This is a genomic window from Corynebacterium ulcerans, assembly GCF_900187135.1.
GTDB classification, from domain to species: Bacteria; Actinomycetota; Actinomycetes; order Mycobacteriales; family Mycobacteriaceae; genus Corynebacterium; species Corynebacterium ulcerans.
In genome coordinates this window covers 1,326,442-1,557,127 of sequence record NZ_LT906443.1, presented here as the reverse complement: position 1 = coordinate 1,557,127, position 230,686 = coordinate 1,326,442, and the positions used below count along the sequence as shown (strand labels likewise).

The window sequence follows — 230,686 nt, the reverse complement described above, 5'->3', positions numbered from 1 at the left end:
GCCGCGCAGATCATTCATGACCGCGCACAGGCAGAGGAAGTCATCCAAGAGGTATTCATTGAGCTGTGGCGCAGCGCTAAAAGTTACGACCCAGCCAAAGGCGGTGCCCGTTCCTGGGCGCTACGACTCACGCGCTTGCGCGCAATCGATCGCTTGCGTACCGACGTAGCCACCAAACAGCGCGACAACAAAGACTTCCTAGAGCAGACCACAACGTGGCACGCAGCTGAGGAAGAAGCAGTGGAATCGCTGGAATCACAGCGAGTTCGCAAGCTTGTCGACGCCATCGGCGAACCACACCGCACCGCCGTCATGCTGGCTTATTTCTCCGGTCTCACTCACCCCGAGATCGCCCAGGCCACCGGCGTTCCCCTTGGGACCGCCAAAACCCGGGTCAGAGATGGACTTAAAAAACTTCGCTCAGCGATGAGCCTCATGCAAGGAGGTGCACAATGACCCCCACAGGTCACAACGAGCCTTTCGACGACTTCCCACACGATGTCGAAGACCTGTTGGCGCAGGCACCTGCACCGCTAACCCCCTCGGCCCAGTTACGAGACAACATCCTCGATGCCATTGCCGCTACTCCTCAAGAGGAACCAGAGGCAACGCATACACCGCAGGTCCGTGCCACAGCTGAGCCTATTGCGGATGTTATTCAGCTATCTTCGCGCCATAAGTTGACGCGCGGGTTTCTTGCCGTGGCAGCGTCGATAGCCGTAATAGCTGGTGGCTTTGCATTCTGGCCACAAGTAGATCCGCATGCAGAAATGCACAGTATCCTCGCAGCTTCCGACGTGCGTCAGGCCAGCACTCATGCCATGGGTGCATCCCTGGATATTGTTGTGTCCTCGTCAATGAATGAGGGCGGCGCTCTTGTTGATGGTGCACCCAAACTTGGCGAAGGCATGGGCGCACAGGTATGGGCAGTAATGGCAGACGGCTCCACAAAATCTGCCGGTGTTATCGGGCCCGAAGATCACGATGGAGTATGGATGCCTTTACCTGGGGAAACCTCAAAGGTGATGATTACCGAGGAACCCCTCAAGGGCAGCTCTCGACCACAGGGCACAGTCCTTGCCGTAGTCGATGTGTAAGTGACTGCCGTGTGCAGTGTGAGGGGCTAACTGGTGCAGTAGTGCCGGTTAGCCCCTCACCTCATTGACAGATATGATTTGCAACACTTACTTTTAATCGTGTCCTGACTCACATTAAAAGGAACGCAATGTTCACTTTCAAACAATCCCCAACAATCAAAGCTCTAGGGGAATTCACGCCTTCGCGCATCCAAGTCCGCGAAGCCGTAGCTGAAAGAAACGTTTCGGTACGCCATCAGCCAGGGACTGCATAACGTGCCCACGATTTTTCCAGGCGACGGCAAGGAACTAGGTTCCGTCTATGCCCTTGCTGTTACCTACTTTTTCGTGGCCACCTGCGGGGCAATGACGTCGCTTGCTATTTCACTTCACTTTGCTTCGCGCGAAAGTGGCGAAACACTGGTGGCCGCAGTTCTCATCTCAGGGGCTTGTGCACAGGTATTTTTATCACCGCTCCTCACGCCTTTTTTTGACAGGATTAGCCCACTTACCGTCGCACAGACTGCCGCATTCATAGAATGTGTCGCTCTGGTACTTTTGTTTCTCTTCCCCGAACCAGCGTTCCTCATTGCCGGAAACGTTGTGGTGGCTACATTAAGTGGCTTGTCTATCCCCGCCTATTGTGTGATCGCGGAAGAATGTGCACCATCACACAATCAGGCGCGCGTATTTTCCTTCCTTGACACTGCACGGCTCAGCGGAAGCTTCGTAGGCCCTGCGCTGGGTGGCCTTCTTTTAGACTTTGGAACCCTGAGCACTGCACTGGCCTACGAAGCTGCAGCTGTTGCAGGCTCATTCCTTGTGTTATGCATACTAGGTTTTCGCCTCCGCAAAAACTCTGCACAGATTAATAGCGTCAATACCGGCCGGAAACCACTTAAAATCTTCCGCAGCATCCTTGAGGCTCCCACGTTGCTCCTTACTCAACCTCACACGCGCCAAGCACTGACAAGCATCTGGGCCGCTATCATTTTTACGTCCATCTACAACGTGGCTCTCGTCTTCTACGCCACGGAGACGCTCCAGGCGAGTGGACTTATTTACGCAATCGTGGCCCAATGCTTCATCGTAGGGCGCATTTTTGGCGCACGCATGTCCACACGCCTCACCGAGGCCAACGCTCTGCCCACCCTAATTAAGGCTGGCGCTGCCATGGGTTTGTGCATCGCCATTCCAGGGTTCGTGCCGTCACTTCTTGTATGTATCCCATTCTTTGCGCTGGCCGGAGTCTGTAATGCTCTCCAGGTTGCCGCGCTCAGGATGGTCATTGTCCACAGTGTACGACCAGCGATCAAACCCAAAGCACTATCAACAATGGGCACGGTTAATAACTCAGCAATGCTCGTTGGCTATATCGTTGGCGCCCCGGTCGTCGCTAGCATCGGCCCCAGCTTGGCACTTGTTGTTGCAGGACTCGGCACGATGCTTTTCACAGTGCTACCGCCAACGTGGCGAGCGCTGCGCATCGCTACTCGCGGGAAAACGGTTACTTCCTCACCTTAGATAAAGAGACACTGTCTCCTTCACAAACAAAGTAAGAGCCGCAACCTACCTCGAGCAGAATAAGTACAATAAGCGGCTTCGAAAATAACCCCTGATACGAACACACTAAAAAAGAATGTTCATTTTATAGTTCTCTATCCCTCCTGCTTGGACACAATTCGATCTCCCGCAAATACTATTATCGAAAAAGCCACAATCCCCAATAAGAAACTAACTGTCAAAATGATCTCAACCTTTTCGTTTCCCATAAAAATTAGAACCACATTAAAAACACCGGCCAAACTGAAATAAATTGCCAGAAGGGTAAAGTATGGGGACATAGCTTCGTGTGCCACGATCCACGTCTCCTTCGATTTCAGCACATTAGGAGTAAGAACCCCAGGCAAAGACGTATATTCCCAACGCTTATAGCTTCCCTTCGGGGATTCTTTTGCAATAAAGAATGTAAAAACACTCAACAAGGAGAAGGTAAAAATTGTAAATAGAGCTGAAGTGATCAAACTTTCACTCCTAGGATATTTTCAATTAATTATTACTTAAATCATTTTCCCAACAGATAATTTTATAGAATTGAAACTATCCTAAGATGGTCATAATTTCACCATTTTAAGATATAAACCTAGCACCCCTTCCATAATTACCAAGAAACTCGGGTGCCCCGTAGTTAACGTAACCCCATGTAGCAAACAGACCATGGCAATCATTAATAGTTTTCAAACCATCTCGTCACCAGCCCACAAAAATCCCCCTGCCAGTTGGTTCCTGATTTCTCAGTCCAACTAGCAGGGGGATTTAGTGAGGATACGACCTATTTAGTGATCGTCCCAGTGGCCCTCGTGAAGGGCGTGGCGGTGTCCATCGTGAATGTAGTCCACATGGTCGCCGTGAGGAACAGCTACGTGACCACATTCTGGGCCATGCTGGTGATCGTGGTTCTCGTGAACATGGTGCTCGGTGGTCTCGCACTCATCCCAGTGACCCTCGTGCTCGCGGTGGAGGTGGCCGTCATGGACGTAATCAACGTGGTCGCCGTGAGGAACAGCTACGTGTCCGCACTCAGGACCGTGAGCGTGGGTGTGCTCTGCGTGGGTTGCACAGGACATGGTGAACTCCTTTTCTCCAACAAGCGGCACCCGAAACTGTTGGCGTTTCAGCCCCGCTCCGTTATTTTCAACAAGATCTACAAACTGAAAATAACACCGATCTCAAAGATTTTCAACACGTTTCATTAATGGAAATGGTATCGCTTAGCCATTAGGTGCCAGCACCCCTTTTTCCTGTTCAACAAGCACCACCGCACCTACACTGGTGAGTTGTGCACCAGAAGATTGGGAACGTCGACAAGCTAGCTGCAGCCCTCGCCGCGCTACTGAGCAGCGTGTATGTGGTGGATTTCATTACAACGCCAACACCACTCTCCGCTGTTCTTATGGCCTGTGCCCTAGCATTTATCCCAGCCCTGCTCTTTTTGCACCGCAATGTCCCCTGGATGGCAGCGCTCAACCTCGGAATCCTAGGTGTGTGGGCACTGGTGTGTCTCATAGCTTTCCCCGCCAATCTCGGGGTTCCACCTCAGCTGATTGTTGCTCCTTGGGTGATATTTTCCGCAGCTCGCACCGAGTCTTCTCTTGTAGTTCGCAATATATTCATTGCGTGCTTGGCAGGATCACTGCTGTCACCCGCCATGTGGAAAGTCGCAGATATCGGCAGGGTCGAATATCGAGGCCTGATAGATGCGCCACTGATGCTGCTTGTTCATTGGCTTATTGCTCTCACCGCGTTGCTTCTTGGGCAGGCAGTCAAAAGCCGTAAAGAAGCCCAGCTTGCGCAGGTTATGCGAGAACGAGAACGGGAGCGAACCCTTATCGCTGCCGAGATTCACGATGTTCTCGCCCACTCGCTCACGCTCATCCGCATGCAAGCCGCTGCAGGTATGGCCGTTCCCAGCACTGCTAACGACGCACTCACCACGATCCATTCCGTAGCTGGCGAGGGCATCGCTGAGGTTCGTTCCATCATCCACGCGCTCGGCAATAACGGCATCTCCGCCCCGGAATCCGCCAACCTCGACGATCTTTTCCAGCGGTTTCGGGAACAGGGCCTAGAGATCACGGCATCTGTTGCCGATCTCTCCACCACCTCTCCGATCACCCAGCTTGCTGCTTATCGAATTATCACAGAGTCGCTCACCAATGCACTCAAACATCAACGTCCCCCTATCAGCGCCGATATCACCGCGAACACCGAACCGCGCGGCATCAGCATCACGTGCACCACCCACGGCGACTCCGCATCCACGTCTGCTCACGGAGGCTTTAGACTCGTCGGACTGAGCGAACGCTGTGCAGCCCTCGGGGGCACACTCACACACAACTTTGCCCACAAGCATGCGACGATAACCGCATGGTTCCCCAAGGAACAACCATGACCACACGCATTGTGCTTGCCGACGACCAACCTCTCCTCCTCAGCGCTCTTCAAACAATCATCGACGCACAAGAAGATTTTTGCGTGGTAGCCACCTGCAGCGATGGGGCTCAAGCTGTGACGACGCTACATTCAGACCCCACCATAGACATCGTCATCATGGATATTCGCATGCCGGTCATGGACGGAATCGAGGCTCTTACACAGATCCGCCAGGTTGCCCCTGAGGCGCGCGTCATCATGCTGACAACCTTTAACGTTGGAGATTACGTAGACCGAGCTTTATTTGCCGGCGCCCATGGGTTCCTTTTAAAGGATGCCGAACCCGACGAACTGATCAGGGCAATCCGCACCGTCGCGCGTGGAGAATCCATTCTCAGCGCCGGCGTCACAGGCCATGTGCTCGACATGTGGCGATCCCAGCTCAACGGTCTTTCGCCGGCCATCCCAGCCGAACAAAAGCAAGGACTGAGCCTTCTCACTCTCAGAGAACGTGAAGTCTTTCAGCTGGTAGCGCAGGGGATGAACAACTCAGAGATAGCCAGTGCTCTTGTGGTCTCAGAGACAACAATTAAAAGTCACGTTTCTTCGCTCCTTGCCAAGCTGCACTGCCGCGATCGGGTGGGCTTGGTTGTACTTGCAGGTAGAATGTAAAAAGACTCCCAGTAAAACCCTGCGAGCACGCTTGTCCCCCCTTCATTGTTTAGGAGAGATGTCCGTGGTTTCATATTTTATTCTCGTGGTAAGTCTCTTACTTATTGCTGGGCTGAATTATGGGCTCAACAAAGCAACCGCGTCCGGATCTCTTGTTCGCAACAATCTCATCGGAATCAGAACATACGCCACGCTATCCTCCGATGCCGCATGGATTACCGGCCATAAAGCAGCCATGCCGTATGTCCGATACAGCGCGTATGTCGGCATCCTGGGAGCCGTGGTTTCGCTCGTAGCGCTGTACCTTGTTACCCGTGACGGCACCATCTCGCACAATGCTGTATATGCACTTCCCATCACGTTTTTCATTGTCCAGCTGCTCCTGCTCATAGTTGCTTCGATAAAGGCTAATGCCGCTGCTCAAACAGTCCAGGAATAGCAGCTCGCCGAACCACGCCATGCGTACACGTCTCCTACTGCAGTAGGAGACGCATTTGGTTCCACAGGAGGGCGCTTTACGCTCGTTGATAACCGACGATAAACAGTATGGAATCTTCGGTGGAGCTCTCAGACGTTGCAGTAGATATACGTGGTACTCGCATCCTCTCATCAGTAAGTTTTAGCGCCAGCCCTGGACGTGTTCACGCCGTCCTGGGCCCCAATGGTGCCGGAAAATCCACCACATTTAAAGCACTTTTAGGTCTTATCCCAATAAGCACTGGTAGCGTCCGCATCTTCGGGGAGCCTTTGCGTAAGGAACACCTGGCCAGCATCGGAGCCAGTATCAACGGGCCAGCACTTTATAGCCATCTCACTGCCCGTGAAAATCTTCAGGTTCACAGCTCTTTGCTTGGCCTACCCTCTTCAGAAATAGATCGAGTGCTCTCCATAGTCGGATTATCGGATACTGGAAGGAAGAAAACCCGCACCTTCTCTACCGGAATGAAGGCCCGTCTGGCGCTGGCTATTGCGCTACTTGGCAACCCCCGCATTTTGCTTCTCGACGAGCCCCAGAACGGCCTCGACCCACAAGGCATCGCAGATCTGCGTACCTTTTTACAACGATGGGCTGCTGAGGGAAACACCGTCATAGTCAGCTCTCACCAACTCGGGGAGATCGCGCGCCTGGCACACGACATCACAGTGATCAAACATGGAACAACCCTCTTCTCTGGACCTGCGGCAACGCTTGCTAACCACGGCGATCTTGAGAAAGCATTCTTCCAGCTCACCGGGGAAAAGGGAGAACACTGATGCAGCTACCGTGGAACGCATATATAAAAGCGGAAGCGATCAAGGCCCGACGAACATCTTTGGTTTATCTTCCTTTTGTCGGTCTCTTCCTTGCACTGATGAATATCACCCTTTCGCAGTTAGCCAGCGGACAAGGGTTTCAAAGCACACCGTTCGCTTGGCAATCGCTCTATATCACCGGTATTTCGGCGCCCATTCTGGCTCTTATTGCCACCCTGCCAGAGCGACGAGAGGTACTTGCTCAGGAAGGCAGAATTCCTACCCATGCAGTCTCGATGCAACGGTTACGCCTGGCTCGCTTCCTCCTCGTATGCATCTCCTCGTTAGCTTTACAGCTCTTGCTTTTTGTCCCCATGATTCCGGTTGGGTCACCGCCGATCGCAGCATTCCTCGCCATCCTCTTTGCGTGGATCGGATCTCTCGGACCCCTCGGGCTTTTTAGTGCTCTCGGTAGAGTCATAGGGCTTATCCCCACCTTGCTAATAGCAGTGCTATGGCAGATCGTAGGGGTTATTTCTACGGAAAAGGAATTCTGGTACTTTTCCCCACCAGCGTGGGCGCTGCGCATCATGCTGCGCCCCATGAATATCCACATCAACGCTGTTCCCTTGGAACCAGACTCTCCCCTGCGTACAGAGTCCCCCACCCTCGGCCTTATGCTCTGTCTACTTTTGGCCGTGTTAGCCGGTGTTCTTACATACTCGGTTTCCCCTGCTTCTCCAACAGCGGAAAAACACCGTTGCCTTTTCACGCAGCACCGGCAATATCAGGACCGAACCCGCACTACAACCGATGAAGACCACACTGCATTCGACCTTGCACATATAGCTCAAGGAACAGACCGGAAACCAGTCGGCTACCTCAGAGCAATCGGCGCTTTTGCTCGCTCCTTGCACCGGACTGGCGTCTACCCCTTATCCATTCTCACGGTGATGCTTATTACCCTGACAGCCTTCATCTACTCAGAGATCACAGCTCTGCAGCTCTATTCTTATTTCCTTGTGCCACTGGGCACCGGATTTCTATCTGTACTGAGCTGGTACGCCACGCGCCCTGTCTATTCCCAACACGCACTGGACAATCCCCGTGCTCATACCGGCTTCGCTCTTACGCATACCGCCATCGTGTCTGTGATTACGCTCGTGGTGGCCGCTATCACGAGGGCTCCTTTCCCCAGTATTGTGCTGTTGCTCTTAATCGGCAGCGCACTGGCCACAGGTTGCTGTGCAGCTGTAATGAGGTTTGGGAATGCAGCCCCTATAGTACTTAGCCTCATCGTGTGCGTTTTTTCCATCACAATCGGCGGAGATGTTCTTGCGCACACCAAACTCTGGGTGATCGGAATAGCCGGCTGGCCATTACTTGCTTCAGCGGATCCCATGCGCTTTACCACGGCTTTTATACTGAGCGTGCTGCTCTGCGGCTGCTCCTGGTGGGCCTTTCACAGCGCAAGCAAAAAGCACCATATTTAGCCCATTGCCCATTTCTATAAGCACAACCGTCGGTAGAATGGAGAAGCATGTTTAACCCTCGAAACGGACTCCCAGCTCCTCCCGCATGGCTTGAAACGGCGATCTTTTATGAGATCTATCCGCAAACTTTCTACGACTCTAACGGTGATGGAATCGGCGACGTGCAGGGGATCGTCGATAAGCTTGATTACATAGCTGACCTTGGCGCAAACGCGTTATGGATCAACCCTTGCTTCGATTCCCCCTTTAAAGACGCAGGATACGACGTCCGCGATTACTACACAGTCGCACCTCGCTACGGCACCAATGCTGACCTAGAAAAGCTGTTCACTGAAGCCCACACCAGAGGGATTAAGGTTCTACTCGACCTTGTCCCCGGGCACACCAGTGAGCAGAACGACTGGTTCCAGTATTCCTGCAAAGCGGAGCCCAACCAGTATTCGGATCGCTACATCTGGACATCTCACGCCTTTGATAACGGCGACGGCCTCCCCTTCATCGGAGGCGAGGCGCCTCGCAATGGCACCTATATCCTCAACTTTTTCAAGAGCCAGCCGGCACTCAACTATGGCTTTAACAAGAAAACACGCCCCTGGCAGCAAAGCGTTGATGCCCCTGGTCCGGTAGCTAACCAAGAAGAGATGGCCAACATCATGCGCTACTGGTTGGACAAAGGCGCGGACGGTTTCCGAGTAGACATGGCCGATTCCTTGGTCAAATTTGATGGTGAAGATAAACAAGAGACCATCAAGGTGTGGCAGAAAATCTTTGCGAGATTCCGCAATGACTACCCAGAGGCGGCATTTGTTTCAGAATGGGGTAAACCTATTCAAGCACTTAAGGCCGGCTTTGACATGGACTTCTACCTAGATTGGCGCAACAACGGCTATAACGTCTTGGCTCGCAACACAGACGATCCGCTAGGGCGCAGCGAAGACCTCAGCTTTTTCAAGCAGTCATCCGGAACCTCGCCGCAGGAGTTCATCGACCAATACTGGCCACAATATGAGCAGATCCGCGATCTTGGATACTTCAGCCTGATCTCTTGTAATCATGACACCCCCCGTCTTGCGCCTCGACTCACCGATGCCGAGCGTCGCCTTTTCTTCATATTTCTGCTGACCATGCCCGGCGTCCCCTTCATCTACTACGGCGATGAAATTGGCATGCGCTACCTCGATATTCCGACCAAAGAGGGCGGATACCAACGTACTGGTACCCGCACACCAATGCAGTGGGATGCGACAAAGAAAAACTGCGGTTTCTCCAGCGCACCAACAGAAGAGCTGTATCTTCCACAAGACACAGCTCCTGATGCCCCGGATGCAGCCTCGCAAATGTTGGACCCCGCGGCGTTACGCCCCTTCGTGCAAAAGCTCATCGGGCTGCGATCGGAACACCCCGAGCTGCACGCAGACAGCGACTTCTCTTTCCTGTGGGCACACGATAACTCCCGAATCCTCGCATATCGCAGAGAATCCTCAGGCGGAAACCGCTGCGCAGTGGCACTTAACGCTGGCGACACCGCAGATAGCATCACTCTGGAATCTCCGGCGACCATCATCGTGAGTTCCGGCGACGCCCGAGTGGAGGGGAATACCGTGCACTTAGGGCCTTCCTCGGGAGCAGTGGTGGAATTGGCGTAAAAAATATACGCGGTGCAGGGGCATGTCAGTGCGGGACATAGTTGCAGTTCAGGCTAATCATGGCCTCAGTCCTCGTGCCTTTCCTGGCGCGAGGACCAACCACACGGTGCACCAAGACAGCAAGGCATTGCCTTGGTAGACCCCCACAACAACCTGCTGAATGTAATGCATCGAACATTGACAGGCTGAGAAATATTTATTTTTATTAAAAGGTCTTTAAAGATCTTAATTTAAGTCATCAGCTACCCGAGGAGGTGACATCGATGGACACCAGTGCGAGTCCTCTTCCTGCGCAACAGACGACACCTGGACAATCCCATACGTCCATCGATTCGCCTTGCACGCAGGAATAAACCCGCGCTTTACGCCATCGATGAATCTGCTCTACCCACACAAGGGAGATCACGATGCATCAGGTCAATCTTTCACCAACTACACCACCAGCAGATTCCTCAATGGTGGACATTCTGCGTTCCCACACACCGGAAGCTGCCGCCCAGTGGTTTGCGGCCATGCCGCACAGCACGGTAACCACGCTTATCGCAGAACTTTCCACAGATGACCTATACCTGCTGGCCACAGCCCTAACCCCAGAGAATGCCAGAGTTTTACTCACGACCCTTGGCCCCGAGGCAGCCGCCCGCATCCTGCAAGCTTTACCACCACGGGAGTGTGCGGAGCTCGTCGTTACGCTCGATACCGATGTCGCCGCACAAACGCTACGGCAGCTAGGCATTAGTTCCGACGAGCTTGTCGACGACCTCCTATCAGCCTTGCCAGTGTCCACCTCGGCGGTGCTCTCGCAAGTACTTGCCTGGCCCACGGAATGTGCGGGTGCCTGGATGCGCCCGGAAGCAATCCACGTTCCCGTGCACTCAGATGTGGGGGCAGCTGCGGAGGCGTGTCGACAAGCCCCTGCAGCGTTAGATGAAGGCATCTTTATCGTGGATTCCGACATGCACGTGGTGGGATGGCTTGCCCCGGCAACGCTCATCACATCTCCGGACGAGACGCCTGTTGAGGACGTCATGATCGATGCTGCCACACTAAGGACCTGGTCAGTCGGTCCGCTCAGCGACCAGGAACAGGCGGTAAAAGTGGCCCGGCGCTCTCCCACTGGTTCAGTCCCCGTTCTAGATGCCGACCATGTCCTTGGGGTGATCACCCGACACTCCATCACGCGCATTCGCGAGTCGGAATTGCGGGAGGACAACGCTCTCCAGGGCGGTGCTTCGCCTCTCGACGTCTCCTACCGGCAGGCTTCAGTAAAAGAGCTTTGGCGGGTCCGGATAGTCTGGCTGGCGCTATTGTTCTTGGCCGAGATGTATACGGGAACCGTCCTGCGCTATTTCCAAGATGAGTTAGAAGCAGTGGTCGCTCTGGCGTTTTTCATTCCCTTACTGATTGGCACCGGCGGGAACATCGGTACCCAAATCACCACCACTCTCATTCGAGCAATGAGCACCGAGAATGTGCAACTCCACGACATCGGCCGAGTGCTGACTAAAGAATTGGGAACAGGCCTGCTGCTGGGACTAGCCATGGGCGCATTAGGGGCGCTTCGCGCTTGGAGCCTAGGCGTAATCCAACCGGTCATCTTCACAGTTGCCATTGCCCTGGTGTGCATTTGCTTGTGGTCATCGCTGATCGCATCCATCCTTCCGCTCATACTTAAAAAGCTTGGCGCAGACCCCGCAGTGGTATCCGGTCCCATGATTTCCACAATCGTCGACGGCACAGGACTTGTCATCTATTTCACCGTCGCCCGACTTGTCATTCTGGGAGGCTAACCCCACAATCACCAGCACGATCATCAGTACGGCACACCAAAAAGTATTAGAAATGACATTCATTTCTGTTTAATATTGTCCAGGTGCCCCACCAAAACACGATTAAGCACCTCAACAACAGACCGGCGGGTACCAGCGATCAACGAACCACCCGCCAACGTCAAGCAGCTAAAACACGAGCCCTCTGCGCTGCCCTGACGTGTGCAATCCTCATTCTCCTCATCCTTTCCGGAGCAACCGGGACCGTTAAGGTCAGCTTTTTAGAGGCCGCACAAATAGTGACAGGACACCTCGTTCCCAACATGCCGTGGATGAGCGATGGCAGCCTTAGCACCCTGCAAGATCAGGCGGTATGGCAATTCCGTTTGCCTCGCACCTTGCTGGCAGGGGTTGCGGGTGCCGGCCTAGCTCTAGCGGGAGCATTGATGCAGGTTACCGTGCGTAATCCCCTTGCAGAGCCCTATATCCTCGGTGTCTCCTCCGGCGCAAGCGTGGGGGCCGTGCTGGTGATCGTTTTTGGTTCAGCAGCTCTTGGCGGCCTCCCCTTACACATCGCCGCCTTCCTAGGTGCGCTATGCGCATGCATCGCAGTCTCGCTCCTGGCGAGGAAAGATGGCTCACTTTCCCCCACGCGCATGATTCTGGCAGGCGTCGCTTTAGGCACACTATTGAGTGCCATAACAAGCTATCTCACCATTTCCACCAGCGCGCAGAATGTGGTGAGCGTGATGTTCTTCCTGTTGGGATCGGTGTCGGCGGCGTCGTTAAGCAGCGTGGTGGCACCGTTGGTCGCGCTTCTTGTTTCACTCGTAGTGACCTACGTGTTGGCAAGGCATCTCAATGTACTTATGACCGGCGACGAATCTGCCATGTCCTTAGGCGTGAATGCGACGAAACTTCGCGCACTTCTTTTGGTCATAGCATCGGTCCTCACGGGGACAGTGGTGGCCGTTGCCGGCGGCATCGGATTTGTTGGCCTTGTTGTTCCTCATATCGCGCGCATCGCGGTGGGCGCGGATCACCGCCGAATGATTCCCGTAACAGTACTGGGCGGCATGGCATTTCTTATGGCAGCAGATCTACTAGCTCGCACAATCGCGCACCCCACAGAGGTTCCGCTGGGCATCCTCACCGCTTTTGTGGGTGCGCCCTTCTTCCTGTGGCTTATGCGACAAGGCGGCGCAGAGAAGGCGGGGTATGGCCGATGAACATCCAATTTGATTGCGTGAGCGTGGAATTATCCGGCCGAACTGTCGTTGATCAAGTCAGCGCTTCCGCGGAATCTGGCCAGATCCTCGGGCTGGTGGGGCCAAACGGTTCAGGCAAGTCCACGCTTCTTCGCACCGTATACCGCAGCCTTAACCCCGCATCAGGAACCGTACGACTAGGAGGTGAGGATGTTCGCACGCTTTCCCATCGCGAGGTTGCCCGGCGCGTGGCGGTCATGTTGCAGGATTCTCCCACCGATTTCGATTTAACCGTTGAAGAGACAGTGATGTTGGGGCGCGCCCCGCATCATTCGATTCTGGGCCGAGATACCGGCGAGGACGTCCACATCGTGGAGGAGGCGATGCACGCCACCGACGTCGTAAAGCTCGCGGACCGCATGGTCTCCACGCTGTCCGGCGGCCAGCGACAACGGGTGCTCCTCGCCCGCGCGCTTGCCCAGCGCACCCCGGCTTTGCTTCTCGACGAACCCAGCAACCACCTCGACATCAGCCACCAACATGAGCTCATGTCCACCGTGGCTTCTCGTGGTGGCACAGTCATTGCAGCACTGCACGACCTGAATCTTGCAATGCAGTATTGCGACCGGATACTCCTCCTCAAACAGGGATCAGTGGTGGCCATGGGCACCCCTTCACACGTTCTCACACCAGAACTCATCCGCGAGACCTTTGCCATCAACGCCCACCTACTCCCAGGGCCAGTAGATCCCGTTCTCGCGTTTACTCCCCTTTCCTCCAGCCTTTAAGGATATTTAATGCGTATCTCTCGCTCCCTCATCGTTGTAACCTCCACAGCGCTGCTGCTCACGGCTTGTGGTTCTTCCGTAACAGCGCCAGAAACGTCCACCAGCTCAGCAGCCAAAGCCGTGACCATATCCAACTGCGGTCGGGAACTGAGCTTTGATAAAGCACCCGAGGCCCTCGTGGGTATGCATCCAGCGCAGACAGAGCTGCTGATCCGCCTAGGACTGACGGAAAAGATCGTTGGACAAGCTCAGGCGAAAGCGCAGGCCTTGCCCGATGATGTCGTGGATAAGGCAAAAAACATCCCCACCATCGGCGGCGTAATGCCCCCAAGTCGCGAAGAACTCCTTGCGGTTAAACCGGACTTTGTTTACTCACCCACCACCTATGAGTTCTCCGCTAAACAGGGGTTTGCCAGCATAGAGCAGCTCAAAGAAGCTGGCGCCGCCGCCTATGTTGCCACTGGCGGCTGCGAGGACCGACGCATGACAGGCGAGGTTTCTGACCTCTTCACTGACCTCACCAACCTGGGAACCATTTTTGGGGTGCAAGAAGAGGCTCAGAAGATGATTGATAAAGACAAAGCCGAGCTCGAAGGCGTAGAAAAAGCGCTGAAAGACCAAAAGAAACTACGCGTCGCGCAGATCTACATGGAAGGCGACACTCTCCAAGCCATCGGCGCTGGCATTGAATATGACATCCTCAAGCGCGCCGGAGCAGACAACGTCTTCACTCCAGACCAGAAGAACTTTTCCGATTTCTTTGCCTCAACGTTAACCCCCGAGGCACTTGCGGCCGAGAACCCCGAGGCCATCGTCTTTGCGGCTTATGACGCAGACCATGAAAAATCTACGCGCGACTACCTGACCAAGACGTTCCCGGACATGCCTGCAGTCCGCGACAACCGCATCATCTCAGTGTCCACGTCCGATATGTTCCCCGGAACACAAGGAAACGTTAAAGCTGTGAAGCACATCGCCAGCCAGCTCTACCCCGGCGCGTTTAAATAGGCCATCACGCACAATAACCCCCTACTGTGTCGTTTTTGAGAACGCTAGCGCCTATCGGATCCCTAAACCCCCAGGACACGTTTTCTACCGTTCTCAAAAACGACAATTTTCCGGGGGCACGTCAGCTCCCTCGAACTCCTCGGGGAGCTTTTCCATAGACAGCACTATCATTTAATGATATATATTATTTAACGATATATTCGATGCAATGAAAGGAGACATCGTGGCCCGCAGCTCCGGGTTTGATAGCGGCAACCTCAGCGACGCCGCCGTTCACATCCTCTTAGCCCTCACAAAGCCCCGCCATGGTTACGCGGTAATGCAGTTTCTTCACGACGCAAGCCACGGCCACATCGACATCGGCCCCGCTTCCCTGTACACCACGCTGAAAAAACTCACCGCAGCCAGCCTTATCACCGAAGTAGACACCGAAGAGAACCGCCGCATCTACCACATCACCCCCCACGGACACGAAGTTCTCACCGCCAATCTCGAACGTCGCCGCCAACTCATCGCTATGGCCGACTCAATTTTGGAGACATCATGAACACCACCCGACTAGGAAGCGGACTCGCCTTCTCCCCCAACAAAGATCTAGAAATGTTCACCCGCATGGCGGCGAAAGGAAAGCACCTCGCCGGAGTTGGGCTTGCTGGACACGGATGGACCTTCACCGACGGAGAACCCGAGCAGGCCACTTTTGACCTCGTCTACGAGCGCAATCCCCACAAAGATTTCTACGATATTTTCACCGCGGCCGGCTGGACGCACGTCCTCAGCGCAAGTGACATTCATATTTTCAAGGCGCCACCTGGCACCACCCCGGCCCACACCAGCCTCGAATCCAAGCACGAGGAACTCACCCGTCAAATAAAGATTTTCTCCCGCTACAGCGCACTAACCCTGGCAGTCTTTATTGCCGCCGTTTTCCTCATCACGCACGTGCAGCTACCCTCCTGGGCTAATCCCCTGATAATGGCGGCAACGCTCGTCCCTGTGGTGTACACCGTGATGCCGCTTCTGGGTTTCTGCTGGCACCGATTCAGGCTCCCCACACCGCAGTCGTTTGCTTGAGGCGGGCGGCGTCGACAAGCGTGGTCAAGCCGAGCGGGGCGTATCTTAGTCAGTGTCATGCAAGCGAACGGCACCCCCTCGGCAGGAGAACACATGTACCCCCTTGTCACCGCAGAATGGCTCAACCAGCATCTAGGACGCACAGATGTAGTGATCCTCGATGCCAGCATCAGCCTCGCCCCTACTCCCGTCTCCCACTCCGAGTACATACCCGGGGCAAAGATTATGGACATCGACGGCGCATTTTCCGACCTCACCAGCGGTGTGCCGCACACCATGATTTCAGAAGCGGAGTGCGAACGGCAGCTGCGGGCGCTGGGGGTCAACGATGATTCCATCGTCATCATCTACGACAACCAAGGCATCTATTCCGCACCCCGCGGCTGGTGGATGCTGAAGTCCATGGGGCTGCCCAATGTCGCAGTACTCGACGGCGGACTCCCCACCTGGCAAGCACACGGACTCCCCACCTGGCAAGCACACGGATTCCCCACAGAGGCGCACCCCAGTGCCCCGGCCGAACCCGGAACAGTGACCACGCGCTTTCAACCGGACTACTTTGTCACGGCACAACACGTGCTTTCCTTGCTTGACGACGCCCCCACCGCCGTCATCGACGCACGCTCCCACGAACGATTCCTCGGGCTTGCACCCGAACCGCGCAAAGGGCTCCGCCCCGGACACATGCCCGGCGCCATCAACATCCCTTTTACGACTGTCCAAAACAACAACCTGATGCTTCCCCCACAGCAGCTTCGCGAGGTCTTCTCCGAAGCCTTGGGCAACAAACAAAGAATCATCACGTCCTGCGGATCAGGCGTCACCGCTTGCGTCATCACCCTCGCCGCCACGCTCGCCGGATACGAGGAACTCGCAGTATACGACGGCTCATGGAGCGAATGGGGACGCCCCGGCGACCTGCCCGTAACAGCGTAAAACCTTATGAATGGAAGGGAAACTCACATGAGCCAAGCCCAAACCCGATACGCAGGAATCTCGCCAGCTCCTCACGCAGTGCATGCGTTATGGGCAATAGCCCTGCTAATCGGCATCGTGGCAGGTGCTGCAGCCGGAGGATTTTCCGCCGGTTTTGCGGCTAAGCGCATCCAGGCGCCGGTAGCCGACTTTATTGTTGTCGGCGGCATGCTCGGGGCATTGTTGCTAGGGATTGCGATCTTCTACCTAGGCTTCATTCGACGATGCAACTGGGGACGACGAGAACTCGGATTTATACCTCCGACCAGATCGCTCTGGCATCTTACGTGGTGGTTCCCTTTGACCGTCATGATCGGCGGCATCAACGCAGCGATCATCGGAACGTCACTAGGACTATCACCCAAAGAAGCTGGCGGCACCGCAACGGGGTTCCACCTTGGCCCCATTGCCGCCATCGTCTTACTCGCAGGAACCATCCTCATTGTCCCCTTCTTTGAAGAAGTAATCTTCCGACGCATCCTCCTCGACTGGCTAACCACTAAAATTCCGATACAGCTTGCGTCCCTTCTCGTAGTGCTGGCATTCACTCTGATCCACATCTCACCAGCGATCATGGTGTACGTAGTCTTCTTAGGGATCTCGCTGGTGCTCGCCAGACTGTGGTTTTCTACGATGTGGGCACCGTTTATCATCCACGCAGCCAACAATGCCCTGGTGACGATCATTGCGCTAAGCGTGTGAGTCAGAGCGGGATAGCGATTCGCGGTTGTCTTGTGGGGAGTTTTCTACGCGATCTCACTGCTGTTATGCACCCTGAAAACTCGCACGCATAATCTATGTGACAGCGCTACAAATCAACCAATGCGTCTTAGCATTGTCATTTTTGAGAACACTAAAAATTACAACCTGCAGTTTTATCAGACATGTGCAGGCTAGCGTTCTCAAAAACGACAATCAGATAGGGACTCCGTGACACTAGGCTTTCCCCGGAAAACCAAAACGGAGCCCACACACCCCACAAGAGTGTGTGACCTCCGGTCTCAGTGGTTCAAAACTGCTCTTTGTGAGGCGTCCACGAAACCAGGCCAACTAGCAGGACTACAAGAGCGCACCCAAAGGCTAAAATAAAAGGCCCGAATTTTCACACACCCAAACCCCAAGTAGAAAAATCTCAAACCTCACCTGATTGCCTTGTAGCAACCCAATCCAAAGCAATGCCGATTGTAAACCAATATCAAAGGCAGTTGACCGCAAGCATGTGCCGAAATTCATGAAGTACGCCGGGATTGAGCAAATGGGTGGAGAAGTCCAAGGCATCTGCTGCAGAGGAGATCTTGGGGTTGGTGCGTGCTGAGAAGGCTCGAGTTGAGTCCACAATCGTGAGGCGGACTTATGTCACCCAGCCACCTTGCCCATCCGAGATGAGTACGCCCTGCAGCCAAACAAACAGGTCCTCGACCGTTTAGAGACAGATGCTAATTCGACTACACAATCCACTGGATTCCAGCGTGACGAATACTACGGTGATTGGAGAAAGTCTCTGTTCACAGTTGCTTTCTCGGCCGAGTACCACCTAGCTGAACTCTTCAACCCCGACTCTCCAAGGTCGTGTGGTGGAAACGAATTTAATTTATGGCAGTGATGAGGCCAGCGTTGCCTACACGCCACGCAACCCATATGTCCCGGACTTCGTAGTCCTCGAGGGTACCTACTGGATAATCGAGGGCAAGAGCGAACGCGAACGCACCGACGAGACCGTCCAGTTAAAACAGGAAGCGGCTGAAAAGGCAGTGTGCATGATCGCTTCGACGGTCAATCATGGGCCTATCTCATCGCTTACGAGTCCGATATTGCCAAGGTCAGTTCGTTCGATGAACTTATTCAACGCTCCTAGATAGAAAGCACACTTTAAAGACCCCTGCAGTTAGAAATCATGAGCCACTTAAGTCGAATTTAGGCTCTTGCTGACGAAAATATCTTAAATAAACGTAGACTAACCGCTTACAGAAATCCTCAATTAGCTTCGACTGTAATGGGTGTAGATAGCTGAGCCTTGATCGGCGTATATAAGTCAACTTCTGCATCAACGCTAAGTGAGACTAACAGTGAATATCGCACTTGAGGATGCACATATATAGGATCCTTGCTGTATTTCCACCATCCAGCGGCAGGCGAGACAACGATATTGTTGCAGGCTGCTAGCTCCGCTCCAGTGCCCACCCACTCATCTTGTATGAGGGATCCGCGGACTCGCTTCTGTGGGCCAATTAACCAGTTACCACCGTTTACTTTCGCCGAAGTTGCGCAACGCTGAAGAAACTCCTCTTGACTCTCCGTAGAGTTTTGAAGGTCAAACCGTAGTGCGTGCGAAGCATACATAAACCTGTCTTTTTTCGAAAAATGGGCACCATTCGGCTCAATGAAGTATGAGAGTGTTACACGAAGACGAACCTCAGTCTCCCCTAATTGTTCAAGGACTTCACTCGGCCATGGCAGTTCGTGATTGACGAGATGTTTCATGCTTTTTTGCTGTCTCCGTCGTAAGGAAACATCGCACCCTGAATTATCATCAACGGATTAGACAAATCGTCGTAGAGCACTCGTTCTTCAGTAGGGCAACCCCAGCCAAATTTACGCAGAAGGCGAACCTTTTGTTCCTTAGACAAACTACCTTGGCGCAGTTCAGCGTTCATTGCACCAGTCCACTCTGCACGATGAACAAGCAAACCACGGATTGTCTCCGGCCAATATTGCGGATATTGGGCTGCGATCATCGCTGCCAGTCGTGATGCTTGACCGGTAGCGGCACTAGTTGCGTTAGCAAGTCCTATTCTTCCTGTCTTTGAAGTGGAACAAAGACTTAAGCCAGAGTACTTGTCATGAAAATCGGTACCACTTGGGCTTACAAGAACATTTCCTCCCTCCATGCAGATATCTGGTTTTATAGGCCACTGCCCTTCAAATTGAACAGAAGTTCGACTAAAGGGAGAAATTTCACCAGCATCAGCAATTACTTGCCAATCCTCGAAATCTGGATCCAGTGGTTGCGAATCTAAGTCCGTAAACGCACCAACTGTAAGTCCGTTCCAGGTTTGACCCGGATCTTGAATAGTGAATATTGATTCATCATAGTTGGTACGCGAACTCAGTTGTTGCCCTCGGACATTACCCGCTGCAACTATGAATAGACGGGGAGTCGCTTCCTCAGGACTAGTCAGAAGACTGACCGAATCATCTTCACCAGTCGACACATCAGACCCAAAAGCTAGCGCATCTAACGTCGTCGACCACAGACTGGGTTGTCCAAGTGTTTTTTCTTCATCCAGATCGGTCAGAGTAAGGCAAAATACCCGTTGACGGTTCGGAAAATCAATCTCCGGCAAAGCTACTGCATCGGTCTGCGCGGTTCCATAGTCCCGCATTGAGTCTCTTGCCTCGCACTCAGTTGGAAGCATTCGAACTGACTCTAATCTGTGGCTCAATGCAATCGTCCGCGTGGATTCTAGAAATTCTTCAAACTTGTCTCCAAAAAGTACTAATCCAGCTATTAAAGTTCCGTGACCTTCATTTTCATAAATATCTTCTTTTGTACCAGATTCATAAATCGTATAGATCGAATCATTGTCCAACGAATCACGCAATAATTCATGACCGCGATTTACGCCCGAATCCAAAAGCGTTACTACGGGCGCTTCAGGGGCAGCTTCAATTAGTCGTTCTCGAGCGTCGTTAATGTACTCTCCTTGCTCAGCAGGATTTAAATCGGCGCTTGATTCAAAGAAACGTGCTCTCCGGATTTCAGCAAAGGGAAGTCCGAAGTGAAGTAAGGGCTGCAAATCTTCAATCGACGTGTGCACCCATGCGACCAAACGATGTCTAAAATGAATCATCCGGTCCCGGAGTTCAATGCTAAAGCGTTGGCACAAATTCCGCATTTGAGTCTCTACTTTCGGCAAATCCTCTGGAGCTGCAACCAAAAACCACATTTCAAGCCACACACGAGATTTCAGTCTTGGTAGATCCCCTCCAGTCCAGAGATCTTCGAGATTAGCTGCCCGTATAGTATCTACTGAACTGTAATGCGCCTGAAGCTTAACCTTCTGGTCCAAGGCGTCAGTTAAAGAAAGGTGTTGTTCCCACGACTCGATATACTGGCCAAAATGTTTTGTGAATTCATCAAATCCAGATTCAGCAATCCAAAGCACAATCTGTTCAGTGTCTGTCTCACGGTCAAGGGTTTGCGAAACAACCTCTCGTAATATGCTTACTTCCCCAGACGATTTTCTCCGATTTACCGTTCGGAATTTTTCTACCGGTAGCGGACATTGAGAAGCAGACTTGTTTACCAAAACAACTATTCTACCTGCACCAGCAACCGACTCATTATCTATTGGTGAGTAGCTCAACCTACGTTGTTCAAACTCTGTAGATAACGCCATAAGCTGAGCTTTAAGAACATCAGGCCTTGTCCGCTCGCCTTCAGGCCGAGTCTTTGTCCTCGCAGAATTGACATGTTTAGGGTGGATTTTACTAATTCCCTGTACGTCAAAGTGAGGAAGCCTCGGAATCTTCGACACTACAGCTAGGTCCTTCCGTGTAAGGCTTGAATAGCATCCCTCATGTCACTTTCTGTGACTGCCTGTTTTCCGGCGAGGACTGCAGTCTTAGCTGCATGTTCCGCAATGCGCACTATTTCGGCCTGGCTTTTCCCCTCAAGCTCCGAAAGTAAGGCGTACAGGTCCTCTTTGTTGATTCTTCCAAATAATCGATTGTAGATTACCTCAATAACCTGCTCTCGATCAGGAATTTCGTAGTGGATCACTGAATCAAAACGACGAGACACCGCCTGGTCTAGTAACTGCTCATGATTGGTTGCCGCAACGACGATCGCTGACGAGGGAGCTTCCTCAACCATAGTCAACAGACTATTAAGAATTCGTCGGGCCTCTCCGATATCATTTCCTGCCCTGTCAGCAGCCAAAGCATCAAATTCATCAAAAAAATACACTCCCCGAACTACTGCCATCGCATCAAACACAGTACGAAGATTGTTTGAAGTGTCACCTAGATGCTTGCCCAACAACCCATCGATTCTGACGTTAAAAAGGGGAATTCGAAGTTCACCAGCAATAGTCGCTGCAGTAAGGGTTTTTCCGGTACCTGGAGGACCTACGAACAAGAGCTTGTGTGCAGGTTTCAATCCATGTGCTTCAAGTAAATCGCGTTGCCTCTGCTCGGATAACACGCGAGCCAATCCGTCGCGAATTGCCGAAGAAAGAACCATCTGACTTAGTTTATTGTCAGGCTGTCGAGTGTCAACGATGTCATAAAAATCATCTAACGCATTCGGCAGCCTGACTACATTTTGAACATTGCTCTGCTTAGCGATTTCAACAGCGTCTTTAATCTCTTGTGCAATGCGAGTATGCCCCTGTTTTGCTTCTCGCGCAGCAGCTTGGAGAGCTAGGTTGTAAAGACGGGTACCATCATTTTGCGCATGGCTTCTCACCATTGCTGCTATCTGTTTTCCAGACACTGAGGCACCTCCCTTTACTCCTCAAAGACAACTAGATCAATTCTGCCATAACTCAAGTTAAAAAGAGTCATTTAGAAGTTGCTTCTTGATGGTGAAAACCAAAAACCGGAGCCCCCACACCCCACAAGAGTGTGTGACCTCCGGTCTCAGCGGTTAAAAACCGCTCTTTGTGCCCAGGGGGGGACTTGAACCCCCACGTCCTTGCGAACACTGGCACCTGAAGCCAGCGCGTCTGCCAATTCCGCCACCTGGGCAGGTGGTGAAGCAATAATTGCGACCGGTCAAACATATCACAAAATTACCCGTCAGTAGCAAACAAGCACGTCTTTAGCGCATTTTGTGTGTCACACATGGGCATTTCCTTGGCACACGGCTAGGGTAAGCACCCCTTTGCCCCCTATACTTGGTTGCATCGTGTGCCCGTGGGCACGTGATCTCAGCTTTTCACATGCAAATGCCAAGGCTACGCTCAGAAGTCATCTCTTCTGTCGTCAGTACGGCAACTGCACCCCAGGCTCTAGTCCTGGAGCTAAGGCAATGTGGATGGTGAAATCACGGGTAGCGAGTAAGTACGTAAGGACTATGCATTTTTAAGGAGGCGATGACTCAATGTCTTTGATGGACAAGGTGGCCAGGCTGGATAGCGCTATGCAGCGTGGCTTGGACAATGGCTTCGCCTTCGTCTTTGGCGGCAAGGTGGTTCCTGCGGAGATCGAGGAGCTGCTCAAGCAGGAGGCCGAGGACAATCTAGTCCGTACGTATGAGGGTGACGTCGAGGCGCCCAATGTTTTTCACATTGGTGTAAGCCCCAAGGATCTGGCTAATCTTTCGCAGCGTTATCCTTCGCTGGCTGATGATTTCGCAGATCAGATGAGCCGTTACACCCGTAATAAAGGCTGGACGTGCGTGGGCCCTGTTGTGGTAACCATTGCCGTTGAGTCAGGTTTACGGACAGGCCAATTACGTGCCTTTTCAAGTGTTGATCCAACTCCCACGGGTTATAGCGGCTTCCAAGGAGTTGATTCTTATGCCGCGCCCGATTCCGTTGATGCAGACGATATAGAGGAAGCAGATAATACGGACTCCGAGGAATCGCAGTGGGATTCCTATTCTTACCCGGACGATGAAAGCGAGGACGTCGTGCAGCACTATCAGTCGCCGCAGTTCCCCCAGGAGCCCCGCACCGAGTACCTTACGGCGCAGGCCCCCGAGGCTATCCATACGGAGGTTCCAGTTCCTCCGGCAGCACCGGCTACTCCAACGGTGAGCTTGTTGTTGCAGGATGGTTCCTCTCGGACCTACTTAGTCCATGAGGGGTCCAACATTATTGGCCGTAGCAACGACGCTGATTTCCGTCTTCCTGATACCGGTGTCTCCCGACAGCACGCAGAGATTACGTGGAATGGGCACGATGCCATCCTTACGGATCTACAGTCCACAAACGGCACGACTGTCAACGACACTCCCATTGACAATTGGTTGTTGGAAGACGGCGACGTGATCACCGTAGGACATTCCCACATTGAAGTCCGTATTGTTCATCCCACGTACTATTAACCTCCCCCACTCCGGTCGTTTCCGGCGGCCGGCGCATTGCTCACAGGACAAAAGCTAGGTTTATAAGGAGCTCCTCGTGGAATCCGTTATTGTTTTCAGCTTGCGCATCGCTCTACTGGTGCTCTTATGGCTGCTGATCCTGCTTGCGCTGTGGATCCAACGTAAAGACGCCAAGGTGGCCTCGCAGTCGAGTGGTGCCCCCGTAGCTGCGCCCGCTATTCCTGGCGCGGTGAGCGTCGGCAAGCCTACAAAGCGAGGTGGCACGCCGCGACAGATCGTGATCGTTGAGGGACCGCTGATGGGCTCGCGCCTGGATTTGGGTTCGCTGGATGAAATTACGTTGGGCCGGGCCAAGGAGTGCACGTTTGTTGTGGGCGACGATTATGCGTCGGCACGCCATGCCCGTTTGATCAAGCGCGGCAACGAGTGGTTTGCGGAGGACTTGGATTCCCGCAACGGCACATTTGTGGGCGGTTATCGCATTGACCAACCGGAGAAGATTAGCACTGGTAGTGACATTAAAATCGGGCGTACAACGGTGAGGTTGGTTGCTTAATGCTCAGACTTAATTATGCGGTGGCCTCCGACCGAGGCCTCGTACGAGGTAACAACGAGGACTCGGCGTATGCGGGTCCTCACCTCATTGCGCTTGCCGACGGCATGGGCGGCCACGCAGCCGGCGAGGTGGCATCGCAGCTGATGATCAAGCACCTCATGCCACTCGACGCCAGCCCCGACGACAACGATATGCTCGCGCTGCTTGCATCGGGCGCCGACGACGCTAACCGGGCGATCGCACAAGGTGTGCGGGATGAACCGGCCACCAACGGCATGGGCACCACGCTCACCGCGATCATGTTCAACGGGACCGACCTGGCAATGTGCCACGTCGGCGACTCGCGCGGCTACCGCTATCGCGACGGCAAGCTTGAGCAGATCACTGTGGATGACACGTATGTGCAGTCTCTCGTGGACAAAGGCGAACTCTCCCCCGAGGACGTCTCCACGCACCCACAGCGTTCCATGATCCTCAAGGCCTACACGGGCCGTCCCGTCGAACCCACGCTCACCATGCTGGAGGCGCGCGCCGGCGACCGCCTCTTGCTGTGCTCCGACGGCCTCTCCGATCCGGTCACTCACTCGACCATAGAAACCGCCATTACCCAGGGAACACCCGCTGAAGTCGCACGCAAGCTCGTGGACCTAGCGCTGCGTTCCGGCGGCCCGGATAACGTCACCGTGGTGGTTGCAGACATTGTGGAAGGTCCCAGCGACGACCAAGACCTTCCCGTGGTTCCTATGACGGCAGGGGCTTTGAATGGAGAACAGCCAGAAGACCCCCGACCGGATACGTCCGCGGGGCGGGCTGCCATGGCAATCGCGGCACGCCAACCTCAAACCATCCCGGCGCGCGATGCACACGCGCCTACCGCGCATCAGACCGATGCCGCAGCCCCTAACGAGGCGCCCACCAATGGCGAAAAGAAAAGCGGGCGCGGTAAATTTTGGGCCGCTATCATCGCACTTCTTGTGATTGGCGCAGTTATAGCCGGTGGCTGGTGGGCAAAGACCACGATAGATAACAACTATTACGTGACCACGGCTAATGAAGAGGGTCTAGAAAACGCCATCGTGATTGAACGAGGCGTCAATCTTGATCTCTTTGGCAAACCATTACATTCCACCTACCAATACGCCTGTCTCAATTCCAGCGGCGATCTCACCCTCATCCCCGCAGATTCTCATGACGCCTGCCAGCGCTTCCGGCTCAAAGATCTCACCGAGTCCGCGCGCAGTTCCGTCGCTAGCCTGCCGGAGGGTAACTACAACGATGTGCAACAACAAGTGCAACAGCTAGCAAAACAGCTGTTGCCTGTGTGCATCACCCGCGAGGCAGTAGTTAAACCGGAGGAGAAAAAACCCGAAGACCAGGTCCCTGATGGCACGCCTCCGAACGCGGAGGCCAATCCTGCTGCTCCCCAGGAGCAACAGGGGGCAGTGCCAAGCACAATGCCAGAGCCGGGCGATCTCTCCACTCCCGGAGTGACCTGTAGAGAGGTGAAGTAGATGTCTTTTGCTCAACGTCTTGCCTCACGACGCATCGAGTTCGGGCTGCTTGTCCTAGCCACCGTCCTGATCGGGGTCACCCTGATCAATCTGAACATGGCGCAAGGCCTCAAAGTAACCACGGAAACGTTGTGGGTGATCGGTGGATTCATCGGGGTCTTCACCATTGCGCACCTCGCCATTTGTTTCACGGCTCCCCATGCAGACCAGCTCATGCTCCCCGTGGCCAGTGTGCTTAATGGACTCGGGCTCGTCACCGTTTATAGGCTGGACCTAGCCAGCGGAAAATCATTGGCTAGCCGGCAGGTTATATGGACACTCGTGGCCATCATTTTGATGATCGTGGTGCTCGTCGTGATTCGCGATCATCGAATACTCTCCCGTTATTCCTACATCCTGGGGCTTCTTGGACTTGTGCTTCTTGCACTGCCGCTCGTATGGCCCACCAAGATGAACGCCGACGCGAATATCTGGATCTCTATCGGGCCTTTCTCCGTCCAGCCTGGCGAGTTTTCCAAGATTCTGCTGCTGCTCTTCTTCGCACAACTATTAGTGAACAAACGAGCACTGTTCAATGTGGCAGGCTACCGGCTCTTTGGTCTCGAGTTCCCTCGACTACGCGACCTCGGACCTATCTTGGCAGTATGGTTCTTTGCCATCCTGGTGATGGCCGGAGAAAATGACTTTGGCCCAGCACTCCTGCTGTTCAGCACAGTATTAGGCATGCTCTACCTGGCCACCAACCGCGTCTCATGGCTCCTGATCGGCGCCATGCTCGTGGGTATCGGTGGAACCGCGCTGTACCAGATCTCTTCCAAGATCCAATCCCGCGTCACCAACTTTAGGGACCCCCTGGCCAACTTCAATGGCACGGGATATCAGCTCTCGCAGTCTTTGTTCGGGCTTTCCTCCGGCGGGGTCGCCGGTTCAGGTCTTGGACAAGGCCATCCAAATCTCATCCCAGTCGCAGAGTCTGACTTCATCCTTGCCGCTATTGGCGAGGAGATCGGGCTCGTAGGGCTGGCAGCCATTCTGGTTCTCTTTGCAATCTTTGTTACCCGTGGTTTCCGCACGGCATTGCGTGCCCGCGATTCTTACGGAAAACTCGTTGCCTCTGGACTCTCCCTCACCATCGCTATTCAGGTATTCGTGGTGACCGCCGGTATCACAGCTCTGATGCCGATGACCGGTTTGACCACACCGTTTATGTCCCAAGGCGGTTCCAGCCTCATGGCTAACTACATCCTCCTTGGGCTGATCCTGCGGATCTCTCATTCGGCGCACTCCGCACAGTCTGGTGCTGTGGGAGCTGCTACTCAGGATGGGTCTTCCGCTGGACGTAGGTCAGTTGTTAGCGAGGAGGCTCAACGATGAACCGATCAATCCATTTTACCAGCGTCTTCGCTCTTCTTCTCATTCTGGTTCTCCTGGTGAATCTGACCAGGATCCAAGGCTTTAGCCAAGAAAAGTATGCGCAGAGTCCTTACAACCGGCGTGCCTTCATCGAGGCAAAGTCGCAGGCCCGCGGCCAAATTTCCGCCGGAGGTCAAGTACTAGCTGAGTCCTATAAAGATGAAAATGGCTACTACCAGCGCCGTTACGTCACCAATCCCATCGCTTACGGCCCTGTGCAGGGATATCTATCCGATATCTATGGAGCTGCGGGCTTGGAGTCGAGCTACAACGGGATCCTCAACGGAACGGATGATTCTCTGGGATTCTCGCGTTGGTGGGACGATATCCTAGGCAAAGAGCATAAAGGCGCTAACGTAGAGCTCACGCTGATTCCTAGTGTGCAAGAGGTGGCATACAGCCAGTTGGCTAACGCTGGCTATGAGGGCGCCGTAGTAGCGCTGCGCCCCTCTACTGGCGAGGTCCTAGCCATGGCGTCTACCCCAAGTTTCAACTCTGAGGCAATCGTCGATCCCGCGACTGCAGAATCTACATGGGCAGCGCTCAATGCCGATCCGGGAAACCCGCTTCTCAACCATGCGACCCAGGAGATCCTGCCACCTGGCTCCACATTCAAAGTGATCACGGCCGCTGCGGGTCTCAACGCCGGATATGGCCCAGACTCCAAGCTCACTGGCCAGTCTCAAATCACGCTTCCGGGAACCACGGCAACATTGGAGAACTACGCTGGTCAAACGTGCGCCGGTTCCAATGAAGTCACCCTGGCTACGGCCTTCCAGCTGTCCTGTAACACGGCCTTTGTTCAGATGGGCATCGATACAGGAGCTGAGAAGCTGCAGGAAGCAGCCAACGCTTTTGGCGTCGGGGATTCCTACGACCTCGGCATCGGTATGGCACGCGGAACGATTGGAGATATTTCCTCCGCCGCAGCTCGTGGACAGTCCGCGATCGGACAAAAAGACGTAGCGATGTCTGTTCTGCAAAATGCAGTCGTTGCTGCGACAGTGGCCAATGGGGGCAAGCGGATGGAGCCACACCTGGTATCCAAGATCGTCGGCCACGATTTGAAGACGATTTCTGAGACCAAACCCCGCGAGCTCAATCAAGCGATAACGCCTCAAGTAAGCACAACGCTCACCGAACTCATGAGGCTTTCAGAGCGTCATACAGCGGGATACACAGGAGCGGACATCGCCTCCAAGACGGGTACTGCCGAACACGGTGAGGATTCCCGAAACTCCAACCCACACGCCTGGTATATCGCTTTTGGCCCCTCTGTTAACGCCGATGTTGCCGTGGCCGTGGTGGTAAAAAATGGTGGTTCGGCTGGTCAAGCAGCAACTGGTGGCTCAGTGGCTGCCCCGATTGGCCGGGCAGTGATCGCAGCGGCTCAAGCAGCACATGGTGCGCAGAGATAGGACGGACATGAGCACAGATTACAATTCTCCAGATCCCGCGCTCCAGGCCCTCATCGGCGACGATTATCGTCTCCAGTGGGTCGTGGGTACCGGCGGCATGTCTACGGTATGGCTTGCCGACGACACCCGTAACCAGCGCGAGGTGGCTGTCAAAGTTCTGCGCCCCGAGTTTTCTGACAACAACGAGTTTCTCTCCCGCTTTCGTAATGAGGCGCTAGCCAGCGAGAACATCCTCTCAGAAAACGTTGTACAAACTTTTGATTACCGCGAACTCACCGACCCCTCTGGCCGGACGCTGTGCTTCATCGTCATGGAGTATGTGCGTGGTGAATCCCTCGCAGACATGCTGGCGCGCAAAGGCAGCCTCGACGAGCACCTTGCCCTCGACGTCCTTGAACAAGCAGCTCATGGCTTGTCCATCATCCATAGGATGGGCATGGTTCACCGGGATATTAAGCCCGGAAACCTCCTGATTACTCAGAATGGCCAAGTAAAAATCACCGATTTTGGTATAGCTAAGGCCGCGGCGGCTGTCCCACTGACCCGCACGGGCATGGTGGTGGGAACTGCGCAGTACGTCTCGCCGGAACAGGCCCAAGGCAAAGACGTCACCGAAGCCTCTGATGTATATTCCCTGGGTGTTGTCGGGTATGAGATGCTCGCTGGCGCGCGTCCTTTCACTGGTGATTCTTCTGTCTCAGTGGCTATCGCCCACATCAATCAGGCACCGCCGGCTCTGCCTACTACGGTTTCAGCCCCGGCGCGCGAACTCATCGGTATCGCTTTGCGTAAAGACCCAGCGCACCGATATGCCGATGGCAATGAGCTTGCACTGGCAGTATCTGCAACCCGCATGGGGCAACGGCCGCCACAACCACAGTCAGCACAGCTTCAGCAGATAGCACCCGAGCCCACGCCTACCGCGTCAACGCACGCGTTAGGTCAAACGGCACAGCCCACCACTGTCATCCCAGCGACCGGGGAGGTTCCACAGACTGTTGCCGCCGGCCAGGTAGCGGGACCGCGCACTGGTTATAATGCGGCTCCTGCCACGATCCCACCGGAAGAAAATAAAAAGAGTTCCAGCGGGGTAGGCACTGGCCTTGCTGTGGGGGTTCTCCTCGCAGCATTGTTTGGCGCTGGCATATGGGCTACTAGCCAGGGTCTTTTTGGTGATGTGATGGGTGGAAGCGACCAACCCAGTAGTTCGGTTAACCCTGAGACGATTACCGCAACGGTAACGGAAACGCCTACGATTCGGGAAGAACCGCGGCCAATCCAGCGCCCGCAGGAGACTCCTACGCCGACCAGCGAGCCATCGGAGTTTCCTGATGCCTCGGAGTCTGTTGTTCCGCTTCCGTCTACGGATAACCCTCGGACGGCGCCGACTGTAGACCTCAACGAGGGATCCCAGATCCCTTCTACTCATCGCAATCCGGCTCCCACTCCAACGCGCGGAAACGGTTCCGACCCCATCACCGATCTACTGAACAGTCTTAATGCCCCAGAACAAGGAGGTGCCCCATGAACGATGTGATTGCTGGCCGCTATGAGCTTGGTGAGGTCATCGGCACGGGTGGAATGTCAGAGGTGTACTCTGCCACCGATACCCTCCTTGGCCGCGAAGTCGCGATAAAGATGCTGCGCGCGGACCTTGCGCGCGATGTAAACTTCCGCGAGCGGTTCCGTCGAGAAGCCCAAAACTCCGGCAAGTTGAATCACCCCGCGATCGTTGCGGTGTATGACACTGGTGAGACCGAACGCGCTGGCATCAGCACGCCTTATATTGTGATGGAACGCGTGCACGGCCGGACCCTCCGCGACATCGTGAGGGAAGACGGGCCGCTTTCTCCGACGGAAGCCGCACAAACCTTGCTTCCGGTATGCCAGGCGCTGCAATTTAGCCATGACGCTGGGATTATCCACCGCGACATTAAGCCCGCGAACGTGATGATCACCAATACCGGCACTGTAAAAATCATGGACTTCGGCATCGCCCGTGCGCTTGACGACGCCACCAGCGCCATGACCCAGACCTCCGCAGTGATCGGCACCGCCCAGTATCTGTCCCCAGAACAAGCCCGTGGCAAGCTTGCCGACGCTCGCTCCGATGTCTACGCACTGGGCTGCGTGCTTTATGAGACGCTTACGGGACGTCCTCCTTTTGAAGGGGAAACGCCTTTCGCCGTCGCATATCAGCACGTCCAAGAGGATCCGGCAAAACCCAGCGAGTTTGTTTCTGATCTCACCCCCACTGCTGCAGTCAACGTGGATGCTGTCGTTCTTACTGCGATGGCAAAACACCCCGGTGATCGTTATCAAACGGCTATGGACATGGGTGCGGATCTCGAGCGCTTAGCTCGCCATGCAGTAACAGAAGCTGCCCGCCACTATGTTTCTCCAGCGAGTCTGATCAGCCAGGAGCCTAATCCCACCACCATCGTCCCGATTACCCAGCTTGATCAGCCGGGTCCCGCATCAGCAGCGCCTCACGCAGAGGTCGACGGATACGAGCACTCTGCTTTTGCTGGCCCGGCTCATGCTGCGGGAGAAGAGCGTTCCGGCATGAGCAAGGCGATGAAGGCCGTTCTCGCGGTTCTTGCGGTGCTAGTTCTTGGTGTAGGTGGCGCTTTTGCCTATGATTTTGTGAGCAATAGCAGTAAGAATAGATCTCTTGTGAACATTCCTAAGCTGGAAAAGTCTTCTCAACAAGATGCTGTGAACCAGCTAGAACAGCTTGGCCTACAGGTCAATGTGATCGAAGAGGCGAACCCAGATGTTCCGCGAGGAAAAGTCATTAGGACAAACCCCACCAGCGGATCCTCAGTACAAAAGAACACCACTGTCACGGTAGTCGTCTCTTCTGGTAAGGAAGTCACGGAAGTCCCTGATCTTGCACGCAAGAACACCGCGGATGCCGCGAAGATTCTTGAAGAAGCCGGCCTTCAGCTGGATTCGACGGTACGCGAGGAAAGCTCAGATAGTGTTCCCAACGGGGAAATCATAGAGCAGACACCAAGTGCGGGCTCACAGGTTTCCCGAGGCTCAAAAGTGGTCATCACTGTGTCTACCGGAGTGCAAAACGTCCGCGTCCCAGTAGTGACGGGTATGAAGTGGGATCAGGCAGAAGGCAACCTCACATCCTTGGGATTTGTCCCTGATGTACGCACGGTCGACGCTCCCGAGCCAGCCGGTACCGTTGTTGGTGTCTCAGACGAAGGCACTGAGATACCTAAAGGATCAACGGTCACAGTCAAGGTGTCCAACGGCCAGATGTTTAATGTCCCCAACATCACCCGGCTCACCGTCGCTGATGCTGTGAGAGCACTCAACGCTGCAGGATGGACAGGAACTGCATCTAAACTCACGCAAGGTGAACGAGTGCCTACGGTGTCTTTGTCTGATCAGAATTTGATCGCGTCCCAGGTGCCGACTACCGGCACACCGCTACGCAAAGACGCCCCGATAGAAATTCATCTCTATGAATTCAGCCTCTCGGCTCTTACCAACCCGCGCTAGTATCTCTGATACCTACGCGCAGGACTGGTAAGTCCACCCAAAGCTGATAGATTAGTTCCATTACGTGGCCTGTGGGCCACACCAACGATATACAGACATACAAAGGTGCATTATGCCAAAGTCAAAGATCACCCAGAGCTCCGCTCCTTTTGCGTCGAGCTCTACTGCCAACCGCACCCCGGTGAAGATCAACTCCACTGGAACCCCCGTGTGGTACAAAACCATCATGTTCGGCCTTATCTTGGCCGGTCTGCTGTGGCTTATTGTCAACTACCTCGCAGGTGAAGACATTGCCTTCATGATGTCTCTTGGCGCATGGAACTACGGCATCGGCTTTGGCCTGTTTATCGTGGGACTGCTCATGACTATGGGCTGGCGCTAGTCTCCCCGCTTAGTCTTTAGGCATATCGCGTGACCGATTACGCGATATGCCTTTTCTCTTTTTCACGGCCCTCTTTCACACCTCGTTGAATCGGCGGCACAATAATGGGTGAAAAAGAGAAGAGCCACAGAGTTTTTCTCTGTGGCTCTCATTGATCAGGTATTAGTACCCAGAAATTCTACTTCTTGGGAAGCAGCTCTTTGAGATCTTCCACGATCTGCATAGCACCAGTGGGCCCAAGGCCTAGGAACCATACGTCATCGTTGACCTCGTGTGCCTGGCCGTTCTTTACTGCGCTGAGGTTCTTCCACGCAGCACCGTTAACGATGGCGTCTTGACCAGTCGCATCAGTCTTGCCGTAGCTGCTGTAGAAGATCACGCTGCCTTCTGCCTGGTCAATGGTCTCAGGGGAAATTTCAGTAGCTAGCTCGTCAACGTTCTGGTTCTCTGGACGGGCAAGTCCTGCGTCTTTGAGAATCACGCCGATAAGAGACTTGTTGGCGTAGAGGCGGATGCGCTTAGGCATGAAACGAACAAGGGAGACCGTAGTATCCGCTGGCACGGAGTTCTTGATGCCCTCAACCTTTGTGGCGTACTCGTTCAGCTTTGCTTCTGCTTCTTTTTCTTTGCCTAGAGCTTCGCCGACGAGGAGGAAGTTTTCTTTCCATGGGAAGCCAGGACGGATAGAGAAGACTGTCGGTGCAACCTCGGAAAGCTGGGAGTAGATTTTCTCTGCGCGCAGCTTGCTGCCCACGATCAGATCAGGCTGCAAAGCAGCGATCTCTTCTACGTTGATCTCATTGATCGTTCCCACGCTCTTCACGTCTTTTACTTTGTCCGCAAGATAGCTTGGGACGGGGTTTGCGCCCTTCGTGGTCACCATTCCCACAGGAGTGATTCCCAAGGAAAGAACGCTATCTAGCTCACCAGTGTCTAGAACGACCACGCGTTTGGGTTGTTCCTTGATCTCGGTCTCGCCCAACGCGTGCTTAACGGTGCGGGGGAACTCACCTGGGGCTGCGTCGCTACCAAGCTTTGCCGTTTCCGCGTCAGCCGTGGAAAAATGTGCGCCACCAGTGGCCACATCAGAGCTGCCTTGCCCACTGTCCTTGGATTGTTTTTCCTCAGACGAGCAGGCTGCCAGTGCAAAAACGAAGGAAATAGAGACAAGAAGAGCCAGCATCACAGCGATGCGACGGCTCCATAGGTTCAGAGATTGAGTATCTTTCACAATGAGCAGTTTAGCCTAAACTAATTGTTGTAGTTAACATAGAACAATGGTTTCGACCGCCACATCCAGTTCTAACCCGCACCGCAGTTTCTTTGTGAAGCATCCACGCAACACACAACGAACGCGCCGACCGTTAATCGCCGTAGTAGTGCTACTTGCAGTATTACTCGTAGCGGTAAGCGTCGTAAGCGTCATGGTCGGCGCGAGGCTTATCCCTCTCCCCGAGATCATCAACGCCATCCTCCACCCGGATCCCACTAATGTGTCTTCCACGATTGTGTGGGATAGGAGAATCCCCCGCACCCTCCTTGCTATTGTCGCCGGCATGTCTCTTGGCCTGGCTGGAACGCTCTCGCAAGCACTCACACGCAATCCACTGGCAGACACCGGAGCATTGGGCATTAACTCGGGTGCTGCTTTTGCCATCGTGGTAGGCATCGCTCTGTTTGGCGCGTCTTCCTCGTGGGTGTTCTTAGCGCTAGCTCTCGCGGGAGCGTGTGCCGCCGCGGCGGTGGTGTACTCGGTGGGCACTCATCGCTCAGCAACGGCAGACCCGGTCCGGTTGGTTCTAGCCGGTGTGGCCCTGAGTGCGATTCTTTCCGGAATCGGCGAGGGACTCTCTCTGGTTAACCCCCAGGCCTTTGACCGGTTAAAGAGCTGGATGGTGGGAAGCGTGGACGTCGGCACGCTTACGCCTCTAGGCATCGCTGGCGCTGGTCTTGCGTGCGGCGTTGTTCTCACGATCACGTGCGCTCATGGGCTTAATGCGCTGGCTTTGGGCGACGCCATGGCTACATCCATCGGCGCATCCACCGCGCGCATCCGTTTTATTTCCTTTATCGCTGTAGTCATCCTCGCGGCCAGCGCTACTGCCGCAGCCGGAGTCATTATCTTCCTTGGACTTATGGTTCCCCACGTTGCGCGATGGATCGTGGGACCAGACCTCCCCCGGGTGCTCACCACGTCCCTTCTTCTCGGGCCGCTTGTTCTTGTTGTAGCGGATATTGTTGGTCGCCTGATCGTTCCCGGTGAGTTTCCCGCGGGAGTGGTTGTGTCCTTTATTGGTGCACCGTTCCTCATTGCATATGCCCAAAGCAGGAAGGGGGAAATGTGATGATCCACCGCCGTTCCCTCTATACCGTGCTCATTCTGGCGTTGCTGCTGGTTCTCTCTGCAGCAGTGGCTGTTTCTCTGCCTGGCGCGGGCATCACCACCGCCAAAGTCTGGTCTGTTTTCCAAGGCAATGAATCTGGCCTTGCTCATACCATCGTCTTTTCTTGGCGAGCCCCGCGAATCGTCACAGCCCTCCTTGTCGGCGCCGCTTTAGGCATCGCAGGATCACTCTTCCAGGCTTTAACCCGAAACCCGCTGGGTTCTCCCGACATTATTGGCTTTAATACCGGCGCCTATACCGGGGTCATTCTCACCATGATGGCGGGCATGACCGGTTTCGCTTCCGTCGCTTTCGGCGCTCTCGTCGGCGGCTTAGCCACGGCCCTCGCGGTCATGGCGTTCTCCGTCCGCGTGCGTATCGACGGCCTCCGCATCATCCTGGTCGGCCTTGGCATTTCTGCAATGCTCTCGGCGTTCAACCGCTGGCTTATCACCCGTGGCGACCTCAACACCGCAATGTCCGCCGCCAGTTGGGGCTCCGGAACTCTCAACGGAATCCGTTGGTCCGCAGCCACCCCTGCTGTCATAGCGCTGGCCGTTATCGTGGCGCTTGCCCTACTCCTAGGATCGCGCATTGACATCCTCAATCTCGGCGACGATACCGCCACGGCACTGGGGCTGCCGGTCAACCGCAGCAAGCTCGTGTTGTTGGTCGTCGGAGTCCTCCTCGTCGCGATCACAACCGCCATCGCCGGGCCTATTTCTTTTATCGCGCTGGCCGCTCCACATATCGCACAACGCATTACTGCCAGCCCCCGCACTCCTTTATTAGTCTCTGCACTCACCGGAGCGACGTTGCTCCTTGTTGCAGACATCATCGCCCAGCGGGCATTCTCCCCCGTTCAACTTCCCGTGGGACTAGTCACCGTGGTTATCGGCGGCATTTATCTACTCACGCTCATCGCCTCAGCTTCTCGACGCGCCTAAGGATTCCCATGCATACACCCAACAGCTCCTCCACAGCCGCTAGCTCCGCGCTTCGCACAGAAAATGTCACCCTCAGCTGGGATAAGCACGTGGTGAGCACCGACCTGAGCGTCGATATCCCCGCCGGAAAGTTCACGGCAATCATCGGCCCTAACGGATGCGGAAAATCAACATTGCTTAAAAGCTGCGCCCGCATTCTCGCCCCGGATACCGGCTCTATGTATCTCCACGGGCACGACCTCACCCACCTGCACACCAAGGAGATAGCCAAGCAACTCGCGCTTCTCCCCCAGAGCACCATCACCCCCGCCGACATCACCGTAGAAGAGCTCGTCCGCCGCGGGCGATTCCCCCACCACAATTGGTTGCATCAGTGGACCAAGGAAGACACTCGGGCCGTCGATGCCGCGCTCAGTGCCGCCAGCGTGAAAGAACTCACGCACAAGCGCGTCACTGATTTATCTGGCGGTCAGCGCCAGCGCGTGTGGCTTGCCATGGTTCTCGCCCAGAACACCCCCACCGTGCTTCTCGACGAACCCACCACCTTCCTAGACATCGCCCACCAGTACCAGCTCCTTGAGCTAGCGCGTTCCCTGACAACCCAGCTCAATCGCACTGTCGTCGCGGTACTCCACGATCTCCAGCAAGCCGTCCGCTACGCCGACCATCTGATTGTTATGAAAAATGGAAGCGTCGTAGCCACAGGATCCCCCAAAGACGTGATCAGCGCAGAGCTCATATCCGAGGTCTTTAACATCACCGTTCGTACCACGCTTATCGACGACCAACTCATCGTCATCCCAACCGAATTGCCAGCGCCAAACGTCGCAATGATGCAGGACTAGGGCCTCCCTCACGCTACGGGAGACCCTAGAATGCGATGCCGACTTGGTGGTGTCTAAACTCACCACGGATTATCTGCGGCAGTGGCCAAGTGATGGGTATCGGAGTGTTTATCTACCCACGTCTTGATGGCCTTGAAAGAGTTTTCAGTGTCTGCGTGGCGATAGAAGTGGGTCACTTTAAAACCAAAGATCATTCCGTCTACGTGGGCTTTCCCTAGGAGGTCATTGACGCGATCATCCTGACCTGTAGTGATTGTCCACCCAAAAGTTTTACCGAGTTGTCCTTGGTCGCGAGCTTCACTGGATTTACGCAGTTGATCACATGTCTTGTTTCCGTCGCCGTAGCAATTACCAAACCCTTGGTTGATGTCGTAATACCCATAGTCGGCGATTTTTTGTTTGGTCAGGATCTTATCTCCCGCTTTTGCAAAATCATTCAGCACGTCGCGCGTCGGACCACTGAGCGCTACCGCCTCTTTATCGCGCAGGTCAGAAGTGATTGTCTTCCACCCTGGTCCACCAACCGTCTTATAGAACCCATACAGCACTCGAACACCTGCCGGTTCCAGGTATTTGCGTGCTAAGTCGCGCAGCGCGTTAATGGAACACACGCTATCAGGGTCTGTGCAGTAGTCAGGATTCTTAATATCGAGCCAGGTAAAAGTGATATTTGCTCCCTGCTTCCGCTTTTCGGCGATATGTTTAAAAATTGCCTCTGCGGTAGCTCCCGCGCTGGTGGGGATACCATCATGGTCCGCCCACCAGCCCCCACGCCATGCCGTGAAGTCAATTTCGAGTGCATTCGCGCCAATTGCGACTGCATCGTCTACGCCTTGGGTAGTGAGGACCCGGTGAGCAATCGCATAAACGGGTCGGTTTCCTGTGGAAGCTGCGTCATGTGAAACAGGCGTTGCTACCGCATTTCCTACAGGAAGTAAGATTCCCATAATTATAGATAAGAATAAAACAACTTTTTTCTTCATCGTTCATCCCTCTACATTCGGTGCGTGACAACCAAGAGGACATCGCACCATCGTTTGCGGATAGATTTTTCACGGAGAGATGTTCAAAAATATTCTCTGACCAGTATGAACAACTTGCTCCATACCCCCATTGTGAAACTTAAGCCAAAATAAAATCAATGGTTATTGCCTGTAACTATGGCTCATATAATTTTTAGTAAATTGACAGAAAGTGGGAGAGAATGGACTTCTACTAACAGAAGTCAGGACGCGCGACAAAAGGTTAGTGCTATCAATCAGGCACTATGCGCAGACAAGAAACGCGTAAAAATGGGTCAAACTGACCAAAGATGTAGCCTTAAAGGCCAAAAAGTGTGTCCAATATTGCCGTTTTTAGGCTATGTGTAGCAGATTTAAAGCTGCTAATTATAAATTATGGCCTCACATCCATATGGACATCACTGCGATATATGCGGCAGTGATGTCAAAAAGAACGGCAAGACATCCGCAGGGAAAACCCGGTACCGATGTACAGGATGCGGAGCGTCGTCGACAGCAACGCGGTCCGGAACGCTGCATCAAAGACAGATGAAAGCGTTTATATCGTGGATCTTAGGGGGCAAACCACGTGATAAAAGCGATGTTTCACGAACCCAACGCCGTTTAATGTCGTGGTGCTGGCAAGTTCCCGTTCCACAGCCGTATATGGAAGACAAAGCGTGCATTTTAGTGATGAATGAAGGCACGTTTTTTCAGTCATGGTGTCTCGTCGTGGCCTATAACAGCACTCATGTACTGGGATGGCAGTGGGTAAGCAAAGACGATAAAACCACTTGTGTGCAGGTATATACCTATTTTCCGCGACCAAGTGCTGCGGTTATCAGTGGAGATGAATCCACGGCTCAGGCGATTCAATCTCTATGGCCGGGGATACCAATGCGCCGGTGCTTATCCAGTATCAAAGAAAGCGTTAATCAGAAGATTTCACACACATCTCATACACAGCCTGCGATAGAGATCAAAAACCTGACTGATTCCCTTAGTTACGTTTACACCTCCGAGCAGGCACAACTGTGGCTTGATCGCTATAACACGTGGGAAACTACCTGGAAAGAACTGCTGAAACATCGCACCGATTCTCCCAACACTAATCACAATGAAAACAGTTGTGGCTGGCAGTGGACATATAAAGAATTGCGGTCGATCCGCTTAATGTATAGGACTTTGATCAAAAAAGAAGAGCTCTTCTTTCAGTTCACAGCACCCGCTATTCCTCTCAGTGATACAGCTTTGCCCTGCCAAACTTCGCTTCTGGGAGACGACCTCAGCGCGGACATTAAAAAACTCTTCCACACCCATCGCGGCATCAACCACGAACATGCCCGACGCATGGTGGAGTGGTATCTGAATAGTAAAACTGAGTCTCCTTTTATACCCGAGCGCATTATCAAACACGACCACTGGGAATGATCGATATTTCGCCCTGTCAGCACATACAGAGACGTGGCCTCTTCACAGAAGTGTGAGAGACCACGTCTTAGGAACCTTATGCAAACAGCACTTTGGTCTTTTCTAACCAATCCGAGCGCTCTTGCACCGCAGGTACGTTAATATGCTCCGCCGAGGTGTGCAGCTCAGCGCTGCAGTGATGGATCTGAACACGCGCAGTATCGCGTTTAGCGCCAGAAAGATCGCACGCAGGGATGCGATGAAGCACATCGACGTCCGTAGTAGCTCCTAAATAGAACGGGAACGCCGGCGCGAAAGCCTTACGTCCTAAATAGGTGCTGAACTTCGGCGCGCGTAACGCATCACGCAGTAGCTCACCATGCGTATCCGATGCGACTTCAACGATAAATTCAGCTTCTGCCAGGTAGGTCCGCTGGATAATACTTGTCATTCCGCGCCCATCAGGAGTTAAACGAGTTGTCTTAGCGCTGGGTCGTTTTCCCGTCGCCAAGATCAGACGCTCACGGAACAGCATCTCCTCTTCATGGGCTGACACCGTTTGAAAATCATCCACGAACTTTCCAGGATGATCCACACGAACCCGAAAGTTAAGACGATTAAGCCAATCGGGCCACTCGTCACGTCGATAGCCACAAGCACCCGCGATGAGACCAACTAATGCAGAATGCGTGGGGATCGGCCCCGTTCGTACAAAGTTTCCCGTTACAGCGGGCCCTGCCCATGACTGCAACGGTCCAGCTAATCGTAGATATACCGAGGTAGTTGTCATACGATCACCAGTTAACGCTGAATCCAGGCAACAACTTCGTCGATAAAACCATTCTTGTCAGCATACTTAGCACCAGCAAAGAATTCAGATACCTCAGGGTAGGTTCCGGAAACTACCTGGGTTTCCCCAAAGTTATCTGCGTCGAAAGCCCTGGCAGAGTCATACTGGCGTTTCAGCTCTTCCAAGGTCGGCTTGAGGTAGCCGCCTTCACGAGTATCCGCTTGTACCGGTGACTCAAAATCATAAGCACAGCGATAGGATTGTTCTTCCGCCAAGATCAGAGCAGGTTGGACAAAAGGCGCCGTTGAGTGTTGTTTTCCGCGCGGAAGTCCGTAAATGATCGCGTTTACTAACGCAGCAAGGTTTTCTTTTGCGTCTTCGCGATCCAAACCAGTCCAGCTTTCGCGCAATTGTTCTTTATCAATTGTCACTGTCCGATAGAAAACACCGGTGGTGTACTGTGACACGCCAAGATAGGTTGCTCCCGTATCGCGGTTTCGTTCACGAATATCATCGACCGTAGAGAAATAATCCGTAGCAATCGTCACGCCGTGGGTAGTTACCGCAGGTGAAACGCTCAGAGCAGCCTCGGTCCCCTTCTGCGGAGCAGCCGCGAACATGCGGCCAAAGGCAGCGATAGCCAGCGAACCTGTCCGGCCGTCCTCGATAAAGTCTTTCTTCTCTGCTTGTTCAACCACGCTCACAGCGGCGGCTTCTAGTTCCTCAGCGCTGAGCCAAATCGAACGATCCGATTCACCTTCAGATTCATTAGCCTCGGCAACCTTTGTCAAGGTACCAATGATCTTCTTCACTGCTTTTTCTAGCGCTTTAGTGTCTGCCTCCGGAGCAAGTACTTTCGCCCTTTCAAGCACATCGTCCGCGATACGACCTGAACGCACCGAGGTGTCCAAAGACGCATCCTCGTACTTAGTGCGAATTCCCTTTTTAATGGACTGGGAGCTTAATAGTGCACATGTCACTCCGCCTCGACGAACATTCTTCGGTGTACCAGAATCGTCACGGTTGAGGTTGGAGTAAGGAACAGAAGCAACAACATGAATAGTGAGATGACGAGACATTACTTTTCTCCTTCGGAAGAGCTTTGTGGATCAGTGTTTTCTTTTTGCTTGGTGCTGTAAAAATCGCGCAAGACGCTGAGCCGATGCTTTGTCGACGCGTCTGTAAACCCATTTCCCCAGTACCAGAAAAGCTCGACAAATTGGTAGGGATTCAACTTGATAGCCATGTTTTTTCTATCGGCAAATGCCATAATGCGACGCAAAGAAGAAATTGCTTCTTCCAGATCCTGCGTATGCAGGTATTTGATTCGAGACGCCACCATAGAGTCGGGTTCTGACTGCCCTTGTTTACCGTCAAAGGCAACACGGTTCACCCATTGACTTACCGATGAAGCTGTAGCTTTTTCACCGCTGGAAACAATATCCGGATACTCAGCCAACGCTGCCATGCAACGCAGCAAAGCGGTCCTTTGCGCTTCTGAGGCTTTTTCCCCTAGAAACGGCAGAACATACGAGTAAGCACGGAACTCCGTATAGATTCCAGATCCGGCACGAAGTGCCGATCGCTTGGCTCGAAACTCCTTATCCTTCTTTCTCTGTGCAAACTCGGCCACCAAAGGCGTCCATGGTTGCTTAGGTCTATTAGTTGTCACTTCTGATCACCTTCATTTGCCTCTGCAATCGTGCTTGCCAAATAAGAATGGATGCGTCGACGCACTTCATAGGCCTGGCTGGGATTCTGTAGCAGATAGGGTTCAAGGACCATATCGAATGCTTTTTGAGCAGTCCTAACGGCGTCTTTTTCCAATTCCTTGAGAGTCTTTTTCGCTTGAGCGCGAACTTCTTTCCTTGTCTCATCTCCAGACACTTGTTCTGTGAAATAGAGGATGAATTCCTCGTATATCGGTGCGATTTCCCGCCAAAAAGTCTCGTTCATCTTTGGCCGCTCGCTGGCCAGATTATCTAATACTCTTCGCCCTCTATCGCGGTCGCTCTTGTTCTCTCGTCTAAACGGACTCAACACGATATTTCTCAGTGAGAGCATAAAGTCTGCTTTGCCCCGCACTTGTTTCTGCAGAGCTCCGGTGGGGTCAAAGACCCACTGCTGCTTTCGAGCTTGAGAAACCACCGACTCACGGATCATCGCAGAGGAAGCATTGCCACCTATCTGGTGCCTGATAAACAATAATGAGTCTTCTTTTTTAAAATCGACTCTTAATGCGCGACCGCGCACTCTCTCATCTAATGCGGTGGACAAGTCTTCTGCAACCCACTCCACAGCTAGTTCTGTGAGGTCACGGCTTAAATCAAGGCGCTTTGCTTTTAAAGCTCCGCCCTTATCAGGTTGATAGAAGTAGAAAGGATCCTCGGTATTTCTTTGATCCCACCATTCTTTCCTAGCCTCGGGCTTGCTTCCCATCTCAAGGGCATACCATTCTGGAGGAATTCCGCCTATGCCCACCCCGATTAGAGTTTCTCCGTCCCAACAACATGCTGCAGTATTAGAACTCCACGTTGCACGCCATAAAGGATGCATTTCCCCATTGGGTTTTCGAGATTCAGCGCCTGTTCGATCTAGCCAAGCAGGCAATCCGCCTGGTTCGCACCATTCCAGTGGAATGGACTTCAGTAAAGATAGCAGTGGCGTTTTAGATTCAATGATGAATTCCGTGGCCGTGTTTCCACCGCCAAGGAACCTGATACCTGGTGATCCGTTGAGACACTTTGCGCCATCGTATTTCGAGTTTCCGGTAAACGAATACATGGAGAAAACCATCAACGCAACAATCGCGTCTACAGCTTCCAGGGATTCGGGCTTTAATTTCTCTAAGTTCCAATAAATCTGGGATTTTTCACTGGGGGCAGTTGGCGATAATTTCCAAGCAGGATCTTTCCCCGGTCCCACATACCGAGCGGTATCCTTCGGGTTTTCCCCCTCCAAAAGAGGGCGTTGGAAAAAAAGATTTTTCCCCTCAGTCAAACTTATTTTTGATCCTAAATCATCAAGTATTTGAGATATAAATTCTGGATCAAGACTCAGTTCAGAGCCACTTTCCACCTCCTCTAGAAGTGAAGGATCGCGTTGCACTATCACCGCAGTGAGTGAGGCAAGTAATCGCCAAATCGCCCCATATTCATATCCAGGAATGGAAAGATCTAAATGGAGAGATTCTTCATGACTGGAATGAAAAAACTCTTCTACAGTCATGGGTCCCTTATTAGTTTTTACGAATGGAAAGTCTTTAAAAACATTGCTTTTCATGGTCCCCTTCCTTCAACTTTAATTTCTTAAAACTTGATACCTAAAATTTAACAGTCTGATAAAGTTGAAACAAGAGAGAAGAAGCACCCTACCCCCGCAAAACGCGAGGAAAAGCCAAACCCGAAAATATAACAGGAACTACCCCCGCAGAACGCGAGGAATCATTGGCCAAGGCGCTTCTTCCCTCATCGATGCTATACAGAAAGAGGTCTACCATGCCAAACACTATTTATTGGACGCATTTCCCAGCACATATCGCCCTCAACAAATCACTCGTTTTGGGCGATTCCGCTGCACAAGATTCAAAAAACAAGCCTCGCTGGGACGTAGACGACCCAGTCTTCCGACACAGAGCGGTCATGGCACTTTTCCCGAAACATCAATCGGACAACGCTCGAACTGATTCCAATATCCTCTTCCGGTTGGAGATTCTCCCAGGACAAGAGCCATATTTTTTCGTGCAGTCGTCAATTGAACCTTCTAATCGCAATCTTGATAACCATATTAAAATTCGCCAGGTTGACCTGGTGTCTCCAGAAGCCGGAACTCCCATAGAGTTCAGACTCTCCATTAACGCAGTACGGCGCAAAACCATCGACGCCACAGAAAACACAAAGAGAAAAATAAAAACCACGTGTTTGTCATTAAAGGCACTCGACTCAGACCCAACTGAAACGGCAGCCGGACAGTGGGTGAAAGAAAAGCTCTCTCCCGCTTTAGAAAATATCGACATCGTTCGCCATGGCCGGCAGGTCTTAGGGGCAAACCGGAACGGCGAGAAGACTAGTAACAGAACAGTTCAGGTGGACACGATTGATGGATTCGCCCATGTAAAAGATCCGGCGGAACTGCAAAAGATACTCATTCACGGCATAGGTCGTGCAAAGTCTTATGGCTGTGGGATGCTCACTTTCCGTCCGATATAGAAAAGCGATCAGAGCAAACAATGACCAACGCAGTCGCCAACCACCATGTCTTGTGGGCTAAGTTTGATAATGTGTCGGAGCCTTATCCGCTTCTCGCACACCTTCTGGATACCGCTACCGCAGCCACGTGCCTTTTCAATCATTGGCTGCGGAAAGGACTACGGGACCGACTTTCTACAGAACTCGGGCCCGATGCGGAAAAAATCCTTGGTTTTGTGGCAGGAATCCATGATCTAGGAAAAGCTAATCCCTACTTTCAGGCCCAAAGAAGAAATAAAAAAGAGGAATGGATAACGCTGCGCGACGCTATTCAAAAAGCAGGTTTTCCTCTCAGCAACGGTACCTCTGCTCTTTTTGAAGAAACTAAAGAAAAACGTCGGCATGAGAACATAACGCTTTCCATTCTGGGCTGGGAAATCACTAAGTTCTTACAAGTCAAAGATGTATGGCCCCAGCTTGCCATTATCGGACACCACGGCAATTTTTCAGCTCCGGGGTTCCTCAGCGATGAGGATGACTTAGAAGATATAGAGGATATCTTCGACGACAACGGCTGGAGCCCAACGCATGAGCTCTTGGTGTCTTCCTTGCTCCAAGCTGTCGGACTGGAAAAACAGCCCGAGATTAAGCACATTAGCCCAGCTTCTGCGATTCTGATCAGTGGCTTAGTAGTTTTGGCGGACCGAATCGCATCGCAATCAGAGATGGCATCTGATGGTCTGCAAGCGCTACAAAAGGAAGAGCTATTTTTCCACCAACCGGAAAAGTGGATCGCTAACAGAAAGGCATTCTGTCGCGAGATCATAGAAAACACGGTGGGAACATATCACCCTTGGGAATCAGAAGCAGCTGGAATACGCGCAGTTCTTGGCGATTATGAACCACGCTTTACACAGAAAGCAGCACTCAACGCCGGTGATGGTCTCTTCAACGTCATGGAGACTACGGGAGCAGGAAAAACGGAAACCGCCTTATTGCGCCATGTTAAACGTAAAGAAAGGCTGTTATTCTTCCTCCCCACGCAAGCCACAACCAACGCGATCATGGAGCGTATTGGGAAAATTTTCGACGGCACGCCTAACGTCGCTTCGCTTGCTCACGGACTCGCCGTCACCGAAGATTTTTATGCCCATCCCATCGTCCCAGTACAAGGTTCTTCAGACGACGCTAATTACAAAGATAACGGCGGACTCTACCCCACAGAGTTTGTGCGCTCCGCTGGCACACCTCGGCTCCTAGCCCCTGTCTGCGTTGGAACCATCGACCAAGCATTGATGGGCGCCCTTCCGTCAAAGTTTAACCACCTCCGTTTATTAGCCCTCGCCAACGCCCATGTGGTGGTCGATGAAGTTCATACGATGGATCAGTATCAGTCAGAACTTATGTCTGGTCTTTTAGAATGGTGGTCTGCTACCGATACTCCGGTCACCCTCCTCACCGCAACAATGCCTGCATGGCAAAGAGAAAAATTCCATCTCTCTTACACCGGAAAAGAACCACACTTTAAGGGAGTCTTTCCTTCTCTAGAAGGCTGGTCGACACCTAGTAAGAACACAGAAACCAGCCAGGAAAACATCCCCATTGAGGCTTTCACCATCCCAATCCACATAGACAAAATTGCACACAATGAGATTGTGGATTCTCACGTGCAGTGGGCTATCAAGCAGAGGAAACTTTTTCCACAAGCACGGATTGGCATTATCTGCAATACGGTTGGTCGCGCGCAATCCATTGCAGAAGCTCTAGCCCATGAGTCACCGATTGTCTTGCATTCTCGTATGACCGCGGGGCATCGCAAAGAAGCAGCAACAAAGTTAGAACAAGCAATCGGCAAAAAAGGAACAGCAACCGCCACCCTTGTTATTGGTACACAAGCAATCGAGGCATCTCTTGATATTGACCTCGATCTGCTCCGAACCGAGCTATGCCCGGCTCCCTCTCTTATTCAACGCGCAGGAAGATTGTGGCGACGTCTCGATCCACAAAGGGAGGTACGTGTCCCAGGGATGGTGGGGAAAAAGCTCACCATTGCAGTAGTGGATTCACCTAGTACAGGACAGACTCTCCCCTATCTACGCTCGCAGTTGTACAGGGTGGAATCATGGCTCAAACAAAGAGACCGGATTGAGTTCCCTGCTGATATTCAGGATTTCATTGATGCGACTACGCCTGGGTTGCAAGAACTCTTCCAAAAAGTGTCATTACCGGAAGATTGTGGCTCTGCTGAAGAACGCGAAACTCTCGCCGATGATTATCTCAACGAGGTTGCCTCTTGGGTCACCAAACAGCGCCAAGCAGGTACGTCACGTATTGATTTTGCAAAGCATGGGAAACCACGACAGGTTTTAGCCTCTGATTGCGTAGTAGAGGATTTTCTTCAGATCACTTCTGCAAACGATCTGGAAGAAAGCGCTACTCGACTCATCGATTGTTCGAGCATCTCGGCGATTCTTTGCGATCCTACGGGGACGATTCCTGGCGCGTGGACAGATAGCGTCGAAAAGCTTATAGCAATTCCAGCTGAAGATAGAGAGTCTCTCCGTAGGGCACTCCGTGCGTCTATCTCGATACCCCAATCAAAGAAATTTCTCCCGATCACCAGCAGGGAGATCCCGCTATCAGAGGCAAAAACCCTGCTCTCCGGCTATTCAGCCGTACATATCCAGCCTGACGAATATGACCTCCAGAGCGGTTTGAAAGGCCCACAAAAGTGAGTTATTCCAATGAAGCCCTCGCCTTTTCCACTATCCCAGCTTCTGAACAAATCAGGCTCGAAGACAGAGTATCTTTTCTGTATCTCGAATACTGCCTAATCAGACAAGACAGAACAGGGGTTATCGCTGTAAGCCGTGGCGACGAAAAAGCCCCTGCCGAGTTGAAAGATCTCCCGATCAAAGCTCGGATCCAACTTCCTGTAGGAGGGCTTGCGGTGCTCATGTTGGGTCCAGGAACTAGCATAAGTCAGCCTGCCGCTACCTCCTGTGCGCGAGCAGGTGTCTCCGTCTTATTTACTGGTGGCGGTGGTGTTCAAGCATATAGTTTGTCCACCCCACTTACGTCCTCTGCACGATGGGCCATCGCGCAAGCACGTCTTGCATCAAATGAAGCCAAACAACGGACAGCTGCCCGAATCCTATACAAACGACAACTAGGCATAGAAGAAATAGAAGCAGACTCCATCGCAGTTATGCGTGGCATTGAAGGCCGGACCATCAGAAACCTATACAAAAGGCTCAGTGCTCAACATAAGATCAAAAATTTTAAGCGCGATACTAACGCCACTGATCCTGTGAACACCAACCTTAACCTGGGAAATTCCATCCTTTACGGATGTGCCGCCTCGGCATGCGCAGCGCTAGGAATTAACCCAGCTCTAGGGATCATTCACCGCGGAGATATCCGATCCCTCCTCTTTGACCTCGCCGACCTCTATAAACCAACACTCACAATCCCCGCTGCTTTCAAATGCGCTAATAACGACGACGATGGTTCCGAGTTTAGAAGACTCGTGCGAAGCGAAATCGTGAATCAGGACCGCCTCAAAAACATGATCCACATTATGATGGAGATCCTCACTCCACATCTCCCCGAGCGTACCGACGACCGCCTCATCGGCGGAAGAAACCACGAAGTCCCAGGGCACACACAATATGGTGGTAAATAAATGTTTGCGGTCATCCAAGGGCATAACCTTCCGAACCACCTCAACGGCTACCTCAGTCGCTTCCTTTCCGAAGTAGACGCAGGTCTTTATGTAGGAGTTCTATCCAGAACCGTCATGGAAAACCTTTGGGAAAAATGCCAATCCGTAGACCTAGCAGGATCTCTTACTCTGATTCACCCACAATATGATGCTGAGCAAGGGTTCAGAATCCGCACAACAGGAAAACAACGGCGCCCCGTCGTTGATTTTGATGGCCTTTTCCTCTCTGCTCGTGGTCTAATAGAAGACGTGCGTTTTGCTGACCCCTTGGATGAAGCCGATGCAATTATTCCAGACGAAGTTTTGGAGGATTTTTGCCCGGAGAGTGAGTAAACGCGCAGGTTATTTAGTCTTTTCTCCGCGTATGCGGAGGTAGTTCCGCTCAGGGGCTAAGGCCCGCGCGGAATTGCTCCTTTTCTCCGCGTATGCGGAGGTAGTTCCCACCAGCTGATGATTCTTTTCGCCCCACACGTCTTTTCTCCGCGTATGCGGAGGTAGTTCCTGCCGTTGTCGCCGGCGAATCACAAAGATATTCTTTTCTCCGCGTATGCGGAGGTAGTTCCGGCACTGCCGTCCAGCTGATCCTGCGCAAAGTCTTTTCTCCGCGTATGCGGAGGTAGTTCCACCGGTGGAGGAATGGCGCGAGGCTATGGCCGCTTTTCTCCGCGTATGCGGAGGTAGTTCCGTGAATACGCTGATCGTACCGTTTATGAGCTTCTTTTCTCCGCGTATGCGGAGGTAGTTCCAGTCGCCGCTGTCGGTCATGTTGGTGATGATCCTTTTCTCCGCGTATGCGGAGGTAGTTCCTCGACGAATACGAGTGGGGATATACCGATGAGCTTTTCTCCGCGTATGCGGAGGTAGTTCCATCATCGTCTGGCCAGTAGCCCCCGTCCACCACTTTTCTCCGCGTATGCGGAGGTAGTTCCCTCGGCCCCCGCGTGGGGACCTTCAGCCCCGACTTTTCTCCGCGTATGCGGAGGTAGTTCCGGTAATTAGCTGGTCAATCAGTGTTTCTAGATCTTTTCTCCGCGTATGCGGAGGTAGTTCCGCCTCATCGTCACCATCGGTGCGCCAGACACGCTTTTCTCCGCGTATGCGGAGGTAGTTCCGGTGTTGTGACGTTTGAAGCTTTGACTCAGCACTTTTCTCCGCGTATGCGGAGGTAGTTCCACCTGCACCTTCAGCGGTTGTGGGATTCCACGCTTTTCTCCGCGTATGCGGAGGTAGTTCCGAATCAGTCACGGTGGAGGGAACCGGCCCCATCTTTTCTCCGCGTATGCGGAGGTAGTTCCAATTTTATTATCTCAATTACTTTTAGTTTTCAAACCATGCACAAAGACAGTCCATCTCTAACAATCTGCTTACCATTCCTGAGTTACCAGAATGGTCATCAATACCCCCCAAAAAAACTGACCTTACAAATATTAGCCACTGACAAATTTATAGATATTGAGCAGGAAATTCACCATAGTTAAGAAATATATTTTTTATATGTAACGTCTATCGCAAACACCTTATTTGTATTCACCATCACCATCTACATAAATAAAAGGTAGTTATTGTTCACATGTCAACAATGGAGACGAATAATGGTTATTACACCTGAAGAAGTTATGCATCTAATGGGTAAAGGTATGACCCAATCCCAGATTGCTAGGGAATATGGGGTTACTCGTCAATACATCTTTACTCTCGCTAAGAGGGGAGGGCATCAGGCCTCTGAACAAGAGTACATTAAAGATGATTTACCGTGGGCAAATGTCCCTGACAAGCATTTTAATAACACAATACTTTCAGGTTTGAGGATTCACGCCCGTTATATGGAACGGGGACAAGAAGGTTTGCGCGGTTCGAGCTGTGTTAAACTACTTAGCATGTATCGAAAACTTGTTCGATTCAATCAAGTTATCGACTACAACGAGTCCTACCCACCTGTAAAAGGTTTGTCGAATACAGGCGGGTTTATGTACGTACCGAGGTCTCCAGAAGACGGGAACCTCATCATCAAGATGAAGCCCAGTGTGCGAATCACGAAAAGAGGTGCGCGCATTTGGCAACTGCCTAAAAAGTTTCCAGAGAAGCAGTAAAAAACAACTACATTTTACAAGTAGATAGAAATAAAAATGACCAACACTTTTACAGCCCTCACGGAACGAGGGGAGGGCTGGTGGGTAATCCAGCTTAAAGAAGATCCAGGCTTACTCACCCAAACCCGGCGCCTGGATCAAATTCCAGATATGGTCCGCGATGCATTGGAGCTTTTCCCAGAGCTTACCGATGACCCTTACAAAGACATCGTGAACATCGAATTCCGTGAAGGAGAATCCATAGCGGATATAGCCAACCAAGCGGTACAGGCTAATCAAGCGGCAAAACAAGCCCAAGAGGAAGCCTCCCAGCTCATGCGACAAGCCGCCGCAGAACTATCCAAAAAAGGCTTATCTTATAGGGACATCGGCACATTGCTGGGGGTCAGCTTCCAAAGGGCACAAAAACTCGCTACAACGTAACCGGCGAGTGTGCGTCGAAAAGCTAACCCCTTGAGAGAAGAACAAGGGGCCAGATTTCCTTTATTTTCGGTGGATTATTCCGAGTTTCGTTTTCTGCGAATAATCATGAGCAATCCCATGCCACCGATCATCAAGAACAGTGCAGGAATAACAAGACCTGCGACGGAAGCGCCGGTACGAGCTAGAAGGCGCTTCGCGGGCGGTTGAGGCGCAGCATCCACAGGTTTGCTGGAAGCTATCGACGGCGTGGCGGGCGGCGGCACAGGCGCAGGAGCATGCGGCGTCACCGTTGTGGTCACTGGCGGTGCCGGCGGAAGCGGTATGGGGATGGGAATAGGTATCGGTAATAAAGGATTACGTGGTGTCCGCGTGGGTTCTGTAGTTCTTGGCGCTGACGGCGGCGCCGACGTGGTTGTCGTTGCAGAAGGCTCGGTCGTCTTCGTTGCAGTTGTGGTTGTCGTTGTGGTCTTCGTGGTCGTTTCCGTTGACGCTGTTGTCGACGGCGAAGAGGACGAGGTAGTCGTGGGAGGCACAGGAGGGATCTCCGGTTCTTCCTGATAATAGATATTTGTTGCGACTACTTGAACTGCCTGTTCTTCAGGCTGCCTGATGGATATGGCTACGGACTCGCCTTCTTTATCCTCACCGTCTACAGACCACTTCAAAGAATGCTTCTTCTCAGACGCTGCATCAGCGTCTTCCTCTTTAATCACGCACGATGCGCCTTTATCCAGCTGTTTTTCATGATGCACGTCCCCGTTTGCGAGCTTAATAGTGCCGCTCTTTGTTTCTTTGCTTTGCGACGTGCACGACCACTCAAAAGAAAATTGCTTCGAGGTGTGCTCACCGGAAACAATTTTTTCAATTGTAAACCCACCTTTGCTTCCTCTCCCCTGGCCGCCGGCGCTAGGGAACGTAACGCTACCGCTAATGTTTTTACCGTTTACTTCTGCAGTGTTGTAGATGGTAGAGCCCAAAGCGGGCTTCTCGGTTGAGATAGTAAGCAACGAGATGAGCGGGCTGGACTCAGGGGAAATTCCGTAGGGAAGTTCAACAGACACTTGTTGCGGCGTGCAGTTGAGTTTGTAACTATACCCAGCTAAAAAACCATCATCGTTTTTGATGCTGTCTCCGAATCCATATCGCATCCCTCCCGTATCAGAATTTTGCGCATTGAAAATCTGATGCCTTCTTTCCCCCGAAGGATCCCCTTTAGTAAAGCTTGATACATACACCGGAGCATATCCGTCGTTGTATTTTCCGTCGCATGCAAAGTTCCATCCAGCGGGAGCATTATCGGTGACCAAGACTCGCTGCCCGTTTCCCGTTTTTCCACTTAGCCCTACTGTCCACTGGACTTTATGCACCTTATTCACGGAATCATATCCCCGATATTCACCGATCTTGGAGGTCTCGTGGGAATCACCTTCCGAGCCTTCCTCGTATTTTCCATTAAGAGATCCACTACCGCATCCGTTAAAGTTCAGCGCCCCCTCAAATTTCTTAGGGTCTCCATCAATCCCGTCGCGGTTCCATTTCGCCGAGACAAAGGCTGTCCCCTGCACGTTAAAGTGGGTATTGGCAAACTGTTCAAGCGTAATCACAAAAGATTTACGCCCGCTGTCCCAACTTCCCCGCGCTACAAGTTCGTTCTTGCTGTCCTGCAGCAAAATTGATCCAGTGTCCACGCCTTGTAGTTGTGGAGGAAGCGTAAAAGTGATCTTGTCGCCCTGCTTAGCGTCAGCTTTTGCCTTCCACTCAAACTGCACCTCAGCGTGGGAACCCGGCCCATGATAGGTGTTATCCCTCAGGCTAGGGTTTGAATGCTCGTCTTTCCATGTAAGGTCAGACCAATCCCCACCACTGCACACGGCTTCAGCGCGCGCTAGAGGCTGCCCGGTGGCAAACATCATCAGTGATGAGACGAGTGCGATCGCACATGCTACAACGCATAGAAGCTTCCCTGCTCGTTGAGAACGCGCAGGGAAAGACATATTTTCCATAGTTCTTCACTTCCTGGATAAAATTTATATAAATCTCAGGATCGGCAAACCCGGATTGATGCCCAATTTTCCAACAGGGATTACACCTGCATAAACGCCAACACATCAAGCGATAACCGCTCCACATTCCTTAAAATACGCAAAATTAAACATTTAAAAAACCTTTAAACGGAAGGTTGTTAAGGTGTGGCCTGCGTCTCCTAAAAAGCTTTTAGACACAAAAGATAAGGTTATGGCACTAATAAGGTTTTTTCGCAGCATATTTCCACTGCGAACAACTCCCCGATAAGTGACCAATCCCATCCGCGGATGTGACGTCACGCTACCGTTTTAGGCCCCCACGGTCCCACCGGCACAACCCGCTCAATCTTGAGCTATAAGCCCGTACCGGCTTTCATCCAGCCTTTTTATTCACAAGGAAACATTATCCTCTGGCCAATCAGGCACAATCGGCGATTCGATTTTTTATTCTCCGCAACGGGACCACATATTCACATCAAGCACCAATCACAAAGAGGTGCCAACCCTCTTTCCACTCCCATGTGTACAACTGTGCACAAAGTTATCCACAGGCTGTGTATAAAAATGTGCAAAACCCACCTATGGGATTATCCCCAGAGTTTCTTCACACCCTGTGGATAAAGTTGTGCACTTCTTCCCCACCTGGGGCTTTGTTCGAAGGCTTCCGCAAAAGCCCAGGTTGTTCCCTGCAAAAATTCAGAAATTAGAGAAAGAGGCGTTGAACAACACTCGTGTAATTATCCACAGTGTGGATAACTCTTGTGGATAATTCACACCCTTGTGAGAACAACGAATTATTCCAAAAATCTGTGAAATTTCAGTGGATAACTCCATAGATATGGCGTTAAATCCCATGATTGTGATTTAAACAAGCTTGAGAGTCTCAACGTCCAATGGATAAGCAAACAGATACAAATACAATCAGACATATTCAGGCACTCGCAGTCCTCAGAAAGGAAACTCAAGGCATAAAAATAGTGCTGTGAAACCGCACCAACGATTCCACAGCACTGCCCCTGAGTTGTGAGCTACAACAATCTGGTGCCAGCGACCCAGATTCCGATGACTTCACACGCAGCAATCGCGGCCACTATAAGCCATGTGATTAATTGTCTCCGTAGAGAATGTCGATGGGTTCTCGGCGCTGCATAGGCTAAAAATCCTCCGGAAGCAGAGTGACTGCGGTGTGCAGCCATAAGAGGAAGTGCGACTATCGCGCCAGCGATAAGGCCCCCGATGTGTCCCCAGAGGGAAACGTTGTCGGTGATCAATGAGTATCCCACGTTCACGGCAACGAGAATGAGAGGTGCACGAATATCAGTTTTGCGCGTTATCGCTATGGCCACCATGATCGCCATCAACCCGTAGATAGCACCGGAAGCTCCCGCAGTCGGCGAAAGAGGATCCAGAATCATGATTGTTAGCGATGCGCCTAATCCGCTAATAAAATACGCGGCGCTAAAGAAAGCAGACCCCGTAAATTGCTCAACCTCACGGCCTAAAAAGAAAAGTAAAAAGAGGTTGATAGCAAGGTGGGCAGGGCCAATATGCAGGAACATTGAACCGATTGCGCGCAACATTCCTAGTGGATCATGCATCTGTGGAGTGTAGAGAATCCAGTGATCGCCGAGCCACGAGTCGTAGAGGTTATCGGTTATCGACCGCGATTGGACAGCGGTGATGAGGAAAATGATGAGCGTCGATAAGCTAAGTATCACTGTGGCGGGAGCCTGGTTATACGCTGCACGGACTGTTCGTTGGGCGGACATTCCCCCATTTTCGTTGAAAGTAGAAGAAAACCCCAAGTATCCGAAGCACGGTGGCCGCGGTACTTGGGGCTATATGGAGCGTTTTACTCCGTGATCTCTACAGACTCGATCACAACTGGCTCGACAGGGCGATCCATGCGGTCGGTAGCAGTCTGAGCAATGTCCATAACGACCTTCTGCGATGCAGGGTCAGTGACCTCACCGAAAATGGTGTGGTGGTTGTTGAGGTGCGGGGTGGGCACCACGGTGATAAAGAACTGGGAACCGTTGGTGCCTGGGCCTGCATTGGCCATAGCGAGCAGGAACGGACGGTCGAACTGAAGCTCCGGGTGGAACTCATCTGCAAACATGTAGCCTGGGCCGCCACGACCGGTGCCGGTGGGGTCACCGCCTTGGATCATGAAGCCATCGATGACGCGGTGGAAAACGGCACCATCATAGAACGGTCCTTCAGCGGTTCCGGAGGCGTTCTCAGTCTTGTAGTCTGCAGAGCCATCTGCCAAGGTGACAAAGTTTTCGACAGTCTTTGGAGCATGGTTGCCAAAGAGTTCGATTGCAACATCACCACGGTTGGTGTGCAAAATCGCGGTAGCGGTTTTCAAAGTCATACGCACCATCATAAGCGCGAATGCGTCAACCTCGCTACGCTGGAAGTAACAACGAACTCATTTTGTCAGTTTCTGATGGGAGCATCCTATGAACAGCAGCACTATTCGCGGCGCCGTTTTGGTCACCAAGGCGGCATACGACAAGTACGCAAGCTACCGCGATCGTAAGACTCGTGAGGCATACGATGCGCTACTCAATGCTGCCGATTCTTATGATGACGTCCGCAAAGAGGTAAAGTCCAACGTCACAGATCTCTACGATCAGTCGCAAGAGCGCGTCAGCAGCCTCACCGCGCAGGCCCGCAAGCGCCTTGATTCCGCGATCGCCGACGCCGCAGCCGCCAAGGATGACACGGTGAAAACAGTCAATAAGAAAGCCTCCAAAGCATCTAAGTCTTTGAGCAAGCAGTCTAAAAAGGCTCAGAAGGCTGCGCGGAAAGCTGCACAATCCGCTAAGAAGAGCGCAACCCCCAAGAAGCAGCCCAGCTTTGGTAAGCGCCTGTTCAATTTCTCGCTCTTCACCACGCTTCTTGCTGCCGTGGGTGCCGTCGTCTATTACTTCCTAAGCAAGCGTGACGTCGTCTCTACTGAGCCACCACGCGTAGAGGATTTCGGCGCAGACTCTGTGAACACCCAAGAATCCCGCCTTGTGTACTCCACTCACACGCCTGTTGACGGCGAGGAAGAACATGTGGCTTCTCCGGAGGAAGGAGCCACGGAACGCGACGAGGAACTTCTCGGTTCCCTAGAAAACCAGCTCAAGCAGCATACGGATTCTCAGGAAGACAAGTAAAAACAATACCGCCTCTCCGCTAGACCCGGATGAGGCGGTATTTTTTTGCGTATCGACGCCCTCCCTTACCCCGCAATCTTCTCCCTAACGGGATAGCTCGTGGCTTAACGCCTCTAGTTCCCCACCGCCAGCCATCTGCTGCGTTAATTGCTCCAGAGTTACCTGATCCCTCGACGCGTTCAATATCTGATTGCCTAGGTTGAGGATGGTAAAGCGGTCGCCCACCAGGTATGCATGGTGAGGATTGTGGGTAATAAGAACCACACCAATCCCCTTGTCTCGTGCGGCTGCTACAAAGCGCAGCACCATGCCAGATTGCTTCACGCCGAGAGCCGCAGTGGGCTCATCAAGGATGATGACGCGAGCACCGAAATACACAGCACGGGCAATGGCTACCACTTGGCGCTGTCCGCCCGACAAGGACTCCACGTCCACATCTATGTCGGGCAGATCGATCCCCATAGCCTTCAACTGTTCTTGAGCAATCGAATGCATTTCCTCTTCACGGAGACGCCCCAAAAAACCTGTGAGCTCTTGTCCTAGGAAAAAATTCCGCCACACCGACATCTGTCCAACCACCGCTAAGTTTTGGTGAACAGTGGCAATCCCATGGTCTAACGCCTCGCGGGGGCTGTTAAAGGTTACTGGCTGGTCGTCGATAAGCAGCTCTCCCGAAGTCTGCTTATGCAAGCCCGATAATATCTTGATGAGCGTGGATTTTCCTGCGCCGTTATCGCCTAGGACGCACGTCACCTCACCCGGCGCGACGCTTAGGTTCACGCCGCGTAGGGCGTCGAATGCGCCATAGCTTTTTGTGATGTCGCGTAGTTCAATGATCGGAGTTGTGGACGTATCCATTTATTTCCTCCCCTTGGTAAGCGTGGCAAAGGAAGTGTTGGTGAGCACTGCAAAAAGCAACATGGCTCCGAGGAAGAACTTAAACCAGTCGGGGTTCCATCCTGCATAGACGATTCCCTGGTTTGTCATTCCAAAGATGAGGGCGCCAATAGCGGTGCCTATGATCGTGCCGCGTCCGCCGGTCATTGCGCAGCCACCAATCACCGCAGCGATGATGTACAAGAACTCGTTACCCACGCCTTGACCAGCTTGAATGGAGTCGAAGGTGAAGAGGTTATGCATGCCCACAAACCAGGCGGCAAAACCAACGAACATGAACAAGATGATTTTGACGCGTGCCACGGGCACACCAGAAGCGCGGGCGGCATCGGCATCCCCACCGACTGCAAAAATCCAGTTGCCAAATCGCGTCTTAAATAGCAACCATGAGCCCGCTGCTACAAAGAATATCCACCAAAAAACGGTTGCGCGCACAGAGACACTACCGATGTGTACGGTCCCTGCAAAGACCTTTTGAGCCGAAGGGAAACCTTCCATGTCGGCGATGCTGGGGGTCGCTACTTGGCTGGTCACCAGTTTAGTGATGGCCAGGTTAAGTCCTTGCAGCATGAGGAACGCCGCTAGTGTGATCAGGAAGCTGTCAATTCCGGTCTTAGTCACCAGATACCCGTTCAGTGCGCCGATTGCTAATGCAATGAACAAAGACATACATGCGCCGACCCAGCTATTGAGATGCAGATTGTAATTCAGCATCGTCGCAGCTAACGCCGCTGTAGTAACTGCCACGCCCGAGGACAAATCAAATTCATTACCGATCATGAGCAGCCCCACGGCCACCGCGACGATTCCTAAAGTAGAACTCGCATAAAGGACCGTAGTCAGCGCATCAATGGAGCGAAACGACGGTGCCACGCTCAAAAACAGAACGAATATGGCGACCGCACCTAGCAGGCTGGCAAACTCTGGGCGCCGAATTAATGCGGACAAACCCGTTCGCCGGCGCAGTCTATCGTCGCCTTGTGTGGCAGTTCCAATGTCTGCGGTACCTGCTGTTGCGGATTCTGAGGTAGGAGGAGTGATCAACGTAGGCCTGCCTTTGCGGAATCTGCGATCTTGTCTACGTTGGTGGCGTCGACAAAGCTCGGTCCGGTGTAGACCGGTCGATTCCCTCCGACGGTGGATCCGTTGCGCTGTGCAAGCCACAACGCATCAATGGCCATGTAGCCCTGGAGATACGGCTGCTGATCCACAGCCCACTGCACGGTACCTTCCTTGATGGCGGTCACGAGCTGCGCGTTGGTATCAAAGGTTGAGATTTTGGCTGAGCTTCCAGAGTTTTTTACGGCATCAACGCTGGTGAGCGCCACAGGGGCCACAAGCCCCATCACCCAGTCGATGCTCTTGTCCTGTGCGAGTTTTGCTTGCACAGTGGATTGAACGCTCGTCATATCCTTACCGTTGACATAAAGGACTTCCATGTCAGCGCCGGCAAGCCCCTCTTTAAGGCCTGCACAACGAGCCTCCTGTGAGGAGTTGCCTTGCTCGTGAATAACGCAGAGCGCATGTTTGGCGCCATCTTGGGCAAGACGTTTGCCGGCTAAGGTCCCGGCTACTTTTTCTTCCTGACCAAAGAACGCAGAGATGTCATATTTTTGGTACGCATCCATTCCGGCGTTGAGCGCCACCGTCGGGATCTTGGCAGTCACCGCTTTCTTTGCGGCTGGTCCAATTGCCTCTGCGTTGGGCATAGTCACCGCGATTCCGTCGACTTTGGAGTCGATAGCGTTTTGAATCAGATTAGATTGATTCGGCGCTTCGGGATCCGATGAGTAGCGCAGCTCCATGTTGTTCTTTTTAGCTGCGTCTTCTGCGCCCTTACGCACCAAATCCCAGAAGGTGTCGCCAGGGGCGCCATGCGTCACCATCGCGACGACATAACGAGGCGTGTCTACTCCACCTGCCTGCCCGCCCGAAGTATTCGAGGAACGCGGGGCACCGCCTGTTGCAGAGCAAGCGCTGAGCACGACGGACGCGGCGAGCGTAACGACCGCCGCACGTAGGGGGAACCGGAGATTTTTCACCTATGCATAGTGTCGCACTATGTGACCGGGGGTCAAGCCCGGCACTACTGTACTGACCAGCTAGTTTATCGATTCAGAGGCGTTGAGCTGCACAAGCATCACCCCTCAATCGGGGGCATGCCCTTATGCCCGTTCATGTGAGATGTGCGACCTCGCCTCAAAATCTGCAGCCTTTGTGAGGTAATCGTTCCTCTTAAGCGCGCACGGTACTGCGAGCAGTCAGATAGAAACAACGATCCTTAGCCTCTACGTTTAAGCGTATCGACGCCCACCTCACACCAAAACACCCCATTCATGCAAGAAGACCACCTCTAAAATTAGAGGTGGTCTTCTTCATACCGTGGAGCATAGGAGAATCGAACTCCTGACCTCCTGCTTGCAAAGCAGGTGCTCTACCAATTGAGCTAATGCCCCGGTGCGGTATCAGTGTAGCAATTAGATCCCCGCTACGTCTAATACGGCCTTATACAGCGTAAACAAGATTATTTTTGACTTAAGGCCCTCTCTACTAGCTTGGCTATAAACGCAACACTTACCAACAGAAAAAGAGCAGTGAGGCTCTCACGAGGAAAACCTCACTGCTTTTACTACATAAGTTCAGTCATGCGGTTAGCATCGTCGCGTACGCATCGTTACTCACCCACGGTGAAGGGCGCTTCTGCCCACGTTACCTTCCCGTCAAGATCGATGATCTTGACTTTTACTGTGTATGTGTCACCGGGTTTCGCATCAGGGCTAGCGCTGACACTGACTTTTCCGGTTTTCTCATCTACAGAGACAAACCAGCCTTCTGGAATGTCTTTCTGCGAGTAACCAAAGATGGTGTCATCATCAACATCTCCCTTGATGTCCGCGTAGGCGGTGTGGCCTGCAGCCACGGTCGTCGGCTCGTACTTCAGCACGTCGTCTAGATCATCAGCGTCTGGTGTTTCCACATCGGAAGCGTCGTCAAGATCCAGAACGTCTGGTTCCTCCACATCAACAGGAATGTCCTGCTCGATGGTGGGGGCCGGCTTTTCTGCGTTAACTGCCGGTGGTGCTGCTGGCTCATCGGCAGCCATGGCTGCTCCAGCAGTTCCAAATACCGCACCAAGACCCAGGGCGGTGGCACCAGCAGCTACTGCTAGGTTGCGGAGAGCAACGTTCTTGTTAGAAGACAAACAATTCTCCTTAATCCACATTGAAGGTTCAGGATGATGCCTGTTGTTGGCATGATCGAGTGCTCAATCCTGTCGTCCCGTGTTTGGGACGAGCCCCACCTTACGGATAATCATTTTTCTATCAATAGGCGATCTCATTTCGGGCACGATTCGACAAAAAATCACCCCTATCACCACCCGTTTTCAAAAAGTGAGTTCTATGCCACACACCAAATACGGAGTACTCACACACGATCAGAAAATCCCCAGCGCACAGCGGTACAGATATGAAAAAATCACCCTTTAGCAGCAAAAATATCCTTTTGAGACGTCAGGTCTTTTCGTATCAATGAGGTGGAAGTACTGCGGCCAGAACGACCACTACCCCTAGGAGCGCGTCGAGAAGCCCTACCTGCTTCGGTGTCCACGGGCGTTCCCGGCGCGCACCGGTAACGGGCATGAGCCATGCGCGTAGCAGAAGAATCCCAGAGATCACTGCCACCGCACCGTGAACCAGGTGGTACCCAACGGCCACACATGCAGCAATCAGGAAGACTAGATGGAACGTCACAGAGCCGATAAGCCAAGGGCGAGAGCCGCGTTCCCGGATAAGCGTTTTTACGTACGGGATACTGCCAGCAAAATACAGCAGCAAAACCCCACACGCAGCCCACACACGAGTGGTGAGGCCGTCACCGGCCCAAGCGATAACAGGCAATATAAGGCAGGCCGCACATACGGTGGATAGCCCAGAAAGAAGTGAACGCGGTCTGCGCCGCCATGTTTCATAGACGGCGATCCCTACAAGGGGAAGAAAAGCGGGAATCCACACCACTAGCCGCCAATTGCAGAACAAGACTACGAGGCCCGCAAGCGCAGTAATGGCGCCATAAACGGCAAGTGGCGGTAGGTGGCGCTTTCTATATCTCCCCCGCATCCATACGCTTCCCGCAAAAAACGCAAAGTATCCGCACCACCACAGCATCAAAAGCGGAATATCAATCCACGCAGGGGCAAAGGCTACTCCGATAAGGGCCGGGACAGTCACCATAAACCATGCCCCATGCTGATTAGGAACCCATCCCGGTGAGCGACGAGGCTTCCGAGGGGCCGAAACTCTAGTCATTTAGCCCATCCTAATAACAACACAAAGATGCATTAACAGGTTGTGTCCAGGATCATTACAACAAAAAAGGACCCAAGCCTTAAGCTTGGATCCTTTGTTTGTGGAGCATAGGAGAATCGAACTCCTGACCTCCTGCTTGCAAAGCAGGTGCTCTACCAATTGAGCTAATGCCCCGTTGTTCCTGGTGGGCCTAGCAAGAATCGAACTTGCGACCTCATCGTTATCAGCGATGCGCTCTAACCGACTGAGCTATAGGCCCTGGGAACGAGATAGAACTTTACCTAGAAACCATGAAAGTTAGCAAATCGCCTGCTTACAACCTATTTTTAGGAGTTTTTACACGCTCTGATGCCAATAAATCAGCCTCTTGCTAAAAATCCTGTGTTCTCACAGAATCCCAGCAAGAGGCCTCTTTCACGTCACAGCAGCTAACTAATCGTTTTCTTCACGGTATGTGATGGCAAGACCACCAAAAAGATCCACGATCGAGTTGTAGATGATCGCACCGAGAGGCGCCAGGATAGTAACGATGATGGAGGTAATAGCACCCATCAATGCCGCCACGCTAAGAACTAGACCAAACGTAACTATTTGGCTACCACCGACGCCACCAATAACCTCGTTGACGTTATCCCAGACCCCTACGACCTGCATGCCAAGGTATAACAGAGCCACGCAAATGACCCATGCGGCCAGACCAATGAGGGACAAGGACAAGGCGGTTTTAAACGCCGATACAGGTGAAATGCGAGTTATAACAACATGACGTGTTGCCATTACTGGTCTTCTCCTTCAGGCTCAATGGTCACTTGGGTCTGGCGGCCACGATCGGCGGGACCATCGATGGCTCCCGTAGCAACTGCTTCAGCGGTTTCTTCGCCTTCGCCTTCAACGTTGCGGTCGATAGCAAGCAGTTCCACACCATCTTCCAGATTGACCAAGCGTACACCCATGGTTGCTCGCGAACTTGGGCGAATCTGGTTGACCTCGGTGCGGATAACCCCGCCCGCGGATGTGATGGCAAAGATCTGATCATCTTCATCAACAACCACGGCTGCAATGAGCTTGCCGCGCTTTGGTGTGTACTTGAAGGTAACCACGCCAAGACCTCCACGACCCTGCTGGGAGTATTCCTCCAACGAGGTGCGCTTTCCATAGCCACCCGACGTTGCAACGAGGAGGCAAGCGTCCGAACGCACCACGGTCATAGCGAGCAGCTGATCGTCGCCGCGGAAGCGCATGCCCTTCACACCGGCTGTCGCACGTCCCATAGGACGCAGTTGATCGTCGTCAGCACTGAACCTAATCGACTGGCCTTCCTCCGACACCAAAAGCAGCTCGTCGTCGTTGGAGCATAGAGCAGCGCCAATGAGCTTGTCGTCTTCCGCCAGGTTGATGGCGATCAGGCCGCCGGAGCGGTTGGACTCATAGTCGGACAAACGCGACTTCTTCACGCGTCCCTGGGCAGTGGCGAGCACCAGATACGGCGCATCTTCATAAGACTGCAGCTGGATGACCTGAGCAATACGCTCCTCAGGCTGGAACTCCAGCAGGTTAGCCACATGCTGGCCGCGGGCCGTACGGGATGCCTCTGGCAGCTCGTAGGCTTTGAGCCGGTAGACCCGGCCAAAGTTAGTAAAGAACAAGATCCAGTCGTGGGTGGAGCAGACAAAGAAGTGGCGGACCACGTCGTCTTGCTTGAGTTCCGCACCACGCACACCCTTGCCACCGCGTCGCTGAGACTTATAAGCATCAACCTTGGTGCGCTTAGCGTAACCGGTAGAAGTGATGGTCACGACCACGTTTTCCCGCGCGATAAGGTCTTCCTCTGTGACGTCTCCGGTGGCTGCAATGATTTGCGTACGACGCTCATCGCCGTACTTGGTCACGATCTCTTTAAGCTCATCGCGAACAATGGCGCGCTGGCGTTCCGGGTTAGCAAGGATGTCCTTGTAATCGGCAATTTCGATTTCGATTTCTGCCAGCTCATCAATGATCTTCTGACGTTCCAGAGCTGCCAGGCGACGCAATTGCATAGCCAAAATAGCGTCGGCTTGAATCTCGTCGATGGTGAGCAGATCAATCAAGCCGCTGCGAGCGACGTCCACCGTGGCAGACCGGCGAATCAAAGCGATAACCTCGTCGAGCATATCCAGGGCTTTAACCAAACCACGCAGGATATGAGCACGCTTCTCGGCTTCCTCAAGGCGGTGCTGTGTACGACGAACGATGACTTCAATCTGATGCGTAACGTAGTAGCGCAGCATCTGATCCAGACGTAAGGTGCGCGGTACCCCATCGACGATGGAGAGCATGTTCGCACCAAAGTTAGTCTGCAGCTGGGAATGCTTGTACAGGTTGTTGAGCACAACGCGCGGCACGGCATCGCGTTTCAGCGTGACCACGATGCGCATACCCACGCGATCCGAGGACTCATCCTCGATCTTGGAGATACCGGCAAGTTTTCCATCGCGCACCTGCTCCGCGATGTTAGAAATCATGTTGTCCGGGTTCACCTGGTACGGAAGTTCCGTGATCACAATGATCTGTCGGCTTCCTTCTTCCTCGATGGAGGTCACGCCCCGCATACGGATAGAACCGCGGCCAGTCGTGTAGGCGTCGTTGATGCCTTGGGAACCAACGATTTGACCTGCTGTGGGGAAATCCGGGCCCTTCACATAGGACATGCACGCCTCAAGGGCAGCAGCCTCGTCTGCATCCGGGTTTTCCAGGAGCCAGAAGATGGCGTCGGCAAGCTCGTTGAGGTTGTGAGGAGGGATGTTGGTTGCCATGCCCACGGCGATGCCGTTTGAGCCGTTCATCAAAAGGTTAGGAACACGGGACGGAAGAACATCTGGCTCTTGGGTCTTACCGTCGTAGTTCGGGGAGAAATCGACGGTATTTTCGCGAATATCTCGGACCATCTCCATGGCCAACGGAGTGAGACGACACTCCGTGTAACGCATGGCGGCAGGACCGTCGTTGCCTCGGGAGCCGAAGTTACCTTGGCCGTCGACAAGCGGATAGCGCATGTTCCAGTCCTGGGCAAGGCGAACCAGCGTGTCATAAATAGCCGAATCGCCGTGCGGGTGGAATTGACCCATGGTGTCTGAGACCGGGCGGGCAGATTTTACGTACCCGCGTTCTGGGCGGTAGCCCGAGTCATACATCGCGTAAAGGATGCGGCGGTGCACCGGCTTAAGTCCGTCACGGACCTCCGGCAAAGCACGTCCGACGATGACCGACATCGCGTAATCGATGTAGCTGGTCTCCATCTCCTCGTTGAGGTCAATCGGATGAATCCGGTCGAATCCCTCGCCACCTAAGAGATCGTCGCTCATATGTCACCTTTTCTAGGGTTGTCCGAACGGCTTACACAAGCAGTTCGAATATGTCGCTGAGAACTTAACTCTTCGAGTCTATCCGCTAAAACCGCTCAGCGCCCCACTGAGACGCAATTACGGCACATCTCACCATATTTTTGCTACCAGATTGATACCATTTACTCATGGCAATGACTCTACGACTAACTCCTGAACAGGATCGAGCGCTCACACTTCTTGCAGAAATTCAGGGATCCAGCAAACACGAGGCGGCCGTGCGCGCAATCGTAAACACGGCAGTTCGTACAGTCGCGGATTCTGAGGTGCGCGAGCTAGCCCGCACTCACCTCCCCACTTTCACTGCTACCGAGCGCCGCATACGGGGAAACCGATAATGCGAGGCTTTTCCTCAGAGCAGGTACTTATGCTTGCCGACGACTTCTGTAGCGCCTGTAACACCACAATCAACGACTTTGCCGCACTAGCAGCAATAGCAGCAGTAACAACAGCCTCTTTTGAAGGTACGTCGCCCTTTTCTTCGCCCACACAGCAGTCGGAATATCTTCGATCGTTTGTTCCTCGAGTATCTCCGCTCACCAGACTGAACGACGCCTTTGGCATATTTCTTTCCCGAGTACTAAAAGATCTGAACTCTTAACCTTCAAGCTCACGCGATATTCCGCTACGCACATGCTTCAGATCAGTACAGAAAAACAGTTTCCGGCACCAAGGTCTACACCATTGTTGTGTCATTCTTATTGCCGCGGGAGAGCCAAATCAGGTAACATTTGTGACTGTTGTGATTACAGTAAACAGCAGTGAACGTTTTAGACGTTCAAAAACATGCTTTTCCTGTGGCGGAAGAATGACAACACAAGCGACCTCTGTCGTTGGACACATCAACACCTGGTGTAGCCAACAATGGAGGTCGCTTTATATATAATCAAGCGATAACCTAAATGTTTCCGGCTATGCCATCATTGCGAAAGGTCAAATACATATATGTCGAGTCTGAAGTCCCTCCTCGAAACCAAGCACGCCACCGTGGGGGCAGAACTCTCCGCTTTCATCGAAACAACCGTTGCTGAGCAAAAAGGTATCTCTGGTATGGCTTTGAAAGGCGCCATCGGAGCCGCTAAAACGGTCAACGGCGACATCGTCACCAAAGCTGCCAACCGGCTCCTCCCCGAGGTCGTCGAGGTTCTCGATCCTTATTGGACTCAGTTTGAAGAATCAGGAAACGCTGATTTCGGCGTCTTCCTAGCAGAACGCAAGGAAGAAGTCTCCAGCGAATTGCTCGTTATGGCAGACCGTAACGCAGAAAAAATTGATGTTCCGGCTCTCAAAAAGGCCTACAGCTCGCTTCGTGGCAAGGCTGCAGGCTTCATCGAGCCTAACGTCGAAGGCCTCGGCCGCATCATGCAAAACCACATGTAGTAGCCGGCAGATACGCCTTGTATAAAGACTCAGGCCGCCACCGAGAAACTTTTCGGTGGCGGCCTGAGTCTTAGGTTAAGAGCCTAGATATCAAGGAAACGAACGTCCTTTGCCCTACGAGTGATAAAGCTACGACGCGCAGCAACGTCATCACCCATCAAGATAGAGAAAATTTCATCAGCACGCTGTGCGTCATTGATGTCCACACGACGCAATACACGGAACTCTGGATCAAGCGTGGTTTCCCACAGCTCACTGGCGTTCATCTCGCCCAGACCCTTGTAACGCTGGATTCCATCATCCTTGTTGATCTTACGTCCCTGAGCTAAGCCCTCTTCCAAGAGTGAGTCGCGCTCGGCATCCGAGTACGCAAAGCCCGGGTCACCTTTACCCCACTTAAGCTTGTACAGAGGTGGTTGGGCCAGATACACGTGGCCTTCCTCGATGAGCTGAGGCATGAAGCGGAACAAGAGAGTAAGCAGCAGCGTAGCAATGTGGGAGCCGTCCACGTCAGCGTCGGCCATAAGAACAATCTTGTGGTAGCGCAGTTTATTGATATCGAACTCGTCGTGAATGCCGGTGCCCAAAGCAGTGATGATCGCCTGAACCTCGGCGTTCTTGAGCACCTTATCCAGTCGAGCTTTTTCCACATTCAGGATTTTTCCACGCAGAGGAAGAATTGCCTGGTAAAGGGAGTCTCGGCCTGCTTTAGCCGAACCGCCTGCGGAATCGCCCTCCACCACATAAAGTTCAGACTTCACGGGATCTTTAGAACGGCAATCTGCTAGCTTGCCTGGCAAGCCGCCAAGATCCGTTGCAGACTTACGACGCACCAGGTCACGGGCCTTGCGTGCTGCCATACGTGCATGGGCAGACGACACAGCTTTATTAATGATGGTCTTTGCTTCTGCGGGATTCGCATCAAGCCAATCCGCCACGTGTTCGTTGACCATGCGCTGGACAAAGCCCTTGACCTCGGTGTTACCGAGTTTTGTCTTAGTCTGTCCCTCGAATTGAGGATCGCCCACACGAACGGAAATAACTGCAGACAGTCCCTCACGGCAATCGTCACCGGTAAGGTTAGATTCTTTTTCTTTGAGCAGCCGGTGTTCACGGGCATAGCGGTTCATCAACGTTGTGAGTGCAGCGCGGAAGCCCTCTTCATGGGTACCGCCCTCAATGGTGTTGATGGTGTTAGCAAAAGTATGCACGCTTTGCGCATAGCCGTTGTTCCATTGCATAGCCACCTCAACCTCGTGGTCGTCGCCTTTGGCTTCAAAAGCGACGATGGTTGGGTGAATGACCTGCTTGGACTTATTCAGATGCGCAACATAGTCTTTGAGCCCCTCGGGGTAGTAAAAGACCTTTTTCTTCTCGCGTTTCTTCGGAGCAGCAGGAGCCTCGATGTTGCCATCAGCATCGGAATCTATTTTTTCCAGCGAGACATTCTCTGCGGTATCGCCCTCATCGGCGATTGCTTCCAGCTCAAGTTCCTCATCGCTCACACGCTTATCTGTCAGCGAAAGGGTGAGTCCCTTGTTCAGGAACGCCATTTCTTGCAAGCGGCGTGCAATGATATCGAATTTAAACGTGGTGGTTTCAAAGATCTCAGCATCCGGCCAGAACCGAATGGTGGTTCCTGTTCCCCGTGCATTTCCACCCTGGATCAGCTCGTCAGGAACCGCGTGAGAGAAGTTCTGATACCAGTGCTTGCCATGAAGTTTAATATCGGCTTCGACGCGAGTGGACAGCGCGTTCACCACAGAGATGCCCACGCCGTGAAGACCACCGGAGACAGCATAGGAATCAGAGTCGAACTTACCGCCCGCGTGCAGCTGCGTCATAACGACCTGCACCGTCGGTGCGCCGGACGCGTGCATATCGACGGGGATGCCACGGCCGTTATCCACGACCTCAACGCCGCCGTCTTCCAGCAGTGTGACGTCGACATGCGTGGCGTGACCAGCCATCGCCTCATCGACGGAGTTATCCACGACCTCCCACACCAAATGGTGTAGGCCGCGTTCACCGGTCGAGCCGATGTACATACCGGGGCGCTTACGTACAGCCTCTAGACCCTCGAGGATCGTAATGGATGAGGCGCCATATTCATGTTCAGCGGTTGCCACGGAACGAGCACTCCTTGTTATTAAATACGCTTAGACCGTTCCATCTTACACTGCCTACCTCCCTACAAGGAATGCATTCACACGCTTATAACGGCAAAATAGGGGTGAATTAGACGATTTTGAGGTAGTCCTCCCTACCCTATCCGTATGTATCGCGCGGGCCGCGACCTTTTACGTGCAAGGGGCCATGGCGCCAGCTGGGCGTCTTAGGCCCAAAAATCTTGAGCTCTGCTACTACATCAGGGCCTACTTTTTCCGCAATAGCCTGCAAAATCGTGCGCTGCATCATGCGTAGATTTGTGGCCCACGCAGTGGAATTACACGATATAAAGAGAGATTTCTCTTTAAGCATTTCCACTTTGGTATGTGCAGCGATTTTTTCTCCTACCAATTCATCCCAATGCGAATGCACCCAACCACCAGCAATCCCGTGACGCCATCCCCGGCGTTGGATCTCTTTGCTCAGCACAGACCCGACAGGCTCGACGTCATAAGAACGCCGTAGTCTGCGGCCGTCCGGACCAGTCGGTTTTCCCGGGGCTTTTGGTCTGCGAGGGGTGGCGGGGGCGTCGTTAAGCTTGAATCCCGGACGCGGGTTCTGGGCAGACAGATCTGGAATCCGCCCAGTACGTCGCTGCGCTTCAGCGCGAATAGCAGCAAATGCCTCTGCTACGGGATCCTCTGATCCAGTATCAGCAGGCTGAGTGCTCATCGCTCGTTCCTTCCGTGTCTTTGTCCTTATCCAGCTCAGAAATACGGCCCTCTGGGGTATCCGTCATGGTCACCATGTGCCGGTGTACCACCGATTCTGCCAGGTTATCTGGTAGATCATCGCCGACAGCCGCCGTGATGAGTACTTGTTCTGCTTCTGCCGTGATCCCCACGAGTTTTTGTCTGCGTTTGGAATCAAGTTCCGCGAACACATCGTCAAGGATCAAAATGGGTTCCGTCCCATCTGAGCTGAGCAGGCGGAATTCCGCTAGTCGCAGGGCTAGCGCCATCGACCAGGTTTCCCCATGGCTCGCATATCCTTTAGCCGGATAATCCCCCAACAAAACGGTGAGATCGTCGCGATGCGGCCCGACCAAAGATAGACCCCGATCAATCTCCTTTTTCCGCTGAACCCCCAGCTGAGAAAGCATGGCTGCTTCCAGAACTTCCACGTCAGGGATGCTTATCGACGCCGCCTCGGTATCAACGCCAGCGGCTGGCACGGGAACAGTAGATTCGTAGCTAATTCGAGCGGGCCGTGATTCCGGAGCAATGCGGGCATACGCGGAATGGACGAGCGGAGCAAGCTCGGCAACGAGGTTCAGTCGAGTATGGATAAGCTCGCTGCCAAGTCGAGCAAGCTGGGTATCCCAAACATCCAGAGTGCTCAGAGTCCCATCATCTGCGCCATAGCCCCGACGCAGCGATGCACTAGCTGTTTTCAACAGCGAATTTCGTTGCTTTAGGACCTTGTCATAATCAGCCTTTACCCCTGCTAACCTAGGTTTTCTCGTAGCGACGATATGGTCTAGATAGCGCCGGCGCTCCCCGGGTTCCCCACGGACCAAGCTTAGGTCTTCTGGAGAAAACAAGACAGTCCGAACCACTCCTAAAAGCTCTCTGGGAGACTTCAGCCGGGTCCGATTAATCTGAGCCTGGTTGGCGCCCTTATGCTTAATCAGCATATGGGCCGTAAGCTCACGTCCCTGGTTAACGGCAGTAACAGATACCCGAGCCGATGCCTTTCCCTGGCGGACCAGCGGAGAATCTTGGGAGACTCGATGAGACCCTAAATGCGCAATATATCCGATGGCCTCAACGATGTTGGTCTTTCCAAAACCATTACGTCCGACAAAAACCGTGACACCCGGTTCAAGATCCACGTGGCAGTCTGCCCACGAACGAAAATCTCGGAGCGATAGCTCACGAATGTACACGGTAGTTACCTCTGGTTGCTTTCTTTTGGCGAGAAAAAGGGATTCTCACCAGCAGTTTTCGCTTTTAGCCTGGAAGTCGAACTGGCATCAAAAGGTATGTGAAGTCAGTGTCGGGTGTGGGGAACGTGCCATCGGCATCAGCTTCCGGAAGCTCTTCCGGCTCAGGAATCATGATCGCAGGGCGAGACGGCTCGGTAAAGCCAAAGACCACACGGTTTGTCTTGATTACGCCTAGGCCATCACGCAAGTAACCCGAGTTAAAGGCGATCAAGAAATCATCTTCCCCGGTGTATGCGCAAGGAACTGATTCTTCTGCATGTCCGGCATCCGAGCCACCAGCAGACAAAATCACCTCGTTCTTGGAAAATTGGAGCCTAATCTGTGCGTTTCTTTCAGCGACCAAAGCCACACGACGAATCGCATCTGCTAACGCAGAGATCTCGACGCTCGCCATCGACTTATGAACCTTAGGCAGCAACGGATTCACGTTAGGGAAATCCGCGTCTAGCATGCGCGTTGTGGTCTGTCGGTTGTCGATGTGGATACCAAAGAGTCCTTCGGATCCAATGCTTTCACCAGCACCTACAGCGATTTCCACTGGGTCGGTTGAGTTGAGATCAAGGCTGCGTGCGTTATCTGAGAGATTCTTCGCGGGGATCAAAAGATCCGCTTTAGCATCGGCGACAGCGGGTGTCCATTGGAAGCGTCGCAAAGCCAAACGGAACCTATCTGTGGCAGTCAACGTGACGTCTTCCCCATCGATTTCCATGTGGATACCGGTGAGCATAGGCAGTGTGTCATCTTTGCCGGCTGCTGCGGCAACTTGGAGTACTGCGTCTGCGAAAAGTTTAGGATCGATGGCACCTGTTGCTGCAGGAAGCTTAGGCAAAATCGGATACTCGTCCAAGGGGATAAGTGGAAGCTCAAAGCGAGAGGAACCACAGACAACGAGTGCCTGACTGCCTTCTACAAAAATTTCTACTGGCTTTGCGGGCAAAGTGCCGATGATGTCTGAAAGCAGCTTTCCAGCAACAGCGATCCGTCCTGGTTGGCTTACATCAGCGGAAATACGCACTTTTGTAGATATCTCATAGTCAAAGCCTGCAAACTCCAGCCCTTCATCATCAGCTGTGATGACCACGGCTCGCAGTACGGGTTGAGTGGGCTTTGTTGGCAGGTTACGCGCAACCCAGCTCACTGCACCTGAAAGGTCTTCCTTCTCGACCCGGAATGAGACAGCTTGTGCGTCCATGCGTATGAGGGCTCCTCGCTTGAGTGAATCTTGGAATTACAAGACCTAACCGTACCCGGGTTGACGCGACTGCAAAACTCCGCAGCCCCAGATTTTTGTAATTTCAAGAATCCGATGAGACCGCAGGCCGAGCCGCAAAAGTTGTTATTCCCCAGCCCCTCTTTCTACTTAGTTTCATTAAGAGTAAATCGTTGGTAGTAACAGTAAGTCCTGTGCATTCTGTGAAATGAGGGGTGAACGCTACGGTCGTAGCGGATTTTTCGGGTGTGAATGCGGTTGTGGAATCTCGGTGGATAACATGCGGGGTCTGTGGATAACTTTTGGGGTTGGTGGGTTGTCCACATTCTATCCCCAGTTCAGAGGGAGTTCTTACACATAAAAGTCAGTGTTATCCACAGGCCTTAAACCGTATCGAAAACCTCAAAAATGTGTCGAGTATCACCAAATTACAAGCTTGTAATTACACAGCTGTGCATAACTCTGTGGACTACTTTTAAAACCTTTGTGACCTGGATGAACCCACAAAAATAAAAGGTTGCCTCCCAGAATCACTGGGAGGCAACCTTTTATGGGAAGCCGGTGATGGTCTTATCCGCGAGAAGAACTCTTGATCTGCTGAGTGAGCAGTTGGATTTCGTCGTACGTTTCTTTCTTCTCGGTGATCTCTTTACGGATTTTTCGATCCGCGTACATCACCGTGGTGTGGTCTTTACCGCCAAATTGCTCGCCGATTTTTGGAAGTGACAAATCGGTTAGCTCGCGGCAAAGATACATTGCCAGCTGACGCGCATGCGCCACCGCGCGCGTCTTGCCACTACCTTTGAGGGCGTTGACATCCATCTCAAAATACTCAGCAGTAGCTGCGAGAATGGTTGTCGCCGTAATCTCTTGATTGGCCTGCTCCGGCATCATATCTTCAAGAGCTTTTTCGGCTATCCGCAGGTCAATACGGTGCTTTCCCTTATCTGGAGACATCAGTGAGGCATACGCAGAAACACGGATAAAAGCGCCTTCTAGTTCGCGGATCGACGTATTAAAACGGCTCGCAATCAACTCGATAGCTTCACGATCTGCGACGATGCGTTCCGACGCCGCCTTCTTCATCAAAATCGCGATACGAGTCTCTAAATCCGGCGGATAAATGTCTGCAATAAGACCCGCCTGGAATCGTGTACGTAGTCGATCTTCCAAGGTAGTCAGCTGTTTTGGTGGCCTATCTGAGGACAAAACAATCTGCTTATTAGCTTGGTACAAAGCATTAAATGTATGGAAGAACTCTTCCTGCGTACCCTCTTTGCCCTGGAGGAACTGAATATCATCAACCATCAAAATATCTAGTTCACGATATTTACGCTTAAAAGCTTCCTGACGGTCATCTCTCACCGAATTGATGTATTCATTAGTGAATTCCTCACTAGAAACATACTTAATACGGAGACGCGGATTTAAGTATTGAGCATAGTTACCCACCGCATGCATGAGGTGGGTTTTACCTAAGCCGGAGTCTCCCCAAATAAAGAGCGGATTGTAGGCGCGAGCAGGCTTTTCCGCCACAGCGATTGCTGCTGAGCACGGCAATTTGTTGGAATCACTGACCACATAAGAATCAAATGTGTAGTGAGGATTAAGGGCTAAAGCACGATCCGGGTTAAACGATGGTTGCTCACGAGTACGCGGTGTGCCCGAAGGAATCTGCTCTGCCTGAGTAGATTCCTGGATATGGTCAGTACGCCATCCTCCAGTATTTCCCGGATAATCCTGGTTCAGCGGTGCTTCAGCGCTACGCGTTTGGAGTGGATCATGCAGTAATGCAGACCCACTTTGGGGGGCAGTATGAGAAGTCCCCGATGAGGTGTGTTGAACCTCATTAAAATTTTGTTCGTTAAATCCATAACGAGGAGTGGAAAATCCCTGTTCCGGGGTGTTTTCTGGATACTTTTCATTTCCGTACGAAGAAGAACCAAAAGTCACAGGATGCTGTGCGTCCTGTGACTGTCGGTATGCCGCGCTTTGCTGATTCTGGAATGCCGCATTAGCGGAACCTGCACCGTAATGTCCCGAAACAGCAGATCGTTCCTGGTACGCAGACGCGCTATCAGAACTAATCGAGGAGTCTTCTGGTTCTTCTTCTGAAGCATGAACGCTCACTGCAAGGCTATATTGTCTCCCTAATCTACGAGACAACACCTCAGTGATGACAGGGCCCAGCGTAGTTTCAATCTCTTTTTTCGCTCGGGCGTGAGGGACGCTTAAAACTGCAATACCCTCTACAAACGCGACTGGCTTTACCAATCGCAGGTATGCACTTTGCTGGCGAGTAATGGAAATACCACTATCTGGGTCCTGAGACTGTGACAGCAGCTCGTTAGTAACTTCCTGCCACCGCTCGTTCCATGTCGATGGAGTCTCCGACACTTCGTATTTCCTTTACCTCGTGCGAATGAACAACAACTAATTTTCATGCTGATATGGCAGTGCATTCGCGGGTCAGTGCCCTATCAGCAGCGCTCACTAGCCCCAAAAATAATGTCCAACGCAACGAGATTTCCCCATCCGGCAGTGAAAAATGTTATTTCACTGTCCACGGGGATTTCACCGAGTTGTTCACAACGCTTTGGGGCTGTGACCGCGTATTCCACAGAGTTTTCCACAACTGTGGATAACTTCCCACACTGGGGTGTGTGAAAAGTTATCCACAGTTATTTCACAACCTTGTGGATAACGCTCACTGTGAAGAATTTTGCTTTTAACCTGCGTAAATTCAATTCTATGTGGAAAGTTTCGACATAAACTTGAGAGTTATCCACAGGTCTGGTTATTCACAGTGTGTGATTTTTCCTTACAAATATTGTTACTCGGTGTGACGTAGGGCTGTCCAAAAATTAGTTTTGGATGTTGTATGTTTTCGGTCTGGGGCACTCGAACAGAGGCATTTTTATGGCTATATTGCAACTGTCGAGAGACTCTGACCGGCCAAATAGTGGATGAGCAGCTGTTAATTACAAAAATGTCATTACAGGGGTGGGGTTGGGGGAACGGCGTGTCGATTTGTTCTAGCTAGGAAAACTCACGTAGTCTGTTGAGGTCTGTCACTGCAACGGGCGTGTTTTTAATACGTCAATCGCAAGTGCTTTGTTTGAGAACGCCGCTATGAACGACAGAGCTTTCGGAACGCCTCGCATCAGAAGAGATGCGTGACGCCGACAGGGTTCCGGAAATTCGGCGCTAACGTGATTGTGGTTAGCGTGGTGCGCGTACCTCACTTGAAAATCATCCAATTTAGGGTGACCGCTCTTCCTAGCAACGCTAGGAAGTAAGAGGGTGCTTGGCCCCATTGTGGGTCGGGGATCTTTGTGCGGACACCTACACACAACTTGAGGAGTGTTCACCGTGGCTAAGGGCAAGCGGACGTTCCAGCCGAACAACCGTCGTCGCGCACGTAAGCACGGCTTCCGTATTCGTATGCGTACCCGTGCGGGTCGCGCAATCGTGGCTGCACGTCGTCGTAAGGGCCGTGAGAAGCTGACTGCTTAGTCTCTTCTTACAAGAATTAAACGACGGTGCTTCCTTCTAGGCACAAGCTCAGCAATTCCGACGAGTTCCGTGGAACTATTCGGAAAGGCAAGCGTGCTGGAAGAAGCACCGTCGTTATTCATTTACGCACCCATGCTACTGCTGACGACATAGCGGCAGTAGGCGGACCACGCTTTGGCCTTGTGGTCTCCAAAGCCGTAGGCAATGCGGTGACCCGTCATTCAGTATCTCGCAAACTTCGGCATATTCTTATGGGCATTAAAGACCAGATCCCTCACGACGCGTATGTTGTTGTTCGTGCATTACCCCCGGCTGCAACGGCGACGTCTAAAGAGCTGGAAGCGGATGTCCGTTCGGGCGTCGAAAAGCTGCTTTTACGTTGATAAGGAGCGGCTCTCATGTGTTATTCCCATCATCAACTAGGCAATGAGAATGATAATTCTAGGCCTGTGCGACCTGCTGGGATTCTCAGCGGGCTGCTATATGACGCGGTGCGTTTCTACCAAAAATATATTTCTCCCCTTAAGATGGGGTCTACCTGCCGCTTCGATCCGACCTGTAGCGCGTATGCGCTTGAGGCTGTGTCTCGGCGTGGTGCTGTTGTAGGCACGGCGTTGACGATCGCACGGCTAGCCAAATGTGGCCCCTGGCATCCAGGCGGTTACGACCCAGTGCCTCGGCGTTGATTATGCATCGGAGATTCTTTGGAGGATCCTCGATGATCAGCTTCGATATGCAGGGAATGCCACATCTTAAAACTTCGACCACCAAGGAGTTCTGACTCACAGTGCTCAACTTCATTTATTGGCCGATCTCGGCCATCCTGTGGTTCTGGCACAAAGTAGTGAGCTTTGTGTTTGACCCAGGCTCCGGCATCTCGTGGGTGTTGGCTATTATGCTGCTGACGTTCACGATTCGTGCATTCCTTGTGAAGCCAATGCTTAATCAGATGCGCTCTGCTCGCAAGATGCAGGAACTTCAGCCGCTGATGCAGGAAATCCGTAAGAAATACGGAAAAGACCAGCAGAAGATGATGGCAGAGACACGGAAAGTGCAAAAAGAAGTGGGAGTAAATCCCATCGCTGGATGCCTTCCGGCTCTTGTGCAGATGCCTGTGTTCATCGGTCTGTTCCACGTGCTGCGTTCTTTCAACCGTACCGGTACCGGACACAGTCAGCTGGGACTTTCCGTTGAGGTCAACCGACAGACCCCTAACTACATCTTCTCGCCCGAAGACGTTCAGTCCTTCCTTGACGCTCGTATCTTTGGTGTTCCGCTCTCCGCATACATCTCGATGCCTGGTGTCATGTACAAGGCTTTCCAGCCTGTAGATTTCACCCGCGCCAACATCATTGCTGTTGCAGCCCCATTGATTCTGATCATCGTGGTAGCAACGCATATGAACGGACGTTTGTCTGTTAATCGCCAAAAAGCACGGCGTGAGTCTGGTCTGCAAGCTGCGCCTACTAGCGGCCAGATGCAGATGCAGATGGACATGATGAACAAGATGATGTTGTGGTTCATGCCGTTGACCATTCTGTTTACCGGTGTTCTGTGGCACCTCGGCCTGCTGTTCTACATGGTGGCTAACAACATTTGGACCTTCTTCCAGCAGCGTTGGATCTTTAACAAGATTGACGCAGAAGAAGCCGAAGAAATTGAAGCCAAGAAAGCTGCGAAGCGAGCAACAGCTCCGAAACCCGGCCAGCGCCCGAATAACCCTAAGAAGGGTAAGAAGAAATAATTTTCTTCCATTTACTGCCGTCACCCCGCATGGTGGCGGCAGTTTTTGTTATTCCGCCTGGTGATTATGTGCTTGATGTATTCATTTTCCCGTTTGGGGGCAGCGATGTTAGGCCAGCGTGATAGCGTTGTGAAGGTGCCGGAGTTGTTTGTGCTGCCGGTAGAAGTATTAAGGATGGTTCCACGTGAAACATGAGGAAAACAACGGTGCTGAGCGTGAGCTTGAGCTGACCTCTCCCCCAGCGATAGCCGCAGAAATCTTCGGATCTTTGCTGGACAAAGCGGTGGAATATCACCGTTTATTGGCTACCGACGGATCCACACGCGGATTTATCGGCCCTCGTGAAGTTCCAAAACTGTGGGACCGTCACATACTTAACTGCGCAGTCATCGGTGAAGCAATGGATCTTCATGCTCGCGTTGCAGATATTGGCTCAGGCGCCGGTTTGCCGGGCATTCCTCTTGCGCTTGCCCGTCCTGACCTGGAGATAACACTCATTGAACCACTGCTCAAACGCTCTGTTTTCTTGAGCGAAGTGAAAGACTCCCTGAACCTAGATAACGTGACCGTGATCCGGGGGCGCGCTGAAGAAAAAGAAGTCCGAAACGAGCTGGGCCTTGTCGACGTCGTGACATCGCGTGCGGTTGCACCTCTAGGGAAACTTGCGGGGTGGTCTCTTCCGCTAGTTCGTCTTGGTGGAAAAATGATCGCCATGAAAGGTTCTTCCGTAAGGGAAGAGCTTGATCGTGATGAAAAAATGATTTTTAAAGCTGGCGGTGGAAAAATCAAGATTTTTACTGTGGGTGATCAGCTTGAAGATCCAACTACACTGATTTCCATCCGAAAAGTTCGCTAAAAACAGCATCGGGGTGGTGTGGAACCGCCTGCCTTTTAGGCATTAAAGTAGAAACGTACACTTTGGGCAGGATAGGGCCCTCGATTCATAGACGAGAAGGGACGCATGGACGACCAAAACTGGGAAGATACACCGATCGCCGCTGCGGCACGTCGTGCGGCCCAGGTGTTGACACCGAATAGCCTGCACCTGCCCCGTCCAGATAGCTCTCGCAGGATGACTGTAGCTAACCAAAAGGGTGGCGTGGGAAAGACCACTTCTTCAGTTAATCTTGCAGCCGGCCTTGCCCTTAATGGACTAAAAGTTCTTGTTATTGATCTTGATCCTCAGGGAAACGCTTCTACTGCCCTAGGGGTTGATCACCGTGCTGGAACCTTGTCGAGTTATGAATTACTCATCGGCGAGTGCACGGTAGAGGATGCACTACAGGAAACAACTGCATCCAAGAATCTCTTCTGTGTTCCTGCGACCATTGATCTGGCGGGTGCTGAAATTGAGTTGGTTAACCTAGTTCGGCGAGAATACCGGCTTAGCGACGCCCTCAACACGGAGTATATGCAGCAGGCGGACTTCGATTACATCTTTATCGATTGTCCCCCATCGCTTGGTTTGCTCACCATTAACGCGATGACCGCTGTTGATGAGGTGCTTATCCCTATTCAATGTGAATACTATGCCCTCGAAGGCGTAGGACAGTTGTTGAACAACATCACGATGATTAGGCAATACCTCAACCCCAACCTGCACATTTCCTCGATTCTTTTGACCATGTATGACGGCAGGACAAAGCTCGCAGAGCAGGTCATGGATGAAGTGCGTGGGCATTTTGGTGACGTAGTTTTAGGAACCAAGATCCCGCGTTCCGTGAAGGTGTCAGAAGCACCAGGCTACGGGCAAACCGTTCTTGCCTATGATCCCGGTTCCCGGGGTGCGCTTGCCTACCTCGACGCGGCGCGAGAGTTGGCCACCCGCGGCGACTACATGCCGTCGGAAAGCTCAGGACCGATCGGCATGTCGCCAGAAGCATTACGTGAACAACAAAGGCAAAGCCAGAGTGAAGGCAATGCCGATCACGCGGATGAGACCTCGAAGGAGTAAGAAAAATGGCACAGGAAACTCGTAAAGGTGGTCTCGGCAGAGGAATCGGCGCACTGATAACCGGGAGCCCAACACCAGGGCAACGGATCGGCGATTCTGCAGCAGACGTGGTTTTCGGTGGCGCTGCCGAGAAGAAGACCCAATCGCGCTCTCAACGCGATACCAAATCTGCGCGCATCAGTCCCATCCTTGCGCAGGTGGTAGAAAAGCAATCCGCAGAGTCACGGGGTGCTGATCAGCAACTCGAAGAATTTGGTGCCACCTATCGGGAAATTCCGATTGGGCTCATTATCCCCAACAATAAAAATCCCCGTAGCGTTTTCGACGAGGAAGACCTTGCTGAGCTGGTTCACTCAATCCGTGAGTTTGGTCTACTTCAGCCCATCGTGGTCCGTGAGACTGCCGATGAACACTACGAGATCATCATGGGCGAGCGCCGCTGGCGTGCATCGTCTAAAGCCGGTGTGAAAACTATTCCCGCAATCGTTCGCAAGACCGATGATTCGGAGATGCTGCGCGATGCCCTTTTGGAGAATATTCACCGAGTTCAACTTAATCCTTTAGAGGAAGCAGCTGCTTACCAACAGCTGCTGCAGGAATTCGGCGTTACTCAGAATGAGTTGGCGGATAAACTCGGACGCTCTCGCCCTGTGATCACCAATATGATCCGCTTGCTTGCTCTTCCTGTATCAGTACAGCGCAAAGTAGCGGCTGGTGTGCTTTCAGCTGGACATGCCCGAGCACTTCTAGGCGTTAAAGGGGGCGAGGATCACCAGATTGCTCTAGCCGATCGTATTGTTGCAGAGGGTCTTTCTGTTCGTGCAACAGAAGAAGCCGTCACGCTGATGAACCGCGGTGAAAAAACAGCACCAAAGAAGCGGGAGAAGATACCGACCCCTGAGTTCCTCACCCATGCTGCAAACCGCCTTGCTGATGGGCTGGACACCAAAGTGTCTGTGAGTATGGGTAAGCGCAAAGGAAAAATTGTTGTGGAATTCGGTGGTCGTGAAGATTTCGACCGCATCATGGGCCTTCTCGGAGGAAATAGCGAGGAGTAGTAGTTTGCGGTAGCAGCTTCTTATGAAAGGCGCTTGATGGCATGAACACTCGAATCGAAGCCCTGAACTTAGAAGGTATCCCTCGGATCCATCTGGGGGCGTCGAGAAGCGTGTTTTGGGAGTTGGAAGAATCAGCGGCACTGCGTGCCTCTGCTGCCGGGACCCCAACCCTGGAAAAAGAAGCATGGCTGGCCGCTGTGCTGTCTGCATACGGCAGTTGCGGCTTCAACATCACGAGTATCCACAATGCCGCTCTACACGGCTCTCGGGCCTGTGCAACACTTCTCTATTGCCCAGCTGCTGAAGCCCCGGGGTGTGCCCAATTGCCTACCGCCCCTGTGACCAGCGATGCCTACGTGTTGACCTCTCTCCACAGAGACCCGGCCGTGATGGGCAGCGGTATAGAAACAATGCTTCTCGACGCAGCCATCGTTCACCTTGCCGGGCAAGGAATAAAAGCCCTTGAGGCCTTTGCGTGGGACGAATCCTTTTGTGACGACCCGTTTAACCCACAGCCGGAAAACATTCAGCGCATACTCGCATCTGCGGAGGATATCGGATTGATGACGGTAGCGTTATTAGAATCCGCTGGATTTGAGATCATTCGGCATCATCCAGTGCTGCCCCTGCTACGGCTTCAGCTGCCGCCAGCGCACTCTTTGCTCACTGCGGAAGCCGCGGAACCTTTGTTTGCCAAAGTTCCGGTATAAGAGGAAATAAAAATGGTGGCTTTCCTCGAGGAAAGCCACCATCGAACAGCTTAAAGCATGCCCTGTTCTAACATCTCTGCGAACTTGTAGGTGCCTGTGGGCTGGTCATCGTCGTCAAGGAGATATAAACGCTTGACGGCCACCACAATTGCTTCTGCAATCGCATCTCGGTGCTTGGGATCAGTCAAGATTGTGACATCGTGTGGGTTGGTCAGATAGCCCAACACCACCTCGATGGTCGGCATCGCCGTGATGCGGAGCAGGTCCCAGGTCCTGCCATGGTTACCACAGTTGACCAGGTCAGTACGAGCGCTGATCTCGCGTTGGATGAAACCACTCAGCATTTCTCCAGTAAGAGAGCTAGTCCCGGCCTCAGAGCCGAAGTAAAAAGTGGCAACGCCATTTGCTTTGTCGTTCTGGTACTGATCGCATTGCAAACAAATCATCACGTCGGCGTCAAAAGCGTTGGCTATCTCCGCGCGCTCCAACTGTGAAGGATTATCCTGCCGCGGTCTAGAGATAATGGTCTCCATCCCTGCAGCGATCATGCGTCCCTCTACCCGGGTAGCAAGGTCCCAGAGGATTTCCTCTTCGGTGATCTCTCCGTAAGGGCCCTGCACTACTTGTCCACGCGAGTTTCCACCCAAAGAAGGGTCGATGACGACGCGCTTACCGGCAAGCATAGGGCCAGCATCGCGGACGCGCTCGCGCTCGCGAAGAGCCTGTGGAGAACCGCCGGTGATCCTGCGGCCAAGGCGCCCGAACGCACGGATTGTTTCGGGACCGCAGATGCCGTCGCTCTTCAACCCATAGTTGATCTGATAACTGAGCAGCGCCTTGTATGTATTATCTCCGAATCGGCCATCGACACGATCGGTATAAAAACCGAGTTCCTGCAGCTGCGTTTGCAGCTGCAGGACGTCGTCGCCAACGAAGATATTATTTGGCTCAAAGCTAAGAACTCGGGCGCCGAGCTTATATGAGGCCTCTCGGAGGGCACGGAGGGTGACCTCGTTGATCTCACCGCTAGCGATGATGCCCCGAGCCTGTTGCATACCCTTGATGACTTCGGCGAGTTCTTCGTCGAAGTATGTTTCGGGGTCAGTGAACGTTTGCCCCTTGGACTGCTTGATTTCTTTATCAGAGTCCGGCACAAGACCAAGGCGCGTCAGTGCTGTTCTGACTTCAGCGACGCGCGGGCTGCGGTCACCTACTCGCAAGATGTCAGACACACTGCTCCTTTCCAATAACGGGTGGTCAAGCCAAAATGCCGGTTAATGGCACAGTGATGGCTTTGTAATCCTCGTCAAAGGATACCAGTTACTGGTGTGAACGCAGTTTTGCCACGATTTCTGATTTTGGACGAACCCCAACAAATTCGGCGACCTTCTGGCCATCCTTGAAAATAAGAACGGTGGGAATCGACATAATTTGGAACATTGCGCCTAGGTTGCGCTCGGCATCCACGTCGACTTTGCCTACGACGACGTCGTCGCCCATCTCAGCGGCGATCTCATCGATGATCGGGCCCAGCTTTTTGCACGGGCCGCACCATTCTGCCCAGAAATCGACGAGAACTGGTTTATCAGAGTCAATGACGGTTGTCTTAAAAGTTGCCTCGGTCAAAGCGATAGGTGCATTCATGAGAGTTTCTCCTTATACGTAGGTGGTGGGTTAGGCGTTGAGTGATGCGAGATAATTCTCGGCGTCGATAGCACCACGGCAACCGGAACCGGCAGCGGTGATTGCCTGCTGGTAGTGGTCGTCGACAAGATCTCCCACGGCGAAGACACCAGGAACGTTGGTGCGCGTGGAAGGCTCTGCTACCCGGACATAGCCTGCATCATTGGTGTCTACTACGTCACGGAATAAGTCAGAACGAGGATCATGGCCGATTGCTACGAACATAGCCGTGACGTCGAGAACAGAAGTCTCTCCGGTGACAGTGTCCGTGAGTTCCAATCCGCTCACCGTATTCTCCCCCAGCACTTTGGATACGGTCTTATTGGTGAGGAACCGGATCTTGTCGTTGTTCTTTGCCCGTTCCAGCATGATGGCGGAAGCACGGAACTCCTCGCGGCGGTGCACGATAGTCACAGACTTAGCAAACTTGGTAAGGAAGGTCGCTTCTTCCATGGCGGAGTCGCCGCCGCCGACCACAGCGATATCATGATCGCGGAAGAAGAAGCCGTCACATGTGGCACAAGCAGAGACTCCCCGACCCAGGAGCGTCTGCTCGCCTTCCGCGCCGATATAGCGTGGTGCAGAGCCCGTGGCCAAGATGACGGAACGGGCATGGAACTCTTGGTCGTCGACCCAGATCTTTTTGATCTCGCCTTCAAGTTCCACCTTGGTTACCAGCTCCATACGGAGATCCGCCCCAAAGCGCTCGGCCTGAGAACGCATGTTGTCCATAAGATCTGGCCCCATGATGCCCTCTGGGAAGCCGGGGAAGTTTTCTACCTCTGTGGTGGTCATGAGAGAGCCGCCGAATTCGATTCCCTCGAAAACAATGGGCTTGAGCTCAGCGCGAGCCGCATAGAGAGCTGCGGTGTAACCGGCTGGGCCGGATCCGATGATGGCTACGTCGTGCACTGTGGTCGCGTTAGGCACGTTGGGTGCTTCGGACATGAGGTTGCCTTCCTAGCTGTTGTAACTGAATCTAGCGGGGCCAGATATGTGGAGAAAGCCCTTGTTGAGATCTCCGTAGGTGCTTTCGTGATTCTGGCTCAGTGTAGCCGTTAGCCGTAGCGCCTCAGCATTCTCATAGGTTACTTTCTTTTTCTTCCTAACAAGTGAGGGCATGCTTACATTCCCAACGTGATAAGGACAACGTTCAGGTTGCTTCTATGTGCTACAGCTCTTCGATAACGGGAATAAGGAGATCTCTCAGGGTTTTTCGTGCTCGAGCCCGGCGCGATTTGATTGTTCCAGGTCGAACTTTCTCTATCTGTGCAGCGACGTCAACGTCGTAGCCAGCGAAATCCACCAAGAGGATGGCATTTCTTTGTTCGGGTGGTAACACGTCTACCGCTTGGGCTATTGACATGGACATAGCGTGATCTCTGAGCGGATCATGGCTGAGTGCACAATCTAGCTGAGCGTGTGCTCCTAGGAATGGTTCTAACGGGAGATTGTCTCGATGTGTGCAGCGATGAATGTGGTCGTAGGCGGTGTTAAAGACAAGACGATAAAGCCAGGTGCTCAGTGAGGAATCGCCACGGTATCGTCCTAGGTTACGTGCAGCCTTGAGCATCGCTTCCTGCATGATGTCGTCGGCGTCGGAATCGCAGTAGCTGTGGCGTCGAGCAAGCCACCACAAGCTGTGATAATGCCTTTTGGCTATTTCATCAAATGCCTGGTTGTCTCCTTCGAGGAACTGGATAACAAGATCGGTGTCATGGATCTTTGTTATGTGTTGTTGTGCTTGTCTCTCGATGTTTTTCACGGAGAGCTCATGTCGGTCACCAACTTTGTGGCGCATGGCGTTGGTGACCGTTTTGGATGTGGCTGCATCATGTTCGATTGCGGTGGCCGTGACTGCACAGCTCACTATTTCCCCCCATAGTGTTTGGATGTCGCCTCCCTCCAGCGACACGATGATTTGCTTTTAATCTTGACTAAGAAAGATCGCCGGCAAGATATTCTGCTTGCACAATAGGTTGGATGTTGCAGAGCTATATAAGAAAGAATTTTAATGCCTTGACCTGCATAAATATGGTTTTATGGTTTTGGTTGGGGCTTTTTGAGCAACCTGCAAAAATAACTATGGGGACGCCAAGGATCGCGCGAGGTGATTTGTGGCAAGGTTCTGCGCAAAGGTGATAACCGAGGATTTATAACAAGAAAAAGAAAACTGTGGTGGGAAAGAATCGACGATTCTTTCCCACCACAGTCCTACACAGTGCGCTTAAGAACTAGCTACTACTGTGATGTTGTGTATCTTCACGGATGCGTTGTCGGGGACCCCCGTTACCCACACCAGAATGGAGGTGACCAACGGTTCTTTACCCAACGAGATCCGAGTCTGCATGGAAGAAACTTTGCGTTCTCCCAACAGCTGAGCGGAGTCTAGCGAAGAAACATTATCGTCTTCCACCCGATAGACAGAGATCTTTGCCGGTGTACCATCGCTTTCCACCACCACAGAGCTAGCCCGATGCGGTTGAGCAAGAGTAAGCAAGATGCCTGCCCCCTGCCCTTTTTCTATTGGTCCTGTAGACCATGCACTAGATTTATCTGGATCAATGGCCAACTGTGCAGTAGATGAGGACTCGCGATGTGGTGTTGTGCCACTAGGAGACCACGCGGAAGCGTTCTTAATGGGAGCCACGATGCTAGGCAGATCTAGCGCATCAGAGGGCTTAGAGTTCACAATCGAATCGCTGTTCAAAGGTACCTGTCCTTGGTCACTGCCAAAGAGGCTCGTGATGTAACCGGTAATCACAGCGATGGAAACAACGACCACTGCAACCGCCATGGCGATAATCGCACGGGCGATATTGCTAAACCCAGCGCTACCAAAGCCTGGTGTGTTTCGAGGCCTAGGAGTAGCTTCTTCCTCAACAACGAGGTGGTCCTCGGCAACAGAGGGAGCATCTGGAAGATCTGCGATGGCATGCGGAAGCTCGGTGGCGTCGACATGCAGAAGCGCAGTGATTTCTTGCGGAGCAGTGTCCACCTGAATAAGAGTGCCCAGAGCGGTACGAATACTGCGCATATCGCGTTCGTAGGAGGAATCAGACAAGACAGCGGGGAACGCAAGGATCGCCATGCCATCTGTATTGATACGGATACGCGCGTGATTATCAATGCCTAAGGGGGTGTGAGCGCTTTGAGCAAACTGTGCGGCCTGGCTGAGAGGCTCAAAAGCGTAGGCGGCAGCATAGGGATTAACCGGTTCGCTGGCCACAGAAGCCAACGAGGAACCAGCGACCCAATCGGCCACAACAAGGCAGCCGTTGCGATACGACAAAACCTCAATATTTGGTGCGATTGCTGGGTGATTGAGATTAGCCAGCGCACGAGTACGACGCGATACCTCTGCTGCCTCGCCCGCGGCGGCCGCAGGGCTTGCGGGGGCCTGCGGAGCTTTCCCGGACGTATCCACGAAGATGAGGGCTACTTCCCTACCCGTGGTCTTTTCTCTAGCCTGCCAGAAACGCGCAGTGGAGACAGAACCGTGGTCTGCCAACAAGCGGAATCGACCATCGGAAACCTGCGCGCCGGGGACCAGGCGTGGACCACGAACGATACCGGCGGACATCGGTGCCGGGATTGGCGTGGCGTTGAACGTGTCGTCGAAAGCGAGGGCCTCGTTGGCTATAGCCTGGCGCGTTGGCACCATAGTGTCGGTTTGCGGGGCACGCATATGGATGATGCGACGCATACCTGGGATGCGTTGCAGTGCATAACCAAGGTTGATAACTTCTTCCAGGCCCGAGCGTGAAAGCACGAGACCAGTGCATAGAAGGAAGACCACACCGACAATAGCGAGGTGCACAAGCATTCCGACGCTGCCCAAGGCACTAAAAAGGCCGCCCATAAACTGGTCGAGGACATAGCTCAGAGCGAGAGCGGCGAGGATACCTGCGCCAGAGGCGATAAAGGCCCAGGTGCTCGTTTTTAGCACTTCGCGTCCGCCGAGATTTCCAAGCTTGCGGCGCAAGAGCATTGCGCCGATGATCGCACCGGCAACGAATCCAAAGCCGTTGGCAGCACCAAGAAGGATCACTACTCGGCTGGGATCCGTGGCAGCCATTGGAGCGATAACAGAGAGAACTACCTTGGTGACGGTAATACCAGCGATGATAAACGTAGGTGTCCAGGCTTCTTCTCGCGCATAGAACACACGCAGATGCAGCAGCACGAGTGCATACGGCAGCAGGGTAAACGCAGCAAAGCTGAGCGTCCAGCCAAGGATGGTTGCAGACTCGGCGTCGAAGCGTCGATAAGCAAAAAGCCCGAGGCCGATGCGCTCGCCATAAGCCGTGAAAAAGACGACGATAGGGATTAACGCGATATAGGTGAGCTTTGAGCCGATAATGAGGTCGCGGACCACTGCTTTGTCATCACCATCGGCGGCATTGCGGGAAAGACGCGGCATGATGGCGGTGAGCAACGTGACACCGATAATGCCGTAAGGAACCTGCAACAACAGCCAATGCTGTTGGTAAATATTGGGTGCGCCCTCATCTGCAAAGGAAGCAATACGGGTTGTGATCATGTAACCGATTTGAGAAATCGCCACATACACAATGATTGCCGTGGCCATTCCCCCGAATTGCTTCAAACGCGCATCAATGCCCCACAGCGGTTTAAGAGATATGCCAGCACGGCGGATTGGGGGAATCATAATCAATGCCTGGACAACAACGCCCAGCGTGGTTCCTAGACCCAGAAGCAGCACGTGCGGGTCAGTGATCGTAGAAGGCGCTGTGGGATCAAGCTCGCCAGGAAGCAGCATGTACAACACAAGCACGGCAATGGTGATCATGTTGTTTGCTACTGGCGCCCACGCTCCGGGTTTGAAGATCTGCTTGGTATTGAGCACCGCCATGAGCAGCGAAAACATTCCGTAGAAGAAAATCTGCGGAAGCAAAATATACGCAAAACTAGTGGTTTGGACGATGTTGACCTTGCCATCTGCGCCTAGCATGAGCTGACTCAGTAAAGGCGCAGCGATAATCGCCCCGATCGTGACCAATCCGAGTAGAGCCGCCGCGAGGGTAAAGAGCCGCCGGATGAATGCGGCTCCCCTATCAGGGTCTTCCTTTTCCGCCCGAATAAGAACGGGAACCACCAAAGACGTGAGCACTGCGCCCAGAACAATCTCTGTAATGAGGTTGGGCAGAGTATTTGCGGTGTTAAAAGCCGAGGCGATGGCGCCGCCTAGGCTGGTGGAGATCAAAACGGTGCGCAGGAAGCCCGTAACACGTGAGAAAAGAGTGGCTATGGCCATGGAACCAGTGGAACGAACAACATCATTATCACTGGTAGAGGCGGTGCTTTGCGAGTCCTCGTCTGCCTGAGGCGCAGAATCATTCGTGGCGCCGGCTGCTGTGGTGCGGGCGGATTGTGCGTCCCTATCCACGGTAACCACTGAGGCTGTCTGTGACTCTTGTTCATAGCTTTCCGACGTCTTTCCCCCGGCTGGCTGAGCACCTTCAGAGGGGGTGCTCAGGCCGGCAGACACAGCGCTGTTGTCGCTGGAAGTATCAGCAACCGAGTGACGGGCGGGGTCCTTATCCAGCTTGGAGCGATCCTCACTGGGGTGCACCGAGGAACTGGTGTGACGGGGACGAGCCTCAGGGACTGGTGCGGGTGCCGCGGGAGGCACGATACGGTACCTGGTTCCCTTTTTAGAGGGTGTGCTCTCAGATGAGTTCACCTGGAATCCTGCTTCTTTTCTATGGTCGCCGCCACGGTTTTCGTGCGAGTCGGAGGGACGAAAACCTGTGTGGCGTCAAGGGGAAAGATCGGGGGCAATCAGTGTAGTGCTGGTTGTAGCCTCGAGAACTGTTGAAAGGGGGTGTCTTTATCTCTCCGCTATGGACGCGGAGATTGAAGACCTGTTCCAGAATCATCCGAGCTGGCATCACCACTGGTACGGTCGCCATCACGAACTGAGCCTTCACTGCGACGACGCGGCCTGCGTACGGGTGGAAGCCGCGTGGTTGATACAGGAGAAAGAGAACGCGTTGTTACTTGTGGTTCGCCATGAGTACGGCGTTTGCGTTTGACAAAGAAACGCAAGAAGAGCAAGGCAAAGAGTCCCAGAACTACAGTGAGGGCGATGCCAGATTGTCCCACAAAACCAGATCGTGTTTGTACAGCGATAGTCACAGGGTTGGAGATTGCCGCACCTGTTGGCGTGGCTAGCCATAGCTTGAGATTGGTTTGGTCATCGTCGTCGGGAAGCTGAGCGATCATCTGTGCGGTGATGGAACCTTTTGCCGGAATAACCAGGCTGTTTTTCACCTTAATTGAAGCGCCTTCAGGCCCGTTAAAACGAATGCGCGCATCAACGGGCAGCGGCAGCCCGTTCTTTGCCGCGATAAGTAGCGGTGAGGACGGGGAAAGTCTGGTGTACACGTTGCCCGGCGACAACAATGTGACGGAGCTGCGCAATTCCGTGAGCGCATCGCGATTTTCATTGGATAAAGCGGTGGCTCGGGCAATCTTCTGGTCAAAACTATTAATGGAACGTCGTCCGTTGACGCTGAGCGCGCGGAGTAAATCCTGCCGCAATGGCGCGGTGAAGTTATAGGGAGACAATGCGATGGCGGCGTCATTAATCATGAGACCCGTGAGATCGTCGGTATAATCCGATTGCTGGCGTGCCCGCAAGATTTCTGTGTCCGAGACTACTGTGGGATCGTCATAAGGTGCGCCATATCTGCCTTCTACCAGGCCGCTGCTAGAGATACTGCTCGGCGATCCATCGCCGCTTGCCGACGTCGCAGCCGCAGCCGCAGCTTGTGCAGCAAGTTCCCCTTCCTGCTGCTGCGACATAGTGACGTAGTCGCGCAGGGTCATAGGCAATGCGGAATGCTCCCGTAACAACGTAGAGATTGCCTCGAACCAGGAATTGGGGTTCCGTATCGATGTAGGCATCATCAACAGCGTCGGCTGTGTGTTCTCCGCGACAGCAGCATCGATAGCTGCTGCACCAGTAGCCATCCGAGCGGCCTCAGAATCGAGCGAATAGTCAAAGCGAATGTCATAATTGCCGTATCCCGCTGTCACTGGCTTTGGAGATGCCTGGGCAAGTGTGGCGGACAGCGACCCTTGATATGCTACAGAACGCACACCAGCTGCTAGCTGGCCAAAACGATCTACTTTGGGGGCCTGCCACACCGTATTGTCAGCGACGAGGACAGAAACCGGTACCTGAGCCGTAGGTGCAGTGGTTGGGACAGCGGAATCACGAACACTATCCAACGATGCCTCAGAATCTTTAGCTGGCGATTCCTTAAGCGAATCTTCATCCGGCTGGGATTTAGCTTCCTTAGCCTTAGCAGCCTCCCACGCTGCACTGATATCGCTCGTGGTTGGAGGTTGTGTACCATCCGCGCTTTCCTTTTGGTCAGCCCATCCCAAAGAAGCTGCAGCTTGTGCAGTGATGTAACCCGTGCCGGGGATCACGATATTGGATTCCGGGGTAACCCCCAGCACATCTTTAATGATTCCAGAGCCGCGCTGTAGGGCCTCACGCATCAACCATGGGTTGTTGGTTTTAGCCACCGCGTTGAGATCAGCATTAGCCCACGGCATAGCCACAGTGCAGGTATCTTCAGTGGCTTTTCCTAACTTTTCTAACCACTCAGCAGCGGCTTTTTGTCCCCTGCCAGGGACATGCTTTTCTGTTTCATCCTCAATATTCCAGGAATCGCGGAGACGTCTGTTCTCCGACACCGAGCTAGGCCGCTGTGGTGCCACGCTATATCCCTCAGACATACGCCGGGTGACATCAAGAAATTGCGGATCAATAGCTAAGCAGCTCGCTGCGCTGATCTCTGGTGTTGAAGCGCGTGCAGCGAGGTAGGCGTCGAGAAGCTGATCTAGGCGGCCGCCATGCGCAATCTCTTCGGTCAGAGCTTCCGAACGCATGATAAGAGGCGCGCGTTCGGGGGCCTCGCCGGTTTCACCACCAACGATATCGACTTCCGCTGTGATAGGCAGGACCATGCTGAGATGCTTAGGGTCCTGCGCTGCGCCCTCGGGCTTATGCGGTGCGGATGCAGAGAGAAGGAATCTCTGTGTGCTGTAAATACTGTCAGAGGCATCGTGCAGCCCAATCAGTATGGGGTAAGAGCCAGCAGAACGCAGCTGTAGTCCTCCGGGCTCTGTCGCCCCCGTGTCTATGCTGATGTCTATATCTTTGGAACTACCAGGCGCGATCTTTGACTGAATTGGAATTGGGCTTGCAAGATACGGGTAGGAAGAAGGTGCAGCCGCGAGCACGGTACGGGCACCGGCGACGGTCGGTTCTGCGTCTGCATGACGAGCCACAATCTTCGCAGAGCTCTGGTCGATCGGAGAATCGGAATTATTGATGATGCGGAGAGAAAGATGTATCTTTTCGCCGAGCTGGATATGCGAATCGACTTTAAGGATTTGTATTTTGACCTTGGCATTGACGTCGATTGAACGTACATCAGGGTTGATCCAACGATGAGAAGTCGGCCCCATCGGTGACAACGGAAGGGCATCTGCGGCAGCCTGTGGCGCATGTGCGAGCGTGGCACTGCATAAGGCAAGCGTCAGTAGCGCTGTCCCAGTGCGAGACAACAGGGATAAAGGAAATATTCCTAGGGCGAAAGGCCGTCGAGTGCGAGCCGTCGAACGGTTCTTGGGCGAATCCGATGGAACCGTCGCCAAAAGCTCAGCGGTGCTTAATCGCATATGTTCGCTGAGTAACTTGATGGAGGTGAGATTGATAGTGCTCACCGCGGGGTTTTCCTTCCCTCTGCCTTCTCTTTGATGGCATATTCTGGGATTAAATCGTGCGCGATGCGGGCTAGTTTACGCTCGTCGGCATAAGCAAAATGTTCAATAAGCTCATTGGCTGGGATCCAGGAGACCTCAGTAACCTCTGGATCCTCATCGTTGAGATCACCATCGACGTATCGCAGTAAATGGTGATGAACTGTCTTGTGAATACGCACTCCCTCCGATACAAACCAATAATCAATCGTGCCGAGATCCGCGAAAACTTCGCCGTGTATTCCAGTCTCTTCCCATACCTCGCGTTCGGCGGTTTTCCCTTTGTCTTCACCTGGTTCGACGTGACCTTTAGGCATGGACCACAAAAGGCGGCCTCTCCTATCGAGTCGTCCAATGAGCGCTACATAAATACGGGAAAGATCAACGTTATTGTTGTTGTCAACTGCCTCAGCCAGTCCAGAGATCACCAAACCGCCCGCGGAAGTTTCATCGCGAGTGTTGATCTTGGATGTCTGATACTGGTTCCGGAGGCTAGCGCGACTATTTCTAGAGCGATGAGAGGTTTGCGGTCGACGCCGGCGACGCTTATTTTCCGGTGCGGAGGTAGAGCGCTGAGCGGTGCGCTGTCCCGTCCGTGTGCGTCGTTTACGTCGAGTAGCGCGAGATTCATTATCGCTTGACTCGTTACCTTGCGGTGGCGTTGTTTCTTGGTTGTCCTTGCGCTTTACCGTGTTTCGTGTCGTAGTGGAGCGAGAACCTGTTGCACGAGACTTGTTGGATTTGCGGGTCTCGTTATTTTTTCGCCCGCGGGAAGAACTACCGTTAGCGTTTTCTTGAGACGGACTATTTTTGCGTTTTGAAGCGCGCCCCTCACCAGAAGCTTGTGCATTAGTGTTGCGCTTTGCCCCTGCCTGTTGGGTTGCAGAAGTACGGCCCCCTTCGGCAGTTCGATGCGACTGCGAAGAGCGCCCCGTCTGATCACTGCTAAAACGGCGTGACCGCGTGCGTCTTCTGCGCCGTGGTGCGGTGGATTCCGTAGAATTCACCGCATTTGGGCGCGATTGTTCGTTTTCGCTCATCTCGCTGATCGTATCCTTTTCAACCTTGAGAAGGTACCTATGAACCGCTTCTTTAAAAGAAAAGAGTAATCGTGAACAACGTGTGTGGCGTATTTAGCCATACATCTAGGTGGCAGATGACGTAGAAAATGGACTTCTTGACCCGAAAAGGTGGGAAAGATCTAGTAAATGAGGTGAAAAAATGTGGACGTGATCACCATAACTTTAACAACTATAAGTGAGTGATTACGCATTTGGATACCGTGATTTGAGTAAGAAGATTCAGTTATATTTCCCTGGTGGTGGGAAAATGGCTGATGAACTTGCCGGCAGTATCTTGGTAATGCAAGAGGAAGATACGTGAGTGGCGTCGTCTAGCCGGGGCGCAGTATAGAGAAATAATGGTAATGGAATTAACCAGGTAAACTCATGCGCGTGAATTCACAGAGTAAGCAGCACACAACCATTACCAATGATGGTTCGTACACCGTAGGGATAATGAACTCATCCTCCGCCGCGTCCTCTGTTGCCCCTATTGATGCCAACACTACCGAGAACGTCTCGGCAAGCGATTCACCGAACCGCATTGAGCTTCTTGCCCGTGCGCAGCGCACATTGGCAGATCTTGCTCCTCTGTTGGCCCCCCTCGCTCAGCTTTTTCAAGATCGCGGACACCGCCTTTACCTCGTAGGAGGTTCCGTGCGTGATGCTCTTCTCGATGAGCTGGGCAATGACTTGGACTTCACTACCGATGCTCGTCCAGAGATCGTGATGGAGATTCTCAATGACTACACACCTGTGGTGTGGGATACTGGAATCGATTTTGGAACGGTATCCGCAGAAAAAGACGGGCAACAAATAGAGATCACCACGTTTCGTTCAGACGTGTACGACGGGAAAACGAGAAACCCGGAAGTGCAATTTGGTGACACACTAGAGGGCGACCTTATCCGTAGAGACTTCCGTGTCAATGCCATGGCCGTAGAAATACATCCCACTGGTGAAATGACGTTCCATGATCCTGTCAACGGAATGGATGACTTAGTAGAAAGTGTCTTAGATACGCCTTCTGCCCCTGAGCAAAGCTTTAACGACGATCCATTGCGTATGCTTCGTGCTGCCAGGTTTGTTTCACAATTAGAATTTTCTGTCGCCGATCGCGTCTGCAACGCAATGACACAGATGGCGGATCAGATCGATCGCATCACTGTTGAGCGAGTGCAAGTGGAGCTGGATAAACTACTCTGCGGTCGGGCGCCATGGGATGGCATTGACCTCATGGTGGATACCGGGCTTGCTGAGCGTATTATTCCGGAAATCCCCGCGCTACGACTTACACAAGACGAGCACCGGCAGCATAAGGATGTGTATCTGCATTCGCTTACAGTCCTGCGCCAGGCGATGGAGCAGGAGGAGGATGGCCCCGACGTAGTACTGAGATGGGCCTCCCTCATGCATGATTGCGGCAAGCCGGACACCCGGGCTTTTAACGATGATGGAAAAGTGAGTTTTCATCACCACGAAATCGTAGGTGCTCGGATCATGCGAGCACGCATGCGCACGCTTAAATACTCTAAGCAGATGGTGAATGACGTCAGTGACCTTATCCGGCTACATATGCGGTTCCACGGGTTTAGTGAGGGGGAATGGACGGATTCTGCTGTACGCCGTTATGTAACGGATGCGGGTCCCTTGCTTTCCAAGCTGCATAAGCTTGTCCGTGCAGATTGCACAACGCGTAACAAAAAGAAGGCAGCCCGACTTCAGCGGACATATGATCACCTAGAAGAACGCATCGCGGACATTGCTGAGCGGGAAGATCTTCAGCGGGTGCGTCCTGATCTCGATGGAAATGAGATTATGACACTACTTGACCTTAAGCCCGGTCCTGACGTGGGTAAAGCATGGTCTTTCCTGAAAGAACTACGGTTGGAACGCGGTCCTTTGGAGCGCGAAGAGGCCATTGCGGAACTCAAAGCATGGTGGTCGCAAAACCATAATGCCGCCGACATGTCTGAGTTGGAAAAGTAGAAGGAAAATAAGGGAGGCGTGCGATATGTATGCAGATCGGTTATTTAATGCTATGGAGCGAAATGAACCTGCTCCGGGAATGCTACTCATAGCGGCGCCTTCTATGGAAAGTTCTGTGTTTGCACGGAATGTCATTCTGCTTCTTGAGCACAATGAAGTTACGACGTTCGGTGTGAACCTTGCTTCGCGGAGTGACGTCGCCGTGTTTAACGTGATGCCAGAATGGGCCCCGTTAGTATCCAAGCCCCAGGCTCTTTATATCGGCGGCCCACTTAATCAGCAGGGAGTGGTAGGACTAGGAGTTACAGCCCCAGGGGTGGATATTGCTGCGCATCCGCATTTCAATCGCTTAGCTAATCGGTTGGTACACGTGGATCTGCGAGCCCAGCCAGAAGGTATAGCGGCTGATCTTTCGGGGCTGCGTCTTTTTGCTGGCTATGTGGAATGGGAACCCGGCCAATTGAATGAAGAGATTGAAAAGGGGGAATGGTACGTGGCGCCCGCATTGTCTTCCGATGTGATTGCTGCTGGAAGCGTTGATGTTTGGGGCGATGTAATGAGGCGTCAGCCTATGCCGCTCCCCTTGTATTCAACGTATCCTATAGACGTATCCGAAAACTAAGTTTTCACTTAAGGTGATACATGCCCCTTTCTTGAGGCTTCTTATGGGTACTGTGCTCTATGTAGGGCTAGGTGCCCGGTTTCTTTTATTCGTATCTCCTTGGTGTTCACCTTTTCTGGAGGAAAATCAACAAAAGAGGTTGTGATGGTTTCACGTGAAACATCGTCTGAAATTCGGGCAGGAATTAAAGAATCCTGGGCGGTCGCGCTAGGCCTCATTCCGCTAGGTCTTGCTTTTGGCTTATTGGTGACGCAATCGGGATTCGCCTGGTGGTGGGCGCCAATTTTTTCCATCGTGATTTATGCCGGTTCAATGGAATTTCTTGCACTTACGCTTATTACCGGTGGGGCGGGTCCCGTATCTGCAGCAATCACAGCTTTTATGGTAAATTTCCGCCATATTTTTTATGGCTTAACATATCCGCGCCATCGAATTACATCAATTATCGGTAGAGCGTATTCCACGTATTCGCTTACCGATGAAGCCTATGCGATCGTTTCAGCTCGACCGGAGGCTGGAAATATTTCTAGTGTGAGGTTGTTGACGGTCCAGGTTTTTTGTCATGCTCTATGGGTTTTGTCAGGTGTTGTAGGAGCGTTAGCTGGCGTGGCCCTACCTTCAGGCATTCAGGGAATGGAGTTTGCTCTTACTGCGCTTTTTGTGGTGCTGGCGTGGGAAGCGTTTCGTAATAATCAAGATTGGTCATTGCCGTTTTTTGCCATTGTCTTATCTGTCATTGCGGCCCTGATCTCCACCCAGAAGATGCTCATCATTGCGCTCGTTGCTTACTTTCTCTTGCTGTTCGTGCGTAGCGTGCAACCACGCTTGGATGCTGCACTGACATGGAAGGTGAAGAAATGACGTTTGCTCAGTTGGGACTGCCCGAAGGTGTCACGCTTTCCTCTGTTATCCTCGTGCTTCTGCCAGTTGCTGTGGTCACTTTTATGTTGCGGTGGCTCCCCTTTTCTGCAGTTAAGTTACTTAAAGGTAGTGCCTTGATGTCCATGCTTGCGATAACTATGCCTGTGGGCGTGATGGTGGTGCTCGTTATGTACACACTTTCGGCTGCGCGGAGTGCCACGGGAGGTCTCGTGCCTGCGCTTATCGCCACGGCTGTTACGCTGCTGGTGCATTGGTGGCGGAGAGACTGTGGTCTATCCATTATCAGCGGAACAGTTTTTTATATGGTTCTGGTCAATCTTGTGTGGTGATTGTGCCTTCCCGGATACGCAAAGGCCGGCTTTCCAACCTCTAAACTGTAGGTTGGAAAGCCGGCCTTTGTTTCGGAGCAAATCAGCGTAGTTCAGGAAATTTTTCTATCGCCTCAAACCACAGTGCTTCAAATTCTTCTAGTGATAAGTATGCGGTTTCGATGTCTGGGAAGTCTGCATAGCTCTCTGGATGAGGGACCGTAGGCTGTGGTGGTGCTGCCATTCCCACTACTACCCCGTCGCGGGCTGCCCCGCAGACACTGTTGGTGGGATCCACTTCAAGGAGTCGGTGCAAACGACATTCGGTGGCATTGGTGGGCTCTAGCTCTGCAATATGATTGCTGGTTCCCACGCCGGGGATGGACATTATTGTTCTTACATAAAGATAGGAAGTCATGGGGCTCTCCTGAACGCAGTGGGTTTAGTTGAGATTGTCTGGCAAATTTCGAGCATAGCGGGCGGCAAGCCAGGAACACATCATGAGTTGTATCTGATGGAAAATCATCAGCGGAAGAATGAGCAGACCTAGGTTTGTCCCGCCGAATATCACGGCTGCCATGGGAAGCCCGGAAGCGAGAGATTTCTTTGTTCCGCAAAATTCTATGGCGATAACATCCCCCCGGTTAAAACCGAGTTTTTGTGCACTAAATTTGGTCAACCACAACATAAAAGCGACTAGGACGATGGAGAAAATAACGAGGAAAAGTACTTCCCAGGCTTTGACGGATGACCAAATTCCGGCGACGATTCCTGCGGAAAATGCGGAATAAACCACCATTGCAATGGATCCGCGATCCACGGCTTTTGTTGCTTTATTCGCAGCAAAGTCTTTGACCCACCGTCGCAGAAGTTGTCCAATGACAAAAGGTAGAAGCAGCTGGACAGCAATGTCCAGAAAAACTCCGGTGTCAATGTGCATTCCCCCCTCCGTAGTCATGAGCGCCATCACTAACAGCGGGGTGGCAAAAACTCCGATGAGGTTGGAAGCTGAGGCGCTGACGATGGCCCCTGCGACGTTCCCCCGTGCGATCGAAGTGAAAGCGACCGACGATTGGACAGTAGAAGGAACTAGCGTGAGATACAGGATCCCCATAGATATTCCGCTGGAAATAACCATATCGAGGGGCTTGAGTGCTAGACCTATCGCAGGGAACACCACAAAAGTAAAAGCGAGAATTGTTAGATGCAGCTTCCAGTTTTTCAGGCCGTCGAGGGCTTCTTTAGTGGAGAGCCGAGCACCGTAGAGGAAAAAGAGTAAAGCGATTGCAATTTTGGTTGCGGTGGAAAAGACATCGGCAAAACCACCGCTGGCTGGGAAGAAAATTGCAATGATGACCGCCAGCACTATGAGGACGATGAGGGGGTCAAGGTTCTTGATTTTGGCGAGCATTCTTTGAGTCTAGATCGGAATGCTCACAGTGTGGTTGTTATCGCACAATAGGTGTCAGGAGATCTTCGCTTTATCCCCTGATACCTCAAGAGACTTTGTCATGAGCGGATCTCGCGATGGGCCCTGGGTGACGGAGCCGTCTTTGATGTTAAATATCGAACCATGTTTTGGGCACTTCACTGTGTCGCCTTGGACGATCGTGATTTTTGCGTGCTGATGGGGGCAGTCAGTTGAATATGCTTTGTACTCCCCCGCAACCGGTTGGGCGATGATGAAATCATCAACGATGGTTGCGCTCCCCACGGGGACATCGGAAAGTGCTATTTCTTTGGCTTTGGTTTTATCGCCGCCGCAGGCTGCGAGCACGGCTCCCGCAAAAGTGGTTGCTGTGCCGAGTAGGAACATGCGCCTTGTGCACCTGGGGCTGTGGTTTGCTGAAGATGTGGAGTCATGGGTAGTCATAAAACCAGTATTACACCGAAACTGTGGATCAGTCACTAAACATCACAGTGACAAAAGGCAGCGCGGCTGAAGTTTCACGTGAAACATTCACTGCCCGATGGATACGGCGACTATATGCTTATCGACACGCCACCGGGCGTTAGCGAAGGCCTTCCTGTGTCGTGCGGGTTGTGCAGCGTGAAGAGCTTACTTGCGAGTTGCTTCTTTCATCTCAGCGATAAAAGCGGAAATTTCCGATTGCAACGCGGGCATGTCATTGATTGTTGCGGGCTGAGGGTGTGTACCAACACAGTGGCGTTCAATGATTGCTGTGATGGCGGATCCGGTGATTACTCCCCTTGCCCCGGCCGCCATCGCGTCGCGAACGTGCTGGGGAGTGGAAATTCCGAACCCGAGAAGCGTAGGGGCACCGCCGAATGCCGTGATGTTTGCTACTACGTCACTGAGTCCGCTAGTGGATGATTCCCGTTCTGTGCCGGTGACCCCATCGCGAGAAATTGCGTAGATGTAGCCTTCAGAATGTGCTGCCACGTCTCGGAGGGTATCTTCCGATGCCTGTGCGGGTGCAATGAAAATAGGTGCGATCCCTGCTTGTTGTGCTGCTGTGATGAAAGGTGCCCCCTCCCGTACTGGGACGTCGGGAAGCAAAATAGAATCGGCGCCGGCTGTGGCGAATTCTTGATAGAAGGTATCTAGTCCGCGGGTGAAGGGGACGTTGCCGTAGATCAGGAGTCCGATGGGCAGGTCTGGAAATTCTGAACGAATCTGAGCAATGAGCGATAAAGAGGAATCAACGGTTGCTCCATTATCCAAGGCGCGGAGATGAGATCGTTGGATGGTTGGGCCGTCGGCCACCGGGTCTGAGAAGGGAACGCCAATCTCAAGTGCATCTGCGCCGGCTTTGACAGCGGTACGAATGATTGCAAGTGATGCTTCGGGAGAAGGGTCGCCGAGCATGATGAAAGGAACAAAGGCTCCTTCATTGGATTGCTCTAGTCGGGTGAAAAGGTTGTGGTAACGGTTCATGATTAGTCCTTGAGGGCAAGCGCGGGGTTGGCGGCGAGAGTTTTACGAATGTGATCGATGTCTTTATCACCACGTCCTGAAAGGGAGACCACTATGGTGATATTTTTTCCTTCTTCTTCTGCGAGGCTGGCTCGCTTCAGTGCATACGCAAGCGCATGGCTTGATTCCAGTGCTGGGATGATTCCCTCTTCACGGGAGAGTAATTGGAAGGCTTCAAGAGCCTCGGCGTCCGTGATGGCTACATAGGTGGCTCGTCCAGACTTTGATAGGTGTGCATGTTGTGGCCCGACCCCGGGGTAATCTAGTCCGGCGGAAATGGAATAGGACTCTTCCACTTGGCCATCAGAGTTTCGCATCAAATAGCTTTTAGTGCCGTGCAGGATACCGACTTGTCCGTTGTTGATGGTTGCTCCGTGCTTGCCGGATGATAGGCCTTCACCGCCGGGTTCCGCTCCGACGAGCTCTACGGAAGGATCGTCAATGAAATCTGCAAACATGCCAATTGCATTGGAACCTCCGCCCACACAAGCAACCACAACGTCGGGGAGGCCTCCCGTGCGTTCAATCATTTGGGCTTTTGTCTCTTCGGAAATCACACGGTGGAATTCTCGAACGATCGTCGGGAATGGGTGGGGGCCCGCTGCTGTGCCGAGTAGGTAATGAGATTCGTGGAAGGTTGCAGTCCAATCCCGAAGCGCCTCATTGACCGCGTCTTTGAGCGTCCCTGATCCTGAGTCTACGGGTACCACTGTGGCACCCATGAGTTCCATGCGATACACGTTGGGTTGTTGGCGTTCTACATCTTTTGCTCCCATGTAGATGACGCATTCAAGGTCTAAGAGGGCGCACGCAAGGGCGGTTGCGGTTCCGTGCTGTCCTGCACCGGTTTCTGCAATGATGCGCTTTTTGCCCATCCGCTTAGCCAGGAGAGCCTGGCCGATCACTTGGTTTGTCTTATGTGCTCCGCCATGGACTAGGTCTTCGCGTTTGAGGAAGATGCGCGCGTGTCCCCTACCCTTTCCAGCCAGAGGTAGCTTGGAACATTCGGTTAAGGGGGTGGGCCTCCCCAAATAATCCTTGAGATAGCCCGCGAGCTCCTCTCGGAATTGTGGATCTTCTTGTGCCTCAACAAACGCTTTTTCGAGTTGGTCGAGGGCTGGCAGGAGTGACTCGGGAACGAATTGTCCGCCGAATTCCCCGAAATATGCGGGAAGGAGTGTGTGCTGATCGGTGGAGTTCTGGGAGAGCGTCATCATGCATCCTTAGGTTGCGAGTTTTAGGGGTGTTTTTCGTAGGTCAATGTTTCACGTGAAACCATGCCATCGTTTTTCGCGTGCCGACGTCATGATGACTCGTGGTTGCGGTGGGATGTCTTGGTGTGCGCCTGCTGTGGTGTGGGCGGTGTAGGGGTAACAAAGAGAGAACATGGTTGGTGCCTTTGCGCGATAGATATGTGATTGATCGCGAGCTCGTGGCCTAGGATTCACCCAAAAAAGAAACGGCCCGCGCGATGCGAGCCGGAGAAATAGATAGCACTCAATGGCCCGCTTAGTAAGCGCGCCACCACCAAATGTTTAGTGCATATCTCATAGGCAACAACTTAAACGTCTTGGGTGATGAGCGCAAGGGGTGGGGGTATGTTTTCTGTGTTGGGTGTGGCCGGTGTGGGAAAGTCAGGTTAATAATGAAACTCTCGGATGGTGGAGAAAGCTTGGCGTAGTGCCCCTGAATCTTTTAATCCCGCCCAGATCCCGGCGGTGGCTGGGTATTCGACGCCGGAATTAAGGTCTAGACCGGCGCACCCCCTTACTAATGCTTCGGGAAGATTGTCAGGATTAAGACCCCCGGCCAGGATTGCCTTTGGTGTCACTCCCTGAGGGATCTTTTCCCAAGGAAAGGGTGTTCCGGTGCCGCCGGCGCCGGTGTCGAGAAGGATCATATCTACGTCATCCATGAGTGCCACAGCAATATCAGGACCTTCCGGCGCTGTCATGGATACGGCTCGCCAGATGGCAATGTCTTCTCTTCCCGCTTTGCGGAGTTCTGCGCGGGCTTTGTTGAGAAGCTCTCTCTCTCCCGCGATGGACCCTTGATATGGGGTGTGGATCTGGAGGGTTTTAATACCCGGAAGGAGTATTTCCGTCCAGTCTTGAGTGCGTCTACTCACCGCAACGTAGTGTAGATGTGGCTCTGCCGCAATGATTTTTTGGGCAGTTTCACGTGAAACATTGCGAGGGCTGGATTCTTCAAATATCAATCCCCCATGCGTTGCGCCGACTGCGCGTGCAGTTTGGGCGCCGGAAGCGGTGGTGAGTCCACACACCTTGTTCGTCCCGAAAACGAGTGAACGTGCGGCGGAGTCAACGTCGATGCAGCCGGTGAGTTGTGAGCCGACAAGGAAGGCGTCGGAATGGCCTGCCAGCTGGCGGACAGTCTCGTTTGTTTGGATGCCGGATTCTGACACGAGTATAGCGGTGGCCGGGACGAGGGCTTCTAGTTGTGAGGAACGGGAAAGGTCGATACTGAGGTCGTGTAGGTTGCGGTGATTGACACCAAAAATCTTTGCGCCAAGGCGAATGGCTCTCTTTACCTCCTCCTCGTTGATTACTTCGGTGAGGACGTCTAGGCCGAGGCGTTCGGCTTCATGGGAAAGTGAGATGTAGGTGGCGTCGTCAAGCACGCTAAGCATGAGTAGGATCGCATCCGCGCCAAAGTAGCGTGCAGCGTGCACCTGCACGGGATCGATGATGAAGTCCTTGCATAGAACCGGCAGATGCGTGGAAGCTGCAACGGTGGCCAGGTGATCGTAATCGCCGTTAAATTTGTCGGGCTCGCAAAGAACGGAAATCGCGGAAGCGTAGCGAGAGTAAATCCGTGCAATGTCTCCTGGGGAATAATCGGCTCGGATGTCCCCTAATGACGGTGATGCGGATTTGCACTCCATAATGAAGTGCGGCGCCCTTGTAGAGGTGTCAGAATGTGCTTGACGACGCGGCGCCACTCCCCCGCTCACAGAGCCACCAAGCGCCTGGAAAAGAGATTTTGTGGACCGCGGCAACCGGAGAGGATCTACATGTGCAATGCGGGCACGAATCTCTTGAAGATGTGATCGGCGGGCGTGAACAATTTCTTCTAAGACTGTAGGCATGGACGCTGCATTATTGTGCATAGTTGGCCTCCTCGTGGGTTGCGAGCCACTGTTGAACGTGGCCGTCTTCGATGAGTTTTTTTGCTTTGTCTGTTCCTTCACGCAGAGAGTCCACCAGATTTGCAGTATAAAAAATTGCGCCGGCGGTAGCTGCGACAGCATCTCGATGGGCAGGAGCACCTTCCCCGGCAAAAGTGGCGCGCATCAGTGCAGCATTTTCCGTACCGTCGCCGCCTGCTAGGTCAGCGAGGCTATGGCGCTGGATTCCTAGTTCTTCAGGGGTGACCTCATAACTGGTGATCGTGCCGTGGTTGAGTTCCCATATGGTGGTGGGGCCATGTACGGCGACTTCGTCGATGCCGGATCCATGAACCACTAATGCATGAGTGCGGCCTAGATCGCGGAATACCTTAGCAATGACGGGGCCAAGCGCTGGATTAGCAATGCCCATAAGCTGAAATTCGGGACGCGCCGGGGAAAGTAATGGGCCCAACACATTAAAAAGAGTAGGGACTCTGAGGGCTTTTCGGACGGGCTGTACGTGGGCGACTGCCGGGTTATAGGCCGGTGCGAAAAGAAACGTGAAATTGGAAGCTTTGAATTGTCGAACAGCGCGGTCGGGGTCTAGGTCTAATGGGATATTGAGAGCTTCCAGAACATCGGCCGATCCCGATTGAGAAGAGACCGATCTGTTGCCGCATTTAATCATCTGCACTCCCCCAGAGGCTGCCACAAGTGAGGCTGCCGTGGTTACGTTGATGGTATTTGCGCCATCGCCGCCGGTACCTGCGGTATCCATTAAACCGGAACCTGTGATGGGGAAAGGACGCCCTGCTGCGAGGAAAGCATGTGCGGCGCCTGCGATGTCTGCGTAGGTTTCCCCGCGTGTACGTATGGTGGCTAGGAGTGCTGCGATGTGCACATCGTCGTAGTCGCCAATTGTGAGAGGAGTAAAAACCTCTATAGCTTCTTCTACCGTTGGGTGTGGATTATCGAGATAAGCGATAAGTTTTTTCTTTGTGCTTTCACTGGTCATAATTGTCCTAAGGTTTTTGTACCTAAGAATAACGTCACGTGACGTTAACTGTAGGCTTTGGTTAGTTGAGATAGATGGGTGATACAGCGTTGCAAAATGATCGGGCCGGAAGGGCTTAGGATCGACTCTGGATGAAATTGCAGCCCCACCGCAGCATGCTCGCGCGCCTCGGCCGCCATTATCACTGGCCCGATGTTCGAAGGGCAGGTTCCTAGTGTCCTCAATTCCTTTGGCGCTTCCGTGCACCCAAGAGAGTGGTACCGGGCCACGGGGACGTGTTTGCCTTCCTGCGATCCTGGACCGGCGTCAACGGTCAGGCCGTGAAATAGCGAACTATGCAGGCCGCGTTCGTTGAGCTGCATAAGATCTGTAATTCCATGGACTGGGCCACACTCGCGCACTTCTCCCCCAAAGTGCTCTAGGAGGGCTTGGAATCCTAGGCAAATGCCAAGGACCGGGATGCGACCCAATACATGATCGATGAGTTCCATCATGCAGCCCGCGTCCCGAGGATGGCCGGGCCCGGGAGAAAGGCAAATGATGTCCGGCTTGGCTGCCAGAATCTCCTTTACCTCAACGGAGTTGCGGAAGACGGTGCAACGATAGCCTGCAACAGCAAAAGCGTCGACCAGGTTGTATACAAAGGAATCGTGGTTATCAAGGAGTACTACATGGGTGTTGGTGGGATTCATGAGCGTTTACCTTTAGGGTTGCGTTCTGTGCCATCGCAAGGGCGTTGAGCACTGCGTATGCTTTATGCAGGGTTTCATCGGCTTCCGCCTGGGGTATGGAATCTCGCACTACTCCAGCTCCCGCCTGCACGACGGCGGTACCGTTGTGGATAAAAGCGGATCGGATAACAATGCAGGTGTCCATTGTTCCATCGCCACGCAGATAGCCAATCGCTCCACCATAGGATCCTCTTCGGGTACCTTCGGTACCGCGAAGTAATTCCATTGCGCGCAATTTAGGTGCCCCGCTGAGTGTTCCCATATTCATGCAGGCGCGGTAGGCGTCGATAGCATCAAAATCGGAGTGTAGTGTGGCACTCACCCTGCTCGCAAGGTGCATTACCCGGGAATATCTATCCACACTTAGGAGGTCGGACACTTTTCTTGTGGCTGGTACTGCTACTCGAGCGAGATCATTGCGCGCAAGATCAACGAGCATAGTGTGCTCGGCGATTTCTTTGGCATTGGTGCGCATGTCCAGTTCGGCGCGGACGTCCAGCTCGTGATTGACGCTGCCGTCGGGATTAAGGCCCCGCGGTCTGGTGCCTGCGATAGGGTATAGCTGAACGTTGCGTGTTGCTGCGTCGAACTTTAAATTGGATTCGGGTGAGGCTCCGATGATTTCATAAGTCTCACAAGAGGCTTCATTATTATTGTGCGCAATATTGTTTAATGCTGTCTGTCCTCGCACGTAGAACATATACGGGCTTGGGTTGGATGCACGAAGCTGAAGATACGCCGCGTAGGCATTATCGCATGCAGTAGAGAAGGATCGTGCCGGTACTACCTGGTAGACATCGCCGCTATGAATACTCTTTTTGAGTTCTTCTACATGCGTGCAAAATTGGGGATCGCTCATAGAGGTCTGCACGTGCAGGACCTCTGACGGCGTATCCGATGGCGTTGCGGCTATCCCTAGCTCGGGTATGTCAGAAGAAATTTTCTCCACAAGGTGGTCAAGTCTGCTGGTTAGCTCTTCTGCATTAATACCCACAGCCTCGATAAATGCTTCACGGTTCAGGTGGTCGATAACAAGCAGAGTTTCTGCCACCAGGAATTGATAATCCGGATAGGTATTCTCCCCCGATCCAACCTCTGGGAGCACCTCAAAGGTTTCTAAATAGTCAAAGGCAAAGCCACCGGAAAGGAGCGGCAATTCTTTTCCGCTGTAGCCGGCCGCACGCTGGAGTGCGCGGAGCACTTCTGCATTGCTTACGGCAGTTAACCGCTCGCGTTCGTTAAGTTCCTGAGCCCTGGTGAAAGCAAAGGTTGCTTCCCCGGTGGTGTGTCTTTCTGCTAGATATTCTGCAAGCTGGCTGCATAGGCGATCAATAATGCTCCTTCCTGTGGGCGTCAGAGGAGTGGCGGTGACCGTTTGTCCGACGCATGTAACACGTACCGCGCCGGTGAGAGTGGCGATGCACATCGTGTTCTTCTTGGACTCCACGTCCGCAGATTCCAACAGCACGGAATCGGAAGCAGTTGTCCCTCCCAGCGCCGCAAAAAGTGCGGCGGCGTCCTCGTGGTAGCGGACTGAGCGTCTTTCAACGTAAAAAGTGGTTTGTGTAGTAGCCATAGTGCCTTTGCGTTTGTCGGGATTTTCCCGCTGCGGGCTTTGTGGCTGAAAACTTATAGATACAAAAAAGCCCGCTTGGGAGTCTTCAAGCGAGCTGTGGGATGCACAATTTAGTAGCTCGCTGCTATGCGAGCCACCACCACTGTGCATTCATGTTCTTCATAAAAATGAACCATACGCATGAGCGTGCATGAGCGCAAGGGCAATCAGTTATCGGATGCCTGCGCTGCACGTCGTAATGCTTCCAGATCGGGGGTAAAGCTTGTCGACGCCTGCCCCTCATCGTCTGCCTCCTCAGCTCCCCCGGCACTACAGCACGTGGATTCTGAAGCCGCTGTGACGTCCGCTTGGGCGTCGAGAAGCGATGCAGCGCGCGCGCCCACATTAGCTCCAATACTCACAAACATTATGCCCGCGAGCACCGCGACGATGGACATCAGATGTAACCACCCGGAGGGGGCAAAACACAGTGATGCAGCGATACCAACAGCAATGCCACCGACGACCCACAAGGGGCCAGCGACGTGATGCGCGGTGGTCCACAGCTCTTGAGATTTACGCACCTCAGGTACCCGGATTCCCACATAAGAGTTTCCGGGGAGGCGGCGAGCCCATGCCAAGGCGCCGATGATGATAAGAGCAATAGCTACGATAGCCAAAAGCGTGCCGACGACAGTCATGCCGATCACTGTAGTCCGGGTTTGCTTATCAACTAAATAACTAGGTGGATTTTATATCGAAGCACGGTGTGGATTGAGTGGCTCCGGCAGAGGCCCTGCGCTGGTATCGCCCCGCAGTCGCTTGATAACGTTTTCTGCCGATATAAGACACATCGGGATACCAACCCCAGGGACGGTAGTCGCGCCCGCATAGTACAGATTTTTTACCTTTTGAGAGACATTGCGCCCTCGGAAGAACGCAGACTGCCTGAGTGTATGTGCCGGACCGATGGAACCGCCAAGCCATGCATGGTAACGATCAGCAAAATCGGCAGGACCAATTGTTTTGTGCACAATGATTCGCGAGGATAAATCGGGTATGCCAGCCTTGTGTGCAATAGATTCGATAGCATGCTCGGCAATAGCGCGTACGGACTCGGACTCAGTATGCCCATAGGTGTTGCCATGCCCAATATCTAGTTGTGCGGAGACAGGAATCAAAATAAAAAGATTCTCGTGACCCGGTGGTGCAACGTGTGGGTCTGTGTGGGAAGGCATGGATACATAGATAGATTCCGAGGCCACATCTGAGGTGTCGGTGCGGAAAACAGCATCAAAATCGGTTGTCCAGTTTCGACTAAAAAACAGATTGTGATGCTTAAGCTGAGGCAAAGACCCTGTGACTCCTGCTAACACCACCACCGTGCCCACGCCGGGATTGCGGCGAGAAAAATAGTCGGAATCATAACTGCGAAGATGTTGCGGTAACAGCTGTGTCTCAGTGTGATGCAGGTCGGCACAAGACACCACAATGTCTGCGCGAAGGTGCTCTTTCGAACCATCGCTGTGTCGAATTAACACTCCAGTGGTACGGGCGAGCTTTTTCCGTTGTAGCAGGCGGCGGCGCACGTTGCTGGTAGTGATCTCTAAAACGGCAGTGTTAAAAAGGAAACGCGCATTTCTTATGAGCGCGTGGCGATATATCGCCTCCATGACACCAGTGAAACCCTTAGTCGGATACCGTACTCCCTGGATTATGTCGGTATGACTCATGAGGTGATACATCGACGGTGTTTCCTCTGGTCGAGAAGACAGGAAGACGGCTGGATAAGACAAAATTTGCCTTAGTCGATGATCCTGAAAACGCTCGTTCACCATCGCGTGGAGAGACTGCGTGAGTAGTTTAGCCAACATGGAGAGACGGCCAAGAACATCTCGGTGTAACAACGGGCCAAGAGATGTGAAGTTGGTATAAAGAAACCGTTCCACAGCGATGCGATAGACAGTGCTAGCGCTGGCAAGATACTTCTTAAGTATCTCTCCCGCGCCGGGTTCTATCGATTCAAAATAGTTGGCTAGAGTGATGGGGTCGCTGGGGACGTCGATACGCTCGGCGGCTTGGGTGGGGTGCGTTTCTGCAAAAAGTCGATACGCTGGCTGCATATCTTCGAGCCCATACTCCTGCTCAACCGTACTGCCGAGCAGCGCGAAGAAATGTTCAAAAGCATCGGGCATGAGGTACCACGACGGGCCGGTGTCCCACCGGAAACCTTTGTCACAGAGATCCCCAGCACGCCCACCGATCCCCTCGTTTTTCTCCACCACTGTTACCTCGTAGCCTTCGCAGGACAATAAAGCGGCGGTGGCTAAACCCGCGGCGCCCGCTCCGATAACAACGGCTTTCTTAGGGGATGTACTCGGCATCATTGTCTTTTTCCAATCAGACGGTGGGATCCTCTTCCGAGGCAAAAGCACACATGTATTAGCGGTCATACGCCAGCGGATGAAACTTTCTGGCTTTGATAAGCGCACGAGCCATGATTCTTGCTTTTGTGGTGGTAGGAACGCTCGCGCGACGTTCCATGATCTCAGCTGCGCTCATGGCATCAAGGATATTGGTCAATTCGGTGAATAATTCTGCAGCTGCTGCTACTCCCACTGTGGCGGAGCCCGGCAAGAGCGGTATGGCTCGGAGAGCTGCTGCTAGATCGGCGCGAATATCTACAATGACTGTGTGTTTGAAGGAGTCGGTGAGGTAGTGAGGGGCGCCGGGAAAATAATGCCGTCCCAAATGCGCCGCATCCTCCTGCCAATCGCGGAGAAAATTTACCTTTTGAAACGCTGCACCTAAAGCGCGTGCCCCTTCGCTCATTGTGTCGAGGTCTTTCTGGGAGTAAGGGTGCGTGGCTTGGGCCTCTTCCGGATAGGGTGAGCTGGGACGTTTTACCAGGAAAGCGGATAAACACATAAGGCCAATGACCTCAGCGGAGCCATAGATGTAGTCGCGGTAGTCTTTGTCGGCATCGTATGTAAGGCTGGTGACGTCTCTGCGCATGGAAGCGAAAAAAGCACGCACATGTTCTTCTTTGAAATGGCACCGACGGGCCGAGATGGCGTAGGCATGCATGACTGGATCTACGTGCAGTCGCTGCGTGGGGGCTAGGAGCACCTCACGTTCGTAGTCTGCGAGAAGCTTTGCGGTTTGTGCGGAGGTGAGCCCGGCTGCGTGAGCGGTGCCGTCGACTATCTCATCTGCAGTGCGCACCATGGCGTAGAGATTTCGGATATCGGTGCGTAGTTCTGGCTCAAGGACGTGGGTGGCAAATGAGAAACTGGTGGAATAAGACGTAATGACTTTTTCGGCGGCTTTGATCGACATGCGATCGAAGTTTTCAAGCGAAGCGGTAGCTGTCGTTTCCTTGCTTAAGGTTTTATTGGGGGCTTTATGGGTGGAGTTACGAGACGCCTTTTTCTCCCCCGAGGTCTCTCCTCGGAGCTTTGTCAGAGTTGCCAATGCCTCTAAAGCCGTTTTTATAGCCGAGCCTTGCGGGCGGCGAGATGCGGAAGCTTCTACCTTTAAACGGTGATGGTTTTTTGGGAGGGGCCAACGGGGCATACACGGCTCCTTCCTGTGAAACGCTAACTTTGGTTCTCTGCTCTGGTGTCTTATTAAAAGATATAGCGCTTTCTTGTCTCGCATGTGAACCCCGGTACGCGTATTCGGTACATGATGGTGGTTAAGGGCGTTGGTTGCAGCTGGCGCACATTAATGTATTGACTGTAGTGCGTGCATTGCGACTGCGGTGGCAACTGTGAGAGTTTTTCTCGGCCCTTACCTCTTCCCTCTTCTAGGGGGCGGCAGGAGACCGTGTTTCACGTGAAACATAATTGAAGGCTGGAAAATAATAGTCGATACGCTACGGGATTTTAAAAAGTATTGCACAAAAGGGGCAGGTCGTGGGCCTATATATACTTTTCCGCTGGAACACCGACAAAAAATTCCGATATATGAGATCTATGGAAAATATGAATTCCGCTGGTAACCGCGTAAGTTAGTTCACAACCCAGGCGGCATGCCAGTCGCGCAGGGAACAGTATGTCCCTCGTACCTCCTTCCATAGTGTAGGCAAACTAATGAACATAAAGCGTCTTTCTTCCTCGCTGCTGTTCAGGATCATCGTGGCGATCATCCTGGGCATTGTGTGCAGCTTTTTCTTTCCTGATGGGTTAGCCCGGATCTTTGTAACCTTCAATGGTCTCTTCGGAAACTTCCTGGGATTCTTTATCCCGGTTTTGATCTTCTCGCTCATTACTCCCGCCATTGCCGGCCTTGGTCGAGGTGCTGGTAAGTGGCTAGCGATTACAACCGGCATTGCTTATTGTTCTGCACTGATCTCTGGTCTAATTTCCTGGGGTGTGGCCAACTCGATTTATCCAAAGCTTTTGGCTGGGCAGCAAAATGTTCACGCGGCTGATATTGAAGAAGGTGCGCTAGCTCCTTATATCAGTGTGGAAATGCCTGCCCCGATGGCTGTGATGACCGCCTTGATTCTCGCCTTTGTGGTGGGTGTGGCCATGACAACGGTTAAGTCTGACACGCTTTATTCCGGTGTTGCAGATCTGCGCCGGGTGGTGATGAAGGTTATCTCCTCCTTTATCGTTCCACTGTTGCCCATTTATATCTTTGGCATGTTCCTCTCCTTGGGAATGAACGGAAACCTTGCCGATGTCCTTACTGCTTTTGCCAAAGTCTTGGTTCTGGCGATCTTTATGAGCTTTGTGCTTCTTGTTCTGCAGTTCCTCTTTGCGGGAGCTGTCGCTGGCAAGAATCCACTGGCCTCCCTTAAGAACATGATGCCGGCTTATTTTACGGCCCTAGGGACGTCGTCGTCTGCTGCAACAATCCCCGTGACCTATGAGTCTGCTCTGAAAAATGGCGTGAGCAAGTCTGTAGCCGGCTTTGTGATTCCGTTGTGCGCAACGATCCACCTGTCCGGTTCGATGATGAAAATTACCTTGTTTGCGTTTGCCATCATGTTCATGGATGGCATGGATATTCCTTTGGCAACCGCACTCGGATTCATTTTGATGTTGGGCGTTACGATGGTTGCCGCGCCAGGCGTTCCCGGCGGCGCAATCATGGCTGCTGTCGGCCTCTTGTCCTCAAGCCTTGGCTTTAACGACGATCAGGTGGCACTCATGATCGCTGCTTATATCGCTATCGATTCCTTTGGTACCGCCTGTAACGTCACGGGCGATGGCGCTATTGCGATGGTGGTGGATAAGTTTGCAAAGGGATCCATTTCTCGCCACGATCTGGATGATGCTGATGACCTTGGTCTTGCTGCAGCTATTGCAGGCATCGACGCAAAAGAATCGGAAGAGACTGCAGATAACAATGTATCTGTGTCTGCTTCCGGAGTGGATTCAACTAAGAAGAATTAAACACAATCTCTTCTGCTAAATGAGGGGCTGTGCCGACCGTGTGTGGTTGGTGCAGTCCCTCATTTCGTGGCTGCGATGCGGCCTCTGAGCGTGGTAATCATCTCTAAAAAAGTTAACATCAGACGTCCTACGTCTAGGGTTTGTGAACTAAAATGCGGGTATGGCAATCGAGGAAACCATGCGTCGCTTCTTAGTCGGCGCCTATGCAGCAGTGCCCTCCGCGAGACAGGAACAAGAGCAGTTTTACGCAGGGCTGGCGGAGCGCGGAATCGCAGATGCTCTGGAAATCCCGTTCCGTGAGGACCTCTTTGATCCCATTGAATGGCAGGCGGAACATTTTGCCCATAGGTTTGAGGATTCAGTTCTCACGTTGATTCCAGGAACCATGCAGAGTCTAGGTTCCTCCCCCACTTTTGGACTTGGCTCTTCTGATCCTGCAGGAAGGCAAGCGGCTATTGACCATGTACTGCTAGCCGTGGAGAAAGCACATCAGCTCAATGATCTCACTGGTCAACGAACCATATCCACGCTTCATGTACATTCTGCACCTTCTGTGACTGCTCAAGAGGACATGTTTGCCCAGTCGCTGAGGGAACTCACAGATCGCGGGTTGGGACTGGAGCTGGTGATCGAGCACTGTGACGCGTATGTGCCGGAGTATCCCGGAGAGAAGCGTTTCTTGGATATTGAGGCAGAGGCTCGCGTTGCTCAGGAGCTGGGACTCAAGGTAACCGTGAACTGGGGACGTAGCGTCATTGAAAGTCGAGATGCTGGACGGCCACGTGAGCACGTCGAAAAGCTTGTTGCCGCTGGAGTACTTGGGGGCGTGATGATCTCAGGTGCTGGCGGGGAAGATAGCGTTTATGGGCCCGGCTGGGCAGATACTCACCTGCCACTAGCGGAGACCGAGCCGATCTCCTGGCTGACTCCTGAGAGGGTCGTCGAATGTGTGGAAGCTGCGCGGGGCCATGCTTCCTACTACGGAGTCAAGGTACAAGTTCCACCAACCAGCAGTGTCTCTGAGCGTCTGGATATTCTGGAGCGAACAAAAGCGACTATGGGGCTATAGTGGTTCGCTCCTCGTGGCAGCGGCAAGCAGTGGACAGTGGCTAGAATCCTTATGTTGCCACTGTCCCCGTGCGTTATCGCCCCGCTTCTGAGGAACTTATGAAATTCATTGCTTATTCTGCGCAGAACACTCCCCTGTCTGGTGGGCCTGAACCGCGTCCGCTGTATGCAGGAACTCCGGAGTCGCGGGCATTGCGTGAGGAGTTTCTTAGCGCGGCGGGCAATCTCAATCAACGCATTGCGGACGACCCGGCTATCGATCCTTTTGCCATGCGACGCTATATGAGCCAGTTGGGGCGGAGCCTTACTCGTTATGATTTTGAGGATTTCCCCGACAATGCCGAATCGTGGGCGGCCGGAGCAAGCGTCTTGTTCTTGGATGAGCAGGGAGAGCTTTACGACGTCCGCCGCCGCAACATTCTCGCCGGAGAGGCCCCTGCGGCAATCCTTAACGCCCGTGCATTAGATCGTGCACAATCTATTAGAAATACTCTGTCTAAGCAGGGGTTCTTGGTGGATTTTTCTGCGATTCCGGTTCCGGATGTGGCAGAAATGCTACTGCCGGCGGCTAGTGATGTTGTTGATCGCATTGTGTGTCTTGCTGTGCTCGTAGATATCGCGAGGGAACTCTGGCGAGGAAAGAATCCCGACATACAGGCAATGGCGGACCGCTATGATTTGGCTTTGGTCACGCTCACCGATTCTGAACAACGTCTTTTTGAGCTCTTTTCTCGTATTGCTCCGCTTGATAGAGAGCAGCGACACTCGGGAATGATGGCGGTGGCAGAGGTCCTGGATCAGGCGATCGTGGTGGAAACTCTGGCGTGGTGCGTGGGGTTGCTTGGTGATGAAGATATTCCCAAGGATCGTATCGGCACTGCTCATGCACACCCCGTTAATCTGGTGAATCCTAAGGCTTTGTTTGTCCCTAAGCGGCTCCTCGCTCGTTCTCTCGAGGAGCTGTATCGGTCGGCTAGCTACCGAACTCTGGAAGAGATCTGTACGGCGCATGAATACATCAGCACCTTGGATCGGCTTGCGCTGACGCAACGCGAGGCCTTGGCGGGTGGTGACGATGTCAAGGGCGAAATTTTAGGAGAATCCCAAGTGGCAACAGTGCGTATGCGGGCTTTGGCCTTTACCTGGCTCACCCTCCCCTATGCATCGTGGGATGAATTGGTCGAGCGTTCCAATCGCTTGAGCTAACGTTGAGATGTGGGGAAGAGATTATTTTCTTATATCGGGGGCTACCTGGTTTTATAAAGGATAAATGAAAGATAGTCTTTTGCTGAGAAGGGTTTTTTATAGGGTCTAACGTGGGACAATTCAGTTATTCGCACCTTGCGCATACTGAAAGGATGACCCCCATGGCTGGAACATTCGAAGTTTATGAAGACAGAGCCGGTAAATTCCGCTTTCGCTTGAAGGCAGGAAACGGCGAGATCGTTGCTAGCGGCGAGGCGTACGAATCTAAAGCAAGTGCCATTAAAGGGACGGAAGCCGTACAGCGTGCCGCCGCAGGGGCAAAACTGAAAGATCTGACCTAGTTTTGCCGCACCAGTTCCATACTGGGAAATCCCGGTGGAACACAGTCACAGAAAGCGTTGAAGGTCTCGCGTGAGGTCGTGTGAGATATCGGGCCACGACAAGACCTTTAGCGTGTGAATTAAAACGTGAGGATAACTCGAATGACCTGCCGGAATCGCGGCAGAGTTTATGGGCTTGCTACGATGAGGTTCCATGGTTAATAGGATCGGCTTCGACCGCGAAAAATACATCGAGATGCAGTCCCAGCACATCAGGGAGCGGCGGGAAGCTCTCGGCGGGAAGCTCTATCTGGAGATGGGCGGCAAGCTTTTCGACGACATGCACGCCTCCCGTGTCCTTCCGGGATTCACTCCAGACAACAAGATCGCGATGCTTGACCGCATCAAAGATGAAGTAGAGATCCTTGTCTGTATCAATGCCAAAGACCTGGAACGCCACAAAATTCGTGCCGATCTCGGTATTTCCTACGAGGAAGATGTCCTGCGGCTCGTAGACGTTTTCCGGGACCGTGGCTTCTTGGCTGAGCATGTGGTACTCACTCAATTAGAAGACGGAAACCGTCTCGCCCTAGCCTTTATTGAGCGTCTGGAGCGTTTGGGAATCAAGGTATCCAAGCACCGGGTTATTCCCGGCTATCCGATGGACACGGACCGCATCGTCTCCGAAGAAGGATTCGGACTCAACGAGTATGCGGACACCACACGGGACTTGGTTGTTGTTACCGCGCCGGGGCCTGGATCGGGAAAGCTTGCGACGTGCCTTTCGCAGGTGTATCACGAGCATAAGCGTGGCGTTCAGGCTGGCTATGCCAAATTTGAAACTTTCCCAATTTGGAACCTCCCTCTGGAACACCCCGTTAACCTGGCCTACGAGGCCGCCACGGTAGATCTCAACGATGCCAACATCATTGATCCTTTCCACCTTGCCGCCTACGGCGAGCAAACCGTCAACTACAACCGTGATGTGGAAGCTTTCCCTCTGCTTAAGACGCTGTTGGAACGGCTACTAGGCAAGAGCCCCTATGAGTCACCCACGGATATGGGTGTCAATATGGCGGGTAAGTGCATTTCTGATGATGACGCATGCCGAGAAGCCTCTGAGCAGGAAATCATTCGACGCTATTTCAAGGCACTCGTGGATGAAGCTCGCATGGGGTCAGATTCCATACAGTCGGATCGTGCTGCAGTTGTTATGGCTAAAGCTGGCATCAAGTCTGACGCGCGTGTTGTGGTGCAGCCTGCTCGTGCCGTTGCCGAGCGCACTTCACTTCCGGGATGTGCCATTGAGCTTCCTAGTGGTCAGATAGTCACTGGGGCAACGTCAGATTTACTGGGATGCTCCTCCTCCATGTTGCTGAACGCGTTGAAAGTATTGGCCGGGATTGATGATGAAGTCCATCTCCTCTCCCCCGATGCTATTGAGCCGATTCAGACGTTGAAGACACATCATTTGGGCAGTACTAATCCCCGTCTGCATACGGATGAGGTCTTGATTGCCCTCTCTGTTTCTGCAGCTACGGATCAGAATGCACAGAAGGCTCTTGACCAGCTGAAGAACTTGCGAGGCTGCGACGTGCACACCACCACGATCCTGGGTTCTGTGGATGAGGGAATCTTCCGCAACCTTGGTGTCTTGGTTACTTCGGATCCCAAGTTCCAAAAGAATAAATTGTACCAAAAGCGCTAGTCTTTTGATGAGCGCCCCTAGGCCCAACTTCGGTTGGGCCTTTCTGCTATTTCCACATAAAAGTAATTGCGCACAATAATTGTGTGCAATGCAATCCGGGGTAATGATTATTGGAGGGGTCCCATCTCCATGATTGACTTCCACATCTGCCATTCCGGATCGGATGTGTCTTGTCGGGTCTCTGTGGGGGTGATGATGGTGCCGTCATCGAAGAAAAGTCCCCCATGTCCAGTGGCTCCGTAGCGAATAACTGGCGTTAGGTTCATACCATCAAAGGAGAGCCTAGCGTTGGGGCGCACGTCGTATCCGGCAATAGCTGCAAGGGTTGGTGCAACGTCTAGGCTGGATACAAGTTCAGAGCATTCCCATGAGGTGGTGGAAATCTTGGTGTGGGGCAGATTGGAATCGGTAACCCCTGGCCAGTGGAGTGACATAGCAATCTGTTCTTGTCCCTCGGGGTGTCCGACAAAAAAGACAGCGCGTTTGGAGGCCAGGGCTTCTGCGATGAGGGTGTCGTCGATAGTTGCGCGTTCAATGATGGGGATGCCGGAATGGGAGAAGTCGTCGGCCACGTCGTCGATAAGCGATGCAAAGCGCGTGAGGGGATGCCGTTGGGGATATTGCCCGGTGAGAAGTGCAACTCGTGCGGCGCGATAATCGGTGGAGGGGGCAAAAGCTCGGCTAAAGCGGAGCCCAGGGAGGGATTGAGGGGCGAGTACACGGCCGGTGACTACGGCAATATTCATGCTTTCTAGTCTGCCATGTTCGGAAACCTTCCGGGCGGCGCTAGTGGAAATTCATAGTTTCACGTGAAACGTGGGCTGTTTTTGCTCGGTGTCCAGCGGTAGGCTGAGAAACCATGACAACGACTCTTAACATGCCTGAAGACCGCGGCCATCTTATCTCCGCCACTACCTCTGACTGTGGAGAAATTCTCTTTATGTCGAGTATTCCGGATATGGCATTAGGTGGTTCCATTCGTGGCGGCGTGCCTATTATTGCCCCGTGGTTTGGCAAGCTTATGGGGCACGATGAACTTCAACATGGGTGGGCGCGCCGAAAGGAATGGGAGGTGTTGGAGACCTCGGGTGGGCTCGACGCTCGGATGAATCACGATGACTGGGATTTACGCCTGGCTGTTCAGTCGACATCCCACGGCTTTGCCATGATGTTGAAGTGTAGGAATGCTTCTAGTGTTCGCCGGAATCTTCAGCTGGCTTTTCATCCATACTTTTATGTCGCTGATGTACTGAACACTACCGTGACAGCACCCCAGGAGACCTTTACCTCGGACGGTGGCCTGTTGGAGGAATTCCGCCTTTCAGCTCCCGCACCTTTGCTTATCGACGATGGCCAGCGACGCATCACGGTCAAAGGGCAAGGAACTGACCACTTTATTGTGTGGAATCCTGGTGAAAAACTGGCGAATGAGATGTCTGACATGGGTACCGGAGAATGGCGGAATTTTGTCTGCGTTGAGCCTGCTCTCTTGGGAGAAGACTCTGAGGGTGTGTCGGTGGCACCGTGGGACTGGGTTCATATTGGTATGACCGTCCAGGTTGAAGCGGCTCCCGAGTGAAGTGTGTGGATTGTGGGGAGGGACTAGAGGTCTGCGAGCAAGGCGTTGAGCCCCACTGTGAAGGGGGTTTCGGCGTAGATATTTTGCGAGTCCGTCTGGTCGGGGGGACAGATGGAATTATGAAATTTTACAACTGCGTCATGGAGGAAGGTGGGGTCCGGGGTCATTCCGGTGGTGTCAAAAATATTTTCCGGAGCATGCACGTCAAATGCTGAGCCGTAGATAAAGGATTCTAGGGCGATGAGTCTCGGGAGGATGAGATGCGGCTCTAGGGCTGTGAGCTGCAAAACGTGGGCGGCTTTGTTGTATATTTTTACGGTTTCTGGCGCCCCAATGATGGGAAAAGTTGCGATGATTTGGACTAGCGGGAGGTGCTGGGAGAAGACGTCGCGATAGGAACGCGCCCAGGCGGCCAAAGCCTTCTTTGGGGATAGGGTGCCTGCGATTGCTGCGTCGAGGGGGGACGTGTCCACGGAGGTCATCACCTCGTCTTGTATCACGATGAGGAGATCGGCTTTATTTCTCACGTGATTGTAAAGGGCGCTGGGGGCTACGCCTAGGTGGCGGGCTAGTGCTGCCATAGTCAGGGCTTCATACCCTCGGGTACTAGCGATGGAAAGTCCGGCCTGGGCGATTGCTGTCCGTGTGACCACTGCTTTTGAAGGTCGGCCGCGACCGCGCGGAGAATTCATTGCCATATACCCCTTGTTTCAACTCTCATATGTACTGTACAGTGACCCGCAACACAAAATGAATGGCATTCATTAATGTGCTGTAGCCCTTCTCGACGGGTTGATTTTCTCACAAATCCTCCAGTAGATCGTGCGGAGTAAAGGAGTTGGTAGTGATGACGAGTCCACAAAAGATAGAAAGCGACGTAGTAGTTATTGGGGCTGGACCGTCAGGACTTATGGCAGCCCGCACCCTCAAAGCGCAAGGACTGAACGTGTGCGTGCTTGAGGCTCGTGCTCGCGTGGGTGGTCGGACCTGGAACGGAAAAGTAAAAGACGCTGACGGCGTAGAACACTTTATTGAGCTAGGCGGACAGTGGATTTCCCCAGACCAAACGCGGCTTATAGAGCTGGTCTCAGAGCTGGGATTGGACACGTTCCCCCGCTATCGCGAGGGAAAATCGGTGTACGTGTCCCCCGATGGCACGCGACATGTGTACCAGGAAGAATTCCCGGTCAGCCCCACTACGGCGGAGGAAATGGATCGGCTTATCCGGGAACTCGATCAGTTGACCTCGGAGATCGACCCGGCATCGCCATGGGCACATCCGAGGGCCAAAGAACTGGACTCGATTTCTTTTCGCAGCTGGTTAGAGCAGCTTTCTAGCGATACCGAGGCGATCGACAACGTATCCATCTACGTTGCCTCGGGCATGCTCACAAAGCCGGCACATACCTTTTCGGTATTGCAGGCGGCGCTCATGGCGGCGTCAGCAGGCTCTTTTAGCAACCTCGTAGATGAAGACTTCATCTTGGATAAGCGTGTTGTCGGCGGAATGCAGTCAGTATCGCTGGCCATGGCGCAGGAACTTGGCGACGCCGTGATCCTTGACTCGCCCGTACGCCGCTTAGAGTGGGCCACTCCCGATCCTGATACTGCAGATCCGCTCAATGGAGTGCTTGCCGACGTCCGCAACGGGGTTCCCAACAATGGGGCTCCGGGAAACGTGACTGCATACTCGGACAAGGCAATAGTGAGTGCCCGGTACGCGGTGCTTGCCACCCCTCCAAATCTGTACAACAGGATCGATTATGTTCCGCCACTCCCCCGCGACCAACAGATCGTGCATCAACACATCTCCATGGGGCTGGTCATCAAAGTTCATGCGGTCTACCCGACGCCCTTCTGGCGTGAAGAAGGACTATCAGGAACCGGTTTTGGTGGCGGTCACCTAGTTCAAGAGATCTATGACAACACTAACTATGGCGAGAATTGCGCCTCGGGAGAACCTCACAAGGAAGACCCATACGGCACCCTCGTAGGCTTTGTCTCCGATGTCTACGCCGATGACATGTGGCACCTTTCTGCGTCGGAACGCAAAAAACGCATCCTTGAGGCGATGTCTATGTACTTGGGGCCCAAGACCATGGAACCGATAGCTTTTTATCTTTCCGATATGGCTGCGGAAGAGTGGACGCGAGGCGCCTATGCCACCAGCTATGACCTCGGTGGACTTTCTCGTTGGGGGCATCTGCAAAACGAACCAACCGGCCCGATCTATTATTCGTGTTCAGACATCGCTGCTGAGGGGTACCAGCACGTGGACGGGGCGATACGCATGGGCGAACACGTCGCGCATGCGATTGCGGCGAGGGGCTAACCATGGACTTTCCCCATCGACGCGCCTCAGGGCGGATATTGGTCGCTTATGTTGCCACCGATTACGGCAAAGATGCTCTCAACCTCGGGATAGCTCTGGCTAAAGAACGGGACGTAAGTCTGGACATCGTGATGATCGCGCCCCTCAGCAATTCCTTTTCTGGAGTATATCCGCATGACCGAGGCTATTCCTCGATTCTGGAAGAGCACATTGCAACGTGGTTAGAAGAGGCCCTTGCAAGCATCCCTAAAGACATTGATGCGACAGCTCGAATCGTGTTGGGAGACTCAGAGGCAAAAGCCCTGAACGACACTGCAGTGGAGCTGAACTGCGACATGATCGTGGTAGGTGCACGTAAAGGTGGGATACTCAGCCGGTTCCACATGGGAGCCGCGGTCAACGCCCTGTTGCATTCCGCAACGGTTCCCATTGCTTTGGCGCCTAAAGGGTATGCATATCCAGGGCCGATTTCTCGTCTTACCTGTATGTTTGGTCCTCGCTCGGGAAGCGTGGATGTGATAAGTAACGCCATTGATCGCGCTAGCAAACGAGGCGTGGAACTGAGACTAGTGTCTCTGGTCATTCATGGAGAATCGGACTTGCAAGGCCTAGGCAACGATGTCCCCAACGCTATTCGGCAGTATGCCGACCGCGTTCTGGGTGATATAGCCCAGCACATGCTTGACGAAGGAAAAGCGAGCACCGTAGTAGCCAGCGGGAATTCCGTGGAAGAAGCGGTATCAGACCTTGCGTGGGATCCCGGGGAGATCGTTATTGCTGGCTCCTCGCGGTTGGCTGTTCCTGGGCGTTTGTTTATTGGAACGACGGCTTCCCGGATGTTGCGCTCGATACCTGTGCCCATGGTTGTCATCCCCAATGGCTATATGAGGGGAGGTGAGACAGATGGCTGAGATCATTATTGAATCCGAAAAAGGACTGGCAAAAAACCGTGTGGGACTCATCGGCGCGGTGATTATTGGTATCAGTTGCATTGCTCCCACCTACACGCTGACGTCGGGCTTGGGTCCCACCATTTCAGCGGTGGGTAAATACGTTCCTTCGATCCTGTTGTTGGGCTTTATCCCTATGCTGCTGGTTGCGTTTGCATATCGAGAGCTCAACAACCGAGTCCCGGATTCCGGCACATCCTTTACATGGGCAACAAAGGCTTTTGGACCCTGGGTTGGTTGGATGGGTGGATGGGGGCTCATCACAGCAACGATTCTGGTTCTTTCCAACCTAGCCGCCGTAGCGGTGGACTTCTTTTATCTCTTGCTAGCTCAGATACTGGGCAACCCCGCGATTGGTGAGTGGACACGGAATCTGTGGATCAATATTCCCACGACGCTCGCGTTTATCGCGATTGCCGGTTATGTCTCTTATCGCGGTCTGGAGTCTACACAAAAGCTGCAATATGTACTGGTAGCAGTGCAAATCATTGCGGTGGTGGTTTTTGATATTGTGGCAATTTTCCGGGCCTATCATCATGGTGGTTTTGATTTCACGCCGTTCACCATGCAGTGGTTCAATCCACTAGACATTGGCAATTTTTCCCTCGTCGCTGCTGGCATATCGCTGTCCATCTTCATGTTTTGGGGCTGGGATGTAACGCTGACCATGAATGAGGAAACAAAGAACCCGGAGAAAACGCCTGGTAGAGCCGCTACCATTACGGTAGTCACGATTATTCTCCTCTATTTGCTTACCGCTGTAGCCGTGGTCACGTGGGCCGGAACGGGTGATCAGGGATTTGGAGCGGGTAACCCGGAGAATCAGTCCTCTATCTTTGCAGCTTTGTCCTTTCCCGTTCTCGGAAACTATGCAGTCTTGATTTATATTGCAGTCCTGTCCAGCTCTTTTGCCTCGTTGCAATCCACGATGGTGGGGCCTGCACGAACACTTTTGGCTATGGGATATTATCGTGCGCTGCCACCAGCTTTTGGTCGAGTGAGCCCGCGGTTTAGAACCCCCAGCGTGGCCACAATTGCTTCCGCTGTGGCCGCAGGAGTTTTTTACACCATCACTCGTATCATTTCCGAGAATGCACTGTGGGATACGATCTCTGCCCTCGGACTGATGATTTGCTTCTACTATGGGGTTACTGCGGTGGCATGCATTTGGTATTTCCGCACGGAACTCTTCACCTCAGCGCACAACATCATTTTTAAATTCCTTTTCCCCGCTTTAGGTGGAGGATTCCTCCTGGTGATGTTCTTTATCACCGCGTTTGACTCGATGTCCCCGAACTATGGTTCGGGCTCGTCCCTGATGGGAATGGGAACTGTTTTTGTGTTGGGGATGGGCATCCTGGTCATGGGCATTGTTCTGATGATTTTTACTCGCGTTGCACACCCCGATTTCTTTTTAGGAAGGACCTTAAAACGCAACACCTCCCGCGCCGATGAAAACCTCACTTTGATCACTACATAAAGGAGCACAACGATGTATCGAGTCCAAAACCCTGTGAACAATCAGATCGTAGAGAAGTTTGATAACGCCACGGATCTCGACGTGGACAAAGCACTAGAGAGCGCGGCTGTTGCCTATCGCGATTGGGGAACGCGGTCCTTCGCGGAGCGCGCGCAGATCGTTGGTCGGGTGGCTGATTTGTTCCATGAGCGCAAGGAAGAGCTGGCTGATATTGCTGCTTCTGAGATGGGTAAGCCGCTTTCAGAGGGAATCGAAGAAGCGGAGTTCTCAGGGGACATAATCCAGTATTACGTGGATAACGGCGAAAGCTTTGCCAAGGATCAGAGCATTCCCACTGGTGAGGGCACTGCCAAGGTGCGCCGCTTGCCAATAGGACCGCTCGTGGGCATCATGCCATGGAATTTCCCCTTTTATCAGATTGCGCGTTTTGTAGGCCCTAACCTCATGCTGGGAAACACGATCATTTTGAAGCATGCTGAGATTTGTCCCCGTTCTGCGCTGGCTGTGCAGCAGATTATGGATGATGCTGGGGTACCCGAAGGTGTGTACACCAATCTCTTTGCCACGCATGATCAGATTTCACGGATCATCGAAGACCCGCGTATCCAGGGAGTATCCCTCACCGGTTCCGAACGTGCCGGGGCAATCGTGGGTGCCAAAGCGGGAGCCAGCCTTAAAAAGGCGGTACTGGAGCTTGGTGGCTCAGATCCTTATATTGTGTTGGATACTGCAGACGTGAAGGCAGCCGCGCGCACTGCGTGGGAGACCCGAATGTATAACACCGGGCAGGCGTGCAATTCCAACAAACGCATGATCGTGATGGCCGATATATATGATGAGTTCGTCGACGAGCTCGTTTCTCTTGCACAGCAGTCGGTGCGTTCCACACCCGATACGGCTGGTGAGAACACGTATTGCCCCCTGTCGTCGAGGGAAGCCGCGGAGAACCTGGATAAACAGGTGAAAGCCGCCGTTGCCGCAGGTGCGAAACTTCTTGTTGGAGGGAAGCTGGCGGAAGAAGGCGCGTACTACTCCCCCGCCGTGCTTGTCGACGTCCCCCGGGGAAGCGACGAATACTACGAGGAGCTATTCGGCCCGGTGGCCGTGGTGTACAAGGTGGAAAGTGACGACGAAGCGTTGGCGCTGGCCAACGATTGTCTCTTTGGCCTCGGTGGAGCGGTGTTCTCCCAAGATGCGGAGCGGGCAGCTCAGGTTGCCAGGCGACTAGAGGTGGGTATGGCAAATGTGAACACTCCGGCGGGAGAAGGAGCTGAACTGCCCTTCGGTGGAGTGAAGCGTTCCGGTTTTGGTCGCGAGCTGGGGCCATTGGGCATGGATGAGTTTGTGAACAAACAGCTGTACTACGTGCAGGACTAGCATGCACGTAGTGCTTAGGGGGTCGGGTGCTGTCGCCGATCCCCTTTTATATGAGCGCCATGGCTCATGAGTAGGAGAAGAAGCTCGGCCCTGGTTACGGGATCGTTAAGGTTAAGAGAGCAGAGATCCTCGATGTGGTGGAGATGATTACGCATGGTGTGTCTGTGGATGCCGAGCTGTTGAGCTGCGGCAGCAGCGTTGCCGTTGTGCCGTAAAAACGCCTCAAGCGTTGCCCGGTAGGCGCTATTGTGTGCGCAATCGTGCTCGTCCAAGGTGTCGATTGTGCGCAATCTATGCGTAGCTGTGAGTCGGAGGAACTCGGGATGGTTAAACCAAGAATCGTGGTGTGTGCTTGTGCTAGAGGTGCCGAGCATCAGATTGTGTGCCTGGACGCTTAGGCGCTCCACCAGCTCTGGGGTGATGTCGGAGGGGGTCAGGGGGTCGCTAAAAGCGATGCGTAGCTGATTGTGCGGCCCTATAGTCTGCATAAACAACGACTCTGATGCGCCGGCATGCACTGCGATGGCGCTGGTATTGCCCAGGGTAATAGCCACTGTGTGTGGGACAGTTGTTGATGAGGTCGATTTGGCTAGGTGGTTGAGTGCCTTGGTGATGGCTAAAGGGGAATCGGCATGGATATAGGCAAGCTGCAGGGCATTATCGAGACTGCTTAGTGTGGATAAAACATGTTGTGCAGTTTCTGTAAGGAGTGGATGCTGGGCGAGGATGCCTAATGCTAGTTTTTCTGCCTCATGGGAGTCGTTCCCATGATTGTGTGCAAGGATTTCTATGAGTCCTGAGGCGTGTTTGATCAAACTGCGCGCGCGTGCGTCAAACCCTGTGGCGGAAGCAAGAACCAGCAGTAAAAAACTATCGCCAGTACTCAAACGTTGGGTCATTGTGACCACATCTCCGCTGTTCAAGACAGCAGTCCTGATGTTTTCCTCCTGGATAAGCCTGCGTGCGCGCTGCGCAACGTCATAGCGGTCATTGTCTGGGGAGAATATGAGGGTTCCCGCTGCATCGCTTAAGGCTGCGTCCGCAGTAATGCTTGACGCAAGCTCATGCAAGAGCTGGGTTATTCCCCCGCGCAGTGCTGCGGAATTGAGCGCTTCCTGTGCTGTATGCAGTGATTCTTGGACGACGGTTCGGCGTCGCAGGATTTCCTGGTGTACCCGCGCTTGGATGGAGACGAAAGGGATTGCGCGGGGGACGTCGAAAAGCCCAATATTGTGTGCTGTGCATGCCGTAATGAGCGATTGAGGTGGGTGTAGGTAAATGACCCCGCTGCCAAAACCGATCGCGACAACACCGCAGGAAGCTAGTCGTGAGACATAGTCGGTGGCATCGGCCTCGGTGGCCCAGGCAATTCCTGTGGTGAGTACGATCGCGCCGGGTGTGAGGAATTCGGTGGGGTCCGGCATCTCTGTGGGGTGGACGGAGCAAAACTCTACGTCAGTGGCAATAATTTCAGTGAGTTTGAGAGACCTTTGCTGATAAAGCCAGGTGAGAGTTAGGGATTCTTGCCCTAGTGGTGTGGTGTGACGTTGCTCCGATGGCATAGGAAAACTCTAGCTGTGATTAGACCTTATGTCGATAAATCTTTGCAAAATTATCCACTTTGTATATGTACTGCATCACGTATTTCTTTTTACACTGGTGCACATCACAGATAGAGTGTCCGTGATCACAAACGTGATTGGAGAATGATGAAAGATCTCACTTACCGTCTCCCGCAGGTTCGCAAGGTGGCAGAGGCCCCCGGGCCACATAGTGCCGAACTAGATACACGCAGACAAAAGGCTGTCGCACGCGCGCTCAACCCGGGATTGCCCGGTTACGTTGTGGATGTCGACGGAGGCGTGCTTGTCGACGCCGACGGTAACTCGTGGATCGATTTCGCCTCCGGCATCGCCGTAACCACCGTCGGAGGTTCCAACCCGGCTGTCGCGGATGCAGTATCCGATGCAGTACGACGCTTCACTCACACCAGCTTCATGGTCTCCCCCTACGAGTCTTATGTGGCAGTTGCCGAGATGCTTGCAGAGCTCACCCCAGGAGATCACGCAAAAAAGTCCGTTCTTTTAAACTCTGGCGCGGAAGCTGTAGAAAACGCCATCAAGATTGCCCGCGCATATACCGGCAAACAAGCGGTGATCGTCTTTGATAATGCCTATCACGGGCGTACCAACCTTACGATGGCAATGACAGCAAAGAACAAACCCTACAAGACCGGGTTCGGACCCCTGGCAGGAGACGTATTCCGGGCGCCGATGTCTTACCCATTGCGCGACAACAAAAGCGGTGCCGAAGCCGCAGCAGATGCGATTCACATGATTGAGACGCAGATCGGTGCGGAAAATATTGCTTGTCTGGTGATCGAACCCATTCAAGGCGAGGGTGGCTTCATTGTCCCGGCTCAGGGCTTTTTGCTTGCTCTTTCCCAGTGGTGCACGGAAAATAACGTAGTTTTTGTCGCCGATGAGATTCAGGCCGGATTCTGCCGCACGGGTGAATGGTTTGCTTGCGATCATGAAGGCGTAGTCCCGGACCTGATCACCACGGCAAAAGGCATTGCGGGCGGGCTTCCCCTGTCTGCAGTCACTGGACGTGCGGAGATGATGGACGCTCCAGTAGTGGGCGGCCTGGGCGGGACCTATGGCGGAAACCCCATTGCCTGTGCGGCGTCGTTAGCGGCTGTTGCAGAGATGAAACGTTGGGATCTGTGCCAGCGGGCACGAGACATTGAGGACATCGTGCGTGAGGTGCTCGATCCTTTGGCAAAGGAGCTGGACACGGTCGCCGAGGTTCGCGGTCGCGGAGCAATGGTAGCCCTAGAGCTTGTCGACGCCCACGGAAAACCTAATCCTGATCTCACAGCGCGAGTAGCGGCGGCGTGTAAGAAGCAGGGGATATTGATCCTGACATGTGGAATTGACGGGAATGTGATCCGGTTGCTTCCACCCGTGGTTATAAGCGAAAGCTTGCTGCGTGAGGGCTTGGGAATTCTCCGTGACTCCCTATGTGAAGAGTCCGGGCGATAGGAGAAATGCCATGAACAGTGTCCTTTTGCCTGAAATTCCCACCGGGGTGCGTATCGGCACTCACGTTCAGGACCTGACGGAGACCTTTTCTGTTGTCGATCCCGCCACGGAGAAAGAACTCGCTCGTGTCAGTGATGCAGGATCGAAGGAATGGATGCATGCTCTTGATCTGGCTGATAAAGCGTTTGCTGAGTGGTCCGCGTGGTCTACAAGAAAACGATCACAGGTTCTCTACGAGATTTTTCATGCGATAGAGGAGCGTCGTGACGATTTTGCTCGGACAATGACCTTGGAGATGGGAAAGCCCTGTGCAGAAGCCCAAGGCGAAGTGAGCTATGGAAATGAGTACTTTCGGTGGTTTGCGGAGGAATCTGTGCGCGTGCAGGGTCGCTTCTCCCCTGGTCCTGGTGGCAACGGGCACATCCTGACAACGCACACGCCGGTAGGGCCCGTATTGGCTATTACGCCGTGGAATTTTCCCCTAGCGATGGCTACTCGCAAGATCGCTCCAGCTCTTGCTGCGGGGTGCCCGGTCATAGTGAAACCTGCTGCTGAGACTCCCCTGACGCTGCTTTTCCTCGGCGCGGTGATCTCCGAGGTATTAGAACGCCATGATGCTCCTGACGGGGTGTTTTCTGTTATCCCAACCACTCGTGCTGCTGCTTTATCGCAGGAACTTATGGCAGACGCGCGGCTGCGTAAAGTCACGTTTACGGGATCGACTCCCGTGGGGAAAACTCTGGTCCGGCAATCGGCAGACACCTTGCAAAGGACGTCGATGGAGTTGGGGGGAAATGCGCCTTTTGTGGTGTACAAAGATGCTGATCTCGATCTCGTTGTGAGCTGCGCGTTACAGGCAAAAATGCGCAACGGTGGAGAGGCCTGCATCGCGGCTAACCGCTTCTTGGTGCACGAGGATATTGCAGAAGAATTCACCCACAGGCTAGTCGCACTGATGGAAGGCTTTGTGCTTGGGCATGGTCTAGAGCAGTCGACCACGCTGGGACCAATGATCACTGAGCAGCAGCGTGACCGGATCGCTGAGTTGGTCGCCGATGCTGTCTCAGACGGGGCACACATTCAGTGCGGTGGCATGGTTCCCGATGGCCCTGGCTATTTTTATCCTGCGACTGTCCTGACCCAGGTGGATCCGGATTCGCGCATCATGCACGAGGAAATTTTTGGCCCAGTGGCCACGATAACGGTCTTCTCTGATCTTGCAGAGGCGATTTCTCTGGCTAATCAGACACAGTTTGGCCTGGCAGCTTATGGATTCAGTGAGAACGTCCATACTGCTCAAAGACTTGCCGCCGAGCTCAATGCCGGTATGGTTGGCATCAATCGGGGTGCTATTTCGGACCCCGCCGCTCCTTTCGGAGGAGTAAAAGAATCTGGTTTTGGCCGAGAAGGCGGAGTCGAAGGAATTTTTGAGTACTTAGATATCCGCTACGTGGCGTGGCAATAGCGAGAAAACAAGGAGTTGTATGCCCCTCAATAAGCAAGGCCTGACGTTATCGGCCCCCAGCACTGGGAAAGCTCGCACAAATCATGGCGGGCATCATCCAGAACACCATAATCACAGGATTACCCTGGCCCAGGGCATTGCATTGATTTTTGGTACAAATATCGGCGCGGGTATTTTGAGTATCCCCTATGCCTCCCGTGATGGTGGTTTTCTATCACTCGTCATCGCACTCATTATTGCGGGCACGTTGACCACCTTTTCTATGCTCTATGTGGCGGAGGTGGCACTGCGAACTCAAGAGGACTTCCAGCTTTCGGGTCTCGCAGAAAAGTATCTCGGTCAGGCCGGTCGATGGCTTGTGTTCGTGGCCATTATGGTGAACGGGATCGGGGCTCTGATTGCCTATGCCTCGGGGTCGGGGTCACTCCTGCATAACCTTCTTGGGGTCTCGCCGACTCTGGGAACAGTCATCTTTTTCATTGTGGGTGCAGCGGTGATGTGGATTGGGTTGCATGCTACAGGTATCGCGGAAGGTGCTATCACGACAGCGATGGCGCTGATCACCATCGTTTTGTGCGGATGGACGTTTATCGGTCCGGGTATCACCATCGCCAATGTGGTGGTGCTGAATCCTGCATTCATCATTCCCATTATGAATCTCGCGGTTTTCACGTTTCTCGCTCAATATGTGGTGCCGGAACTCGCTCGCGGATTACGCGATCATAATCCGAACGCCATACCGCACGCCGTTGTAGCCGGGATGGGAATCACAGGTTTTACCTTGGCGCTTGTCCCCTTCGCTGCGCTCGGTTTGCTGGGTACCGATGTCACGGAAGTGATCACCATTGCTTGGGGTGACTCCCTGGGCACTGTGGCTTTTTACCTGGCTAATATCTTTGCCTTGTGCGCCATGCTGACATCGTTTCTGGCGATTGGCTTTACGACGATGCGCAATGTCTTGAATATCTTCCACTGGAGGGAAACAGGTTGGCAGAGAATTGCGGCTTTGCTTCTTACCGTGATTCCGCCGCTTGTGATCTTCTTTGCCGGCTTTACAGGGTTTGTGGCTGCCTTGACATATGCAGGTGGCTTTGCTGGTGCAATCATGTCTATCATCCCGGTTTTGCTACTCCGAGCTGCTAGGAAAAACGGTAATCGTAACCCTGAATGGCAGGTTACGTGGCAGGCTTACCCGTTGATTCAGTTGGCCATTGTGGTGGTTTATTGTGCCGCGTTTGCCTATTCCTTGTGGTCTTTAGTGGGAATCTGACGGGATGAGGTCAAAATTTTTCCTTGGACAAAATTCCATAAAAAACTGCTTTGAGCTGCATGATTATGTCGATATAGTGTGATCCTCCAAGGAAATTTTTTCCTGCTAGTTATCTGTAGGGCTCAGGAAGAAAAATGATATATTTTTCCAACCTTCTGCCAGACTTCTTCCAGTAAAAATACAGTTTCCTATGGTTGGGCAAACGATTGTATTCAATAAATAGCTTATTCTGATTGTCTGCAATTCTCGTTTATATAGAAACCTATTATTTTTTGGCTTAGCTTTAGGGTCTCTCACAGGAAAACGCACAGGTTTTAAGGCTGTACGTAAGGCAAAACCTCTGGTTACAGTGTTGTCACTCGCAAAGAGTTCTTACACAACATGATTCTCCATGAGGGCCACGTGTAAAAGACTGGCCCTGAATTTTTACCAGAAAGGTTTTTATGAAAAAGCTCACCAGAATCGTACCTGCCGCTCTTGCACTAGGTATTGCATTCGGAGTCCCCGCCACCGCTATGGCAGCTGAGTTCACCGGTGCGCCCATCACCACTATCGCTACCCTTGACGATCAGGCTAGGGCACAAATCCGGCATGCTAAGCCAGACTTTCTAGGCGATGTTGGTCCTGCGGAAGATCGCCACATTTTTAGCTATGGCTATAAGTTCTACGGAACCCAGAAGTCTGCAGATGCAATTAATGCCTGGGTTAAAGGTTCCCCATTCTCCCCTACCGGAGAAACTGAGCTGGGAACGCAGACTCTGACACTTCCCTCAGGGCAAGTGGTCAAACCAGGACAGATTGTGGTTTATGTAGTTGCTAATGACGATTTCACCGTAGCTCGAAACGCGACCGTGAAATAAAATTTGAGAATATAAAAGGCTCACCGCCTCCCTGCCTGATATTTGTGTGGAATCTTCAGGAAAGGAGGCGGTGAGCTTGTTTTCCGGTTTCCGCCTGGTAAGGGCGGAGCTTATTAGCCCAGCAGACCTGCAGTGCGCAGGATTGCTGCGATGTCATCGCGGGACTCGGCGTCGTCGATAGGCGCGAGTGGTGCGGACATCAAGTTTGAAGAGAACACGCCCATGAGCTCAAGGGCGGTCTTGAACGAGCCGACGCCGGCAGCTGGTCCGACCTTGCCGCGTGGCTGGAAGACGATCTCAAAGAGTGCGGCGAGACGATCCTGTTCAGTGCGTACAGTCTCCCAATCGCCGGACTGAGCAGCCTTCCACATGCGGACGTAGCCAGCGGGATCGACGTTGCCCAGGCCGGGAACGCAACCGTCGGCACCAGCAATGAAAGAGCCATCAACGACTGCCTCGTGGCCAGTCAACAGGGTCAGCGGTGATCCGGCTGCCTTGTTGAGCATCACCAAGCGGCGGAAGGAAACATCGTCACCAGAGGAATCCTTGACACCTGCAAGAACGCCGTCCTTGCCGAGCTTGATCAGCATTTCTGAAGACAGCTTGGAATGCACGCAGACGGGGATGTCGTAGGCGATAATGGGGAGATCGGTGGCCTCGGCGATAGCGCGGAAGTGTGCTTCGATCTCGTTGGGACCACAGATGGCGTAGAAGGGGGCCGTGACGACCACAGCGTCCACGCCAGCTGTCTCTGCCTGGCGTACATGCTTGATTACACGGTTGGCCTGGGTATCAATGACACCGGCGTACACGGGTACGCGACCCTTAGCCAGCTTCACGATCTCGTTGATCACGATGCCGCGATCTTCATCGCTAAGGAATGCGACTTCGCCGGAGGAACCCAGTGCGAACAAGCCGTCAACACCAGCACCAATGAGGTGCTCAACAAGACGTGCTAGCGATTCCAGGTCAAGGCTGCGATCCGCATGCAGCGGCGTGAGAACTGGTGGGACGATACCGGAAACAATGGAAGACATGGTAAAACTCGATTCTTAAAACGTATTTAGAGGAGGGACGGCGTTGCTGCAAGTAGCGTCTTTGTGTATTCCTGCTGAGGCTGAGAGAAGAGAAGTTCGGTGGGTTGTTCCTCAATAATCTCGCCCTTGTACATCACGCACATGCGGTCGGAGACATAACGCACGGTGTTGATATCGTGCGAAATGAACACGAGGCCGAGTCCCAATTCATTGCGTAGGTCGGTGAGTAGGTTGAGAACCTGTGCGCGCACCGAGACGTCAAGTGCAGAAGTAGGCTCATCAGCGATGATCACATCCGGTTCCAACGCAAGCGCACGGGCAATAGCCACGCGTTGGCGCTGTCCACCAGAGATCTGACGGGGCAGAACATCAAGAGCGGATTGTGGGAGGCCCACGAGGCTCAGGAGAACGCGGACGCGCTTGAGTCGGCCGGCTTCGTCGTCGATCTTATGCACGCGCATGGGATCGAGGAGCTGGTCTTTGACCGTCATACGGGGATTCAGCGCAGTGGCTGGATCCTGGAAAACGACGGAGATGGCACGACCCAACTCTTTGCGCTGGTGACCGCGTCCTGTCATTTTCTCCCCACGGAAGTAAACCTCGCCGCTGGTGGGCTTCTGCAGACCGACCATGACTCGGGCTAGCGTGGATTTACCACAGCCGGACTCACCAACGATGCCAACAACCTGGCCACGATCAACGTGGAAGTTGATGTCCTTGTTTGCGTGAAGGGTTTCGGGGCGGAAGAGCTTTCCTGTGCGTGTTTTGTGGATCACGTTGACGTCGCGAAGCTCAATGATGGGAGCATCGCTGTCGCGACCCGTGAGATTGTTGCGCTGCTGCATCTGGGGATTACTCATCGGATTTCACCTTCCAAACCTTCAATATCGAGGTTGCTGCTAGCGATTGCTTCCTCGCGGCGCAGTGCAAGTAATGCGTCTGTGGCGGCGAAGCAGTGGGTCTCTGAACCATCAACAAGTCGGAGAAGTGGACGTTGATCCAAACCAATGGTTGGGTGACTGGACCGTGGCGCAAAGCGGTCGCCGATAACAAATTCGCGGGGGCTTGGCACGGTTCCCGGTACCTGGTAGAGACGATCCGCGCCAGCCTCGATGGACAGCACCGCACCCAGGAGGCCCCGGGTGTACTCGTGCTGAGGATTGGAAAGAAGCTCGCGGGTATTGCCTTGCTCGACGACCTGACCTGCGTACATAACTGTGATCTTGTGGGCTAGCTTGGCCACCAAGGCGAGGTCGTGGCTGACAAAGACCATGGAGAAGCCGAGCTTTTCGCGCAGGTCGTTGAGCAAATCGACGACCTGGTGCTGCACGGTCACGTCGAGAGCCGTTGTTGGCTCGTCGGCGATAAGCAGGCGCGGGTTGCGTGTAAGAGCCATGGCGATGAGCACACGTTGGCGCTGACCACCGGAAAGCTCATGCGGATAAGACTTGAGGGTACGAACCGGATCAAGACCAACGAGCTCCATCAGCTCTTCTGCAGTGCGCTTTCCGCCACGGCGGATCAGCTGCTGCAGCTGCGTGCGAATCAACATCGACGGGTTCAAAGAGCTCAGGGCGTCTTGATAGATCATGGCCATGTCATGTCCGCGGAGGGCATTGTGCTCTTCTGGCTTGAGATCGAGAAGATTCTTGCCATCAAAGAGGATTTCACCAGTGATCTTGGCGGTGGGAGGAAGCAGACCCATGATGGCCATAGAGACCAGGGACTTGCCACAGCCGGACTCGCCCACGAGTCCCATCGTCTGACCCGGTGACACAGTGAAGTTCACTTTATCCACAATGCTCACGTCGCCGTGCGCTGCAGGGAAGGCAATGGAGAGATCCTTGACCTCAATCAGTGGTGCCTCGCCGCGGGTATAAACCAGCCGGCGATCTTCGCTCATTTCCGCATCTCGGAGAGCCGCGAGAGAAGTATTGAGCGAGTGAGCTGCTTCCTTTTCTGTGGACTGGCCGAGGGTATTGCGGGTATCGATGCTGGGGTCGTTGTCGGAGACCTTCGCGGTGAGCTTGATACGCGGGGACGCCATGGCGTCGGTAAGGCCTTCGGAGAGAATGTTCAGCGCAAGCACCGTCACAAGGATCATGAGGCCAGGGAAGAATGTAGGCCACCAGGAACCGGTAAGGAGGAGCTGCTTACCATCAGCGAGGATGTTGCCCCATGATGGTGAAGGCGGCTTCACACCAGCGTTAATAAAGGACAAGGAAGCCTCGAACACGATGGCGTCTGCAACCAGCACTGTGGCAAAAACGGCAATCGGGGCGATCGTGTTGCGAGCAACATGCTTGATCAAGATGTGAGGGATCTGAGCACCCATAACCTTGGCTGCAGAGACATAATCCTCGCCGAATTCGCTGAGCACATTAGCTCGCACGATACGGGAAAGCTGTGGAACATAGAGGAATCCGATAGCAAAGACCAAGACCGGGATGGACGTGCCAAAGACGGCAACGAACACAGCTGCAAGAGCGATGCCGGGGAAGGACATGATGATGTCCAAGATGCGCATCAGAACTTCAGAGACAACCTTGCCAGCAGTCGCTGCTATAGAGCCAATGACCGCAGCCACGACGAGCGCTGCGCCAGTGGCACACAGACCGATAATCAGAGATGCGCGGGCACCGTAGGCCACGCGGGCGAAGATGTCACGACCGATGGCATCGGTACCAAACCAGTGTTCACTGCTTGGCGGCTGAACTGGAGTGGAAGAAGCCAACGGATCATATGCAGTGATGAGTGGTGCAAAGATGGCCATGAGCGCGACCAACGTAAGGAACGTCAGCGCTACCTTGGAAGTAACAGGCAAAGAACGAATTCCGGCGAACCGCTGTCCTGCGCGATTTTCGAGTTTTTCAGTCAGGTTGCGTCGCATTAGATGCTCCTGATGCGTGGGTTGACGAGCACATAAAGCATGTCAACGATGATGTTGATGATGATGAACGTGATAGCGACGGTGAGGGTAACACCCTGAACGAGGTAAACATCGTTGCGGGTAACGCCGTCGAGGATGAGCTGACCCATAGCCTGGATGTTGAAGATGATCTCGATGATCACCGCACCACCCATGAGGTAACCAACGCGGAGGCCCAGAACCGTGATAGGGGTAATGAGCGCATTACGGAGAACATTGCGCGAGATGACTTCAGCCTTAGGGATACCGGAGCCGATGGCAGTACGCACATAATCCTTGTCGAGCTCCTCCACCATAGCGGTGCGCACCACGCGAGTAAGCGAGCCGGCAACGGGGACAGCCAAGGCCACAGCTGGGAGGAACAGATTATTAAAGTAGACGCCGGGATCCTCAGTGAACTTTACCCATGAGGTGATCAACGCGGGGAAGAATCCCCAGGCGCCAGGGATCGTTCCCAACCACTGGATGAGCAGGATAGCCAGCCAGAAAGACGGGGTGGCCAGTGCTGCGATAGAGACAATGCGGATGAGCTGATCGGGCCACTTGTCGCGATAAAGGGCTGCGATGACGCCAAAGACGAGAGAGAATACGGCAGCGATAATCAAACCTAAGAAGGTGAGCTGCAGCGTAATCGGGAATGCCTTTGCGACGACGTCTGTAACGGGGGCGCTACCAGTCGTGGTACCAAGATCACCGTGGAGCATGTCCATAAGGAAGTGGTAGTACCGCACCAACAGGGGGTCATTGAGGCCGTGGGACTCACGGTATTCTTCAAGTGCTTCCAAAGAAGCTGTCTCTCCTAGCGCCAGACGAGCGGGGTCGGCAGGGCTGAAGGACATGATGAAGAACACCAAGAAGGTCACGCCAAGGATCATGATGGGCAGCGCGATCAAACGCCGACCGATCAGTCGTAGCAGGTTAGACATAGTAAATGTCCTGACTTTCGTGCGATGTACGTGTACAAAGGCTCAACCGGGTAGGAGGGAGCCTCATCTTTACAGGGGGTGGCGCGGGAAAGGTAGGTGCTCGGAGAGAGTCTTTATAGGTAGCGCCGTTGTTCTTTGCGGCCGATAGTGGCCTAAGGGTGGGTCACATAAGATCTCAGCCCGTGGGATTCGAGTATGAGGCCTTGCGTGTTGTGCCCTGTGAGCAGTGGGCTCAACATGAGGAATGCTATGTAGTTATTGTGCGCCTAATGAGATGTTGAGCAGAGCGTACAAGGTACGGCTGCCGTCAAATGTATTAGGCAACGTGGGAGTTCTCCCCTCCCAACCAGCGCGCTTTCTATAGGGAAATCTATGGATTGAGTGCAGCTGGCTGGGACAGGAAGAAGGTGCTTTTACTTGGTGGAACCAACGCCGACAAAGTTCAGGCCAGTCAGAGAGATTGGCTTGAAATCGACGAGTGAGGAAGCATCCCATGCGGTTGGCACCTTGCGGTGGAACAGCGGGTAGAGCGGGACGTTCTCAGAAATGAGGTCGAGGGCTTCGTTCCACTTGTTTTTCTGCTCAGTGGCATTTGTGGACTTGAGACCTGCGTCGAGGATTTCCTGCAGCTTGGTGTACTCAGGAGTTCCCTTCCAGTGCATGCGAGACTCAGTCCATGTGTCTCCGGCGTACCACCAGCGCATGAGCAAGTCGGGATCGAGGCCGAAGACGCTGGGGTCGCCAGGGGCGATGACCACATCGTATGCTTCTGGCTTGCCGTCGATGGTGTTGTAAACATCGGAGGACTTCTTCTCGGTGAAGTCAACCTTGATGCCGATTGCAGAGAGCGATTCTTGGATCAGCGGGGTGCACTTCTTTACCCAGTCGTGGTCGGTGCACAGCATGCGTAGTTCTTTGAGCCCGGTCTCAGCGAAGAGCTTCTTTGCCTTCTCTGCGTCATAAGCGTACTGAACTTTGGCCTCGTGATACTGCGGGTGCTCCTTGTGTAGGAACGAGGTGACCGGACTTGCTTGACCCAAGAGAGCGGTCTCGATGATCTGGTTAATATTCACGCCATAGAGGAATGCTTGGCGGTTCTTTACATCGCTGAAAGGATTCGACTTATCGTTGTTGAACATTGCAAACAACAAACCAAAGCCCTGAACAGATTCCACGGAGGAGCTAGACTTCAGCTGCTCAATGGAGAGGTAAGGGATGGAGTCGATAGCCTGAACTGTCTTGGACTGGATGGCATTGGTACGGGTGGACGCATCCGGGATGATCTGCCAGACCATGTTCTTAGCAAGTGCTGGCTTTGGACCGTTGTAGTCCTCGAAGCGCTCGAACTTGATGGTCTTGGAGGTGCCGCCGTTGTCGGTCATCTTGTAGGCGCCGGACCCGATGGGGTTAGCAGCGAACTTGTCCAGGTTTGCTTGGACTGCGGCCTTGGGGACGATCTTGACTACTGCGAGACGGCTAGCAAAGACACCGGTCTCCTCGCTAAGGGTGAAGGTAACAGTCTTGTCGTCTTTCTTTGTAACCTTCTCGATGAAAGGAATAAAGGATGCGTACAGGCTCTTATTTGCTTTATCGAGGACACGTTCGAAGGAGAAGACAACGTCGTCGGCGGTGACGGGGGTTCCGTCGTGGAACTTTGCGCCGTCGCGAAGCATAACGTCGATCGACTTACCTTCGCTCTTAGGTAGTTCCTTTGCCAATGCTGCGTAGGGTTCGCCATTGGTTGGGTTGAGCTCTGTGAGGCCCTCCATGGTGTGCCAGTTTGCTGCAACGGTGAGTGCTGCAGTGGTGGACATAGGGTCGTAGCCATTGGTTCCGAGCTCGTAAGAGATGGCTGCCGTGATGGTGCCATCCTTGTTCAGCGAACCGGCACTCGCGCCTGTTGAGGGGCTCGAGGTGTCATTCCCCTTAGGAGCACAAGCGGAGAGGGTGGCTGCAAAACCAGCCGCTGCGCCGAAAGCGGAAGTGATCTTAAAGAAATCACGGCGAGTGTACTTTTTTTCTGAAGCATTGCTCATGGGTTATTCCTTTCCCCAAGTGTGCGTACAAGATGTCTTGCTGCGGCGACCAGCTTGGATAGGTGGCAATTGCCGTGTTGCGGGTCATTCCAAAGAATACATCAGACGTCTGACGTCCGCTAGGTTTTGTGTTAGGATTTCAACAGAAGTTGCCAAACAGCACTGTGATCATGCCTGTTTCTCCCCCGTTGTATACCCCATGTGTGGGAGGATGCGGATCCTCTGCTGCTAGGAAAACCGCAGCACACAGAAACCAGCACTCAAATATTCTCTCACGCTGAATAACTGCAGATACGAGCTATTTTTGGTAGTCAAGAGGCGTGTTTATCGGCCTATCAGTACGTTCGGTTGGTCGCAGACGAACAGGAGAAAAGATGAATTCACACGTGAGTCCGGCGGTGGGAAAGAGCCCTACCGCGGCGGCAATTGAAGATTACATTCGTGATAATAATCTCTCTCCGGGGGACCTCCTCCCCTCGGAAGCGGCGCTTTGTGAACGCCTGTCAGTATCACGTTCTTCCGTCCGCGAGGCTATGCGAACGCTCGCTTCTCTTGATGTTGTTGAGATCCGTCATGGGCACGGAACTTTTGTAGGGAATATGTCGCTGGCCCCTCTGATTAATGGAATGGTGCTACGGCTGACCTTGAACGAGGAACTTGCCTTGGAAAACCTCTCGTATGTTGTAGACATGCGCATCGCACTGGACCTTGCCAATGCCGATGAACTGGTCAATTCCTACAAGGGACAGTCCACTGAGGTATTAGACCGGATCGTGGAAGCAATGCGGGAAAAGTATTTGCGCCAGGAGTCTTTTGTGGAAGAAGACTGGCAGTTCCACAAGGTGATTTCTGAAAAACTCTCCAACCCTTTGATGCGGGAAATGTCGATGGCTCTCTGGGAGATACACACCAAAGTGGTTCCAGTCCTTGGCCTCGGTGATCCGGAGGACATGGAAGACACCGTGGAGGCGCACTCGAAAATGATTCAAGCGCTTCATAGCGGTGACGCAGACGGTTATTGCGCTCTGATCTGTGAACATTACGGTCCATTGCTCCGTGTGATTAGGAAGAAAAGGGAGCAGCAAGATCTCGCTCGACGTGGTAACGCCACCGGTTCCGACGACGCTCATAAGGAACAAGCATCATGATTGACAAAAGCGGTGAAACGCAAGCGGCCGTGCGTATCGGCGTGGACATCGGCGGGACCAAGATAGCGGCTGGCATTGTTGCAGATTCGGACCCCACTACCGTTATTGAGTACCGCCGCCGACCTACCCCTACAACAAACGTGATAGACGAGGTCGCAGGCATTATTCAAGAGCTTATCGACGCCTCCCCCGTCGCAGTGTCCACCATAGGGATCGGTGCGCCAGGGGTCATTGATCCCATAGCGGGTGAGGTGGTGTCCTCGGGACCGACCATGCAGGGTTGGGCGGGGACTAAGATCGCAGATACTTTGAGGGGACAATTCCCGCTTCCCATTGCGGTGCATAACGACGTCCGCGTTATGGGGTTGGGTGAATCCGTCTACGGTGCTGGTCACGACTTTGACAACGTTTTGTTTGTCAGCTTGGGTACTGGTGTCGGAGGGGCGCTCGTGCGTGATGGCGAGCTTGTTGCCTCGCCGCATTTTACCGCCGGAGAGCTGCGCTGCCTGTGGGGTCGGCTCCCGGATGGTTCCGCAGCCCTATTAGAGTCTTTTGCTTCCGGACCTGGACTTGCATCCTGTTATAACGCACATGCGGAGAACCCAGCTGTAGACCTCCACGAGATCATGTCTCGGTACCATGCCGGCGAGGAATACGCACGGGATGTGATTGAGGAACACCTCTTTGCCTGCGGGGTTGCGATAGGCGGGTTTATCAGCGCCATTGATGTGGATGCGGTGATCGTTGGCGGCGGCGTGGGCACTATTGGCGATGCCATCATCAATCCCTTTGCCCGTGGGGTCAGAGACGGCGCTATTCCGCCGATCAATGAGGTGCCGGTTATCCAGGCGCAATTAGGTACTCATGCTCCCATCGTGGGCGCCGCATACCTGGGTAAGACCCAGGGCTGAATCAACAAAATATCTACATAAGTAAGGAATTTTTCATGATGGACCTTAAGAGCTTCATCCAACAGGTCAACAACAAACTTATCGTTTCTGCTCAGGCGCCTACCGGTCACCCACTACGGGACACCCGTACGATGGCGTTTCTTGCTAAAGCTGCTGAGCAAGGAGGTTCTGCAGCGATACGCTGTGGTGGTTACGGTGGACTCGAAGATATCCGGGCGATTGTGGATACTGTGTCCGTTCCCGTTATTGGCCTCACCAAAGAAGGTGATACGGGCGTCTATATCACTCCATCGGTGAAGTCTGCGGAAGATGTGATTAAAGCGGGCGCGACGGTTGCAGCTATCGACGCCACCTTCCGACCACGTCAAGACGGATCTACCTTTGCTGATCAAGTGGCTGCAGTTCATGCGTTGGGTGGACTGGCGATGGCGGACATTGCGACTGCTGAGGAAGCAGTGGCAGCTCATGAAGCAGGCGCTGACATTATCTCTACAACGTTGGCCGGATATACGGAGCATCGCGAGAAAACGGAAGGGCCAGATCTGGAGCTGATTCGGGAAATCCGTGCGAAGTTAGGTCCAGACGTATTCCTCATCGGCGAAGGCCGATTCCACTCCCCCGAGCATGTGAAGCAGGGACGGAAAGCTGGAGCCGACGCCTTGATTGTAGGCACCGCGATCACCGATACTGCGTGGATCACTACGCAGTTTGCCGCGGCAGCTCAGTAGGAGCAAGAACTCATGACCGCATCCATCATAGGAACCGTAGTCACGGCTGACGGCGTGCTAGAAGGGCATCGCATCGACTATGACGCAACGGGAGTAATCACCGCGATTGTCCCAGCGCCGGATGGAAAGCTAGACGACGAGCTGATCATCCTTCCGGGGCTCGCCGACATTCACAACCACGGAGGAGCTGGAGAATCATTTCCTACCTCAGGAATCGAGGGTTGCGTGACGGCTGCTCGGCATCACCGTGCACATGGGTCTACCACGCTGCTCGCATCCACCGTCTCCATGAGAGAGGAGGTGTTGTTACCGCAGCTGAGTCTGCTTTCTGAGCTGGCTAGCGATGGAGAGATAACAGGTATCCATGCGGAGGGACCGTTTGTTAATAGTTGTCGCTGTGGTGCGCAAGATCCCGCCGCGATTATTGGGGGTGACCCAGAACTATTTGCAAAGATGATCAAAGCCTCACGCGGTTTCTTACGCTCGATGACCTTTGCGCCGGAAACCCCTCATGCGCGGAAGCTCGTTGATATGTGCGCGGAACACAACGTGGTCGTGTCGCTGGGGCATACAGATGCCGACTTTGAGCTCACCATGGACATGATCCGCTATGCCGAACAACGTGGGGCTGTAGTTACTGCAACGCATCTGTTCAATGCCATGCCGCCTATTCATCACCGCGCGCCGGGACCTGCGGCCGCATTTATTAGTGCTGCTGCGCGTTCCTTGGCTCATGTTGAGCTGATTGCGGACGGGGTGCACCTGAATGACCATACCGTGAGCATGGTTCTGGATTCTGTGGGGTCGGAGAATGTCACCTTTGTCTCCGATGCGATGGGTGCCGCAGGTAAAGCGGATGGAGACTACATTCTCGGAGCACTCGCTGTCACGGTTATTGATGGCGTCGCGCGCTTAAGCACGGAGGATGGCTCGCAGGGCGCTATCGCGGGAGGAACGTCACGAGTAATCGATCAGGTACGGCGACAAGTAGCCGCGGGCCATAGCGTGGTTGATGTGGTTCGGGCTTCTACCAGCGGACATCGCCTTTTGGGGCTCAATGATCGCGGTGATATTGCCGTGGGTAAGAAAGCAAACTTTGTTGTGTGCCGCAACGACTTTGATGTGGTTGCGGTTTATGAAAACGGGCAAAAGCTCGACTTTTAGGAGACAGTAACCATGGAAATCGTCATTACTCCCACCCACAAAGAAGCGGCAATTATCGCTGCGGACATTTTTGAGGGATATATCAGGCAGGGAAAGACCCTAGGACTGGCTACTGGTTCAACGCCGGGCAGCACCTATGCTGAGCTGGCGCGCAGGCACCGGGAGGAAGGATTATCCTTTGCTCAATGCCAGGCATTCCTTTTGGATGAGTATGTGGGTTTGCCTCGCGACCACGAGCAGACGTATTACCAGACTATTCGTCGGGAGATCACGTCTCATGTGGATATCGACGATGCTGCCGTTCATAGCCCCGATGGCACAGCGGAAAACCCAAGTGCTGCCGCTGATGCTTACGATCAGTCGATACGCGATGCAGGCGGTGTAGATGTCCAGGTGCTGGGTATCGGAACCGACGGTCACATTGCGTTCAATGAGCCGACATCATCTTTGGTAAGCCGTACCCGCATTAAGACCTTGCACCCGGACACCGTACGAGACAATTCACGGTTCTTTGATAACGATGAATCTCAAGTGCCGCATCATGTGATGACTCAGGGTATCGGCACAATCTGTGAAGCTGGACATCTTGTCATGTTGGCCTTTGGTGAGAACAAGGCCGACGCAGTCAAGGCGATGGTGGAGGGACCCGTCAGTGCAATGGTCCCTGCTTCGGCCCTGCAAATGCATAAGCATGTAACCGTGCTTTTGGATGAAGCAGCTGCTAGCAAGCTCGAAAACACTGAGTACTACAACTATGCATTGGCCAATAAGCCAGAATGGCAGAAGTTTTAAGCCGTATCTGCTTGGCTGAGTTGGTTTAGTTGGCTTAGTTGGCGCGAGAACCTAGAACCGTTTTCTTCGTTTATCTGTAGAAGCCGCCTCTATATAAGGAGGCGGTAACGGCGGGCATGGAGGAAGTGCGGCAGTAGTGAGGACGGGTACGTCGGCACGCTTAGGTTATGTGAGATGTAGGGGCGGGCAGTGGGGTTGTTGTGTTGTCAATTATTGGTGTTTTACAAGGGGTGGAATGAGATGGCTTCACGTGCGGAGCTGTCTTGTGAGGGGCAGCGAGAGCTGATGTTTCAGGTGATCTCTCCCTCTTATGGGGAGGATGTTGACGTAGAAAATGATTCTCATTAGCTTAAAGGGTGTTGTTTTCAATAACTTAACAAAGGATCCCCCGTGCCTAGAAGAATATCGGCAGCCTGCCTGGGCTTTTTAGCCGTCGGTGGGCTTATCGCTTCAAGCGTCATCCCCGTTCCCTCCGCGAACGCAGACTCGAACGATTCCCTCACCGTTCGTACCCAAGTGCATGTTGATTCACCGCATGCGGTGTGGCAAGACAACAATTTTTCTCTGGTCTCAAAGAGCAGCGGAATGATTCCGATAGAGAAAACAATCAACTGGGTCAGTAAAGGAAAAGTTGATCGCGGACTCTATGCATGGAATGTTCCAGATGACGAGCGCCTAAAATTCTTAGGGGAAGAAGGCCAGCTCATGTACTACGGGGGTCCCGCGCACGGCTCCCCTTCTGACGGCATGCCCATTTGGGCGGGCTTTGGAGCCTCGATCGAGCTTCCTACTGAGAAGTTCCGTGATGAGTCCTTCAACCTGGACATCGTAGATTTTAATGGCCCAGGCAAGATGGAACTCTTCATGTACAGCGGCGAGGATGTTCCAGTTCAACGCTTATGGTCCTCGCATGATGCTGGGTACCGTTCCACATGGGTAGAAAAAGGAACGCATACGCACAATGCCACCACTTTTACCCGGCCTGGTAGATATGAGATTAGCTACCGAGCTTCTGCACGGGGAACAGATGGAGAATTTATAGCCTCTGAACCGCAGAAACTTATTTGGCAGGTGGGCGGCTCAAATCCGGCTGATGCGCAGTTGGGGGATGTAAAAGAAGCCTATGAGGCTTCGGGCTCTGCGAACGACGATGCGTCGGAGAGCTTCAAGCCCGAGTTCACCATGTCTCCCGATACCGGTAAATCCGGTGGAACAGATAAAGACCTGTTAACCAAGCTGGACTTTACAACTGGAAACACCAAAGACTCCGGACATGCCGTTTTCTATATCGACGGCTACTACTTGGCCGAGGTTCCCGTGAAAGAGGGCAAGGCTACGTGGTCGGAGATGATCGGCGGGCTGAAATCCAAGTTCCAAGTTGTTTATATCCCAGGTGAAGGTTCTCAGAGTCCTGCGTGGGTATCCGAAGAGCTCGAGCATGCGACCGGTGAAGAATCACACTCAACGGAAGAAAAAGGCGAGTTCCCCGAGCCTCAGAAAGACGAGGAGCTTGAGAAGTTCGATCTAGAGGACATCACACCGACAAGCCTGGATGTTGCAGTCTCAACGAGCGAGCTTCACAAAGACACTGTAAGCATGGACCTCACGGTAGAGCCTCAAGATGACACCCTGACTGTCAATGCGGTGGGTGGATACTATGAGAAGGAGTCTGGGAAAGAATTCACGAGCGTACCTAAGGATCGCGCCGCTGAATGTCCCATCACGTTTACTAGCGCTCCCGGTAATCGAACCAGTTGGCAGGATGTTGATGGATGTGAGGGCGATAACTACCAGCTGCTATTAGATATTGTCCCAAGCTCGCGCACTGAAGCTCCAGGCAAAGCAACTCTCATCGATTCCTACAAGGGGAAGTATCGGCCGCTCGAGGAGACTACCGTTAAGTTTGGTAGTGGAAAAACCACGGAGGATTCTGAGGATTCGGCGGAAGATGAAGACCTCGATGAGAACGATGAAAGTTCTGAAGAGCCAAAGACGGAGCAGCCGTCTAAGCCGAACCCCAAGAAGCCTGAAAATGATGAAGAGTCTGAGGCTTCATCGGGAACTCTGAGCGAGAAAAAGGTCGAAATTTCCAAAGGACACGTGGATATTTCACCCAAGGAGATCGACGGCACCTTGGCCGTGGTGGTTAAAGACGAAAGCGGTCAGCACAGTTCCAAAGCCATTCTGCGCGATCCTAATTCGGTGACGTTTGTGGTGCCGCAATCGGCAAAAACTGCGCTGAAAGAAGACATAAAAGACATCGCCAAGAAGGGCGAGCGGGTGTATGTTTTGCCGGAGGTTCAAAAAACCGGTCTTGTATGGCCGGGCTTTAGCACCGAGGAGATCTACGCTGAGACTGAGGGCGATTACGAGTTCACGATAACACCGAAGTCCACGCCTCAAGGCGGAAAATGGGTCGCATACAGCGGCGATGCTCACTCGTCCGAGAACCGGATCGGAGACTACACAGGGAAGCGTGCGTACAAGGCGGAGGGGTCAACTCATCGTCACCTCAACTGGGTGTTTACCAAGCCAGGTAAGTACACGATGGACGTGGTGGTCAAAGACGATTGGGACGAGGTGAGCAAGCCGGTAACTCTCACCTTTGACGTGCGCGATTCTAACGCCTCTGCTGGCAACACCCCAGGGTCTGAGGCTCAGAAACCGGGTAAGCCGGATAGGGGTACGACCGGTGACTCGAACACCACCTCCCCCAAGCAAGATTCCTCGGCGCGTCCTACCTCTAAGCCCGTCGCTAAGAAAGACCGAAGCGATGGACGTCGTGAGCTTGTCGACGGCCACCTAGACTTCGGCCCGGCGTTTGTTGACGGAAAACTGGGCTTCTACATTGGCGACGATGTAAAGCGGGAACACGACGCCACCTCTGATGGTGGGCATAACCTTGACCATCCGGATAAGGTTGCGCTGATTGTCGGAGAAAATCGCCGATTTACCATCGGTGAAAAGGGTAACCGTGGCATCCCTGAGAACGATGACACCGCATTCCTAGGAAAGAAGGGCGACCACGTTTATTACTTGCCCAACACTCAAGATCACAACGCGGTGTGGCCGGGCTTTGACACCAACAAGGTGCGCAATGCGTTCCCCAAGGGAATGAACATTGAGATTGAGCCAGAGTCGATGCCAGACGGTGCACAGTGGTGGGCTGGGCATCTTCCGAGCCTGTCCAATGATCTGATTAAGCTTGCGGATTCTAGTGGCAAAGCAGTGATTGATCGTGAAGAACCATTCCATGAGCATGCTGACTGGTTCTTTACCAAGCCTGGCACGTACAAAATCAAGATGCGTGCAGTGTCCAATGGGTCGGGCACCTCTACGCAAGCCATGACTTCTGATGGCAAGGCAATCAACATTGGCTTGGTTGCAAGCGGAGAAACTGCGACTAACTGGGAGACGATTGTCTTTGAGGTAGGCGGTGAAGGGGCCATTCGGGCTACGTCCGGCAGTAGCTCCACAGGCGCACAGGGCACTTCCTCATCGTCTAAAGGAACCCAGGGTTCTAAAACAGCTGCTCTAGCCAAAAACGACAACGCTCCTAAAAAGGGTGTAAAGAGCTTGCTGGCAAACACGGGTGCTTCTCCTGAGATAGCACTTGCATTGGCGATGCTTTTTGTCGGCGTAGGATTCGCGGCGATTGGCTACCGCCGGATGAAAGGCGCAGAAGAACTCTAAAATATGAGTTGGTGGGGGTGCTCAGGTGTTTTGTCACGAGTAGTTTGATCTTTGAAAACGAAAAACCTGACGTACTTCAAAAATATGACTAGAAGGCCGGTGAGTTTTCACTCATCGGCCTTTGCGCTTGGTCGCAGAGCCTATATGAGATCCAAACGGCAGCCCCGGGCATGCGCTTTCCTGTTCGCCAGTACGTATAACTTCCTTAGTTCACAGCCATAAGCATCGTCAGCGCCGTATTTCCGAGGATAAACTCGAACGAATTAACAGACAGGAGAAAGTTATTTAGGTGCCATATCACTAGAACAGCGGGAGTATGAAGGCAGGCCAGTTTTAGGAGCTAACTGCTTAGATGCACGTCTGTTATTAGGTTGATGAGGTTGATGCTGAACCAGAGCATCCAAGCAAACAATAGAGGGGATAATCCTGCAACGATGGCCAGGACTATAAGCCACCATGAGCGAATACGATAAGCAAAGATTCCAGCGACGATCCCTAGAGGCATAGTGATGATGTAATACGGCATCGTTCCTTCTGGGAAAATGGAAGGAAAGATATAGGGAAACGCAATAGTAAATATTGAGAGCAAGATTGAGGCCGATTTAGCCCAAAGCGAACGTCTTTCTTCTCTTACCGCGTCCATGTCTTTCCTTTCTTCTGTTCTTTTACGTGTTCCTCGGTTGTTGTGAATGTCTTGAACTAGATATTTGTCACAGGAATGGGCCAAATATCCCAGAGTTGCATGGTGTTTATTGGGTGCCGGGCCACTATGCTCTGTGCTGCACTAGGTTCCTTAATCGGGAATACCTCAATTTTCGAGCATATTGAAGGTTTTACTTCTATTGCAGCTAACCGATTGAGCTGCTTACTCGCTTCAAGCAGATATTCGGAGTCAGTTCTCGGACTTGCGTGGGGGTGCTGTGTGTTTCACAGCGCTCCCCTTTTTTGTAGGTTGCGTACCTTTAAAAGCATGCCTCTACGTGAAAAATTTTCTGGACATGATGTTGCGCAACCTCATGGTCCGGGAAAACTCGCTCTTGTTGCGCTGATTGTTTATTCGGCGGTCATGGTCTCATTGACCATGTTGAAGGCTTTCTATCGCATTGGTTACTTGTGGGATCCCGCAGCACATCGCAATAGGTCTGTGGAATTGGTGCCGTTTAACGAGGTTATGAGTAATTCCAATTGGTTTATTCCGGTATTTGGCTACGGGGGAAACATTGCTTTCTTTGTACCCTTTGGAATGCTGGCCTATGTGTGGTTCCACCAGTCGCGCGGTGCTGGTACACGTATGGTGCTGTGGTCTACGCTTACAGGATTTCTAGTTAGCCTTGCTATTGAGGTGAGCCAGTTTCTGTTTTCGCTTGGCTACTCAGATATTGACGACCTGCTGATGAATACCCTGGGGGCTTTTGTAGGGGCGCTATTTGCCAAGATGTTGGGTCCAAGATTTTTCCGTTTGTGGGTCTGGCTAGCGATCCTCTTAGGTCTAGTTTTTGCAGTGCTGGTGGGGGTTGGGAGAGCGTTTGGGTGATCCGGACAAGATTGTAAAAAATACATAGGGGATTGAGGCGTTGGCAAGGCGTAGGTGTTGCCAATCCCATAACTTCATATCCTATAGGTTTGGCTATCCTAAAAATATGATCCCCTCCTATAGTCGTCGAAAAGCCCTCCTTGTGGGCGTGGCAACATGTCTCTGTTTTTCTTCCCATGGGATTGCTGTAGCGATGCCTACAATTCCGGACAATCCTTCGCTCTTTTCCTCTGAGCCAGTTGTAGAGTCACCGCGCATTACTGTGACCGATGAAGCAGGAAAACCACTCCGCGGTCCTGTTCATCGGGGTGACGTCATCGTTGTGCACGGTACTGGTTTCAGCCCGCACGCTAACCGTGGAGGCTTCCCAATTCCCATACCTCCCGGTGTTCCTAATGGTGTCTATGCTTTGTACAGCGCTTTTCCCGACGCGTGGAAGCCAAGCGAGGGGGCTCCCAGTAGCGCGCGTAAACATCCTCATAACCGGATGGCTTGGGTTATGCCCGATGGGACGCTTGACGCTATACCGACTATTCCTTTTGATTTTCGTCGTTCCATCGCAAGGGAATCCCAACGGATGAACCCGGATGGGAGTTTCCATGCTCGTCTGGTTGTGGATCCTCCCGAGACTGTTCCCGGCAACAACTGGGGAGTGTATGTGTATGCTGCCGCGGGATCGGTCAATCCGGCGGAGGAATTTTACGTTCCGATTCCCTACTCGCCGGAACCTGGGCCGAATACCCCGGCGGCACCTACCCCTGATCTGCGTTTTTCTGCTGATCTCCTCAAGAAAGTCACAACCGCGGCGGGTGGAGGCGTAGCGCTTGCCGACGGCGCACTGTTCGCCGGTAACGACGTGGCTTTTAGCAAAAATGAGGCACAGGGCAACGACGGTATTATTCGCTTCCGTGGAACTATAACGGCGACCGCGAAATATAACGTGGTAGAGATAGCGGCAGCAAACCCATGGTTAGAGCCGCGGGGTAATGGGACATGGGCCCTCACCCTTGATGTATCGACGTCTGCCAACGTGGGCAAAGACATCATGCAGCGCCGGGAGGTGGGGATTGTTCACGGTATTCATGGCGTGCAGGACGTCTTTGCTGGTCCGATTGCTATTGGAAAGATAGCACTGAGCTAGATAAGTCGTTGCTGTCGAGCCGCGGTGATGGCTGCTGTTCGGTTATCTACGCCTAGTTTGGCGTAGATATGCACGAGATGCGTCTTCACCGTTGCTTCAGAAATAAAGAGTTTTGCCGCCAGTTGTCGGTTGGATAGACCTTGCTCTAGGTTCTGAAGAATCTCGATTTCTCGGGTGGATAGAGCCTGTCGCGGTTTGCTCACGCGTTGCATGAGCGCGTTGGCTACTTCTGGAGCCAACGTGCGTCGGCCTTCAAATGTTGCCACCACTGCATCATGCAGTGCCGCCTCAGGTGCATCTTTGAGGAGGTAGCCCATGGCGCCGGCCTCAACCGCTGCGAGAATATCTGCTTCTGTGTCATAGGTAGTCAGGATGAGCACAGGAGGTCCTCCGGCAGCGGCAAGCGCGCGGGTAAGGCTGATGCCATCGGTTCCCGGCATTTGGATATCTGTGACAACGACGTCGATTCCCTCGGTATCTATGTTGGCGCCATTGCTGGCTTCTGCGACAACGGAGATGTCTTCAAAGCTATCGAGTATTGTGCGTAATCCGGCTCGGACGACGGGGTGGTCATCGATAAGCATGACGCGGATCATTGGGTCTCCCTACGGCTGGTGAGCGGGATACGGCAAGCCAATGCAGTGCCGTACTCATCTGATTCAATCACGAGAGTGCCGCCAACGGTGGATATGCGTTTTTTAAGACCCTCGAGCCCAAAACCCCCTTCGGTTTGTTCTCCGGAGGCGTCAAGGCGTGTGGTGTCGAATCCTAATCCATTGTCTACAACATCAATGCTGACTTCATCCTCCCATATCCCAAGCGTGACCACTGCTTTACTGGCCTGGGCATGTTTAACAACGTTGTTGAGCCCTTCTTGGGCTACTCGCAGTGCAGTGCGAGTAACTGGTTCGGGGAGGCTTGTCTCTGCATCGCCTACGAGCTCAAGGTGAGCGTCGATGGGACAGCCAAGTGCTGCTTGCTTCTCGCGGATGCCGTTGATAACACCTCGAAGAGCTGTAGAAAGTGAGTCGCCCAATGATGGAGCCGCGAGATCGCGAACAAATCGTCGTGCCTCAGCGAGGCTCTCCCCTGCTTGCTTCTCAATGACAGTGAGCTGCTGGTGAACATTCTCTAGCTCTCCACGCTCTAGATGTCCGTGGGCGGCGCGGGATAAAAGAACGATAGAGCTAAGCCCTTGGGCTACGGTGTCGTGGATTTCCCGCGATAATCGTTCGCGTTCCTCAAGACGCCCTGACTGATGTTCTGAGGCTGCAAGATCTCGTTGTGCGGCGAGTAATTCGGCAGCCACTTGCCGATAGTGCATGGCATCTTGGTTTAAAACGTAGTAACCGTAATAGACCGCGACGCTAAAACAAGCTCCGATTATGGGGCCGAATAACTGCCCTAGTGTCCAGTCTTCTGGCCGGGCTATCCAGGGAATAACGGTGGCAATCCCCAGCAGTGTTAGCACTCCTAGCACACCACGGATTCCGGGTAGCAGGTTGAGTGCAATAAACATCAGCGGAAACATTAGCCATGTGAAGCTGCCCGACGCCCCCATCAAAAGCGCCCATATCAATGTGATTGCGAGCATCCACCAACCACTCAGGGGCATGGGGTCTTTGATGTTATCGCCACGGGCAAAACGGTTTTCCCAGGCGGTCCCAAACATGTAAAAGGCGCCCAGTACTAGTGCTAGGGCGATGATTGACGGTTTCCACGGTGAGTCGGACTCTGGGTTAAGGGCGAAGCGGATGATTCCAAAACCAAGCAGCGCGGCGAACATGAGGTGCAGGCTGACGCGGAGCAACGTAAGGATTTGAATCACATGGGGTTTCATGCTTTTGAATCTAATACGAGGCGTCAACATTGCCACCCCCGAAGTCTCCCCTCGGGTGTTAAAAATCGGTTTGACATGGTGATTTGTTCGGGATTTCTAAAAAAGTTCAGTGCATTGTGGGAGTGCTCTACGTCATAGTGAACTGAGAGTTTGCTAAAAGGGATATTTGGGCTTACCTTATGAAAATAAAACCCAATATCAACAAGGAAGTTACTTCCATGCGTCTCCCCTCCCGCAGAATCCTTGGCATTGCTGCAACTTGTTTTGTTATCGCTGCGACTGGTGCAGGCCCCGCGCTAGCGGGACCGGACCAAAATAAGAAACTCGTCTACGGGACGCACGTAGACTTATCACCAGCAGCGAGCGTTGAAGGGGACGATATTCACAGCTTGGGTGTGGTGACCGGAACAGGCTCCAAAGCAATCCCAGCGCAAGCCACCGTCATGTGGGTCCCGATGGGTGGAAACTACTACTTCTACCCGACCGATGACACACAGTTTCTTGGCAAACACGATAAGGGTGTGTGGCAGGCGCCCCAAGATGTTGACACGAGCCAGCTTCCTCTCTATTTCGGATACAACACAGATAGCTCGCTCAAATCTCATACTGACATGCTCAAAGATGGGAACTATTCCCTGGACTTACTCGGTGTAGAAGGTCCCGGTGACGTGGAGGTATTTACAAAAACTGTTACGGGCGTGCGAAGGGTTTATTCAAGTACTGATACCTCTTTGCGCTCTTTTATTCAGCCGCGCCACTCGCACTTCCACACCACTTTCTCTAAACCTGGGCGATACGTCTTTACCTATCAAGCAGTGGGATACAAAGAAGACGGGACTCCCATTCCGACCATGCCCATGAAAGTGGCATGGCAAGTGGGTGGACAAGATCCAAAGAGTGGAAAAATTCTGGACTTTGCCAAGAGCTATGAAGCAGCCAAGGAGAAAAACGAGGGATCACAAGAGGCATCGATAACTTTTAAGCCCGACGGGGTCTTTACCAACATCACGTTTACCGGTAAAGGCAACGGGCGTCTTGTTTTGACCAACCAAGGGCACTTCCTTGATGAATTGGAAGTGAAAGACGGTAAAGCAACCACTAAAACGTATCTAGCCTCTGATAGTTCCACCTACCAGGCTATTGTTATCCCCGATGAGTCGGATAATGCGGCCCCATGGCTCTCTGAAGAAATCGAGTATCAGACCGGCGGCGAGACCGTTACCGTCAGTGAAGAGTCCGAATCCTTGGTTGGGCCGGATGATCCCAAGAACTTTTCCTCTTCTGATCCGGTGTCTTTGAGTGACGGTGGGATCACTCTGAAAGCTGAGCCAACGGATTCTTCCATGACAAAGCTAACCATTGAAGCCAAAGACGAAAACATGCGAGGAGACTTTGTCGTCGGTTTATACAGCAGCAAAGACAAAGCAACAGGATATGCCGATTGCAGCGTCGAGGGTGCATTTGATGCAGAAGGGAAATACGAGAAAGAAGTCGACCTTTCCGTATGCAAAGACGACAAAGTTCTAAGACTGCGCATCACTCCGCACCCGCTGGTAAACGCGGAACCATTGGATGAGGTCAAAGAGGTTGATCTGACAAAGGGCTCTGAACTGCAGTTTAAAGTTTCTATCACTGAGGATAAAGAAAAGCTGCCAACCGTCGAAGAATTCAACGGCTATAAACCGGGCGACGAAGACAAGAATCCTTACCCTCAAGACTCCTATCAGGATGAAGGGCACGAGGATCCTGAAACCGAAAGGCCTGGGGATGAAGAGGATGAGGAAGACGATTGGAAAAAGGATGAATCTCCTTCCACACCTCCCCCGTCGCGCGGCGAGTCGAACTCGGATGCTGGTCTGATTAAGCGTCCTGATGTTGGTTCGGAAGTCGTTGAGCTCTCTGAAGGGCATATGGATATTCGTCTGGCAGACGATGTGGGAGAACCGTTTGTTGCTCTCAAAGCAGATAAACCCAGCCCCTCGGTTGTGCGCCCTATCCAAAAGACGGCTATTCGGGTGGGTGAAAACGCCAAGATGACGCGTACTCAGAAGCTCAAGGATACTGAGCTGGATTTCTTGGGAAAGATGGGAGAGGAGTTCTATCTTTTGCCGCAGGTTGAGGCACCGCAAAAGCCGTGGCCAGGTTTTAGCACGGAAGACCTTGATTATAAGAAGCCGGAGTATGCCAAGGGCGTTTCTTTCAAGCTGGTGAAGTCAGAGATCCCTGAGGGTGGGCGTGCCGTGTTTTTTACGGGAGATATCGGCGGGTCGCCTACTCGCTACTTTGATACTGATGATTCTGAGCATCAGGAGATGAAGGCTACTAAGCATATGCACCTGCATGGGTCTTGGTCGTTTACCAAGCCAGGCACGTATCGGTTGTATCTTCAAGCTGTAGGTACGGGTAAGGACGGGAAAGAAAAGATTCTGACTGAGGCCCAGCCGTTGACCTTCCTTGTGGGCAAAGACGCGAAGGTCCCCACGCTGTCTAAGGCACCGGCTAAGAGGACGAGCCGCACGAATGAGCCGGTAAAGCTTAAGAATCTTGCACGTAGTTTGAGCGACTCTCCACGTCGGTCTAATGCTGTGCATGCATCCTCCACATCTGAGGCACTGAAACGCTCGGACTCCAAGAATCCTGCAAAGAAATTCCTGGCACAGACAGGTGCAGATGCCGAGTGGGTTGTGCCTATTGCCATGCTCGCGTTTGGTCTTGGTTTTGCCGTGCTGGGGTGGGCGAGGTTGCGTCGAGAAGCTCACTAGCATCCTGCATTTCCATAGACAAAGCTCGAAAAAATCTTCTGAGGACGGTGCAATCTCTATGGAAATGCAGGCAACCCAGCAAGCAACTCATGGATCTGCGATCAACCACATGGTTGATTCGAGTTTCGCCTGAGCCACCGATGGAAAATGTCTCCGGAACGCCGAGAATTAATAGCAGAAAGGAGAAAAAATGTTTCTCGGTTTACGTGATATTCGTTCGGCGGGCGGTCGCTTCGCTTTGATTTCCTCTGTGGTGGGCTTGATCACCCTTTTGATCGTGATGCTCACTGGTTTGACGCAGGGGCTAGGGGCGCGCAACACTGCGGCGTTGGAATCCTTGGGCAAAGACGGCGCCAAGTTTGTTTTTACGGCACCTACGGGAGAGGCCTCGTTTAGCTCTTCGGAGATCAGTCAGGAGATTCTGGATAAGTGGAAAGACACAGCTGGTGCAGAGAATGTGACGCCACTAGGCGTGAACCAGACGCGAATTGAATCAAACGATAGGGCTGACGCGGCCGCTGTGATGGGTTTGCCGGTGGGGACCCAGGTAGAGGGATCAACCGCGACGATAGGTGAGGGCGCTCTTGTTCCTAAGTCCGTCGCTGACAAGATCGAGATCAATGCAGGAGACACGCTCAATATCGGTGGTGTTGCCGTAAAGGTGGATGGCGTGGTGGACGATACCTATTACAGCCACTCCTCTGTTGTGTGGGTAAATTCTGAGGTGTGGAAGAAAGAAAGCCACAGCCCTGGAATTGCCACGGTGCTTCTGGTGCGCGGCGATGCCCAGCCACAGGACCTGAAGAATGAAAAGGTCACTGACCTCAAGGGAGCGTTTGCTGCCCTTGCTTCTTACAAATCTGAGCAGTCATCTCTGAAGAGTATGCAGGGATTCCTCTACGCAATTTCCGCTCTGGTTACTGTTTCCTTCCTTACCGTATGGACGCTGCAGCGCACCCGTGACATTGCAGTCTTGACGGCTTTGGGTGCATCTAAGCGCTACTTGCTTAAAGACGCGATTGGCCAAGCTGCGATCGTCCTTGCGATAGGCGTTACTGCTGGTGCTGCTGTTGGCGCGATCCTGGGGCTGATTGTTTCTCAGGCCGTACCGTTTGAAGTGTCCGTGTTGAGTGTTCTTGGTCCGGCGGTTGGGATCTGGCTGCTTGGGTTAGTGGGATCGTTTGTTGCGGTCCGAAATGTTACTAAGGTTGATCCACATATTGCGCTAGGAGCTGCAGCATGATTCCCGTTCTTTCTCTTAAAAAAGCCAGTGTTGTCTATCCCGATGGCTCGTCTACGGTTACGGCTTTGGATGCCGTTGACCTAGAAGTTCACTCTGGTGAGCTGCTCGCGCTAGTGGGCGAGTCTGGTTCCGGTAAGTCCACGTTGCTCTCTGTAGCGGGTGCGCTTCAAACTCCGACGTCCGGCACAGTGACGATCGCAGGTCAAGACGTCCGCGATCTAGATGATGAGGGTCGTGCGAAGTTGCGTCGTGAGGAGATCGGTTTTGTTTTCCAGCAGGCGAACCTTCTGGGCTCGTTGAACGCCCGGGAACAGCTTCTGGTAACGGATCACGTTCGCGGTATACGAGGTGCAGAGCTGCGAGCTCGTTATGATCGTGCGGATGAGTTGCTGGCGCGTGTGGGCCTTGAAGGCAAGGAGACCCGTCGAATTGCGCAACTTTCTGGTGGTCAGCGCCAGCGCGTGAACATTGCGCGTGCACTCATGGGAAACCCCTCACTATTGCTTGCCGACGAACCCACCTCCGCACTAGATCGTCGCATGAGCGTGGAGATCGTGACTTTGCTTTCTGAGATCACTAAAGAGTTTGACGTGGCCACAGTGATGGTGACCCACGATCTGAGCCAGCTCTCCTACGCTGATGCCGTCGTGGAGCTTATCGACGGCGCCCGTAAAGAGTAAGCACCTCAATATCACGTAAACCATAATTACCCCGCGAGTGAGCCTCTCACTCGCGGGGTTTTCGCTTGGCTGACGCGATACGCATGCAGAGATCCAGAGCAGACTGCAAGGGATGGAACGCTGCAAAATAACCTGGAAATATGAAATCTTGAGATTATTCACAGCATTTACTTACATTAAAGCGTTTTTATTGCTATAGTGATCATATCGCAAGGTTGACCTGCTTCTTTTGGGCATATGATTTCTCAGTAAATTCATATCATTGTGAAAAAGGTGACTTTTGCGACGCTTGCGCGCTTGTTTGAAACTGCGTGTGGGGTTAGCTTCGAATTATCGGCAGCGAGGGGCTGTTGGATCTAGACGGAGATCAGTGAAAGGAGTCGGCTATCGCGTATAAAAGTCCAGCAACAGGGAATTCCTGTTGGTAGATGCGGGGTAGTTCCGACTGCTCCTAGTAGATAAAGTGAAAACTTTTCCCGCAAAGTTGAGAAGTTTGACGGTCCGCTGCAACTAGCTCCGCATGTGGAGCAGGGGCGTCAAAAATGCCTAAACTTATTAGGGAAATGCAAAAAGAAGGCCCATGCTCATGAGAAACATTAAGGTTAGCCAAGAGTGCTGCTTGCCTGGATGGGGTTCTGATGGGTGGCGGGAATTTGAGTGTTCTAAACCGGAGCCAATGGGGTTCTCCGGTCCGCCGCCTTAGCGGATTAACATGTTCTCGGCTCTCGACGGGCTCCGGCTTGGCAGGCTAGGGTCTGTTGCTACATGGGAGACTAAAAAAGCCCACTACAGGAAACACGGACTGTAGTGGGATTTTCTATTATGTGCGATGAGAAAAAAGCACCATAAAGTTTGGGCTTAGGAAGAGAAGAGGCCCTTGAACTTGAGGATGAGCTTTATAACCGTGAGGATTGGCTTGAAAATCTGGAAGGCGCTGGACAGGCTAGGCAGGCTAGATACGCTAGACAGAAGCTCGGTCGACATAGATAAATCCAATCAGTAGAAGTGACAAGAAGTACTTATAAAGTAGCAAGGGTTGGGTAAGTTCGCGAGAGATTGTGGCTAAGAATAAAAATTTTTTTACCGCTTTGTTTGCTTGTGGCAGATGAGCAGGGAATATATTAGGTAAGGCTAAAGGGGCGAATGGGGTCAACAGGGTGTAGTGGTCGACCAGACGGGGGCAGAATGCGTCGAGGCTCTCTGGATTGTGCGTAAGGAGGGAACCCAGGGGCGTCGTTAAGCACTCAGTGATGGCTCTGATGGGGGAAGCGCTGCGAGGTGCTATTACACTGTTTTCCATGACTAATCCGAGCGAGAGCACTACTGGTCCTGCGTTCCGGTATACCGCGCAGTTAGCCGGCGATATTGAGCGTACGTGGCAGAAATTCTGGATCGACAATGGCACGTTTAATGCGCCTAACCCTGTCGGCGATCTAGCCGTCACGGGACAGAAACTTCCGGAAAACAAACTCTTCGTTCAAGACATGTTCCCCTACCCTTCTGGCGCTGGTCTGCACGTGGGCCATCCCTTGGGGTACATCGCTACGGATGTATATGCACGGTTTAACCGAATGCTGGGCAAAAATGTTCTGCACACCTTGGGTTATGACGCCTTTGGTTTGCCGGCTGAGCAATATGCGATCCAGACAGGAACGCATCCTCGGACTACCACCATGGCCAACATTGAGAACATGCGGCGCCAGCTTGGGGCTTTGGGGCTAGGTCATGATACGCGCCGTAGCGTGGCCACCACGGATCCTGAATTTTACAAGTGGACGCAATGGATCTTCCTGAAGATTTTTAACGCCTGGTTTGACAAGGATCTCAACAAAGCCCGCCCGATCTCTGAGCTTATTCCGCTGCTTGAGTCTGGCGAGGTTGAAACACCCTCAGAGTTCGGCGCGCCGTATAACGAGCTGGATTCTGTGGCGCAACGCAAGGTCGTGGACACTTTCCGCCTTGTTTATCGCTCCAACTCCACGGTGAACTGGTGTCCTGGCCTGGGTACGGTTCTGGCCAATGAGGAAGTCACCGCCGACGGTCGCTCGGAGCGCGGTAACTTCCCGGTATTCCGCAAGAACCTTTCCCAGTGGATGATGCGCATTACTGCGTACTCTGACCGATTGATCGATGATCTTGAGGTGCTCGATTGGCCGGAGAAGGTCAAGAGCATGCAGCGCAACTGGATCGGTCGTTCCCGCGGTGCAGAGGTTGACTTTGAGGCAGCCGGCAAGACCATCACCGTCTTTACTACCCGCCCCGATACTCTGTTTGGCGCGTCCTACATGGTGCTTGCTCCGGAGCATGAGCTTGTCGACGCCCTCGTTGCTGCCGGTACCGGTTCCTATGAGGGGATTGACGCCCGGTGGACCTTCGGCGAAGCTGATCCGGCTTCGGCTGTGGCTGCGTATCGCGCCTCGATCGCAGCAAAGAGTGACCTTGAGCGCCAGGAGAACAAGGAAAAGACCGGCGTTTTCTTGGGTGTATATGCCACGAACCCCGTGAATGGTGAACAGATCCCGGTATTTATCGGAGATTATGTTTTGACCGGTTATGGCACGGGCGCAATCATGTCTGTCCCAGCACACGATGCGCGTGACTACGAGTTTGCCACCGAGTTTGGCCTGCCCATCCGCGAGGTTGTAGCAGGTGGTGACGTGAACGTTGGGCCTTATGTAGAGCCTGGCACTGCGATTAACTCCGCCAATGACCGTGGCCTGGATATCAACGGCCTGGACAAAGCGGAGGCTATAGCTCGGGTTATTGAATGGCTGGAAGCACAGGGTGCTGGAGTGGAAAAGATCCAGTACAAGTTGCGGGATTGGCTCTTTGCCCGTCAGCGTTATTGGGGTGAGCCGTTCCCCGTGGTCTATGACGAGGATGGTGTCGCTCATGCACTGCCCGAGTCCATGCTGCCAGTGGAACTGCCTGAGGTTGAAGACTACAAGCCTGTGTCTTTTGATCCAGACGATGCCGATTCTGAGCCGCAGCCACCGCTAGCTAAAGCCACGGAGTGGACCACCGTGGAACTCGACCTAGGCGATGGCCCAAAGACCTACACCCGCGATACGAACGTTATGCCGCAGTGGGCTGGCTCCTCTTGGTACCAGCTGCGCTATATCGACCCCACCAACAGCGAGCAGTTCTGTGACATAGAAAATGAGCGCTATTGGACTGGCCCGCGTGGAGAGAACGATCTCGGTGGCGTGGACCTTTACGTTGGTGGCGTAGAACACGCGGTGCTGCACTTGCTCTACTCGCGTTTCTGGCACAAGGTTCTCTTTGATCTTGGCTATGTCACGTCTGGCGAGCCTTACCGCCGCCTGTTCAACCAGGGCTATATCCAGGCCTTTGCTTACACCGATAGCCGTGGGGTGTATGTTCCTGCTGCTGAGGTAGAAGAAAAGGATGGAAAATTCTTCTACAACGGTGAAGAGGTGAACCAGGAATACGGCAAGATGGGCAAGTCCCTGAAGAACGCCGTGGCGCCGGATGAGATCTGCTCTGATTTTGGTGCAGATACTCTCCGCGTCTATGAGATGGCGATGGGTCCTTTGGATACGTCTCGTCCATGGGCTACCAAGGACGTTATCGGTGCGCATCGCTTCTTGCAGCGGTTGTGGCGCTTGGTTGTCAACGAGGAGACCGGTGAGCTTTCGGTCACCGATGCCTCGCTCACCAATGATGACCTCAAGGCACTCAACCGCACTATTGCAGGTATTCGCGATGATTACCAGGGTCTGCGGATTAACACGGTAGTGGCTAAGGCTATTGAATACGTTAACTACCTGACCAAGACCTACTCCAAGGGTGCACCTCGGGAGGCTGTGGAGCCGCTGGCGATTATGGTTGCGCCTGTTGCGCCACACATCGCAGAAGAACTATGGAAGCGCCTCGGCCACGAGGAGACCATCACCTTTGAGCAGTTCCCTTCCTACGAGGAAAAATGGCTTAAAGACGATGAGGTAGAGCTTCCCGTTCAGATCAACGGCAAGGTGCGCGCCCGCATTATGGTGCCTACCGACGCCACCCAGGATCAGATTGTAGAGATCGCACTTGCGGAACCTACTGTGCAAAGCCACCTTGAGGGCAAGAATCTGTTCAAGCAGATTGTTGTTCCGGGACGTATGGTCAATCTCGTGATTAAGTAGCGCAGACATGCAACTGGCCGGGCTCGGTAAAAGAGCCCGGCCTTGTTTTTGGCTATGCAGGATTGATTACTGGATCCGGGAGAGGACCATCCTGGAGATCGAATTGGTGATTAATAAAAGTATTCCTACGCCAACATATGACAAAAGGATGCCGACGCCTTCTTGGGTGGATACCCCGAAAGAAACATCTAGCGAAAAGGCAGTGGCAAATCCGGCAGCGGTGCAGACGGAGAAACTTAGGGGGCTGTAGGGCGTTCGCACGGTGCGGCTAAGAAACAGCGCATTGAGAACTATGAGCGTTATGCCACATCCCATAACCTGCCATGCGGAAAAATCTACAGGTGCGCCATAGGTGAAGACCCTGCTTATCGGAGTGCTGGGGCTCCATGACAGCCATAGTGTAGCAGTGAGGAAGCCTATGAAAAAGCCGACGAAAAAGATCGATTTCAGATTCGATCGATGGTGTCGTGATTCCCGCGCGCAGATAGATGATAGTGCTATTGCAGTGGGAAGTAAGACGAGAATGAAGGTTGACCATAGGAATTGATCAAAGAAGAATTCTGGTTTGGTCACCATGTTGTAGTCCTCAAAGTTGTTGCAGCGTGTCGTAGTGACTGCAATGTGGCAGGGCTCCTAAATTTTCCGTCCTTCTAGTATCCCATGTGGTAGGAGGCTGAGAAGGACTTTTCTCAGCTGAACAATGACGGCAGGTGTGCAACGCTGGGTCCAGCTAGGTACATGAGCTGGGAAGAATCCTGATGTGTTTCCAAGATGGTGGCCGATTTTATTGTTGAGCTAGTTTTGCGGGCTTTGTAGGGTGTAATTACTGTCACGCGTAGGGGGTGGCGGTAGGCGCATAGACAGGGGCTTGTATCAGTGTGGCGAGGACAATTCCCTGATAATGATTCAGCAGGTTAAGGCATGTTTTCTTGAATTTTAAAAGCTGACAGGCCTGCTAGTTTTATGTGATGTAGGGGTGTGTCGGGGGTGCTTTTTTGACTGCGCCACACTGTTTTGGTTTTAGATACAAAACCGCATAGGCAATAATTGTCCGGTATTTAATTCTAAAACCGGAGGATTCCCTCATGTCTCAACTTACGTCTCAGGCCACGAGGCACTTCAGCTGGAAGCGGCTGTGCGCCGTGGTATTCCTGCTTCTCCCCGTGGTTGCTTCAGTTGTTTATATGTGGGCCATGTGGGATCCCACTAAAAATCTGCGTTCGGTGGACCTCGCTGTGGTTAATGAGGATGCTGGTGCGACTCGTAACGGTGAATTTGAGCGCTATGGCGACAAGGTGGTCAAGGGGCTGTTGGCTCGCGACTATCTGGCTTTCCGTGAAGTTGATGCCAACGAGGCTAAGAAGGGCCTGGACAGCGGTAAATACCTGTTCACGGTGACCATTCCGGAGTCTTTCTCCGCTAACGTCAACACTTTGTTGGCGGAAAAGCCTACCAACCCAGAGATCACGATCTCTTATAACGACTTCAACGGCACCAATGGTTCGGTGCTCACCGGTGGACTTGTGCCTAAGATTCAGCAAGCTGTGTCTGCCTCAATCTCGGAGTCTTATGCCAAGAAGCTCCTCAACGGTGTGAATAACCTCGGTGGCGGTCTGACCCGCGCCGCTGATGGATCCGCAAAGCTTGATGAGGGTGCCGGCAAACTACAGGCGGGTTTGGCTAAGGGTATGTCTGGTGCGCAGCAACTTAACGGTGGCGCTCATCAGCTTTCCGACGGCACCTCCCAACTCGTAGACGGTAGCTCCCAACTTGCTGCTGGTGCTGGTCGCCTAGCACAGGGCACCGCTCGCCTGGGTGATGGTGCACAGCAGATTGATGCGGGCGTCGGCAAGCTTACAGATACCCTCATCCCCGTACTGACCACTGCACAGAACGCGGCACCACAATTGCAACAGGCGGCAGACGCACTCCGTGCAATCGGAGCTGTGGAGCAAGCCAACAAGGTGCAGGAATTGGCCACTAAGTTTGATGCCAATAATCCTGATAACCAGGTAGCTCAGCTGCACAAACTGAAAAACGGCACCGCTACCCTAGCGACTATGCTCAGCGACCCTAACTCCGAGTACTATGGTGGCGTTCTCAAACTCAAAGATGGCATCGAACGGCTCAACACCGGTGCTGTCAAACTCAATGAGGGTGCAGGCAAGCTTGCCGACGGCACCACCAAGCTTGCCGACGGCACCCAGCAACTCCACGACGGATCCATGAAGTTGAAAGACGGAACCTCGCAGTTGGCTGGCAAGCTCGGCGAAGGCGCTTCCACCGCGCCAAGCGCCAAGAATGTGGAAGCATCCGCAAAGCAGGTTTCCGTGCCCATCGTTTATAAAGAGAACAACTCTAACCCGGTGCAAACCGTGGTGGACTCTCATGACCCTACGGTCAAGTCTCTCTCCGGTGGCGCCTCGATGCTGATCGTGATGGTCTTCGGCTTCCTCCTCATGGCTATGGCTGCGATCCTTATCCCCCACGTTTTTGGCACTGATCGTCGTTCCGCTTTTGTCGGCCCGACGCTGAAGTCCTTCGCTGGTCTTGCTGGAATCGGTGTGATTACCCTTGCAGTGCTCGCTGCAGGAGCATCTCTCGTGGGCTGGAAACCGGCTTCTGCTGCGGGTATCGCCCTAGGATTCTTGCTCACAGCCACCGCGGCTGCCGCAACAAACCAGATGCTGCGGGCTTTGCTCGGTCGCTTTACTGGTGGCATAGCGATCCTCGCGGCCTTTGCCTTTGGGATGTTCTCCTTCGGCGGCGTGTGGCCGCTGGCTACGGTTCCGTCCTTCTTCCAGGTGTTCCACCCGATCACCCCGATGACCTATGCGCGCAACGCCTTTGTTCAGGCATCGCAGGGAGAACTCAACGGTTCCTATGTAGTAGCCGTTCTGGTTCTTCTCGCCTTCACCCTCATTCCGCTAGCCATTACCCTTGTGGTTCGGGCTGCGCGAGTGAAGAAGCTGCGCGAGGAACACGGCAACGACTCCTCTGCTGAGACCCAAGAACCTGTGTTGGTCTAATGCAGGTGGGACTTTAAAAAGCTGGCAGGGCATAGGCTCTGCCAGCTTTTGCGTTTCAGAGAGCTAGGAACGTTGAGCTAGAAACGTTTGCATAAGGCATGGGGTGGAGTTGAAGCTGTAAAGGTAGAGCACCAAGGTTGTAGCAAGGAAACGGCCAGTCTATTGCCAGACTCCCTACCTAGGGTGGCCAGCATGGTTTTGCAACGAATGGGCTCTGTGAAGGTAGCGTCGGCGACGCTTGTGGCGGCGCTAGCCGTGGTATTTGCGCTGACTTTGATGAAAGGAACCTATTCGTTTGGCGGTTTCTGGAGCACCGAGGCGCACCGGAATCGTTCTATTGATCTCCAGCTTTTCGACGCCTGGAGCAACCCCACGCTGTGGTACGCGCCCTGGTTAGATGCGGTGGGAAACGTGGCGCTCTTTATCCCCTTTGGTTTCCTCCTAGTCACCATCGTCGCTGGGCGCTGGCGGATACCCATAGTCTTTTCTACGCTGCTCGGGTTCCTTGTGAGCGTGGGAATAGAGGTTGCTCAATACGTCTACGCTATCGGATACACGGACGTAGATGATGTTGTATGCAATACGGTCGGAGCCTTTTTGGGTGCATGCTTTGCCCGGATCCTGGGGTACCGTGGACGCGGTTTTGTGGTCACACTTTTCCTGGTGGGTGCCCTGTGCGTCCTTGCAGAAATGGTGCTCTCCGTTGTCTTTTAACTGCTGTGCTGGCTCAGTAAAGCGGCCGTTGCCTGCGGAATAAAATCAGCGATTTTTGCCGCCCACGTGGGAGCTGGGCCATAGTCCGTTTGTGCAGACAACCACGCAGCCATGGCATGGATGGACACACAAAGAGGAACAACACCCATGCCAGAATGGGCGACCCAGGCGCCTATGAGACCAGTGAGCACGTCACCGCTGCCGGGGGTCGCAGCCCAGGAGTGTCCGGCATTGATACACACCACGGAATCGGCTGATCCGATGATCGTGACCCGACCTTTCAAGAGCACCTGACACCCTAACGCCTCTGCCAGATCCTGGACTGCGCCTATCCGATCCTCATGAACATCTCGGATGGCGGTATACCGTGCGGCTAGTCGCACGAACTCTCCCTCGTGTGGAGTAAGCAAGGTCTGCCACCCATGAGCGCTACGACGAGCCAGGAGGTTACGTAGCTCGGATTCTTGGGCTAAGTGGGTGATGCCGTCGGCATCGATGATGAGTGGTTCTGGTCGCTGGAGCAGGTCAGATAACCAATCCGTGTCGCCCGCGCCGGGGCCATAGGCCCAGGCTTGGACGCGGCCGGCGTCGATAAGCATTTCCGTAGCCGCTACCTCGGGACGCGCACGAACCACATCCCGCGCGCACGAACCGACGAAGCGCACCATCGAAGGCGTGGCGTGCACCGCCGCCGTAGCGGTGAGAACAGCCGCGCCGGGGTACGTCTCCGAGCCAGCAATAACACCAACTACTCCCCCGCTGTATTTATTGTGGTCAGCCGCTGGCTCCAAGGGCTCCGTGATGTGCAGAGGCTCAGGGCGCAGAAAACGACCTGGCCAAGAGAAACGACTCCGCTGGAGTGTTTGGAAGAACTCGACCGCGGGGTTCTTTGTGGAAAGAGCCTGTGTAAGTGACTGTCCAGCGTCTATATCGACAACGAGAACCTCGCCGCAACGCGGAGAGACAGCATGTGCAATGCGGGCGGCTCCAAAGGTTATGGTTACGTCTGCAGTCACGCAGGCGGCGTTGGGGCCGACTGATCCGGTATCGGAATCTACGCCGGAAGGGACGTCGACGGCGAGTATCGCAGGCCCCTGTGCCACTGCTTCCTGCCAGATATCCCAGGCTTTGTTTCGCAGTCCAGCGGTTCCTCCCAGTCCGATGATTGCGTCGATCACCAGGTCTGCATCCATGAGTGGTGCTAGTACTCCGCCTGCTTGTTCAAAGGCCGCAAGCGCTGGTGCGTGAGCCGAAGAGGACGTTAAGACCGCGTGGACCGTGTGTCCGAGCTGCGCGAGTAGTGCGCCAGCGTAAAGTCCATCGCCTCCATTGCCGCCGCTACCCGCCATGACCAGTATTTTTGCTGGTGTATGAGGAATCATACACAGGGCTGCCTCGGCGACCGCCTGTGCTGCTTGTCTCATCAGTGCATCAGGTTTGGCGGCTTGGATAAGGGGATTCTCGGCTGCACGAATGTCTGCGACGGAATAAGCATGCATGCTCCATAGGATAACCCGTGCGCTATAGGGTCTGTGGCGATTTCGGCGCCATTGTGGGTGGGACTATGGCTGGGGCTGGCAGGTGGGACACCAGAAGAGGTTTCGCCCTTCCATCACCTGCCCGCTGATCGGCGTGCCGCATACATAACAGGGCTGACCCAAGCGGCGATACACGTACACTTCCCCACCATGATCGTCTTTACGGGGTGCTCGGCCCATGGCTTGAGGTGTGTGTTCAGGTCGGACGGTGTCGATACGCCCTACCCGCACTCCTTCCTGCATGAGATACACCAAGTCTTCCCAGATGGCGTCAAGATTTTCCACCTCGCGGCCGGGTAAGAAGGGGCTTATCCCTAGTCGAAAGAGCGATTCTGCACGGTAGATATTCCCCACCCCAGCAAAAAGATGCTGGTCCATGAGCAACGATCCAATTGATTTCCGTGAACGCGCGACACGCTGCCGTACGACGCTGAGATTTGAGTCTGGACGCAGCGGGTCTGACCCAAGCTTGCCGACGGCCACCTCCATCTCTTCCGTCGTAATGAGGCGGCACCACTGCGGTCCCCGTAGGTTTGCCGCTACCCCATCGTTCTCTATCCGCAGCCGGATCTGCCCCTTGAGCTCGTCAATCGGGTCAAAATGCAGGCTTCCGATAAGCCCTAAATGAATGTGCACAATGTGTTCTGGCGTGGGTGCATCGAATTCAAGGAAAAGGTGTTTACCCCATGCATGAGCCTGATGAAGTGGCGTGGTGTGGATAAGGGCAGCTTCTGCGGCGAATCTCCCTTGGGGAGACGTGACACGTGGCGCTTTCCCCTGGAAATGCTTATTGAGCTCGTGGGCGAGCCTATGAATGACGTGGCCTTCTGGCATACCATCCATCATAGATAAATACGGAAACCCTAACAAACCTTGCTTATTAAAAAGTAGAGTGTATTATAGGGCTCATGAAGAATTTCACTGTTCCAGGAATCAATGAAGCAGACGCCAAGCAGCTTATCGATCACCTGCAGGAGCGGCTCACCGACTATAACGATCTTCATCTCATCCTCAAGCACGCCCATTGGAATGTCCACGGACAAAACTTCATCGCGGTCCACGAGATGATCGACCCCCAGGTCGACATCGTGCGCGGCTATGCCGATGAAATAGCAGAACGAATCGCCACCCTGGGCGGATCCCCCATCGGTACACCAGCCGGCCATGTGGAAAACCGCAAGCCACTGGAATACACAATCAACAGCGCAAGCACTCACGACCACCTCACGGAACTGAACAATGTATACACCAAGGTTCTGGAGGGAGTTCGCGAATCCATGGCTAGCGCCGGCGATCTCGATCCAGTGACTGAAGATATGTACATCGGCCAAGCGGCTGAACTAGAGAAGTTCCAATGGTTCGTGCGCGAGCACATCGTTGACGACAACGGGAACTTGTAAAGAAAATTTTTTAAGGGGGTTTCCCACCGTAAAAATAGGTGGGAAACCCCCTTAGCTTTGTTCATAACGCAGATATATAGAATCTGACTCCGCGAGTGAACTAAAAGCTAACGAGCAATAAAAGTCTGGAAGAGGAACCCTACTAAGGCGCCGACTAATCCAAGACCGCCAAGGACACTAAGCACGATTTGCCAGATCGGTGTGGATGGTTTGGAATCTTCGAGGTCTTCTTTTAAGAGGTCTTCCTGCTTATTTGTGTCTTTAACGGAAGGAACGAATTTCGGATCATAGACTTTCCGAAGCGAATAAGTCTCGTTTCCTTCGCCTTCAGAGGCATCATAAGACGGCACATAGAAGGTTCCCTCATCAAGTTGAAGGATTGGGCCATGAATATGTTCGTAAGTTTTATCTCCGTTAGGGATAGCGACAGGATCTATACCATCGAGCGGCTTGAAGGTTTGGGAATCGCGCCATTCAAGTTTTCCAGTACCACCATTTAGGGTAATAACTTGTCCCTCTTTATTTATGAAGAGGTTTCCCCATCCTGCAACATCAGTAGTCTGAACTGGCTCATGTGCTAATGAAAGGTTTCCGTCACTGTATGTAAAACTCTGAGCGTAGGAAAGAGTCGAATACGAGTTTTTGTTTACTCTGACTATGGTGGACCCGTTGCTATGTGCTGCTGAACTGGCGAGATTGACAACGGAAGTGCCGGAATTTGCCAACAGCTTGGCAAATTCTCCATGCGTTTTATCGGGATCTATCGAAACCATAAGACCATAGAGCTTTTGCCCATCTTTTTTACCTTCACCATTTGCATTTAGGACAAAAGTTCCGTCATCCATCGGCAATAATTCGAAGGGGTCATTAATATTGCTAGGAGACCCGTATACGTGACTACTCGAGTACTCTTCAAAACCTTCTTGTTTCAGCAGATCTGCACTACTGGGCAAAGATTGAGTCGTAAAAGCTCCCTGTTTTACAATTCCCAATTGAGTGGGAGTTACTATTGCGACGGTTTTTGTTCCTGGATGATATCCGAGAGCCGTAATCCCTTGTTCGAAAGTGTGAACTTTTTCAGGTGTTCCGAATCCTTTTTCTGAATCGACGTGTACTTTAAATAAAGTTGTTTTGTCGTCAGTGTATATTTTTTTAGTTCGGGTACTTTCTTCTTTTTTGGATACGTAGTAGAAGTCCCCTTTTTCTGGGTCAAATGTTACTGCCCCATACTCGTTGATTTTAATATCTGTGAAATGCTTTTGATTTAAATCACGATCTAACAGGGCTAAACCTGATCCCTGGTGTTGAGTAAATCTGTATCCGGAGGTGGCAAGCAGTATTTCTCCATTGAAACTAAACATATTTCTATGAAGTTCGTACGGCGCCTTGTTGTTGAAATTAGCGCTTGCTACTCGGAACTTTGCGTTGTCAAAAGTTGGCCGTTTGATATCTGGGTGCTTTGAGGTATCAAAAGTGAAAGAGACTGGTGCTAATCCGCTTCCAACACTGTAAAATTCGGAAAACATTTTGTTGCCAGCTTGAGTCAAAGTGGAAGGGATGTTTTTCCAAGAGGCAGTAGTATCTGTGTGATTAAAATCTGCACCCGCGGTGTAAAGTTCTGCGATAGGAACGTCACCGTTATTGGTATAAGTTTCTGATTTCTTATATTGCTTAGATGATACATTTCCATAGACAAAAGAACCTTCTTTTGCTATTACAATGCGTGGATTCTCCAATTTTAGATCTAAGTCGCAAGTATCGGTTCCATTGCAGTACTTCTTATAGTGGATGCCACCTTTAAACTGGGCTTCAAAGCGTTCGGTCTTTGGGTCATAGCTTGTCTTTTCCAGTTCAAAAGTAAACTCATTTTTACTCTCGTTTTCTTTTGCACCACCAAAAACCGACGTGGGCCCACCGGTGTAGTTGTTGAAAGAGGTCCGAATTCCCCACGTTAGTGACCCGGTGTTTTCGATGCCCGCTGCTAGCTCTGCTACGGATTCCTTTGCTTCCGTTGTTACTGGCTTATTGTTGCTGCTTGGGGAGGGGGCAGCATCTGGTTTTGTGGCCTTGTTGGTGCTCTCTTTATCGTTACTTGAATCCGGTGCGGTGGATTCTTTGGAGTCGTCAGAGGTGCTATCTACATCAGATTCAGCAGTCTCTGATGCGGATGTGTTTTCTTCTGCAGTGTTGGGTGCGGTTACGGCACTGCTGGGGGCGGTTTCTTCTGCAACCGCCTGTATTCCGGTTACGGGAAGTAGTGCGGCGAGGGTAGTTGTCGCAATGAGCGAGCGGTAGAAATATTTATTCTTCACGGGTTTCTTTCCTGCGCATGAGGGAAAACTTGTTATGTCGGGGTCTAAATATAATCAACCAGGGAAGGGATGCCTAACCTTTATTCTGGTGGGGGTAAGGTTTATCTAAGTTAGGTGCTACTTAGTTGGTGATGCGACTAATGGTTGACCCCCAAAAATGCAAGGTTTACAGGCTGTAGAAAGACGAAAAAACCCGCATGAAGCGGGTTGAGAAGTCGTTGGGAAAGGTGAGCTTATGCCTGAGTACGCTCCACGGGTTCGGTTGAAGCGATGGTCTTCACCCGATTTTTGCGGCCTCGCAGGAACTCAATAAACACTGGAATGACTGAAACAAAAATCACGGCGAGGAGCAGGATTTCAATATTGTTGCGCACAAAAGGAATGCCGCCGAGTAAATAGCCGAGGACAGGAACCCCCATGCCCCATACGATGGCGCCGGCTAAGTTGATCAAGGAGAACTTTTTGTAGTTCATCTTGTTCATGCCCGCTAGTACGGGGACAAGGGTTCTCACGATGGGGATGAATCGACCCAAGAAGACAGCTGCGGATCCACGGCGCACAAAGAATTCTTCGGCGGAGTGCAATCGCTCTATTCCAATCTTTCGGCCTGCCCAGCTATTCATGACGGCCGGTCCGACTTTCTTTCCCACAAAGTAACCGACTTCGTTGCCTACGAACGCGGCGATGCCTACGGTGAGGCACACTACCCATAGGGGGGCGAGAGGTTTGTCGCCGTTGGCGAGCATTCCAGCTGCAAATAAGAGCGAGTCTCCAGGAAGGAAGAATCCCAGCAAGATGCCGGTTTCTGCGAAGACGATCAGTGCTAGACCAATCAGGCCAACGCTGGTAAGAAGCCCCTGGGTATCTTGGAGCATGTGTAGAAATTCGGTCACGACGAGCCTCTCGGTGACTAAAGAAAGATAGTTGAGATTGCTGAGATGTCATCAAAACAAGCAGCCTTGGAAACTCTAGCCCTCTTTGTCAGGTAAAGCCATGGGAATATCCTGTGGAATAATCGTGAAAATCGATCCTCTTGGCTGCTAGTCAAGGCTTCTTAGCGGCCTGTATGGCATATCACGCCTCATGAAGCCCTATTTTCGCTTTTTCTCCTTCTGTTCTACAGAGTACGATGACCTTTGTGTCCCAAAGCAAAATCCTCCTATACTACAAGTTCACCCCCATCGCTGACCCCAAGGCATTGATGCTGTGGCAGCGCGATATGTGTGAGTTGCTTGGCCTTAAAGGCCGCATTCTCATTTCTGAGCATGGAATCAATGGAACTGTGGGCGGTGACATGGAAGCCTGCAAGCGTTACATCAGGAAGTTCCGTGAATATCCTGGTTTCCGCGGAACAGAATTCAAGTGGTCTGATGGTGGGGCAGAAGATTTCCCTAAGCTCAGCGTGAAAGTGCGCGATGAGATTGTGGCTTTTGGCGCGCCTGGTGAGCTCAAAGTGGACAAGCGCGGTGTGATCGGCGGCGGCGTTCACTTGAAGCCGGAGGAAGTCAATAAGCTCGTTGAAGAGCGTGGCGACGATGTCGTCTTCTTCGATGGACGTAATGCGATGGAAGCCCAGATCGGTAAGTTTAAAAATGCCGTGGTGCCAGATGTAAACACCACGCACGATTTTATTCGTGAGCTGGAGAGCGGCAAGTACGATTGGATGAAAGACAAGCCGGTCGTCTCCTACTGCACTGGCGGCATCCGCTGCGAGATCCTTTCCTCGTTGATGAAGAACCGTGGGTTCAAAGAGGTGTATCAGATCGACGGTGGCATCGTGCGTTATGGCGAAAAATATGGCAACGACGGCCTATGGGAAGGTTCCTTGTATGTCTTTGACAAACGCATGCACATGGAGTTTGGCAACGGCGTACAAGACCCAGGATTTATCCAGCTAGGACACTGCATTCAGTGCGGGAAAGCCACCAATAAGTTCGAACACTGCATCAATGAAGATGAGTGTCGCGATCTAGTACTGATGTGCCCAGAATGCTATGAGAACCCTGCTACCAGGAACTGCGGCCGGGATCACTGTGTGGAGGTTGCTCAGGAAGCAGCGCTCGCTTAAGCACGAGATTTAATGCCCCACGATGGTCATCTGGAACACGGTGACCATCCACAGCATCATCCAAGGGACAAGAACCCAGAAGGTGCCCATCCATGGGCGCCACCGGGTGTACGTGATGTATTTACGCCACAAGATGATGCCGCAACCTAAAGTGCCGGCAAGGGGGACAAGGCTGGTTAGTAGTGGCCACCAGATTTCAGCGGAACGACTACAGATCCAGGTAGCGTGACCGGAATCGCAGAGTGGTCCACCAAGGGTGCGAGAGACAACCGCCAGAATGAATGCGACAATTCCGGTGACAATCGGAGTGCCGATTGCCCACGCCACGGCCTGTTTTGTAGAACGCTGGTTGAGCTTTGCTTGGTGGAGGGGATCAGGAGCGTCGGCAAGCTCATCAAAGCTCGTAGGCTCCGGACGGTGCCGGTTAGCATAGTCTGCGTCGGACTGGAGGTCGTTTTCTGGGTGTTCGAGGTGCTTGGCCATAAAGAACTCTTTGTCCTTCCGGCACTACGCATTAACGCGGCCGGATAATGATCTCGGGTATGTGGGCATCCGGGGTGGTTTCTAGGGAGGTGAGCACAAGTTTTGCTACAGAAGCAGGGGCGATGAATGCAGATCCGTCATAGACGCCACCCTCTTGTTCGACGATGCTTCGTTGCATCCCTGTGTCGATTCTTCCAGGAAACACGGATGTAACACGAATCATAGGCTCTTCGTGGCGAAGTGCGTCACACCAGGCGCGTGCAGCGAATTTACTTGCGGAATAGGCCCCCCACTCTGGGTTCGTCCGCATTCCGGCTCCTGAGTTGATATACACAAGCTGTCCAGAAGCAGATCGTAGTTGTGGCAGCAGAGCAGCGGTGAGTTCTACCGGGGCGTGGAGATTAACAGACATGTGTAGTTCCCAGCTGGAGCGCTCAACAGTGGAGACCCTTCCCAGAGAAGCGATACCGGCGCAGTGGATGAGGGCGTCGATAGGGCCGATCTGGGTCAGCTCTGATACGACATTTGCGGGGAGGTCTTGCGCAAAATCGGCCTGCCACCAGTGAATATTGGGGTGACTGATGGAGGCGGGGGCGGTTCGATAATGGGCGTAGACGGTCCAACCGTGCTCGAGGAGCAATTGGGCAACGCTTAAGCCCACTCCCTGGCTAGCTCCTGTAACGATTGCGCAGCGACTCATGAGGTAACACTTCCTTGCCTATTGCTAGTGCTGTAGACCCGAGGTTACTTTGATGACTTGCTTGTTGCCGGAATCATCAAAACAGGCACACTAACGTAGGGGAGAATCTCTGTTGCTTGAGATCCGATAAAGACTCTCTCAAAAGCGCCAAGAGGGGTGGAGCCAAAGCAAAGGAGATCGCCCTTTTTCCACTTCACTGCGTCTATTGCACCCTGCCAACCGGCCCCCGAACCAATATGTGTTTCTACGTTGACTTCGGGTTGCTCCTTGTGCACAGTGTCTCGAGCCCGATCTAGTACTGCAAGAGTATTTTCCCGCCATTCAAGGGCGATATCGCGAGGCAACTCCACGGAGTCTGAAATGGGGAGGACTCCAAAACCGCTAGGAGAAAGTGCGAGAACACGCAATGGTACGTTCCAGGCCGCGGCAAGAGTCGCGGCGCGGATGAGCGCTTGGCTATCGGTATCGTCGCCAGTGTATGCAAAGTTGACCCTGGTGACGCCTCGTTTGGAAAGGTTAGGTTTCCGTGGCGTGAGTGCAAGCGGTTTAGGGGAGGAGTGCAACAAAGCGTCCGCGGTTGATCCTGCAAGGAAACGGCCCTTGGGTGCTGCAGCATCAGAACCCAGTATGACTATGTCTGCCCGAAAGTCAGCGGCAGCGTCTGAGAGAAGTGCTGCTTCATTGGTTCCATCACAGAAAACTGAGACTGTTGAGTTCCAGCGCTCTTTAGCGATATCTGCGCGGGTAAGGTCCCGTTTCACAGCTTCTTCGCAGGCAGCAGCTTCTTTTTTGAACCACTTTTTGTATTTTGTTCCGATTTTCTTGCCCGTGCGGGAGGGCCAGGGTCGGAGGAAAGTGGTTACACAGCGGACTTCCACGTTAGTGGTTCGAGAAAGCCACGCGGCACAATCAAGGGCTGCTGATCCTGTGGAATTAGGAGTCCATGCAACAAGGACACGGACTGGGTCGTGCGCGAAGCCTGTGGCGGACGACTTCTTAGAACTATCTGACTTCTTTGCCATTGGCTCAAAACTTTACCGCAGCATGAGAGATTCGCTGAGCATATGAGCAGGAAAGCGAATCTTCCTATGCCTAAGGCGTTGGGGTTAGTCCTGCTCGCTTTCTAGCATGGATGACGTATACGTCGTGGAGAGCTTGTTGATGACGTCAGCTACCTTGTCCATCTGGGCGTATTCCTCGGGCGGGAGGGTAGCGAGCATGTCTGCCAGGTGTTTAGTGCGTTCCTCTCCCACGCGCAGAAGCTCAGCCTGACCGAAATCTGTGAGTTGTACCTTAACGCCGCGGCGGTCTGACTCATCACGAATGCGCTCGACGATACCGCGCTTTTCCAAGTGATGAAGGGCATTAGAGGCAGTGGGCATACGGATGCCTTCAGCCTGTGCAATGTGGCTAATGCGGGCAGGGCCCGAGGTCGCTAGGCGCGTCATGATAGTGAGCTGAGGCTGCGTCAGGTCAGACTGTTCTGCGACCCGGAAGTACAACACATAAAGCTGGGTAAGAGCCGGACGGATCTTTTCTGCAAGTTCGTAAGGAGTCTGCGACGTCATAAAAAGTATTCTAATTACTAGAAAATAGTTTGGTGGTAATAAGCACCCAATACTTTGTGCAACAAATGCACTAGCTCACACCCGCTAGGTGGCCTAGTGTCAGGGAGGCACGTTAACTATGGTGCTTATCGACGCACGTACGTGGCTTTATTCCCATGTTCAGAGGTAGAAGTGCAGGGCTAAGAGAAGGATGCCCGTGAAGGGTGAGAAAACTGCGCTAGAATTGCGCGATGCTCGTCTTCAAAAACGAAGTATCGCATCAATGGGATCGTCGGCATAGCCTCGGTCTGTGGAAACAGGGCGCGATCACCACAGATTCGCTCTGCGACGCCGACTTCCTTCTCGTTGCCGCTGCACGATTTCACGGAGAACCGGCACATCGCCCGTGCCCGATTTGTGAAGACGCAGACCTGAGGACTGTCTACTGGGTTTATGGTGATGAACTTGGGCGCGCCTCCGGTAGTGCACGAAGCCTTGAGGAAATAGGTGAATTTGCTGCGCAAGGGAAAGAATTCACGGTGCATACTGTGGAAGTTTGTGCTGTGTGTAAATGGAACCATCTATTGCGCTCTGTGACTGCTGTAGACAACGGCGACGATATGAATAAAAGCCGGTGACCTGCTCCTTAGTTGTGGATGTGTAACAAAGCTTGGTGGGCGTCGATACGCTCGTCCACTAACCCGCCAGGTGAAGCCTCTGGGACTCTGCACGCGTGGGACCTAGTGATAGTGGGGAATGGGCAGTAAAGTTTGAATAACGTGACTAACAGTTTCACTGCACAAAGATAAATGACAAGGAAGCACAAGTCAGTTGGCAGATTCAGATAAGGACAAGGCATCGAGAAAGCCGAACAACGGCTCATCAGATGCTAACAAGGGAAACGCTAAAGCCAAGCGCCCCGCAGGCCGCTCTGGCCAGCCACAAAAAAAGAAGCCTGGACGCCCTGCGAGCAAGGCTGCTGGTGCGCGTACCCGACCTAAAAAATCCAAGCCGCAAGCTCGTCCCAAATGGGTGAAGCCCACGATCCTCACCACCATCGCGGCGCTCGTCATCGCACCGTTCGTGGCTTTCGCGGCAGCCTACATAGTTACCGACGTGCCAGAGCCAAGTGAGCTGGTAACCAAACAGGTTTCTCAGATCTTTGCCTCTGACGGTGAAACTCAGCTTGCAAAAATCGTCCCACCAGACGGCAACCGCACCCAAGTGCCTATTGAGCAGGTGCCAGAAGTAACACGCCATGCTGTCCTAGCAGCAGAAGACCGTGAGTTCTATACCAACTCAGGTTTCTCCTTTACTGGTTTTGGGCGCGCTATTATCGGCCAACTCACCGGAAACCCATCAGCCGGTGGCGGTTCCACGATTACCCAGCAATACGTGAAGAACATGGTGGTGGGTAACGATTATTCCTATATGCGCAAAGTGAAGGAACTTGTCTATTCCGTCAAAATGGCTAATGAATGGAGCAAAGACGAAGTCCTAAGCGCATACCTCAACACCATTTACTTTGGACGTAACGCTTATGGCATCGACTCTGCGGCACGCGCTTACTTTGGGATCCCTGCTTCCGATCTCAACGTTGCGCAATCTGCAGTTCTCGCCGCGGCTATTCAGCGCCCGAGCCAACTGGACCCTTGGACCAACCGCGAAGAATCTGAACTACGTTGGAACTACGTTCTCGATGGCATGGTGAGCTCCGGTTGGCTTGACCCTCATGAGCGCGCCGGGCTGATCTACCCGGACACCATTGATCCTGCCCTCAACCAGGCATATACCGAGGCTGACGGGACAAACGGTTTGATCAAGAACCAAGTTATGGCGGAATTGACAAGCCTGGGAATCACGGAAGATGAGGTCCAAACGCTGGGCTTACGCATCACCACCACCATTGACCAAAAGGCCCAGGAGGCCACCGTCGATGCAGTCAAGAAGAACTTGGCAGATGAGCAGGCAAAGACTCGCGTGGCTACCGTGAGCATTGAGCCAGGCACTGGTGCAGTGCGTGCCTACTACGGTGGAGAAGACGCCGGTGGATATGACTACGCCAACGCTCCGCTGCAAACCGGCTCGACCTTTAAGATCTTTGGCCTCGCAGCAGCGCTGCAGCAAGGCATCCCAACGTCGGCTTATTACAGCTCAGATCCCTTCACTCTGCCCGGTGGCATCACTGTGAAAAACGTTGACCAGGGCTGCGGTAGTTGCACTATCAAGGAAGCCCTGAAGAAGTCCTACAACACTAGCTTCCTTCGTCTGCAGGCAGATCTGAAAAACGGTAGCCAGGACACTGCCGATATGGCCCATGCGTTGGGCGTGGCGCGTTCGCTACCGGGGATTGAAAAGACTCTGACTGAGAACGGAAACCAGCCCTACGAGGGCGTCATTCTGGGCCAGTATCAGTCGCGTCCTCTGGACATGGCTCACGCGATGGCCACCTTGGCTAACTACGGTGTCTGGCACAAAGAATATTTTGTGGAGAAAATCGAGACCGTCGACGGCAAAGTCTTGTATCAGCACGAAAAGTCTGAGGGCGAGCGCCGCGTCTCCGAAAAAGTGGCGACCAACGTCCTTGACGCCATGGCGCCGATTGCAGCGTGGTCCAACGGCAATAACCTCGCAGGGGGACGTCCTTCTGCATCCAAGACGGGTACCACGCAGCTCGGGGACACCGGCTCCAACAAAGACGCATGGATGCTCGGCGCCACTCCACAACTAGCTACGGCAGTGTGGGCTGGAACCTCTGACAACTCCCCGCTGCTTAACTCGTGGGGCGGTCTGATGTATGGCTCGAACCTTCCGGCGGAGCTGTGGAAAGACATTGAGGATAATGCTCTCCAAGGCAAGAGCGTGGAGAAGTTCAAGGCTGCAGAATCCATCGGTTGGGCTAGTGGCAAGTACACCTATGCGCCGCCGCCTGTGGCCACTACTCGCCGCAACGAGCCTACGCCAGAAGAAGCCCCGACTCCTGACGGACAAGCTCCTGGGGCCCCGGCAGTGCCAGGAACCCCTGACGGGCAAGCTCCGGCGGCACCAGGCGGCGGCGGAGGTCTTCTCCCTGATCTCCTGCTTCCACTGCTCGGCGGTTAAGTCCTGAGTAATGCATAGGATCAGCTCTCCATCGCAAAGGTTCGCACAACGCGTGCAGATCTGCGGTGGAGAGTTATTTTATGTAGGTAGCTCTTATACGCATGCCGGTGTACGTCGAAAATGCACTACCGTTGGTGGGATAATCACGATTATTTATATAGATATGCGTGGCATAGGCCGCGTTGTGTGCAGAACACTCTTTCCGAAGGGAATCCATACCAGCGATGACTAAGGAGCGAAAACACGCTAGGCCTAGACAAGGCGGCATTAAGCTTGGCGACCCACGCTATCGGATTTCCCCCAGCCGCACTGAACCCATAGCGCGTAGTTTTACAGAGTTTCTGGGTGGACCTTTGGGGAGATTCTCTCAGGTAGGGACACAACGATGGTGGACGCCTCTGCGCCTGCTCGTGACCGTTGCCCTGAGCTTTCTCAGTCTCGCGTACATGACAAAGGCCAACTGCCTCCACGGAAACGAGGTCGCCGGTACAGCCCAACTGGATTGGTCTGGCAACAAACAGTATGTTTCCGCCTGCTATACCGATATCATTCCGCTCTATAGCGGGCGTGGATTAGACCAACCGGGCTTTCCCTATGCGTATTCCTGGCAAGAGGGTGGCGTTACTAGGTACATGGAATATCCCGTGTTGACGGGAATCTTCCAGTGGATCATGGCAGCTATCACTCGCTTGGGATATCCGGCCATTCATGCGATGTTCCCCAGTGTTCCTGAAGTTTCTTTCTACTTCACCATTACTGCGCTGACCATGGCATTGGTGTGGGGAGCGGTGGTGGCGATGCTTGCGGAGTTGGCGGGAAATCGCGTGTGGGATGTGGTGCTGGTTGCCGCGTCACCACTTGTTGTTGTTCATGCTTTTACCAACTGGGATATTCTCGCAATCGCTGCTGCTATAGGGGCGCTCGTAGCTTTTCGACGCCACCACTTGGTCATCACGGGCGTATTGATCGGAGTGGGCACCTCCTTCAAACTGTGGCCGGCGTTCCTCCTCGGTGCACTGCTTATCGTGGCGTTGCGGAGCAAAAAATTACGGGCTTGGTTTGTCTTAGCAGCGGGGACATTAGTCACTTGGTTGATTATTAACGTTCCGGTGATGCTTGCTTATCCCAACGCCTGGGGTGAATTCCTGCGGCTTAACTCTCAGCGCGGGTGGGAATGGACCACTATCTATGCTGTGCTTTCGCGGGAATGTGGATGGTCTGGTTTAGATCCTGCGGGGAAGGCCCCGGTGAATCTCAACATACTGACCTTGCTGTTATTTGTTGCAGCATGTGTGGGCATTGCTGTTTTAGGGCTGTGCGTGCGTAGAAGGCCCAGAGTCGCAGAGCTTGTTTTCCTTATAGTCGCAGCATTCCTCTTAATTAATAAGGTGTGGAGTCCGCAGTATTCGTTGTGGCTGGTCCCGCTTGCGGTTCTTGCTCTGCCTCGTTGGCGGCTGATTTTTGCCTGGGGGCTTATCGACGCCGCCACCTGGCCTATCCTCATGTGGCATCTTCTGGGCGCTGAGAACAAGGGGGCGCCGGCGGGGCTGCTTGATCTTTTTATTCTTGGTCGAGATGGTTTGATTCTTATTATCGCGGTCATGGTGATTCGCCAGATGCTTGGAAAGACAGTGGATAAGGTGAGCCGCGATCATGGTGGGTGCGATCCGCTCGCGGGGCCGTTTGACTGCTACGACAGATGGACATTGAGCTCAAAGCGCTCCCAACTGGACAATACAAGTGAGCGAGAGGCGATGAAGAGCTGATGTCTACTGCAATCATGATTGCCACCATGTCGAGTGTGTTCCTCGGCTTTGCGTTCTTTACCGGCGCTTTTGCCAGTTATTCCTATGGAAAACCCGGAAGATTGACCTGGTCGCTTTTTGCGATCGCGGTCCTCTTTATCACTGTTATTCCCGTGATTCTTGCTATTTCTGTTGCTGTGTAAGTCACGGGTACAACGACTGCAGCTGTGGTGAGTTCTGCGTAAAGCCTCCAGAGAGGCTACGCTGTGACGGTTGGCTTAAGCACTGAGAAGTGCTTGCTAACGACAGGCTCGTTGTGCCCAGCAATCATTTTCTGTTCACGTTTCCCTTTTAGCGATGGCCTCGGCCACAAATATGCTGAAAAGAATCGACTTTTGATAGTCGGTGGGGTATCTTTGAACGGTTGCTGACGCAACGACCCTCCTGCTACATCCAACCGGGGTGTGGCCGAACTTAAAAATACAAGACCATAGGAGGTGATGAGGTCCGTGCGTCACTACGAAGTCATGATCATTCTGGATCCTTCCCAGGATGAACGCACTGTTGCCCCGTCCCTGGACAAGTTCCTCGAGATCGTCCGCAAAGAAAACGGCACCGTGGAAAAGGTTGATATCTGGGGTAAGCGCCGTCTGGCCTACCCGATCGCCAAGAAGGAAGAGGGCATCTACGCTGTTCTCAACCTCAACTGCGAGTCTGCAACCGTTCTGGAGCTCGACCGCGTGTTGAACCTGAACGATGGCGTTCTCCGCACCAAGGTTCTGCGTGGCGATAAGTAATCCGGTTGGTGGCTAGCTAGCCGCTGAGCAGATTATTTTTCGCGCAGAAAGTTTCATCTAGCGCAAGCGAATCCCGCTTTCCACAGAAGAACACCAAAAACGTCACACATAATTTTATGACGCTGACGTTGTAAAGAAAGGCTGACAATGGCTCAAGGAGACGTCAACATTACGGTCGTTGGCAACTTAGTTGCTGACCCGGAACTTCGCTTCACCCCAGCTGGTGCAGCGGTTGCCAATTTCCGTATCGCCTCGACTCCGCGTCGGTATGACTCTCAGTCAAACCAGTGGGTAGATGGTGAGGCCTTGTTCCTGCAATGCAACGTGTGGCGCCAGGCTGCAGAAAACGTCGCAGAGTCCCTTACTAAGGGTATGCGCGTAATTGTTACCGGGCGCTTGCGCCAGCGCTCTTACGAGACTCGTGAGGGTGAAAAGCGCACCGTTATGGAGCTTGAGGTCGATGAGGTCGGCCCATCCTTGCGGTACGCGTCGGCAAGCATTAACCGTAACCCTCGTGAGGGCGGTAACGGCGGAAATTATGGTGGCGGAAACTTCGGTGGAAACTCAGGCGGTGGCTTTGGTGGCAACGGCGGATCCCAGGGTGGATTCGGCGGTCAGCAGAGCGGCCAAAACTCCGCACCGGCTAATGACCCGTGGAGCAGTGCCCCGCCAGCAGGTGGATTCGGCGGTGCTGACGCTGAGCCGCCATTCTAACGGCCAGTTCAACACCACATATCAACTTTAACCACACTTCACCGAGCCGCTTCGGTCTCTTGAGATCGGGTCTCGGTTAGTACCACGAAAGGCAGGGATCATGAAGCTGATCCTCACCGCTGCCGTTGAAAACCTCGGTGTCCCTGGTGACATCGTTGAGGTTAAGGACGGCTACGGACGTAACCTTCTGCTTCCTCGCGGCCTGGCGATCGTAGCCACCCGCGGCGCAGAGAAGCAGATTGAGGGCATCAAGCGTGCCCAGGAAGCTCGCGCTATTCGCGATCTGGACCATGCACGTGAGGTCAAAGCACAGCTCGAGGCACTTGAGGGTGTCACCGTAGCAGTGAAGACCTCTGAGAAGGGTAAGCTCTTCGGCTCTGTTTCCGCCGAGGATATTGCCGCTGCCGTTAAAAAGGCTGGCGGTCCGAACCTGGACAAGCGTTCCATCGAGTTGTCGAAGCGACTGGTTAAGTCCATCGGCAAGTTCTCTGTGAACGTCAAGCTGCACTCCGACATCGCAGCAACGGTTAACTTCGAGGTCGTCGCCGCCTAACAAGCGCGCCTGACGACGGCTAGCTTTGACTAGCCCAACGACAACAGCAACCTGCGGGCCCCGCTTCATCCATACGGATGGGACGGGGCCCGCAGGCTTTTTAGATTTCACAGGTAGCATATGTGCTGCCGTTGGTGGCCTTTATGGATATTTATTCGCCTGAAAGATGACTCATTGAGCTTGCACGGTGCGTGAAATTACCCCCGCTCATCTGGTCTGTTGATGGTTGTGAAAAACATTCACAGCAAATTGCCAGCTCAGCGCCATGAAGGCGCTTTATATGCTGTGGATAACCCATGTCAAACGTGCAGGTTAAGTGAGTTATACACCGGATTTATTTTTGGTATGTAAAACATTAACAGACTCAAAAAGGTGCTTTGAACTGGTGTTTTTTGAAAAACCTTCAGGGTGTATGCGAGGTTATCCACAACTTGTTCACAAGGCCTGTGGATAACTGAGCAGTGATTTTTTTCTCTAGTCACAGAGGCTGTGTATAACCCTGTGGATAACTTGGTAGTGATGCCGTGTACGTCACCATGAGCGGGGGTAGTGGGAATAGAGCGAGAAGTGAAACCTGAGAGAAATTTTCTATGAGACAAGTCAAGGGCCCAACAGAGGAGAAAAGGTATAGGTAAAAAGGAAACATGGGAATTGCTAAGGAAGACAACAACGATTCAGACACGCACGATTTTTCAAACGATAAAGCGTTGAAGGCGTTGAAAGCTACGCCACATCTTGCGGAGGAGCACCATACGGTAAGCGGAAATAGACACCGTTCCACACCTCTTGAGGACTACGCGTTGCTTTCCGATCTGCAGACTGGCCCGCTGGTTTCTTGCGATGGAAGTGTGGACTGGCTGTGTTTACCGAGATTTGACTCCCCTTCAGTTTTTGCGGCGTTGTTGGGAACCCCAGATGATGGCCGTTGGAAGTTGTTTATGCGCCATGGTGTAGTCACATCACGTTCCTATATCCCAGATACCTTTATCCTGGAAACACTGTGGGAGACTCCAACAGGGAAAGCGCGCGTACTCGACTACTTGCCGCCGTCGACAGTGCAAGCAGATCTCATCCGCAGCGTGGAATGCTTGGAAGGCGAAGTAACGGTTTCCCATGATCTCCGCGTGCGTTTTAGTTATGCCCGTGCCTTGCCCTGGTTTAGGCAAATAACTATCCCTGAAACCGAGGATCCTGCTTTGCTCTGCGTTGCGGGCCCCGATGGACTTCTTATCGCTGGACCTCTGCTTTATGACACCACTGAACCGGATGAGGACCACGATCATTCTGGACAAGGTTCTGTGGCGCCTCGTCTGGTCGGAGACTTTTCCCTGAAAGCTGGAGAAAAACTTGATTGGTCTATGACCTGGTTTCCCTCATGGCAGGAAACACCAGTGCCAGTCAAAACAGATACCGCTTTTGATGTGACCAAAGAATTCTGGCAGCACTGGATTGGGAATCTTGATGTAGGCGATACACGTAGCGAACTCGTGCGGCGTTCGCTTTTAGTTTTGCGAGCGCTCACTCACTCAGATACTGGTGGCATCGTGGCGGCCCCTACTGCATCGTTACCCGAGGACTTTGGTGGGGAGCGTAACTGGGATTACCGCTATACCTGGTTGCGCGATGCTGCGCTCACAGTCGAAGTGATGGTCGAGCATGGATTTGTAGAAGGCGCGATGAATTGGCGAGATTGGCTTCTGAGAGCGGTCGCGGGCGATGTGGAAAATCTACAAATTATGTATGGCCTAGGCGGAGAACGCGAATTAGAGGAACGTGAACTCGACCACCTAGCGGGCTATGAGAACTCGCGTCCGGTACGCATCGGTAATGGGGCAGCAGGACAATATCAGGCCGACGTGGTGGGCGAAGTAATGCTTGCGCTCGCTAAGCTACGCGATGCCGGCTACTCCGAGGATGAGTTTTCTTGGGGGCTGCAAAAGAAACTACTGGATTATACGATCACCAATATTCACCAGAAAGACCACGGCATCTGGGAGATGCGCGGAGACCTGCACTACTTCACGCATGGTCGGGTCATGATGTGGGCTGCCTTTAATGAAGGGGTTCGGGCAGTAGAAGAATACGGGCTAGACGGTGATGCAGACGTGTGGCGTTATCACCGCGACAGCCTGCGGGATGAGTTATTGCTGCGTGGATATAACGAGGAGCTGGGATCTTTTACGCAGGCCTACGAAAACACGCACGTGGATGCGTCTTTGCTGCAGATCCCGCACACTGGTTTCTTGGCCGCAGATGATCCGCGCATGCTGGGCACGGTTGCCCAGATTGAGAAGCAGCTGGTTGACTCCAACGGTCTGGTGTATCGCTATCGCACCGACGACGGGATTGATGGTCTTTCTGGCCATGAGTATCCGTTTCTTATTTGCACGTTCTGGCTGATTGAGCAGTACGCCATGTCTGGCCGGATAGAGGAAGCTCAGGAACGTTTGGATAGCGTGGCTGCATATGCCAATGATCTAGGGTTGCTCAGTGAGGAATATGATCCGCAGGCACAGAGACTGGCCGGAAACTTCCCGCAAGCTTTTTCCCATCTTGGGCTTATCCGGGCTGTTGATGCCATAGAGCGGCATAAGAAGGGCAGGGGTGACGAGCGCTGACGTACTTGGGGGGTAGAGTAGGTGAGCGTCGTGTCTACGCGCGCGATGGTAAAAACGAGCAGGGAAATAGGTGATATGACTCCATGACCTCGGGAATCTCGCCAAGTTTTGATGATGATGCCTACGTTCCTCCTAGTGATGAGGACGCCCCAAACGACGTAGAGGTCTATGCGCCGCGTATGCCGGATGGAGAGGGGCGATCCTATTCCCCTCGGCGTCGAGAAGCTGCTCCTACGAGTGAATTCCGCCAGCCCCCACATGACGTGGAGGCTGAGCAAGGCGTGCTGGGGGCTATGCTGTTGAGCCCCCAGACGGTGATAGAAATCGTGGAGGTTTTAACTCCAGAAGATTTTTATCGCCCGGCGCATCAGCTGATTTACTCTGCGATGATCGATTTGTTCTCCGACAACAAGGAGATCGACCCGGTTATCGTTGCCGCGCGTCTTGACCGCAACAATGATCTGGAGCGCGTAGGCGGAGCACCATATCTGCACACGCTGATCTCTTCTGTCCCTACCGCCGCTAACGCCCGCTATTACGCGGAAATCGTCGCGGAAAAAGCCTTATTACGCCAGCTTGTCGACGCCGGAACGCGTGTTGTACAGCTGGGCTATGAAGGTACTGAGGGTGCTGAGATTGAATCCGTGATTGATCTTGCGCAACAAGAGGTCTTCAAGGTCAATAAGAAAGGCAGCGCTGAGGATTACGCGGTGCTGGGGGACATCATTGGGCCCACGATGGAAGAGCTGGATGATATTTCAGCCCACGGTGGTTTGGCCATGGGCGTTCCCACCGGATTCATCGATCTGGATAACCTTACCAACGGTCTGCATGGCGGTCAGATGATCATTGTTGCGGCTCGACCTGGTGTGGGTAAATCCACGCTGGCGTTGGACTTCGTGCGTTCTTGCGCGATTAAGAACGAAAAAGCCGCAGTGATTTTTTCCCTAGAAATGTCAAAGTCTGAGATCGCTATGCGTTTGATCTCGGCGGAAGCCGAGGTTCGGCTCTCTGACATGCGTTCGGGCAAGCTTGACGACGCCGCCTGGTCTAAATTGGCAATCCGCGTCGGCCAGATTGAGCAGGCTCCTATCTTTATCGACGACTCTGCCAACCTCACCATGATGGAGATTCGCTCGAAGGCGCGAAAGCTGAAGCAGAAATACGATCTGCAGATGATCGTGGTGGATTACCTTCAGCTCATGAGCTCCGGCCGTCGGGTGGAGTCGCGTCAGCAAGAGGTCTCGGAGTTCTCCCGTCAATTAAAGCTATTGGCTAAGGAACTCGATGTTCCCCTGATCGCTATCTCCCAGCTCAACCGTGGCCCTGAGTCGCGTACCGACAAACGCCCCCAGCTCGCGGACCTCCGTGAATCGGGCTCTCTGGAGCAGGACGCCGACATGGTTATGCTTCTCTATCGCCCAGACTCACAGGACAAGGAAAATGAGCGCGCCGGGGAAGCCGACATTATCCTGGCCAAGCATCGTGGCGGGCCGATTGATACCGTGCAGGTGGCCCACCAGCTGCATTACTCGCGGTTTGTGGATATGGCTCGCGGTTAGTCCACGCTTAAGTAAGTGCCTTACCCTTTTGCTCCGGTAGCAAAAGGGTGGCGGCAGCTGCGATGGCAAAAGCCGCGCCGAAAAGACCAAAGAGGGCCATAGTTCCACCGATAGCTACGACGGGTGGAACGATGAGCGGCGCGATGATAGACGCGATGCGGCCAAAGCCAGCAGCAGCCCCGGTACCAGCGCCTCTCATACGAGACGGGTACAGCTCGGGCCCGATGGCATAGAGAGCACCCCAAGCGCCAAGGTTGAAGAAGGACAAGCAGCATCCTGCCATGATGATCATGGTCTCTGTGCTGGATACGCTATAGAACCCTGCGGCACACGCAGAACCAATGAGGAAGAACACCAGCGTAGAGCGACGGCCCCATTTTTCGATCAACCATGCGGACACCGCATAACCCGGTAGCTGAGCCAGTGTGATGATCAGCGTGAACTCAAAGGATTTAACCAGCGGAAAACCGCTAGAGACAAGCAGCGACGGGATCCAGATAAAGGCGCCGTAGTAGGAGAGATTGATACAGAACCAAATAACCCACAATGCAATGGTGCGCTTCCGATACATACCGGAAAAGATTCCTTGGTTTTCTCCCGCGTCGTCTTCTCTCTCGGTGGGAGAGAGCGTTATGAGCTTGGATACGTCACAGCCATCAGCTTCGGCGCTTTGTTCAAAAGAACGCACAACCTGCTCGGCTTCCTGGTGGCGTCCCTTAGCTTCGAGGAAGCGAACCGATTCCGGCAGTCCTAGGCGGACATAAAGAGAGTAAAGCGCAGGGATGCAACCCAAGGCTAGTGCCCATCGCCAGCCGTTGGAGGAACCGCTAATAACAAAGGCGCCGATACATGCGGCGGCAATCCAACCAAGGGCCCAGAAAGCTTCAAGAGCTACCACCATGCGGCCCCGAATAACTCGTGGGGAGAACTCAGAAACCAACGTGGATGCGACAGGTAGCTCTGCACCAAGCCCCAGTCCTACGATAAATCGGAAGATGATCAGAACACCGAGGCTCATGGATAGAGCTGAAGCGCCAGTAGCAAGTCCATAGATCAACAAAGTGATCGCAAAAATATGTCGACGTCCAAAGCGGTCTGCTAGAAGACCGCCCAAGGTAGCGCCGATCGCCATTCCGATGAACCCCGCCGATGCTAACCATGATGTTTGAGTATGGCTCAGCCCCCAGTGTGCGACGAGAGCCGCCATAATAAACGAGATGAGGCCCACATCCATCGCATCAAGGGCCCAACCAATGCCAGATCCCCATAGCAACCGGCGGTGTTTTGGAGTGAACGGGAGCCGATCAAGTCTGTCGTTCCTAGTCAGACGATCTGCAGAGACGGAAGCTGAACTGGGCATAAGTGTGTTCTCCAGGAGCGCGAAGAAAAGAGGGGTATCCACTTTTGTTAAAAAAGGATGATCGCTGCATCCAGTAAGTATGCAGCGGTCGCTTTATTTCCCAACAACACCACAGTGTGAGGAGCGATACAAGTTTTATAAGAAAAACAGACCGGAGATTTTTACCACTTTCCCTAAAATTTATTGTTCCTTTCACATAGATAAATATGTAAACGTTACTAAAAGTAGCGGCTTTTGCCCTGTTGTCTGGGAGGGGATTTTTGGTGAAATCCGCTTTCTAACAGGGCAAAAGCCGAAACGTGGGTTTATCTATGGAAGATCTTATGGGTGAAGAGCCAGCCTAGGCCGGTCAGTGCCAGGATTCCTGCGCCGGCGCCGAGGAGCCATGAGAGGAAGCCGTGTCCGTGTGAGGAGGATCCGTGAGGGAACCTTGATTCAAAGGGACCTTCGGTGCCGGGAACTACCACGGTGTTTGCCTGTGCAGCGCGGTACTTAAGTTTGACTGGTTTTGTACCGTCTTCATTGAGCTTGTCAAAGGACGCTTTGAAGACGAGGCCTTCTCCATTTATGACTGATCGTGCACGTTCAAATGTAAATTTTTGCCCTACATTGTGCTTTTCTAGCTCGACATAGTCGATGAGCCGATTCCCTTCGTCTAGCCACTCGCGGGTAACGGGGAGCCCGTCTTTGTCCTTGAGAATTACTTCAATGAGGTAGTAGTACTTCCCATTGGCGTCTTTTCCTTTTTCGAGTACATAGGACGAGGAGTTGCTTTCATGGGCAACCCGAATGTCTCTGGGCAGATTGCAAAACGTATCTGCAGCTGCTGCGGACTGGGCACTAACACCTTGGGCTACGGGAATGCAGTTGCTGTTGAGAAGTTCTTTTTCGGTGGCTTGTGCGGCCCCTGCATGTACCACGGAGCTGCTTGCGGCTACGGCAACGGCGAGTGCTATTGATTGGATTTTCTTCAAGTGCATCACGATTCCTGTCAACGAAAACGATAAAAGTTCCTTAACATAATAAATACATGAGCAAAAGTAATGCAATAGTAAAGATTTTACTTAATATTAAAATAAGAACGGCCTGTTTTTGGTAACGATTGCATGGGTGAAAACGCCAGGACGGACCTCTTGTAAGACAAAACCCTGTGTGAAATACAGATCAGGATGTATCTCACACAGGGCTTAACTAGGTCAGGAGTCAGTGCACGCTGCCTCGGAAGGAACGCAATCGTAGCGAGTTACTCACCACAAACACTGAGCTAAATGCCATCGCTATTCCTGCGAACAGCGGGTTGAGGAGCCCCAACGCGGCAACTGGAACCAATACCACGTTGTAGGCGAACGCCCAGAACAGGTTGCCTTTGATGGTGGTAAGCGTTTTACGGGATAGCAGGATTGCGTCGACAATAGTGCGGGGATCGCCATTCATAAGGGTGATGTCGGCAGCTTCAATGGCTACGTCGGTGCCGGTGCCCATGGCAAGGCCCAGGTCGGCCTGTGCGAGGGCGGCGGCGTCGTTAATGCCGTCACCTACCATGGCCACGACCTTGCCTTGCTCCTGCAGCGTGCGAACCGTCGTCACTTTGCCCTCGGGAAGCACCCCAGCGATAACCGTCTGAATGCCGAGCTGATCTGCGACTGCGCTGGCTGCTCCCTGGTTGTCTCCCGTCAAGAGCACGGGGGTAAGGCCCAATCCCCGTAGCTTTTCGACGGCCTCCGCTGCGCTTTCTTTGATCTCGTCCTGGACGGTAATAACTCCACTGGGTTTTCCATCCACAGTAACCACCACGGCAGTGCCGCCAGTGGATTCCGTCGCCGCCACGAGATCGATGATCTTTTGGGGGCTTTGGGGGGCTACGTTGTTACGTCGGCCCACGCTCACCTCACGTTTGATCCCTTCCTCGTCGAGGACCACTCCGTGGACTCCCGCGCCGGGCGTACTGGTGAAATCAGAAACGGAGGGGAGAGCTGTTGTAGCGGATTGACGGGCAGCGGCTGTAATTGCTCGGGCGATGGGATGCTCTGAAGCATGTTCTACAGCGCCAGCAAACCGCAGAACCTCAGCAGATGTCCAGTGTTCTACCGGAGAGACCTGAGTGACCGTCATTGTTCCTTGCGTCAGTGTTCCGGTCTTATCCAGAACGATTGTGTCCACCTTGCGTGTGGACTCTAAGACTTCTGGCCCTTTAATGAGCAAGCCGAGTTGTGCACCCCGGCCGGTGCCTACTAGCAAGGCGGTAGGCGTGGCTAGCCCTAGTGCGCAAGGGCAGGCGATAATGAGGACCGCGACCGCTGCGCCGAAAGAATCCGCCGTGGGGTTTCCTAGCCACAGATGAACTCCCAAGGTGATCAAGGCTATGACGACGATGACGGGGACAAAAACCTGGGAGATACGGTCTACGAGTTTTTGGACAGGGGCTTTGCGGGCCTGAGCGTCGGAAACGAGCCGTCCCATCTGAGCCAGAGTGGTCTCCGAGCCAACACGAGTTGCACGAACCAACAGTCTGCCCGAGGTATTGAGGGTAGCCCCCGTCACCGCTGCCCCTGGGGTGACCTCCACGGGTACGGGTTCGCCGGTGAGCATCGACTCATCAACGGCAGAGTGCCCCTCTATGACTACGCCGTCCGTGGAGATTTTCTCCCCAGGCCGCACCACAAAGACATCGTTGACTGCGAGTTCCCCGATGGGTACGCGTATCTCGCGTCCGTCGCGAAGCACAGCTGCATCTTTTGCTCCCATGGAAAGCAGCTCACGCAAAGCCGCGCTGCTCTGGCCCTTTGCGCGTGTTTCAAACCAGCGTCCTAGCAATAAGAACACGATCACAACCGCAACGGATTCCAGGTAAATTTCATCCATGCCCCCGTGAGCATGGGCCGAGAAGCTCATGTACATCCGCATTCCAGGCTCGCCAGCGTTGCCTATAAAGAGGGCCCACACAGACCATGCGTACGCTGCGCTCGTCCCGAGGGTAATGAGCGTGTCCATGGTAAAAGAGCCGTGTTTGAGGTTCGCCAACGTGGCTTTGTGGAAGGGAGCCCCACCCCAGAAGAAAACTGGAGACGCAAGCGCGAAGGAAAGCCACTGCCAGTTATCAAACTGCAGAGCGGGGATCATGGACATTGCGAACACAGGGATGGCTAACACAGCGGAGTAGACGAGCCGGTTCTTGAGCTCTTCAGCGTGGTGGTCGCGGGCTGCTTCCGTAGCGTCTACGGCAGTCTCGGGGGTATTATCGGCGCCACCCTGTGCCTCGTCGGCGAGTATAAAAGCGTCGTATCCGGCGCCGCGGATGACGTCGATAAGCTGTGTCGACGTCACGCCAGCGGGGTCGAAGCTCACCTGGGCTGTCTCCGTGGCAAAATTCACGCTGGCTTCCACGCCGTCCAACTTATTGAGCTTGCGTTGCACTCGTCCTGAACAGGACGTACACGTCATACCGGTGACACCAAGCTCGATGGTGACGGGTGAAATGGGAGTGGTGTTAGTCATTTCCGGATGCTTAACCTCGCTTCTGCGCCCTAATGCTTTTATCCAACGATTGGGGAGGCTGGCCTATTCCTATAAACAGTAAAACCGGCGACGTAGCGGGTGGTGAGTGCTACATCGCCGGGGGTATCGCAGAATTACTGCTCTTTGATGGAGAAACCAGCTTCTTTGACTGCTGCTGCTATCTCAGCGTCGGTGAAATCTTGGCCAGTGACAATAAGGCGGCCGGTCTCAAGATCAACATCCACTCCCTGAGTGCCTGGAACCTCATTGACCTCCTCGGTGACAGAGGCAACACAGTGTGCGCAGGTCATGCCTTCAACAAAATAGTTCTTAGTCATTGAATATTCACCCTTATCTTTTAATAAAACGCATTTTTAGTGGTCTGCTTCAGAGGTTGCGCCACTCTTTCTACGCTACCCAAGAAGTAGTGCCGTGAGTTCTGAGCTAGTAACTGTGTTGCCATTACTGCGCTTTGCTCCAACAAGACCCCAAGGGAATATTGTTGAATTGATACTCGTTGACTTTCATTAGAACACGACAAATAACCGTGAGGAGTTATTGCAATGGCAACGATTGATGTAACGGAAGACACATTCGAGCAGACAGTTACCACGGACGGAATCGTTATCGTCGACGCATGGGCATCATGGTGCGGCCCCTGCCGCGCATTCGCACCGACCTTTGAAAAAGCTTCCGAGAACCACACTGACGTTGTCTTTGCCAAGCTTGACACTGAGGCGAACCAGGGGCTGGCGGCCGCTTTGCAGATTCAGTCGATTCCTACGCTCATGATTTTCCGCGAGGGAATCTTGGTGTACCGCGAAGCTGGCGCACTTCCGGCCGCTGCATTGGAAGACCTTATTGGCCAGGTCAAGGGTCTTGACATGGAGGACGTGAAGCGTCAGATCGCTGAGCAGAATAATAACGCTTAAGCGAAAGGGCGCGCATCTATAAGCGCGTGCATCTCTCCGTGTTATGGCAGGGAAATTAAGGGCCTGATTTCAGTAGTGCACTGGAATCAGACCCTTTTGTTTTTGCTGCGTGGCTGCCTTAGATTCCAGGACCCAACTTTGGCTGGTGTAGAGGCGAATGTCACTTGTTGTTTGTGAAATGGCACCAAACTTACGGAATTATAAATTTTAATTTAAATCGCCTTTATTTGTTATAGAAATATTTCTTTTTTAAAAGAGGGGGAGAGCCTTGAAACGATGAAAAGCTATGGCTTTAGGGCTGTTGGTGTTTTTAACCTAAAACCCAGATTGGGAAGGTAGTTGCCAGAGAAGGCCTGCTACCTTTGGGGACTTATCCGAAAAGATGCCTTTTATTGGGGGATATACGGATGGTTTCTCTTATCGAATTACCAGCGGCTGCGCTGAGAATTACCTAGAATTGTGGGGTGTACCCAACCTACGGGACGGGGACGAGCTGGCCGTAACGTACGGCTGGCGGACGTCGATAAGCATAAGGTCTACATGATCTGTGCCTTCGCTGAAGGCGTACACATTTTCACAAGCGATTCTTTTACTCGAGGAACAGACTAGGAGCATTCCATGGCAAACCCATTCGCTAAAGGTTGGAAGTACTTGACTGCATCCTTGGACCAGAAGATCGATGAAAATGCTGATCCAATGGTGCAAATTAAGCAGGCTACTGATGCTGCTAAAGATCAGCATCAGAAGATTAGTGAGCAAGCTGCTGCTGTCATAGGCAATAAAAACCAGCTGGAAATGAAGCTTAACCGTCTGCTTGCGGATCAAAAAGATCTCCAGCAGAAGGCTCGCAACGCTATTGAGGTAAGCGATAATGAAGCCGATCCGGTAAAGAAGCAAGAATCACTCAATGTCGCAGAGATCTATGCAACTCAGCTGGTAAGCGTTGAGCAGCAGATAGAAGAAACTAAAGCGCTACACTCCCAGGCAGTATCTGCCTCTGAGCAAGCGACCAGGCAGGTCAAGGAATCTGAGGCACGCCTCCACGAGCAGCTTGGGCAGATTGATCAGCTCTCGAGCCAGGTCAAGCAGACCAAGATGCAGGAAGCATCAACCAAGGCGATGGATCAGATCACGGCGCTCGATCCGGATCGCGATGTTCCATCATTGGATCAAGTTCGGGAGAAGATCGAACGACGCTACGCTGACGCACTTGGTGCTCAAGAGCTCATGCACAACACCATGGGAGACCGTATCCAGGAGATTGATGCTGTTGGAGCGGACATGCGCGCTTCTGCCAGACTAGAGGAGATCCGTGCGCAAATGCGTGGACAGCTCGACGCAGCAGAGCAGCCGGCAAAAGAGCTGAAATCCGGTGAGGGTGAAGCAGAGAAGTCGGCTAAGGACGAGGCTCCCCAGGATGATGCGGCTCCCGCAGCTCCCACGGGTGAAAAAGACGAAAAAAGTGAGAAGGAAGAAAAATCCGCTGAGTAATCCTCGTCGAGTTCACTGGTAACTCTCCTCAGCACAATCAAGGGGCTCATACTCTGACAGAATTTCACTGCAGGAGTATGAGCCCCTTGTTCTTTTTATCCCGTTAGCTTTCCTTCTGGTTGTTAATCAGAAGCCCCCGTATACCGGAGTGGAATCCATCGCGTAGGCCCACACGTTGAGCTTCTGTGAGCGTGTACTCGTGGAGCGTTTCGCATGCGAATTGCAGAAGAGGCCGGTCGATCTCTGGGGGGAGCCCGCCTCCGGACAATAGGTGGGCGGAATCGCGTTGTTCAGGTGTCGCGGCATTGTCATACCACCATATGGCGTACTGACGTCCCACGTCGTAGGGGGTCTGGTAGCCGGCAGAAGACCATACCTCGTTGGGGAGGGGGACGTATCGGGAGCGGAGCTTGCGTCGCGGTGCCATCATAGATGGGCTGGGAGTCGGCCGGGGAGAGGACCCTTTCTCCTCGGACTCCGTGGACGTGCGCTCGAGCGTAACCTCTACGGATTCCTCCACGGTGGAGGTTATTGTGACGGAAGTATTATCGCCGACAAGGTGCGCGCCGGGTTTTGGCGGCTCTGTTGACGTGGCGTTTATGACTCCTGGTTTGTCGATAACCTTGTCTGCAGGGGTGTCGTTATCGAGGTCTTTGGTGGGCGTATAGCTGGTACGATCTGCGGACTGGCCGTGATTCTCTGGGGTCTCTGCAAGGCAATCTTCGACGGACAATACTGGCTCGCCCGGACGGTGCGGGAGTGCGGAGCCTGTGGGGAACGGCGGTGGCGTTGCGGTGTCTGTGAGGTCGTTGGACTCGGGAGTTTTCTCTGAGAAAACCGGGTCTGCGCTATCGTCGCGAGCGGCCATGACATCCGCGTGTTCGTCGTTTTCATCCAGCAATTCATCGTTCTGGGCGCGAACAACAGGTGGCAGGGGGCCTTCGAGGATTTCCAACTGCATGCAGTCGGTGAAGTCTTCGCGGGGGTCGAGAATAGTCGTGGAGTCGCAGCAATGGCGCAACGCCGAAGACATGGAATCCCAGCCAAATCCGTAGAGGTGGACGCGAACACCGGCATTCACGGCTTCTTGTACGCCTGGAATCATGTCGGCGTCGCCAGAGACGAGAACTATGTCGGTGAACTCACGACGCGCCCCTGCAAGCACCATGTCTGCTACAAGGCGAGTATCCACGCCTTTTTGCGTACGACGCTCACCCCACTCAATAAGCTGGCCAGCACGTAACTGGACGCCATCGCATGTTCGTAATGCCCGCTGGTAACGATGCGGGCCGGAATCGGGAATGCCGTCGTACCACAGTTGGCGATGTACGGGTTGTCCTAACTGGCTTTGGATCATATTGCCAAGGGTTGCCACTACCTCGGGGAGATCGATTTCTAATTGGGCTCTAGCGCCGATTTCCCACGAGTTATAAAAGCTCGCGAGTAGATAAGAGGTATCGACGAAGACCTGTGTGCGTTCAAGCATGGCTCCTGTTTTATCCGTTTCATTATTCTAAAAATTTAAAAGTCTTGTGCTTCTAGTGTGCATCATGCCGACCTCATTAGTCGATACAAATTTGCAAAAGCCAAGGTTATCGCAGTGTGGTGTGGGATTTTTTCGCTCGATGTCGCTTTACGCTGTCGTTGCTTTTAAACGTGTATGGGTTGTGGCGGCCGGTGGTTCGTTCTATGGTTAGTTACATGGGTAATCAACTAACTGGGGAGGAGGGGGTTGGATGGACGAGACAACGGCACCGTTGTTTAAGCAGATAGCCGTGCTCATTCAAGATTCGATTGTGGATGGCTCTCTTGCTGCGGGTGAGCGTGCACCATCCACCAACGAGCTTGCTGCGTTTCACTCCATTAACCCCGCGACTGCCCGCAAGGGGCTCACGATTCTGGTGGAAGAAGGTGTTCTGGAGAAGCGCCGCGGCCTGGGGATGTTTGTCACGGAAGGAGCGGCCGACCTTATCCGGGCGCGAAGGCGGGATGAATTTGCGGCGGCCTTTCTTGCCCCGTTGGTGGATGAGGCTGTCAAACTCGATATTCCCAGAGCTGAATTGCACAACTTGATCGACCGAGTGGCTGAAAGCCGAGGACTCTACGCATGACTTATCAAGACGCTGTTATTAAAGTTTGCTTACGATCTTCATGCTCTCAACCGCAACGGTTGTCACCTTGCCAATAAGATCGACGATGTAGCGAGGATTGCCCACTTCATCGGCCCAATCGTTTGGATCGTTGACAATGCCAGAATTGGTATCTTTCTTCACCTGGTAACGGTCGATAATCCACGCCAACGCCGAGCGTGACCCCAGCACGTATTCCTCGGCAACCTCAGGAATACCGGCGATAGTGACCTTGCTGTTGTAGATCATGGTGGTTGTATCGTTGACGCTCTTGCCGGTTTCGGGATCTTTCTTCTTAGCCCACTTAGGCTTGATCACCCGCCAAGTCTCACGATCGTGTTCATCGCCTTTGACGCGAATATCTAATGGGTATGGCTCGAGATCTTCATATCCGACGTGCAGCGACATGAGTTTCTTGCCTGCTGTCACGAACTTGTCAAACTCTGAGCGTGACGCTGGAGTCTGGATATGAGGCAGCATTTTCTTCAAGTCCGCCGCGTAAGCGGATCGGTAAGCGGGATCATGTAGCTTGCCGTACACAAAATGGAAAATGTCATCGCTTGTGAGGTCAGCTCCCAGAGCATCTCGATACAGCTTCCGTATCTCGCCTGTGATGTTGTCCACGCGTACGTACCCGTCAACAACTTCACCAACTTGCCCATACATCGATGTTTCGCCTTGCTTGTCCACGTCCACAGCGCCGAACAAACCACCGTCATCAGTGGAGACTGGCTCCCAGGTGAAGCGAGGGAAGTATTGAGCTGTATAAGTGAAATATGAAAGGTCTGGTAACTTATCAACCGCTAGAACCGCAAAATCTGCAGCATCACGTGGCGCCATCACTTCGAAGCCAACATTCTTATGCACCGGTGTCGGGAATATTGATGGAGTCTTTCCGACCCGGTGGATTAGCCCTTTCTCGTAGAATAAGTTCATCTTTGTGAAAGGGCGATATGTAGACTGTACGATCTTATCTTCTTCAAACTCCAGCTTTTCTTGCTTTGACAAACGTTGTTCCAAGGTTGAAGTCCAACTGATTTTTTCCTTGTCGGCAAACTGAGGATTTCTTTTCAGAAAATCTTTAGGTTTTTCTTTTGGGTTTATTTGGCAAATAGCTGAGTTGAAAAAGTTAAGGGTTTCCTGGACGTATTCCTTCAAAGTTTCACGGCTAGAAGAATAGACCCATGCGTCTCTTCCGGTTTCGACGCCACGAGAAAAAGTTTTAAAAAATGTGGCGCTGTCGCTCTTCTTTTCACCAATAGCCAACCAGCCGCTGAATTCTTCGCTACGTTGATTAATCCAGTCACCTGCATCATTGGGAGCGATGTGAGACCAGGGAAGGGATTCAAGTCGTGCTGTGTTGGCAAACGCTAGTTTGTCGCCTTTGGTTTCGTAGTCTCCAGCGCTGTAATAGTGAATTGTGAACTGCGAACGCGCTGGATCTTTCACACCAACAAACACGCTGACACCAACGCGAATGTCAAAGACGTTTCCGCCTTCTTTCTTTGCAGTTTCACCTGAAGTTCGGGAATTGCCTCGCAGGTTAATCACGTAGACGTCGGTAAAGTCCTCAGCCATCGATAAACGTACGCCGGCGCCAGTATTCCCATCGATCCAGCCATTGTTTGTGACAAAAGCTACGACTCCTTGGTGTCCAATCCGATCAGTAGCCCAACGGAAGGCACGGAGATAGGAGTCGTAAAGGGAGTTCTTGTTGGTGGAAGTGGAATTTGCAGCATAGGTTTCTGCAATGCGCGTGTCCAAGGATGGGTACTTGAGGTTCGCGTTGAGGTCATTGGCGCTAGATTGCCCGGCAGAGTATGGAGGGTTGCCGACGATAACGTTGATCGGCGCTTCTTTTTGACGCTCGATGGTTGCATTATTGTCAGCAAAGATCTCGAGGTCGGGAATGTCGCCGTCTTCATGAATCTGGAACGTGTCAGCTAAGGCAATGCCCATGAAAGGCTGATACTCCGGTGGTTCTTGGCCATTACGGAGTGCTTCTTCTTCACGTAGCGCGTTATATGTGGTCTCGATGTTTACGGCAGAAACGTAATACGCCAGCAACATGATCTCGGTGGCAAAGAGTTCGTTCGCGTACTTGCGTGCGAGGTCTTCTGGCTTGATCAAGCCAGATTGCAGTAAACGAACCATGAACGTGGAGGTACCTGCGAATGGGTCGAGGATACACACGCCCTCATTGGTTAGCCCCTTACCAAAGTGCTTGAGAGAAATATCATTTGCGGCACGCAAGATGAAGTCCACGATTTCGACGGGAGTGTAGACGATGCCCAGGGACTCGGCCTGCTTTTTGAATGCTTTACGGAAGAAACGTTCGTAGAGATCCTTAATCACTTGCTGCTTGCCGGACGCAGTGGCAACCTCAGACGCGCGTACGCGCACAGACTCGTAGAACTTCTCCAGGCCTTCAGCCTCGTCGTTAAGGTTGTACTTCTCAAGTGCTGTGACCATGCGTTGCATGACCTGGGCGACAGGGTTGTGCTGGGTGAAGTTGTAGTTATCAAACAGCGCGTTAAACACCGGTGCGGTAATCAGGTGCTGAGACAGCATCGAGATCGCATCATCAGGGGTGATGCCGTTGTTGAGGTTGTTGCGCAGCCCCTCGACGAACGCCTCGAATTCCGCAGACATCTTTTTATCGGCGTTATCAAGAATCGCTTTGATACGGGTGATCTGGTTCTCCGCTATAACAGCAACATCCTCAGCCCAGTCCTCCCAGTAGGTGCGGGTGCCTACTTTGTCCACAAGCTTGGTGTACATTGCCTCCTGCCACTGTTCTAAGGAAAACAGAGTAAGGACTTCAGTGACCTCAGAGTCAGCCTTATAAGCTTCAGTGTCTTTCTTGTCCAGCTTTTCCTTGTGGGCCTCAACGTGATCAATATCGATGGGAAGTTCCTGTGCTTGCCCATCGTTGAGGCCAATGGAATTGACCTTTGCATTGAAACGATCGTCGTGCGCGCGAAGCGCATTGAGAATCTGCCACACAACCTTGAAGCGGGTGTTGTCATTGAGTGCTTCCGATGGAGATTTTCCAGGAGGAACGGCAACCGGCAAAATGATGTAGCCGTAGTCCTTACCTTCCTTCTTGCGCATCACACGCCCCACGGACTGGACAACATCCACCATGGAGTTTCGTGGATTAAAAAAGATAACAGCGTCTAAGCCTGGAACGTCCACGCCCTCAGACAAGCAGCGGGCATTAGTTAGGATACGAGTCTCATCATCGTCGATATCAGCTTCCAGCCACGAGATCTTTTTGCCTCGCACCATGGCATTCATGCCGCCGTCTACGTGCTCTGCAGCAACGCCGACATCAACATTGTGTAGGGAGACATCGTTGACGGCAGCGTGTGAGCGCAATGTGTCCTGATGACTGGCGATGAGCGCTGGGAAGGACTCCGAGATGAGCTTCGAGGTTTTAATGTCTTTTGCAAACGCAACAGTGCGCTTCATTGGCGCTGCGTTTTTCTCAAAGCCTCCCTTGTTGCCTTGGAGTTTGCCACTGTGTTTGGCCAGGCCATTCCAAGCACCGATCATTGCGGATGCGGTTGTGAGGTTCATACCTTCTTGGGTGTGGCGTGCCATTGCTTCGGCAGCGACGTCTTCATCCACGGTCATGACCAGGACGCGGTAGTCAGTGAGCAGGCCTTTGTCGACTGCTTCACCGAATCCTAGACGATGCAATTCTGGACCGTAGATTGCTTCATCGTCCATGGAGACGACCTCTGCGGAGTGATCTTTTGCTTTGCCCTTGGTCGCGTCGTCGTATAGACGTGGGGTTGCAGTCATGTACAAACGCTTGGCGGCCTTGATGTAGTGAGCATCATGCACACGTACGAAGTTGGAGGCGTCTTGATTTGCCAAGGTGACGCCGGTGGTGCGGTGTGCTTCGTCGCAGATAACGAGGTCGAATTCTTCCAGTCCTGCTTGCTGAGCTTCGTGGACAGCCTGGATTGACTGGTAGGTGGAGAACACTACATTCAGCCCTGCTGCGCGCTTGCCGTGCTGGAAACGCGCAGCGATATCGGCGCCCGTGGTGGAGACGGGAACCTCAAGATCATGGATTGCGATGTCTTCGGCCTGCTTGCCAGCTTTGCTATCCGAGCACACTGCAAAAGTCTTGAGGTCCATTGTTGTCTGGGCAGTCCACTCGCGCAGGGTCTGCGACAACAAAGCGATCGATGGGACGAGGAAAAGTACGCGAGCTTTGCCGCCATTGTTGGTTGCGATCTGTTCGGCTAGTCGCAGCGAGGTGAACGTCTTACCCGTACCGCATGCCATGATGAGTTTGCCGCGATCGTGCGTCTCAAAGCCTTTAATGACTTTGTCGATAGCTTGCTGCTGGTGCTTGCGCGGCGCGAACGCTTCTCGACGAGTCAGATGCACGTTAATTTCAGATCCTGGGAACACTATCTCCCAGTTGATAGGGGAGCGTGCAATGTCGGAATGGCCAATACGACTTGCAGGAATTTGCTGGTTCTCTAATGCTTCTTCTGCATTCTTACCCCACTTGTCCGTTGTGGAGATGACAATGCGGTGGGCGAAATGTTCTTTACCGTTCTCAGTCTCAAAAGAATGGCCAGAGGCTTCAAAGAAAGAATCTAGGTTCCGCTTCTGGATACTTGTTGTTGGGAGATAAAACTTTGCTTGGATCGCTACCCAACGAGAGTCCTCTTTGCGGCGCGCGACAAGGTCAATGCCGGTGTCTGCTTTTCCACCGTTGCATTTCCAGTCAACCCAACGATGAACCTCATCAAACTCATTCGCCAGGGTGGGGTCAGTCCTGAAGAAATTAACCATCAACTTCTCAAAGGCAATTCCATACTTGCCTTGTGGTTGATTGTCGCGCAGTTGATCGAGGACCTCATCGAAAGTAGCCATGGTTTCTATTTTCTTATGAGCGCAGAGACGAAACCAAAGGAGTTAGAAATCGTCCCCCCGTATTCGATGTGTTGTCAACGCTGGTTTATGCCCTTGAGTCTCTTGAGCGGCTCGGGCGTGTTCTCAAGAAAGACGCTCAAGCATTGCGGAACGCATTAGAGAATCACTGCCGTGGATAAATGGATGCGTTGTGCGGAGCCGCAACAAGGTGCGGTGGAACGCTTTCTCGGATTAAGTAGTTAACTCTTTGTCTAAAAAAACATGTTCTGACCTGGCAAGTTGTGTGTTCCGCACGTGGTGTGTAACTTTATGTGAGTCGCCGCGACCGACAGCGCCCCTCACAGAGGCAAACACCACGAAGGTGGTTGTGAATCAGTGAGTGTAAGGCGAGAGGAAAACAAGCAGGCGATAAACAAAAAGTATTCTTACATTCAGTACACGCCAATATCGTTGGTGTGTGGGGTGTGGGTGTGTTGTTTGAGAACTCAATAGTGTGCCAATGTACTTATAAATTTATTTTATGGTTGACATGGTGATAGCTACGTTTTGTAGTTAAACAATGATGCGTTGTTGCATGATGTTTTATGTGATGATCACGGTATACACAGTTTTGGCCGGCAAGTGTGGCTTGCTTGTAAAAATGTTGTGCCGAGGAAATAAGTTGTTTATGCGAAACATGGTGTGTGTTTCATGTCCATGACTCTTGTGTGGGTTGTGGTGTGGGATTCCATGTGAACAAACAATATTCACACGCATGTTGTGTGTGTGGGTGTTGGGTGGTTGTTGTGTTGTCTCGTCAAGGCATCGATGATCACTGTTTTTTGCTTTACTTTTTTCATTATTTTTTTGATGAATGATCAATAGGATTATTTTTTGTTGGTTGTTTGTTTTTTTGCCAGTTTTGGTTGGGCTTTTCACGAAGCCTGGTTGGTCTTTTTTGACTGATTTTTTGTGGAGAGTTTGATCCTGGCTCAGGACGAACGCTGGCGGCGTGCTTAACACATGCAAGTCGAACGGAAAGGCCCCTTCGGGGGTACTCGAGTGGCGAACGGGTGAGTAACACGTGGGTGATCTGCCTCGTACTCTGGGATAAGCCTGGGAAACTGGGTCTAATACTGGATAGGACCACACTTTAGTGTGTGTGGTGGAAAGTTTTTTCGGTACGAGATGAGCCCGCGGCCTATCAGCTTGTTGGTGGGGTAATGGCCTACCAAGGCGTCGACGGGTAGCCGGCCTGAGAGGGTGGACGGCCACATTGGGACTGAGATACGGCCCAGACTCCTACGGGAGGCAGCAGTGGGGAATATTGCACAATGGGCGCAAGCCTGATGCAGCGACGCCGCGTGAGGGATGACGGCCTTCGGGTTGTAAACCTCTTTCGACAGGGACGAAGCTTTTGTGACGGTACCTGTATAAGAAGCACCGGCTAACTACGTGCCAGCAGCCGCGGTAATACGTAGGGTGCGAGCGTTGTCCGGAATTACTGGGCGTAAAGAGCTCGTAGGTGGTTTGTCGCGTCGTCTGTGAAATTCCGGGGCTTAACTCCGGGCGTGCAGGCGATACGGGCATAACTTGAGTGCTGTAGGGGAGACTGGAATTCCTGGTGTAGCGGTGGAATGCGCAGATATCAGGAGGAACACCGATGGCGAAGGCAGGTCTCTGGGCAGTAACTGACGCTGAGGAGCGAAAGCATGGGGAGCGAACAGGATTAGATACCCTGGTAGTCCATGCCGTAAACGGTGGGCGCTAGGTGTGAGGGTCTTCCACGACTTTCGTGCCGTAGCTAACGCATTAAGCGCCCCGCCTGGGGAGTACGGCCGCAAGGCTAAAACTCAAAGGAATTGACGGGGGCCCGCACAAGCGGCGGAGCATGTGGATTAATTCGATGCAACGCGAAGAACCTTACCTGGGCTTGACATATACAAGATCGGCGTAGAGATACGTTTTCCCTTGTGGTTTGTATACAGGTGGTGCATGGTTGTCGTCAGCTCGTGTCGTGAGATGTTGGGTTAAGTCCCGCAACGAGCGCAACCCTTGTCTTATGTTGCCAGCACGTTATGGTGGGGACTCATGAGAGACTGCCGGGGTTAACTCGGAGGAAGGTGGGGATGACGTCAAATCATCATGCCCCTTATGTCCAGGGCTTCACACATGCTACAATGGTCGGTACAACGCGTTGCGAGCCTGTGAGGGTGAGCGAATCGCTGAAAGCCGGCCTCAGTTCGGATTGGGGTCTGCAACTCGACCCCATGAAGTCGGAGTCGCTAGTAATCGCAGATCAGCAACGCTGCGGTGAATACGTTCCCGGGCCTTGTACACACCGCCCGTCACGTCATGAAAGTTGGTAACACCCGAAGCCCATGGCCCAACCAGTTTTCTGGGGGGAGTGGTCGAAGGTGGGATCGGCGATTGGGACGAAGTCGTAACAAGGTAGCCGTACCGGAAGGTGCGGCTGGATCACCTCCTTTCTAAGGAGTTTTATTTTTCCAGCATTCACTGGTTGGTGTTTGTTGTTGTTTATTTGTAAATCCGGGTGGAGCAAAGTTGTGTGTGATTGTGTGCTGCTAATCAGATGGTGGCTGTGCATGGTTGTGTGATGGTGTGTTGTTGTGTTGTGTTGGTTGTAGGATTGTTTGTTTGTTGTGTTGGCATGCTGTTGGGTGTCTGGGATGATGCACTGTTGTGTTGATTCTTGTGGCTGCTTTTGTGCTGGTGATGGCCTTTGTGGGTTGTTGTTGGTGTGGGGTGGTTGTGTTGTGTGAGAACTGTATAGTGGACGCGAGTAATAATCTTTATTCTTTTTAGTTCTTGGTATTTTTTGTTTGCATATTGTGTGTGTGTTGTTTTTTAAGGGCACACGGTGGATGCCTTGGCATTATGAGCCGATGAAGGACGTGTAAGGCCGCGATAGGCCTCGGGGAGTTGCCAATAGAGCGTTGATCCGAGGGTGTCCGAATGGGGAAACCTGGCCACAGTTATGTGTGGTTACCCTTCAGTGAATTCATAGCTGTTGTGGGGGTTTACGCGGGGAAGTGAAACATCTCAGTACCCGTAGGAGAAGAAAACAATTGTGATTCCGTTAGTAGTGGCGAACGAACGTGGATGAGGCTAAACCATGTGCGTGTGATACCTGGCAGGGGTTGCGTGTGTGGTGTTGTGGGGTGTGTGCGTGAAAAAGGCTGCCATCTTTTTGCTGGTTTGTGCATGTGTTAGCGGAAGTGGTGTGGGAACGCCTGCCGTAGAAGGTGAGAGTCCTGTACGTGAAAGCATGTGTGCGCTGGTTGTGCATGTCCCCGAGTAGCAGCGGGCTCGTGGAATCTGCTGTGAATCTGCCGGGACCACCCGGTAAGCCTAAATACTTGTAATGACCGATAGCGGATTAGTACCGTGAGGGAATGGTGAAAAGTACCCCGGGAGGGGAGTGAAATAGTACCTGAAACCGTGTGCTTACAATCCGTCAGAGCCTCCTTGTGGGGTGATGGCGTGCCTTTTGAAGAATGAGCCTGCGAGTCAGCGGCATGTCGCGAGGTTAACCTTTTGGTGGGTAGCCGTAGCGAAAGCGAATCCTAACGAGGGTGTTGTTAGTGGCATGTCCTGGACCCGAAGCGGGGTGATCTACCCATGGCCAGTGTGAAGCAGAGGTAAGACTTTGTGGAGGCGCGAACCCACTTAGGTTGAAAACTGAGGGGATGAGCTGTGGGTAGGGGTGAAAGGCCAATCAAACTCCGTGATAGCTGGTTCTCCCCGAAATGCATTTAGGTGCAGCGTTGCGTGTTTCTTGCTGGAGGTAGAGCTACTGGTTGGTTGAGCGGGACTACAATCTTAGCAATGTCAGCCAAACTCCGAATGCCGGTAATGTTATAGCGTGGCAGTGAGACTGCGGGGGATAAGCTCCGTTGGTCGAGAGGGAAACAGCCCAGATCGCCGGTTAAGGCCCCTAAGCGTGTACTAAGTGGAAAAGGATGTGGGATCGCGAAGACAGCCAGGAGGTTGGCTTAGAAGCAGCCATCCTTGAAAGAGTGCGTAATAGCTCACTGGTCGAGTGGTTCTGCGCCGACAATGTAGTGGGGCTCAAGTACACCGCCGAAGCCGCGGCAGTCAACATTTTTGTTGGTTGGGTAGGGGAGCGTCGTGCATGTGGTGAAGCATTTGGGTGACCGGGTGTGGAGTGTGTGCGAGTGAGAATGCAGGCATGAGTAACGAATGAAAAGTGGAAAACTTTTCCGCCGGATGACTAAGGGTTCCTGGGTTAAGCTAATCTTCCCAGGGTGAGTCGGGACCTAAGGCGAGGCCGACAGGCGTAGTCGATGGATAACCAGTTGATATTCTGGTACCCGTGGTGATGCGACAAGTGGTGAATCAGTGGTACTAACCGCCCATTAATTGCATGTGTTCATACTTTGTGTGGGTGTGTGTGGTTGTGCGTGGGACCTTCGTTGGTAGTAGCCAAGTGATGGGGTGACGCAGTGAGGTAGCCGAGCCACTTATTGGATTGTGGTGTAAGCGTGTGGCCCGTGGCATAGGTAAATCCGTGCTGCATATAAGGGTGAGGCGTGATGCGTAGACCTTTTTGGTTGATGTTGGTGATCCTGTACTGTCGAGAAAAGCCTCTAGCGAGTGTCATTATGGCCCGTACCCTAAACCGACACAGGTAGTCAGGTAGAGAATACTAAGGCGATCGGGTGAACTGTGGTTAAGGAACTCGGCAAAATGCCCCCGTAACTTCGGGAGAAGGGGGACCATTGTTGGTGACAGACTGATGGAGCTGATGGTGGTCGCAGAGAATAGAGGGAAGCGACTGTTTATTAAAAACACAGGTCCGTGCGAAAACGTGGAAGTTGATGTATACGGACTGACGCCTGCCCGGTGCTGGAAGGTTAAGAGGACCTGTTAGATCTCTTTTGGGGGTCGAAGCGGAGAATTTAAGCCCCAGTAAACGGCGGTGGTAACTATAACCATCCTAAGGTAGCGAAATTCCTTGTCGGGTAAGTTCCGACCTGCACGAATGGCGTAACGACTTCCCTGCTGTCTCAACCACAGGCCCGGTGAAATTGCAGTACGAGTAAAGATGCTCGTTACGCGCGGCAGGACGAAAAGACCCCGGGACCTTCACTATAGCTTGGTATTGGTGTTTGGTTCGGTTTGTGTAGGATAGGTGGGAGACTGTGATACTGCGCCGCTAGGTGTGGTGGAGTCGCAAGTTGAAATACCACTCTGATCGGATTGAGCACCTTAACCTTGGCCCATGATCTGGGTTGGGGACAGTGCCTGGTGGGTAGTTTAACTGGGGCGGTTGCCTCCTAAAATGTAACGGAGGCGCCCAAAGGTTCCCTCAGCCTGGTTGGCAATCAGGTGGTGAGTGTAAGTGCACAAGGGAGCTTGACTGTGAGACTGACAGGTCGAGCAGGGACGAAAGTCGGGACTAGTGATCCGGCACCTACTTGTGGAAGTGGTGTCGCTCAACGGATAAAAGGTACCCCGGGGATAACAGGCTGATCTTCCCCAAGAGTCCATATCGACGGGATGGTTTGGCACCTCGATGTCGGCTCGTCGCATCCTGGGGCTGGAGTAGGTCCCAAGGGTTGGGCTGTTCGCCCATTAAAGCGGCACGCGAGCTGGGTTTAGAACGTCGTGAGACAGTTCGGTCTCTATCCGCCGTGCGCGTTGAAACTTGAAGAAGGCTGTCCCTAGTACGAGAGGACCGGGACGGACGTACCTCTAGTGTGCCAGTTGTCACGCCCGTGGCAGGGCTGGTTGGCTACGTACGGAAGGGATAACCGCTGAAAGCATCTAAGCGGGAAGCCTGTTTTAAGATGAGGTTTCTTTTGAGGTTCCCTCTAGACGAGGGGGTTGATAGGCCAGATCTGGAAGAGTGGTAACACTTGGAGGTGACTGGTACTAATTTACCGATAAACAACCACCTTTTGTGGTGTGTTAAATAATTGTTGTGCCTGGAGCGTTTGAAAAAGAAGAAGAGTTTTGTTGCTTGTGTTCACTGTGCAGTGTCTGACATGACACGTGTTGTGTGTTGTGTTATATAGGATGTGTTGGTGGTTATAGCGTCGGGGGTACGCCCGGTCCCTTTCCGAACCCGGAAGCTAAGCCCGATTGCGCTGATGGTACTGCACCTGGGAGGGTGTGGGAGAGTAGGTCGCCGCCAACCAAAAAATTTGATACAAACAAAAAAAGATTATGGAGAGTCTAGGTGTGATGCCTTACCCTGTGGGGTGGGTGTGGTGCTTAGACTCTCCTTCTTTTTGTGCACCCATAAACCACCCTCTCAAAGAGGTGGACTATGGTGGTGTTATTCCACAGTAAAGCACCGGGGGGTATTACTGATCGGGTCGCAGAAGGTTAACTGATAAGCCGTGAGGTGCATAGGAACACGGAAGTCTTCCTCCTCTTCTGGGAGGATAGTGGGGTAGGCAGGGTCACCGAGGATGGGAACACCAGCTGCCCACATGTGGAGCCGTAGCTGATGGGTGCGTCCTGTGTGTGGTTGAAGCGTGTAGCGTGCCAGGGGCATGGTGACGTCGTGAAGCTGTTGTAACTGTGCTGTTTCTTGTGCGCTGAGCTCGGTGACGTCGACAAGCAAAGTCTCGGCGTTTGGGGGGCCTGGGACGATGTGCCCTTGTATGTCGCCTGGTGTTTTTATCATGTGGTCGCGCCAGAGGGTGTTGCCGGTTAGATCATCTCTGAAACGTGCGATTGCGTGGTAGGTTTTGGTTACTTTTCGCTCGGCAAAGAGACTTTGATAGGCGCCGCGAACTTTACGATTTTTAGTGAAAACCAAAATGCCAGAGGTGAGCCGGTCGAGACGGTGCGCGGGCGAGAGCTCGCCGTTGCCAGTGGCGCGACGCATCTGCACGGTGGCGGTTTGCGTGATGTGCTTCCCCCGCGGCATGGTGGCCAGGAAGGGGGGTTTATTCACCACAAGGAGGTTGTCGTCCTCGTAGAGGGTTTCGCAGCTGTAGGGCACCGGCGTTTCCGGGGCGGGGGTGCGATAGAACCAGATATCCTCGTTGGCTTTGAGTGGCGTATCTGGGCTGGCGATGCGGAACCTAGGACCGATGATTACCTGATCCTGTCGAAAGCGCGTAAGGAGTGCCTCAGGAGTGTCATCGGGATGCCGGCGGCGTTGCGACGCTATAAGGTCCCATGCAAACTCGTAGGCACTCATCCCAGCGCATTCTTCGGGTACCCTCACTCTGGTGGGGTTGAGGCCATCTTTTACCGGTAAAGGTGCTTGGCCACGGGGAACGTGTACTACCCTATCTTCCATGGACATTAATGCTATCTTGCTTCCGGTCATGGACTTCTTTAGCCAAGGTATTGGCCGAGTTATTGCGAATATTCTTCAGGCGATCTATTCTTTCTTCTACCCTGCGAACGCCCCGGCAGCGACGCTTCCTGAAGCGAAGTAGTTATTCCATAGCGACCAATCGCTAGTGAGTGCCGTTTTCTATTGGATTAGTCCGCAGCTACCCTCAGACTGGTTACAACCAGTAGTATGTGGCGCCGTCGAGCGCTAACATGGAAAGTGTGATTGGCCACCTATGGTGGTTGAATCGGCCTTGGTTGTGAGGCCACAGTGGATGCGGAGATTCCGTGTCGCCCCGTGAAGAAAGGCTCAGGAAAATGACTGCCGAGAACATCGTCGTCGTCGCAGTTGACGGCTCTGAAGCATCAAATAATGCGGTTCGCTGGGCGGCAAACACCGCAAACAAGCGTGGTGTTCCACTGCGCTTGGCCGCCAGCTACACCATGCCCCAGTTCCTCTACGCCGAGGGAATGGTCCCGCCGCAGGAGCTTTTCGACGAGCTCCAGACGGAGACCATGGAAACCGTCGAGGCCGCTCGAACCATCGCGCACGAGGTGGCACCGGACATCAAGATTGGCTACACCATTGCAGAGGGAAGCCCCATCGACATGCTCCTGGAGATGTCTAGTGATGTCACCATGATCGTGATGGGATCTCGTGGTTTGGGAGGCCTGTCTGGCATGGTTATGGGATCCGTTTCTGCCGCTGTGGTGAGCCACGCCAAGTGCCCAGTAGTGGTGGTTCGTGAGGACAACCAGGTAACTGACACTAACAAGTACGGCCCCGTCGTGGTCGGCGTGGATGGCTTGGAAGTTTCTCAGCGGGCAACAGAGTTCGCTTTTGAAGAGGCTCAGGCTCGTGGTGCAAAGCTAGTGGCTATCCACACGTGGATGGACATGCAGGTTCAGGCTTCCCTGGCAGGTTTGGCGGCAGCACAGCAGGAATGGAATGTGATTGAGGATGAACAGACACAGCTTCTCCACGATCGCATTCAGCCGTTGTTGGAGCGCTTCCCAGACGTAGACGTAGACATGGTGATTACTAGGGACCGTCCGATTCGTGCATTGGAAGATTCTGCGAAGGATGCACAGTTGTTGGTCGTTGGTTCTCACGGACGCGGTGGCTTCCGCGGTATGTTGTTGGGATCCACTTCTCGTGCACTCCTCCAGTCGGCTCCGTGCCCGATGGTGGTAGTACGCCCGACTGATAACACCTAAATAGGTTCTCACGTGCATAGCCAGCCTTCTTCAATGAGGAAGGCTGGCTTTTTGTGTTCTGGTTCACCGAAAAACGACCTTCGTTGAGGCTAATCAGCGAAAAACCCTGGAAAACTCCACAGATTAGTTATTCTTTGTTCAATTGTTATTTTTAATGAATATATGCGGATCGGTGTGGCAGTCTTTGGGTTACAAATCGGCAAACTATGGGTGTGCGCAAGGCTTTTGGAGAGGGGAGAGCCACGCACACGTAGTTTTCGGCCTAGCGTAGGAGATAGCAAGTGAGCGTTGGACTTTCAGGACGTAGGGTCCGAAGACGGAGCTCGAATAGACATCATTTAAGGAGTCAACATGCTAGGTCTAGGAATTATCGGTTGGATCATTATTGGTGGTCTTGCTGGCTGGATTGCCTCCAAGATCAAAGGCACTGATGCTCAGCAAGGTATTGGCCTCAATATTCTCGTCGGTGTTGTCGGCGGCCTTTTGGGTGGCTGGCTCCTGAAACTCTTTGGCGTAGATGTTGCTGGTGGCGGCCTTATCTTTAGCTTCCTTACCTGCTTGCTCGGCGCGGTGATTTTGCTCAGTATTGTTCAGATGGTTCGCAAGTAGCGAGTCATAGAAAGAAGGGCGGACGAGATTCCTCGTCCGCCCTTCTTTCTATGAAATTAGTAGTTTTCTTTCTTTTTTACCCAAGCGATAGCCGCATAGGTGATGGGAAGAACAAGGATTTCCACTGCTGTTTTCCAGAAGAATCCGACGAGAGTGTAGTTTGCGGTGTCAGCAAAAGTAGTGATGCCAATGACCGGGGCCGCGATGATACAGAAAATGAGCGTATCGCCGAATTCTCCGACGATGGTTGAACCTATGAGCCGGACCCACAGAGAACGTTCTCCAGTGCGCTTTTTGATAGCCACGAGTACGTATGAGTTGAGAAGCTGTCCAACGAGGTAACCCGCAAGCGAAGCTAAGACGATGCGTGGCACTAATCCTAGAGTGGCAACGAAGGCTTCTTGTCCAGTGTAAAAGTCTGCAGAGGGTAGCCAGATCGCCACATAGAAGGAGATCACGGCCACGAGCATGACAATGAATCCGGTCCAGATGGCGCGTCGAGTAGCGCGGAAACCGTAGCATTCGGAAAGGACATCGCCGATGACATAGGCGGCGGGGAACAGGAAGAATGCGCCGTCGCTGATGATAGGGCCGAGGGCTACGCCTTTGGTGGCGTTGATATTAGAGATGAGGAAGATAGCCACGAATAACGTGAGCAGCAACGGATAATAACTACGTTGCACGGCGATGAAGCGCGCCGGTTTAGAAGAGTCTGAGGTAGTGACGGACGCAGCGGAATCATCGGCTGCGCCCTGTCCAGAGTTGAAGGGATCTGAAATAGTCATGGATCGTATCGTGCCATAACAGAGGGGAGAAATTATAGCTGGCTACCTATGGGGTCAGTTTCCCTGAACGAAGTGAGTAGACTAGTCTGTGCATGTCTACTGGAATGGGCTGACAGTAGTTGCACGTAGTACCCTTTACATTCGTTGTTACTAGCTCCCATAGGAAGGAAGTGGCTCTTTTGGCCGAGGCGAAGAGTGCGAAAACTGCGGGGCGGCGTCGTAACCGTCCGAGTCCAAGACAACGCCTCCTAGAAAGCGCTACACGCCTTTTTACTACCGAGGGCATTCGTGTCATCGGTATCGATAGAATCCTGAGGGAAGCGGATGTAGCAAAAGCCAGTCTGTACTCACTTTTCGGCTCCAAAGATGCCCTGGTCATCGCTTATATAGAAAACCTTGATGAGCAGTGGCGTGCATCTTATTACGAGCGCACAAAAAATATGGTGCAGCCCGAAGATAAAATTCTGGCTTTTTTTGACCAATGCATTGAAGAAGAACCTCAGAAGCATTACAGGGGATCTCACTTCCAAAACGCTGCTAATGAGTACCCTCGCCCAGAAACGGATATGGAAAAGGGCATTGTATTAGCGGTAAAAGAGCATCGCGACTGGTGTCTGACAACCCTCACCGACCTACTGACAGAGAAGAACGGTTATCCCGGAACCACCCAGGCGCAGCAGCTGATGATCTTCCTTGACGGAGGTCTCGCAGGCGGGCGACTGAATCATTCGCTGGAATCACTCAAAACCGCCCGAGAGTTAGCCGTACAGCTTTTGTCCGCGCCCCCCGCCGATTACTCGATCTAGGTAGTTTCCTCAGCAGATTTTTCAGCTGATTTCTTGGCGCGTGCGGCAGCCCGTTCAGCGCGCTTTTTCTCTGCTGCTTGCTTTCGCTCCTCAGCTCGCTCCTTGTCTATCTCATCGCGAGCTGCTTTCCGTTCTTGGGCGAGGGCTTTTTTGCGGGCTTTTTCTTCTGCTTTAGCTTTACGACGCTCCTCTTTGATCTCCGCTATCTCTGCTCGATAGCGGGAGAAATGCCAGGGCATGATGATCGCGGCAAGACGCTTGCGTCGTAAAGCGCGGGTGCGAGCTTTTTTCTCCTGGACGCGTTGGCGACGCTGGTGGCGTCGATGGGCTTGAAAGGCTTGGTGCTCCTCGTCGAACGGATACTTGATGCGAAGTACAAGGTACATCAGTGCATTTTGTATCAACGTCCACAGGTTGTTAGCCACCCAATACATGCAAATAGCTGCGGGAATAGGAGATCTTAGACCCAAGCCGATCAGCGTCAGCGGGGTGAAAAAGATCATGATGATCAAAAAGCGGTTGAGTTGTACTGCCAGGCCCGAGTCATGATCCACCGCATAGTTATTGCGTACTACAGAAATGATCAGGTTGATCACGGTAAAAACGCACGCCGCGATGATGAGCGGGGTCACAAAAGCATGGACGGCATCGTATGTGGTGTTAAGTCGAGCGAGCTGCTCGGGAGACATAGCGTTATACGCTGGAAGCGGCACGTCGGAGACTCGGGAATTGAGGAAAGCGCTGACGTCATCCGACGAGAGCAACCCAATAGGAGCGTGTTCGTTTGCGTCCAACCCCTCAACAGGCCGTGCCATGCGCAGCAACACTTGATAAAGGCCGAGGAAGACCGGAATCTGGATCAGAGCAGGGACACAACCAGCTTGTACGCTGTAGCCGTACTCTTTGCGCAGATCCTTTTGCTTCTGCTGATACTCAAGGATTGATTCCTTATCAGTCTTTTCCTCGTATTCTTCTTGCAACCGCTTGAGCTTAGGGCGCATGAGAATACTTGCGCGACCGGATTTGAGTTGCATCCACGTAAACGGTGCTACGATGCCGCGTACCGTAATAACGAGGGCAAACAGGGATAAAGCCCATGCAAGCGAAGCTGGCATACCGAGCATGTTGGCCAAGAAGAGGTGCCAAAGCTTCATCACCCCAGACACTGGGTAGATAAATATCTCTATCACGAGCGGTACTGTCTCCATTCCAACCTGCGTGCGCATATGCGCATCGACGAGCTATGAATACACCGGTGCGGCAGCTCTGGTCACAAGTTCAGCGTAATAAAAGAACAATAAAAAGAGTACGCGTAGTAGTGGACGACGTGAAAAAGCGGGCTACACTACTTCTACCTACCTGGATTACAGAAGTTAAGGAAGCAATGACCAGTTCTACAGCCCCAGGTGCTCCCTCTGGGGGAGAGCCGAAACACAGACATGGAGTCGGTCGACACAGCGCGTCTGAGTCGAAAACCGGAAGCCATAAGAAGCGCCCACGCGTGACCTTTACCCAAATCTTGGGTGAGGTCCTGTTGACCGCTGGCATCCTTTTCTTCCTCTTTGCATTCTACGAGTCTTATTGGACCAATATTGCATCTGGGAAGGCTCAGAATGAGGCTAATAACCAGCTACAAAACCAGTGGGACAACGAGCGAGTGAACCCGCGCAAGAAGATTACCCCTGAGCTTGGTGCAGCTTTTGCTCGAATGTACATACCGGCCTTTGGATCCGACTTTCAGTTTGCGATCGTTGAGGGAACATCGGACACAGATCTAGAGGCAGGTCCTGGACATTATCAAGACACTCAGTTGCCGGGAGAAAAAGGCAACTTTGCTGTCGCGGGCCACCGGGTGGGTAAAGGCGCTCCCTTTAATGATTTGGGCAACTTACGCACTTGCGATGCAGTCGTGGTGGAAACCCAAAACGCATGGAATGTGTATCGGGTTCTCCCCATCGATTCCTTTGGAGAACAGCGTCGTGCTGAGGCCGAGCGCTGCCTAACGCCAGAACAGATCGAGCGTGTTGCTCACGGCGACTATTCGAACATTAGCGGTCGATACATCACCACCCCTGGCGACGTGAATACGATTAGTTCCCTTCCTGGAACAGATATCACCACAGCTGGAGAAGACATGGAGAGCGTGATGACGATGACCACATGTCATCCGCAGTTCTCTAACGCAGAACGTATGATCGTCCATGCAATGCTTACTGAGACGATCCCTAAGAATGGCTCAGGGGAGAAACCCGCCGCATTGGAGGAAAAGTAAATGTATGGATTATTGTGGCGCTGTTTACCGGGGCCTTGGCCGATAAAAGTTCTTCTTGCCCTCGTTGTTGCAGTAGCGGTTTTCTTCCTCCTCATGGAGGTTGTGTTCCCCTGGGTATCTACTCTTATGCCCTATAACGACGTGGCAGTCTAAGCATGTGAGTTGCATGCAGAATAGCGCGAGAGGCTACCGAGCTAACCGGTAGCCTCTTTTCTTCTCTGATGATGCTCTTATAGCGCCAACCGGGAGATGGTCTCTTTAGCAATCAGCTCTGCTTTGAGTGATTGCGGCTGATTACTAAAAACCACTACCGCTACGTTGCCCTTTTGTACCGCGTAGGTGGCGCCCTTCTCGTTGCCGATGCGCCCGCCTGACCAACCTGCAGGTTCTTCGGCAGGCTCGGTGGTGTCAATAGGGGCGGCCCAGTCGACGACCTTGATGGCGTCTTGTTCCGTGGCCATGTGCCGTACCATCACAGTGGCCTGGGGGTCTTCCGGATAAGACCAGAAAACACAGGCAGGGGTGTCAAAGCGAGAATCTATGCCTTGGCCGACCATGCGCTGCCCGTTGGTGTCTGCAACCCAGTTTGAGTCGAGATAAGGGCATTCTGTCCAACCATTTTTCCCCTCGGGGACTTCCGGGAGGGCTTCTGCGGGGAGTCCCGAATCGGGAAGGGGAGCCTCGTTAGCGCCCCCGGTTGCGGCGGTGGAAGCGGCGCTAGATGACGAAGTTGTGTTGCTTCCACATCCAGCTGCCGTCAGTGTCACTGCAATAAGAGCTATAGGCAGTAAGGTACGTCTCATGCGACTAAGCCTAGATCCTCAAGACCCTAATAGTGTACGTTTCCCCCGCGAGAGAGGGCAGCATGGCGATGAAAATTTTGCAGGGGACACACTATCGGGGCTTTTCGACGTCACAGGCGGAGATCTCATGGACGTTCATCTAGAAGATCACGTGGGACAACCTGGTGCGGCGCTTTATTACCGTGCCATGAACATTTTGACCATGGTTTTGTTGATCGTTTCCGTGGGCGGGGTTGTGAGATTAGATACCCGGTCAGCGATGATCGCGGTAGTACTTAGCGCCTTTTTTGCTCTTATCTACTCGCTCATCGTGCTTGGTCAATACACCAGGCTATGGCAGATCTTACTTTTCCTTGGAGCGTTGACTCTGGTGTGGGTGCTCATGCTTCCCATTGTTCCGGTGTCCGTGTACATGGTGTTCCCACTGTTTTTCTTGTATTTACGCGTATTGCCAGACATACGAGGGATCATCGCGGTTGTAGGCGCAACCATCATAGCGATCTTTAGCCAGATGCCTGATCTAACTTTAGGCGCAGTCATGGGGCCGCTTGTGTCTGCTCTTGTGGTGATCGCAATTCACTTTGCCTTTGAGGCAATCTGGAAAGGTGCGCGGGAACGCGATTTATTGATACAGGAGCTTATTTCTACGCGTTCGCAATTGGCAGAGACCGAACGAGCAGCAGGAGTAGCAGCCGAGCGGCAGCGCATTGCCCATGAAATTCACGATACGTTGGCACAAGGATTATCGAGTATCCAGATGTTGCTCCGGGTATCAGAACAAGATATTAAAAACTCCAGCATGAGTGAAGAAGAACAAGCTGTTCCTCTAAAACGGATGGAGCTGGCCCGCACTACTGCGGCAGATAATCTGAGTGAGGCACGCGCGATGATCGCTGCATTGCAGCCAGCGGCGTTGAGTAAGACCTCGTTGGAGGGGGCTTTGCATCGTGTTGCAGAACAGATTGTTTCGCCAGAGATTTCTATCTTGGTCGAGGGGGTAGAGCGACAGCTGCCCATGCGAACAGAGGCCGCATTGCTGCGTATTGGTCAGGGGGCGCTGGGTAACGTCGCAAAGCATTCGCAGGCGGAGAGATGCCAAGTAACGCTCACATATGCGGATGATGAAGTACGTCTGGATGTTGTGGACAACGGGCAAGGATTTGACCCTGAACAGGTGGCTAATCGTCCGGCAGGTTTAGGACACATTGGGATTAATGCGATGAGACAGCGCGCAGAGGAACAAGGAGGAACGCTGGAGGTGGAATCTGCGCCGGGCGATGGAACTGCTGTATCGGTGGCGCTTCCCATACGCACAGAGTCATAATGTGGCCTTGCTTATGGATGGGGTAAAGCGGCAGGTGACACGATATAGAATTAGTTACAAGGGTGGGCTAAGTTAGTTGTGTGTCTGCCCCGCCAGCGCGTGGCGTAGCAGGAAAAAGAAAGGCGTGATCATCACATGATTCGAGTTTTGCTTGCCGACGACCACGAGATCGTTCGACTTGGCCTGCGCGCAGTCCTGGAAAGCGCGGACGATATCGAGGTTATCGGGGAGGTAGCCACCGCAGAAGGCGCTATAGCAGCAGCCCAAGCAGGTGGAATCGATGTGATCCTCATGGACCTACGTTTTGGGCCAGGAGTGGAAGGCACACGGTTGACCAATGGTGCCGATGCTACCGCTGAAATAAAGCGCACCATGGAAAAATCACCTCATGTGTTGGTTGTGACCAACTATGACACCGACGCAGATATCTTGGGGGCTATTGAAGCAGGGGCGCTTGGATATCTACTCAAGGATGCTCCGCCGGAAGAATTGCTTGCTGCTGTTCGCTCTGCGGCAGAAGGGGACTCCACGCTGTCCCCCACGGTAGCCAACCGGCTTATGACTCGTGTGCGGACTCCTCGCACCTCACTGACCCCGCGCGAGTTGGAGGTATTGAAATTGGTTGCTGGGGGCTCTTCCAATCGGGATATTGGGCGTGTTCTGTTGCTTTCTGAGGCAACGGTGAAGAGCCACCTTGTGCATATTTATGACAAGTTGGGTGTTCGTTCGCGGACTTCGGCTGTCGCTATTGCTCGTGAACAGGGCGTTTTATAGCGTAAAAGACAACACGCGCCTCTCTTGTTGAAGAGAAGGCGCGTGTTGTGGTTTGTCTATCGCTTGTGTGCCTGAATGAATGCGTCGATGATCTCTTGTGGGATTTTGCCGCGTGCTGCAACGTCTAATTTTTTAGACTTAGCCCATTGGCGCACGTCCTTAGGGTCGTGTCCCACAGGGGTGCGTTGGCTGACAGTTTTTGTGGCCTTGTCCATGTATGGGCGGATAGCCTCACGGAACTTTTCTGCATTTTCCTCTGAGAGATCGATGATGAAGTCTTCTCCATCAAAGCTGAAAGAGATAACGTGAACCTCGGACTCCTCGAGTGGACTGTTATCTAGATCGTCAAAAAATTGGGTGATTTCTCGGCGTGCCACGTTAGTGCCCCTTTACTATTAATCGCTCAATGTGCTTAACCATCTGCAGGTAAGCGTTTGTTGTAACAAAGAGACAGTTGCCATCATTGCTAAATTCAAACTCAAAGGCATACGAGTAACAAAGAATGTACTTTGGAATGAACTAATTCAGTATATTATCCCTCAAAAGGTGTAATTACTATCTGTATCTTTCTAATAGAATCTTACTTTCGGCAGATCTTCCTAGTTGGGTTTGATTTCTATTTATTTATTCCTTCAATATTGTGGTGGCCATTTTCGTTATTAATGCGAGGTTGGGTGTATTTGAATGTGGCAACTTTTATAGGGATTCTTATGATGGCTAAAATATTCCAAAGTAAGAGTTTCGATTTACTTACTTTAAGTAGCGGAAAGAAGCAATATAAAAATTATGGAATTCAGCTTCTGTGGCTGAGATATGAACGATATGCCAATAAAAAAATGAGCCAAATCACTAATTTGGCTCATTGGGCTCCCCGAGTTGTTTTAAGCGAAGAGATAGCGAGACGCTAACGAGGTGCTTTAGCCCTCAATCTTGTTTTGAATTTGGCGTCCGAGTTGGTCCAGATCCTTATGGATGCTGCGATGACTCCGCTGACGCAGCTCTGGGGTCATGAACTCTGCGTTATCTACGGCAAAGTCGAGGTCCTGAAGGCGTTGTTCAACGTCGGTAACAAAGCCCTTGGGGAGGGAAGAGAGCTTAACGGAGCTACGCATTCCAGCAATGCGGGCCTTGATTTCTGCACCGTGCCCACTGAAGCGCCCCAGATCGTCTGCGCTGACTCCCAGCTTCATCGCACGACGCTTGGCTGCCTCTTCCTTTGCCATTGTGATGCCTCGGTAAATGAGGGGAAGTGCAACCGGGATGACTGCTCGGGCTGCTCCCGCATAGCGCAGCACGTTGTTCTTGTTAAACTTGCCGGCTTTGAGCTGCTCGAGAGTATTCTTGGCCATTTTCTCGTCGTGCTTACGCTTGGCCTTGAGGCCTTTCTTCTCTTCCTTCAGCAGCTTCTTTTCCTGCCGGGCAAGGAACTTATCGCGTTTGTATTCGAGTTTGGCAGCTTCCTTGGCCTCCTGGCGGGCGCGAACCTTAGCAGCTTTGATCTCTGCCTTGGTCTTGGCGCGTGCCTTACGGATAGATTCAAACAATCCCATGGTTGTTTCCTTCACTCGTGCGTATGCTCGTCTCTCGATTTTAAGGGGATCGGTGGGAGGCGGGAAACGATACCTCGCTTACGTAGCGGCATGTCCGGTGATCCGCACCAGAACCCAGTCAAATTCCACAGTACCCGTACTCGTGCAATAGGCTGGTGTACTTGTGAACACCGATATATGCCTGCAGCCTTCTGACTTGGTGGGCTGCCGCTACCGGCTCGTGCAAGCTAGCCGGCACCCAGGTGTATCACCAACGCACAATTCCCAGCTCAGGTATGAGCGTCGCGTACAAGCGAAGGAAGAGGCGCGCGCCTTTTTCCCCACAGCTCCGAGCCTGGGAGATTCCCGGAATTTCCTGCGCATTGATATCCCCCCGCAAGGGAGGGACGACGCGGACGCTACTGACGCGGATCCAGATGCACCGTGGTTTGCCACATTGGAGGCTCTTGCTGCGCAGGCCACCATCATTACCAATCCCGTTCTCCTGGGGGAAGACAACGGGCGGGCGTGGCGAGTGCGCCTGGATGCGCTCGTGCGTAGGCCCGAGGGAACCTATATGCCTGTTCTTATCTCTAACCACCGGGTGGCCAGACCGCATCCCCAGAAAACAATCAAGGTCATGGCCACGGCGCGTCTGGGCCTGGGAACCCCCTACTCTGCCCACTTCAAGCTCAAACACCATGCCTCAGATTCTTACGCTTTGGGTTTGGCGGCACGCGCGCTTGATCGCCTCGGGGTAGGGAGTAGTCGCGCCGGGCTGATTGGGCAGGATCGTGAGCTAGTTTTCCTTTTGAATACGGACTTCTTCCAGCAGGGCCTTGATGTTGCTCTTGCTGTTCCGAACCCGGATCATGCTCGTCGCGTGAAAGAATGCGCGAGCTGTAGGTATTGGGAGTTCTGCGAGCAAGAGCTCAAAGCTTCCGATGACCTCAGCCTTTTCCTTTCTGGCGATCGCGGTGAACCCTATCGGGAACGCGGAATTACTACTGTGAATGGGCTTATCGACGCCAACCTAGGGGCACCCTCGCAGCTCGCGCGGGCATGGCGTGATGGAGTGGACATAGTGCGGAAGTCGCCCGAGGTAACCTTCCCGCGTTTTGATGTAGAGATCGACATTGACGTGGAGGCGTACCTGGACCAGGGGGCCTACCTGTGGGGTACATACGATGGGGAAGAGTATCGCCCCTTTGTTACGTGGGAAGGGCTTGGCGGCGAGGCTGAGGCGCAGGCCTTCGCACGGATGTGGGCGTGGCTCAAGCAGCGTCGTGAAGCCGCACTTGCAGCCGGTAAAACCGTAGGCGTGTTTTGCTATTCCGCTCACGGGGAAAATCACTGGCTCAGGTTCTCCGCGCGTCGCTTCCACGGGCGCTATGAGGGAGTTCCTAGTGAAGCCGAGGTCTCTGCGTTTATTGCTTCCGGCGAATGGCAGGATGTTTTTGTCGCGGTCAAGAAGCAGTTGGCTGGCCCCAAAGGGCTAGGTCTCAAAGTGGTTGCTCCGGCGGCGGGGTTCCACTGGGATGCCGACGACGTCGACGGCGAGACAAGCGTGCATCTTTATAGGGAAGCCACGGGAGACGTTGCCGGGGCCGATCTTGAGGCCGCGCAGGCTACCCTCCTGAGCTATAACGGCGACGATTGCCGTGCCACAGCCGCCGTACGTCACTGGTTGGCTGAGGGCGCACCGGGTGTTCCTGCATTGGAAGATTTCTAAAGAATTTGCCTTGAATTTGGTGCCCTGAATACTGTTGCTGCTGTGAGTAAACAAACGCCCAGTTCCGGCCCACAATTAGCGGCAACCCTCGCCAGAGTGTCGGCGCGGCGCTCGACCTGGGCGACGTCGATAGTGCTTAGCGTTATTATCCTAGGCCTGTGGCTGATCAGTAAAGACATCCTGTTTTTCCGAGCCATCCCTCAAAACTTTGATGCGTACTTCCGGTACCACATCGACTTCGACGTCTATCGCGAAGGTGCCAAGGCCTTCCTTGCTGGCGATAACCTCTACACCCGCGGTTACTCAGTTGGTGGCGTCTCCCTACCATTCACATATCCGCCCTTTGCAGCACTCGTATTCGTGCCCTTTACGCTGCTCAGCGTCAACTTTGGTGCCACGATTTTATGCTTAACGTCTGCACTTGCGCTGTGGTGGTGCGTGGTTCTGGCAACGCGCAGCGTTATGCCTGAGTGGGGCAAAGCATCAGTGTACGGCTTTGCCGCAGTGATTCTGAGCATCGCGCTTCTCATGGAACCCGTCAGGGACACCATGGGGTTTGCACAGGTCAATGTGCTTCTGATGTTGCTTGTTATCATCGATGTTCTTGCCCGTCGCACGGTACTCCCACGCGGCAGCCTGGTAGGAATCGCAGCTGCTATCAAACTGACACCTGCGGTCTTTGGCTTGTACTTCCTGGTGAAAAAGGACTACAAAGCCGCCGCTTGGAGCGTTGCCTCTGGTATCGGTGTCACCCTCCTCACCTGGCTGATTGCGCCGCAGACCTCCACAACCTATTGGCTTGAGACTCTGAGCGACCCAGGGCGCATCGGAGACCTGACCTGGCCAAGTAACCAATCCTTCCGAGGCGTGATCGCCCGCTTCTTTGGGCAGGAATCGCATACCGGCTTGTGGGCGGTAGCAAGCCTCCTCGTTTTTGCGGTACTCGCATGGTTGATGTGGGCCTTGCTGCGCCGCGACCATACAGCCGCAGCGCTCTGCGTCAATTCCTTGTTGGCGCTTCTGTGCTCCCCAGTATCATGGTCGCATCACTGGGTGTGGGTTGTTGTAGCTGTTGCCGTGGCTATTGTGGTGGCCGCCCGCAGCTGGGGAGCGTCTGCCGCTGCTTACCCATTGATGGCTGGCAGTGTTTGGGCTGTTGTTATCACCGTCTGCAGTGGGCACTGGCTGCTGCCGCGTTACGACGGCGCACCTATGCGCTGGAACCTGGCCCAACACCTATTCGGTGACTCCTACGTGCTTATGGCGGTCCTTGTGCTCGTGACTATGAGCGTTTGGTTTATCAAGCCATGGGGAATGACCGCCGGAAAAGCGCTAGGAAACGTCACATATGCGATGGCTGTGGGATGGGCTGTGGTGAGCGCGTACGTGCTTTTTACGTCGTATCCTTTTTAGTGAGTGGATGCCGCGAAGCGTCGTAAAGCAACTGCTATACCTAAAAGCGCTAAAGTCCACAGGCTGAGCCAACCGATAAACCCATGCCAACTCAGTGAATCAAAAGCGTATCCAGACATCCATCCCACGACGGAAGATCCAACGTAATAACTGAGTAGATACATGCTTGCACCCGCGGCTCGGTGCGATGTGGCTATTAATCCCACCCAGCCGGATGCGATGGAATGGATGAGGAAGAACGCTGCTGTGAAGACGAACAGTCCTATAAGTGTGAGCGCGAGGGACTCCCAGAGCATGAGGATCAGGCCCAAAAGCATGGCAAGGGTACCGTACATCATTCCCTGACCGCGTCCTATACGTCCAGTCCATGCGCCTGCGCGAGCGGAACTCCACGTCCCCGCCAGATACATGAGGAATACAATGCCCACCAAGGCCTCGGAAAGCCTGAATGTATGGATCATACGGAATCCGATGTAGTTATACACCGACACGGAAACGCCGAGGCTGATAAAAGCAGTGGCGAATAATAGCACCAGGGAGGGTGTGGTCCAGTGGGCGAGCATCGCTGAGCTTTCGTTTTTAATGCTCAACGTTCGCGGTTGGAATCGGCGCTGTTTGGGCAGCATAACTGCCATGGTTATCGCCATGGTGAAAGCGCATAGGGTCGTAACAAACAAGGCCCATCGCCATGTGGTGATTTCAAGGAAAAGTGCGGGGATTAGCCTGCCTGAGAGGCCTCCTACTGTGTTGCCTGCGATATAAATTCCCATGGCCTTGGCCAGGTCTTCGGGATGAATCTCTTCGCTGAGCCAAGTCATTGCCACTGCTGGGACTCCGGCAATGAAAACGCCCTGGAGCGCGCGGAGAACAATAAGAACCCACACAGAAGACGCTAGTGGAAGACACAAGCCCAGCGTGGTGGCTAAAAGTGCGGAGATGACCAGGACCCGGCCGCGCCCGAACCGTTCCGAGAGTATGGAAGCAGGAACTATACAGATCGCTAGGGCCCCTGTTGTTGCAGAGATGGTGAGTGCTGCTGTTGTGGGACTGACGTCAAAGCTTGTCACAAGCCTGGGGAGGATAGCTTGTGTGCAATACAAAGCATTGAAGGTAGCAAGGCCTGCAGCTAGGGAGGCGACTACAGCGCGCCGGTAATCAGTGCTGCCTTGACGTAGCCCTTCCGATCCGGACGTATGCGATGGCTCTGGCAAAGACATACATCTATGGTTACTCACCTCTGTATATGTGTAAAATGACAAAAATAACCTGAATCCATGCATTATTTACATGATCTGAATGATGGGGCCTCTGTGAATATAAATAGTGAGGATCTTCGCAGTTTTATTGCCGTTGCGGATATGGGGCATGTGAGCGCAGCGGCTGATGTGCTTGGAGTGTCGCAACCTACCCTTTCACGCAGGATCGCCCGCGTAGAACGAGCTTTTGGTGGCACGCTTTTTGAACGCAATGGCAGGGGTATTGAACTCAATATGCGCGGCCACGTGGTTTTGTTGCATGCGTGCCGGGCGGATCAAGAACTTGTGAATGCGCGCAAAGAGGTGCAGAGGTTGCTGGATCCGGAGCATGGCACGGTGCGCCTCGATTTCATGCATTCCTTGGGTACTTGGATGGTGCCAGATTTTCTTCGCGCCTACCGAGCGGAACACCCGCACGTGGACTTTCAGCTGCACCAAGGTGCAGCGCAGGACCTTACGAGTCGTGTACTTTCCGGAGAATCTGATCTTGCCCTCATAGCCCCACGCCCTAAGCTTCTCGACGCCCCCTCTGGTTGGGCACCTCTCTTTTCGCAGCGCTTGGCTCTCGCAATCCCGCTCGACCATCCACTCGCAAGGAAGAACTCACCCATCAGGATAGAGGAAGCTCACGATGTTCCCTTTGTGGGAATGCTGCCGGGGTTTGGCACTCGTATGCTTCTCGACGACCTTGCCCACCGTGCCGGTTTTACGCCACAGTTAGTTTTTGAGTCTATGGAGCTTACTACGGTGATAGGCCTGGTTGGGGCGGGATTGGGAGTTGGTCTGGTGCCCCTAGATGACCCCTACCTGGTGCCCAAGAATGTGGTGTTACGTCCCCTTACTCCGGTGGCCAAGCGGGAACTCGGCATGGTGTGGCGGAAAGAATCGCAGCCAGCGCCTGCGGTCGAGCAATTCCGCACGTTTGTTCTCGACCGCAGTCCTGTGCTTGTGACTAGCGCTTACGCGGGTTTGTCTTAACTAGTTCCACAAAGGTGTCAAGGTAGCGCTGGATGAATGCGCGGGTGTCTTCGTTGGAGATGGCGCCGTTGTCGTCGATAAGCGTATTGGACTGGCCGATGAATGCCTCTGGCTGGCCGGTGAGTGGCATCGCAAAGTATGAAAGCGCGAGGCGGAGGTTCTTGTGAGAGCTGTAACCGCCCATGCGTCCGACCGAATGGCTGATGATTCCACCTGGTAGGCCCGTCCACGCAACGTCGCTATTGGGTTTAGAGCCGACGTCGATGGCGTTTTTGAGGCAGGCGGGGATCGTGCGGTTGTTCTCTGCGGTGACAAAGAGGACAGCATCCGAGGCTTTAAGCTCTTCACGGAAGGTCGTGTAGGCCTCTGGCAGTGGCTTGGAGGTCATGGCTGGGTCGTCGTAATCGGCGTCATAGAGCGGTAGATCGCGGATTTCTAGGATGCTGGCATCCCAATCGCCGGGGAGCATCTCGATGGCATTGAGTGCGATCTTGCGGGCAAAAGAGCCTTCGCGGAGGCTGCCGACGAGGACGCTGACCTTGGTTGATGCAGTGGACATGGTGGTACAAAACCTCCCGAATAGAAAAACTAGAAATAATACTTGCAGCGAGTCTATGCGCGTAGTATCTTCAAGTTCAAGCCATTGAACAATAGTGTTCCATTGACTTAGTTCTTTCCACTCTTTTCATGTTTTGCCAAGCAGATGAGGAGGCTCGTAGCGCTCAAAGTTGTCTGGTCTATTCCTTAGTTGAGATATGCGAAGCCCCTAGGCGAGCGGTGTGGCTCATGCCTAGGGGCGCGGCATCGCGACGGCGATGTTGTATACCGTCTTCACGTTTTTGTACTGGCAGAAGCGTGAAGACGGTAGTCTGTGCACTGCTGCGCGAGTGGATTACTTGGTTGCGGCCTCGTAACGTGCTGCAACGTCCTCCCAGTTGAAGACGTTCCATACTGCCTTAACGTAGTCAGCCTTGACGTTCTTGTACTGCAGGTAGAAAGCGTGCTCCCACATGTCAAGCATGAGCAGCGGGGTGAGGTTGGCGGAGATGTTGCCCTGCTGGTCGGTAAGCTGCTCGATGACTAGGCGCTCGCCAACGTGGTCGTAGCCAAGCACTGCCCAGCCAGAGCCCTGCAGGCCGAGAGCTGCTGCGGAGAAGTGCTCCTTGAACTTGTCAAAGGAGCCGAATTCAGCGCTGATCGCCTCTGCGAGTGCGCCGGTTGGCTCGCCGCCGCCATTCGGGGAGAGGTTCTTCCAGAAGATGGAGTGGTTGGTGTGGCCACCGAGGTTGAAAGCGAGGTCCTTGGTAAGAGCGGTAACGGCGACGCCGATGTAGCCGTTCTCGCGGGCGTCGGCAAGCTTCTCCAGGGCTGCGTTAGCACCGTTTACGTAGTTAGCGTGGTGCTTGGAGTGATGTAGCTCCATGATCTCGGCAGCGATGTGAGGCTCGAGAGCATCGTAAGCGTAATCAAGTTCGGGCAGTTCATATTTAGCCATTGCCGTGGTCCTTTCGTTGAGGTGAGCGCCACGCGCACTTCGAGGTGTGATCGGACCAAAGAAACTTGGTCATGTGCGTGAGACGACTTGACCCCATGATAGGACAAACCTGGATTATCGCAACGTTAATCTATTGAAATTCCAATAAGTTTGCCACGGGTGAACGCTGCGGGTGTGTTGATAAGCGCGAGAGGGGTGTGGCTAGAAGGCGTGGAATTCCGGCTAAAAACTTCCTGGTAGGAAATAAAACAATCCAACTCGGGGTTGTGCACCGTATAAATAAATAACCGTGCAGTCGGGAAGAATGTCGTCGAAGGCGACGTGGTCTGTGCGGTGTGCATGTAACGGTGTACATACAGAAAGAAACGGAGAAGAAGATGGGTTGGTTGTTTGGTTCCGCACCGAAGATGGTTGCTGATAACGAGGCTCTCAAGGGTGGATCGCAGCCTGTGCTGTCGCGTCCGCGCCCACATGCGGTATTACGCACCCCCATCACTGGCCCATGGAAAGAGGGGCAAGAAGTAGTTTATGTGGGCATTGGCTGCTACTGGGGCGCGGAGAAAATGTTCTGGGAGACCCCAGGGGTTGAGTCCACGTCTGTAGGCTTTGCCGGCGGCATTACCCCGAATCCCACCTATCGCGAGGTGTGTAGCGGGCGCACCAACCACACCGAGATTGTGGAAATTGTTTATGATCCGGCCGTGGTGAGCTTTGACGAGCTTGTGGTTAAGGCAATGGAGGCCCACGATCCTACGCAGGGTTATCGCCAGGGGAATGACGTGGGAACGCAGTATCGTTCTGCCATCTATACGGCCGGGCCCAACGCTGTCGCGCAGGCCGCGCGCGCCCGGGAGATCGCAGAACACTACGCCCGCAAGCTTGCCGACGCCGGCCTCGGACGTATCACCACAGAGATCCTCCCACTTGCGGACACTCCTGCCGGCACATATTACAGGGCTGAGGATGAGCATCAGCAGTACCTATACAAAAACCCGGCAGGTTATTGTCCGCATCATTCCACGGGTGTTGCCTGTGGGATTCCGCAGGCATAAATCCTGAGTTTCGCCTTGTTGCCACCCCGATAGAAAATGATGTCGGGGTGGCTTTTGCTATGGAGGTGTTGGGTCTGGAGGGGCGTCGAGAAGCTTGTTAGGGTGGGGCTGCAAGCTCGATGAAAATGGGTGAAAACGGAACTCGAACGGAACTCAATAGTGTGAAATAAGTATCATACCGGGCATGATCTCACAATATCGGGCATAATTGGCAGTGGAAGGCTAGAGAAACTCACACGATTCGCCTCTGGTGGGGGCGCTAAGGAAGGTGGCCATGAAGAACATCGTCGGAAACAAGGTCGTTCTCATTGGAGCGGGCGACGTGGGAGTCGCCTACGCATACGCACTGGTCAACCAGGGTACGGTAGATCACCTCGCCATCATCGATATTGATGAGAAGAAGCTCGAAGGTAACGTCATGGACCTCAACCATGGCGTTGTGTGGGCTTCCTCCCGCACCAGGGTTACCAAGGGCACCTATGCGGACTGTGAAGATGCTGCCATGGTTGTGATCTGCGCGGGAGCTGCACAAAAGCCCGGTGAGACCCGCTTGCAGCTGGTGGACAAGAATATGAAGATCATGAAGTCCATCGTCGACGAGATCATGGCCAATAACTTCGATGGCATCCTTCTTGTGGCTTCTAATCCTGTGGATATCCTGGCTTACGCTGCATGGAAGTACTCGGGGCTGGATTGGCGTCGCGTGATCGGCTCGGGCACGGTCCTCGACTCCGCGCGCTTCCGCTACATGCTTGGTGAGCGCTATGAAGTCGCGCCCAGCTCGATCCACGCGTATATCATCGGCGAGCATGGCGATACAGAGCTTCCGGTTCTTTCTTCGGCCACCGTTGCGGGTGTGTCCATGCGCCGTCAGCTGGAGAAAAACCCAGGTCTAGACGCCGAGCTAGAGAAGATCTTCGAGGAAACCCGCGATGCCGCTTACGCCATTATCGACGCCAAAGGTTCCACCTCTTATGGCATTGGCATGGGGCTCGCCCGTATTACGCGCGCAGTAATTCATAATCAGGAGGTTGCGTTGCCGGTGTCGGCTCTCCTGCAGGGCGAATACGGGCAAGAGGACATCTATATTGGCACACCAGCTGTGATTAACCGTGGTGGAATTAACCGAGTGGTTGAGCTTGAGCTCACTGACCACGAGATGGAGCGCTTCACGCACTCCGCAGACACCTTGCGTGGCATTCAGGAGCAGTTCTTCCCGGCTTAGATCGGCGTTGGGAGCGTAAAAACCTGCATTTCCATAGACAATCGTGCGGTGTGAGCATGATTGTGGACGTAATGTCCATGGAAATGCAGGTTTAATGCGTATTTGTCTGGGTTCGACGCAGCTCTCGCTGCGCCAAACAAGCTAGCTGATGCGGTCGAGGATGACCGAAGTGCGTGGGGCCGGGGCCTCGTCGCCAATCTTTACGCCGGGTTCGAGAGACTCTAGGGCGCGGTCAAAACGGTCTTCATCGTCGGTGTGGAGGGTGAAGAGCTTCTGGCCTTTTGTTACCTTCTCGCCGAGTCCTGCATGAATCTCGATGCCAGCGCCAAGCTGGACTGGGTCTTCCTTGCGGGCACGTCCTGCGCCAAGTCGCCAGCTGGCTACGCCTAGTGCGAGGGCATCCATTTCTGTGAGGTAGCCGTCGCGGTCGGCAGTGATCTCGTGGGTGTGGCGTGCGGTGGGGAGTGCAGCGTCGGGGTCGCCGCCCTGTGCACGGATCATCTTCTTCCAGGAATCCATTGCGCGGCCGTCGGCAAGCGCTTCATGCACGTCAGGATCGTGGACGCCGGCGAGTTCAAGCATTTCTGTTGCAAGAGCGCAGGTGAGCTCTATGACGTCGGAAGGCCCGCCACCTGCGAGTACTTCTATGGACTCGCGAACTTCCAGGGCGTTGCCGATGGTGCGACCTAGAGGTACGGACATGTCTGTGAGGAGTGCGACCATGTTGGTTCCGGCGTCGCGGCCAAGGTCAACCATGGTGCGGGCAAGCTCGCGTGCCTGATCAAGCTCCTTCATAAAGGCGCCAGAGCCGACCTTGACGTCGAGGACCAGGTTCGCGGTTCCTTCGGCGATCTTTTTACTCATGATGGAGCTGGCGATCAAAGGGATGCAGTCGACGGTAGCGGTGATGTCGCGCAGCGCATAGATCTTCTTGTCTGCTGGTGCCAGTCCGGCTCCCGCGGCGCATACTACGCAGCCTGGGTCTTCCAGGATCTTCATCATGCGGGCGTTATCTATGTCGGCTTCCCAGCCGGGGATGGCTTCTAGTTTGTCCAGGGTTCCGCCGGTGTGCCCTAGTCCTCTTCCGGAGAGCTGTGGCACGGCAACGCCATAGCTGGCAACGAGCGGTGCGAGAGGGAGGGTGATTTTATCGCCAACGCCGCCGGTGGAGTGCTTGTCTGTGGTGGGGCGGGAGAGGCTGGCAAAGCTCATGGTCTCGCCGGAGTCGATCATGGCCTGGGTCCACTGGACGATTTCTTCTCGATCCATGCCATTGAGGAAGATTGCCATGTTGAGGGCGGCCATTTGGTCGTCGCCGACGACACCGCGAGTGTAGGCATCGATGATCCAGTCGATTTGCCCCTTGCTCAGCTTTCCTTTATCCCGCTTTGTGCGGATGACGTCTACGGCGTCGAACTTCTCGGCCACGGTAATCACCTTCCATGAGGGCTGTTGAGGCTTGGGAAGTGTTGGATGGCAATTCGGCCAGAGTACCCACAGAGTGACTGAATTGTGTTGTGGAACACTTCTCTTAACCTATTGTGCGATTTGACATTCTTGATTATCATCACTGGTAGCACGAATGTCAAGGGTTAAAAGCACAAATGTAAAAGGGTGTGGTGACATGACCTCCGGGGCTACAATCACTGGTCAGCCCGCCCGCGCGGCCTCGGGAGCCAGTACAACGTGGACCGACGACGAGCTCCTTGCGGAAGCTCGAATTGCTGCCCAACGTTCCTACTCGCCATACTCGCATTTCCCGGTCGGCGCGGCACTTTTGCTTGACGACGGACGCCTCATCCACGGATGCAATTTTGAAAACGCATCCTACGGTTTAACCATTTGTGCTGAGCGTAACGGAATTGGCGGCGCAATTGTAGGGGGAGAGCCACGCTCGGGCGATGAGCTTCCATTCCGCATCGAGGCGGTGGCCATCGTCGGTAAATCCGGGGAACCATGTTGGCCCTGTGGAGCGTGCCGTCAGGTTCTCCGCGAATTCAATTGTCAACGCGTCATCGTGGAAGACGGTGACACTTCCCTCAGCGTTGACTTTGCCACAATTCTTCCGCATTCCTTCGGCCCAGAATCTCTATAAGGGGACACATAATGGAAAGGCTTCAGGGACTTTTAGGAATCGTAGCGATCCTAGGATTGCTCATTCTCTTTTCCCGCGCACGCAAACAAATTAACTGGCGGACCCTCGGGGTAGGCCTGGCATTACAAGTTCTGCTTTCGCTGCTCGTTCTCAAGTGGAGTGTGGGCTTTAACGCAATGAAGTCGGTATCCAAAGGGCTCCAAAAGCTCACCGACTTCACTAACGAGGGCACATCATTTGTCTTCGGGTCGCTCTTTGGAACCGAGAACTCCTTTGTTTTTGCCCTTAATGTGCTGCCAGTGATCATCTTCCTTGGTGCGATCATTGGCGCTTTGTATTACTTCCGGGTGATCCAATTCTTCGTAGATATTGTCGGCGGCGCGTTGAAGTGGCTGCTGGGGACGTCCAAAGTGGAGTCAGTGTGGGCGTCGACTGTGATTTTCTTGGGACAATCCGAGGCCCCTTTGGTGATCCAGTCGTATTTGAAAAAGCTCACTCGTTCCGAGCTCTTCACCTGTATGACAGGCGGTTTCGCTTCTGTTGCAGGTTCGACCCTCATTGGTTATTCCTTGTTGGGTGCCCCGCTGGAATATCTTCTCGCCGCCAGCGTGATGAACGCGCGGGCTCTATTCTTGTGGCTAAGGCCTTTATGCCAGAGACAGAGAAATCAACTCTTGACGCGAATGTTCGGAATGTCCGCGACACGGAGAGTAAAAACGTTGTGGACGCCATCGGTCGGGGTGCCATGAGCGGCGGCCAGATCGCCGTTGCTGTGGGCTGCTTGCTCATTGCCTTCATTGCTATGATCTCCATGCTCTCTGCGATCCTTGGTGGCATTGGTAGCCTCTTTGGGCAAGAAGGATGGTCTTTGGAAGGGCTCTTTGGCCTGCTGTTCTCTCCTGTTGCATGGCTTATTGGTGTTCCGTGGAACGAAGCCCATCTTGTGGGATCCTTCATCGGCGAGAAGACCATTATTAATGAGTTCGTGGGATACACCAGCTTTGGTGCCAACCTTGAGAACCTGTCGCCGAAGTCCATCATGATTAGTACTTTTGCTCTCGCAGGCTTTGCCAATATCAGCTCTATTGCAATCCAGATCGGTGCGCTCGGAGGCCTCGTGCCGGAGCGTCGTGGTGAAGTCGCCAAGCTTGCTCCGATAGCCCTCATCACTGGTTTTGCTACCAACATGCTCAACGCGGCAATTGTTGGTGTGGTCGCTATGTAAATAAGGTGCTGTGGGTTTGAGTAGGCACGTGAGCCGGGTCTCTTCTTAAGAGGGGCCCGGCTTTGTGCAAGGTAGTCTAAGGAGAGAAGAAAGTACTGCGGAGCAACGTGTGGGAATAGGGGCGTGACGTGCAGATTATCGCACATCGAGGCTTTAGATCGGCGTATCCTGAGATGAGTGCCCAGGCCTTTGAAAAGGCATTGGAGCTTCCCATCCATGGAGTTGAATGCGATGTCCGTTTAACGTGCGACGGACATGTGGTCTGTCACCATGATCGAACCTTATTGCGCACTGCCGGTGAGAAGACGCGAATATCTACGGCGACTCTTCAACAGTTGCGTCATGCCAACATCGGTACTAGCGATAACCCGCAGCACATTCTTACTCTTGACGAGCTCCTCGATATAGTGCTTGCTTACCCAGACAAGCACCTTTATGTGGAGACTAAACACCCGCTGCGCTACGGCGCAATGTTAGAGGAAAGCATCGCCATGCGCTTGCGCTACCGGGGGCTGCTCGCGGATCCTCGGATTCACATTATTTCCTTCTCGCATGCGTCGATTAGCAGGATGCGTCGTTTGGCTCCCGGAATCGACACGATTTATCTGAGAAGGGAATGGGAGGCTCGCTACAACCCCTTGGACGTTGTACCATCGCGCCCGACAGCCCGGGGGCTCTCTATTGCTCATGCGAAGCTCCGTCCTAGTCTGGTCGGGCACAAAGGTAAGAGAACGTACATATGGACTGTGAATGAGCGTGAGGATATGCGCTGGGCGCTTGACCATGGTGCCGATATGATCGCTACCGATTATCCCGATAGGGCCCTCGAGGTAGTGCGTGGAGGGTAAGAGGCTCAAGGTGAAGAAACCCTGAGGCTGTGTTGAGGCCTGACTACCGGTAAGTTGTGTGGCATGGCTAAGAAGAACAAAAAGAAGGAACAGCTTCCTGAGGGCATGAGTCGTCGTCAGGCTAAGCTTGCTGCTCGCGCTGCAGAACGCGCGGCATTTGAGCGCGACCCGCGGCCGTATGGTGGATTCGCTTTTGAGACGGATCTGGTGGCTATGCAGGAATTCGTGCCGTCTGCGGTGGCTAAGGTCACGGTTGAGGGGCTTGGCGAGGTGTCGTTGTGCACGGTTTTGCCAGGTGGTAGCGCGGCATTGGTGCGCGAAGAGTCAGTAGGGGGAGATATCCTCGTCGCTCTGCAGACCCAGGCCCGTTCCAATAATCCGAATCGCGATCTGGCCTATGCCCTGAACTGGGCGAAGAGCGCTAAGCCGGGAGAGACCTTGGATCGCGCTGTGGCAGATGGCACCGAGCCAAAGTTGAACGAGCTACTTGGCGCTGACCAGGAGATCGAGATCACCGAGTTCGGCGATTTCAACTGGTGGATTCCGGAAGGCACTGCCGTGAGCCCCATGCATGCTCAGGCAATCCAGGCGGCTAATGACTCCGTTTTGCCTTCGCATCGCGTAGAGGCAGAAGTTCCAGGAACCGTATGGTGGATTAACCCAGGTCAGAAGGCTCACATTCGGTGGGTACGCGGCGAGGAAGAAGACACGTTGTTGCGCGCCCTTGCCCGCATTGCTGCCCGCGGAGAGCTAAAGCTTGGCGACGAAACCAAGTTTGCCGGCGTCTTCCGCACCCACGGACTCGCCGTCCCGGTGTGGGATCTGGATCCTGAGCGCTCTCACGAGGACTATGCCGCTGATCTTGTGTCCTTGAATGAGAAGATTGAGGCTGAGCTGGGCAATGACTCTCAGTTGAATCCTGATGAGCGTCGTCAACTGGAGAACATCAAGTCTCGTCAGGTGACTATTCGCTAGACCACGTTAGGCAACGTTAGGTAGCGATGACGGGGGCACGTTTTCAGAGTGTCCGTGCCCCCACATGGTGGCGGTTTTCTAGGAATCAGTGCATTCCACGCCATTGTGGTGCATGATGTATAAATCTTCAAAAAGAGATGCCAATCACATCTAGGGAGTTTATATGGCTGATGCACTTAGTACTCTGAACTCAGTAATCTGGTCTCCAGCGCTTGTGTTTTTGTGCTTGGCTGCAGGCATCTACTTCACTGTGGCTACCCGGTTTGTGCAGCTGCGAGGTCTTCCGGATATGCTCCGGCAGCTGCGGCGTGGTGAAAAATCGGAAAACGGTGTCTCCTCTTTCCAATCGTTGATGATGTCCCTTGCCGGTCGTGTGGGCGTGGGCAACATTGCTGGTGTGGCTACGGCTATCGCATTCGGTGGCCCCGGTGCAGTGTTTTGGATGTGGATGGTTGCCTTTTTGGGTGCCTCAACATCATTTGTGGAATGTACCCTCGCTCAGATTTATAAAGAACAGGATCGCGATACCGGCGAGTACCGTGGCGGGCCGGCGTTTTATCTGGAAAAGGCGTATCGCCACACCAAGGCTGCCCCATTTATGCTGGTCTATGGCATTGTCTTTGCCGTCGCGATGATTCTTTCCACCAGCTACTTTCTCCCGGGAATCCAAGCGAACGGTGTGGCCGCGGCGGTCAATAATGCATGGGGGGTGGATGTAAAGATTACCGCTGTGGTGCTTGCTGTGGTGCTTGCTCTGATCATTATCGGCGGGGTGAAGCGCATCGCAAACTTTGCCACGATGGTGGTGCCGGCCATGGCTGCTATTTATATCGCGGTTGCCGTTGTCATCTTGTTTATGAACTTTGATCAGATTCCTCACGTCTTTGGTTTGATTTTTAAGTCTGCGTTTAATGCTGAGGCCACTTTCTCGGGGCTGTTTGGATCCGCGATCATGTGGGGTGTTCGTCGTGGTATTTATTCCAATGAGGCTGGTCAGGGCACTGGCCCGCAGGCTGCAGCTGCTGCGGAGGTCTCGCACCCGGCAAAGCAAGGTTTTGCGCAAGCGTTTGCCGTGTACGTCGATACGCTTTTTGTGTGTTCTGCAACGGCGTTCATCATCATCTCGACCGATATGTACAAGGTCTTTTCCGGTGAGAGCGAAGAGGGGGCTGTGGTCTACCAAGGCTCGCTGCCGGATGGCGTTCCAGTGGGGCCGGGATTTGTGCAGTCGGGTTTGGATTCAGTTGCTTCGGGATTAGGACCGTCGTTTATCGCGGTCGCCATTATGTTCTTTGCCTTTACCACGGTGGTTGCTTATTACTACTTGTCGGAGACCAATTTTGCGTATCTGAATCGCTGGGTCCACAGCAAGGGACTGCGTAGAGTTATTATCTGGGCGCTTAGGTCGCTCATGATTGTGTCGGTGATTATTGGCGCGACGTCCACTCCTGGCGCGGCGTGGACGCTGGGTGATATTGGAGTGGGCACTACTGCCTGGCTTAACGTGATCGGAATACTTATTCTGCAGGTACCTGCCCTTAAATGCTTGCGTGATTATTATCGGCAGAAGAAGGCTGGACTGGAACCGGACTTTGATCCAGATGCCGTGGGTATTAAGAATGCTGATTTCTGGGTCGAGCGCAAGAAGCGTCGTGAAGCGGTTGGGGCTGAGCGCGGTGCTCATATCGATCCTCGCCTTGGCGACGCACCCTATGAACCCTAAAAATTAATCTTTAACGGGCACTCCACTGCGGGTGCCCGTTTTCTTTTTATGGGCTGGGTAGCAGGGTCAACCATTGTGTTGTGCAAAATAAGAAGTTTTTCCTGGGAGACCAATTTGCCGAGCTTATTGGATGTGCAAAGAAAGCTGAGGGCGGCTCGCTTACCCCCGTCTTTAACTAAGGTTAGGCACGCCTAATAAAACGGGTATAGGGTTATGTGCGCTCGGCTAGTGCCGGGTGAATTGCATAACTCGAAAGGAACTGCGTTGAACCGAATGCGACGCCATACGGCCACTATTGTGGCAACGGTTATGGCATCCTCCCTCGTTTCCCTCACACCAGTTGCATATTCGCAGGATGCCTCAGCTGAAGGCTCCCTGTCTTGGGGAATACGTTCTAGCTTTAACAATTACACTGGTGGCGCTACAAAGCTTTCCGACGGCGCCGCCCGTTCCGATAAATCCTTTACCTTCCCTTTGGTCTCCCAGACTTTTAATGAGTCCACCTCAAAGCTTGAGGCCCAATTCAAAGGTGAGGTCCTGTACA

Annotated in this window: 192 protein-coding genes, 4 tRNA genes, 3 rRNA genes, 2 pseudogenes and 1 CRISPR repeat array (2 of these 202 running past the window's edge); of the genes and pseudogenes, 116 read left to right on the top strand and 85 right to left on the bottom strand. The window is 53.1% G+C overall.

Annotation, left to right across the window (positions count from 1 at the left end):
- The 4 genes from CKV68_RS06935 to CKV68_RS06925 form a co-directional block, all read left to right on the top strand.
- Nucleotides 1-456, top strand: the 3' portion of a protein-coding gene (locus CKV68_RS06935; protein WP_013910486.1) for a sigma-70 family RNA polymerase sigma factor. Its footprint begins 132 nt before the window's first position; only the last 456 of its 588 coding nucleotides appear in the window; its start codon lies off the left edge, out of view; its stop codon occupies nt 454-456.
- Nucleotides 453-1,097 carry an anti-sigma factor gene (locus CKV68_RS06930; protein WP_014525124.1) on the top strand — a complete coding sequence of 215 codons (645 nt, stop codon included), beginning with the start codon at nt 453-455 and terminating at the stop codon, nt 1,095-1,097. The genes CKV68_RS06935 and CKV68_RS06930 overlap by 4 nt, the downstream gene beginning before the upstream one ends.
- Before the next feature lie 128 nt (nt 1,098-1,225).
- Nucleotides 1,226-1,351 carry a hypothetical protein gene (locus CKV68_RS11435; RefSeq protein ID WP_014835654.1) on the top strand — a complete coding sequence of 42 codons (126 nt, stop codon included), beginning with the start codon at nt 1,226-1,228 and terminating at the stop codon, nt 1,349-1,351.
- Between the two features lie 73 nt (nt 1,352-1,424).
- Nucleotides 1,425-2,600, top strand: a complete 1,176-nt coding sequence (locus CKV68_RS06925; protein WP_231910474.1) for an MFS transporter — start codon at nt 1,425-1,427, stop codon at nt 2,598-2,600.
- Between the two features lie 134 nt (nt 2,601-2,734).
- Here CKV68_RS06925 and CKV68_RS06920 read toward each other — a convergent pair whose 3' ends face one another.
- Entirely contained in the window at nt 2,735-3,100 is a 366-nt protein-coding gene (locus CKV68_RS06920) for an SdpI family protein (RefSeq protein ID WP_014525122.1), read from the bottom strand.
- 312 nt (nt 3,101-3,412) lie between these two features.
- Nucleotides 3,413-3,703, bottom strand: coding sequence for a hypothetical protein (locus CKV68_RS06915; protein WP_013910483.1), 291 nt, complete (start codon nt 3,701-3,703; stop codon nt 3,413-3,415).
- 212 nt (nt 3,704-3,915) lie between these two features.
- Between CKV68_RS06915 and CKV68_RS06910 the strand changes: the two genes are divergently transcribed.
- The 14 genes from CKV68_RS06910 to CKV68_RS06845 all read left to right on the top strand — a co-directional run bounded on the left by CKV68_RS06910 (nt 3,916) and on the right by CKV68_RS06845 (nt 17,577).
- Nucleotides 3,916-5,028: a sensor histidine kinase gene (locus tag CKV68_RS06910; RefSeq protein WP_095075886.1), complete on the top strand. Its 1,113-nt coding sequence runs from the start codon at nt 3,916-3,918 to the stop codon at nt 5,026-5,028.
- The gene (locus CKV68_RS06905; protein ID WP_014525120.1) at nt 5,025-5,681 is read left to right on the top strand and encodes a response regulator; all 657 of its coding nucleotides are present in this window, start codon (nt 5,025-5,027) and stop codon (nt 5,679-5,681) included. The genes CKV68_RS06910 and CKV68_RS06905 overlap by 4 nt, the downstream gene beginning before the upstream one ends.
- A 58-nt stretch (nt 5,682-5,739) precedes the next feature.
- A complete protein-coding gene (locus CKV68_RS06900; protein WP_014835649.1) occupies nt 5,740-6,120 on the top strand; it encodes an SdpI family protein in 381 nt (126 codons plus the stop codon).
- A 107-nt stretch (nt 6,121-6,227) separates the two neighbouring features.
- Nucleotides 6,228-6,935: an ABC transporter ATP-binding protein gene (locus CKV68_RS06895; protein WP_014525118.1), complete on the top strand. Its 708-nt coding sequence runs from the start codon at nt 6,228-6,230 to the stop codon at nt 6,933-6,935.
- Nucleotides 6,935-8,407: an ABC-2 transporter permease gene (locus CKV68_RS06890; RefSeq protein WP_095075885.1), complete on the top strand. Its 1,473-nt coding sequence runs from the start codon at nt 6,935-6,937 to the stop codon at nt 8,405-8,407. Before CKV68_RS06895 ends, CKV68_RS06890 begins: the two co-directional genes overlap by 1 nt.
- Before the next feature lie 47 nt (nt 8,408-8,454).
- Entirely contained in the window at nt 8,455-10,053 is a 1,599-nt protein-coding gene (locus tag CKV68_RS06885; protein WP_095075884.1) for an alpha-amylase family glycosyl hydrolase, read from the top strand.
- Nucleotides 10,054-10,460: 407 nt separating this feature from the next.
- Nucleotides 10,461-11,843: a magnesium transporter gene (locus CKV68_RS06880; protein ID WP_095075883.1), complete on the top strand. Its 1,383-nt coding sequence runs from the start codon at nt 10,461-10,463 to the stop codon at nt 11,841-11,843.
- Between the two features lie 83 nt (nt 11,844-11,926).
- A complete protein-coding gene (locus tag CKV68_RS06875; RefSeq protein WP_095075882.1) occupies nt 11,927-13,051 on the top strand; it encodes a FecCD family ABC transporter permease in 1,125 nt (374 codons plus the stop codon).
- Nucleotides 13,048-13,818 (top strand): ABC transporter ATP-binding protein, encoded by a 771-nt coding sequence (locus tag CKV68_RS06870; protein WP_038617192.1) that lies wholly within the window; start codon nt 13,048-13,050, stop codon nt 13,816-13,818. Before CKV68_RS06875 ends, CKV68_RS06870 begins: the two co-directional genes overlap by 4 nt.
- Nucleotides 13,819-13,827: 9 nt before the next feature.
- Complete coding sequence (locus CKV68_RS06865) at nt 13,828-14,826, top strand: ABC transporter substrate-binding protein (RefSeq protein ID WP_095075881.1); 999 nt, start codon at nt 13,828-13,830, stop codon at nt 14,824-14,826.
- Nucleotides 14,827-15,049: 223 nt separating this feature from the next.
- Complete coding sequence (locus CKV68_RS06860; protein WP_013910473.1) at nt 15,050-15,373, top strand: PadR family transcriptional regulator; 324 nt, start codon at nt 15,050-15,052, stop codon at nt 15,371-15,373.
- On the top strand, nt 15,370-15,900 hold the full coding sequence (locus CKV68_RS06855) for a DUF2812 domain-containing protein (protein ID WP_095075880.1): 531 nt from the start codon (nt 15,370-15,372) through the stop codon (nt 15,898-15,900). The genes CKV68_RS06860 and CKV68_RS06855 overlap by 4 nt, the downstream gene beginning before the upstream one ends.
- 93 nt (nt 15,901-15,993) lie before the next feature.
- On the top strand, nt 15,994-16,836 hold the full coding sequence (locus tag CKV68_RS06850; RefSeq protein WP_095075879.1) for a sulfurtransferase: 843 nt from the start codon (nt 15,994-15,996) through the stop codon (nt 16,834-16,836).
- A gap of 27 nt (nt 16,837-16,863) precedes the next feature.
- Complete coding sequence (locus CKV68_RS06845; RefSeq protein WP_095075878.1) at nt 16,864-17,577, top strand: CPBP family intramembrane glutamic endopeptidase; 714 nt, start codon at nt 16,864-16,866, stop codon at nt 17,575-17,577.
- Between the two features lie 493 nt (nt 17,578-18,070).
- On the opposite strand, the gene CKV68_RS11285 is transcribed toward CKV68_RS06845, so the two are convergent.
- From CKV68_RS11285 to CKV68_RS06820, 5 genes are all read right to left on the bottom strand, one after another.
- The gene (locus tag CKV68_RS11285) at nt 18,071-18,211 is read right to left on the bottom strand and encodes a hypothetical protein (protein ID WP_167376972.1); all 141 of its coding nucleotides are present in this window, start codon (nt 18,209-18,211) and stop codon (nt 18,071-18,073) included.
- Nucleotides 18,212-18,849: 638 nt separating this feature from the next.
- On the bottom strand, nt 18,850-19,356 hold the full coding sequence (locus CKV68_RS06835; RefSeq protein WP_095075876.1) for a hypothetical protein: 507 nt from the start codon (nt 19,354-19,356) through the stop codon (nt 18,850-18,852).
- Nucleotides 19,353-21,413 carry a S8 family peptidase gene (locus CKV68_RS06830; RefSeq protein ID WP_145955125.1) on the bottom strand — a complete coding sequence of 687 codons (2,061 nt, stop codon included), beginning with the start codon at nt 21,411-21,413 and terminating at the stop codon, nt 19,353-19,355. Before CKV68_RS06830 ends, CKV68_RS06835 begins: the two co-directional genes overlap by 4 nt.
- A gap of 5 nt (nt 21,414-21,418) precedes the next feature.
- On the bottom strand, nt 21,419-22,372 hold the full coding sequence (locus tag CKV68_RS06825) for an AAA family ATPase (RefSeq protein ID WP_095075874.1): 954 nt from the start codon (nt 22,370-22,372) through the stop codon (nt 21,419-21,421).
- 170 nt (nt 22,373-22,542) lie between these two features.
- A tRNA-Leu gene (locus tag CKV68_RS06820) sits at nt 22,543-22,626 on the bottom strand.
- 355 nt (nt 22,627-22,981) lie between these two features.
- Here CKV68_RS06820 and CKV68_RS06815 point away from each other — a divergent pair.
- The 8 genes from CKV68_RS06815 (at nt 22,982) to crgA (ending at nt 32,728) form a co-directional block, all read left to right on the top strand.
- Nucleotides 22,982-23,929 carry a DUF3662 and FHA domain-containing protein gene (locus tag CKV68_RS06815; protein WP_095075873.1) on the top strand — a complete coding sequence of 316 codons (948 nt, stop codon included), beginning with the start codon at nt 22,982-22,984 and terminating at the stop codon, nt 23,927-23,929.
- Nucleotides 23,930-24,005: 76 nt separating this feature from the next.
- On the top strand, nt 24,006-24,485 hold the full coding sequence (locus tag CKV68_RS06810; RefSeq protein WP_013910459.1) for an FHA domain-containing protein FhaB/FipA: 480 nt from the start codon (nt 24,006-24,008) through the stop codon (nt 24,483-24,485).
- Nucleotides 24,485-25,996 (top strand): PP2C family protein-serine/threonine phosphatase, encoded by a 1,512-nt coding sequence (locus CKV68_RS06805; protein ID WP_095075872.1) that lies wholly within the window; start codon nt 24,485-24,487, stop codon nt 25,994-25,996. The genes CKV68_RS06810 and CKV68_RS06805 overlap by 1 nt, the downstream gene beginning before the upstream one ends.
- The gene (locus tag CKV68_RS06800) at nt 25,997-27,370 is read left to right on the top strand and encodes an FtsW/RodA/SpoVE family cell cycle protein (protein WP_013910457.1); all 1,374 of its coding nucleotides are present in this window, start codon (nt 25,997-25,999) and stop codon (nt 27,368-27,370) included.
- Nucleotides 27,367-28,827 (top strand): penicillin-binding transpeptidase domain-containing protein, encoded by a 1,461-nt coding sequence (locus tag CKV68_RS06795; RefSeq protein WP_095075871.1) that lies wholly within the window; start codon nt 27,367-27,369, stop codon nt 28,825-28,827. Before CKV68_RS06800 ends, CKV68_RS06795 begins: the two co-directional genes overlap by 4 nt.
- A gap of 7 nt (nt 28,828-28,834) precedes the next feature.
- On the top strand, nt 28,835-30,355 hold the full coding sequence (locus CKV68_RS06790; protein ID WP_095075870.1) for a serine/threonine-protein kinase: 1,521 nt from the start codon (nt 28,835-28,837) through the stop codon (nt 30,353-30,355).
- Nucleotides 30,352-32,346: a Stk1 family PASTA domain-containing Ser/Thr kinase gene (gene pknB, locus CKV68_RS06785; RefSeq protein ID WP_095075869.1), complete on the top strand. Its 1,995-nt coding sequence runs from the start codon at nt 30,352-30,354 to the stop codon at nt 32,344-32,346. The genes CKV68_RS06790 and pknB overlap by 4 nt, the downstream gene beginning before the upstream one ends.
- A 112-nt stretch (nt 32,347-32,458) precedes the next feature.
- Entirely contained in the window at nt 32,459-32,728 is a 270-nt protein-coding gene (gene crgA / locus CKV68_RS06780) for a cell division protein CrgA (RefSeq protein ID WP_013910453.1), read from the top strand.
- A 178-nt stretch (nt 32,729-32,906) separates the two neighbouring features.
- Here the strand turns inward: crgA and CKV68_RS06775 are convergent, their stop codons facing one another.
- A complete protein-coding gene (locus CKV68_RS06775; protein WP_095075868.1) occupies nt 32,907-33,959 on the bottom strand; it encodes an ABC transporter substrate-binding protein in 1,053 nt (350 codons plus the stop codon).
- Nucleotides 33,960-34,005: 46 nt separating this feature from the next.
- On the opposite strand from CKV68_RS06775, the gene CKV68_RS06770 reads away from it, so the two are divergent.
- From CKV68_RS06770 to CKV68_RS06760, 3 genes are read left to right on the top strand one after another with little or no spacing between them, the layout of a single operon-like run.
- Nucleotides 34,006-35,073: an iron chelate uptake ABC transporter family permease subunit gene (locus CKV68_RS06770; RefSeq protein ID WP_014525100.1), complete on the top strand. Its 1,068-nt coding sequence runs from the start codon at nt 34,006-34,008 to the stop codon at nt 35,071-35,073.
- Entirely contained in the window at nt 35,073-36,059 is a 987-nt protein-coding gene (locus tag CKV68_RS06765; RefSeq protein ID WP_095075867.1) for a FecCD family ABC transporter permease, read from the top strand. Before CKV68_RS06770 ends, CKV68_RS06765 begins: the two co-directional genes overlap by 1 nt.
- 8 nt (nt 36,060-36,067) lie before the next feature.
- The gene (locus tag CKV68_RS06760; RefSeq protein WP_095075866.1) at nt 36,068-36,904 is read left to right on the top strand and encodes an ABC transporter ATP-binding protein; all 837 of its coding nucleotides are present in this window, start codon (nt 36,068-36,070) and stop codon (nt 36,902-36,904) included.
- A gap of 59 nt (nt 36,905-36,963) precedes the next feature.
- On the opposite strand, the gene pld is transcribed toward CKV68_RS06760, so the two are convergent.
- Nucleotides 36,964-37,887: a phospholipase D Pld gene (pld, locus tag CKV68_RS06755; protein WP_095075865.1), complete on the bottom strand. Its 924-nt coding sequence runs from the start codon at nt 37,885-37,887 to the stop codon at nt 36,964-36,966.
- A 414-nt stretch (nt 37,888-38,301) separates the two neighbouring features.
- Here pld and CKV68_RS06750 point away from each other — a divergent pair, with 414 nt between their 5' ends.
- Complete coding sequence (locus CKV68_RS06750) at nt 38,302-39,336, top strand: IS1/IS1595 family N-terminal zinc-binding domain-containing protein (RefSeq protein ID WP_095075864.1); 1,035 nt, start codon at nt 38,302-38,304, stop codon at nt 39,334-39,336.
- 76 nt (nt 39,337-39,412) lie between these two features.
- Here the strand turns inward: CKV68_RS06750 and cas5e are convergent, their stop codons facing one another.
- The 4 genes from cas5e to CKV68_RS06730 are packed head-to-tail and all read right to left on the bottom strand — an operon-like array spanning nt 39,413 to nt 43,333.
- Nucleotides 39,413-40,105 carry a type I-E CRISPR-associated protein Cas5/CasD gene (cas5e, locus tag CKV68_RS06745; protein WP_095075863.1) on the bottom strand — a complete coding sequence of 231 codons (693 nt, stop codon included), beginning with the start codon at nt 40,103-40,105 and terminating at the stop codon, nt 39,413-39,415.
- A gap of 11 nt (nt 40,106-40,116) precedes the next feature.
- Nucleotides 40,117-41,184 carry a type I-E CRISPR-associated protein Cas7/Cse4/CasC gene (gene cas7e / locus CKV68_RS06740; RefSeq protein ID WP_013910445.1) on the bottom strand — a complete coding sequence of 356 codons (1,068 nt, stop codon included), beginning with the start codon at nt 41,182-41,184 and terminating at the stop codon, nt 40,117-40,119.
- Complete coding sequence (locus tag CKV68_RS06735; protein ID WP_095075862.1) at nt 41,184-41,777, bottom strand: type I-E CRISPR-associated protein Cse2/CasB; 594 nt, start codon at nt 41,775-41,777, stop codon at nt 41,184-41,186. Before CKV68_RS06735 ends, cas7e begins: the two co-directional genes overlap by 1 nt.
- Nucleotides 41,774-43,333 carry a type I-E CRISPR-associated protein Cse1/CasA gene (locus CKV68_RS06730; RefSeq protein ID WP_231910419.1) on the bottom strand — a complete coding sequence of 520 codons (1,560 nt, stop codon included), beginning with the start codon at nt 43,331-43,333 and terminating at the stop codon, nt 41,774-41,776. The genes CKV68_RS06735 and CKV68_RS06730 overlap by 4 nt, the downstream gene beginning before the upstream one ends.
- Before the next feature lie 269 nt (nt 43,334-43,602).
- On the opposite strand from CKV68_RS06730, the gene cas6e reads away from it, so the two are divergent.
- From cas6e to CKV68_RS06700, 6 genes are all read left to right on the top strand, one after another.
- Entirely contained in the window at nt 43,603-44,313 is a 711-nt protein-coding gene (gene cas6e / locus CKV68_RS06725; protein WP_029975040.1) for a type I-E CRISPR-associated protein Cas6/Cse3/CasE, read from the top strand.
- 20 nt (nt 44,314-44,333) lie between these two features.
- Nucleotides 44,334-47,027, top strand: coding sequence for a CRISPR-associated helicase/endonuclease Cas3 (locus CKV68_RS06720; RefSeq protein WP_095075860.1), 2,694 nt, complete (start codon nt 44,334-44,336; stop codon nt 47,025-47,027).
- Nucleotides 47,024-47,977 (top strand): type I-E CRISPR-associated endonuclease Cas1e, encoded by a 954-nt coding sequence (cas1e, locus tag CKV68_RS06715; RefSeq protein ID WP_095075859.1) that lies wholly within the window; start codon nt 47,024-47,026, stop codon nt 47,975-47,977. The genes CKV68_RS06720 and cas1e overlap by 4 nt, the downstream gene beginning before the upstream one ends.
- Nucleotides 47,978-48,349 carry a type I-E CRISPR-associated endoribonuclease Cas2e gene (cas2e, locus tag CKV68_RS06710; protein ID WP_095075858.1) on the top strand — a complete coding sequence of 124 codons (372 nt, stop codon included), beginning with the start codon at nt 47,978-47,980 and terminating at the stop codon, nt 48,347-48,349.
- A gap of 18 nt (nt 48,350-48,367) precedes the next feature.
- Nucleotides 48,368-49,311: direct repeats of the CRISPR family, unit length 29 nt; unit sequence CTTTTCTCCGCGTATGCGGAGGTAGTTCC.
- 297 nt (nt 49,312-49,608) lie between these two features.
- Entirely contained in the window at nt 49,609-50,106 is a 498-nt protein-coding gene (locus CKV68_RS06705) for a helix-turn-helix domain-containing protein (protein ID WP_095075857.1), read from the top strand.
- Nucleotides 50,107-50,142: 36 nt separating this feature from the next.
- A complete protein-coding gene (locus CKV68_RS06700; protein WP_095075856.1) occupies nt 50,143-50,529 on the top strand; it encodes a transcriptional regulator in 387 nt (128 codons plus the stop codon).
- 74 nt (nt 50,530-50,603) lie between these two features.
- Here the strand turns inward: CKV68_RS06700 and CKV68_RS06695 are convergent, their stop codons facing one another.
- From CKV68_RS06695 to CKV68_RS06685, 3 genes are all read right to left on the bottom strand, one after another.
- Nucleotides 50,604-52,523: an Ig-like domain-containing protein gene (locus CKV68_RS06695; RefSeq protein ID WP_231910418.1), complete on the bottom strand. Its 1,920-nt coding sequence runs from the start codon at nt 52,521-52,523 to the stop codon at nt 50,604-50,606.
- 1,058 nt (nt 52,524-53,581) lie between these two features.
- The gene (locus CKV68_RS06690; RefSeq protein ID WP_095075854.1) at nt 53,582-54,322 is read right to left on the bottom strand and encodes a rhomboid family intramembrane serine protease; all 741 of its coding nucleotides are present in this window, start codon (nt 54,320-54,322) and stop codon (nt 53,582-53,584) included.
- An 83-nt stretch (nt 54,323-54,405) separates the two neighbouring features.
- Complete coding sequence (locus CKV68_RS06685; protein ID WP_014525079.1) at nt 54,406-54,942, bottom strand: peptidylprolyl isomerase; 537 nt, start codon at nt 54,940-54,942, stop codon at nt 54,406-54,408.
- A gap of 76 nt (nt 54,943-55,018) precedes the next feature.
- Here CKV68_RS06685 and CKV68_RS06680 point away from each other — a divergent pair, with 76 nt between their 5' ends.
- Nucleotides 55,019-55,723 (top strand): hypothetical protein, encoded by a 705-nt coding sequence (locus tag CKV68_RS06680; RefSeq protein ID WP_029975400.1) that lies wholly within the window; start codon nt 55,019-55,021, stop codon nt 55,721-55,723.
- Nucleotides 55,724-55,807: 84 nt separating this feature from the next.
- On the opposite strand, the gene CKV68_RS06675 is transcribed toward CKV68_RS06680, so the two are convergent.
- The 10 genes from CKV68_RS06675 to gyrA form a co-directional block, all read right to left on the bottom strand.
- The gene (locus CKV68_RS06675) at nt 55,808-56,581 is read right to left on the bottom strand and encodes an ATP-binding cassette domain-containing protein (protein WP_095075853.1); all 774 of its coding nucleotides are present in this window, start codon (nt 56,579-56,581) and stop codon (nt 55,808-55,810) included.
- Nucleotides 56,582-57,616 (bottom strand): ABC transporter permease, encoded by a 1,035-nt coding sequence (locus CKV68_RS06670; protein WP_080561875.1) that lies wholly within the window; start codon nt 57,614-57,616, stop codon nt 56,582-56,584.
- A gap of 44 nt (nt 57,617-57,660) precedes the next feature.
- Nucleotides 57,661-58,662, bottom strand: a complete 1,002-nt coding sequence (locus CKV68_RS06665; protein WP_095075852.1) for a substrate-binding domain-containing protein — start codon at nt 58,660-58,662, stop codon at nt 57,661-57,663.
- Between the two features lie 341 nt (nt 58,663-59,003).
- A tRNA-Ala gene (locus tag CKV68_RS06660) sits at nt 59,004-59,076 on the bottom strand.
- Nucleotides 59,077-59,294: 218 nt separating this feature from the next.
- Nucleotides 59,295-59,822, bottom strand: coding sequence for a YPDG domain-containing protein (locus CKV68_RS06655; RefSeq protein ID WP_095075851.1), 528 nt, complete (start codon nt 59,820-59,822; stop codon nt 59,295-59,297).
- Nucleotides 59,823-60,147: 325 nt separating this feature from the next.
- The gene (locus tag CKV68_RS06650; protein ID WP_095075850.1) at nt 60,148-60,927 is read right to left on the bottom strand and encodes a YwiC-like family protein; all 780 of its coding nucleotides are present in this window, start codon (nt 60,925-60,927) and stop codon (nt 60,148-60,150) included.
- Between the two features lie 101 nt (nt 60,928-61,028).
- Nucleotides 61,029-61,101: transfer RNA gene (locus tag CKV68_RS06645), tRNA-Ala, on the bottom strand.
- 8 nt (nt 61,102-61,109) lie between these two features.
- Nucleotides 61,110-61,186 (bottom strand) — tRNA-Ile (locus CKV68_RS06640).
- Between the two features lie 173 nt (nt 61,187-61,359).
- Nucleotides 61,360-61,704: a DUF3566 domain-containing protein gene (locus CKV68_RS06635; protein WP_014525073.1), complete on the bottom strand. Its 345-nt coding sequence runs from the start codon at nt 61,702-61,704 to the stop codon at nt 61,360-61,362.
- Nucleotides 61,704-64,268 (bottom strand): DNA gyrase subunit A, encoded by a 2,565-nt coding sequence (gene gyrA, locus CKV68_RS06630; RefSeq protein WP_013910420.1) that lies wholly within the window; start codon nt 64,266-64,268, stop codon nt 61,704-61,706. The genes CKV68_RS06635 and gyrA overlap by 1 nt, the downstream gene beginning before the upstream one ends.
- Before the next feature lie 167 nt (nt 64,269-64,435).
- Here gyrA and CKV68_RS06625 point away from each other — a divergent pair, with 167 nt between their 5' ends.
- From CKV68_RS06625 to CKV68_RS06615, 3 genes are all read left to right on the top strand, one after another.
- A complete protein-coding gene (locus tag CKV68_RS06625) occupies nt 64,436-64,645 on the top strand; it encodes a hypothetical protein (protein WP_013910419.1) in 210 nt (69 codons plus the stop codon).
- Nucleotides 64,645-64,908: a hypothetical protein gene (locus CKV68_RS06620; protein ID WP_014525072.1), complete on the top strand. Its 264-nt coding sequence runs from the start codon at nt 64,645-64,647 to the stop codon at nt 64,906-64,908. Before CKV68_RS06625 ends, CKV68_RS06620 begins: the two co-directional genes overlap by 1 nt.
- 344 nt (nt 64,909-65,252) lie before the next feature.
- Entirely contained in the window at nt 65,253-65,687 is a 435-nt protein-coding gene (locus CKV68_RS06615; protein ID WP_013910417.1) for a DUF6918 family protein, read from the top strand.
- An 83-nt stretch (nt 65,688-65,770) separates the two neighbouring features.
- On the opposite strand, the gene gyrB is transcribed toward CKV68_RS06615, so the two are convergent.
- The 5 genes from gyrB to dnaA all read right to left on the bottom strand — a co-directional run bounded on the left by gyrB (nt 65,771) and on the right by dnaA (nt 73,411).
- Nucleotides 65,771-67,816 carry a DNA topoisomerase (ATP-hydrolyzing) subunit B gene (gene gyrB / locus CKV68_RS06610; protein ID WP_013910416.1) on the bottom strand — a complete coding sequence of 682 codons (2,046 nt, stop codon included), beginning with the start codon at nt 67,814-67,816 and terminating at the stop codon, nt 65,771-65,773.
- Nucleotides 67,817-67,955: 139 nt separating this feature from the next.
- Nucleotides 67,956-68,528 carry a DciA family protein gene (locus CKV68_RS06605; RefSeq protein WP_013910415.1) on the bottom strand — a complete coding sequence of 191 codons (573 nt, stop codon included), beginning with the start codon at nt 68,526-68,528 and terminating at the stop codon, nt 67,956-67,958.
- The gene (gene recF / locus CKV68_RS06600) at nt 68,509-69,744 is read right to left on the bottom strand and encodes a DNA replication/repair protein RecF (protein WP_095075849.1); all 1,236 of its coding nucleotides are present in this window, start codon (nt 69,742-69,744) and stop codon (nt 68,509-68,511) included. Before recF ends, CKV68_RS06605 begins: the two co-directional genes overlap by 20 nt.
- A gap of 64 nt (nt 69,745-69,808) precedes the next feature.
- Entirely contained in the window at nt 69,809-70,996 is a 1,188-nt protein-coding gene (dnaN, locus tag CKV68_RS06595; RefSeq protein WP_013910413.1) for a DNA polymerase III subunit beta, read from the bottom strand.
- A 588-nt stretch (nt 70,997-71,584) separates the two neighbouring features.
- Nucleotides 71,585-73,411 (bottom strand): chromosomal replication initiator protein DnaA, encoded by a 1,827-nt coding sequence (dnaA, locus tag CKV68_RS06585; protein WP_095075847.1) that lies wholly within the window; start codon nt 73,409-73,411, stop codon nt 71,585-71,587.
- Nucleotides 73,412-74,386: 975 nt separating this feature from the next.
- On the opposite strand from dnaA, the gene rpmH reads away from it, so the two are divergent.
- From rpmH to CKV68_RS06545, 8 genes are all read left to right on the top strand, one after another.
- Nucleotides 74,387-74,530 (top strand): 50S ribosomal protein L34, encoded by a 144-nt coding sequence (gene rpmH, locus CKV68_RS06580; RefSeq protein ID WP_013242964.1) that lies wholly within the window; start codon nt 74,387-74,389, stop codon nt 74,528-74,530.
- A 26-nt stretch (nt 74,531-74,556) separates the two neighbouring features.
- Entirely contained in the window at nt 74,557-74,913 is a 357-nt protein-coding gene (gene rnpA / locus CKV68_RS06575) for a ribonuclease P protein component (RefSeq protein WP_013912689.1), read from the top strand.
- Nucleotides 74,914-74,928: 15 nt separating this feature from the next.
- Nucleotides 74,929-75,216, top strand: coding sequence for a membrane protein insertion efficiency factor YidD (gene yidD / locus CKV68_RS06570; RefSeq protein ID WP_013912688.1), 288 nt, complete (start codon nt 74,929-74,931; stop codon nt 75,214-75,216).
- Nucleotides 75,217-75,317: 101 nt separating this feature from the next.
- Nucleotides 75,318-76,274, top strand: a complete 957-nt coding sequence (yidC, locus tag CKV68_RS06565; protein ID WP_095075846.1) for a membrane protein insertase YidC — start codon at nt 75,318-75,320, stop codon at nt 76,272-76,274.
- Nucleotides 76,275-76,458: 184 nt separating this feature from the next.
- A complete protein-coding gene (gene rsmG / locus CKV68_RS06560) occupies nt 76,459-77,130 on the top strand; it encodes a 16S rRNA (guanine(527)-N(7))-methyltransferase RsmG (RefSeq protein WP_080742785.1) in 672 nt (223 codons plus the stop codon).
- 105 nt (nt 77,131-77,235) lie between these two features.
- Nucleotides 77,236-78,228 (top strand): ParA family protein, encoded by a 993-nt coding sequence (locus tag CKV68_RS06555; protein ID WP_013912685.1) that lies wholly within the window; start codon nt 77,236-77,238, stop codon nt 78,226-78,228.
- 5 nt (nt 78,229-78,233) lie between these two features.
- Entirely contained in the window at nt 78,234-79,286 is a 1,053-nt protein-coding gene (locus tag CKV68_RS06550) for a ParB/RepB/Spo0J family partition protein (RefSeq protein ID WP_013912684.1), read from the top strand.
- A gap of 41 nt (nt 79,287-79,327) precedes the next feature.
- Nucleotides 79,328-79,996, top strand: coding sequence for a hypothetical protein (locus tag CKV68_RS06545; RefSeq protein ID WP_180956340.1), 669 nt, complete (start codon nt 79,328-79,330; stop codon nt 79,994-79,996).
- A 50-nt stretch (nt 79,997-80,046) separates the two neighbouring features.
- Here CKV68_RS06545 and CKV68_RS06540 read toward each other — a convergent pair whose 3' ends face one another.
- The 7 genes from CKV68_RS06540 to CKV68_RS06510 all read right to left on the bottom strand — a co-directional run bounded on the left by CKV68_RS06540 (nt 80,047) and on the right by CKV68_RS06510 (nt 91,524).
- On the bottom strand, nt 80,047-81,228 hold the full coding sequence (locus tag CKV68_RS06540; protein ID WP_013912682.1) for an N-acetylmuramoyl-L-alanine amidase: 1,182 nt from the start codon (nt 81,226-81,228) through the stop codon (nt 80,047-80,049).
- Nucleotides 81,229-81,316: 88 nt separating this feature from the next.
- Nucleotides 81,317-81,640 carry a thioredoxin gene (gene trxA, locus CKV68_RS06535; protein ID WP_013912681.1) on the bottom strand — a complete coding sequence of 108 codons (324 nt, stop codon included), beginning with the start codon at nt 81,638-81,640 and terminating at the stop codon, nt 81,317-81,319.
- A gap of 30 nt (nt 81,641-81,670) precedes the next feature.
- Complete coding sequence (gene trxB, locus CKV68_RS06530; RefSeq protein WP_014526481.1) at nt 81,671-82,627, bottom strand: thioredoxin-disulfide reductase; 957 nt, start codon at nt 82,625-82,627, stop codon at nt 81,671-81,673.
- 223 nt (nt 82,628-82,850) lie between these two features.
- A complete protein-coding gene (locus CKV68_RS06525) occupies nt 82,851-83,549 on the bottom strand; it encodes a sigma-70 family RNA polymerase sigma factor (protein WP_414017501.1) in 699 nt (232 codons plus the stop codon).
- Nucleotides 83,550-83,906: 357 nt separating this feature from the next.
- Nucleotides 83,907-87,386, bottom strand: a complete 3,480-nt coding sequence (gene murJ / locus CKV68_RS06520; protein WP_095075844.1) for a murein biosynthesis integral membrane protein MurJ — start codon at nt 87,384-87,386, stop codon at nt 83,907-83,909.
- 158 nt (nt 87,387-87,544) lie between these two features.
- Nucleotides 87,545-90,448 (bottom strand): hypothetical protein, encoded by a 2,904-nt coding sequence (locus CKV68_RS06515; RefSeq protein ID WP_095075843.1) that lies wholly within the window; start codon nt 90,446-90,448, stop codon nt 87,545-87,547.
- Nucleotides 90,445-91,524: an NUDIX hydrolase gene (locus tag CKV68_RS06510; protein ID WP_029975538.1), complete on the bottom strand. Its 1,080-nt coding sequence runs from the start codon at nt 91,522-91,524 to the stop codon at nt 90,445-90,447. Before CKV68_RS06510 ends, CKV68_RS06515 begins: the two co-directional genes overlap by 4 nt.
- Nucleotides 91,525-91,932: 408 nt before the next feature.
- On the opposite strand from CKV68_RS06510, the gene CKV68_RS06505 reads away from it, so the two are divergent.
- From CKV68_RS06505 to CKV68_RS06490, 4 genes are all read left to right on the top strand, one after another.
- Complete coding sequence (locus CKV68_RS06505; protein ID WP_013912675.1) at nt 91,933-93,534, top strand: CCA tRNA nucleotidyltransferase; 1,602 nt, start codon at nt 91,933-91,935, stop codon at nt 93,532-93,534.
- A 25-nt stretch (nt 93,535-93,559) separates the two neighbouring features.
- On the top strand, nt 93,560-94,156 hold the full coding sequence (locus tag CKV68_RS06500; protein ID WP_095075842.1) for a YqgE/AlgH family protein: 597 nt from the start codon (nt 93,560-93,562) through the stop codon (nt 94,154-94,156).
- A 144-nt stretch (nt 94,157-94,300) separates the two neighbouring features.
- Nucleotides 94,301-95,017 (top strand): AzlC family ABC transporter permease, encoded by a 717-nt coding sequence (locus CKV68_RS06495; RefSeq protein ID WP_013912673.1) that lies wholly within the window; start codon nt 94,301-94,303, stop codon nt 95,015-95,017.
- Nucleotides 95,014-95,367 carry a branched-chain amino acid transporter permease gene (locus tag CKV68_RS06490; protein ID WP_013912672.1) on the top strand — a complete coding sequence of 118 codons (354 nt, stop codon included), beginning with the start codon at nt 95,014-95,016 and terminating at the stop codon, nt 95,365-95,367. The genes CKV68_RS06495 and CKV68_RS06490 overlap by 4 nt, the downstream gene beginning before the upstream one ends.
- Before the next feature lie 82 nt (nt 95,368-95,449).
- On the opposite strand, the gene CKV68_RS06485 is transcribed toward CKV68_RS06490, so the two are convergent.
- From CKV68_RS06485 to CKV68_RS06430, 12 genes are all read right to left on the bottom strand, one after another.
- Nucleotides 95,450-95,764: a hypothetical protein gene (locus tag CKV68_RS06485; protein ID WP_095075841.1), complete on the bottom strand. Its 315-nt coding sequence runs from the start codon at nt 95,762-95,764 to the stop codon at nt 95,450-95,452.
- A 24-nt stretch (nt 95,765-95,788) separates the two neighbouring features.
- Nucleotides 95,789-96,757: a bile acid:sodium symporter family protein gene (locus tag CKV68_RS06480; RefSeq protein WP_095075840.1), complete on the bottom strand. Its 969-nt coding sequence runs from the start codon at nt 96,755-96,757 to the stop codon at nt 95,789-95,791.
- A gap of 54 nt (nt 96,758-96,811) precedes the next feature.
- Complete coding sequence (locus CKV68_RS06475; protein WP_095075839.1) at nt 96,812-97,162, bottom strand: Rieske (2Fe-2S) protein; 351 nt, start codon at nt 97,160-97,162, stop codon at nt 96,812-96,814.
- 243 nt (nt 97,163-97,405) lie between these two features.
- Nucleotides 97,406-98,245: a tryptophan synthase subunit alpha gene (trpA, locus tag CKV68_RS06470; RefSeq protein WP_095075838.1), complete on the bottom strand. Its 840-nt coding sequence runs from the start codon at nt 98,243-98,245 to the stop codon at nt 97,406-97,408.
- Nucleotides 98,246-98,247: 2 nt separating this feature from the next.
- Nucleotides 98,248-99,498, bottom strand: a complete 1,251-nt coding sequence (trpB, locus tag CKV68_RS06465; RefSeq protein ID WP_095075837.1) for a tryptophan synthase subunit beta — start codon at nt 99,496-99,498, stop codon at nt 98,248-98,250.
- A gap of 425 nt (nt 99,499-99,923) precedes the next feature.
- Entirely contained in the window at nt 99,924-101,414 is a 1,491-nt protein-coding gene (gene trpCF, locus CKV68_RS06460) for a bifunctional indole-3-glycerol-phosphate synthase TrpC/phosphoribosylanthranilate isomerase TrpF (protein WP_095075836.1), read from the bottom strand.
- Complete coding sequence (trpD, locus tag CKV68_RS06455) at nt 101,404-102,429, bottom strand: anthranilate phosphoribosyltransferase (RefSeq protein WP_013912665.1); 1,026 nt, start codon at nt 102,427-102,429, stop codon at nt 101,404-101,406. The genes trpCF and trpD overlap by 11 nt, the downstream gene beginning before the upstream one ends.
- A gap of 44 nt (nt 102,430-102,473) precedes the next feature.
- Nucleotides 102,474-103,121, bottom strand: a complete 648-nt coding sequence (locus CKV68_RS06450; protein ID WP_095075835.1) for an anthranilate synthase component II — start codon at nt 103,119-103,121, stop codon at nt 102,474-102,476.
- Entirely contained in the window at nt 103,087-104,736 is a 1,650-nt protein-coding gene (locus CKV68_RS06445) for an anthranilate synthase component 1 (protein ID WP_095075834.1), read from the bottom strand. The genes CKV68_RS06450 and CKV68_RS06445 overlap by 35 nt, the downstream gene beginning before the upstream one ends.
- Nucleotides 104,737-104,942: 206 nt before the next feature.
- On the bottom strand, nt 104,943-105,416 hold the full coding sequence (locus tag CKV68_RS06440; RefSeq protein WP_095076255.1) for an SdpI family protein: 474 nt from the start codon (nt 105,414-105,416) through the stop codon (nt 104,943-104,945).
- A 51-nt stretch (nt 105,417-105,467) separates the two neighbouring features.
- Nucleotides 105,468-107,099 carry a phytoene desaturase family protein gene (gene crtI / locus CKV68_RS06435; RefSeq protein WP_414017497.1) on the bottom strand — a complete coding sequence of 544 codons (1,632 nt, stop codon included), beginning with the start codon at nt 107,097-107,099 and terminating at the stop codon, nt 105,468-105,470.
- A 58-nt stretch (nt 107,100-107,157) separates the two neighbouring features.
- Entirely contained in the window at nt 107,158-108,291 is a 1,134-nt protein-coding gene (locus tag CKV68_RS06430) for a phytoene/squalene synthase family protein (RefSeq protein ID WP_095075832.1), read from the bottom strand.
- Between the two features lie 518 nt (nt 108,292-108,809).
- On the opposite strand from CKV68_RS06430, the gene CKV68_RS06425 reads away from it, so the two are divergent.
- The 5 genes from CKV68_RS06425 (at nt 108,810) to CKV68_RS06405 (ending at nt 114,422) form a co-directional block, all read left to right on the top strand.
- Complete coding sequence (locus tag CKV68_RS06425; protein WP_014836985.1) at nt 108,810-110,120, top strand: dicarboxylate/amino acid:cation symporter; 1,311 nt, start codon at nt 108,810-108,812, stop codon at nt 110,118-110,120.
- Nucleotides 110,121-110,280: 160 nt separating this feature from the next.
- Entirely contained in the window at nt 110,281-111,189 is a 909-nt protein-coding gene (locus CKV68_RS06420; protein WP_095075831.1) for a DUF4862 family protein, read from the top strand.
- Nucleotides 111,190-111,287: 98 nt separating this feature from the next.
- Nucleotides 111,288-112,394, top strand: coding sequence for a DUF4272 domain-containing protein (locus tag CKV68_RS06415; protein WP_095075830.1), 1,107 nt, complete (start codon nt 111,288-111,290; stop codon nt 112,392-112,394).
- 161 nt (nt 112,395-112,555) lie between these two features.
- Nucleotides 112,556-112,735, top strand: coding sequence for a YegP family protein (locus CKV68_RS06410; protein WP_013912656.1), 180 nt, complete (start codon nt 112,556-112,558; stop codon nt 112,733-112,735).
- Nucleotides 112,736-112,928: 193 nt separating this feature from the next.
- Nucleotides 112,929-114,422: a DUF1846 domain-containing protein gene (locus CKV68_RS06405; RefSeq protein ID WP_013912655.1), complete on the top strand. Its 1,494-nt coding sequence runs from the start codon at nt 112,929-112,931 to the stop codon at nt 114,420-114,422.
- A 107-nt stretch (nt 114,423-114,529) separates the two neighbouring features.
- Here CKV68_RS06405 and CKV68_RS06400 read toward each other — a convergent pair whose 3' ends face one another.
- A complete protein-coding gene (locus CKV68_RS06400) occupies nt 114,530-115,168 on the bottom strand; it encodes a hypothetical protein (RefSeq protein ID WP_095075829.1) in 639 nt (212 codons plus the stop codon).
- Nucleotides 115,169-115,281: 113 nt separating this feature from the next.
- Between CKV68_RS06400 and CKV68_RS06395 the strand changes: the two genes are divergently transcribed.
- Nucleotides 115,282-116,001 carry an aldose epimerase family protein gene (locus CKV68_RS06395; protein ID WP_095075828.1) on the top strand — a complete coding sequence of 240 codons (720 nt, stop codon included), beginning with the start codon at nt 115,282-115,284 and terminating at the stop codon, nt 115,999-116,001.
- A 23-nt stretch (nt 116,002-116,024) separates the two neighbouring features.
- On the opposite strand, the gene CKV68_RS06390 is transcribed toward CKV68_RS06395, so the two are convergent.
- Nucleotides 116,025-116,699: a TetR/AcrR family transcriptional regulator gene (locus CKV68_RS06390; protein WP_231910417.1), complete on the bottom strand. Its 675-nt coding sequence runs from the start codon at nt 116,697-116,699 to the stop codon at nt 116,025-116,027.
- 149 nt (nt 116,700-116,848) lie between these two features.
- Between CKV68_RS06390 and CKV68_RS06385 the strand changes: the two genes are divergently transcribed.
- From CKV68_RS06385 to CKV68_RS06370, 4 genes are read left to right on the top strand one after another with little or no spacing between them, the layout of a single operon-like run.
- Nucleotides 116,849-118,333, top strand: a complete 1,485-nt coding sequence (locus CKV68_RS06385; RefSeq protein ID WP_095075827.1) for a flavin monoamine oxidase family protein — start codon at nt 116,849-116,851, stop codon at nt 118,331-118,333.
- A gap of 2 nt (nt 118,334-118,335) precedes the next feature.
- The gene (locus CKV68_RS06380; protein WP_013912650.1) at nt 118,336-119,244 is read left to right on the top strand and encodes a universal stress protein; all 909 of its coding nucleotides are present in this window, start codon (nt 118,336-118,338) and stop codon (nt 119,242-119,244) included.
- Complete coding sequence (locus tag CKV68_RS06375) at nt 119,237-120,763, top strand: APC family permease (RefSeq protein ID WP_013912649.1); 1,527 nt, start codon at nt 119,237-119,239, stop codon at nt 120,761-120,763. The genes CKV68_RS06380 and CKV68_RS06375 overlap by 8 nt, the downstream gene beginning before the upstream one ends.
- Nucleotides 120,764-120,775: 12 nt before the next feature.
- Entirely contained in the window at nt 120,776-122,140 is a 1,365-nt protein-coding gene (locus tag CKV68_RS06370) for an NAD-dependent succinate-semialdehyde dehydrogenase (RefSeq protein ID WP_038619685.1), read from the top strand.
- Between the two features lie 14 nt (nt 122,141-122,154).
- Here CKV68_RS06370 and CKV68_RS06365 read toward each other — a convergent pair whose 3' ends face one another.
- The gene (locus CKV68_RS06365; protein WP_014836979.1) at nt 122,155-123,702 is read right to left on the bottom strand and encodes a PucR family transcriptional regulator; all 1,548 of its coding nucleotides are present in this window, start codon (nt 123,700-123,702) and stop codon (nt 122,155-122,157) included.
- 147 nt (nt 123,703-123,849) lie between these two features.
- On the opposite strand from CKV68_RS06365, the gene gabT reads away from it, so the two are divergent.
- From gabT to CKV68_RS06345, 4 genes are all read left to right on the top strand, one after another.
- Nucleotides 123,850-125,184 carry a 4-aminobutyrate--2-oxoglutarate transaminase gene (gene gabT / locus CKV68_RS06360; RefSeq protein WP_014836978.1) on the top strand — a complete coding sequence of 445 codons (1,335 nt, stop codon included), beginning with the start codon at nt 123,850-123,852 and terminating at the stop codon, nt 125,182-125,184.
- Nucleotides 125,185-125,194: 10 nt separating this feature from the next.
- Nucleotides 125,195-126,649, top strand: coding sequence for an NAD-dependent succinate-semialdehyde dehydrogenase (locus CKV68_RS06355; protein WP_095075826.1), 1,455 nt, complete (start codon nt 125,195-125,197; stop codon nt 126,647-126,649).
- A gap of 19 nt (nt 126,650-126,668) precedes the next feature.
- Nucleotides 126,669-127,919: an aromatic amino acid transport family protein gene (locus CKV68_RS06350; protein ID WP_095075825.1), complete on the top strand. Its 1,251-nt coding sequence runs from the start codon at nt 126,669-126,671 to the stop codon at nt 127,917-127,919.
- Between the two features lie 443 nt (nt 127,920-128,362).
- A complete protein-coding gene (locus tag CKV68_RS06345; RefSeq protein WP_013912643.1) occupies nt 128,363-128,779 on the top strand; it encodes a hypothetical protein in 417 nt (138 codons plus the stop codon).
- Nucleotides 128,780-128,892: 113 nt separating this feature from the next.
- Here the strand turns inward: CKV68_RS06345 and CKV68_RS06340 are convergent, their stop codons facing one another.
- From CKV68_RS06340 to CKV68_RS06320, 5 genes are all read right to left on the bottom strand, one after another.
- Nucleotides 128,893-129,816 (bottom strand): dihydrodipicolinate synthase family protein, encoded by a 924-nt coding sequence (locus CKV68_RS06340; RefSeq protein WP_095075824.1) that lies wholly within the window; start codon nt 129,814-129,816, stop codon nt 128,893-128,895.
- A gap of 26 nt (nt 129,817-129,842) precedes the next feature.
- Nucleotides 129,843-130,676, bottom strand: coding sequence for an ABC transporter ATP-binding protein (locus CKV68_RS06335; protein WP_013912641.1), 834 nt, complete (start codon nt 130,674-130,676; stop codon nt 129,843-129,845).
- Entirely contained in the window at nt 130,673-132,706 is a 2,034-nt protein-coding gene (locus tag CKV68_RS06330; protein WP_013912640.1) for a dipeptide/oligopeptide/nickel ABC transporter permease/ATP-binding protein, read from the bottom strand. The genes CKV68_RS06335 and CKV68_RS06330 overlap by 4 nt, the downstream gene beginning before the upstream one ends.
- Nucleotides 132,706-133,671: an ABC transporter permease gene (locus tag CKV68_RS06325; RefSeq protein WP_013912639.1), complete on the bottom strand. Its 966-nt coding sequence runs from the start codon at nt 133,669-133,671 to the stop codon at nt 132,706-132,708. Before CKV68_RS06325 ends, CKV68_RS06330 begins: the two co-directional genes overlap by 1 nt.
- A 413-nt stretch (nt 133,672-134,084) precedes the next feature.
- Nucleotides 134,085-135,707 carry an ABC transporter substrate-binding protein gene (locus tag CKV68_RS06320; RefSeq protein WP_013912638.1) on the bottom strand — a complete coding sequence of 541 codons (1,623 nt, stop codon included), beginning with the start codon at nt 135,705-135,707 and terminating at the stop codon, nt 134,085-134,087.
- Between the two features lie 374 nt (nt 135,708-136,081).
- Between CKV68_RS06320 and CKV68_RS06315 the strand changes: the two genes are divergently transcribed.
- The 6 genes from CKV68_RS06315 to CKV68_RS06290 all read left to right on the top strand — a co-directional run bounded on the left by CKV68_RS06315 (nt 136,082) and on the right by CKV68_RS06290 (nt 144,143).
- Nucleotides 136,082-136,855 (top strand): FadR/GntR family transcriptional regulator, encoded by a 774-nt coding sequence (locus tag CKV68_RS06315; RefSeq protein WP_013912637.1) that lies wholly within the window; start codon nt 136,082-136,084, stop codon nt 136,853-136,855.
- Entirely contained in the window at nt 136,852-137,766 is a 915-nt protein-coding gene (locus tag CKV68_RS06310; RefSeq protein ID WP_038622627.1) for an ROK family protein, read from the top strand. Before CKV68_RS06315 ends, CKV68_RS06310 begins: the two co-directional genes overlap by 4 nt.
- 38 nt (nt 137,767-137,804) lie before the next feature.
- Nucleotides 137,805-138,494, top strand: a complete 690-nt coding sequence (locus CKV68_RS06305; protein WP_031269787.1) for an N-acetylmannosamine-6-phosphate 2-epimerase — start codon at nt 137,805-137,807, stop codon at nt 138,492-138,494.
- Between the two features lie 12 nt (nt 138,495-138,506).
- Complete coding sequence (locus CKV68_RS06300) at nt 138,507-139,658, top strand: amidohydrolase family protein (protein ID WP_013912634.1); 1,152 nt, start codon at nt 138,507-138,509, stop codon at nt 139,656-139,658.
- A 12-nt stretch (nt 139,659-139,670) separates the two neighbouring features.
- On the top strand, nt 139,671-140,450 hold the full coding sequence (nagB, locus tag CKV68_RS06295; RefSeq protein WP_095075823.1) for a glucosamine-6-phosphate deaminase: 780 nt from the start codon (nt 139,671-139,673) through the stop codon (nt 140,448-140,450).
- A gap of 390 nt (nt 140,451-140,840) precedes the next feature.
- Entirely contained in the window at nt 140,841-144,143 is a 3,303-nt protein-coding gene (locus CKV68_RS06290; RefSeq protein ID WP_095075822.1) for a choice-of-anchor M domain-containing protein, read from the top strand.
- Nucleotides 144,144-144,483: 340 nt separating this feature from the next.
- Here CKV68_RS06290 and CKV68_RS11380 read toward each other — a convergent pair whose 3' ends face one another.
- On the bottom strand, nt 144,484-144,669 hold the full coding sequence (locus CKV68_RS11380) for a hypothetical protein (RefSeq protein ID WP_231910416.1): 186 nt from the start codon (nt 144,667-144,669) through the stop codon (nt 144,484-144,486).
- A gap of 540 nt (nt 144,670-145,209) precedes the next feature.
- Between CKV68_RS11380 and CKV68_RS06280 the strand changes: the two are divergent.
- Nucleotides 145,210-145,705 (top strand): annotated as a pseudogene (locus CKV68_RS06280) (VanZ family protein).
- Between the two features lie 165 nt (nt 145,706-145,870).
- On the top strand, nt 145,871-146,818 hold the full coding sequence (locus CKV68_RS06275) for an HtaA protein (RefSeq protein ID WP_095075820.1): 948 nt from the start codon (nt 145,871-145,873) through the stop codon (nt 146,816-146,818).
- Here the strand turns inward: CKV68_RS06275 and CKV68_RS06270 are convergent.
- Together CKV68_RS06270 and CKV68_RS06265 are read right to left on the bottom strand one after the other, a co-directional pair.
- The gene (locus CKV68_RS06270) at nt 146,815-147,414 is read right to left on the bottom strand and encodes a response regulator (RefSeq protein WP_014836967.1); all 600 of its coding nucleotides are present in this window, start codon (nt 147,412-147,414) and stop codon (nt 146,815-146,817) included. The genes CKV68_RS06275 and CKV68_RS06270 overlap by 4 nt on opposite strands.
- Nucleotides 147,411-148,658, bottom strand: a complete 1,248-nt coding sequence (locus tag CKV68_RS06265; protein WP_029973996.1) for a sensor histidine kinase — start codon at nt 148,656-148,658, stop codon at nt 147,411-147,413. The genes CKV68_RS06270 and CKV68_RS06265 overlap by 4 nt, the downstream gene beginning before the upstream one ends.
- Before the next feature lie 218 nt (nt 148,659-148,876).
- Here CKV68_RS06265 and CKV68_RS06260 point away from each other — a divergent pair, with 218 nt between their 5' ends.
- From CKV68_RS06260 to CKV68_RS06225, 6 genes are all read left to right on the top strand, one after another.
- Nucleotides 148,877-151,420, top strand: coding sequence for a choice-of-anchor M domain-containing protein (locus tag CKV68_RS06260; protein ID WP_095075819.1), 2,544 nt, complete (start codon nt 148,877-148,879; stop codon nt 151,418-151,420).
- Nucleotides 151,421-151,610: 190 nt separating this feature from the next.
- A complete protein-coding gene (locus CKV68_RS06255) occupies nt 151,611-152,663 on the top strand; it encodes an ABC transporter permease (protein WP_095075818.1) in 1,053 nt (350 codons plus the stop codon).
- Nucleotides 152,660-153,343 carry an ABC transporter ATP-binding protein gene (locus CKV68_RS06250; protein ID WP_013912624.1) on the top strand — a complete coding sequence of 228 codons (684 nt, stop codon included), beginning with the start codon at nt 152,660-152,662 and terminating at the stop codon, nt 153,341-153,343. The genes CKV68_RS06255 and CKV68_RS06250 overlap by 4 nt, the downstream gene beginning before the upstream one ends.
- Before the next feature lie 1,298 nt (nt 153,344-154,641).
- Nucleotides 154,642-157,494, top strand: coding sequence for a leucine--tRNA ligase (leuS, locus tag CKV68_RS06245; RefSeq protein ID WP_095076254.1), 2,853 nt, complete (start codon nt 154,642-154,644; stop codon nt 157,492-157,494).
- A 1,085-nt stretch (nt 157,495-158,579) separates the two neighbouring features.
- A complete protein-coding gene (locus CKV68_RS06230; RefSeq protein WP_095075815.1) occupies nt 158,580-160,523 on the top strand; it encodes a YhgE/Pip domain-containing protein in 1,944 nt (647 codons plus the stop codon).
- 192 nt (nt 160,524-160,715) lie between these two features.
- Entirely contained in the window at nt 160,716-161,237 is a 522-nt protein-coding gene (locus CKV68_RS06225) for a VanZ family protein (RefSeq protein ID WP_014836959.1), read from the top strand.
- Here the strand turns inward: CKV68_RS06225 and CKV68_RS06220 are convergent.
- On the bottom strand, nt 161,234-162,736 hold the full coding sequence (locus CKV68_RS06220; RefSeq protein WP_095075814.1) for a bifunctional ADP-dependent NAD(P)H-hydrate dehydratase/NAD(P)H-hydrate epimerase: 1,503 nt from the start codon (nt 162,734-162,736) through the stop codon (nt 161,234-161,236). The genes CKV68_RS06225 and CKV68_RS06220 overlap by 4 nt on opposite strands.
- Before the next feature lie 63 nt (nt 162,737-162,799).
- Complete coding sequence (locus tag CKV68_RS06215) at nt 162,800-163,609, bottom strand: Fpg/Nei family DNA glycosylase (RefSeq protein WP_230847262.1); 810 nt, start codon at nt 163,607-163,609, stop codon at nt 162,800-162,802.
- Between the two features lie 74 nt (nt 163,610-163,683).
- On the opposite strand from CKV68_RS06215, the gene dps reads away from it, so the two are divergent.
- Nucleotides 163,684-164,175: a DNA starvation/stationary phase protection protein Dps gene (dps, locus tag CKV68_RS06210; protein WP_014526430.1), complete on the top strand. Its 492-nt coding sequence runs from the start codon at nt 163,684-163,686 to the stop codon at nt 164,173-164,175.
- Nucleotides 164,176-164,282: 107 nt separating this feature from the next.
- Here the strand turns inward: dps and CKV68_RS06205 are convergent, their stop codons facing one another.
- Both CKV68_RS06205 and CKV68_RS06200 read right to left on the bottom strand, forming a co-directional pair.
- The gene (locus CKV68_RS06205; protein WP_095075813.1) at nt 164,283-166,487 is read right to left on the bottom strand and encodes an HtaA domain-containing protein; all 2,205 of its coding nucleotides are present in this window, start codon (nt 166,485-166,487) and stop codon (nt 164,283-164,285) included.
- A gap of 233 nt (nt 166,488-166,720) precedes the next feature.
- Nucleotides 166,721-167,380, bottom strand: a complete 660-nt coding sequence (locus CKV68_RS06200) for a DedA family protein (protein ID WP_013912616.1) — start codon at nt 167,378-167,380, stop codon at nt 166,721-166,723.
- A 245-nt stretch (nt 167,381-167,625) separates the two neighbouring features.
- Here CKV68_RS06200 and trhO point away from each other — a divergent pair, with 245 nt between their 5' ends.
- Nucleotides 167,626-168,555, top strand: coding sequence for an oxygen-dependent tRNA uridine(34) hydroxylase TrhO (gene trhO / locus CKV68_RS06195; RefSeq protein ID WP_041479427.1), 930 nt, complete (start codon nt 167,626-167,628; stop codon nt 168,553-168,555).
- Between the two features lie 9 nt (nt 168,556-168,564).
- Here the strand turns inward: trhO and CKV68_RS06190 are convergent, their stop codons facing one another.
- The 4 genes from CKV68_RS06190 to CKV68_RS06175 form a co-directional block, all read right to left on the bottom strand.
- Nucleotides 168,565-169,038, bottom strand: a complete 474-nt coding sequence (locus CKV68_RS06190; protein ID WP_013912614.1) for a hypothetical protein — start codon at nt 169,036-169,038, stop codon at nt 168,565-168,567.
- 31 nt (nt 169,039-169,069) lie between these two features.
- Nucleotides 169,070-169,738, bottom strand: a complete 669-nt coding sequence (locus tag CKV68_RS06185) for an SDR family oxidoreductase (protein WP_029973970.1) — start codon at nt 169,736-169,738, stop codon at nt 169,070-169,072.
- Nucleotides 169,739-169,782: 44 nt separating this feature from the next.
- Nucleotides 169,783-170,760, bottom strand: a complete 978-nt coding sequence (locus CKV68_RS06180) for a universal stress protein (protein ID WP_014836955.1) — start codon at nt 170,758-170,760, stop codon at nt 169,783-169,785.
- Between the two features lie 84 nt (nt 170,761-170,844).
- On the bottom strand, nt 170,845-171,306 hold the full coding sequence (locus CKV68_RS06175; protein ID WP_013912611.1) for a MarR family winged helix-turn-helix transcriptional regulator: 462 nt from the start codon (nt 171,304-171,306) through the stop codon (nt 170,845-170,847).
- A 230-nt stretch (nt 171,307-171,536) separates the two neighbouring features.
- On the opposite strand from CKV68_RS06175, the gene CKV68_RS06170 reads away from it, so the two are divergent.
- The 9 genes from CKV68_RS06170 (at nt 171,537) to dnaB (ending at nt 182,376) form a co-directional block, all read left to right on the top strand.
- Nucleotides 171,537-171,923 carry a DUF5318 family protein gene (locus tag CKV68_RS06170; RefSeq protein ID WP_013912610.1) on the top strand — a complete coding sequence of 129 codons (387 nt, stop codon included), beginning with the start codon at nt 171,537-171,539 and terminating at the stop codon, nt 171,921-171,923.
- 193 nt (nt 171,924-172,116) lie between these two features.
- Complete coding sequence (locus CKV68_RS06165; protein WP_014526424.1) at nt 172,117-174,387, top strand: transglycosylase domain-containing protein; 2,271 nt, start codon at nt 172,117-172,119, stop codon at nt 174,385-174,387.
- A gap of 224 nt (nt 174,388-174,611) precedes the next feature.
- The gene (locus CKV68_RS06160; protein ID WP_095075812.1) at nt 174,612-176,153 is read left to right on the top strand and encodes a glycosyltransferase family 87 protein; all 1,542 of its coding nucleotides are present in this window, start codon (nt 174,612-174,614) and stop codon (nt 176,151-176,153) included.
- Nucleotides 176,153-176,335 carry a hypothetical protein gene (locus CKV68_RS06155; RefSeq protein WP_014836952.1) on the top strand — a complete coding sequence of 61 codons (183 nt, stop codon included), beginning with the start codon at nt 176,153-176,155 and terminating at the stop codon, nt 176,333-176,335. Before CKV68_RS06160 ends, CKV68_RS06155 begins: the two co-directional genes overlap by 1 nt.
- A 306-nt stretch (nt 176,336-176,641) precedes the next feature.
- Nucleotides 176,642-176,929, top strand: a complete 288-nt coding sequence (gene rpsF / locus CKV68_RS06145) for a 30S ribosomal protein S6 (protein ID WP_013242888.1) — start codon at nt 176,642-176,644, stop codon at nt 176,927-176,929.
- Between the two features lie 147 nt (nt 176,930-177,076).
- Nucleotides 177,077-177,643 carry a single-stranded DNA-binding protein gene (locus CKV68_RS06140; protein ID WP_014526422.1) on the top strand — a complete coding sequence of 189 codons (567 nt, stop codon included), beginning with the start codon at nt 177,077-177,079 and terminating at the stop codon, nt 177,641-177,643.
- 100 nt (nt 177,644-177,743) lie between these two features.
- Complete coding sequence (gene rplI, locus CKV68_RS06135) at nt 177,744-178,196, top strand: 50S ribosomal protein L9 (protein WP_013912605.1); 453 nt, start codon at nt 177,744-177,746, stop codon at nt 178,194-178,196.
- 644 nt (nt 178,197-178,840) lie between these two features.
- A complete protein-coding gene (locus tag CKV68_RS06125; protein WP_014526420.1) occupies nt 178,841-180,814 on the top strand; it encodes a glycoside hydrolase family 15 protein in 1,974 nt (657 codons plus the stop codon).
- A gap of 83 nt (nt 180,815-180,897) precedes the next feature.
- Nucleotides 180,898-182,376 carry a replicative DNA helicase gene (gene dnaB / locus CKV68_RS06120; protein WP_013912603.1) on the top strand — a complete coding sequence of 493 codons (1,479 nt, stop codon included), beginning with the start codon at nt 180,898-180,900 and terminating at the stop codon, nt 182,374-182,376.
- Nucleotides 182,377-182,383: 7 nt separating this feature from the next.
- On the opposite strand, the gene CKV68_RS06115 is transcribed toward dnaB, so the two are convergent.
- The 4 genes from CKV68_RS06115 to CKV68_RS06100 all read right to left on the bottom strand — a co-directional run bounded on the left by CKV68_RS06115 (nt 182,384) and on the right by CKV68_RS06100 (nt 187,569).
- Entirely contained in the window at nt 182,384-183,736 is a 1,353-nt protein-coding gene (locus tag CKV68_RS06115; RefSeq protein WP_095075810.1) for an MFS transporter, read from the bottom strand.
- Nucleotides 183,737-184,041: 305 nt separating this feature from the next.
- The gene (locus CKV68_RS06110) at nt 184,042-184,716 is read right to left on the bottom strand and encodes a hypothetical protein (RefSeq protein WP_095075809.1); all 675 of its coding nucleotides are present in this window, start codon (nt 184,714-184,716) and stop codon (nt 184,042-184,044) included.
- Between the two features lie 223 nt (nt 184,717-184,939).
- The gene (locus CKV68_RS06105; RefSeq protein ID WP_095075808.1) at nt 184,940-187,231 is read right to left on the bottom strand and encodes a heavy metal translocating P-type ATPase; all 2,292 of its coding nucleotides are present in this window, start codon (nt 187,229-187,231) and stop codon (nt 184,940-184,942) included.
- A 134-nt stretch (nt 187,232-187,365) separates the two neighbouring features.
- A complete protein-coding gene (locus CKV68_RS06100; protein ID WP_013912599.1) occupies nt 187,366-187,569 on the bottom strand; it encodes a heavy-metal-associated domain-containing protein in 204 nt (67 codons plus the stop codon).
- 225 nt (nt 187,570-187,794) lie between these two features.
- Here CKV68_RS06100 and trxA (CKV68_RS06095) point away from each other — a divergent pair, with 225 nt between their 5' ends.
- Together trxA (CKV68_RS06095) and CKV68_RS06090 are read left to right on the top strand one after the other, a co-directional pair.
- The gene (gene trxA, locus CKV68_RS06095) at nt 187,795-188,163 is read left to right on the top strand and encodes a thioredoxin (RefSeq protein ID WP_013912598.1); all 369 of its coding nucleotides are present in this window, start codon (nt 187,795-187,797) and stop codon (nt 188,161-188,163) included.
- A 618-nt stretch (nt 188,164-188,781) separates the two neighbouring features.
- A complete protein-coding gene (locus tag CKV68_RS06090; protein ID WP_095075807.1) occupies nt 188,782-189,654 on the top strand; it encodes a PspA/IM30 family protein in 873 nt (290 codons plus the stop codon).
- Between the two features lie 103 nt (nt 189,655-189,757).
- Here CKV68_RS06090 and CKV68_RS06085 read toward each other — a convergent pair whose 3' ends face one another.
- Complete coding sequence (locus CKV68_RS06085) at nt 189,758-191,140, bottom strand: NYN domain-containing protein (protein WP_095075806.1); 1,383 nt, start codon at nt 191,138-191,140, stop codon at nt 189,758-189,760.
- 250 nt (nt 191,141-191,390) lie between these two features.
- On the opposite strand from CKV68_RS06085, the gene CKV68_RS06080 reads away from it, so the two are divergent.
- A complete protein-coding gene (locus CKV68_RS06080; protein WP_013912595.1) occupies nt 191,391-191,765 on the top strand; it encodes a GntR family transcriptional regulator in 375 nt (124 codons plus the stop codon).
- Nucleotides 191,766-191,783: 18 nt separating this feature from the next.
- Here the strand turns inward: CKV68_RS06080 and CKV68_RS06075 are convergent, their stop codons facing one another.
- A complete protein-coding gene (locus CKV68_RS06075; protein ID WP_095075805.1) occupies nt 191,784-196,685 on the bottom strand; it encodes a DEAD/DEAH box helicase in 4,902 nt (1,633 codons plus the stop codon).
- 948 nt (nt 196,686-197,633) lie between these two features.
- On the opposite strand from CKV68_RS06075, the gene CKV68_RS06070 reads away from it, so the two are divergent.
- From CKV68_RS06070 to rrf, 3 genes are all read left to right on the top strand, one after another.
- Nucleotides 197,634-199,153 (top strand): 16S ribosomal RNA (locus CKV68_RS06070).
- A 369-nt stretch (nt 199,154-199,522) separates the two neighbouring features.
- Nucleotides 199,523-202,608 (top strand): 23S ribosomal RNA (locus CKV68_RS06065).
- A gap of 123 nt (nt 202,609-202,731) precedes the next feature.
- Nucleotides 202,732-202,848 (top strand): 5S ribosomal RNA (gene rrf, locus CKV68_RS06060).
- The 16S, 23S and 5S rRNA genes sit together here, the layout of an rRNA operon.
- 141 nt (nt 202,849-202,989) lie before the next feature.
- Here the strand turns inward: rrf and CKV68_RS06055 are convergent.
- Complete coding sequence (locus CKV68_RS06055; RefSeq protein WP_095075804.1) at nt 202,990-203,973, bottom strand: pseudouridine synthase; 984 nt, start codon at nt 203,971-203,973, stop codon at nt 202,990-202,992.
- Here CKV68_RS06055 and CKV68_RS11280 point away from each other — a divergent pair.
- The 3 genes from CKV68_RS11280 (at nt 203,966) to CKV68_RS06045 (ending at nt 205,832) form a co-directional block, all read left to right on the top strand.
- Nucleotides 203,966-204,109 (top strand): hypothetical protein, encoded by a 144-nt coding sequence (locus CKV68_RS11280; RefSeq protein WP_014836934.1) that lies wholly within the window; start codon nt 203,966-203,968, stop codon nt 204,107-204,109. The two genes, CKV68_RS06055 and CKV68_RS11280, sit on opposite strands and share 8 nt — an antisense overlap.
- A 214-nt stretch (nt 204,110-204,323) precedes the next feature.
- A complete protein-coding gene (locus CKV68_RS06050; RefSeq protein WP_095075803.1) occupies nt 204,324-205,223 on the top strand; it encodes a universal stress protein in 900 nt (299 codons plus the stop codon).
- A 351-nt stretch (nt 205,224-205,574) separates the two neighbouring features.
- Entirely contained in the window at nt 205,575-205,832 is a 258-nt protein-coding gene (locus CKV68_RS06045) for a GlsB/YeaQ/YmgE family stress response membrane protein (RefSeq protein WP_013912590.1), read from the top strand.
- A 56-nt stretch (nt 205,833-205,888) separates the two neighbouring features.
- Here the strand turns inward: CKV68_RS06045 and CKV68_RS06040 are convergent, their stop codons facing one another.
- On the bottom strand, nt 205,889-206,617 hold the full coding sequence (locus CKV68_RS06040; protein ID WP_095075802.1) for a queuosine precursor transporter: 729 nt from the start codon (nt 206,615-206,617) through the stop codon (nt 205,889-205,891).
- Nucleotides 206,618-206,796: 179 nt separating this feature from the next.
- Here CKV68_RS06040 and CKV68_RS06035 point away from each other — a divergent pair, with 179 nt between their 5' ends.
- Nucleotides 206,797-207,423: a TetR/AcrR family transcriptional regulator gene (locus CKV68_RS06035; protein ID WP_095076252.1), complete on the top strand. Its 627-nt coding sequence runs from the start codon at nt 206,797-206,799 to the stop codon at nt 207,421-207,423.
- Here CKV68_RS06035 and yidC (CKV68_RS06030) read toward each other — a convergent pair.
- A complete protein-coding gene (gene yidC, locus CKV68_RS06030; protein WP_095076251.1) occupies nt 207,420-208,631 on the bottom strand; it encodes a membrane protein insertase YidC in 1,212 nt (403 codons plus the stop codon). The two genes, CKV68_RS06035 and yidC (CKV68_RS06030), sit on opposite strands and share 4 nt — an antisense overlap.
- 176 nt (nt 208,632-208,807) lie before the next feature.
- Here yidC (CKV68_RS06030) and CKV68_RS06025 point away from each other — a divergent pair, with 176 nt between their 5' ends.
- Nucleotides 208,808-209,695, top strand: a complete 888-nt coding sequence (locus tag CKV68_RS06025) for a class E sortase (protein ID WP_013912586.1) — start codon at nt 208,808-208,810, stop codon at nt 209,693-209,695.
- Complete coding sequence (locus CKV68_RS11275) at nt 209,696-209,848, top strand: hypothetical protein (protein WP_013912585.1); 153 nt, start codon at nt 209,696-209,698, stop codon at nt 209,846-209,848.
- Between the two features lie 77 nt (nt 209,849-209,925).
- On the opposite strand, the gene CKV68_RS06015 is transcribed toward CKV68_RS11275, so the two are convergent.
- Nucleotides 209,926-210,498: a DUF2020 domain-containing protein gene (locus tag CKV68_RS06015; protein ID WP_013912584.1), complete on the bottom strand. Its 573-nt coding sequence runs from the start codon at nt 210,496-210,498 to the stop codon at nt 209,926-209,928.
- Between CKV68_RS06015 and CKV68_RS06010 the strand changes: the two genes are divergently transcribed.
- Nucleotides 210,497-211,822 (top strand): sensor histidine kinase, encoded by a 1,326-nt coding sequence (locus CKV68_RS06010; protein ID WP_014836928.1) that lies wholly within the window; start codon nt 210,497-210,499, stop codon nt 211,820-211,822. The two genes, CKV68_RS06015 and CKV68_RS06010, sit on opposite strands and share 2 nt — an antisense overlap.
- Nucleotides 211,823-211,957: 135 nt before the next feature.
- Entirely contained in the window at nt 211,958-212,596 is a 639-nt protein-coding gene (locus CKV68_RS06005) for a response regulator (RefSeq protein ID WP_013242864.1), read from the top strand.
- 56 nt (nt 212,597-212,652) lie between these two features.
- Here CKV68_RS06005 and CKV68_RS06000 read toward each other — a convergent pair whose 3' ends face one another.
- Nucleotides 212,653-212,973, bottom strand: coding sequence for a histone-like nucleoid-structuring protein Lsr2 (locus tag CKV68_RS06000; protein WP_013912582.1), 321 nt, complete (start codon nt 212,971-212,973; stop codon nt 212,653-212,655).
- A 540-nt stretch (nt 212,974-213,513) separates the two neighbouring features.
- Nucleotides 213,514-214,146, bottom strand: coding sequence for a DUF6474 family protein (locus CKV68_RS05990; protein WP_014836927.1), 633 nt, complete (start codon nt 214,144-214,146; stop codon nt 213,514-213,516).
- Nucleotides 214,147-214,309: 163 nt separating this feature from the next.
- Here CKV68_RS05990 and CKV68_RS05985 point away from each other — a divergent pair, with 163 nt between their 5' ends.
- Together CKV68_RS05985 and CKV68_RS05980 are read left to right on the top strand one after the other, a co-directional pair.
- Nucleotides 214,310-215,857 carry a TM0106 family RecB-like putative nuclease gene (locus CKV68_RS05985; RefSeq protein WP_095075801.1) on the top strand — a complete coding sequence of 516 codons (1,548 nt, stop codon included), beginning with the start codon at nt 214,310-214,312 and terminating at the stop codon, nt 215,855-215,857.
- 42 nt (nt 215,858-215,899) lie between these two features.
- Entirely contained in the window at nt 215,900-217,270 is a 1,371-nt protein-coding gene (locus CKV68_RS05980) for a glycosyltransferase 87 family protein (RefSeq protein ID WP_095075800.1), read from the top strand.
- On the opposite strand, the gene CKV68_RS05975 is transcribed toward CKV68_RS05980, so the two are convergent.
- On the bottom strand, nt 217,267-218,487 hold the full coding sequence (locus CKV68_RS05975) for an MFS transporter (protein WP_095075799.1): 1,221 nt from the start codon (nt 218,485-218,487) through the stop codon (nt 217,267-217,269). The two genes, CKV68_RS05980 and CKV68_RS05975, sit on opposite strands and share 4 nt — an antisense overlap.
- Before the next feature lie 57 nt (nt 218,488-218,544).
- Here CKV68_RS05975 and CKV68_RS05970 point away from each other — a divergent pair, with 57 nt between their 5' ends.
- On the top strand, nt 218,545-219,504 hold the full coding sequence (locus tag CKV68_RS05970; RefSeq protein WP_172457172.1) for a LysR family transcriptional regulator: 960 nt from the start codon (nt 218,545-218,547) through the stop codon (nt 219,502-219,504).
- Here the strand turns inward: CKV68_RS05970 and CKV68_RS05965 are convergent.
- On the bottom strand, nt 219,479-220,063 hold the full coding sequence (locus CKV68_RS05965) for an NADPH-dependent FMN reductase (RefSeq protein ID WP_095075797.1): 585 nt from the start codon (nt 220,061-220,063) through the stop codon (nt 219,479-219,481). The two genes, CKV68_RS05970 and CKV68_RS05965, sit on opposite strands and share 26 nt — an antisense overlap.
- 333 nt (nt 220,064-220,396) lie before the next feature.
- Nucleotides 220,397-220,999: a superoxide dismutase gene (locus CKV68_RS05960; RefSeq protein WP_014526400.1), complete on the bottom strand. Its 603-nt coding sequence runs from the start codon at nt 220,997-220,999 to the stop codon at nt 220,397-220,399.
- Nucleotides 221,000-221,376: 377 nt separating this feature from the next.
- Between CKV68_RS05960 and msrA the strand changes: the two genes are divergently transcribed.
- Together msrA and CKV68_RS05950 are read left to right on the top strand one after the other, a co-directional pair.
- Nucleotides 221,377-222,051 (top strand): peptide-methionine (S)-S-oxide reductase MsrA, encoded by a 675-nt coding sequence (msrA, locus tag CKV68_RS05955; protein WP_013912569.1) that lies wholly within the window; start codon nt 221,377-221,379, stop codon nt 222,049-222,051.
- Between the two features lie 274 nt (nt 222,052-222,325).
- A complete protein-coding gene (locus CKV68_RS05950; protein ID WP_014526399.1) occupies nt 222,326-223,276 on the top strand; it encodes an L-lactate dehydrogenase in 951 nt (316 codons plus the stop codon).
- Between the two features lie 141 nt (nt 223,277-223,417).
- Here the strand turns inward: CKV68_RS05950 and CKV68_RS05945 are convergent, their stop codons facing one another.
- Nucleotides 223,418-224,704 carry a thymidine phosphorylase gene (locus CKV68_RS05945; protein ID WP_095075796.1) on the bottom strand — a complete coding sequence of 429 codons (1,287 nt, stop codon included), beginning with the start codon at nt 224,702-224,704 and terminating at the stop codon, nt 223,418-223,420.
- 196 nt (nt 224,705-224,900) lie between these two features.
- On the opposite strand from CKV68_RS05945, the gene CKV68_RS05940 reads away from it, so the two are divergent.
- The 6 genes and pseudogenes from CKV68_RS05940 to CKV68_RS05915 form a co-directional block, all read left to right on the top strand.
- Nucleotides 224,901-225,371 (top strand): cytidine deaminase, encoded by a 471-nt coding sequence (locus CKV68_RS05940; protein WP_095075795.1) that lies wholly within the window; start codon nt 224,901-224,903, stop codon nt 225,369-225,371.
- Between the two features lie 11 nt (nt 225,372-225,382).
- A pseudogene (locus CKV68_RS05935) lies at nt 225,383-226,596 on the top strand (NupC/NupG family nucleoside CNT transporter).
- A 128-nt stretch (nt 226,597-226,724) separates the two neighbouring features.
- Complete coding sequence (locus CKV68_RS05930) at nt 226,725-227,444, top strand: glycerophosphodiester phosphodiesterase (protein ID WP_095075794.1); 720 nt, start codon at nt 226,725-226,727, stop codon at nt 227,442-227,444.
- Nucleotides 227,445-227,507: 63 nt separating this feature from the next.
- Nucleotides 227,508-228,419: a DUF5926 family protein gene (locus CKV68_RS05925; RefSeq protein WP_013912563.1), complete on the top strand. Its 912-nt coding sequence runs from the start codon at nt 227,508-227,510 to the stop codon at nt 228,417-228,419.
- 163 nt (nt 228,420-228,582) lie between these two features.
- Nucleotides 228,583-230,142, top strand: a complete 1,560-nt coding sequence (locus CKV68_RS05920) for an alanine/glycine:cation symporter family protein (protein ID WP_014526393.1) — start codon at nt 228,583-228,585, stop codon at nt 230,140-230,142.
- A gap of 213 nt (nt 230,143-230,355) precedes the next feature.
- A protein-coding gene (locus CKV68_RS05915; RefSeq protein WP_095075793.1) for an HtaA domain-containing protein crosses the window boundary here: on the top strand, nt 230,356-230,686 show its beginning. 1,670 nt of this gene lie beyond the right edge of the window; 331 of the gene's 2,001 nt are visible here — the first part of the coding sequence; it begins with the start codon at nt 230,356-230,358; its stop codon lies beyond the right edge, outside the window.

What these genes read in the sequence shown, in the direction of transcription:
- CKV68_RS06330 (WP_013912640.1), bottom strand. Translation starts at nt 132,706, where the DNA reads ATGCGACGCAACCTGACTGAAAAACTCGAAAATCGCGCAGGACAGCGG.
- CKV68_RS06685 (WP_014525079.1), bottom strand. Translation starts at nt 54,942, where the DNA reads ATGATGGTGCGTATGACTTTGAAAACCGCTACCGCGATTTTGCACACC.
- CKV68_RS06340 (WP_095075824.1), bottom strand. Translation starts at nt 129,816, where the DNA reads ATGTCTTCCATTGTTTCCGGTATCGTCCCACCAGTTCTCACGCCGCTG.
- CKV68_RS06175 (WP_013912611.1), bottom strand. Translation starts at nt 171,306, where the DNA reads ATGACGTCGCAGACTCCTTACGAACTTGCAGAAAAGATCCGTCCGGCT.
- CKV68_RS06930 (WP_014525124.1), top strand. Translation starts at nt 453, where the DNA reads ATGACCCCCACAGGTCACAACGAGCCTTTCGACGACTTCCCACACGAT.
- CKV68_RS06370 (WP_038619685.1), top strand. Translation starts at nt 120,776, where the DNA reads ATGTATCGAGTCCAAAACCCTGTGAACAATCAGATCGTAGAGAAGTTT.
- CKV68_RS06255 (WP_095075818.1), top strand. Translation starts at nt 151,611, where the DNA reads ATGTTTCTCGGTTTACGTGATATTCGTTCGGCGGGCGGTCGCTTCGCT.
- CKV68_RS06335 (WP_013912641.1), bottom strand. Translation starts at nt 130,676, where the DNA reads ATGAGTAATCCCCAGATGCAGCAGCGCAACAATCTCACGGGTCGCGAC.
- trpCF (WP_095075836.1), bottom strand. Translation starts at nt 101,414, where the DNA reads ATGCACAATAATGCAGCGTCCATGCCTACAGTCTTAGAAGAAATTGTT.
- CKV68_RS06305 (WP_031269787.1), top strand. Translation starts at nt 137,805, where the DNA reads ATGGACCTTAAGAGCTTCATCCAACAGGTCAACAACAAACTTATCGTT.
- CKV68_RS06625 (WP_013910419.1), top strand. Translation starts at nt 64,436, where the DNA reads ATGGCAATGACTCTACGACTAACTCCTGAACAGGATCGAGCGCTCACA.
- CKV68_RS06900 (WP_014835649.1), top strand. Translation starts at nt 5,740, where the DNA reads ATGTCCGTGGTTTCATATTTTATTCTCGTGGTAAGTCTCTTACTTATT.
- CKV68_RS06050 (WP_095075803.1), top strand. Translation starts at nt 204,324, where the DNA reads ATGACTGCCGAGAACATCGTCGTCGTCGCAGTTGACGGCTCTGAAGCA.
- CKV68_RS06635 (WP_014525073.1), bottom strand. Translation starts at nt 61,704, where the DNA reads ATGGCAACACGTCATGTTGTTATAACTCGCATTTCACCTGTATCGGCG.
- CKV68_RS06770 (WP_014525100.1), top strand. Translation starts at nt 34,006, where the DNA reads ATGGTTTCGACCGCCACATCCAGTTCTAACCCGCACCGCAGTTTCTTT.
- CKV68_RS05975 (WP_095075799.1), bottom strand. Translation starts at nt 218,487, where the DNA reads ATGTCTTTGCCAGAGCCATCGCATACGTCCGGATCGGAAGGGCTACGT.
- CKV68_RS06045 (WP_013912590.1), top strand. Translation starts at nt 205,575, where the DNA reads ATGCTAGGTCTAGGAATTATCGGTTGGATCATTATTGGTGGTCTTGCT.
- CKV68_RS06475 (WP_095075839.1), bottom strand. Translation starts at nt 97,162, where the DNA reads ATGTTCCTACTCGGCACAGCAACCACTTTTGCGGGAGCCGTGCTCGCA.
- trxB (WP_014526481.1), bottom strand. Translation starts at nt 82,627, where the DNA reads ATGTCCGAAGCACCCAACGTGCCTAACGCGACCACAGTGCACGACGTA.
- CKV68_RS06650 (WP_095075850.1), bottom strand. Translation starts at nt 60,927, where the DNA reads ATGACTAGAGTTTCGGCCCCTCGGAAGCCTCGTCGCTCACCGGGATGG.
- CKV68_RS06425 (WP_014836985.1), top strand. Translation starts at nt 108,810, where the DNA reads ATGAACATAAAGCGTCTTTCTTCCTCGCTGCTGTTCAGGATCATCGTG.
- CKV68_RS06395 (WP_095075828.1), top strand. Translation starts at nt 115,282, where the DNA reads ATGACAACGACTCTTAACATGCCTGAAGACCGCGGCCATCTTATCTCC.
- CKV68_RS06005 (WP_013242864.1), top strand. Translation starts at nt 211,958, where the DNA reads ATGATTCGAGTTTTGCTTGCCGACGACCACGAGATCGTTCGACTTGGC.
- CKV68_RS11280 (WP_014836934.1), top strand. Translation starts at nt 203,966, where the DNA reads ATGGACATTAATGCTATCTTGCTTCCGGTCATGGACTTCTTTAGCCAA.
- CKV68_RS06310 (WP_038622627.1), top strand. Translation starts at nt 136,852, where the DNA reads ATGATTGACAAAAGCGGTGAAACGCAAGCGGCCGTGCGTATCGGCGTG.
- CKV68_RS06850 (WP_095075879.1), top strand. Translation starts at nt 15,994, where the DNA reads ATGTACCCCCTTGTCACCGCAGAATGGCTCAACCAGCATCTAGGACGC.
- yidD (WP_013912688.1), top strand. Translation starts at nt 74,929, where the DNA reads ATGTGTTATTCCCATCATCAACTAGGCAATGAGAATGATAATTCTAGG.
- rplI (WP_013912605.1), top strand. Translation starts at nt 177,744, where the DNA reads ATGAAGCTGATCCTCACCGCTGCCGTTGAAAACCTCGGTGTCCCTGGT.
- CKV68_RS06250 (WP_013912624.1), top strand. Translation starts at nt 152,660, where the DNA reads ATGATTCCCGTTCTTTCTCTTAAAAAAGCCAGTGTTGTCTATCCCGAT.
- CKV68_RS06445 (WP_095075834.1), bottom strand. Translation starts at nt 104,736, where the DNA reads ATGGCTACTACACAAACCACTTTTTACGTTGAAAGACGCTCAGTCCGC.
- CKV68_RS11380 (WP_231910416.1), bottom strand. Translation starts at nt 144,669, where the DNA reads ATGCCGTATTACATCATCACTATGCCTCTAGGGATCGTCGCTGGAATC.
- CKV68_RS06805 (WP_095075872.1), top strand. Translation starts at nt 24,485, where the DNA reads ATGCTCAGACTTAATTATGCGGTGGCCTCCGACCGAGGCCTCGTACGA.
- CKV68_RS06100 (WP_013912599.1), bottom strand. Translation starts at nt 187,569, where the DNA reads ATGACTAAGAACTATTTTGTTGAAGGCATGACCTGCGCACACTGTGTT.
- CKV68_RS06015 (WP_013912584.1), bottom strand. Translation starts at nt 210,498, where the DNA reads ATGAGACGTACCTTACTGCCTATAGCTCTTATTGCAGTGACACTGACG.
- cas5e (WP_095075863.1), bottom strand. Translation starts at nt 40,105, where the DNA reads ATGACAACTACCTCGGTATATCTACGATTAGCTGGACCGTTGCAGTCA.
- CKV68_RS06765 (WP_095075867.1), top strand. Translation starts at nt 35,073, where the DNA reads ATGATCCACCGCCGTTCCCTCTATACCGTGCTCATTCTGGCGTTGCTG.
- CKV68_RS06555 (WP_013912685.1), top strand. Translation starts at nt 77,236, where the DNA reads ATGGACGACCAAAACTGGGAAGATACACCGATCGCCGCTGCGGCACGT.
- CKV68_RS06075 (WP_095075805.1), bottom strand. Translation starts at nt 196,685, where the DNA reads ATGGCTACTTTCGATGAGGTCCTCGATCAACTGCGCGACAATCAACCA.
- CKV68_RS06750 (WP_095075864.1), top strand. Translation starts at nt 38,302, where the DNA reads ATGGCCTCACATCCATATGGACATCACTGCGATATATGCGGCAGTGAT.
- CKV68_RS06180 (WP_014836955.1), bottom strand. Translation starts at nt 170,760, where the DNA reads ATGGCAAAGAAGTCAGATAGTTCTAAGAAGTCGTCCGCCACAGGCTTC.
- CKV68_RS06865 (WP_095075881.1), top strand. Translation starts at nt 13,828, where the DNA reads ATGCGTATCTCTCGCTCCCTCATCGTTGTAACCTCCACAGCGCTGCTG.
- CKV68_RS06410 (WP_013912656.1), top strand. Translation starts at nt 112,556, where the DNA reads ATGGCTGGAACATTCGAAGTTTATGAAGACAGAGCCGGTAAATTCCGC.
- CKV68_RS06320 (WP_013912638.1), bottom strand. Translation starts at nt 135,707, where the DNA reads ATGAGCAATGCTTCAGAAAAAAAGTACACTCGCCGTGATTTCTTTAAG.
- CKV68_RS06215 (WP_230847262.1), bottom strand. Translation starts at nt 163,609, where the DNA reads ATGCCAGAAGGCCACGTCATTCATAGGCTCGCCCACGAGCTCAATAAG.
- CKV68_RS06055 (WP_095075804.1), bottom strand. Translation starts at nt 203,973, where the DNA reads ATGTCCATGGAAGATAGGGTAGTACACGTTCCCCGTGGCCAAGCACCT.
- CKV68_RS06690 (WP_095075854.1), bottom strand. Translation starts at nt 54,322, where the DNA reads ATGTCCGCCCAACGAACAGTCCGTGCAGCGTATAACCAGGCTCCCGCC.
- dnaN (WP_013910413.1), bottom strand. Translation starts at nt 70,996, where the DNA reads ATGGACGCACAAGCTGTCTCATTCCGGGTCGAGAAGGAAGACCTTTCA.
- CKV68_RS06380 (WP_013912650.1), top strand. Translation starts at nt 118,336, where the DNA reads ATGGACTTTCCCCATCGACGCGCCTCAGGGCGGATATTGGTCGCTTAT.
- CKV68_RS06110 (WP_095075809.1), bottom strand. Translation starts at nt 184,716, where the DNA reads ATGCACTTGAAGAAAATCCAATCAATAGCACTCGCCGTTGCCGTAGCC.
- CKV68_RS06365 (WP_014836979.1), bottom strand. Translation starts at nt 123,702, where the DNA reads ATGCCATCGGAGCAACGTCACACCACACCACTAGGGCAAGAATCCCTA.
- CKV68_RS05965 (WP_095075797.1), bottom strand. Translation starts at nt 220,063, where the DNA reads ATGTCCACTGCATCAACCAAGGTCAGCGTCCTCGTCGGCAGCCTCCGC.
- CKV68_RS06125 (WP_014526420.1), top strand. Translation starts at nt 178,841, where the DNA reads ATGGGAATTGCTAAGGAAGACAACAACGATTCAGACACGCACGATTTT.
- CKV68_RS05940 (WP_095075795.1), top strand. Translation starts at nt 224,901, where the DNA reads ATGACCTCCGGGGCTACAATCACTGGTCAGCCCGCCCGCGCGGCCTCG.
- pknB (WP_095075869.1), top strand. Translation starts at nt 30,352, where the DNA reads ATGAACGATGTGATTGCTGGCCGCTATGAGCTTGGTGAGGTCATCGGC.
- CKV68_RS06080 (WP_013912595.1), top strand. Translation starts at nt 191,391, where the DNA reads ATGGACGAGACAACGGCACCGTTGTTTAAGCAGATAGCCGTGCTCATT.
- CKV68_RS06505 (WP_013912675.1), top strand. Translation starts at nt 91,933, where the DNA reads ATGCGCGTGAATTCACAGAGTAAGCAGCACACAACCATTACCAATGAT.
- trpD (WP_013912665.1), bottom strand. Translation starts at nt 102,429, where the DNA reads ATGACCAGTGAAAGCACAAAGAAAAAACTTATCGCTTATCTCGATAAT.
- CKV68_RS06915 (WP_013910483.1), bottom strand. Translation starts at nt 3,703, where the DNA reads ATGTCCTGTGCAACCCACGCAGAGCACACCCACGCTCACGGTCCTGAG.
- CKV68_RS06485 (WP_095075841.1), bottom strand. Translation starts at nt 95,764, where the DNA reads ATGACTTCCTATCTTTATGTAAGAACAATAATGTCCATCCCCGGCGTG.
- CKV68_RS05950 (WP_014526399.1), top strand. Translation starts at nt 222,326, where the DNA reads ATGAAGAACATCGTCGGAAACAAGGTCGTTCTCATTGGAGCGGGCGAC.
- CKV68_RS06085 (WP_095075806.1), bottom strand. Translation starts at nt 191,140, where the DNA reads ATGCTTGAACGCACACAGGTCTTCGTCGATACCTCTTATCTACTCGCG.
- CKV68_RS06450 (WP_095075835.1), bottom strand. Translation starts at nt 103,121, where the DNA reads ATGAATCCCACCAACACCCATGTAGTACTCCTTGATAACCACGATTCC.
- CKV68_RS06605 (WP_013910415.1), bottom strand. Translation starts at nt 68,528, where the DNA reads ATGAGCACTCAGCCTGCTGATACTGGATCAGAGGATCCCGTAGCAGAG.
- CKV68_RS06390 (WP_231910417.1), bottom strand. Translation starts at nt 116,699, where the DNA reads ATGGCAATGAATTCTCCGCGCGGTCGCGGCCGACCTTCAAAAGCAGTG.
- CKV68_RS06140 (WP_014526422.1), top strand. Translation starts at nt 177,077, where the DNA reads ATGGCTCAAGGAGACGTCAACATTACGGTCGTTGGCAACTTAGTTGCT.
- pld (WP_095075865.1), bottom strand. Translation starts at nt 37,887, where the DNA reads ATGAAGAAAAAAGTTGTTTTATTCTTATCTATAATTATGGGAATCTTA.
- CKV68_RS06230 (WP_095075815.1), top strand. Translation starts at nt 158,580, where the DNA reads ATGTCTCAACTTACGTCTCAGGCCACGAGGCACTTCAGCTGGAAGCGG.
- CKV68_RS05960 (WP_014526400.1), bottom strand. Translation starts at nt 220,999, where the DNA reads ATGGCTAAATATGAACTGCCCGAACTTGATTACGCTTACGATGCTCTC.
- gabT (WP_014836978.1), top strand. Translation starts at nt 123,850, where the DNA reads ATGAAAGATCTCACTTACCGTCTCCCGCAGGTTCGCAAGGTGGCAGAG.
- CKV68_RS06835 (WP_095075876.1), bottom strand. Translation starts at nt 19,356, where the DNA reads ATGAAACATCTCGTCAATCACGAACTGCCATGGCCGAGTGAAGTCCTT.
- CKV68_RS11275 (WP_013912585.1), top strand. Translation starts at nt 209,696, where the DNA reads ATGTATGGATTATTGTGGCGCTGTTTACCGGGGCCTTGGCCGATAAAA.
- yidC (WP_095076251.1), bottom strand. Translation starts at nt 208,631, where the DNA reads ATGGAGACAGTACCGCTCGTGATAGAGATATTTATCTACCCAGTGTCT.
- msrA (WP_013912569.1), top strand. Translation starts at nt 221,377, where the DNA reads ATGGGTTGGTTGTTTGGTTCCGCACCGAAGATGGTTGCTGATAACGAG.
- CKV68_RS06090 (WP_095075807.1), top strand. Translation starts at nt 188,782, where the DNA reads ATGGCAAACCCATTCGCTAAAGGTTGGAAGTACTTGACTGCATCCTTG.
- CKV68_RS06815 (WP_095075873.1), top strand. Translation starts at nt 22,982, where the DNA reads ATGTCTTTGATGGACAAGGTGGCCAGGCTGGATAGCGCTATGCAGCGT.
- gyrA (WP_013910420.1), bottom strand. Translation starts at nt 64,268, where the DNA reads ATGAGCGACGATCTCTTAGGTGGCGAGGGATTCGACCGGATTCATCCG.
- CKV68_RS06010 (WP_014836928.1), top strand. Translation starts at nt 210,497, where the DNA reads ATGCGACTAAGCCTAGATCCTCAAGACCCTAATAGTGTACGTTTCCCC.
- CKV68_RS06480 (WP_095075840.1), bottom strand. Translation starts at nt 96,757, where the DNA reads ATGCTCGCCAAAATCAAGAACCTTGACCCCCTCATCGTCCTCATAGTG.
- CKV68_RS05925 (WP_013912563.1), top strand. Translation starts at nt 227,508, where the DNA reads ATGGCTAAGAAGAACAAAAAGAAGGAACAGCTTCCTGAGGGCATGAGT.
- CKV68_RS06420 (WP_095075831.1), top strand. Translation starts at nt 110,281, where the DNA reads ATGGCAATCGAGGAAACCATGCGTCGCTTCTTAGTCGGCGCCTATGCA.
- CKV68_RS06160 (WP_095075812.1), top strand. Translation starts at nt 174,612, where the DNA reads ATGACTAAGGAGCGAAAACACGCTAGGCCTAGACAAGGCGGCATTAAG.
- CKV68_RS06040 (WP_095075802.1), bottom strand. Translation starts at nt 206,617, where the DNA reads ATGACTATTTCAGATCCCTTCAACTCTGGACAGGGCGCAGCCGATGAT.
- cas6e (WP_029975040.1), top strand. Translation starts at nt 43,603, where the DNA reads ATGCCAAACACTATTTATTGGACGCATTTCCCAGCACATATCGCCCTC.
- CKV68_RS06720 (WP_095075860.1), top strand. Translation starts at nt 44,334, where the DNA reads ATGACCAACGCAGTCGCCAACCACCATGTCTTGTGGGCTAAGTTTGAT.
- CKV68_RS06790 (WP_095075870.1), top strand. Translation starts at nt 28,835, where the DNA reads ATGAGCACAGATTACAATTCTCCAGATCCCGCGCTCCAGGCCCTCATC.
- cas2e (WP_095075858.1), top strand. Translation starts at nt 47,978, where the DNA reads ATGTTTGCGGTCATCCAAGGGCATAACCTTCCGAACCACCTCAACGGC.
- CKV68_RS06895 (WP_014525118.1), top strand. Translation starts at nt 6,228, where the DNA reads ATGGAATCTTCGGTGGAGCTCTCAGACGTTGCAGTAGATATACGTGGT.
- CKV68_RS06300 (WP_013912634.1), top strand. Translation starts at nt 138,507, where the DNA reads ATGACCGCATCCATCATAGGAACCGTAGTCACGGCTGACGGCGTGCTA.
- CKV68_RS06220 (WP_095075814.1), bottom strand. Translation starts at nt 162,736, where the DNA reads ATGCATGCTTATTCCGTCGCAGACATTCGTGCAGCCGAGAATCCCCTT.
- CKV68_RS06190 (WP_013912614.1), bottom strand. Translation starts at nt 169,038, where the DNA reads ATGGCCAAGCACCTCGAACACCCAGAAAACGACCTCCAGTCCGACGCA.
- CKV68_RS06680 (WP_029975400.1), top strand. Translation starts at nt 55,019, where the DNA reads ATGAACAGCAGCACTATTCGCGGCGCCGTTTTGGTCACCAAGGCGGCA.
- crtI (WP_414017497.1), bottom strand. Translation starts at nt 107,099, where the DNA reads ATGCCGAGTACATCCCCTAAGAAAGCCGTTGTTATCGGAGCGGGCGCC.
- CKV68_RS06885 (WP_095075884.1), top strand. Translation starts at nt 8,455, where the DNA reads ATGTTTAACCCTCGAAACGGACTCCCAGCTCCTCCCGCATGGCTTGAA.
- CKV68_RS06265 (WP_029973996.1), bottom strand. Translation starts at nt 148,658, where the DNA reads ATGAAACCCCATGTGATTCAAATCCTTACGTTGCTCCGCGTCAGCCTG.
- dps (WP_014526430.1), top strand. Translation starts at nt 163,684, where the DNA reads ATGAAGAATTTCACTGTTCCAGGAATCAATGAAGCAGACGCCAAGCAG.
- CKV68_RS06795 (WP_095075871.1), top strand. Translation starts at nt 27,367, where the DNA reads ATGAACCGATCAATCCATTTTACCAGCGTCTTCGCTCTTCTTCTCATT.
- CKV68_RS06880 (WP_095075883.1), top strand. Translation starts at nt 10,461, where the DNA reads ATGCATCAGGTCAATCTTTCACCAACTACACCACCAGCAGATTCCTCA.
- CKV68_RS06495 (WP_013912673.1), top strand. Translation starts at nt 94,301, where the DNA reads ATGGTTTCACGTGAAACATCGTCTGAAATTCGGGCAGGAATTAAAGAA.
- CKV68_RS05990 (WP_014836927.1), bottom strand. Translation starts at nt 214,146, where the DNA reads ATGGGATTGTTTGAATCTATCCGTAAGGCACGCGCCAAGACCAAGGCA.
- trxA (WP_013912681.1), bottom strand. Translation starts at nt 81,640, where the DNA reads ATGAATGCACCTATCGCTTTGACCGAGGCAACTTTTAAGACAACCGTC.
- CKV68_RS06550 (WP_013912684.1), top strand. Translation starts at nt 78,234, where the DNA reads ATGGCACAGGAAACTCGTAAAGGTGGTCTCGGCAGAGGAATCGGCGCA.
- CKV68_RS06700 (WP_095075856.1), top strand. Translation starts at nt 50,143, where the DNA reads ATGACCAACACTTTTACAGCCCTCACGGAACGAGGGGAGGGCTGGTGG.
- CKV68_RS05970 (WP_172457172.1), top strand. Translation starts at nt 218,545, where the DNA reads ATGCATTATTTACATGATCTGAATGATGGGGCCTCTGTGAATATAAAT.
- CKV68_RS06615 (WP_013910417.1), top strand. Translation starts at nt 65,253, where the DNA reads ATGTCGAGTCTGAAGTCCCTCCTCGAAACCAAGCACGCCACCGTGGGG.
- nagB (WP_095075823.1), top strand. Translation starts at nt 139,671, where the DNA reads ATGGAAATCGTCATTACTCCCACCCACAAAGAAGCGGCAATTATCGCT.
- trpA (WP_095075838.1), bottom strand. Translation starts at nt 98,245, where the DNA reads ATGAACCGTTACCACAACCTTTTCACCCGACTAGAGCAATCCAATGAA.
- leuS (WP_095076254.1), top strand. Translation starts at nt 154,642, where the DNA reads ATGACTAATCCGAGCGAGAGCACTACTGGTCCTGCGTTCCGGTATACC.
- CKV68_RS06115 (WP_095075810.1), bottom strand. Translation starts at nt 183,736, where the DNA reads ATGCCCAGTTCAGCTTCCGTCTCTGCAGATCGTCTGACTAGGAACGAC.
- CKV68_RS06905 (WP_014525120.1), top strand. Translation starts at nt 5,025, where the DNA reads ATGACCACACGCATTGTGCTTGCCGACGACCAACCTCTCCTCCTCAGC.
- CKV68_RS06355 (WP_095075826.1), top strand. Translation starts at nt 125,195, where the DNA reads ATGAACAGTGTCCTTTTGCCTGAAATTCCCACCGGGGTGCGTATCGGC.
- CKV68_RS06315 (WP_013912637.1), top strand. Translation starts at nt 136,082, where the DNA reads ATGAATTCACACGTGAGTCCGGCGGTGGGAAAGAGCCCTACCGCGGCG.
- CKV68_RS06385 (WP_095075827.1), top strand. Translation starts at nt 116,849, where the DNA reads ATGACGAGTCCACAAAAGATAGAAAGCGACGTAGTAGTTATTGGGGCT.
- crgA (WP_013910453.1), top strand. Translation starts at nt 32,459, where the DNA reads ATGCCAAAGTCAAAGATCACCCAGAGCTCCGCTCCTTTTGCGTCGAGC.
- CKV68_RS06275 (WP_095075820.1), top strand. Translation starts at nt 145,871, where the DNA reads ATGCCTACAATTCCGGACAATCCTTCGCTCTTTTCCTCTGAGCCAGTT.
- CKV68_RS06695 (WP_231910418.1), bottom strand. Translation starts at nt 52,523, where the DNA reads ATGTCTTTCCCTGCGCGTTCTCAACGAGCAGGGAAGCTTCTATGCGTT.
- CKV68_RS06545 (WP_180956340.1), top strand. Translation starts at nt 79,328, where the DNA reads ATGAACACTCGAATCGAAGCCCTGAACTTAGAAGGTATCCCTCGGATC.
- CKV68_RS05920 (WP_014526393.1), top strand. Translation starts at nt 228,583, where the DNA reads ATGGCTGATGCACTTAGTACTCTGAACTCAGTAATCTGGTCTCCAGCG.
- CKV68_RS06155 (WP_014836952.1), top strand. Translation starts at nt 176,153, where the DNA reads ATGTCTACTGCAATCATGATTGCCACCATGTCGAGTGTGTTCCTCGGC.
- CKV68_RS06345 (WP_013912643.1), top strand. Translation starts at nt 128,363, where the DNA reads ATGAAAAAGCTCACCAGAATCGTACCTGCCGCTCTTGCACTAGGTATT.
- CKV68_RS06855 (WP_095075880.1), top strand. Translation starts at nt 15,370, where the DNA reads ATGAACACCACCCGACTAGGAAGCGGACTCGCCTTCTCCCCCAACAAA.
- CKV68_RS06890 (WP_095075885.1), top strand. Translation starts at nt 6,935, where the DNA reads ATGCAGCTACCGTGGAACGCATATATAAAAGCGGAAGCGATCAAGGCC.
- CKV68_RS06225 (WP_014836959.1), top strand. Translation starts at nt 160,716, where the DNA reads ATGGTTTTGCAACGAATGGGCTCTGTGAAGGTAGCGTCGGCGACGCTT.
- trpB (WP_095075837.1), bottom strand. Translation starts at nt 99,498, where the DNA reads ATGACGCTCTCCCAGAACTCCACCGATCAGCACACACTCCTTCCCGCA.
- trxA (WP_013912598.1), top strand. Translation starts at nt 187,795, where the DNA reads ATGGCAACGATTGATGTAACGGAAGACACATTCGAGCAGACAGTTACC.
- CKV68_RS06675 (WP_095075853.1), bottom strand. Translation starts at nt 56,581, where the DNA reads ATGGATACGTCCACAACTCCGATCATTGAACTACGCGACATCACAAAA.
- CKV68_RS06375 (WP_013912649.1), top strand. Translation starts at nt 119,237, where the DNA reads ATGGCTGAGATCATTATTGAATCCGAAAAAGGACTGGCAAAAAACCGT.
- CKV68_RS06870 (WP_038617192.1), top strand. Translation starts at nt 13,048, where the DNA reads ATGAACATCCAATTTGATTGCGTGAGCGTGGAATTATCCGGCCGAACT.
- cas7e (WP_013910445.1), bottom strand. Translation starts at nt 41,184, where the DNA reads ATGTCTCGTCATCTCACTATTCATGTTGTTGCTTCTGTTCCTTACTCC.
- CKV68_RS06705 (WP_095075857.1), top strand. Translation starts at nt 49,609, where the DNA reads ATGGTTATTACACCTGAAGAAGTTATGCATCTAATGGGTAAAGGTATG.
- CKV68_RS06800 (WP_013910457.1), top strand. Translation starts at nt 25,997, where the DNA reads ATGTCTTTTGCTCAACGTCTTGCCTCACGACGCATCGAGTTCGGGCTG.
- CKV68_RS06620 (WP_014525072.1), top strand. Translation starts at nt 64,645, where the DNA reads ATGCGAGGCTTTTCCTCAGAGCAGGTACTTATGCTTGCCGACGACTTC.
- CKV68_RS06260 (WP_095075819.1), top strand. Translation starts at nt 148,877, where the DNA reads ATGCGTCTCCCCTCCCGCAGAATCCTTGGCATTGCTGCAACTTGTTTT.
- CKV68_RS06105 (WP_095075808.1), bottom strand. Translation starts at nt 187,231, where the DNA reads ATGACTAACACCACTCCCATTTCACCCGTCACCATCGAGCTTGGTGTC.
- CKV68_RS06185 (WP_029973970.1), bottom strand. Translation starts at nt 169,738, where the DNA reads ATGAGTCGCTGCGCAATCGTTACAGGAGCTAGCCAGGGAGTGGGCTTA.
- CKV68_RS06270 (WP_014836967.1), bottom strand. Translation starts at nt 147,414, where the DNA reads ATGATCCGCGTCATGCTTATCGATGACCACCCCGTCGTCCGAGCCGGA.
- CKV68_RS06405 (WP_013912655.1), top strand. Translation starts at nt 112,929, where the DNA reads ATGGTTAATAGGATCGGCTTCGACCGCGAAAAATACATCGAGATGCAG.
- CKV68_RS06760 (WP_095075866.1), top strand. Translation starts at nt 36,068, where the DNA reads ATGCATACACCCAACAGCTCCTCCACAGCCGCTAGCTCCGCGCTTCGC.
- CKV68_RS06170 (WP_013912610.1), top strand. Translation starts at nt 171,537, where the DNA reads ATGCTCGTCTTCAAAAACGAAGTATCGCATCAATGGGATCGTCGGCAT.
- CKV68_RS06325 (WP_013912639.1), bottom strand. Translation starts at nt 133,671, where the DNA reads ATGTCTAACCTGCTACGACTGATCGGTCGGCGTTTGATCGCGCTGCCC.
- CKV68_RS06430 (WP_095075832.1), bottom strand. Translation starts at nt 108,291, where the DNA reads ATGCCCCGTTGGCCCCTCCCAAAAAACCATCACCGTTTAAAGGTAGAA.
- CKV68_RS06440 (WP_095076255.1), bottom strand. Translation starts at nt 105,416, where the DNA reads ATGACTGTCGTCGGCACGCTTTTGGCTATCGTAGCTATTGCTCTTATC.
- CKV68_RS06510 (WP_029975538.1), bottom strand. Translation starts at nt 91,524, where the DNA reads ATGAGCGAAAACGAACAATCGCGCCCAAATGCGGTGAATTCTACGGAA.
- CKV68_RS11435 (WP_014835654.1), top strand. Translation starts at nt 1,226, where the DNA reads ATGTTCACTTTCAAACAATCCCCAACAATCAAAGCTCTAGGGGAATTC.
- CKV68_RS06025 (WP_013912586.1), top strand. Translation starts at nt 208,808, where the DNA reads ATGACCAGTTCTACAGCCCCAGGTGCTCCCTCTGGGGGAGAGCCGAAA.
- CKV68_RS06845 (WP_095075878.1), top strand. Translation starts at nt 16,864, where the DNA reads ATGAGCCAAGCCCAAACCCGATACGCAGGAATCTCGCCAGCTCCTCAC.
- CKV68_RS06490 (WP_013912672.1), top strand. Translation starts at nt 95,014, where the DNA reads ATGACGTTTGCTCAGTTGGGACTGCCCGAAGGTGTCACGCTTTCCTCT.
- CKV68_RS06730 (WP_231910419.1), bottom strand. Translation starts at nt 43,333, where the DNA reads ATGACTGTAGAAGAGTTTTTTCATTCCAGTCATGAAGAATCTCTCCAT.
- CKV68_RS06415 (WP_095075830.1), top strand. Translation starts at nt 111,288, where the DNA reads ATGAAATTCATTGCTTATTCTGCGCAGAACACTCCCCTGTCTGGTGGG.
- CKV68_RS06400 (WP_095075829.1), bottom strand. Translation starts at nt 115,168, where the DNA reads ATGAATATTGCCGTAGTCACCGGCCGTGTACTCGCCCCTCAATCCCTC.
- CKV68_RS06500 (WP_095075842.1), top strand. Translation starts at nt 93,560, where the DNA reads ATGTATGCAGATCGGTTATTTAATGCTATGGAGCGAAATGAACCTGCT.
- CKV68_RS06350 (WP_095075825.1), top strand. Translation starts at nt 126,669, where the DNA reads ATGCCCCTCAATAAGCAAGGCCTGACGTTATCGGCCCCCAGCACTGGG.
- dnaB (WP_013912603.1), top strand. Translation starts at nt 180,898, where the DNA reads ATGACCTCGGGAATCTCGCCAAGTTTTGATGATGATGCCTACGTTCCT.